This window comes from Marinobacter maritimus (assembly GCF_007671675.1).
Lineage (GTDB): Bacteria > Pseudomonadota > Gammaproteobacteria > Pseudomonadales > Oleiphilaceae > Marinobacter > Marinobacter maritimus.
This window is the reverse complement of sequence record NZ_VCGW01000001.1, coordinates 1148855-1379540: the sequence shown is the minus strand read 5'-3', so window position 1 is coordinate 1379540 and position 230686 is coordinate 1148855. Positions and strand designations below refer to the sequence as shown.

Annotated in this window: 205 protein-coding genes and 9 pseudogenes (1 of these 214 only partly in view); 141 read left to right on the top strand and 73 right to left on the bottom strand. The window is 53.4% G+C overall.

Annotated features, from left to right (window positions below; all coding sequences use genetic code 11):
- The 4 genes from FFI90_RS06295 to FFI90_RS06280 all read right to left on the bottom strand — a co-directional run.
- On the bottom strand, positions 1-806 hold the 5' portion of the coding sequence (locus FFI90_RS06295; protein WP_144777016.1) for an FGGY-family carbohydrate kinase. It extends 754 nt beyond the left edge of the window; only the first 806 of its 1560 coding nucleotides appear in the window; it begins with the start codon at positions 804-806; its stop codon lies beyond the left edge, outside the window.
- Positions 796-2421 carry a glycerol-3-phosphate dehydrogenase/oxidase gene (locus FFI90_RS06290; protein ID WP_144777015.1) on the bottom strand — a complete coding sequence of 542 codons (1626 nt, stop codon included), beginning with the start codon at positions 2419-2421 and terminating at the stop codon, positions 796-798. The genes FFI90_RS06295 and FFI90_RS06290 overlap by 11 nt, the downstream gene beginning before the upstream one ends.
- Before the next feature lie 5 nt (positions 2422-2426).
- Entirely contained in the window at positions 2427-4043 is a 1617-nt protein-coding gene (locus tag FFI90_RS06285; protein WP_144777014.1) for an FAD-binding oxidoreductase, read from the bottom strand.
- Between the two features lie 147 nt (positions 4044-4190).
- The gene (locus tag FFI90_RS06280) at positions 4191-4850 is read right to left on the bottom strand and encodes a type II secretion system protein N (protein WP_144777013.1); all 660 of its coding nucleotides are present in this window, start codon (positions 4848-4850) and stop codon (positions 4191-4193) included.
- A gap of 200 nt (positions 4851-5050) precedes the next feature.
- Between FFI90_RS06280 and gspE the strand changes: the two genes are divergently transcribed.
- The 11 genes from gspE to gorA are packed head-to-tail and all read left to right on the top strand — an operon-like array spanning position 5051 to position 14938.
- A complete protein-coding gene (gene gspE / locus FFI90_RS06275; RefSeq protein ID WP_144777012.1) occupies positions 5051-6559 on the top strand; it encodes a type II secretion system ATPase GspE in 1509 nt (502 codons plus the stop codon).
- A gap of 3 nt (positions 6560-6562) precedes the next feature.
- On the top strand, positions 6563-7774 hold the full coding sequence (gene gspF / locus FFI90_RS06270; RefSeq protein WP_144777011.1) for a type II secretion system inner membrane protein GspF: 1212 nt from the start codon (positions 6563-6565) through the stop codon (positions 7772-7774).
- A gap of 56 nt (positions 7775-7830) precedes the next feature.
- Complete coding sequence (gspG, locus tag FFI90_RS06265) at positions 7831-8283, top strand: type II secretion system major pseudopilin GspG (RefSeq protein WP_144777010.1); 453 nt, start codon at positions 7831-7833, stop codon at positions 8281-8283.
- A 3-nt stretch (positions 8284-8286) separates the two neighbouring features.
- Positions 8287-8826: a type II secretion system minor pseudopilin GspH gene (gene gspH, locus FFI90_RS06260; protein ID WP_425463079.1), complete on the top strand. Its 540-nt coding sequence runs from the start codon at positions 8287-8289 to the stop codon at positions 8824-8826.
- Positions 8823-9224: a type II secretion system minor pseudopilin GspI gene (gene gspI / locus FFI90_RS06255; protein ID WP_281288092.1), complete on the top strand. Its 402-nt coding sequence runs from the start codon at positions 8823-8825 to the stop codon at positions 9222-9224. Before gspH ends, gspI begins: the two co-directional genes overlap by 4 nt.
- Positions 9221-9973, top strand: coding sequence for a type II secretion system minor pseudopilin GspJ (gene gspJ / locus FFI90_RS06250; protein ID WP_144777009.1), 753 nt, complete (start codon positions 9221-9223; stop codon positions 9971-9973). The genes gspI and gspJ overlap by 4 nt, the downstream gene beginning before the upstream one ends.
- A gap of 6 nt (positions 9974-9979) precedes the next feature.
- Positions 9980-10990, top strand: coding sequence for a type II secretion system minor pseudopilin GspK (gene gspK / locus FFI90_RS06245; RefSeq protein ID WP_144777008.1), 1011 nt, complete (start codon positions 9980-9982; stop codon positions 10988-10990).
- 2 nt (positions 10991-10992) lie between these two features.
- Positions 10993-12297, top strand: coding sequence for a type II secretion system protein GspL (gspL, locus tag FFI90_RS06240; RefSeq protein WP_144777007.1), 1305 nt, complete (start codon positions 10993-10995; stop codon positions 12295-12297).
- Between the two features lie 4 nt (positions 12298-12301).
- Positions 12302-12832: a type II secretion system protein GspM gene (gene gspM, locus FFI90_RS06235; RefSeq protein ID WP_144777006.1), complete on the top strand. Its 531-nt coding sequence runs from the start codon at positions 12302-12304 to the stop codon at positions 12830-12832.
- A gap of 55 nt (positions 12833-12887) precedes the next feature.
- The gene (locus FFI90_RS06230) at positions 12888-13550 is read left to right on the top strand and encodes a GNAT family N-acetyltransferase (protein ID WP_144777005.1); all 663 of its coding nucleotides are present in this window, start codon (positions 12888-12890) and stop codon (positions 13548-13550) included.
- Positions 13551-13576: 26 nt separating this feature from the next.
- Positions 13577-14938: a glutathione-disulfide reductase gene (gene gorA, locus FFI90_RS06225; protein ID WP_144777004.1), complete on the top strand. Its 1362-nt coding sequence runs from the start codon at positions 13577-13579 to the stop codon at positions 14936-14938.
- 73 nt (positions 14939-15011) lie between these two features.
- Here the strand turns inward: gorA and FFI90_RS06220 are convergent, their stop codons facing one another.
- The 3 genes from FFI90_RS06220 to FFI90_RS06210 are packed head-to-tail and all read right to left on the bottom strand — an operon-like array spanning position 15012 to position 19610.
- Positions 15012-16532, bottom strand: coding sequence for a sensor histidine kinase (locus tag FFI90_RS06220; protein WP_144777003.1), 1521 nt, complete (start codon positions 16530-16532; stop codon positions 15012-15014).
- On the bottom strand, positions 16525-17496 hold the full coding sequence (locus FFI90_RS06215; protein WP_246123369.1) for an ABC transporter substrate-binding protein: 972 nt from the start codon (positions 17494-17496) through the stop codon (positions 16525-16527). Before FFI90_RS06215 ends, FFI90_RS06220 begins: the two co-directional genes overlap by 8 nt.
- Positions 17497-17531: 35 nt before the next feature.
- Complete coding sequence (locus FFI90_RS06210) at positions 17532-19610, bottom strand: TonB-dependent receptor plug domain-containing protein (protein WP_246123368.1); 2079 nt, start codon at positions 19608-19610, stop codon at positions 17532-17534.
- Between the two features lie 215 nt (positions 19611-19825).
- Between FFI90_RS06210 and FFI90_RS06205 the strand changes: the two genes are divergently transcribed.
- The gene (locus FFI90_RS06205) at positions 19826-20284 is read left to right on the top strand and encodes a hypothetical protein (RefSeq protein ID WP_144777001.1); all 459 of its coding nucleotides are present in this window, start codon (positions 19826-19828) and stop codon (positions 20282-20284) included.
- A 13-nt stretch (positions 20285-20297) separates the two neighbouring features.
- Here the strand turns inward: FFI90_RS06205 and FFI90_RS06200 are convergent, their stop codons facing one another.
- The 4 genes from FFI90_RS06200 to FFI90_RS06185 form a co-directional block, all read right to left on the bottom strand.
- The gene (locus tag FFI90_RS06200; protein ID WP_144777000.1) at positions 20298-21305 is read right to left on the bottom strand and encodes a bile acid:sodium symporter family protein; all 1008 of its coding nucleotides are present in this window, start codon (positions 21303-21305) and stop codon (positions 20298-20300) included.
- Between the two features lie 2 nt (positions 21306-21307).
- Positions 21308-21985, bottom strand: a complete 678-nt coding sequence (locus tag FFI90_RS06195; RefSeq protein ID WP_144776999.1) for a FadR/GntR family transcriptional regulator — start codon at positions 21983-21985, stop codon at positions 21308-21310.
- 134 nt (positions 21986-22119) lie between these two features.
- On the bottom strand, positions 22120-23601 hold the full coding sequence (locus FFI90_RS06190) for a flavin-containing monooxygenase (RefSeq protein ID WP_144776998.1): 1482 nt from the start codon (positions 23599-23601) through the stop codon (positions 22120-22122).
- Positions 23602-23712: 111 nt separating this feature from the next.
- Entirely contained in the window at positions 23713-24606 is an 894-nt protein-coding gene (locus FFI90_RS06185; RefSeq protein ID WP_144776997.1) for a LysR family transcriptional regulator, read from the bottom strand.
- Between the two features lie 157 nt (positions 24607-24763).
- Here FFI90_RS06185 and FFI90_RS06180 point away from each other — a divergent pair, with 157 nt between their 5' ends.
- Together FFI90_RS06180 and FFI90_RS06175 are read left to right on the top strand one after the other, a co-directional pair.
- Positions 24764-26383 (top strand): NADH-quinone oxidoreductase subunit L, encoded by a 1620-nt coding sequence (locus tag FFI90_RS06180; RefSeq protein ID WP_144776996.1) that lies wholly within the window; start codon positions 24764-24766, stop codon positions 26381-26383.
- The gene (locus FFI90_RS06175; RefSeq protein WP_144776995.1) at positions 26380-28896 is read left to right on the top strand and encodes a YbcC family protein; all 2517 of its coding nucleotides are present in this window, start codon (positions 26380-26382) and stop codon (positions 28894-28896) included. The genes FFI90_RS06180 and FFI90_RS06175 overlap by 4 nt, the downstream gene beginning before the upstream one ends.
- Here the strand turns inward: FFI90_RS06175 and FFI90_RS06170 are convergent.
- The 3 genes from FFI90_RS06170 to FFI90_RS06155 all read right to left on the bottom strand — a co-directional run bounded on the left by FFI90_RS06170 (position 28893) and on the right by FFI90_RS06155 (position 31605).
- A complete protein-coding gene (locus FFI90_RS06170; RefSeq protein ID WP_144776994.1) occupies positions 28893-29165 on the bottom strand; it encodes a YebG family protein in 273 nt (90 codons plus the stop codon). The two genes, FFI90_RS06175 and FFI90_RS06170, sit on opposite strands and share 4 nt — an antisense overlap.
- Positions 29166-29290: 125 nt before the next feature.
- The gene (locus tag FFI90_RS06165) at positions 29291-30259 is read right to left on the bottom strand and encodes a beta-ketoacyl-ACP synthase III (RefSeq protein WP_144776993.1); all 969 of its coding nucleotides are present in this window, start codon (positions 30257-30259) and stop codon (positions 29291-29293) included.
- A 380-nt stretch (positions 30260-30639) separates the two neighbouring features.
- Positions 30640-31605, bottom strand: coding sequence for an ABC transporter substrate-binding protein (locus tag FFI90_RS06155; RefSeq protein ID WP_144776992.1), 966 nt, complete (start codon positions 31603-31605; stop codon positions 30640-30642).
- A gap of 248 nt (positions 31606-31853) precedes the next feature.
- On the opposite strand from FFI90_RS06155, the gene FFI90_RS06150 reads away from it, so the two are divergent.
- Both FFI90_RS06150 and FFI90_RS06145 read left to right on the top strand, forming a co-directional pair.
- The gene (locus FFI90_RS06150; protein ID WP_144776991.1) at positions 31854-32912 is read left to right on the top strand and encodes an NAD(P)H-dependent flavin oxidoreductase; all 1059 of its coding nucleotides are present in this window, start codon (positions 31854-31856) and stop codon (positions 32910-32912) included.
- A 131-nt stretch (positions 32913-33043) separates the two neighbouring features.
- Positions 33044-34531 (top strand): aldehyde dehydrogenase, encoded by a 1488-nt coding sequence (locus FFI90_RS06145; protein ID WP_144776990.1) that lies wholly within the window; start codon positions 33044-33046, stop codon positions 34529-34531.
- Between the two features lie 24 nt (positions 34532-34555).
- Here the strand turns inward: FFI90_RS06145 and FFI90_RS06140 are convergent, their stop codons facing one another.
- Complete coding sequence (locus FFI90_RS06140) at positions 34556-35365, bottom strand: response regulator transcription factor (RefSeq protein WP_144776989.1); 810 nt, start codon at positions 35363-35365, stop codon at positions 34556-34558.
- A gap of 89 nt (positions 35366-35454) precedes the next feature.
- Entirely contained in the window at positions 35455-36855 is a 1401-nt protein-coding gene (locus FFI90_RS06135; protein WP_144776988.1) for an aspartate aminotransferase family protein, read from the bottom strand.
- Between the two features lie 154 nt (positions 36856-37009).
- On the opposite strand from FFI90_RS06135, the gene FFI90_RS06130 reads away from it, so the two are divergent.
- Both FFI90_RS06130 and FFI90_RS06125 read left to right on the top strand, forming a co-directional pair.
- The gene (locus FFI90_RS06130) at positions 37010-38344 is read left to right on the top strand and encodes a glutamine synthetase family protein (RefSeq protein ID WP_144776987.1); all 1335 of its coding nucleotides are present in this window, start codon (positions 37010-37012) and stop codon (positions 38342-38344) included.
- Between the two features lie 15 nt (positions 38345-38359).
- Positions 38360-39136 carry a glutamine amidotransferase-related protein gene (locus tag FFI90_RS06125; RefSeq protein ID WP_144776986.1) on the top strand — a complete coding sequence of 259 codons (777 nt, stop codon included), beginning with the start codon at positions 38360-38362 and terminating at the stop codon, positions 39134-39136.
- A gap of 88 nt (positions 39137-39224) precedes the next feature.
- Here the strand turns inward: FFI90_RS06125 and FFI90_RS06120 are convergent, their stop codons facing one another.
- The 4 genes from FFI90_RS06120 to FFI90_RS06105 form a co-directional block, all read right to left on the bottom strand.
- Positions 39225-40739: a Na+/H+ antiporter NhaC family protein gene (locus FFI90_RS06120; RefSeq protein ID WP_144776985.1), complete on the bottom strand. Its 1515-nt coding sequence runs from the start codon at positions 40737-40739 to the stop codon at positions 39225-39227.
- 102 nt (positions 40740-40841) lie between these two features.
- Positions 40842-42068, bottom strand: coding sequence for an NAD(P)/FAD-dependent oxidoreductase (locus tag FFI90_RS06115; RefSeq protein WP_144777248.1), 1227 nt, complete (start codon positions 42066-42068; stop codon positions 40842-40844).
- Positions 42069-42264: 196 nt separating this feature from the next.
- Positions 42265-43554: a 4-aminobutyrate--2-oxoglutarate transaminase gene (gabT, locus tag FFI90_RS06110; protein WP_144776984.1), complete on the bottom strand. Its 1290-nt coding sequence runs from the start codon at positions 43552-43554 to the stop codon at positions 42265-42267.
- A 30-nt stretch (positions 43555-43584) separates the two neighbouring features.
- Positions 43585-45048, bottom strand: a complete 1464-nt coding sequence (locus tag FFI90_RS06105) for an NAD-dependent succinate-semialdehyde dehydrogenase (protein WP_144776983.1) — start codon at positions 45046-45048, stop codon at positions 43585-43587.
- Positions 45049-45163: 115 nt separating this feature from the next.
- Here FFI90_RS06105 and FFI90_RS06100 point away from each other — a divergent pair, with 115 nt between their 5' ends.
- From FFI90_RS06100 to FFI90_RS06085, 4 genes are all read left to right on the top strand, one after another.
- Positions 45164-46084 (top strand): LysR family transcriptional regulator, encoded by a 921-nt coding sequence (locus tag FFI90_RS06100; RefSeq protein WP_144776982.1) that lies wholly within the window; start codon positions 45164-45166, stop codon positions 46082-46084.
- An 88-nt stretch (positions 46085-46172) separates the two neighbouring features.
- Positions 46173-46577, top strand: a complete 405-nt coding sequence (locus FFI90_RS06095; RefSeq protein ID WP_144776981.1) for an antitoxin Xre-like helix-turn-helix domain-containing protein — start codon at positions 46173-46175, stop codon at positions 46575-46577.
- On the top strand, positions 46577-47278 hold the full coding sequence (locus FFI90_RS06090; protein ID WP_144776980.1) for an RES family NAD+ phosphorylase: 702 nt from the start codon (positions 46577-46579) through the stop codon (positions 47276-47278). Before FFI90_RS06095 ends, FFI90_RS06090 begins: the two co-directional genes overlap by 1 nt.
- A gap of 55 nt (positions 47279-47333) precedes the next feature.
- Positions 47334-47687, top strand: coding sequence for a YkgJ family cysteine cluster protein (locus FFI90_RS06085; RefSeq protein WP_144777247.1), 354 nt, complete (start codon positions 47334-47336; stop codon positions 47685-47687).
- Positions 47688-47711: 24 nt separating this feature from the next.
- Here FFI90_RS06085 and FFI90_RS06080 read toward each other — a convergent pair whose 3' ends face one another.
- Positions 47712-49046, bottom strand: coding sequence for an ATP-binding protein (locus tag FFI90_RS06080; protein WP_144776979.1), 1335 nt, complete (start codon positions 49044-49046; stop codon positions 47712-47714).
- The gene (locus FFI90_RS06075; RefSeq protein WP_144776978.1) at positions 49033-49698 is read right to left on the bottom strand and encodes a response regulator transcription factor; all 666 of its coding nucleotides are present in this window, start codon (positions 49696-49698) and stop codon (positions 49033-49035) included. The genes FFI90_RS06080 and FFI90_RS06075 overlap by 14 nt, the downstream gene beginning before the upstream one ends.
- Before the next feature lie 205 nt (positions 49699-49903).
- Here FFI90_RS06075 and FFI90_RS06070 point away from each other — a divergent pair, with 205 nt between their 5' ends.
- The 10 genes from FFI90_RS06070 to FFI90_RS06025 all read left to right on the top strand — a co-directional run bounded on the left by FFI90_RS06070 (position 49904) and on the right by FFI90_RS06025 (position 58985).
- Complete coding sequence (locus FFI90_RS06070) at positions 49904-50437, top strand: cupredoxin domain-containing protein (protein WP_144776977.1); 534 nt, start codon at positions 49904-49906, stop codon at positions 50435-50437.
- Between the two features lie 95 nt (positions 50438-50532).
- Positions 50533-52248: a copper resistance system multicopper oxidase gene (locus tag FFI90_RS06065; RefSeq protein WP_144776976.1), complete on the top strand. Its 1716-nt coding sequence runs from the start codon at positions 50533-50535 to the stop codon at positions 52246-52248.
- A complete protein-coding gene (locus FFI90_RS06060; protein WP_144776975.1) occupies positions 52245-52994 on the top strand; it encodes a copper resistance protein B in 750 nt (249 codons plus the stop codon). Before FFI90_RS06065 ends, FFI90_RS06060 begins: the two co-directional genes overlap by 4 nt.
- A 164-nt stretch (positions 52995-53158) precedes the next feature.
- Complete coding sequence (locus FFI90_RS06055; RefSeq protein WP_144776974.1) at positions 53159-53512, top strand: hypothetical protein; 354 nt, start codon at positions 53159-53161, stop codon at positions 53510-53512.
- Positions 53513-53523: 11 nt separating this feature from the next.
- Positions 53524-54876 carry an APC family permease gene (locus tag FFI90_RS06050; RefSeq protein WP_144776973.1) on the top strand — a complete coding sequence of 451 codons (1353 nt, stop codon included), beginning with the start codon at positions 53524-53526 and terminating at the stop codon, positions 54874-54876.
- A 30-nt stretch (positions 54877-54906) separates the two neighbouring features.
- Positions 54907-55134: a hypothetical protein gene (locus FFI90_RS06045; RefSeq protein WP_144776972.1), complete on the top strand. Its 228-nt coding sequence runs from the start codon at positions 54907-54909 to the stop codon at positions 55132-55134.
- Positions 55127-57427, top strand: a complete 2301-nt coding sequence (locus FFI90_RS06040) for a heavy metal translocating P-type ATPase (RefSeq protein ID WP_144776971.1) — start codon at positions 55127-55129, stop codon at positions 57425-57427. The genes FFI90_RS06045 and FFI90_RS06040 overlap by 8 nt, the downstream gene beginning before the upstream one ends.
- 33 nt (positions 57428-57460) lie before the next feature.
- Complete coding sequence (locus FFI90_RS06035) at positions 57461-57847, top strand: DUF302 domain-containing protein (protein WP_144776970.1); 387 nt, start codon at positions 57461-57463, stop codon at positions 57845-57847.
- 134 nt (positions 57848-57981) lie between these two features.
- Positions 57982-58437 (top strand): hypothetical protein, encoded by a 456-nt coding sequence (locus FFI90_RS06030; protein WP_144776969.1) that lies wholly within the window; start codon positions 57982-57984, stop codon positions 58435-58437.
- 128 nt (positions 58438-58565) lie between these two features.
- A complete protein-coding gene (locus FFI90_RS06025) occupies positions 58566-58985 on the top strand; it encodes a c-type cytochrome (RefSeq protein WP_144776968.1) in 420 nt (139 codons plus the stop codon).
- Positions 58986-58993: 8 nt separating this feature from the next.
- Here FFI90_RS06025 and FFI90_RS06020 read toward each other — a convergent pair whose 3' ends face one another.
- Positions 58994-60124, bottom strand: a complete 1131-nt coding sequence (locus FFI90_RS06020) for a phospholipase D-like domain-containing protein (RefSeq protein ID WP_186317919.1) — start codon at positions 60122-60124, stop codon at positions 58994-58996.
- Between the two features lie 196 nt (positions 60125-60320).
- On the opposite strand from FFI90_RS06020, the gene FFI90_RS06015 reads away from it, so the two are divergent.
- The gene (locus FFI90_RS06015) at positions 60321-60926 is read left to right on the top strand and encodes an RNA polymerase sigma factor (protein ID WP_144776966.1); all 606 of its coding nucleotides are present in this window, start codon (positions 60321-60323) and stop codon (positions 60924-60926) included.
- Positions 60927-61056: 130 nt separating this feature from the next.
- Here FFI90_RS06015 and FFI90_RS20490 read toward each other — a convergent pair.
- Positions 61057-61101, bottom strand: a pseudogene (locus FFI90_RS20490) (hypothetical protein); the annotation flags it as partial.
- Between the two features lie 603 nt (positions 61102-61704).
- Here FFI90_RS20490 and FFI90_RS06005 point away from each other — a divergent pair.
- From FFI90_RS06005 to FFI90_RS05965, 9 genes are all read left to right on the top strand, one after another.
- Complete coding sequence (locus FFI90_RS06005) at positions 61705-62163, top strand: ATPase (RefSeq protein ID WP_144776965.1); 459 nt, start codon at positions 61705-61707, stop codon at positions 62161-62163.
- A gap of 48 nt (positions 62164-62211) precedes the next feature.
- Positions 62212-63723 carry a thymidine phosphorylase family protein gene (locus tag FFI90_RS06000; protein ID WP_144776964.1) on the top strand — a complete coding sequence of 504 codons (1512 nt, stop codon included), beginning with the start codon at positions 62212-62214 and terminating at the stop codon, positions 63721-63723.
- Between the two features lie 2 nt (positions 63724-63725).
- Positions 63726-64640 carry a ribose-phosphate diphosphokinase gene (locus FFI90_RS05995; RefSeq protein ID WP_144776963.1) on the top strand — a complete coding sequence of 305 codons (915 nt, stop codon included), beginning with the start codon at positions 63726-63728 and terminating at the stop codon, positions 64638-64640.
- Positions 64637-65992, top strand: coding sequence for an MBL fold metallo-hydrolase (locus FFI90_RS05990; RefSeq protein ID WP_144776962.1), 1356 nt, complete (start codon positions 64637-64639; stop codon positions 65990-65992). Before FFI90_RS05995 ends, FFI90_RS05990 begins: the two co-directional genes overlap by 4 nt.
- 55 nt (positions 65993-66047) lie before the next feature.
- Entirely contained in the window at positions 66048-68420 is a 2373-nt protein-coding gene (locus FFI90_RS05985; protein ID WP_144776961.1) for a phosphoketolase family protein, read from the top strand.
- A gap of 4 nt (positions 68421-68424) precedes the next feature.
- The gene (locus tag FFI90_RS05980; RefSeq protein ID WP_144776960.1) at positions 68425-69090 is read left to right on the top strand and encodes a methyltransferase family protein; all 666 of its coding nucleotides are present in this window, start codon (positions 68425-68427) and stop codon (positions 69088-69090) included.
- A 99-nt stretch (positions 69091-69189) separates the two neighbouring features.
- Entirely contained in the window at positions 69190-71568 is a 2379-nt protein-coding gene (locus FFI90_RS05975; protein ID WP_222120483.1) for a copper-transporting P-type ATPase, read from the top strand.
- A 13-nt stretch (positions 71569-71581) separates the two neighbouring features.
- Positions 71582-72583, top strand: a complete 1002-nt coding sequence (locus FFI90_RS05970; protein ID WP_144776959.1) for a hydroxyacid dehydrogenase — start codon at positions 71582-71584, stop codon at positions 72581-72583.
- A gap of 69 nt (positions 72584-72652) precedes the next feature.
- A complete protein-coding gene (locus FFI90_RS05965; protein ID WP_144776958.1) occupies positions 72653-74242 on the top strand; it encodes a BCCT family transporter in 1590 nt (529 codons plus the stop codon).
- Positions 74243-74363: 121 nt separating this feature from the next.
- On the opposite strand, the gene FFI90_RS05960 is transcribed toward FFI90_RS05965, so the two are convergent.
- The 4 genes from FFI90_RS05960 to FFI90_RS05945 all read right to left on the bottom strand — a co-directional run bounded on the left by FFI90_RS05960 (position 74364) and on the right by FFI90_RS05945 (position 77975).
- Positions 74364-74804 (bottom strand): ion channel, encoded by a 441-nt coding sequence (locus FFI90_RS05960; protein ID WP_144776957.1) that lies wholly within the window; start codon positions 74802-74804, stop codon positions 74364-74366.
- Positions 74805-74850: 46 nt separating this feature from the next.
- Complete coding sequence (locus FFI90_RS05955; protein ID WP_186317918.1) at positions 74851-75606, bottom strand: glutaredoxin family protein; 756 nt, start codon at positions 75604-75606, stop codon at positions 74851-74853.
- A gap of 11 nt (positions 75607-75617) precedes the next feature.
- On the bottom strand, positions 75618-76463 hold the full coding sequence (locus tag FFI90_RS20400; protein ID WP_144776956.1) for a DUF305 domain-containing protein: 846 nt from the start codon (positions 76461-76463) through the stop codon (positions 75618-75620).
- 219 nt (positions 76464-76682) lie between these two features.
- A complete protein-coding gene (locus FFI90_RS05945; protein WP_144776955.1) occupies positions 76683-77975 on the bottom strand; it encodes an ATP-grasp domain-containing protein in 1293 nt (430 codons plus the stop codon).
- A gap of 318 nt (positions 77976-78293) precedes the next feature.
- On the opposite strand from FFI90_RS05945, the gene FFI90_RS05940 reads away from it, so the two are divergent.
- From FFI90_RS05940 to FFI90_RS05895, 10 genes are all read left to right on the top strand, one after another.
- Positions 78294-79295, top strand: coding sequence for a YncE family protein (locus tag FFI90_RS05940; protein WP_246123366.1), 1002 nt, complete (start codon positions 78294-78296; stop codon positions 79293-79295).
- Between the two features lie 44 nt (positions 79296-79339).
- Positions 79340-79537: a DUF2933 domain-containing protein gene (locus tag FFI90_RS05935; RefSeq protein ID WP_144776953.1), complete on the top strand. Its 198-nt coding sequence runs from the start codon at positions 79340-79342 to the stop codon at positions 79535-79537.
- Complete coding sequence (locus FFI90_RS05930; RefSeq protein ID WP_246123364.1) at positions 79506-80441, top strand: DMT family transporter; 936 nt, start codon at positions 79506-79508, stop codon at positions 80439-80441. Before FFI90_RS05935 ends, FFI90_RS05930 begins: the two co-directional genes overlap by 32 nt.
- Before the next feature lie 63 nt (positions 80442-80504).
- Positions 80505-81251, top strand: coding sequence for an outer membrane lipoprotein-sorting protein (locus FFI90_RS05925; RefSeq protein WP_144776952.1), 747 nt, complete (start codon positions 80505-80507; stop codon positions 81249-81251).
- A 9-nt stretch (positions 81252-81260) separates the two neighbouring features.
- Complete coding sequence (locus FFI90_RS05920) at positions 81261-81947, top strand: ABC transporter ATP-binding protein (protein ID WP_144776951.1); 687 nt, start codon at positions 81261-81263, stop codon at positions 81945-81947.
- Positions 81944-84451: an FtsX-like permease family protein gene (locus FFI90_RS05915; RefSeq protein WP_144776950.1), complete on the top strand. Its 2508-nt coding sequence runs from the start codon at positions 81944-81946 to the stop codon at positions 84449-84451. The genes FFI90_RS05920 and FFI90_RS05915 overlap by 4 nt, the downstream gene beginning before the upstream one ends.
- Entirely contained in the window at positions 84444-85574 is a 1131-nt protein-coding gene (locus FFI90_RS05910; protein WP_144776949.1) for a hypothetical protein, read from the top strand. Before FFI90_RS05915 ends, FFI90_RS05910 begins: the two co-directional genes overlap by 8 nt.
- A complete protein-coding gene (locus tag FFI90_RS05905; protein WP_144776948.1) occupies positions 85562-86083 on the top strand; it encodes a hypothetical protein in 522 nt (173 codons plus the stop codon). Before FFI90_RS05910 ends, FFI90_RS05905 begins: the two co-directional genes overlap by 13 nt.
- Positions 86084-87020: 937 nt before the next feature.
- Positions 87021-88415 carry a hypothetical protein gene (locus tag FFI90_RS05900; protein ID WP_144776947.1) on the top strand — a complete coding sequence of 465 codons (1395 nt, stop codon included), beginning with the start codon at positions 87021-87023 and terminating at the stop codon, positions 88413-88415.
- Positions 88416-88501: 86 nt separating this feature from the next.
- Positions 88502-89860 (top strand): hypothetical protein, encoded by a 1359-nt coding sequence (locus tag FFI90_RS05895; RefSeq protein ID WP_144776946.1) that lies wholly within the window; start codon positions 88502-88504, stop codon positions 89858-89860.
- Between the two features lie 404 nt (positions 89861-90264).
- Here the strand turns inward: FFI90_RS05895 and FFI90_RS05890 are convergent, their stop codons facing one another.
- Together FFI90_RS05890 and FFI90_RS05885 are read right to left on the bottom strand one after the other, a co-directional pair.
- Complete coding sequence (locus FFI90_RS05890) at positions 90265-90474, bottom strand: hypothetical protein (RefSeq protein ID WP_144776945.1); 210 nt, start codon at positions 90472-90474, stop codon at positions 90265-90267.
- A gap of 139 nt (positions 90475-90613) precedes the next feature.
- Complete coding sequence (locus tag FFI90_RS05885) at positions 90614-90946, bottom strand: hypothetical protein (protein ID WP_144776944.1); 333 nt, start codon at positions 90944-90946, stop codon at positions 90614-90616.
- A 219-nt stretch (positions 90947-91165) separates the two neighbouring features.
- Here FFI90_RS05885 and FFI90_RS05880 point away from each other — a divergent pair, with 219 nt between their 5' ends.
- From FFI90_RS05880 to FFI90_RS05855, 6 genes are all read left to right on the top strand, one after another.
- Positions 91166-92485 carry a TolC family protein gene (locus FFI90_RS05880; RefSeq protein WP_144776943.1) on the top strand — a complete coding sequence of 440 codons (1320 nt, stop codon included), beginning with the start codon at positions 91166-91168 and terminating at the stop codon, positions 92483-92485.
- Between the two features lie 5 nt (positions 92486-92490).
- Entirely contained in the window at positions 92491-93774 is a 1284-nt protein-coding gene (locus FFI90_RS05875; RefSeq protein ID WP_144776942.1) for an efflux RND transporter periplasmic adaptor subunit, read from the top strand.
- Positions 93774-96896: an efflux RND transporter permease subunit gene (locus FFI90_RS05870; protein ID WP_144776941.1), complete on the top strand. Its 3123-nt coding sequence runs from the start codon at positions 93774-93776 to the stop codon at positions 96894-96896. The genes FFI90_RS05875 and FFI90_RS05870 overlap by 1 nt, the downstream gene beginning before the upstream one ends.
- 100 nt (positions 96897-96996) lie before the next feature.
- Complete coding sequence (locus tag FFI90_RS05865) at positions 96997-97662, top strand: response regulator (protein WP_144776940.1); 666 nt, start codon at positions 96997-96999, stop codon at positions 97660-97662.
- Positions 97659-98987 carry an ATP-binding protein gene (locus tag FFI90_RS05860; protein ID WP_144776939.1) on the top strand — a complete coding sequence of 443 codons (1329 nt, stop codon included), beginning with the start codon at positions 97659-97661 and terminating at the stop codon, positions 98985-98987. Before FFI90_RS05865 ends, FFI90_RS05860 begins: the two co-directional genes overlap by 4 nt.
- 124 nt (positions 98988-99111) lie before the next feature.
- Positions 99112-99600, top strand: coding sequence for a hypothetical protein (locus FFI90_RS05855; protein ID WP_144776938.1), 489 nt, complete (start codon positions 99112-99114; stop codon positions 99598-99600).
- A 62-nt stretch (positions 99601-99662) separates the two neighbouring features.
- Here FFI90_RS05855 and FFI90_RS05850 read toward each other — a convergent pair whose 3' ends face one another.
- Genes FFI90_RS05850 through FFI90_RS05840 form a run of 3 tightly spaced genes read right to left on the bottom strand, consistent with a single transcriptional unit; the run spans position 99663 to position 102784 of the window.
- The gene (locus FFI90_RS05850) at positions 99663-101888 is read right to left on the bottom strand and encodes a PepSY domain-containing protein (RefSeq protein ID WP_144776937.1); all 2226 of its coding nucleotides are present in this window, start codon (positions 101886-101888) and stop codon (positions 99663-99665) included.
- 18 nt (positions 101889-101906) lie between these two features.
- Complete coding sequence (locus FFI90_RS05845; protein ID WP_144776936.1) at positions 101907-102380, bottom strand: DUF2271 domain-containing protein; 474 nt, start codon at positions 102378-102380, stop codon at positions 101907-101909.
- A 17-nt stretch (positions 102381-102397) separates the two neighbouring features.
- Positions 102398-102784: a PepSY domain-containing protein gene (locus tag FFI90_RS05840; protein ID WP_144776935.1), complete on the bottom strand. Its 387-nt coding sequence runs from the start codon at positions 102782-102784 to the stop codon at positions 102398-102400.
- Between the two features lie 167 nt (positions 102785-102951).
- Between FFI90_RS05840 and FFI90_RS05835 the strand changes: the two genes are divergently transcribed.
- Entirely contained in the window at positions 102952-103617 is a 666-nt protein-coding gene (locus tag FFI90_RS05835; RefSeq protein ID WP_144776934.1) for a response regulator, read from the top strand.
- Positions 103607-104950 carry an ATP-binding protein gene (locus tag FFI90_RS05830; protein ID WP_144776933.1) on the top strand — a complete coding sequence of 448 codons (1344 nt, stop codon included), beginning with the start codon at positions 103607-103609 and terminating at the stop codon, positions 104948-104950. Before FFI90_RS05835 ends, FFI90_RS05830 begins: the two co-directional genes overlap by 11 nt.
- 74 nt (positions 104951-105024) lie before the next feature.
- Here FFI90_RS05830 and merA read toward each other — a convergent pair whose 3' ends face one another.
- Positions 105025-106431, bottom strand: a complete 1407-nt coding sequence (gene merA / locus FFI90_RS05825; protein WP_144776932.1) for a mercury(II) reductase — start codon at positions 106429-106431, stop codon at positions 105025-105027.
- Positions 106421-106681 carry a mercury resistance system transport protein MerF gene (merF, locus tag FFI90_RS05820; protein WP_144776931.1) on the bottom strand — a complete coding sequence of 87 codons (261 nt, stop codon included), beginning with the start codon at positions 106679-106681 and terminating at the stop codon, positions 106421-106423. The genes merA and merF overlap by 11 nt, the downstream gene beginning before the upstream one ends.
- Positions 106682-106847: 166 nt before the next feature.
- On the opposite strand from merF, the gene merR reads away from it, so the two are divergent.
- The 12 genes from merR (at position 106848) to FFI90_RS05760 (ending at position 116869) form a co-directional block, all read left to right on the top strand.
- Complete coding sequence (gene merR, locus FFI90_RS05815) at positions 106848-107255, top strand: mercury resistance transcriptional regulator MerR (RefSeq protein ID WP_144776930.1); 408 nt, start codon at positions 106848-106850, stop codon at positions 107253-107255.
- A 162-nt stretch (positions 107256-107417) separates the two neighbouring features.
- Positions 107418-108704, top strand: a complete 1287-nt coding sequence (locus tag FFI90_RS05810; RefSeq protein WP_144776929.1) for a ferredoxin reductase family protein — start codon at positions 107418-107420, stop codon at positions 108702-108704.
- 119 nt (positions 108705-108823) lie between these two features.
- Positions 108824-109513, top strand: coding sequence for a VIT1/CCC1 transporter family protein (locus FFI90_RS05805; protein ID WP_144776928.1), 690 nt, complete (start codon positions 108824-108826; stop codon positions 109511-109513).
- A gap of 96 nt (positions 109514-109609) precedes the next feature.
- Positions 109610-110332, top strand: a complete 723-nt coding sequence (locus tag FFI90_RS05800; protein WP_222120482.1) for a DUF1003 domain-containing protein — start codon at positions 109610-109612, stop codon at positions 110330-110332.
- A complete protein-coding gene (locus tag FFI90_RS20195; RefSeq protein ID WP_144776927.1) occupies positions 110319-110720 on the top strand; it encodes a hypothetical protein in 402 nt (133 codons plus the stop codon). Before FFI90_RS05800 ends, FFI90_RS20195 begins: the two co-directional genes overlap by 14 nt.
- 32 nt (positions 110721-110752) lie before the next feature.
- Positions 110753-111601 carry a phosphatidylglycerol lysyltransferase domain-containing protein gene (locus FFI90_RS20190; RefSeq protein WP_144776926.1) on the top strand — a complete coding sequence of 283 codons (849 nt, stop codon included), beginning with the start codon at positions 110753-110755 and terminating at the stop codon, positions 111599-111601.
- Entirely contained in the window at positions 111511-111822 is a 312-nt protein-coding gene (locus FFI90_RS20185) for a phosphatidylglycerol lysyltransferase domain-containing protein (RefSeq protein WP_144776925.1), read from the top strand. The genes FFI90_RS20190 and FFI90_RS20185 overlap by 91 nt, the downstream gene beginning before the upstream one ends.
- 155 nt (positions 111823-111977) lie before the next feature.
- Positions 111978-112367, top strand: a complete 390-nt coding sequence (locus FFI90_RS05780; RefSeq protein WP_144777242.1) for a GtrA family protein — start codon at positions 111978-111980, stop codon at positions 112365-112367.
- Positions 112351-113391, top strand: coding sequence for a glycosyltransferase family 2 protein (locus tag FFI90_RS05775; protein WP_144776924.1), 1041 nt, complete (start codon positions 112351-112353; stop codon positions 113389-113391). The genes FFI90_RS05780 and FFI90_RS05775 overlap by 17 nt, the downstream gene beginning before the upstream one ends.
- Positions 113375-114874 (top strand): ArnT family glycosyltransferase, encoded by a 1500-nt coding sequence (locus tag FFI90_RS05770; protein WP_144776923.1) that lies wholly within the window; start codon positions 113375-113377, stop codon positions 114872-114874. The genes FFI90_RS05775 and FFI90_RS05770 overlap by 17 nt, the downstream gene beginning before the upstream one ends.
- Positions 114864-115583, top strand: coding sequence for a response regulator transcription factor (locus tag FFI90_RS05765; protein ID WP_246123361.1), 720 nt, complete (start codon positions 114864-114866; stop codon positions 115581-115583). The genes FFI90_RS05770 and FFI90_RS05765 overlap by 11 nt, the downstream gene beginning before the upstream one ends.
- Positions 115580-116869, top strand: coding sequence for a sensor histidine kinase (locus tag FFI90_RS05760; protein ID WP_144776921.1), 1290 nt, complete (start codon positions 115580-115582; stop codon positions 116867-116869). The genes FFI90_RS05765 and FFI90_RS05760 overlap by 4 nt, the downstream gene beginning before the upstream one ends.
- Here FFI90_RS05760 and FFI90_RS05755 read toward each other — a convergent pair.
- Positions 116854-118869: an LTA synthase family protein gene (locus tag FFI90_RS05755; protein WP_246123359.1), complete on the bottom strand. Its 2016-nt coding sequence runs from the start codon at positions 118867-118869 to the stop codon at positions 116854-116856. The genes FFI90_RS05760 and FFI90_RS05755 overlap by 16 nt on opposite strands.
- A gap of 270 nt (positions 118870-119139) precedes the next feature.
- Between FFI90_RS05755 and FFI90_RS05750 the strand changes: the two genes are divergently transcribed.
- Positions 119140-119442 carry a DUF6172 family protein gene (locus FFI90_RS05750; RefSeq protein ID WP_144776920.1) on the top strand — a complete coding sequence of 101 codons (303 nt, stop codon included), beginning with the start codon at positions 119140-119142 and terminating at the stop codon, positions 119440-119442.
- A 20-nt stretch (positions 119443-119462) separates the two neighbouring features.
- A complete protein-coding gene (locus tag FFI90_RS05745; protein ID WP_425463078.1) occupies positions 119463-119924 on the top strand; it encodes a YehS family protein in 462 nt (153 codons plus the stop codon).
- A 98-nt stretch (positions 119925-120022) separates the two neighbouring features.
- Here FFI90_RS05745 and FFI90_RS05740 read toward each other — a convergent pair whose 3' ends face one another.
- Positions 120023-121330, bottom strand: coding sequence for a carboxylate--amine ligase (locus tag FFI90_RS05740; protein ID WP_144776918.1), 1308 nt, complete (start codon positions 121328-121330; stop codon positions 120023-120025).
- A 203-nt stretch (positions 121331-121533) separates the two neighbouring features.
- On the opposite strand from FFI90_RS05740, the gene FFI90_RS05735 reads away from it, so the two are divergent.
- The 8 genes from FFI90_RS05735 to FFI90_RS20485 all read left to right on the top strand — a co-directional run bounded on the left by FFI90_RS05735 (position 121534) and on the right by FFI90_RS20485 (position 132623).
- Positions 121534-123513, top strand: coding sequence for a hypothetical protein (locus tag FFI90_RS05735; protein WP_144776917.1), 1980 nt, complete (start codon positions 121534-121536; stop codon positions 123511-123513).
- Between the two features lie 78 nt (positions 123514-123591).
- On the top strand, positions 123592-126423 hold the full coding sequence (locus FFI90_RS05730) for a molybdopterin cofactor-binding domain-containing protein (protein WP_144776916.1): 2832 nt from the start codon (positions 123592-123594) through the stop codon (positions 126421-126423).
- Between the two features lie 26 nt (positions 126424-126449).
- Positions 126450-126995 carry a (2Fe-2S)-binding protein gene (locus FFI90_RS05725; RefSeq protein ID WP_246123409.1) on the top strand — a complete coding sequence of 182 codons (546 nt, stop codon included), beginning with the start codon at positions 126450-126452 and terminating at the stop codon, positions 126993-126995.
- 2 nt (positions 126996-126997) lie between these two features.
- Complete coding sequence (locus FFI90_RS05720; RefSeq protein WP_222120481.1) at positions 126998-128212, top strand: c-type cytochrome; 1215 nt, start codon at positions 126998-127000, stop codon at positions 128210-128212.
- A gap of 5 nt (positions 128213-128217) precedes the next feature.
- The gene (locus tag FFI90_RS05715) at positions 128218-129681 is read left to right on the top strand and encodes a malate:quinone oxidoreductase (protein WP_144776914.1); all 1464 of its coding nucleotides are present in this window, start codon (positions 128218-128220) and stop codon (positions 129679-129681) included.
- Between the two features lie 46 nt (positions 129682-129727).
- Positions 129728-131464 (top strand): isocitrate/isopropylmalate family dehydrogenase, encoded by a 1737-nt coding sequence (locus FFI90_RS05710; RefSeq protein WP_144776913.1) that lies wholly within the window; start codon positions 129728-129730, stop codon positions 131462-131464.
- Between the two features lie 162 nt (positions 131465-131626).
- Complete coding sequence (locus FFI90_RS05705) at positions 131627-132007, top strand: DUF1428 domain-containing protein (RefSeq protein ID WP_144776912.1); 381 nt, start codon at positions 131627-131629, stop codon at positions 132005-132007.
- 220 nt (positions 132008-132227) lie between these two features.
- Entirely contained in the window at positions 132228-132623 is a 396-nt protein-coding gene (locus FFI90_RS20485) for a GFA family protein (RefSeq protein WP_144776911.1), read from the top strand.
- Between the two features lie 127 nt (positions 132624-132750).
- Here the strand turns inward: FFI90_RS20485 and FFI90_RS05695 are convergent, their stop codons facing one another.
- Positions 132751-132978 carry a DUF1127 domain-containing protein gene (locus FFI90_RS05695; protein WP_144776910.1) on the bottom strand — a complete coding sequence of 76 codons (228 nt, stop codon included), beginning with the start codon at positions 132976-132978 and terminating at the stop codon, positions 132751-132753.
- A gap of 126 nt (positions 132979-133104) precedes the next feature.
- Here FFI90_RS05695 and FFI90_RS05690 point away from each other — a divergent pair, with 126 nt between their 5' ends.
- The 3 genes from FFI90_RS05690 (at position 133105) to FFI90_RS20090 (ending at position 136228) form a co-directional block, all read left to right on the top strand.
- On the top strand, positions 133105-134034 hold the full coding sequence (locus FFI90_RS05690; RefSeq protein WP_144776909.1) for a LysR substrate-binding domain-containing protein: 930 nt from the start codon (positions 133105-133107) through the stop codon (positions 134032-134034).
- Positions 134035-134229: 195 nt separating this feature from the next.
- On the top strand, positions 134230-135945 hold the full coding sequence (locus tag FFI90_RS05685; RefSeq protein ID WP_144776908.1) for a protein adenylyltransferase SelO: 1716 nt from the start codon (positions 134230-134232) through the stop codon (positions 135943-135945).
- Complete coding sequence (locus FFI90_RS20090) at positions 135914-136228, top strand: MDR/zinc-dependent alcohol dehydrogenase-like family protein (RefSeq protein WP_186317917.1); 315 nt, start codon at positions 135914-135916, stop codon at positions 136226-136228. Before FFI90_RS05685 ends, FFI90_RS20090 begins: the two co-directional genes overlap by 32 nt.
- Here the strand turns inward: FFI90_RS20090 and FFI90_RS05675 are convergent.
- Complete coding sequence (locus FFI90_RS05675) at positions 136171-137073, bottom strand: LysR family transcriptional regulator (RefSeq protein ID WP_246123357.1); 903 nt, start codon at positions 137071-137073, stop codon at positions 136171-136173. The two genes, FFI90_RS20090 and FFI90_RS05675, sit on opposite strands and share 58 nt — an antisense overlap.
- A gap of 76 nt (positions 137074-137149) precedes the next feature.
- On the opposite strand from FFI90_RS05675, the gene FFI90_RS05670 reads away from it, so the two are divergent.
- Positions 137150-137881 (top strand): SDR family NAD(P)-dependent oxidoreductase, encoded by a 732-nt coding sequence (locus tag FFI90_RS05670; protein ID WP_144776907.1) that lies wholly within the window; start codon positions 137150-137152, stop codon positions 137879-137881.
- A 26-nt stretch (positions 137882-137907) separates the two neighbouring features.
- The gene (locus tag FFI90_RS05665; protein WP_144776906.1) at positions 137908-138483 is read left to right on the top strand and encodes a 2-hydroxychromene-2-carboxylate isomerase; all 576 of its coding nucleotides are present in this window, start codon (positions 137908-137910) and stop codon (positions 138481-138483) included.
- A gap of 46 nt (positions 138484-138529) precedes the next feature.
- Here FFI90_RS05665 and FFI90_RS20085 read toward each other — a convergent pair whose 3' ends face one another.
- The gene (locus FFI90_RS20085) at positions 138530-138706 is read right to left on the bottom strand and encodes a hypothetical protein (RefSeq protein ID WP_186317916.1); all 177 of its coding nucleotides are present in this window, start codon (positions 138704-138706) and stop codon (positions 138530-138532) included.
- 133 nt (positions 138707-138839) lie between these two features.
- Positions 138840-138983, bottom strand: coding sequence for a hypothetical protein (locus FFI90_RS20080; RefSeq protein WP_186317915.1), 144 nt, complete (start codon positions 138981-138983; stop codon positions 138840-138842).
- Between the two features lie 369 nt (positions 138984-139352).
- Here FFI90_RS20080 and trxA point away from each other — a divergent pair, with 369 nt between their 5' ends.
- The 18 genes from trxA (at position 139353) to FFI90_RS05575 (ending at position 159918) form a co-directional block, all read left to right on the top strand.
- On the top strand, positions 139353-139682 hold the full coding sequence (gene trxA / locus FFI90_RS05660; protein WP_425463087.1) for a thioredoxin: 330 nt from the start codon (positions 139353-139355) through the stop codon (positions 139680-139682).
- Between the two features lie 139 nt (positions 139683-139821).
- Positions 139822-140799, top strand: coding sequence for a LysR family transcriptional regulator (locus FFI90_RS05655; RefSeq protein ID WP_144776904.1), 978 nt, complete (start codon positions 139822-139824; stop codon positions 140797-140799).
- 134 nt (positions 140800-140933) lie between these two features.
- Positions 140934-142655 carry a sensor histidine kinase gene (locus FFI90_RS05650; protein WP_144776903.1) on the top strand — a complete coding sequence of 574 codons (1722 nt, stop codon included), beginning with the start codon at positions 140934-140936 and terminating at the stop codon, positions 142653-142655.
- Positions 142648-143976 (top strand): sigma-54-dependent transcriptional regulator, encoded by a 1329-nt coding sequence (locus FFI90_RS05645; RefSeq protein ID WP_144776902.1) that lies wholly within the window; start codon positions 142648-142650, stop codon positions 143974-143976. Before FFI90_RS05650 ends, FFI90_RS05645 begins: the two co-directional genes overlap by 8 nt.
- Positions 143977-143993: 17 nt before the next feature.
- Positions 143994-145289: an ABC transporter substrate-binding protein gene (locus FFI90_RS05640; protein WP_144776901.1), complete on the top strand. Its 1296-nt coding sequence runs from the start codon at positions 143994-143996 to the stop codon at positions 145287-145289.
- Between the two features lie 251 nt (positions 145290-145540).
- A complete protein-coding gene (locus tag FFI90_RS05635; protein WP_144776900.1) occupies positions 145541-147187 on the top strand; it encodes a fatty acid--CoA ligase in 1647 nt (548 codons plus the stop codon).
- Positions 147188-147227: 40 nt separating this feature from the next.
- Complete coding sequence (locus FFI90_RS05630) at positions 147228-148031, top strand: ABC transporter ATP-binding protein (RefSeq protein WP_144776899.1); 804 nt, start codon at positions 147228-147230, stop codon at positions 148029-148031.
- Between the two features lie 8 nt (positions 148032-148039).
- Positions 148040-148756 carry an ABC transporter ATP-binding protein gene (locus FFI90_RS05625; protein WP_144777238.1) on the top strand — a complete coding sequence of 239 codons (717 nt, stop codon included), beginning with the start codon at positions 148040-148042 and terminating at the stop codon, positions 148754-148756.
- A 64-nt stretch (positions 148757-148820) separates the two neighbouring features.
- Positions 148821-150035, top strand: coding sequence for an ABC transporter substrate-binding protein (locus FFI90_RS05620; protein WP_144776898.1), 1215 nt, complete (start codon positions 148821-148823; stop codon positions 150033-150035).
- A gap of 91 nt (positions 150036-150126) precedes the next feature.
- Positions 150127-151014: a branched-chain amino acid ABC transporter permease gene (locus tag FFI90_RS05615; RefSeq protein WP_144776897.1), complete on the top strand. Its 888-nt coding sequence runs from the start codon at positions 150127-150129 to the stop codon at positions 151012-151014.
- A gap of 49 nt (positions 151015-151063) precedes the next feature.
- Positions 151064-151990 (top strand): branched-chain amino acid ABC transporter permease, encoded by a 927-nt coding sequence (locus tag FFI90_RS05610; RefSeq protein ID WP_144776896.1) that lies wholly within the window; start codon positions 151064-151066, stop codon positions 151988-151990.
- Positions 151991-152202: 212 nt separating this feature from the next.
- Complete coding sequence (locus tag FFI90_RS05605; RefSeq protein ID WP_144776895.1) at positions 152203-152742, top strand: YfiR family protein; 540 nt, start codon at positions 152203-152205, stop codon at positions 152740-152742.
- Positions 152742-154190 (top strand): ATP-binding protein, encoded by a 1449-nt coding sequence (locus FFI90_RS05600; protein WP_144776894.1) that lies wholly within the window; start codon positions 152742-152744, stop codon positions 154188-154190. The genes FFI90_RS05605 and FFI90_RS05600 overlap by 1 nt, the downstream gene beginning before the upstream one ends.
- Before the next feature lie 73 nt (positions 154191-154263).
- The gene (locus tag FFI90_RS05595; RefSeq protein WP_144776893.1) at positions 154264-154719 is read left to right on the top strand and encodes a response regulator; all 456 of its coding nucleotides are present in this window, start codon (positions 154264-154266) and stop codon (positions 154717-154719) included.
- A gap of 13 nt (positions 154720-154732) precedes the next feature.
- Entirely contained in the window at positions 154733-156424 is a 1692-nt protein-coding gene (locus FFI90_RS05590) for a two-component system response regulator (RefSeq protein ID WP_186317914.1), read from the top strand.
- A gap of 66 nt (positions 156425-156490) precedes the next feature.
- Positions 156491-158221, top strand: a complete 1731-nt coding sequence (locus tag FFI90_RS05585; protein WP_144776892.1) for a thiamine pyrophosphate-binding protein — start codon at positions 156491-156493, stop codon at positions 158219-158221.
- A 63-nt stretch (positions 158222-158284) separates the two neighbouring features.
- Positions 158285-159118: a citryl-CoA lyase gene (locus FFI90_RS05580; RefSeq protein ID WP_144776891.1), complete on the top strand. Its 834-nt coding sequence runs from the start codon at positions 158285-158287 to the stop codon at positions 159116-159118.
- Entirely contained in the window at positions 159115-159918 is an 804-nt protein-coding gene (locus FFI90_RS05575) for a hypothetical protein (protein WP_144776890.1), read from the top strand. Before FFI90_RS05580 ends, FFI90_RS05575 begins: the two co-directional genes overlap by 4 nt.
- Before the next feature lie 27 nt (positions 159919-159945).
- Here FFI90_RS05575 and FFI90_RS05570 read toward each other — a convergent pair whose 3' ends face one another.
- The 3 genes from FFI90_RS05570 to ycaC form a co-directional block, all read right to left on the bottom strand.
- Positions 159946-162078, bottom strand: a complete 2133-nt coding sequence (locus FFI90_RS05570) for a TonB-dependent receptor plug domain-containing protein (protein ID WP_144776889.1) — start codon at positions 162076-162078, stop codon at positions 159946-159948.
- Positions 162079-162237: 159 nt separating this feature from the next.
- Positions 162238-163101, bottom strand: coding sequence for a pirin family protein (locus tag FFI90_RS05565; RefSeq protein ID WP_144776888.1), 864 nt, complete (start codon positions 163099-163101; stop codon positions 162238-162240).
- A gap of 233 nt (positions 163102-163334) precedes the next feature.
- Positions 163335-163961, bottom strand: a complete 627-nt coding sequence (gene ycaC, locus FFI90_RS05560) for an isochorismate family cysteine hydrolase YcaC (RefSeq protein WP_144776887.1) — start codon at positions 163959-163961, stop codon at positions 163335-163337.
- Between the two features lie 166 nt (positions 163962-164127).
- Between ycaC and FFI90_RS05555 the strand changes: the two genes are divergently transcribed.
- Positions 164128-165048, top strand: coding sequence for a LysR substrate-binding domain-containing protein (locus tag FFI90_RS05555; protein ID WP_144776886.1), 921 nt, complete (start codon positions 164128-164130; stop codon positions 165046-165048).
- A 2-nt stretch (positions 165049-165050) separates the two neighbouring features.
- Here FFI90_RS05555 and FFI90_RS05550 read toward each other — a convergent pair whose 3' ends face one another.
- The 3 genes from FFI90_RS05550 to FFI90_RS05540 all read right to left on the bottom strand — a co-directional run bounded on the left by FFI90_RS05550 (position 165051) and on the right by FFI90_RS05540 (position 170070).
- On the bottom strand, positions 165051-167471 hold the full coding sequence (locus tag FFI90_RS05550; RefSeq protein ID WP_144776885.1) for a bifunctional diguanylate cyclase/phosphodiesterase: 2421 nt from the start codon (positions 167469-167471) through the stop codon (positions 165051-165053).
- 222 nt (positions 167472-167693) lie between these two features.
- Complete coding sequence (locus FFI90_RS05545; RefSeq protein ID WP_144776884.1) at positions 167694-168944, bottom strand: ABC transporter substrate-binding protein; 1251 nt, start codon at positions 168942-168944, stop codon at positions 167694-167696.
- 211 nt (positions 168945-169155) lie between these two features.
- Positions 169156-170070: a pirin family protein gene (locus FFI90_RS05540; protein ID WP_144777236.1), complete on the bottom strand. Its 915-nt coding sequence runs from the start codon at positions 170068-170070 to the stop codon at positions 169156-169158.
- A gap of 174 nt (positions 170071-170244) precedes the next feature.
- Here FFI90_RS05540 and FFI90_RS05535 point away from each other — a divergent pair, with 174 nt between their 5' ends.
- The gene (locus tag FFI90_RS05535; protein ID WP_186317913.1) at positions 170245-170496 is read left to right on the top strand and encodes a hypothetical protein; all 252 of its coding nucleotides are present in this window, start codon (positions 170245-170247) and stop codon (positions 170494-170496) included.
- Between the two features lie 47 nt (positions 170497-170543).
- Here FFI90_RS05535 and egtD read toward each other — a convergent pair whose 3' ends face one another.
- From egtD to FFI90_RS05515, 3 genes are all read right to left on the bottom strand, one after another.
- A complete protein-coding gene (gene egtD / locus FFI90_RS05530; RefSeq protein WP_144776883.1) occupies positions 170544-171542 on the bottom strand; it encodes an L-histidine N(alpha)-methyltransferase in 999 nt (332 codons plus the stop codon).
- Between the two features lie 70 nt (positions 171543-171612).
- On the bottom strand, positions 171613-172920 hold the full coding sequence (egtB, locus tag FFI90_RS05525) for an ergothioneine biosynthesis protein EgtB (RefSeq protein WP_144776882.1): 1308 nt from the start codon (positions 172918-172920) through the stop codon (positions 171613-171615).
- A gap of 516 nt (positions 172921-173436) precedes the next feature.
- Positions 173437-174609, bottom strand: a complete 1173-nt coding sequence (locus FFI90_RS05515; RefSeq protein WP_144776881.1) for an MFS transporter — start codon at positions 174607-174609, stop codon at positions 173437-173439.
- 100 nt (positions 174610-174709) lie between these two features.
- Here FFI90_RS05515 and FFI90_RS05510 point away from each other — a divergent pair, with 100 nt between their 5' ends.
- From FFI90_RS05510 to FFI90_RS05485, 6 genes are all read left to right on the top strand, one after another.
- Positions 174710-175594 (top strand): LysR family transcriptional regulator, encoded by an 885-nt coding sequence (locus FFI90_RS05510; RefSeq protein ID WP_144776880.1) that lies wholly within the window; start codon positions 174710-174712, stop codon positions 175592-175594.
- Positions 175595-176638: 1044 nt separating this feature from the next.
- Entirely contained in the window at positions 176639-177439 is an 801-nt protein-coding gene (locus FFI90_RS05505; RefSeq protein ID WP_144776879.1) for a MotA/TolQ/ExbB proton channel family protein, read from the top strand.
- A complete protein-coding gene (locus FFI90_RS05500) occupies positions 177429-178376 on the top strand; it encodes a vWA domain-containing protein (protein WP_144776878.1) in 948 nt (315 codons plus the stop codon). Before FFI90_RS05505 ends, FFI90_RS05500 begins: the two co-directional genes overlap by 11 nt.
- 22 nt (positions 178377-178398) lie before the next feature.
- Positions 178399-179091, top strand: a complete 693-nt coding sequence (locus FFI90_RS05495) for a hypothetical protein (protein ID WP_144776877.1) — start codon at positions 178399-178401, stop codon at positions 179089-179091.
- Between the two features lie 62 nt (positions 179092-179153).
- A complete protein-coding gene (locus FFI90_RS05490; RefSeq protein WP_144776876.1) occupies positions 179154-179849 on the top strand; it encodes a YMGG-like glycine zipper-containing protein in 696 nt (231 codons plus the stop codon).
- A gap of 12 nt (positions 179850-179861) precedes the next feature.
- Positions 179862-180422 (top strand): hypothetical protein, encoded by a 561-nt coding sequence (locus FFI90_RS05485; RefSeq protein WP_144776875.1) that lies wholly within the window; start codon positions 179862-179864, stop codon positions 180420-180422.
- Positions 180423-180596: 174 nt separating this feature from the next.
- Here the strand turns inward: FFI90_RS05485 and FFI90_RS05480 are convergent, their stop codons facing one another.
- The 4 genes from FFI90_RS05480 to FFI90_RS05465 all read right to left on the bottom strand — a co-directional run bounded on the left by FFI90_RS05480 (position 180597) and on the right by FFI90_RS05465 (position 184637).
- Positions 180597-181028 (bottom strand): barstar family protein, encoded by a 432-nt coding sequence (locus FFI90_RS05480; RefSeq protein ID WP_144776874.1) that lies wholly within the window; start codon positions 181026-181028, stop codon positions 180597-180599.
- On the bottom strand, positions 181025-181669 hold the full coding sequence (locus FFI90_RS05475; protein WP_144776873.1) for a ribonuclease domain-containing protein: 645 nt from the start codon (positions 181667-181669) through the stop codon (positions 181025-181027). Before FFI90_RS05475 ends, FFI90_RS05480 begins: the two co-directional genes overlap by 4 nt.
- Before the next feature lies 1 nt (position 181670).
- Complete coding sequence (locus FFI90_RS05470) at positions 181671-183203, bottom strand: hypothetical protein (protein WP_144776872.1); 1533 nt, start codon at positions 183201-183203, stop codon at positions 181671-181673.
- Between the two features lie 528 nt (positions 183204-183731).
- Positions 183732-184637 (bottom strand): helix-turn-helix domain-containing protein, encoded by a 906-nt coding sequence (locus tag FFI90_RS05465; RefSeq protein WP_144776871.1) that lies wholly within the window; start codon positions 184635-184637, stop codon positions 183732-183734.
- Positions 184638-184756: 119 nt separating this feature from the next.
- Between FFI90_RS05465 and FFI90_RS05460 the strand changes: the two genes are divergently transcribed.
- From FFI90_RS05460 to FFI90_RS05445, 4 genes are all read left to right on the top strand, one after another.
- Positions 184757-185629: a DMT family transporter gene (locus FFI90_RS05460; RefSeq protein ID WP_144776870.1), complete on the top strand. Its 873-nt coding sequence runs from the start codon at positions 184757-184759 to the stop codon at positions 185627-185629.
- 52 nt (positions 185630-185681) lie between these two features.
- The gene (locus FFI90_RS05455; RefSeq protein WP_144776869.1) at positions 185682-185954 is read left to right on the top strand and encodes an Rdx family protein; all 273 of its coding nucleotides are present in this window, start codon (positions 185682-185684) and stop codon (positions 185952-185954) included.
- 68 nt (positions 185955-186022) lie between these two features.
- Positions 186023-186442, top strand: coding sequence for a GFA family protein (locus tag FFI90_RS05450; RefSeq protein WP_144776868.1), 420 nt, complete (start codon positions 186023-186025; stop codon positions 186440-186442).
- A gap of 323 nt (positions 186443-186765) precedes the next feature.
- A complete protein-coding gene (locus FFI90_RS05445) occupies positions 186766-187212 on the top strand; it encodes a hypothetical protein (RefSeq protein WP_246123355.1) in 447 nt (148 codons plus the stop codon).
- 266 nt (positions 187213-187478) lie between these two features.
- Here FFI90_RS05445 and FFI90_RS05440 read toward each other — a convergent pair whose 3' ends face one another.
- Complete coding sequence (locus FFI90_RS05440; RefSeq protein WP_144776866.1) at positions 187479-188489, bottom strand: hypothetical protein; 1011 nt, start codon at positions 188487-188489, stop codon at positions 187479-187481.
- 446 nt (positions 188490-188935) lie between these two features.
- Between FFI90_RS05440 and FFI90_RS05435 the strand changes: the two genes are divergently transcribed.
- A complete protein-coding gene (locus FFI90_RS05435; protein WP_144776865.1) occupies positions 188936-189403 on the top strand; it encodes a hypothetical protein in 468 nt (155 codons plus the stop codon).
- A 266-nt stretch (positions 189404-189669) separates the two neighbouring features.
- Here FFI90_RS05435 and FFI90_RS05430 read toward each other — a convergent pair whose 3' ends face one another.
- Both FFI90_RS05430 and FFI90_RS05425 read right to left on the bottom strand, forming a co-directional pair.
- Positions 189670-190152, bottom strand: a complete 483-nt coding sequence (locus FFI90_RS05430; RefSeq protein WP_144776864.1) for an anthrone oxygenase family protein — start codon at positions 190150-190152, stop codon at positions 189670-189672.
- Between the two features lie 30 nt (positions 190153-190182).
- The gene (locus FFI90_RS05425; RefSeq protein WP_144776863.1) at positions 190183-190779 is read right to left on the bottom strand and encodes a TetR/AcrR family transcriptional regulator; all 597 of its coding nucleotides are present in this window, start codon (positions 190777-190779) and stop codon (positions 190183-190185) included.
- Between the two features lie 70 nt (positions 190780-190849).
- On the opposite strand from FFI90_RS05425, the gene FFI90_RS05420 reads away from it, so the two are divergent.
- The 5 genes from FFI90_RS05420 (at position 190850) to FFI90_RS05400 (ending at position 197681) form a co-directional block, all read left to right on the top strand.
- Positions 190850-191704 (top strand): NmrA family NAD(P)-binding protein, encoded by an 855-nt coding sequence (locus FFI90_RS05420; protein ID WP_222120480.1) that lies wholly within the window; start codon positions 190850-190852, stop codon positions 191702-191704.
- 182 nt (positions 191705-191886) lie between these two features.
- Positions 191887-192717 (top strand): alpha/beta fold hydrolase, encoded by an 831-nt coding sequence (locus FFI90_RS05415; protein ID WP_144776861.1) that lies wholly within the window; start codon positions 191887-191889, stop codon positions 192715-192717.
- A 91-nt stretch (positions 192718-192808) separates the two neighbouring features.
- Positions 192809-195961 (top strand): outer membrane lipoprotein-sorting protein, encoded by a 3153-nt coding sequence (locus FFI90_RS05410; RefSeq protein WP_144776860.1) that lies wholly within the window; start codon positions 192809-192811, stop codon positions 195959-195961.
- 1 nt (position 195962) lies between these two features.
- On the top strand, positions 195963-197228 hold the full coding sequence (locus FFI90_RS05405) for a DUF1302 family protein (RefSeq protein WP_246123354.1): 1266 nt from the start codon (positions 195963-195965) through the stop codon (positions 197226-197228).
- Positions 197229-197261: 33 nt separating this feature from the next.
- Positions 197262-197681: a hypothetical protein gene (locus FFI90_RS05400; RefSeq protein ID WP_144776859.1), complete on the top strand. Its 420-nt coding sequence runs from the start codon at positions 197262-197264 to the stop codon at positions 197679-197681.
- Here FFI90_RS05400 and FFI90_RS05395 read toward each other — a convergent pair.
- Positions 197678-198142, bottom strand: a complete 465-nt coding sequence (locus FFI90_RS05395) for a MarR family winged helix-turn-helix transcriptional regulator (protein WP_246123353.1) — start codon at positions 198140-198142, stop codon at positions 197678-197680. The two genes, FFI90_RS05400 and FFI90_RS05395, sit on opposite strands and share 4 nt — an antisense overlap.
- A gap of 128 nt (positions 198143-198270) precedes the next feature.
- Here FFI90_RS05395 and FFI90_RS05390 point away from each other — a divergent pair, with 128 nt between their 5' ends.
- Both FFI90_RS05390 and FFI90_RS05385 read left to right on the top strand, forming a co-directional pair.
- Positions 198271-198525 carry a hypothetical protein gene (locus tag FFI90_RS05390; protein ID WP_144776858.1) on the top strand — a complete coding sequence of 85 codons (255 nt, stop codon included), beginning with the start codon at positions 198271-198273 and terminating at the stop codon, positions 198523-198525.
- Between the two features lie 20 nt (positions 198526-198545).
- On the top strand, positions 198546-198749 hold the full coding sequence (locus FFI90_RS05385; RefSeq protein ID WP_144776857.1) for an ester cyclase: 204 nt from the start codon (positions 198546-198548) through the stop codon (positions 198747-198749).
- A gap of 9 nt (positions 198750-198758) precedes the next feature.
- Here FFI90_RS05385 and FFI90_RS05380 read toward each other — a convergent pair whose 3' ends face one another.
- The gene (locus FFI90_RS05380; protein WP_144776856.1) at positions 198759-199013 is read right to left on the bottom strand and encodes a putative antibiotic biosynthesis monooxygenase; all 255 of its coding nucleotides are present in this window, start codon (positions 199011-199013) and stop codon (positions 198759-198761) included.
- Between the two features lie 65 nt (positions 199014-199078).
- On the bottom strand, positions 199079-199762 hold the full coding sequence (locus FFI90_RS05375) for a pirin family protein (RefSeq protein ID WP_144776855.1): 684 nt from the start codon (positions 199760-199762) through the stop codon (positions 199079-199081).
- Positions 199763-199889: 127 nt separating this feature from the next.
- On the opposite strand from FFI90_RS05375, the gene FFI90_RS05370 reads away from it, so the two are divergent.
- Positions 199890-200789 carry a LysR family transcriptional regulator gene (locus FFI90_RS05370; RefSeq protein ID WP_222120479.1) on the top strand — a complete coding sequence of 300 codons (900 nt, stop codon included), beginning with the start codon at positions 199890-199892 and terminating at the stop codon, positions 200787-200789.
- An 84-nt stretch (positions 200790-200873) separates the two neighbouring features.
- Here FFI90_RS05370 and FFI90_RS05365 read toward each other — a convergent pair whose 3' ends face one another.
- Together FFI90_RS05365 and FFI90_RS20480 are read right to left on the bottom strand one after the other, a co-directional pair.
- Positions 200874-201749 carry a PhzF family phenazine biosynthesis protein gene (locus FFI90_RS05365; RefSeq protein WP_144776854.1) on the bottom strand — a complete coding sequence of 292 codons (876 nt, stop codon included), beginning with the start codon at positions 201747-201749 and terminating at the stop codon, positions 200874-200876.
- Positions 201750-201762: 13 nt separating this feature from the next.
- Positions 201763-201897, bottom strand: a complete 135-nt coding sequence (locus FFI90_RS20480) for a DUF1127 domain-containing protein (protein ID WP_144777231.1) — start codon at positions 201895-201897, stop codon at positions 201763-201765.
- A 186-nt stretch (positions 201898-202083) separates the two neighbouring features.
- On the opposite strand from FFI90_RS20480, the gene FFI90_RS05355 reads away from it, so the two are divergent.
- Entirely contained in the window at positions 202084-202971 is an 888-nt protein-coding gene (locus FFI90_RS05355; protein WP_144776853.1) for a LysR substrate-binding domain-containing protein, read from the top strand.
- A 74-nt stretch (positions 202972-203045) separates the two neighbouring features.
- Here the strand turns inward: FFI90_RS05355 and FFI90_RS05350 are convergent.
- Positions 203046-203198: pseudogene (locus FFI90_RS05350) on the bottom strand (IS3 family transposase); the annotation flags it as partial.
- A gap of 736 nt (positions 203199-203934) precedes the next feature.
- Here FFI90_RS05350 and FFI90_RS05345 point away from each other — a divergent pair.
- The 8 genes from FFI90_RS05345 (at position 203935) to FFI90_RS05310 (ending at position 213620) form a co-directional block, all read left to right on the top strand.
- Positions 203935-204831, top strand: coding sequence for an AraC family transcriptional regulator (locus FFI90_RS05345; RefSeq protein ID WP_144776852.1), 897 nt, complete (start codon positions 203935-203937; stop codon positions 204829-204831).
- Positions 204832-205212: 381 nt separating this feature from the next.
- Positions 205213-206505 (top strand): ABC transporter substrate-binding protein, encoded by a 1293-nt coding sequence (locus FFI90_RS05340; protein WP_246123406.1) that lies wholly within the window; start codon positions 205213-205215, stop codon positions 206503-206505.
- A 133-nt stretch (positions 206506-206638) separates the two neighbouring features.
- Positions 206639-207535 carry a carbohydrate ABC transporter permease gene (locus FFI90_RS05335; RefSeq protein ID WP_222120494.1) on the top strand — a complete coding sequence of 299 codons (897 nt, stop codon included), beginning with the start codon at positions 206639-206641 and terminating at the stop codon, positions 207533-207535.
- A 17-nt stretch (positions 207536-207552) separates the two neighbouring features.
- Positions 207553-208386 (top strand): carbohydrate ABC transporter permease, encoded by an 834-nt coding sequence (locus FFI90_RS05330; protein WP_144776849.1) that lies wholly within the window; start codon positions 207553-207555, stop codon positions 208384-208386.
- Positions 208387-208400: 14 nt separating this feature from the next.
- Positions 208401-209504 carry an ABC transporter ATP-binding protein gene (locus FFI90_RS05325; protein WP_144776848.1) on the top strand — a complete coding sequence of 368 codons (1104 nt, stop codon included), beginning with the start codon at positions 208401-208403 and terminating at the stop codon, positions 209502-209504.
- Between the two features lie 6 nt (positions 209505-209510).
- The gene (locus FFI90_RS05320) at positions 209511-210986 is read left to right on the top strand and encodes a mannitol dehydrogenase family protein (protein WP_144776847.1); all 1476 of its coding nucleotides are present in this window, start codon (positions 209511-209513) and stop codon (positions 210984-210986) included.
- Complete coding sequence (gene pgi / locus FFI90_RS05315) at positions 210919-212637, top strand: glucose-6-phosphate isomerase (protein ID WP_417545461.1); 1719 nt, start codon at positions 210919-210921, stop codon at positions 212635-212637. Before FFI90_RS05320 ends, pgi begins: the two co-directional genes overlap by 68 nt.
- Positions 212634-213620 (top strand): carbohydrate kinase family protein, encoded by a 987-nt coding sequence (locus FFI90_RS05310; protein ID WP_144776845.1) that lies wholly within the window; start codon positions 212634-212636, stop codon positions 213618-213620. The genes pgi and FFI90_RS05310 overlap by 4 nt, the downstream gene beginning before the upstream one ends.
- 65 nt (positions 213621-213685) lie before the next feature.
- Here FFI90_RS05310 and FFI90_RS05305 read toward each other — a convergent pair.
- Both FFI90_RS05305 and edd read right to left on the bottom strand, forming a co-directional pair.
- Positions 213686-214287, bottom strand: a pseudogene (locus FFI90_RS05305) (glucokinase); the annotation flags it as partial.
- Positions 214284-216104 (bottom strand): phosphogluconate dehydratase, encoded by a 1821-nt coding sequence (edd, locus tag FFI90_RS05300; protein ID WP_144776844.1) that lies wholly within the window; start codon positions 216102-216104, stop codon positions 214284-214286. The pseudogene FFI90_RS05305 and the gene edd, both read right to left, overlap by 4 nt.
- A 168-nt stretch (positions 216105-216272) precedes the next feature.
- Between edd and gap the strand changes: the two genes are divergently transcribed.
- Positions 216273-217277 carry a type I glyceraldehyde-3-phosphate dehydrogenase gene (gap, locus tag FFI90_RS05295; protein ID WP_144776843.1) on the top strand — a complete coding sequence of 335 codons (1005 nt, stop codon included), beginning with the start codon at positions 216273-216275 and terminating at the stop codon, positions 217275-217277.
- Between the two features lie 34 nt (positions 217278-217311).
- Positions 217312-218755: pseudogene (gene pyk / locus FFI90_RS05290) on the top strand (pyruvate kinase).
- 123 nt (positions 218756-218878) lie between these two features.
- Here pyk and FFI90_RS05285 read toward each other — a convergent pair.
- Complete coding sequence (locus FFI90_RS05285) at positions 218879-219541, bottom strand: bifunctional 4-hydroxy-2-oxoglutarate aldolase/2-dehydro-3-deoxy-phosphogluconate aldolase (RefSeq protein WP_144776842.1); 663 nt, start codon at positions 219539-219541, stop codon at positions 218879-218881.
- Complete coding sequence (gene zwf / locus FFI90_RS05280) at positions 219528-221003, bottom strand: glucose-6-phosphate dehydrogenase (protein ID WP_144776841.1); 1476 nt, start codon at positions 221001-221003, stop codon at positions 219528-219530. Before zwf ends, FFI90_RS05285 begins: the two co-directional genes overlap by 14 nt.
- Positions 221004-221213: 210 nt before the next feature.
- On the opposite strand from zwf, the pseudogene FFI90_RS20075 reads away from it, so the two are divergent.
- The 3 pseudogenes from FFI90_RS20075 to FFI90_RS20475 all read left to right on the top strand — a co-directional run.
- A pseudogene (locus tag FFI90_RS20075) lies at positions 221214-221372 on the top strand (transcriptional regulator HexR); the annotation flags it as partial.
- A 178-nt stretch (positions 221373-221550) separates the two neighbouring features.
- A pseudogene (locus FFI90_RS05270) lies at positions 221551-221655 on the top strand (type II toxin-antitoxin system prevent-host-death family antitoxin); the annotation flags it as partial.
- Positions 221656-222256: 601 nt separating this feature from the next.
- Positions 222257-222346, top strand: a pseudogene (locus FFI90_RS20475) (IS66 family transposase); the annotation flags it as partial.
- Positions 222347-222494: 148 nt separating this feature from the next.
- Here FFI90_RS20475 and FFI90_RS05260 read toward each other — a convergent pair.
- From FFI90_RS05260 to FFI90_RS05250, 3 genes are all read right to left on the bottom strand, one after another.
- The gene (locus tag FFI90_RS05260; RefSeq protein ID WP_144776839.1) at positions 222495-222935 is read right to left on the bottom strand and encodes a methylglyoxal synthase; all 441 of its coding nucleotides are present in this window, start codon (positions 222933-222935) and stop codon (positions 222495-222497) included.
- Positions 222936-223057: 122 nt separating this feature from the next.
- Positions 223058-223258 (bottom strand): hypothetical protein, encoded by a 201-nt coding sequence (locus tag FFI90_RS05255; RefSeq protein WP_144776838.1) that lies wholly within the window; start codon positions 223256-223258, stop codon positions 223058-223060.
- A gap of 428 nt (positions 223259-223686) precedes the next feature.
- A complete protein-coding gene (locus tag FFI90_RS05250; RefSeq protein WP_144776837.1) occupies positions 223687-224484 on the bottom strand; it encodes a site-specific integrase in 798 nt (265 codons plus the stop codon).
- Between the two features lie 197 nt (positions 224485-224681).
- On the opposite strand from FFI90_RS05250, the pseudogene FFI90_RS05245 reads away from it, so the two are divergent.
- Positions 224682-226225: pseudogene (locus FFI90_RS05245) on the top strand (IS3 family transposase).
- A gap of 858 nt (positions 226226-227083) precedes the next feature.
- Here the strand turns inward: FFI90_RS05245 and FFI90_RS05240 are convergent.
- From FFI90_RS05240 to FFI90_RS05230, 3 genes and pseudogenes are all read right to left on the bottom strand, one after another.
- On the bottom strand, positions 227084-228610 hold the full coding sequence (locus FFI90_RS05240; protein WP_144776836.1) for a hypothetical protein: 1527 nt from the start codon (positions 228608-228610) through the stop codon (positions 227084-227086).
- A 774-nt stretch (positions 228611-229384) separates the two neighbouring features.
- Positions 229385-229570: pseudogene (locus FFI90_RS05235) on the bottom strand (IS3 family transposase); the annotation flags it as partial.
- Between the two features lie 12 nt (positions 229571-229582).
- Complete coding sequence (locus FFI90_RS05230) at positions 229583-230641, bottom strand: IS110 family RNA-guided transposase (protein ID WP_144776834.1); 1059 nt, start codon at positions 230639-230641, stop codon at positions 229583-229585.
- Between the last annotated feature and the right edge of the window lie 45 nt (positions 230642-230686).

Here is a 230686-nt window from a genome sequence, read left to right as displayed (position 1 = left end):
GTGCCATAACTCATGCAGCCTATGTCTGGCGTCAAGCCTCCGGAGCCGAGTATCTCACAGGCTTTGTCGGAAGCTGCTGCAATCACCGGCAGATCTCCCGAAAGTCCTAAGTGGCTGGCGGCTTCTGTGGTGAGATGGCCCAGAGTGGAGCCCGGGCTGACCAGCTCTGGCAGCATAGATTCTTTTACCGGCATGGTTTGCCACTTGAAATCCCGGTGGCCGGCCCAACGGTGCTTTTTGTAGTCAAATGGCAGGTAGCCGACCTGACTTCCGGTGGAATCCCGGAACTCGCCAGTTAAACGGTAGTTCAGGTAGCCGGACAGCAAAACAAAATGTCGGGTTTTGTCCCAGATTTCCGGCTGGTTCTGGGCAATCCAGGTGGCCTGGGTGTTCTCCCGAAAGCGATTAATAGTGTCTTCAAGCCGCGCCAGTTTGAACAGCCAGCCCCAGGGGCCTTTCACCGGGCCATCGACCCGGGCGTGCCGTTGGTCCAGCCAGATAATTGCCGGGCGCAGCGGTTTGCCGTGTTCGTCGAGGTTAATAACCGTACCACGCTGAGTTGTGACGGTAACGCCCACAACCCTGTCTGGTGTGATGTCTGTAGATTCCCAAAGCTGAGCGCAAGCTTTGCCGAGGTTTTCCCAGAAATACTCAGGCTGTTGCTCCGCCCAGCCCGGCTGCCTGGAAAAGTACGGCTGAATCTCCTGCCTGCCTTTGGCGACAAGATTACCGCGAGTATCGAAGAGCAGGGCGCGTACGCTCTGGGTACCGTTATCGATGGCGAGAATCAGCGGGTCAGACGGCATGCGTCGACTCCGGATGGCCCGGGAGGGAATAGGCTTCTCTCCATAGATCCATGTACCGGACCTCTTCGGCACGCCACTGGTCATCATTCCAGTTGAGAGTGCTCTGACAGTGTTGTTTCACTAACGGCAGTAATGCTTTGCCGCCTTCAGGCGCTATCAGGCCAAGCCGGGTGCGGCGCAACATAAGATCATCCAAGTGCTTTACGTCTTCGTGCTTGCAGGCCCAGACAACTTCGGCCCACAGCAGCTCGCCCGGTACAGAGCCGGAGGCCGCATCATCGCTAACGGGTACGGTAGGCCCAGCCTGCAGAACCGCGCATAGGTCCGAACCGTAAAAGCCCGTAAGCCGCTGCCAGTTCTGATGGTTTATGTTTGCTGGGCGCAGTAGCCGGGGCGCGGGTCGAAACACCGGACCGCTCTCCGGTCGCAAGTGCTCTTCACCTCCCAAGCCTCTGGAAAGCGCTTCCCTTGCGATCAGTCGGAAGGTGGTCAGCTTGCCGCCGGCAATGCTGATTAACCCCATGTCTTCGCGGAATTCATGTTCACGGCTTTCTTTTGACGGGGCTTTAGGGCCGGCGGTGCTGTGTTCTGCAGTGACGACTGGTCGAACGCCTGCCCAGGTGGAAAGAACGTCGCTTCGGGAAATTGCTGCGCCCGGGAACAGTCTCGTGGATATGCGCAACAAATAATCTACTTCTTCGCCGGCAATGCGCGGTTCCTTGTCCAGGCTTTCTTTATGATCAAGATCCGTCGTGCCCAGCACCGTTGTACCGGCCCAGGGAAACGCGAAAACCGGGCGTTTGTCATCCGGGTGGAACAGGGAAACAGAACAGGAGACTGGCAGCTTGTGCCACGGCAGAACCAGATGGCTTCCTCGCAGCGGCCGAATTGTCATGGGTTTCTCATCACTATCTGGCTGCTGAAGCCGATCTGCCCATACACCTGTCGCATTGATGACCAGAGGCGTATTAACGATGAATGCCTCGGTGTCGTCTTCCGCTTGCAGTTCAAGCCCGCTAACCTTGCCGTCGGTGCGCAGAACCTTCACCGCTTTAACGTAGTTCAGACACCATGCGCCATCCTGACGGGCCTCGGTGATGACCCGTTGTACCAGACGGGCGTCATCGGTTACTGCATCGGTAAAGCTGCTGGCGCCGGTCAGCTTTTCGGTGTTCAGACCGGGCACCCATTGCATCGTCTCCCCCGGTGTCAGCAGTTGACGTGAATGAGTGCGAGATATCCAATCGTAGACCCTTAGCAGAACCTGAAACAGGCGCGGGCCGGGAAACTGGCGCTGAAAGTGCGGCATGATAAAACGCAAGGGCTCGATAAGCCCCGGTGCCTCGTCCATCAGGCGCTGGCGTTCGGTAACAGCGTCTCTGGTCAGCCGGTACTGGCCGCCCCCAAGATAGCGCAGGCCGCCGTGCACCATCTTCGAAGATCGGCTGGACGTTCCCCAGGCAAAATCCCGCTGTTCAACCAGCAGGGTTTTCAGGCCGCTACCGGCAGCTTCCCGCGCTATACCGGCACCGGTAATGCCGCCGCCAACCACCACAAGATCAAACGTGCGGGGTCTGCTTTGAAGTTCTCTGAGCAATGAGTCTCGACGCTTCATCAGCGCTATTCCACCAGGGTTTTGGGGTTGAGAATACCTTCGGGGTCAAAGGTTTTGCACAGGGAGTGAATGGCCAGCATTCCAAGTGCACCTTTTTCAATCGGCAGGAAGGGCGCGTGATCTTTGCCAACACCGTGTTGATGGCTGATGGTGCCACGATTGCGCACGATCAGTTCAGAGGTTGTGTTCTTCAGATGCTTCCAGCGCGCTAAAGTCTCTTCATAGCTGTCTGCAACACGGAAAACATAAGTGGTGTATATGCTGCAGCCCTGGCCGTAAAAATGCGACAAGTGAGTGAATACGTGTGTGCGTTCATCTTTGCTTTCATCACGGGTCTGTAGCCCGCCGCGAAGGCTGCTTTCCATCAAGCCAAGCAGGTGATCAACGTTGTCCCAGTCGGTTGCGGTTTCCAGAGTGTCCACGGCGTAACCCATCTGCCACAGTGCTTCCCGGAGGTAGGGCATGGTGAAGCGCTTTTCGGCCCACTTTTTACCCAGCCGGGTTCCGGTATACACGCCTTTGTGTTCCGAGCAGATGCGTTTGGCTTCCTGTTTGGCACTGTCGCACTGCCTGCTGGTGCCAGTTAGCCCGAAGGTCATCATGCACTTGCCTTCGGCAGAGCCGCGCAGGGAAAGTACTTTTTCGAGCATGCCGATAAGGTGTGGGTGCCCCGCAAGCGCCAGCTGGGTTTCAGTTTCGATGGCGTTGCTCAGGCGCAACATGGAAAGCTGGGTACGATTTTGTACGAGTTTACGGCAGGCGGTGCGGGCTTTATCCCAGTCCGGGAAAAATACAACGTGAAAGCTTTCCTGTTCCGGCAGGCGGCTGACTCGCACCTTAATTTCGGTAATCAAGCCAATGCGGCCCTCGGAGCCAAGGATCATCTCACGAATGTCCGGGCCAGCACTTGAAGCCGGAATCGTGGGCAGGTCCAGCGTACCTTTGAGTGTTTCGACACGGCCGCCGGCAAATAACTGCTCGATCCTGCCGTAACGCAATGACTGCTGTCCGCTGGAGCGCGAGGCTACCCAGCCGCCAATGGTTGAGAGTTCAAACGATTGGGGGAAGTGCCCGAGCGTGTATCCGTGAGCCCGTAACTGGGATTCGACAAGGGGCCCCGGGGTACCTGCGCCGAATGTGGCAATCTGGCTCTCCCGGTCGAGGTCAATCAGGCGGTTCATGCCACCCATGTCCACGGTGAGTACCGGTTTGTCGCTCTCCAGCGGGTTGATGTGGCCTGCAACGCTGGTGCCGCCACCATAGGGGATCAGTTCAATGCTGCCGGCCTGCGCATACTGAAGAAGTTTCTGCACGTCGAGGCTGCTCTCAGGGCAGGCGACACCATCGGGGAAAACGCCGAAATCACCGCTGCGCATGGCCAGCCAGTCCGGCAAGCTTTGACCGCGAGCGTGGCGCACCCGTACTTCGGGGCTGGTGTCGATCAGCTTATCAACGGTGGCATCAGCCGGCAGGCGTGACTCCGGAACCTTGGCGCAGACAGACTCCAAAGAGGCATCGCTCAGAGGCTTGCCGGAACCCACACGTTCTGAAAGAAAGCTCCGCCCCTGTGTCGGTAGTTCCAGATTAAACTGCTCATCGCCCCAGCCGTTCCAGCGTTGCATCAAAGTACACTCCAGTGTTGATTGAACCAGATAGCATTCTATCGGTTTATGCGATGCTCACACTGTCCCATAACGACATTGACTGTGTCATTTGCCGACACAGCCCTGGATGGCAGAGAGATAGGGAAGGGAGTAGAAAGCTACCTACTATCCGTTGGTACGCAGGCGTTCCCGGAGTTGTTCGAGGCGCTTGCGTATTTCTTCCCGGCGCTCCTGTTCGTTTGCGGGCGGTGGCGTTGAACGGCCGGGCCGATTGGTAATATCCGGCACCTGAACTTGCTGATCGGGTTCTTGCTGGATGTTGTCGGCGTCTGATGAGAAGGTCATTCCGGAACTGCTGTCAGACTCCGGGAAAAACAGGTTTTCCAGCTTGCCAGCGCGATCAAGGATAACGCGGTTGGGATAAACAGAGCGTAGTTTGGCGTTGCCAGGCAGTTCATCGCCCACCAGGTAGACCTCCGTCTTGCTTTTGTCGTCTTCTATTAATGCACTACCCGGAAAGTCTCCATCGGATGCAAGAATGCCCCGAAGAAAAAGCCGAAGGTTCGTTTCTGGCAGGTCTTCAGTATTTTCCGGCGCCTCAGCGCCGCCTGTCTGCGCAGTGCCAAAAAAATCCAGGGAGGCAAGAGGCAGAGCCGGGGCGCTGGGTTTTTCTGTGAGCGTTTGTGCCGCCGGCTGGTTGCTCTGAGCCGCCTGGCGGCTTTCATCCTGCCAGAAACTGTAGGTCTGCCATGCTGTCACAACGACCATGGCCAAGCCTGCGGCGAGGGCCAGAATGAGCGGAACTCTTTGATTTATTGAGAGCATTGATCGTCCAGAATGCAAGTTCGCAAGCCGCCGAAAAGCCTCTGGCCGAGCAAAAGCGGCCAAGGGAGCGGCAAAAGTCCCACAGGTTATCAGAATAGCGTCTTTTATTGGGAGTATAGTGCACAGAGTTATTCAGCGGGCCTATGTCCTGTGATAGCCTTCCTTCTGATTGCCTTAGCCTTATAAGAACGAGGACAACCTTGAGCACAGAAACCGAACTTCAGCCGCTGGATGCTCCGCTGGGTCGTCTTCCCTTTACCTTTGCGAAGCGTAACGGCGTTATTTTGACCCGCTCGGAAGAGGGTGCCCCGGTTATTCTGGTCAGGCCTGGCGCTCCGCATTCTGCGTTGGCGGAAGCCAACAGGATAAGCGGCGGTCGTGCGCGATTTGCCACCATTGAGCCCGACCACTTTGATCAGGCGCTGAATGCGGCTTATCAAAACGACTCTGCAGAAGCCATGCAGATGGTCGAGGGTATTGGCGATGATATGGATCTGGCTTCGCTCGCCGATTCGGTCCCGGAAACGGAAGATCTTCTGGAGCAGGAAGACGACGCGCCGATTATCCGCCTGATCAATGCGATTCTGACCGAGGCAGTGAAGAGCAGCGCTTCGGATGTGCACATCGAAACCTATGAGAAGCGCCTGATTGTACGGTTTCGCGTTGATGGCGTGTTGCGTGAAGTCGTGCAACCCAAACGAGCGCTGGCACCGTTGCTGGTTTCACGAATCAAGGTTATGGCAAAGCTGGATATCGCCGAAAAGCGGGTACCTCAGGACGGCCGGATTGCGTTGAGAGTGGCCGGCCGTGAGGTAGATATCCGTGTCTCTACCATGCCGTCATCCGGTGGCGAGCGGGTTGTTCTGCGTTTGCTGGATAAACAGGCGGGTGCGATACGCCTTGAATCTCTGGGAATGGCGCCAGACGACCTGAAAATCCTGCGCAAGCTGATTCACCGGCCTTACGGTATATTGCTGGTTACCGGGCCTACAGGGTCGGGTAAATCCACAACCCTGTATGCGTCGTTGCAAGAGATTAACGACCGCAGCCGAAACATCCTTACGGTCGAAGATCCTATCGAATACAACCTGCCGGGCATTGGCCAGACCCAGGTAAATCCAAAGGTTGAAATGACATTTGCCCGGGGCTTGCGAGCTATTCTGCGGCAGGATCCCGATGTGGTGATGATTGGTGAAATCCGGGACCTGGAAACCGCCGAAATTGCCGTTCAGGCCAGTCTCACCGGTCACCTTGTGTTATCTACGCTGCACACCAATACGGCGGTTGGTGCGATTACCCGGCTGATGGATATGGGCATTGAACCCTTCCTGATTTCATCAAGCCTGGTGGGCATTGTGGCCCAGCGTCTTGTACGGGTGCTATGCAAGGAGTGCCGAGAGCCGTATACGCCCACCGAAGAGCACTGCGAATTTTTGCAGCAGGAATTTGTCAATCCGCCAACCATTTATCGGGCAAAAGGCTGTGAGCACTGCAACCAGTTAGGCTATCGCGGACGTATTGGTATCTATGAAGTGGTTGAAGTAACCGAGGAGATTAGCGCTTTGATTCACAAGCGTGCAGGAGAACTGGATCTGGAGCGGGAAGCCCGGCTGAAAGGCCCGAGCATTCACGCAGACGGTGTCCGGAAAATTCTTGATGGCGTCACCACGTTGGAAGAGGTGCTTCGCGTAACGCACCGGGGCCAATAAGCCATGCCTGCCTACGAATACAAGGCTCTTGATGCGCGGGGAAAACAGAAACAGGGTGTGCTAGAGGCCGACGCCCCTCGTGCAGTGCGCCAGCAGCTCCGGGAAAAAGGCCTTACACCGCTTGCAGTGGAACCGGCAGCTCAAAAGCCAAGCCGCAGCAACCCGCTTAGCGGGCGAGGTTCTCTTACAGCCGCCGATCTTGCGCTGGTTACACGCCAGTTGGCAACCTTGATCCAGTCTGGCATTCCCATTGAACAAGCGCTTTCGGCAACGGCCCAGCAAACCACCCGTCCCCGTACCCGCGGTATGTTGATCGCCATTCGTGCGAAGGTTATGGAAGGTTATACCTTGGCCGATAGCCTCGGCGAATTCCCGAAAGCCTTCCCAAGACTCTACCGCTCAACCGTTGCTGCGGGAGAGCATGCCGGGCATCTGGATCTGGTTCTGAACAGGCTGGCGGATTACACGGAGAGCCGACAGGAATCGCGCCAGAAGATACAGCTAGCCGCGATTTACCCCATCATTCTGAGCTTTGTAGCAATCGCCATTGTCGTCTTTCTGTTGACCTACGTTGTGCCCGATATTATTGAGGTTTTTGTGAAGCAAGGGCAGGAGTTGCCCGGACTGACGTTGGCGATGCTGGCAATGTCGGGATTTCTTACCAGTTACGGCGCCTACCTCTTTATTTTGCTGGCTGGCTGCCTGATGGCATTCCGATTTGCCCTTACCAAACCGGCTATCCGCATGCGGTTTCATAAACGCCTGCTGCACTTGCCCTTGTTTGCCGGAATGGTGCGGGGCGTTAACACGGCACGTTATGCCAGCACGCTGAGCATCCTGACAACCAGTGGTGTTCCTCTGGTAGATGCTATGAGGATTGCAGGTGAGGTACTTTCCAACGACTATCTGCGCCAGGAACTCAGAGACGCCGCGCGAAAAGTCAGTGAAGGAGGCTCTCTGCACCGGGCACTGGATCAGTCCGGCTACTTTCCGCCGATGATGCTGACGATGATCGCCAGCGGAGAGGCCAGCGGGGAGCTGGACAGCATGCTGGAACGTACTGCAAGGATGCAGGAAAATACGCTGCAATCGAAAATAGCCGCTATCGTCGGGCTTTTTGAGCCGATGATGCTTTTGGTAATGGGTGTGGTCGTACTGATTATTGTGATGGCCATCATGCTGCCCATACTGAACATGAGCAATCTGGTCGGCTAATATCTTGTGATGAAAGCCATTAAAGCCAACCATTCAAGCCAACAACGAGTGACACAATGACGATGAAAAACCTGAATATTCCGCAATCCAGTCGGGGCTTCACCCTTATCGAAATCATGGTGGTGATGGTAATTCTTGGCCTGCTGGTGGCCATTGTGGCGCCAAATATCATGGGCCGGAGCGACCAGGCCAAGGTAACCGTGGCGGAAACCCAACTAACCAATATTTCCAAGGCGCTGGATCTATACCGCCTGGATAACAGCCATTACCCCTCCACACAGCAAGGGCTCGAAGCATTGGTATCACGCCCCAGTGGCAGCCCCGAGCCCAAGAACTGGAACCCCGATGGCTACATGAAAAGCGTCCCGCAAGATCCTTGGGGGAGTGAGTTTCAGTATGTAAGCCCGGGCCGGGAAGGCCCTTACGACCTCTACTCAAAGGGTTCCGATGGCCAGGATGGTGGTGATGGCGACGCGTCTGATATCAGTCTCTGGAATGTCGGCAACTGATTCGTGATTCGCGCAAGATCAGGTAACAACAGCAACGGCTTTACGCTGATTGAAATACTGGTTGTCCTGGTTTTGGTCGGGCTGCTTGCGGCCCTTGCGGTGTTTACCATGGGTGGAAATTCTCAGCAACGGGAATTGCAAAATGAGGTGCGGGAACTGTATTTGCTGATGCAGACCGCATCGGACCAGGCGGTGCTGAACAACCTGGAGCTCGGGCTGCTGCTTGAAGAGAACGGGTATCGCTTTGTCGCCTTTCAGGACGAAACCGGCGATTGGAAAGGGTCGGGCGAGCGTTTATTCCGAGCCAGAGCGTTTCCGCAATGGCTGGTAACCACACCGTTCATTGAAAGCGATACTCCCCGCCTGGCGTCTGCGGAAGACAAGCTACGGCCAGATGTGGTGTTTTTCTCCAGTGGAGAAACCACGCCTTTTGAGCTGGAGTTCACCATTGGCAGTGAAACGGACTACACGCAGACCCTTGCATCGGATGGAATCTCGCCCATTCAGTGGCGCCAGCCAGGCGATGAGGGGGGCGACTGGTGAGGCCGTATCAACTCAACAAGCTGGAGAGGCCCGCAAGAGGTTTCACTCTCATCGAAGTGATGATTGCTCTACTGGTTTTCAGCCTGATCGCCACCGCCGCTGCGGAAGTGGGCAGCCAGTATATCTCAAGCTATGAACGTATCCGCGATAAAACCCTGGCAGGCTGGCTAGCGGATAACCGCATCAATGAAATCCGGCTGGAGAATAGCCTGCCGGGTATTTCCGAGAATGCGGAAGATAAAGACTACGGTCCTTTTCGCTGGCAAGTGGCAACAAAGGTGCTCGCCACGGCCGAGCCTAAAATGCGGCGCGTGGAAGTCGAGGTATCCCGATATCGTGAAGGCCGATCAAAACCCTACCCGGTGCATACGCTTTCTGCTTTCGTGGGTGAGAAATGAGAGAGCCGAATAGCCAGCGGGGGTTCACGCTTCTTGAAGTGCTTGTGGCGATCACTATTACTGCCGTGATCGGTATTGGCGTATGGCAGGTGCTGAACGGGGTAATCCTTTCCCGCGATCGGGTTGATGAACTCGCCGAACAATTCGACGGTGTGCAGCGGGCGATGCTCCTTCTGGAAAGAGATATCACTCAAATCGTTAATCGTCCGGCCCGGGATATTTACGGTGACTTCAAGCCTGCTTTGACCAGCCGTGAAGATGATTTCGCCCTCATGGTGACGCGACAAGGCTGGCGCAATCCGCTGGGTATCCGTCGCAGCAGCCTTCAGCGCGTGAGCTGGGAATACACCGGTAGTGAACTGCGTCGCCGATACTGGCCAATGGTGGATCAAGGGCAGGAGGATAACGGTCGGGATCTGTTGTTGCTTGAGGATGTCACTGCTTTTGACCTGCGGTTCCTCAACGAACAGAACAGCTGGGAAACTGAATGGCCACCCGACGACGCCATGGCCGCACTGACGCCCGGTGCGCGCCCCGACATTCCTTTTCCGAGGGGTATAGAAATCACCCTTGAGCACGAACTCTTTGGTGAGCTTGTGCGAACGTTTGTATTGCCAGACTATGATCCGGCGGGCGCGCAAGGCCTTGTGAATCAGATCAACGAAGCCCGTAGCGAGGCAGACGAAGAACAGGATGCCAGTGCCGCTGAACAGGGCGCTACTCAGGCTCCGACAGGGCAGGGAGGCTAGAACAACATGACCCCCTATTCTCACGGCACCTGCCCAAAAAAGCAGCAGGGTGTTGCACTGATTATGGTGCTGCTCGCAATGGCGTTAGTGGTAATGCTGGCCTCCGGCATGACCCAACAGCAAAATATTCGCGTGTTTAAAGCCGGACATTACCTGGCGCAGCAGCAGGGCCAAAGCATTGCACTGGGTGCAGAGGCGTTTGCGCGTCAGATCCTGGTGCGGGATTTTGAAGAGGATAAAGAAGACAGCCTGATGGTCGACAGCCTGGATGAATTCTGGGCGATGAACGCCGCCGTTCTGCCGCTGGACGAAAATGGCGTTGTGGAAGTGCAGATTGACGATCTGGGGGGGCGGATAAACCTGAATGACCTGGTTGCCGCAAGTGGCCAGGTGGACCCAGTGGTCAAAGATCGCGTTACCCGTTTGCTGATTGCGCTCGGGATCAACGGTATTTCGGTAGATGCTTTGGTGGACTGGATTGATCCGGACGATCAGACAATCAGTGCCTACGGTGCAGAAGATGGCCAGTACCTGATGGCTGAGCCGGGGTTTCGGGCGGCAAACCAGCCGTTTATGAGCGTATCAGAGTTGCGGCTGATTGAAGGTATGACTGAAGAAATATACGTGGCATTGCGGCCTCATGTTACGACCTTGCCGGTCAGCGGGCTGGGAATTAACGTGAATACGGCGACGGCTCACGTGTTGATGTCACTGCATGAGGACCTGACGGAAGCTCAGGCTGCGTCTATTCTTGAAAAGCGCGAGGAAGATCGGTTTGAGAACCTTCAAGACTTTCTGGCACTGCCAGAGTTCGCAGGGCTTGGTCTGAAGCAGCAAGGTTTAGGGCTGCAGACTCGTTTTTTTGAGGTTGTTGCAAGGATTACCTACGATAACCGTGTTGTTAATATGGTGAGCACGGTTTTTCGTAATCAGGAAGGTAATGTCCGGACGGTGCACCGGGATACAGGACAAAAGAATCGCATTACCAAAGAGCCCTATACTATCTCGGAAGGATAACCATGTCTTATCGCCTTTACGTGCGACCATTGCCTCTCATTGCTGAGAGCACAGATGATCCGGAAGCCCGTTTGTTCAACTGGGTGCTTTACGACGCCGGGGGTGATTCCCAGGCTCAGGGCAGCGGCGATCTTCGCAGCACGATTGAGCAAACGCTGAGCCAGAACGGCCTTGATGACGTTTTGCTGGTGGGCCTGATCCCGGGCGATGAGGCGTTATTCTGCGTAGCTGACATTCCCGCCAAACAGAGCCGCTTTATTAACCAGGCTTTGCCCTATGCAGTGGAAGAGCAAATCGCCCAGGATATCGATAGCGTTCACCTGGCGCTCGGCCTGCACACCCAGGAGGGCTATCGGGTAGCCGCGGTTGACCGTGTCAGAATGGCCCTGTGGCTTGAATTGTTCAGCGGCTGGCAACATACCAGGCTGGAAGCCATCTATCCTGACGCAGCATTGCTGCCGACAACAGAGGGTGGATGGTCGATTTGCCTCGACGGCGAATCCGCAATGATGGGAAGTGACCGGGGCGAGTGGCTGAGCATGCAATCCGCCAATCTGGGAATGTTTGCGCATACACTGGCGGCGCCTCCGTCGGAGGATGTGGTCGCCGAAGTACCCATTGTGGTTTACGGCACCGACACCGAATTTGAAGCGCAAGCGGCGCTGATTGGAGAGCTGATGGTGCCTGGCCGGCTTTCTGTTCGCCGAGAGTCGCTGGAGCTTATGCCGCTGGAGTTACTGGCTCATGCTCACCACCACCACCTGTGCCGCCCGATCAACCTGTGCCAACGGGATTTTTCAGTCAAAGACGGTAAGGCTAGCCCGCTGAACCCCTGGAAGCCGCTGATTGCCGTAGCCGCCGTGTGGTTTGCGGTGCAGGTAGCGGTAGAAGCCGGAATGGGTTTCTATTACCAGCAACAGGCCGAGGATTTGCGACAACAAGCAATGGCGGTTTATCGCGAATCCTTCCCGAATGACAGCAGGACTCATGCCGGCAATGTGAGGCGCGTGGTGGAAGGGCAGTTGCGTATGGCCGGCTCAGATGGCCCTGACGTGGATTTTGTCACATTGATGAAATACACCGGACAACAGTATTCAAATGTAGCGAGTTCGGGCTCGGTGACGTTTAACTCCATCAATTACAGCCAGTCCCGTGGCGAGCTGGTGGTTGACGTGCGCGCAGAGGGTTACGATCGCCTGAGTGCGCTACGCAACGGTCTGGCAGATCAGGGACTTGACGCCAAAATCGGCTCGGTGGTGAATGAATCCAGTGGCGCTCGTGGCCGCCTCACGGTATCCGGAGGGTAAGGCGATGTTGACGAAACTGAAAGACCAGCCATCGGTTGGCAAACTGATTGCCCAGTATGACCAGCTTCCCAGGCGTGATCAGCATGCGCTTACGGTATTGGCAGTTGCCGTGTTTCTCGGAATTCTCTATTTCGCGGTCTGGCGCCCGGTTACTGATTTTCACGACAAGGCCGCCGCGAGCAAGGACAACGCCGCAGAGCTGGTGGCTTGGGTGCAATCAAATGCGCCGATTATCCGGCGACTGGGAAGCGGCGGCGCAGGGTTGGCGTCGGCATCCGCAGATGTTCCCGCCGATGGTCGGGCACTGATGGGTCTGGTGACCCGCTCCGCAAGGGAATCCGGTCTGACCCTGCAGCGTTTTGAACCAAGTGGTGAGGGGGCTATCCGTGTGTGGCTGGAATCCGTTCCCTATTCAGAGGTTGCAGCCTGGTTGGAAATGCTCAATGGTAAGCACGGCATAGTGATTGATCAGGCGGCGCTTGATCGCGCCGGTGAACCTGGCCGGGTGTCTGTTCGGTTAACGTTGACAATCTGATTCCGAATAACTGGGTTCCGGGGTGGTCTCTCCGGACAGAGGCAGGAGAGAAAGCATGAGTAGCGACAGTGATAGCAAGCCGGAACCGGTTATTGTCCGGCTGGATATCAGCGCCCTGAATGAAGCAAGATCGATTCTGTATGATGCATACCGGGATGAACCAACGTTTCAGTACCTGTTCAACCATCGCAAGCCCGGTTATAACCAGCGAGTCCGGGCAACCCTGCGTGAACTGGTTGATCTGTACGTTGATCTGGGCCAGGAAGCGGTTGGCGTGATGGTCAACGATACGCTGGTAGCCGTGGCGTTCATCGGCGACCCGGACCTTCGCCTGAACCTGGCGGATCAGTTCAGCTGGAGAATTCGCATGGTATTAACGGCCGGTTTTGCCTCTACCCGCCGCTACCTGAACTATCACGAAAGAATCCGCGCAATGTTACCTCAGCCGCTGGCGCACCAATTGCCGTTGATGGGGGTTAATCCCAAGTATCAGAATCGCGGTTACGGTCGGCTATTGCTCAAGGCTGTTCAGCGGTTATGTGCGGATAATCCGCGTGGAAGTGGTCTGGTTCTGGATACCGGCAACAATCGCTATCTGCCGTTTTACGAGTCGGAAGGCTTCCGCAGCCTTGGTAAGATTCGCCTTGGTGGATTCGAGGATCACATACTGTTTCGTGAAATCCACCCCGAAGCCAAGGCTACGGCCAATCAAAACTAACGTTGTTACAAACAACAGGAGACATTGTGTCTGACAGCCAGGATTATGATCTGATCGTTATTGGTGCCGGTTCCGGAGGCGTGCGCCTTGCGCGCATGTCTGCCGGCCTCGGTGCACGAGTTGCGGTAGTAGAATCCCGCTATCTTGGCGGTACCTGCGTTAACGTTGGCTGCGTACCCAAGAAACTGTTCGTCTACGGGGCTCATGTCAAGGATGAGCTGGAAGACGCGGCAGGTTATGGCTGGAACGTACCTTTGGACGGTGTCAGCTTCGACTGGCCAACGCTTGTTGCGAACAAGAATACAGAAATCGAGAGACTTAACGGTATCTATGGCAAGCTGCTTGAGAACGCCGGTGTTACGATCATCGAAGGCACGGCATCCATAAAAGATCCGAATACGGTTGTCGTGGGTGAAACGGAATACACAACGGCGCACATAACCGTAGCGACCGGAAGCTGGCCGGTGGTTCCCGACATTCCGGGCAAAGAATGCCTCCTCACTTCCAACGAAATGTTTTTTCTGCCGCAATTGCCAAAACAAGCTGTGGTATGGGGTGGCGGTTATATCGCGGTGGAATTCGCAGGCATTCTTGCCGGCCTTGGTGTCGAAACCACGCTGCTTTATCGCGGCGATCTGTTTCTCCGCGGCTTTGATAACGATGTCCGCAGATTTGCCGAGCAGGAAATGCGCAAGAAAGGCATTCGTCTTGAGTTCGGCGTGACGATTGAGTCTGTGGAAGCTGAAAACTCTCATTATCGGGTCCAGCTCAGTAACGGCGACGTAATGGAGACCGGGCTTGTTATGGCGGCAACGGGCAGAAGGGCATTGGTAGACGGCCTGGGCCTGACAGAGTTGGGTATCGAACTTAATGCCTCCGGGCATGTAGTCGTGGATGATCATTTCCAGACCTCGGTCCCTTCGGTAACCGCTCTGGGCGATGTCATCGGCACGCCGCAGCTGACGCCTGTGGCGCTGGCGCAGGCAATGGTGCTTTCCCGCAGAATGTTTGGGGATGGTGAAGGCGATATGGATTACACCGCGATACCTACCGCCGTGTTCTGTCAGCCCAACATTGGTACGGTCGGGCTAACGGAAGAGGAAGCGCGGGAAGCAGGGCATACCGTGAGAATCTACCGCTCTGAATTCCGGCCCATGAAGTACGTGCTCAGCGGTCGCGATGAGCGCAGCCTGATGAAGCTTGTGGTTGATGACAAAACGGACCGGGTCTTGGGCGCGCATATGGTCGGGCCGGATGCCGGTGAAATCACTCAGGGACTTGCCGTGGCCATAAAGGCAGGGGCAACCAAGGCCCAATTTGATTCCACCATGGGCATACACCCGACATCGGCGGAAGAGTTTGTAACCATGCGTGAGCCTGTCGCCTGATCGAAAAAGGAGCCCATGGAAGGGCTTGATATTCCGTCAGTGCCTCGTCAGCTTGCTGACAGATTTGCCTGAGCTACTGTTCCGTGGATGCCAACCCAAGAGGCAACCTAAAGCGGAATGTAGTGCCTTTACCGGGATCGGTTTCAACCTGAATGTGACCTCCAAGAAGCTCAACCAGGCGCTGCATCAGTGACAACCCCATACCGGCACTGTCGAGGCTCCGTGTTTTGCTGGCCCCCGACTGTTCGAATGAACTGGAGATGTCCATCAGGTGTTCATGTGAGATACGGCTCCCGGAGTCGCTTACGGAGCAGTTGAAAACAATATAGCCATCCTCAATGGCAAAACAGCCAGCCTGAACATTTATAAAACCTTCGTTGGTGAATCTGATCGCGTTATCGAGCAAGCAGGCAAGAACCTGTCGAATCCTCGGAGCGTCACCTATTACCTGCGGCACTTCCGGCCAGTCACCATAAAAATCCAGTGTCAGCGCCAAGCCCTGCTCTTCGGCGACGTGACGGTAGGATGCGACGCAATTCGTAATCAGTTCTCGCAGGTTGAATGCCTGCTGTTCCGAAATGATCGTACCGCCATCCATGTGGGCATAATCGAGAATGTCGCTGATGACGGTCAGTAAATCTTCGGTGGACTGACGAGCGGTTTGCAGATAATCCCTCTGTCTGGCGCTGAGTGGCTCTTCCTGAGCCAGGTCAACCATGCTCAGCACACCGTTCAGAGGCGTGCGCAGGTCGCGGCTCATGGATGCCAAAAACTCGGATTTGGCAACGTTTGCGAGCTCTGCCTTTTCCCTGGCTAGCTCTGAGGCGGCTAGAGTTTGCTTACGCGATGCCCTTAGCGTCGCGAGACGTTCTGCCAACTCGTTGAGCTGTTGCTCAATAGTGATAACGTCTCTGAAGCTATGCCGCGTATTCACATTTGTAACCTGATAGTCCCTTTCGATCAGACGGCTGATGCGCCCGGAAACCTTACGAATAGGCAAGAGGATCGCCTTAAGCGAGTGATTGACCACCAGTATTGTAAACAGCAGTAGTGACAATCCGAGGGCCACGGACGTCCCGAGAATATCCCGGCGCCGCGCATTCAGAATGCTATCGCTGACCCCAACCTGAACAGTGCCTACGCGCAGTGCACTTTGCGCGTATCCATATTCTGGCTCGAACCACTGGATTTCCCTGCCAGTGTCGAATGCCAGTGGTTCTTGAAGAATTTCTGTTTCATAAACCTGAAATTCGCCCTGCATTTCGGGAGTTTCCGAGTTACCTCGAGCGGCTCGGCCGATTTGCTCACCGGTCACATCGGTAACACGAATCCAGTCCGCCTTGCTGTAACGGATAGATTTGGTAAGTATTTCCTGCAGCGCCATCTTGTTGCCAGAAACAACGGCATACTCGAGCGAAGGTGCCAAGCTGTCGGCCAGCAACTGGTTGCTGTCTGAAAGGTCACGCCGGGCATCCTCCAGCCGGGCAGAGGTAAAGAACCCTATAAAGGTTATAAACATCACGATAGCGGGTAATGCGCCAAGCATCAGGAGCTTGCGGGAAAGCGGCGTGCCGACCTTATTATGCTCACTCATCGCCTTGGCCCCTTTTATTGGTCAACAGCAATTCAACAGCTCTAGTGATCTCTTCACTGGAGGCCAAGGGAATATTGAGGGACCGGGCGACTTGTTGATTGATCTCGACCTGAAAACGGGCGGGATAATCCGGTTCAGGAAACTTTCCGGTTTTAAGGAATTCCTGCAAATACCCGGCCGTCATCCTGGCCATTTCCGGGAAGGGCGCGTAACCGGATGCCAGAGAGCCGGCTTTGACATAAGCCTGGCTTGGGCCGATGACGATCCTGTTTCGGCGATAAGCGGTCAGAAGAATGTATTTTATCGTCCTGGGGTTGTAGATGTCGCTGTCTGGTGCTGCCAGCAGAAAATCGCCGTAGCTCAGTGCTCGTGTGAGCGTCGGGATGAGCTGTTTGTCATCGTCCACCACGAAGAGGCGGGCCTTAAGGCCGTACTGTGGAAGCTGATCAATCAAGGTGTCATAGAGTTCGGCGGAGCTTGTAGTGGAAATCAGTGCGATCCGGGTAGCTTGTGGAAGAATGGCTTTGCCGATCAAGGCTTGCCGGAGCAGGGGAACGTCGTAGTATATTCCGGAAACTTGCCCAGGTGAGCGCGTTGCGAACCCTTTGAGAAAGTCCTGCGCTGCCAGCATGGCAAGCACCGGGGCGTTGCGGTTCGCTTGGCGAACACGGGAAAATGCCCGAGGGCCGATGGTTACAATGGGTGCGTTGCCAGTAAGTGCGGCTTGCTCATCTGAAACGAAAACCAGGTCCAGTTGGTTACCCAGGTATTCTTCCAGAAGGCTCTGTATGTGCTGATCCAGCGTAATATTACCCGAACCCGCAATATACACAGGTAAACGATCATTATCCTGAGCCTGAGCAGGCGCTGCACCGACAAGTATCGCCACTGCGATAAGCGTGTGAAATGCCTGACGGAGTCTGGTAATAGCCAGCCTCCAAAACAAAACGACGTTTTCTGTCATACCATCCCGGGCCAGACGCATTCCCTGGTTAAATATCAGAAGCGGATACCTGCTTCCAGAAAGAGCTGGTTCTGATCCTCGATATTATTATCAATGCTCATATCAGGATCTGTATTCATGTAATGCTGAACAGTCATAGCCAACTCCGCAGTGTACCTGGGCTGAAAAAACGATTTCGCCAGACGCAGGTCGAGTCGCTCAAACCGCGACTCTTTCAGTTGATCTGCCCAGTAAAAGGCTGCGGAGCCCTTCAGGCCAAACGGCAAGTTCTGAATTAACGCGATACTGCCGGAGTGTCTTGCCGAGAGTCGTCCCAGAAGGTCTACCTTGTACTGCTTTTCCTTCTTGTTGATACTATCGTCTGCAGAAATTTCCGTACCGTTGTACCAATCATCCTGGTCAAGATAGCCGTAGCTGACTCTGAATGTTGTTCCGGGGTACTCCATGGCGGCTTCAACTTCAAAGCCTTTCTGATCGATATCTACGTTGTTGTCGATCGTCCAGTCTTCAAATGCGATGATACCGCTTATCATATCCCGCATTTTGTCTTTGAATACCCTGACTTCCAGAGAGAATTGACCTCTTTCCATAGGAAACTGCCCGAAGTAACTGATCTCTCTGGAAATAATGCTTTCTTCTTCAAGTTTTCCGTCACGGTTGACGAGAGTATTTTCTACCCGATAGCCCTCGTACAAAGAGTATATTGCTGGCTGGACATCTCTCAATGTGAACCCGTAATCCGGATTCTGCTCAAAACCGTCAGGTGTGCGCACAGCTTTCGAATACACGAACCTTAGCGCGTGGTTATTTCCAAGCGTGAAGTTTGCCGCAAGCCGGGGCGAGAAATAGCCCTCGTCGGTGGTTGTCGTGCGTTCCCAGTTACCGCCGCCGTTCAAGGTGAGCCAGTTGACAGGGGTGTACTCCAGATTGCCAAATACTCGAGACTGATAGTTGTTTCCCCGTCCGTTAAATAGCGTCTCAGAGCGATAGGTGTCTTTGCGGTAGCCCAGCCCGGTAACGAGCTTCAGGTCATCACTGAATAACACCGTGTCCTGAAGCTCGAATTCCAGCCTGGAGTCTTCGGAATCCTGGTTTACATTGGCGATGAGTGGGGTTCCGCCTGACTGAAAGCAATTATTGGCGTCGTCAAATACCTCGGCACCGTTGGCCAGGCAGTTTACGAGCGATTCGGGTATTTCTACGGGCCAGCGTTGTCTGCGATTGTAGTTCTCGAAGCTCACCTGAACGTGAAAAAAATGGGTTCTTGATGTCGTAAAGTTAAGCTGTGTCTGAACATAGTAATCCCGAACGCCAATGTTCGGGTTGTCAGTAGCGCCGAGTTCGCCATTTTTATAAACGTCTTCTTCGTTAATGCCATCAACGACGCCAAAGCGAATATCTGCATTAAAGCCGGAATTAACCTTCAGGCGGGAGTCATAGTTAAAAACGTTGATATCATGGCCGTCGTTAAAAGGTGTGCGCTCGTCATCCTCAAGCTGATAATCAAAACCGCCGAATTTGCGCTTTTCGTACGCTAACCGCCAGTCGTAGCTTTCGCTGACATCACCAACGGAAGCAAAAGTGCGGAGATAGTCTCTGGAGCCTCCCACAACCCGAACCTCTGCACCGGCGGTGTCAGCCGGGTTGCGGGTAATGATGTTGATGGTGCCCAGAAAGGCATTAATGCCATAGGCGGCTGAATTCGGCCCGCGACTTATCTCGACTCTTTCAATGAGTTCGAGCGGAACCGGCATCGTTTGCCAGTCCATATCAGACAGGGTGGAGCGGTGCGAGGTCCGACCATCGACGAGCACCTGCATCCGGCGTTGTTCATAGTGCACCGTACCGTGGTAGGTTGTGACCGGCGTGCTGCTGCCAACATCGCCCACAACCATGCCCGGAACGAGCCGGAATATCTCAACAAGACTCATGATGCCGAGATCACGAATCATCTCGCCATCGATAACCGTGGTTGCTCCAGGAACCCGTGTTTTTGGCTGGCGTAACCGGGTGGTTGTCAGAACTTCCGGTATCTCATCGTTGAATCGGTAGAAACCAATCTGTTCAGGTTCATCGGAGAGCGATTGGGAAGCGGCTGGGGAGCTTATCAACATGAAACCCAGAACGCCTGTAGCAACATAACGAGGAGGCCAGAAAGCCGGGCACCAACGAGCGTAGTTGTTGAAGTTCGTAACGAGCATGGGTGTCGTTCTATAATTGCGCAATTAAAAGCGAAGCTCTGTTTTTGTATTTCTTCGCTATCGTATTTGACTACATGGCATTTGTCTCTCAAAAATGTAATGAATCACAAGGGTGGAGTAAGCCTGATATGAATGGCAGGGAAATTGACCGCGAGTTGGATGCATCGGAGAGCCAGGTTGTTCGCGAGGTGATGATTCAGATCAAGGCGCTTTTGAATGACCCCGGCAGGACCCGGGATGCGGGTATATGGAAAGCAATACTCTGCGAGCCCCCGGCTGATCAATTGCCTTTGCGCCGGGAGATCGGTAGACAGCTGGAGCCACAGTTACGCCCGATGGCTGAAAATGGCAGCTTTGCTACTCCGGTTGTGCGCTTTCTGGCGGAATGGTTTGACTGGCACAGCCTGCATGACGTTGCAGCGCAGGAAGATGAGCGCAACTATCCTGAGCCGGATGAAACCTTTGAGGAGAAGGAGAGCCTGGATGCAGAGCCGCCGCAAATCGTTAACTTTTGGCCGGCTGTTATTGGATGGATTATTGGGCTCGTTATCCTCGCCATTCTTTTCGGTGGTATGAGCGGCGGTTGACGCCGCCGCGCGATCATTCCGCTTTAGCTGCTGCCTGTGCTGAATTGGACTCGGCGATTTTGTCCCGGTATTTCTGGGCCAGAATGGCGCCGAGAATCACCTGAACCTGATTGTAGCACATGATCGGCAGAACGATCATGCCGAACCCGGGGTGCCCTGAAAACAGTACGTTTGCCATGGGCAATCCGGAAGCCAGGCTCTTCTTGGAACCGCAAAAAACCACCGCTGCTTCATCTTCCAGACTGAACCCGAACCGCCGTACCAGAAACCGTGCAAAAAACATGAATAATGTCAGAAGCCCGATGCACAGCAATACTGTGAGGACAATGGCTTTTACGGGCAGATTCTGCCAGAGGCCGCTTTCTACCGAGTGCGAGAAAGCGGAGTACACGATTAACCAGATCACGCATTTATCGTAGCGCGCCATCAGGCTCTCATTGCGCGCCAGATAACCTCCCAGGATCGGTCGCATGGCGTGGCCAATCGCAAACGGTAATAACAGCTGCAACACGATATCTTTCAGGGCTTCGCCCACTGCAAAATCGCCGCTACCGGACGAACTGACGAGCAATAACAGTAGGAACGGTGTCAGCATCATGCCAAAAACATTGGATGCAGCTGCACTGCAGATAGCCGCAGGTACGTTTCCTCGGGCCATAGCCGTGTAGGCTATGGATGACGAAACGGCAGACGGCAAGACTCCCAGATAAAGAAAGCCAAGCCCCAGGTCAGCTGGCATCCACGATGGTGCAAAACTGCTCATACCATTAATGGGTAGCACTACAAGCGGAAAGAACCCGAATGTGAGTGCGGTGATCAGTATGTGTAGCCGCCAATGCGAAGCACCCGCAACGATCTGTTCCCGCGATAACGCCGCACCGTGAAAGAAGAAGAGCAGGGCGACGGCTACGGTTCCGGCACTTGCCAGGAAATCCCCGGCAGTGCCTGTGGCAGGCAGAAATGAAGCCAGGACAATGGCGCCTAGCAAAAGGATGGTAAACATGTCAGGCCTGAACTTCATAATCAGGAGCCTCTCTTTCGAAGCGCTTTAAGGCTGGGTGCAAGAAGATCCCCGGCAAGTTTTTCAGCTTTTACCGGCTCCTGGCGGCGAACAGCGGCCAGAAGCAGTTCATGGTCTTCCTGCGAGGGCTCGGGTAAGTCCGCGTCGTTTTCCGTGAGCTCAATTGTCTGGGTGATGGCGTGGGAGAAATAGTCGTAAAGCTCTGCCAGTGCCGAGTTATGGGATGCGGCCACCAGCGCGTGATGAAAGGCCTCATCGTGGCGAATTCGAGCCGCGAGGTCGGTATCGGCCTTGCCTCTGGCATCGAGCGCCATGGTCATGGTGCGGAGATCCTGATCGGTGCGTCTCTGCGCTGCGAGCTTCGCCGCTTCCGTTTCGAGCATGATCCGGACTTCCAGTTGGTCCGTGAGCTGGGTGCGGGCGATACGTTTGAGGGTTTCGCCGGCATCCCGGGTTGCTCTTACATAGGTGCCGTCTCCCTGACGGGTTTCGAGCATTCCCACGTGGGCGAGTACGCGCACGGCCTCACGTACCGTGTTTCTGCTCACGCCCAGGGCTTCTGAAAGCTCTGACTCCACGGGGAGTTTACCGCCCACTGGCCACTGCTCCGTTTCGATGGCATGTCTCAGACTTTCTATGGCAGTTTCAACAAGTGAACCTTTCTGGATTCTTTTTAGCATCAACCTATCATCCGCTTATCTGATCATCCAATCATCCTATGTATTTATGGCCGATGCAAACTTTGCTTTTGGCTCGAGCACAGAGTTCAGAGAAAGGTAATGCAAAAGCCAGGGAGTGCGCCTGAAGCCGGGCATTACCCGGCTGGATCAAGCAGTTGATAGTCTGTTGTGTCCACGCGGCGCGTGGAGAAACGGTAGGAGAACGTAAAGCCCGGCCAGTTCAGGGTGTTTTTGCCGTTGGCATCGAGGTACCAGGAGTTGCATCCGGAGCTCCACACGCTGCCTTCAAGGTTTTGCTGAATAACATTCGAATAACGTTTCATGCGGTCTTTACGCACGTCCATAGCAGCGCCAGGATACTTTTTAAGGACCTTCAGACAACCGAGCACGTAGTTAAATTGCGATTCGAGCATGTACAGAATCGAGTTGTGTGCGAGGTTGGTATTCGGCCCGTAAAGCATAAACAGATTCGGAAAGCCTGATACGGTAATCCCTTTAAAGGCAACAGCGCCATCTTGCCAGGCTTCATTCAGCGTTATTCCGCCGCGTCCGATTACGCGAATCGGCGACAGGAATTCTGAAGCCCGAAAGCCGGTACCAAAGATAATGGCATCAACTGCGTAATGCGTGCCCGATTGAGTCTGAACCCCGGCGCGGTCAATTTTTTCGATCGGGTCGGTAACAAGATTCAGGTTGGGACGATTAATGGCGGGATACCAGTCATTGGAAATCAGAATTCGCTTACAGCCAATTTGATAGTCCGGAATGATGTGTTTTAACTTTTCCGGGTCCGTGACGTGTGTCCGGGCTTCCTTTTTTGCTTGTCCTGCAAAGATACCCAGCAGGCCATGGAAGCGGGTAAAGGCCAGGGCCCGACTTTCGTTTTTCCAGTAAATAAGATAGCGGTAAACTCTGTCCCAGGCGGGAATGGTTTTGAACAGGGTTTGTTCCCAGCGCTTGAAGGGGCGGTCCGGTTTTGGCAGAACCCACGCAGCCGAACGCTGAAACAGGGCGAGGGATTTAACCTTGCCAGCAATTTCCGGTACAAACTGAATAGCGCTCGCTCCGGTGCCGATCACCGCAACGCGCTTGTCCTTGAGATCGTAATTATGATCCCAACGGGCCGAGTGAAAGCAGGCACCCTCAAATTCGCCCATGCCCTCGAGTTCGGGCCATGCAGGCTGGTTCAGTTGGCCTGTTGCTGTGATGACCACTTCTACCTCCAGCGTTTCACCGCTGGTAAGTCTCAGTGTCCAAAGGTTGCTGGCGTCGTCAAATACGGCCTCCGACACTTCAGAGTTGAAACGTATCTGTTCTCGAAGGCCGTATTTTTCAACACAGTGTTCCATGTAGCCAAGAAGTTCGTGCTGAAGCCCGAATTTGCGAGACCAATCGTGTTTCGGCTCGAAAGAATAAGAGTAAAAGTGCGATTGTACATCGCAGGCCGCGCCGGGGTAGGTGTTGTCGCGCCAGGTACCACCAACGCGGCTGAATTTTTCCAGCAATGTGACCTGCTCAAAGCCGGCCTTTTTTAGTTGAATCGCTATGCCCAAGCCACCAAATCCTGTCCCGATTATGACGATTGAGGGCTGCGTGTTGCTGTTTTGCTGTGTCATACCTGATGGTCCAACCTATTATTATAATAATGACGACTTGTTCATTATACGGATTCTGCGCAATCCGGGTCATGGCAGTTTAGGACAGAGTGGGTGGTCAGACTGATCAGTTCAGGGCCGCATCATGAAATCCTCTACTGGCTGTGAGAGCAACTCCCGCAGGGCTGGGCTTTCAAACTGGCGCCGAATGCTGATTGCATAGAACTCCTCGTAGACGCCCGGCAAAGCTACGTAATCAAAAAGATCTCCGTTCCTCAGCTCATCCCGTACTACCACCGGAGGTAAAACAGCGAAGTGCCCGGAATCACGGGCCAGCAGTCGCATCATGGCCATATCATCCACCTCTGCGACCAGCCTTGGTCGGACTTTGTGGTATTCGCAGAGCTGATCAAAGGCTTGCCGGATATTATTGTCAGCGCCAGGAACGATCAGGCTGCGACCTTCGAGAAAGTCCGGAAAGGTTACATTTTCGCCGGATTCTGGCGGACCGATAATGCTCACGGGTTGCCTGGATATCAGTTTTGAGCGCCAAGGGTTGGACTCATCACCGCGCACCGGCTGATTGGAAAGAATGAGATCAAGCCGGTGGGCGGACAGGCGTCTGAGCAGCTCGTCAATATCACTGCTTTGCAGGCTGAACTCAAGATTTTCGCGCCCGAGCAAAGGGTGCAGGAAGGCTTCCTGAAAGTTTCTGGACAACGTTGCTACAGCCCCGATACGCAACACCTCCCGGTTTACCTGTGCACCGGACGCAAATACTGCCGAGAGCTCTTCACCCTGACGGAATATTTCTTCAGCGTAGGAAAATGCCATTCTACCGGCCTCGGATAACTTGAGGCGACGGCCCTCACGGATAAACAAATCGTGCCCAAGGCTGTCTTCCAGTTTGCGTATCTGTCCGGACAGCGCCGATTGTGAAATGTGAAGCGCGTTCGCTGTCCGCGTCAGGTGCCCGGTGCGGGCAACCATCCAGAAGTAGTAAAGATGGTGATAGTTGAGTTTCATGTTTGGGGTTCGTTCATCGTTCTTTAAAAGTGAACATTAAGTTCAGTATAAACCATTTTTTATATCAATCTAATGACGGCAAAGTACTCGGCAAGAAAGTGCTCGGGAAGGTAGCACTCACGGAAGTAAGTGAAGATATATCAGGAGAAAAACGCCCATGAACGATCTTGCTTTGTTTTTACCTGCACTGTTTTTGGTGGCCTGGCTGGCGGCACCCGCTGCTTTGCTGGCACTTGCCGGATTCAGCGCCTGGACCCGCAACCCTCTGAAGTTGAACCATTGCTGGCGCCTTGCTGAGAAACTGCTTGTTTTCTCTATGGGTGCGACGCTTTTTATTGCAGCAATGCTTTTTGTCGATCTTCAAAGCGGCTCGCCGAGCAGTTTGTTGGCAGTGCCTGGTCGCTGGCTTGGACTTTTCCCCACGGGAGTGGCTGCCTGGATGGCACTTATGGTCGGTTTTATAGGCTGGGTGATTCTGCGTTTTTCGGAGCGTTATCTGAGGGGCGATCCCGGTCGTGAGCGCTTCCTGCCATGGTTTCTTCTGACCATAGCCTGTGTTCTGGTTCTGGTAATGACCAATAATCTTCTGGTGCTCGCCGGCGCCTGGGTCGGTGTGAGCATTTCACTGCATCAGCTTCTTACCCTTTACCCGGAACGGCCTCAGGCGCGTATGGCCGCCATACAGAAGTTCATTATAAGCCGTGCAGGGGACTCACTTGTGGTGGCCGGTGTGGTAATGCTGTACCTCCATCACGACACCTTCTACTTGCCGGATATGATCCAGGCACAAGGTACTGCGCCGTCTTCGTCGTTCACACTGACCCTGGCCTCTGTAGCGTTGGCCCTTGCGGCCATTCTCAAGTGCGCCCAGATTCCGTTTCACGGCTGGCTGTTGCGGGTTATGGAGGCGCCGACGCCGGTGTCTGCCCTGTTGCATGCGGGTGTTATTAACCTCGGCGGGTTTCTCTGGCTGCGTCTCTTCCCGGTCTTTGACGGCTTCACGGCCGGCCACCTTATCTTGCTGACTATTGGTGGGCTTACTGCGGTCATCGCGGTACTGACCATGATGACCCAGTATTCCGTGAAGCACGCACTTGCGTGGTCTACCTGCGCGCAAATGGGCTTCATGCTCTTCGAAATCGGAATGGGCGCCTACACGCTTGCGCTCTTGCACCTTTTGGCACACTCACTCTACAAAGCGCATTCGTTTCTTGCCTCCGGCAGGACGGTCAAAGCCTCTGCGGTTGGTATCTTTGCCCAGCAGCGCTCTCCGGCAGGGCTACTATGGGCACTTCTGACTAGCGGTTTAGCAGCGCTGATCCTGCTTCAGGTTCCCGGCCTGGTGGAAGGGAACATAGTGTTCGGCGCCTTGCTGGTGCTCGCGGTATCAAGCGCGGTTATGGCTGTGCCAGCGGGCGCGACCCTGGTATCACAGGTCCGTATTGCCTTGCTTGCCCTGGTTCTGGTTCCTGCCTATGGCGTGCTGCATGCGCTGGTCAGCCCCGCTGTGCCTGAGCACACAAACTTCGAAACTCCGCTGATCGCTTATGCCATCGCGTTTGCACTCCTGATTGCGCTGGTCACAGTTTCGGGGTTGATTATGCACGGAGGCCATAACCGGTTTACCAGCATCCTGTGGCGTCACTTCAGCAAGGGGCTTTACCTTGAGTTGATGTTTGACCGGATTACCCGCCGCTTCGCGTCTGAATCACTGAACGCGCCGGGCATCCTCAAGAGAATTCCCCATCACCCGTTCACCATGGAGAAGAGATCATGATGGATTCGAGTGCAGCTGTATCTGCAACTGGTTTCGAAGAGCATGGGATGCAGAATGCCATAAAGCGGGCCTGCGGGTTGATTGCACCAATCTGGCCACTGGATCAATGGATTGCCGTAAACCCTTTCTGGGGGCTCCGCGACCAATCGGTAAAACGTGCCGAGCAACTGCTTGAGGAAAGGGCAGGCTTCTCGTTCCTCATGCCGGCGGATTTCTACCGGGAGGCTTGGGAGGGCGGCAGGATCTCTGATTCGGATTTGCAAGCGAGCCTGAATGAAAGCGGGAGTACAGGTGGCCTTCAGCCAATGTTTGACCTGCTAAAGCGCGGTGAGCAGGCTGGGGGTTCTCTCTGTTTGTCGATTCTTGATGTGTTCCCGGCAAATGCGGAAGGCGTTAAGTCTGCCGATACGGTATGTGATGAAATAGGGCGACTCTGTGGTGCTTTTTTCGATGCTCGCCAGAGCCGGTGGTCGCCCGCCGTGAACCGGGCACGCCAAGGCGGGTTCTTTGAGTTCTGGCTTGAAGCCGCGCAGCAAGATCTTTCACTGGATTACAGAACAGGTATCGCTGGTGCCCGCGAGCGACTCAAAGCTTTTCCGGGTGCGCGCCTGCAGGCGCTAGAAAGAGCCGTAGTAATGATTGGCCTTGACGCTGAGGAATTGGAAGTGCTTTGCCATAACCTGTTGATGCGAGTCGTTGGCTGGGCCTCGTGGAGTAGTGGCGTCGACTGGCGGGCAGGTCTTGCAGGAGAAGACTCCGAAGCGAAGGAATCTCTGCTTTCTGCTTTGCTGGTGTGGGAAGCTGTTGCTCTTGAGTGTGCCTCTGATGAGCAGATTGCTGCGAGGGAAGAGGCTTGGGAAGAGATTCGTCAGAGCATGCATGTAAGCGGCCGCGAGAGCTCAACTGGTCTGGATGCTGCGAACGACCCGGAAGAGAAGTTTCTGTGGATCTGGCAACGTGCCTACGAAATTGGTTACCAGCGCAAGCTCATGCACATAATGGGTGAGAGCTCTGGGAATGCGACAGACGCCGAAATGGCAGAGGCTGGGCCGGATGTTCAGGCGGTTTTCTGTATCGATGTGCGCTCTGAGGTGATGAGACGCCACCTGGAAAACGATAACCCTCGTATGCAAACGTTGGGCTTTGCCGGCTTCTTCGGTTTGCCAATCTCACACCAGAGCCACGGCCCCTTTTCCGAGGTGCAAAGACTACCCGGGCTGTTGGCTCCGGCCTACCGTCTTATCGACACTGAAGGCAGTTTGAACGGCGATAACGCATTGAATCGCGAGTTAGACCAACGGGAGATAACTCGCGAGTCCGTGCGTAATGCCAAGTACAGTAGCCTTTCGACATTTACCCTGGTTGAGACCACTGGTCTCGCCTGGGCCTGGAAGCTGTTCAAAGGCAGCCTGCATCAGAAAACAGCGCGAAAGTCCGAAAAGCCGGGCTCGATGAAAAGCGCTTTGACAGGCACTCTGGTACACCGTCTAGGGGGCGACCCTCTGGCAAGACACGAAAAGGTCAAGCTGGTCGCAGGCTTTCTGCAGGGAATGTCGCTGACAGGCGATTTTGCCCCCTTGCTTGTGTTCGTCGGCCACGGCACGCAAACCGATAACAACCCTAACCATGCAGGGTTGGCTTGCGGTGCTTGTGGTGGTCAGAGTGGTGGCGTGAACGCACGGCTGGCAGCGGCACTCTTTAACGACCCGCAGGTGCGTGAGGGCCTTGCCGAAGAAGGTATTCACATACCGGATGAAACTTTGGCGGTAGCTGCCGAGCACTGCACGGTAACAGATGAAGTAACGCTGTTTGATCAGGAGCCAGTTCCCGATTCTCATAAGGCGTTGCTTTCGGAGCTACAGGGCTCTTTTCTGAATGCCGGACGAGAGGCAAGAAAAGAGCGGGCGACACCGCTGAAGCTCAATGGGCTTGACGAAAAAGAACTGCTGGCAGCCATGCATCAGAGGGCCGTGGATTGGTCTGAGGTTCGGCCTGAATGGGGCCTTGCAAACAATGCGGCTATTATTTTTGCAAAGCGGGATCTGACACGGGGAAAGAACCTTTCCGGCAGAACATTCCTGCACGATTACGACCCTGAGTTGGACACCAAGGGCCAGGTTCTGGAAGCATTGATGTCTGCGCCCATGATGGTGGCAAACTGGATCAACCTGCAATATTTTGCGTCGGTGACGGCACCGGAAGTTTATGGCGCCGGGAACAAGCTGCTGCATTCAGTGGTTGGTGGAAACCTTGGTGTTATAGAAGGGAATGGCACAGATCTGCGTATTGGCTTGCCATTGCAGTCTGTGCACGATGGCCTCTACTGGCGCCATGAGCCGCTTCGCCTCACGGTACTGATCGATGCGCCAAGGGAGCGCATTCAGGCAATTGTTGAGCGCCAGCCCGATGTTGCACGACTGGTTAATAACCAATGGCTGTGGCTGCACAGAATACTGCCCGGGGGTGGGCAGGAGCGGTTTGATAAGGGGATGTGGCACTGCTGCTCAGGTTAATCCTGAGCAGCGTTCAGAACGTCCGGCTTTTTCAGAGCTTTCTGAAAGAGATCCTTTTCTTCGGCGATGGCCATGGCGCACTTTTCCGCCATGTCATCGCCCAGACCTTCAACTTTCCGCGCCAGGAACACCTGAATTTCCTCCGCCAGTTCCAGTATTTTATCCCGGGCATCGGCGTCAGCTTTTGATGTGAAAAGCATGGTCTCAGGATGTTTTAATGCCATATCCAGGCCGTCCCTATCGGAAAAATAGACTGCTTGTACCGCCATGGTCATTCCTCGCAGTGAATGTCTGTTTTACTGTATAAAAATACAGTATATCCGACTGTCACAGAGAAATATACCCAGGAACGGCAAAAGCAGTTAGCTCGCCGGGAAAGCTGCACAAACTCCGATCAGTAGCGCAACAGGGCAGAACCCCAGGTAAAGCCGCCGCCAAACGCTTCAAGCAAAATAACCTCATTACGCTGGATGCGTCCGTCTCTGACTGCAACATCCAGGGCAAGGGGAATGGAAGCGGCCGAGGTGTTTCCGTGTTTGTTGACGGTAACGACCACCTGGTCCATGGACATGTTCAGTTTTTTTGCGGTGGCGGAAATAATCCGGAGGTTAGCCTGGTGGGGGACCAGCCAGTTGATATCAGACTTTTTCATCTGGTTGGCAGTAAGGGTCTCATCCACAATCTTGCCAAGGGTATTTACAGCAACCTTGAAGACTTCATTGCCTTTCATTTCCACGAAAGCCAGCCCGGCTTTTACCTGATCGTAGCCATCGGCGATACCGCAGGGAACATGGAGGAGTTTTTCATACCGACCGTCCGCGTGGATGTGCGTGGAAAGAATGCCAGTCTCTTCATGCGCTTCAAGAATCACAGCGCCCGCGCCATCCCCGAACAGCACGCAGGTGCCGCGGTCTGACCAGTCTATGATGCGAGAAAAAACTTCTGCACCGATAACCAGAGCCTTTTTACTGCTCCCGGTTTTTATGAACTTGTCGGCAACCGATAGAGCGTAGACAAAACCACTGCATACGGCCTGAATATCGAAAGCCGGGCAGCCACGGATGCCCAACCGGGCTTGCAGAATGCAGGCAGAGCTCGGGAAAATTTTATCCGGAGTAGAGGTGGCAAAAATGATCAGATCGATATCACTGGCATCGATTCCAGCCGCTTCTATGGCATTCAGGGCGGCCTGTTCGGCAAGGTCTACGGTTGTTTGCCCCTCAACGGCGACATGCCGTTGCTCAATACCCGTGCGTTCACGGATCCATTTGTCCGTGGTATCAACCATCTTTTCGAGGTCTTTGTTGGTAACAATATTCTCTGGCAGGTAAGAGCCAGTGCCGGCAATGCGTGCAAAGGTCATTCGCGAAAATCCCACGGTGTATCCGATTAGGGAGCCAGGCGCATTCACAGTAACCTCTTTATGGTCAGAGGTACCGAACACGCTTCAAACGCTCCTTGGCTTTCGAACATGCTATACCCCTGAACCTTTGTCTGTTATTAGCGGTTTGTCAAAGACGCTGATGCTCAGATCATGAAACAGCGGATAGGTTGCCACTGAAAACGCAGTAGCATTTTGCTAACTGCTGGTGATTTTGAGGGCTAAGTTCCTATTTTGGTGATCGTGCAAAGTGCGCGCATTGCACTGAAGCTGGCGGACCGAGGGTATGTGCCGGAAGAGGGCAAGAGTTGAGTTAACACAGCCCGGCCATCGCCTGGCTGGGCTGTGTCTTGTTGAAGACACTACTCTATAAAATTTGCCTGGCTGGCGATTAATGGTGACAGCTTGATATTCCAGTGCTCCATCCCACTTTTGCTGTATACGTAATGCCCACTAAGAGATTTGACCTGCGGTATACGATCCGGCTTTATTCCATTGAGAATCAACGAGGCCAGACGAGCACCGGTAACACCCTCTTGGTGCGCGGAAATTGTAAAGCCGCCCAAAGCTTCCTGCGCCCCGATAGAGATGTCCCAGAATGAAAAGATGGGGATTGGTGAGCTGATGTAGGCCTGATTTATAAGCTCTTTTGGCTGTATGTAATTATTTTCTGTGTCCCGGATCGTATGATGGGTGCCTATAATCACCGCATCGTATTTGGTGTACGCATTTTCTGCGGTGCTTAACCAGGTGTCTTTGTCGTTGGTCATTACAATATCGACCTGAGAACCGTAAAGCTCAGCCTGACGCTTGTCCCCAAAGTAATCGTTGACCGCATTGCGCATGGTAATCGAGTCATCCATCAGAATTAAAAAGTGCTCCCTCTGGCGGAGAACTTTGCGTAAATGACGGATGCTTTGTTCGAAAAACGGGCGTTCCAAAACCCCGGTAACCAACGGGTGTTTGAGGGCGGGGTGTTGCACGGGCGTGCCATTTACTCCGAAAAAGACAACTGGAATATTCTGGTCTACCAGATGCTGCGCCATCAGCGAAAACGCATTGTCATCACCCAGAATGGCTACATCCGGTTTGATCTCAGCCACCGATTTTTGGATGCTTTCAACCTTTTGGGCCCACTCTGATTTCGGCAAACGCTTGGTGTCCAGAGCCAGAACGTGGATATCATGTTCGGCACCCAGTACAGATTCGATGGCAACGAGATAGTCAGCATCCCATTTATATTCTTTGTGATAGCTTTCGATAACGACCACGGTCTTGCTAAAACACAACGGACTTACGAGTAGTAAGGCTAGAATGAGCAGACGCATGTACTGTCCTTATTGTTGTTTGATTATGGAAAGGGTTAATGACCCCAAAAGGCGGGTAGCAAGAATTACACCAGCCCTTTATGTACCTGTTAGTTATGATTTTTTTCTTTGGTTACAAATTAGGCTGTCCGGGACACAGGACACTGATGTTTGATTTTCCGGACAATGCTTCATAAGTGACCTGTTTTCCGGACAGTGCAAGTTTTCGGGCAGCATCCGGTCGGTCCCTGGCCAGTAAGGAGCGCTTCATGAATTCGCGGGAAAAACTATTAAAGCAACTGGGCATTGCCCATCCGATTGTCCAGGCACCGATGGCAGGCGTATCGACGCCTCAACTGGCTGCGGCCGTTACCAACTCCGGGGCCCTGGGTTCCCTTGGGATTGGTGCGAGCACAGCCGCGCAAGCCCGGGAAATGATTGAACAAACCCAGGCGCTGACTTCCGGGCCCTTCAATGTGAATGTGTTCTGTCATCAGCCTGCGCGACGTGATGCAGAGATGGAGGCTGGCTGGGTGAAGCATCTGGCGCCTTTATTCGCTGAAGCGGGAATAGAACCGCCGGACTCGCTCAGTGAAATTTACACATCGTTTGTTGAAGACGACGAAACGCTCCAAGTGCTGCTTGAACTGAAACCTGCGGTTGTCAGTTTTCACTTTGGTATTCCATCGGCTGATCGCATTGCAGCGTTAAAGGGAGCGGGGGTCTACATCATGGCGACGGCGACGAGCCCACGCGAAGCAAAAGAGATTGAAGCCGCTGGTATTGATGCCATCGTAGCTCAGGGAATTGAAGCGGGCGGCCACAGAGGTATTTTCGACCCTGAAGCGACAGATGAAGGCCTGAGCACTCTGACGCTCGTGCGGCTGTTAGCCCGCCAGACAACCCTGCCAATCATCGCAGCCGGTGGAATAATGGATGGTTTCGCGATGAAAGCCGCGCTGGCATCCGGTGCGGCTGCAGTTCAGATCGGCACCGCATTTGTTCTGTGTCCGGAGTCCGCTGCAAATGAAGCATACCGAGCGGCACTGAAAAGTGAGAGAGCATCGGAAACACGATTAACCAAAGTGCTTTCCGGCCGGCCGGCGCGGGGGATCGTCAATCGCCTCATTTCGCTCGGTGAAACGAACCAGAGCCCGCCGCCGGCAGATTACCCGATAGCCTACGATGCAACCAAGCGTCTCAATGCGGCGGCCTCCAAGCATGGAAACCACGAGTTTGCTGCGCAATGGGCAGGGCAAGGAGCACCCTTGGCGCGGGAGTTACCGGCGGCAGATGTGATTGCGGTAATTCTGGAAGAGAGTGTTTAAGGTGGAGAGCGCTTAAGGAGGCTGTTCAAAGTCGCTCCGAAACTCTGCGGCATACCTCCCGGGGTATATGGTTATGCAGCTAACAGATGTTTAGCCTCAATGCATCGACCCATCTGCCAAGTGAGCGTCCCATGAAGACAAAGGCCGAGTGGCAAACACTCAGTGAAAACATAACACTCAGAAATCAGGCTTACATCGGGGGGCGCTTCCAGTCAGCGGTCTCCGGAGAAACCTTTAAAACGATTAACCCTGCAACCGAAAGAGTGCTGGCTGAGGTTGCCAGCTGTGATCAGGCAGACGTCGATCTGGCGGTAGCTGCGGCTAAAGCAGCTTTTGTTTCAGGCAGTTGGTCAGGCAAGGCACCGGGTGAGCGCAAAAAAGTGCTATTGCGACTGGCAGATTTGATGCAGCAACACCGTGATGAACTGGCGCTGATCGACACACTCGACATGGGTAAATCAATATCGGAAATGCTGAGCGTTGACCTGCCGGATTCCATTGACTGTTTTCGCTGGACAGCGGAGTCCATCGACAAGGTCTACGGCGAAATTGCACCGACGGTTGGCGATACCCTTGGCTTGATAAGCCATGAGCCAGTGGGCGTTGTCGCGGCAATAACGCCTTGGAACTACCCGCTAATGATGGCCACCTGGAAGCTGGCGCCGGCACTGGCGGCGGGCAACTCCGTTGTGCTCAAACCCTCGGAGAAGAGCCCTCTCAGCGTTTTGCGTCTTGCCGAGCTGGCGACGGAGGCAGGTGTTCCTGATGGTGTGCTGAATGTTCTTCCAGGATATGGCCACACCGCAGGCAAAGCTCTTGCTCTGCATCATGATGTGAACGTACTCGCGTTTACTGGCTCCAGCCGGGTTGGGGGTATGTTGATGGAGTATGCTGGTCAGTCGAACCTGAAAAGGGTCTGGCTGGAAGCGGGCGGGAAGTCACCGATGGTGGTCTTCGAAGACTGCGAGAATATTGAGCGCGCCGCGGGAACAGCCGCCGCTGCGATTTTCTCCAACCAGGGCGAGGTCTGCATTGCCTGCTCCCGTCTCTACCTCCACAATTCTATCAAGGACCGATTTTTGAAGGCCTTGCTCGCCGCCACTGCAAGTTACAAGGGCGGCGATCCTTTGGATCCGGAAACAAGGATGGGCCCGCTGGTCGACAAGGCGCAACTGGACACCGTTTCGCGCTACATCAAATCTGCCATGGATGATGGTGCAAACCTTGTAACCGGCAGAATTCCGGAATACGTGGAAGGCCAGGGCTACTACATTGAGCCCACCATTTTTGACGGTGCACGTAATGACATGCGCTTCGTGCAAGAGGAAATCTTCGGGCCGGTTTTGGCAGTGTGCGAGTTTGACGATGAGGACGAAGCAGTGCGGCTTGCCAATGACAACCGTTACGGGCTTGGCGCGTCTGTATGGACAGATAATTTGTCGCGAGCGCATCGCGTTAGCAAACAGATTCGAAGTGGTATGGTCTGGGTAAATGGCTGGGGTGGCGGTGATTCAACCATGCCGTTCGGTGGCGTGAAGGCTTCCGGCAACGGTCGCGATAAATCGCTGTACTCCATCGAGAAGTATACCGACCTCAAAACGGTGTGGATCAGCCTCTGATCGGGAGATTTGATCGGTGGGCGGTCAGTGATCGTCCAGGCTGTTAAGGTGCGCGATAAACTGGGTGAATATCTCGGCCTGGGTCGAGGTATTCAGCCGGTTATGGATGTTTTTACGATGGACCTTCACGGTTCCTGCACTGATTTTTAGCAGGTCGGCAATGGCTTGCGACGAATGGCCCCGCAGTATCAGATCGGTTATTTCCCTTTCCCGTTGGGTTAACACACCGCTGGCAAAGGTTTTAAGGGCACGTTTCATCGGGCCGTCAGAACGCCCGTATTGCAAAAATTCTCCCGACTGTGCCAGCCAGAACTGCCGCACAAGCGCACTCAGAATCGGATAGAAATCGTTAAGAGCCTTGAGTTCGTTACGTGAAATGCTATCCAGGCTAGCCTTGCGCCCAAGTGTCAGAGTGCAGGTTACTTTCTCATCAAGATGGATGATCAGGTTGATTTCATCCACCAGCCCGAAATCTTTATAGCAGGTGTTGAAATATTCCGACTCCTTGAAAGAGTCCGGCATGACATCTGCCAGCCTTACAACGCCTGGCGCGATCCCCGATTTGATCGAATGGGATAGCGGATCCAGGACAAAAGCATGGTTGAGGTATTTCCGCAGGGTGCTGCTTTGTTCTTCAGGGCTTGTGGGGTAAATCAGGATTGGGCGCAATGATTTTTTGTAAGTAACCATTATGAAAGTATCGTAAAAACATAACGTTGCGAGGAACTCTTGAAGTAAAACAGGAAAGCTTCGTAAGCGTTGATGTTCGATCAGAACCGCAATTTTCTTTTGCCAGCTGTCGCCGGCATTAATCTGACTGATGCGCTCTTTCATTGGCTACTCATGCCCCTGTTTTTGTAGAGCTTATGCAAAAAGCCTGGCGTGAGCCAGGCTGTCTTGCTGCGAACGTAGCCAGGCATGGCTCAAAAGAGCTTTCCGTTTTTTACATCGGCGTAGGTCAGATCAAGACATTTTCGGGCTTTATCTATTATTTCGTCCACTTGCGCAGGGGTAATCACCAGCGGCGGGGAAAGCACCATCCGATTGCCGCAGGCGCGCATTATCAGGCCATTACGGAAACAGTGATCCCGGCACACAGTACCAACATCCGTATCCGGTCCAAAGAAGGTTTTTGAATCCCGGTCCTTGACCAGTGCAATCCCTGCGAGCAAGCCAACGCCTTCAATGTGGCCGCACAAAGGGTGGCTTCCAAGACGGTCACGCAGTTGGGCCTGAAAGTAGGGCCCGATGGTATTGGCTACGTAGCTCACGACATTCTCTTCGCGAAGTAGACGGATATTTTCCAATGCTACAGCTGCTGCAACCGGGTGTCCGGAATAGGTGAAGCCATGATTGAAGTCGCCACCCTCCTTGATGAGGGTATTCGCAATCCGATCGCCAACTGCAACGGCCGAAATTGGCAGGTAGCCTGACGAAAGCCCCTTGGCCATTGACACGATATCTGGCTGAAAACCGAAAGACTCGCAGCCAAACCAGTGTCCTGTTCGGCCAAAGCCGCAGATGACTTCGTCTGACGCGATTAAAACGTCGTATTTACGACAGATGCGCTGGATTTCGGGCCAGTAATTTTCTGGCGGTACGATAACCCCGCCGGCGCCCTGCACGGGTTCACCTACAAAGGCTGCGACGTTGTCCGGGCCCACCTCGAGAATTTTATCTTCCAGTGCTTTGGCACAGGCAATCCCGAACGCTTCCTCACTCATCGAACCGCCTTCTCCGTACCAGTATGGCTGTCGGATGCGATGGATATCGGACAAGAGGGGACCACCCTGTTTGTGCATGCCAGCCATACCACCAAGACTGGCGCCTGCTATGGTACTGCCATGGTAGGCATTCTCACGACCAATCAGAATCTTGCGATATGGCTTTCCTTCCAGCGCCCAGTAATGGCGAACCATGCGAATGATGGTATCAATCGCTTCCGAACCAGAGCTGGCAAAAAAAATGTGGTTCAGATCCCCAGGCGTGACTTCAGCGATTGCTTGGGCCAGCCGCGTTGCCGGTTCATGGGTGGTCTGAAAAAAGGTGTTGTAGTAAGGAAGCGTTTGCAACTGGTTATGGGCTGCGTCGATAAGTTCCTGGCGTCCATAACCGAGGTTTACACACCAGAGCCCAGCCATGCCGTCGATCAGGCGTTCGCCGTCGCTGTCCCAGAGATAAACTCCCTTGGCCCGCTCTATAACCCGGGCACCCCTGATGTTCAGGTTATGGCTGTTAGTGAACGGGTGTAAATGGTGTGCTGCGTCAGCAGCGCGAATAGTGTCAGCGGTCGCTTCTGGATGAGCGATTATTGTATTTGGCATTCTGGCCTCCCTTGGGTGTGCGTCTGTAGCACGTTTGAACCATAAGGAAGTTCGACTGATGATGGATATACCCCCCGGGGTATAGTTACAGAGCGTTTCCGATCCGATAGCGTATCAGCATCGATAGACACGCCAGCAATCTCACGAGATGTTTATGACAGCTAATAAAAAGACTGAGTTCGACTTCTTTATTACCGACCTGAACGGTAATTTACGTGGCAAGCGGATCCCCGCCCCTGCAATGAAAAAGGTCATGAAGGAAGGCGTAAAGCTTCCCAGATCCGTTGTCGGTTTTGATTTCTGGGGCGCTGACGTTCTTGATAATGGATTGGTTTTTGAAACCGGGGATAGCGATGGTATTTGCCTGCCGGTGAGCGATAAAGCGGTTCCTGTGCCCTGGGCGGAAAGTCCCCGAGAGCAGGTACTGGCGATGATGCATAACCCGGACGGCGCTGCGTTTGAAGCGGATCCGCGGCAGGTGCTCAAGCGTGTGGTTGATCGCTTCAAGGCGAAGGGGCTTCGCCCGGTAATGGCTACCGAGCTGGAGTTTTACCTGATGGATGGTGAATCGGAGACGACACAGCGACCGATTCCGCCGCTTTTAGCCGATGGAGGTCGGCGTCTGGCCAACACCGAGGGTTATGGCGTAGAGGAAATGGACGGGTTTTCCGCTTTCTTTGCAGATATCCGCCAGGCCTGCGAAATTCAGGGTGTAGAGGCAGATACCATTATTGCGGAGATGGGCCCCGGCCAGTTCGAGATAAATCTGAATCACGTGGACGATCCCTTGTCGGCTGCCGATCAGGCAATCCTGTTCAAACGCCTGGTCCGTGGGGTTTCCCGAGGGCATGGTTATGCCGCAACGTTTATGGCCAAGCCCTATGCCGACCAGAGTGGTAACGGATTTCACGTTCATTTCAGTCTGCTGAACGAAGTGGGTGAAAACGTGTTTGATGACGGCACAGAGCAGGGTAGTACCATGATGAAGCAAGCTGTTGCCGGTATGATGGAAACGATGCCTGACACCATGCTGACCCTCGCGCCGAACCAGAATTCCTACCGTCGGTTCATGCCCGGCGCTCACGCTCCAACGTTTGCGAGCTGGGGCTATGAGAACCGGACGGTTGCACTGCGGATACCCGAAAGCCCCGGTGTCGCTCGAAGGATTGAGCACCGGGTAGCTGGCGCAGACGCTAACCCTTACCTGGTTCTTGCATCGGTGCTTGCGGGTGCTCTTTATGGCATTGAAAACAAACTTGAGCCCATCGAGCCCGTTGAAGGTGATGCCTACGGCGAGAGTGATGAGTCCCTGGCGTTGCCGAACAGATGGGAAGGTGCGACGGATGCTTTCGAACATAGCGAGGTACTGCGTGAGTATCTCGGCGAAGACTTCCAGCGAGTCTACACGGCCGTGAAACGCCAGGAGCAGCGACTGCTGAACGAGCGCATTACTGACGTAGAATATGAAGCTTACTTGGGGCTGCTATAAGCCTGGAGAATCCGGATGAGTTTAAAAATTGGTATTCTGGCTGCCGGCATTACACCGGACGACCTGCTTCCTGAATTCGGCTCTTATGCCGATATGTGCAAAAGCTTGTTCAGACAAGCAGGTTTTACTTTTGACTATGTCACTTTCGACGTTCGCGACGGTGTTTTTCCAGCCTCGGCCAAGGACTGCGATGCCTGGATCGTGACGGGGTCAAAAGCCAACGTGTACGAGGACCTCCCCTGGATGCGGCGCCTGAAATCGCTGATTCTCGAGATCTACGATGCCAATCTCCCCACGGTGGGCATCTGTTTTGGTCATCAGATCATTGCGGAGGCTTTTGGTGGTGACGTCAACAAATACCCTGGCGGTTGGGGAGTGGGGCTGCACCGTTACGAAATGGTCCCGGATGCAGAAGGACTTGATGCGGGCATGAGCAGTTTCACCCTCAGTGCAATGCATCAGGATCAGGTTTTGGTAAAGCCTGATTCAGCGAAGGTGTTGGCCTATTCGTCGTTCTGTCCGTTCGCAGCACTGCAGTACGATGACCGTATCCTGACCTTTCAGGCGCACCCGGAATTTGATGTCACCTTTGAAACCCGTCTTGTTGAATACCTGCGGGGTAAGTCTGTTCCGGAAGGTAAGGCGGATCAGGCATTGGAAGGCCTGGCGGTGCCTGCGGCCGCTACGGATTCAATCGCCATTGCACACTGGATGGCGGGCTTCCTGCTGCGTGGTAAGTCGATTCAGCAAGATGTTGCCGGTGCTGATGTGCACGAGACCTCGAAAAGCTGAGCGTAAGACTAGAGACTGCTTGTACTGAGAGCAGAAACAAAAAGGGGCAGAACCCAGGGTCTGCCCCTTTTTGTTTCCACAAAGCAGATCAGGTTACAGCGTATCCCATGATAATAAAGGAAACGAACGCCAGGCCCGCGCCGATCATGGCATAGGGAAACTGGGTCAGTGCATGTTGCATAGGTGTGCAGCCAGATCCTGTAGACGACAATACAGTCGAGTCACTGAAGAAACAGGCGTGACTTCCAAACGCCGATGCAGAAAGCAGCGCGCCCACTGTCAACGGCATGGACATATCCATGGATTGCGCCATCGGAATCACAATCGGGATGGATACGACGAACACACCCCAGCTTGAACCCGTAGCAAAAACAACCGCAGCCATGGTGACAAAAACGAATGCCGGTAAAAGCTCTTTTGACAGGTACGGTGCCACAGACTCGATAATGTAGGAGGTCATGCCGAGCTGATCATTGATCTCTTTAATCATGAAGCCAGCGGCAACCACCGCAATTGGATGGAGCATCACTTTGAAACCATCCAGCATGGCATCGGCGAGTTGACCGAAGGTCATCAGGCGCTGGATAAAATACAGCGCCATGGTGAAGCCGGAAGCAACCAGAGCCCCAAGCAGCAGATCAATGTCGTAGTAGACGCTGGCTGCAATCAGCACCGCCATCGGCAGGATAAAGTTCATCAATCCCACCATCATAGGCGGACGTTGGATGTGCGATGTATCAAAACCGATTGCTTCGACACCCTCTGGAATTGGCTGACCATTTTTGGCGCGCTGCTCTGCAGCCTTCATGGGCCCAAAATCCTTCAGAATGCCGGTTGCAACCAGCATGACAACGATCAGAGCAGCCCAGCCATACGCCATATAAGGAATGGACTCAATGTAGAGGGACATGCCCTGGCCATCAGGCACCGCACCGTTTTCTTCAAGCAAGGCACCGAAATAAACGGCCCAGGTAGACAGTGGCACAAGAATACAGACAGGTGCGGCCGTGGAATCCACGAGAAATGCCAGCTTTTCGCGGGAAATCCTGAAGCGATCAGTAAGGTTCTTCATAGAGGCGGAAACCGCCAGTGAGTTCAGGTAGTCATCTATAAAAACAGCCAGGCCGAGGAACGAGGTTGTAAGCATTGTCCCGTGCCTGGTTTTGATGCGCTTGGCAAGAAGCTCACCAAAGCTCAGGACACTGCCGCCGCGTTCCAGTATGTTGATCAGCCCGCCCATCATTCCGCAAACCAGAACGATCCAGGCGATGGTCTCGTTCTGCACAACGCCCATGGAAATGTCGCCAAGGCTGGTGATGAGTGCGGTAGGTTCAAGCAATAGAAGCCCGGCAATAACACCCGCGAAAAGAGACTCCAGCGGTTTTTTGGTTTTAATCGCTGCGAATATGATCAATAAAGAAGGGAGAAGGCTGACGAAGCCGTAGGATTCTCCATCAGCATACTGCGTGGACAGGTAAGCGAAACCCGCCATGATCGAGCCGTAGAAGAATAATGAGTAGATTGGCCCACGCCTCGGGCTCTCAATGGTTTCTTGTTCCAAAGGCGAAAACGCACCTGCTGTTTCTATGGTGTTCTGAGACATTTTGATACCCGTATTTTGTTGTTTTGGGAAAACGCGGTGCTGGCTTCACCGCAGGCATTTAGGAGTACTTCTTATTGGTTGTGTCAGTGACGTCGCGACTTATTACACGCCAAGCTGGTCGCGCAAGTTGTAATACCATGCCCCCAGAGCGGTCAGTGGAATGCGGAAAAGGCGACCACCCGGGAAGTTGTATTGGGGTAAGCCTGCAAATACGTCAAAGCGTTCGGCCTGGCCACGGATGGCATCACTTAGGACTTTCCCGGCAAGATGGGAGCAGGTCACGCCGTGACCGCTGTAACCCTGAGCATAAAAAATGTTACCGCCGATGCGGCCCAGCTGGGGTAAGCGCATCAGAGTGAGCAGGAAGTTGCCTGTCCATGCGTAATCAATTTTCACGCCTTTCAGTTCCGGGTATGTCTTGAGTATGTTCGGCATTATCAAAGATTCGATTTTGTCTGGTTCACGCGCGCCATAGGTCACGCCGCCGCCATAGATGAGGCGGCCATCGCCGGACAGTCGGTAATAATCAAGCAGGTAGTTGCAGTCTTCTATGCAATTGTCTTTCGGCAGTAAACGCTTCTGAACCTTTTCGGGCAGTGGTTCAGTAGCAACCACCTGGGTTCCGCAGGGTATTGCCCTGGATTCGAGTTTTGGGATAAGGCCATTAAGGTAAGCGTTACCCGCTACCACAACGTAATCCGCAGTCACGCTGCCGAATTCTGTTTTTACAACGGCCATTGCGCCTTCCTGAACGCTGATGGCCGGTGAACCTTCATAAATGGTACCTCCGAGCGACTCGAATGCTGCCGCTTCACCGAGTACAAGGTTCAGAGGGTGAAAATGACCGCCCGTATTGTCCAGCAAAGCACCAACATAACGATCCGAGCCCACGTAGGATTTAAGCTGCTCTTTATCGAGAAGTTTCATGCCCATGTGGCCATGGGATTCCCACAGCGTTTTCTTTGCTTCAAGCTCCGAGAGCTGGCGCTTGTTACAAGCTGCGAAGATACCGCCTGGCTTCAGGTCGCATTTAATATCGTACTGTTCAACAAATCGGCGAATGATACGACCGCCCTCAAAGGCCATCTCGCCCATCTCGGCGCCGGCGTGTTTGCCGTAGTGTTTCTCTATGAAATCAACATCACGGCTGTAGCTGTTAACGATCTGTCCGCCATTACGGCCAGACGCGCCGAAGCCTATTCTGCTGCCTTCCAGGACGATAACCTTGTAGCCATTTTCCGCGAGGTGCAGGGCGGTCGACATACCGGTGTAACCGGCGCCGATAACGCAAATATCTGCTTTAACATTTTCCTGTAGCGGCGGTCGCATCCGTGTGTCATTAGCGGAAGCTGCATAGTAGGAATTGGGGTGAGATGGTGTCAGCAAGGTGTCGCTCCCGGAATGGCTTTGAGTTATTGGGCAGTTACGACAACATTACGAGCTCGCTATGGGCGCCTATATACCCCCCAAGGTATATTTTGCAAAAAAAAAGGCGCCCGAAGGCGCCAAAGGTACTTCAGATCGTTTAGTCACTGCTTCCGCTAAGAGCGGAAAAACATGAGTCGAGAATGTCCATACTTTCATCAATCAACGCATCGCTGATCGTCAACGCTGGCAGGAAGCGAATCACGTTGCCGCGGATACCGCAGGACAGAAGAATCACACCCGCTTTGGCGGCCTCGGTAACAACGGCTTTGGTCAGCTCCGGGTCGGGCCGGTTAACATCACCGTCAACCACCAGCTCCATAGCGATCATGGCACCCAGGTTGCGTACGTCTCCGATGCGTTGTGGGAAGCATGATTGCAGCTGCCTGAGTCGCCCGGTGAGCCGCTTGCCAATCTGCAGCGCACGTTCACACAGTTGTTCTTCCTCGATAATATCCAGTACTGCAAGCGCAGCTACGCAGCCGATCGGAGAGCCACCGTAGGTGCCGCCAAGACCGCCGGGTGCTGGCTGGTCCATAATCTCAGCCTTGCCCACAACGGCTGCGATCGGGAAGCCGCCGGCAATGCCCTTGGCCATGGTCATCAGGTCTGGCTCAACGTTGGCGTATTCGATTGCAAACATCCGGCCGGTGCGAGCAAAGCCGGTCTGGATTTCATCGGCAATCAGCAGGATGCCGTGATCATCGCAGCGCTGGCGCAAGGCCTGCAGGAATTCTGCGGGGGCATGGTAGAAACCACCTTCACCCTGAACAGGCTCGATAATAATAGCTGCGACCCGATTCGGCTCGATATCGCACACAAACAAATCATCAAGGGCTTGCAGGGACTCTTCAACCGAGACGCCGTGATAAGCATTGGGGAAGGGTGCATGGTAGATCTCGCCCGGGAACGGGCCGAAGCCGACCTTGTAAGGTTTAACCTTGCCCGTGAGCCCCATTGTCAGGTTGGTACGGCCATGAAAACCGCCCTTGAAGGCAATAACGCCAGGGCGCCCGGTGTATGAACGGGCAATTTTCACACAGTTTTCAACCGCTTCTGCGCCGGTGGTTACAAAGATACTTTTCTTTGGCGTGTCTCCTGGTGCGATGGCATTGAGTTTTTCGGCCAGATCGACGGCTGACTCATAAGGCGTGACCATCAGACAGGTGTGGCTGAAGCGCTCTACCTGCGCCTGAACGGCCGCTTGAATGCGCGGATGGCTGTGGCCGGTGTTGTTGACAGCAATACCTGCGCCCAGATCAATAAAACGATTGCCTTCGACATCCCATATTTCAGCATTAAGCGCTTTGTCTACGTATACCGGGTGCAATGCGCCTTGGCCCTGAGCCATGGCTGCTGCGCGACGGTGATGCAGAGATTCATTGGACATGAGTGTGTTCTCCATAGTTTGTAAGGCAGTTCAGCGGATGCCGCCCATGCACAGGTATTTGATTTCAACGAAGTCATCGATGCCATAACGAGAGCCTTCACGGCCAATGCCTGACTCCTTGATGCCGCCAAAAGGCGCCACTTCTGTGGAAATGATGCCTTCATTGATTCCGACCATGCCGTACTCAAGTGCTTCGGCCACACGCCAGACCCGGCCGATGTCGCGGCTGTAGAAATAAGCGGCAAGGCCAAAAGGCGTATCATTTGCCAGCGCTACGGCTTCTGATTCCTCGCTAAACCGGAACACCGTCGCCACCGGGCCAAAAATCTCTTCTGTTGCGATCGACATGCTTGCGGTTACGCCGGTCAACACGGTGGGCGGGTAGAAGTTCGGGTTGTCCGGAATGGCGGTATTTTGCTGAGTAATCTTCGCACCGTTAGCAAGCGCGTCCTCAACCAGCCCGTGTACTTTGCTCACGGCTTTATCGTTGATCAGCGGGCCAATGGTAACGGCCTCACCGAAGCCATCGCCTACGTTCAGGTTCTGCACGGCGGCATTAAGCTTTTCAACAAACAGGTCGTGAACGCCGTCCTGAACCAGAATCCGGTTGGTGCACACGCAGGTCTGACCTGCGTTGCGGAATTTGGAAGCCATCAGCCCAGCGATGGCTGCGTCTACGTCGGCATCATCAAAAACAATAAATGGCGCGTTACCGCCCAGCTCCAGCGAGACTTTCTTCACCGTATCCGCGCACTGGCGCATCAGCAGTTTGCCTACCGGTGTAGAACCCGTGAAGGACAGCTTGCGCACGCGCGAATCTTCACACAGTGTGCGGCCAACTTCCGGAGCTTGCAGTGTGGTAACAACGTTCAGAACGCCTGCTGGAATACCGGCCTGAAGGCTCAACTCTGCCAACGCCAGCGCACACAGGGGAGTATCTTCACCTGGCTTGATTACAACGGTGCATCCCGCTGCCAAAGCTGGAGCAACTTTCCGGGTGATCATGGCAATAGGGAAGTTCCAGGGCGTGATCGCCGCAACCACACCTATGGGCTGCTTGATGGTCACCAGCCGCTTGTCTGGGCCGTGGGCAGGAATAACGTCGCCATAAATGCGCTTGGCTTCTTCTGCAAACCATTCAACAAAGGACGCGCCGTAGGCGACTTCACCCTTGGCTTCAGCAAACGGTTTTCCCTGTTCACTGGTCATGATGGTGGCAAGATCATCCTGGTGTGCAAGGATAAGGTTGAACCAGTTGCGCAGCAGGATGGAGCGGTCTTTTGCGGTCAGGGCCTGCCAGGGTTTCAGTGCTTTTTCTGCAGCGTCGATCGCGGTACGGGTTTCCTCTGCCCCCAGATCTGGCACGGAGCCAAGCGTAGCGCCGGTGCTGGGGTTAAAAACGGGAAACGAGCGTAATTTAGCAGCCTGGATCCACTGTCCATCGATAAAAGCGCGATCCCGGAAAAGGTCGGGTTGGTTCAGTTCTAACGTCATACAGGGCTCCAAAAACGTACCGAAAATGGGACTCATACAGGTGGGTGATGGTAAGGCCGAGTGTTTGTGTGATAAACATGATTGATCAGGCGTATACGTTGAGAGTAATCAAACAATGAAGAAAGATCTGAAAGTCAGGCTGGGGCAGGTGGGTGATTACGAGATACGCCTGCTCAAAGTGTTCGAAGCCGTGGTAGAGAGTGGCGGATTTTCGGCAGCGGAAGGCGAGCTGAATATTGGTCGCTCGACAATCAGTACGCACATCGCCAACCTGGAAGACCGCCTGAATCTCAAGCTCTGCTTTCGCGGCCGAAGCGGTTTCTCTCTTACAGAAGAAGGGGCTGATGTTTATGAGTTGATGAAGACGCTGCTCTCGGCCCTTGAGGGTTTTCGCTCAGGTGTGAATGCCCTGCATGTGAGCCTCACCGGTGAACTGCGTGTTATTGCCAGCGATACCATCTGCATGGACCCGCAATCCGGACTTTCGGAAGCGATTGCACGATTTTCCAAAGCTGCGCCCGATGTCAATGTGCTGCTGGATGTTAAGTCGCTCAGCGACATCGAGCGAATGGTTCTGAATGATGAAGCGGATATTGGCCTTATTCCTCAGCATCGCCAGCTTTCGGGGCTTGATTATCGCTCACTGTACGTAGATGACTGCCACCTGTACTGCAGTCGCACACACCCGCTTTACAACGCAAAGTCATCGCCCCAATTGTTGGGCCAGGTCCTCACCAGCAAAGTTGTTCATGCAGGCATTCACACCAGCCCGGAGGTCGGCGCCCAGCTGACCGATATGAACAAGGCGGCGATCTCTTATTTCTACGAAGCGCGACTTGCGATGATCCTTTCTGGCGCCTACATCGGGTTCATGCCCGACGCCTACGTTCAGCGCTACGTCGAGGAAGGGGACTTGCGCGCTCTGGTCCCCGAAAGCAAACACTATTCATTAGAGATCTGCACCATTACCCGTACCTATGGCAGAACAAAGAGGGCGCGGGAACTTTTTCTTGAACATTGGGCAAATGGCACCTGAATATCGCTGCCGACACAGGCTATGCATACATATGAACAATATGTGCTATATTGTTCATAGTTGAACATAGAGGGGCGGGAGGTAAACCATGACGGCTGTCGTTGAACGTAAAAACATTGACGGTGATCGCGAAGCTGAGAAAGGGCGAGTTGCGCTGAAAGGCTTCTTCCGGGTAACCGAAGAGTGGGGGTGTAATGTTGAAGAACGGAGCAAGCTTCTGGGCGGCCCGTCCAGAACAACACTCTACAACTACGCAAAGCTGAGCCCAACCAAGCTCTCCAATGACACCATGGAGCGCATCAGTTATATCCTGGGTATCTACAAGGCTCTTCAGCTTCTTTATCCGACCCATGAGCGAGCCAACCGCAGAATCCGCTTGAAGTCATCTGAGGTGCCGTTTTGCGGTAAGTCAGCAATGGAGTTTATGACGCAAGGGCCGATGATGAATCTTATGCTGACCCGACAGTATTTTGATGCCAAACGGGGGTGGTGATGTTCTCCACCCCTCCACTGCACCTTCCTGAGTGGCAAACTTACCGAATTATACCCAGCCATTACCCGCCCATAGATCTGTTCGAGCGCATCTACGAGCCCGATGAATTTGAGCTGGCGTATGAGATTGAAGGCATGACCAACCCACGGCTGCTTGATGAAGCAGGCGATATCGAACTGGTAAGCCCCGGCGATCGCATTAGCGGCCCTGGCAGTACGCCCGTTATGGCGTCGTTTACGCACATTGGCTTTGGAAGCCGTTTCGCCAACAGGCATTTCGGGGTCTATTACGCCGCGAATACTCTTGAAGCGGCGATCCAGGAGACGGTATTTCACAAAGCACGTGAGATGGCGGCCGCGAATGAAGAGTCCATTGAGCTCACCATGAGAGCCTACATCGGTTGCGTGGCTCTGGAGATGCACGACATCCGGGGGCCGGAGTTTGCAGACCTGCACAATCCGGACGCTGATGATTACGGATTGAGCCAGCAGTTTGCGCGGCGCTGGCGCTCCAAAGGATCAAACGGGTTTCTATACAACAGTGTTCGACACCCAGGTAGTGAGTGCATTGCCGCGTTCAAACCGAAAGCTGTCACTATCCCTGTGCAAGGGCCGCATTTGAAATACTTCTGGGATGGCGACAAACGACGCATTACGCACTGGGCGGAAATAGGGGAGGCGCATTCCCTGAGCGGGCGCTGAGGATATTTTTGCACCGTGCTATGGTGGGTAATTACTTAATAATTGGTGGTCAATGATGTACGGTAATCGAGATATGATCGCGCGGCTTCGTGAGCGTATTCCGGCGTTCGAATGTGTGCCGGGTTGTCACGATTGCTGCGGCCCGGTGACGACTTCATCAGAAGAAATGTCTCGCTTGCCGGTGAAATCTGACGCCGAACATGAAGCCGCATTAGGCGACCTTAGTTGCGTACACCTTGGCCCGGATGGTTGCACGGTATATGAGGAGCGCCCGCTGATTTGCCGGTTGTTTGGCACAACACCACGCATGCCTTGCCCAAACGGTCGCCGCCCGGAAAACATGGTTGGTTCCGAAACCGAACGCCAGGTTCATCACTATATTGCTACCACACGGCAGGTGTTGGTGTGAGCTATTCTCCTGGGAGAAAAAGCATCAGAGAGAGATTCTGATCTGTACCTTCAAGCCGCCTTTTAACCCATTGGAAAAAGAGGTTTCACCTCCATACCGAGCGACTATATCGCGGACGATCGCCAGACCCAGTCCATGTCCGGGGGTTTGTTCATCCAGCCGTCTTCCTCTTTGGCCCAAGTGAATTTTTTCATCTTCTGCAACTCCCGAGCCGTCATCCGTTACGGTGATGTTTGCCACACCACCATTCTGCTCCAAAGAGAGTTCAGCGCATTCGGCGGACCATTTACCAGCATTATCGAGCAGGTTCCCCAGTATCTCGTTCAGGTCATGCTCCTCAATCGGCCAACGAGATTCTTCGCTGAGTGACGTTGATAGCTCGAATGATTTCTCCGGATAAAGCCGCCCCAGCATCCATAGAAGGTCACGAGCCTGCTTCACTGGGTAGGCACTTTTACCCAACTGTGGCCCGGCAAACTGGCTGCGTCGCATCTCCGCCTCCAGTTGCATGTCGATATCGCCAAGGCGCGATCCCATCTCATGCCGCAAGTCATTACCCAGCGGGCGACTGGTATCTTCCAGAACCTGCCTGACTGCAGCGATAGGCGTTTTGACACTGTGAGACAGGTTTGCAAGCGCTTCCCGGGAGCGCTCAAGCCGCTGATCCAGAGAATCCAATAGTTGATTGAGTTGTTGCACCAGCGGCCTGAATTCTTCTGGAGCCTTTACGTTTATCCGCGATATTTCGCCGCTTTGTAAACGTTTGAGAGTAGCCTGAAGCGAGACAACAGGGCGCATCGACAGGTTAATTCCAAACCAGATAACCCCCACCAATAAAAAGATCAGCAAAATTGATACGATTGCGGTCCAGAGATGCAGTTCCGCCTGGCTGTTCTGCAGCGCCCCCATGTCTTCTGAAACGATCACCGTAATAGGGGTGTCTTCTACAACAAATGATTTTCGATAGGCCAGAATGTCAGAAGGCGCGTTGGGTATTTCTGCACCGTGTATCCTGATGCTGTTCTGTTCATCTGATTGCAGCATGGGGCTCAGCAACGGATGCCAGGATTGCGGGGATATAACTGTTTGAGCTGGAGACTGGATAGCAAAAGCATGATGGAAAACTTCCTGAAAATAGTCCCCAGTCTGTAGCATGTCTATCTGGCCTTCGGCCTGGCGAATATGATGTTCCAGAAAAGCCACTTCATCTTTCAGGCGGCTCTCGACAAACTCACGGGACATCCTCTCAAGAAGCAACCCATGTACAAGCCATGCGATAGCCATCAGGCCAATACCCGCTGGTAACAGCAGGAGCAGAAGCGCACCTTTTACGGAAATAGGCTTTCTAAACAGCGTCATTAAACAGATATCCCTGGCCACGCCGCGTTGCGATGGTCTCCGGCCCAACCAGCTTTCTCAGACGCCGGATGTAGGCTTCGATGATATTTTCGTTGGGGCTTTCGTTAAGATTGTAGAGCTGCTCCATAAGCTGCTCCTTGGAAAAAATATGGCCAGGCCGGCCCATCAGACAGCGCAGTAACCGAAACTCCGTGCCCGTCAGGCTGTGTTCTGAACCATCGTCGACCTTCAGGCACTGCCGGTTTTCATCCAGCTCAAAACGCCCCGCTTTCACCGACGAGTGAACTCTGCCTTCACTTCTGCGCATGATGGCGTTCAATCTGGCAATCAGTTCTTCGGTTTGAAAGGGTTTGGCCAAGTAGTCGTCTGCACCGGCTTTGAGGCCGTTGACCTTATCTTGCCAGTCCCCCCGTGCAGTCAGGATCAGTACCGGGAAGATCGCTTTGCTTGAACGCCATTTTCTCAGTACATCCAGCCCATTTCCATCTGGCAACCCGAGATCCAGCACGCCGGCTTTGTAGTCTTCCTGTTCACCTAAAATAGCGGCTTCTTTAGCGGTGCGAGTGATATCCACGCTGAAACCGGCTTTCTCAAGTTGGCTGGCAAGCCCCTCAGCAAGCAGTCGGTCATCCTCTACCAGCAGTAATCTCATGTGTTGCTTCCTTTTTTAAGCCAAAACAGGCTGAGGCAGTGTCGCCGATCAACCTGAATTCAGCCTGAACTGAAAATAGTTTGGTATTTTCAGAAAGAGTTCAGGTTCGTGCGTGATGGTAGCAGGCGTTTTAGCACAATATTCACGTTGCGGGACAAACACAGGTTTTGAACGCAAGTTACGCCTTACCAAAGGAGTAGGTTTGATGAGTCTAGCAAAGTTCGCAGTTGCAGCAGTTGCCATGTCAGTTTCCTTAACAGCACTTGGCGCGGGCACCCACGGAGGTGGGCACGGTCACAGCGCCAAGAGCGGCGAACCGGGTAAAGCCTCGGACGCCAGTCGCAGTGTTACCGTGGAGATGTATGACAATTACTACGAGCCAGAAGCTATCGAGGTTAAACCAGGAGAAACAGTACGCTTTGTGGTTCAGAACAAAGGGCAATTGGTGCACGAATTCAACATTGGCACCCCCGATATGCACGAAGCTCATCAAAAAGAAATGATGATGATGGTTGAGCACGGCGTTATCCAGGGCGGCAAGCTTAATCACGACATGATGGAGATGGACATGGGGAATGGCCAGTCCATGAAGCACGACGATCCGAACAGCGTGCTGTTAGAGCCGGGTGAGAGCCAGGAAGTTGTCTGGACGTTTTCCGAGAAGGGCAATATCGAATTTGCCTGCAACGTTCCGGGGCACTATGAGGCCGGCATGTACGGCGAAGTGAATTTCAACTGATTCCTGTTTTAACAGATGAGAGTTTATCGCGCTCGCTCTTTGGCCGGCGCGTTGGGATCTTTGAATACAGCAAAGTAGTTCAGGAGCAGCTGACCATGAAGAAAACCCTTGTTGCAGGCGCTTTAGGCCTGCTTTTGCCAGCTATTGGTTTGGCGGGCGAATACAACCTGACCGTGGATCGGGTCGAAATCGATACCGGCGAATTCGTGAAAGAGGGCGTCGGTTACAACGGCAAATCGCCTGGCCCGACGTTGCGTTTCAAAGAAGGCGAAGAGGTGTCGATCAACGTTACTAATAACCTTGACGAGATGACATCTATTCATTGGCACGGTTTGATTCTTCCGTTCGAGCAGGATGGTGTTCCAGGCATCAGTTTTCCTGGCATCAAACCCGGGGAGACGTTCACCTACAAATTCCCCATTACTCAGTCGGGAACCTACTGGTTTCACAGCCATTCAGGTTTTCAGGAGCCGGAGGGAGCATTTGGTTCCATTATCATCGAGCCAGAAGGACGCGAGCCGTTTCGCTATGATCGCGAATACGTGGTTCAGCTGACTGATAAACACCCGCATTCCAGCGAGCGGGTCATGCGCAACCTCAAGGTGACGCCGGATTACTACAACCGTGAACAGCAAACCGTCGGGGAGTTCTTTTCGGGCGTTTCGGAAAATGGCTTTCTGAACACAGTGAAGGATCGGCTGGCCTGGGGCGATATGCGCATGATGAAAGCCGATGTTGAGGATCTGCAGGGTTTTACCGGCATGATTAACGGCAAAGGCCCGAAACAGAATTGGACCGGCATCTTTGAGCCCGGCGAGCGTATTCGGCTACGATTTATCAACTCATCAGCAATGACCTACTTCGATGTTCGGATTCCAGGACTGAACATGACCGTTGTGCAGGCCGATGGCAATAATGTGCAGCCCATAAACGTGGATGAGTTCCGTATTGGCGTAGCGGAAACCTACGATGTGATCGTTCGGCCCAAAGACGAGCAGGCCTATACGATTTTTGCAGAGTCTATGGGGCGCACTGGATATGCGAGAGCAACATTGGCCCCCGAAGAGGGGATGGACGCTCCTGTTCCAGGATTACGTGAGCCCGCACGATTGACCATGGCTGACATGGGCGGTATGCCCGGTATGGATCATGGTGATATGCCCGGTATGGATCACGGCGACATGGGCGGTGAAAATGCGATGGCCGACATGTCGGAAATGGACCATTCCCAGATGAGCGGCATGGATCATAGTTCGATGCAGATGCCCGAGGGCGGAGCAAGTGATCCCTTCTACGCCAAAGGTAGTGGGCTGGTCCCGAAAGCAGCCAACGGAGGCAAGTTCCTTTCCTATGCCGATCTGAAAGCGCAGAAACCGCTCTATGAAGAGCGTGAGCCAACACGCGAAATCGAGCTGCGGCTTACCGGTAACATGGAGCGCTACACCTGGAGCATCAATGGCGTTAAATACGAAGACGCTGACGCCATCCGCCTCAAATATGGTGAACGAGTCCGTTTCAAATTCGTGAATGAAACCATGATGACGCACCCCATGCACCTGCACGGTATGTGGTCGATTCTCGATGTCGGAGCGGGCCAATGGAATCCGGTTAAACACACCGTCAGTGTGCAGCCCGGTACCACGGTTTATATGGAAACTGAAGTCGATGCACCTGGGCAATGGGCCTTCCATTGCCACCTGACGTATCACATGGCCGCTGGCATGTTCCGCAAGGTGATTGTTGAAGGTGGGCCGGACTCCACTCAGGCCGCATCCAGTGAACAGTTTGGCAATGTTGGAGGTGGCGTATGAAACTCTGGACGCCTTTGATTGTAAGTACGGTTTTGGGGCTGGGAGTTATTCCGGCGCTAGCGACCGCTCAAGAGCGTATGCCGGACACCACTGAACGGAAGGAGCCGTTAAAGGTATGGGGAGCGCAATTTGAGGAATTCGAATACCGTTACAGTGACGATGATGAAGAAATAGGTGTTTGGGATGCCGACTTCTTCTACGGCACCGACAACTTGAAAGCTCGCTGGCTTTCAAGTGGAGAGTATTCCATTGAGGAGCAGGCCTACGAATCACTGGAGAATCAGTTGGTCGGGCAAATCCCGATATCCAGATTCTTCGACGCAAAAGCCGGGGTACGATTCGATACACCGGAAGGTCCTGATCGTACATACGCAGTCCTCGGCGTCGCAGGCTTGGCACCGCAGTGGTTTGAAATCGATTCGAATCTTTACGTGAGCAAGGATGGCGACACCTCCGCTGATCTCGATGCGGAGTATGAGTTGCTGCTCACCAATTACTGGATACTCACGGCGACTCTGGATGCAACGGTTGCGTTCAGTGAGGACCGTGAAATTGGAGTAGGGAAGGGCCTGGTATCGACAGAAACCGGGTTGCGGCTGAGCTACGATTTGATTGACCGCGCGTTCTCGCCGTACGTTGGTATTGTTCACGAACGTAAATATGGCGACACAGCGGACTTTGCCAGAGCCGATGGCGGCAGCACAGAGGATTGGTTTGCAGTCGTTGGAGCACGGCTCTCCTTCTGAAACGACAGGCAGGCCATGGGAATTTACCCTTGGCCTGTTTCTGCGTAATTTGATCCATAGCAAGTTTCAGTATACCTGGGGCGTTTGCGCCCCAATTTTCAGTTGCAGTTCAGCTTGGGATGTTGTGATAGCGGTTGAGCATACAGGTTGAGAGGTGCACGACCATGATTAAGGCCCATAAAGCAACAAACCAAGCGCAATTTCTACTTCGACGCAAACTGACTGTCGAAGGCCTTTCCGAGATTCAGTGGGAGGATGTTATCCAAGAGCTGAATCATCATCCGTGCGTGGATTTCGCCGAGGGTAAATCGAAAGGCCGACTTGTCGTCACGTTTGATGGCACACATTGGTCCACCGACGAACTGATTGGTTTCATAGCGGCGCACGGGGGGCATTTAAAGGGTGGTTGGTGGCAGAGTCGCAGGCTCGCGTGGTATCAGTTTACGGACGACAACGTTCGCGCCAACGCCAAGCATGAACCCTTTTGCTGTTCCAAAATCCCACCCATGAAGAAATGAAAGGAGGTTGAATGAGCAGGGAGCAAGACAGAACCACTCGCTATCAGGAAGGTAGCCTGACGCTACCAGGCACGGTCATGCTCGGAACCGGTGTCATGATCGGTGCCGGTATATTTGCGCTTACCGGGCAAATGGCCCAGATGGCGGGGGCACTCTTTCCGTTGGCCTTTCTGGCCGCTGCAATCGTTGTTTCCTTCAGTTCCTATTCCTATATCAAAATATCCAATGCCTATCCATCAGCAGGCGGCATTGGCATGTATCTCCACAAGGCCTACGGCGATCGTTTGGCAACAGCGTTTAATGCCTTGCTTATGTACTTCTCGATGGTGATTGCCCAAAGCTTTCTGGCCCGCACATTCGGGTCATACACCATGCAGTTGTTCGGCGGAGATGAAAGCGGACGCATGGTGTCTATATTGGGTGTATCGCTAATTTTGGCGGCATTCCTGATCAACCTGCTGGGTAATCGCTGGATTCAGGGCGTCGCTTCGTTTATCGGAATCTTAAAAATTGGTGGCATTCTTGTTTTCGGTCTGGTGGGCGTTTGGCTGGCGGACAGTCTTGCCGTCGATTTTTCCAGAAGTGGCGAGACGGGCGCCTTCGGTAACTTTTTGGGTGCAACAGCGCTGGGCATCTTGGCATTCAAGGGTTTTACCACCATTACCAACAGCGGCTCCGAGGTGAAAAACCCGCATCGCAATGTCGGTCGCGCGATTGTCATCTCCATTGCCGCTTGTGTTGTGCTCTACACACTGGTGGGCTTCGCAGTTGCCAGCAATCTGTCCCTCGCAGAAATCATTGAGACCCAGGACTATTCTCTGGCCGCAGCAGCACGCCCGGCGCTGGGTGATTACGGCCTGTGGTTCACCGTAGTGCTTGCGATGATGGCCACGGCTGGCGGCATTCTCGCCAGTATTTTTGCAGTCTCTCGCATGCTGGCCATGCTAACCGAGATGAAACTGGTGCCCCATAGCCACTTCGGGATGCCTGGCAGCATCCAGAAACACACTCTTGTATACACAGTGGTGCTGGGCCTGGTTCTGACCGCCTTTTTTGACCTCTCAAGAATCGCGGCGCTGGGCATTGTGTTCTACCTGATCATGGATATCTCCATTCATTGGGGTGTGCTGCGCTATCTGCATCAGGATGTGAAAGCCAATAGATGGGTTCCCGCGATTGCCATCGTACTGGACCTAATGGTTCTGGGCGGCTTTGTCTGGGTCAAACTGAACACCGACCCCTTTGTGATCGGTGTGGCAGTGGCCACGATGATTGTCATAGCGGTTGCCGAGCAGGTATTCCTGAAGTCATCCGCCAGAACGAAGGCGGTGAAAGGTGATGAGTCTCATGCACACGATCACTGATATTCAACACGTAAATTGGAGGATAATCCCATGATGGAAGGGGATATGTTTGGTAACACCATGTGGGCCGGGCATTGGTTATGGATGCTGGTTGTTGCCGTCATTGTGGTTATACCCGCGTGGCGAATTTGTCAGCGCACCGGCTATCCGGGCTGGATGGGAATTCTCATTCTTGTTCCGGTGGTGAATCTGGTGCTCCTATATTTTATTGCGTTTGCGGACTGGCCAGCGGATAAAACAGGGCTGGGGAATGAGTGAACAGGCTGTAAAAGACCCGGTTTGCGGGATGTCTGTAGACCCACACACCGCAGAGCGTCGCAGCCGGCATGCTGGAAAAACCTGGTATTTTTGTTCCACCCGATGTCAGACCAAGTTTGACGAGAGCCCGGATAAATATCTCGGGGAGGAGCAAGAGCCTGCGGAGCCGGTAGCCCCCGGAACCATGTATACCTGCCCGATGCACCCGGAGATCCGTCAGCAAGGGCCTGGCGATTGCCCGATTTGCGGCATGGGCCTGGAGCCGGAGCAAGTGAGCCTTGAGGATGGGCCGTCGGCAGAGCTTACCGATATGACGCGTCGGTTCTGGATCGGTCTGTTTCTCGCTCTCCCCGTATTTCTACTTGAAATGGGGGGCCATCTTACCGGCCTTGATCATATCGTATCGCCACAAGTCTCCAACTGGATTCAGTTAGTCTTGGCAACGCCCGTTGTTGCCTGGTGTGGTTGGCCATTTTTTGTTCGAGGCTGGAAATCGGTTCTCAGCCGCAATCTGAATATGTTCACGTTGATCTCCATTGGTACCGGCGTTGCGTTGATCTATAGCCTTGTCGCGACCCTGGTTCCGCAGGTTTTTCCCGATGCCTTTCGGCAGGCGGACGGTTCGGTAGCTGTCTATTTCGAGGCCGCCGCCGTCATTGTGGTGCTGGTGTTGCTTGGGCAGGTGTTGGAATTGCGTGCTCGAGAGAAAACCTCAGGCGCGATAAAAGCCCTGTTGGATCTGGCACCGGCCACAGCAAGAAAGCTGGACGATGAGGGGGGCGAATCTGACGTTTCTCTTGATCAGGTGAAGGTGGGGGACCGTTTGCGGGTGCGTCCGGGCGATAAAGTACCGCTGGATGGAGAGATTCTGGAAGGTCGCTCTAATATTGATGAGTCTATGGTAACTGGTGAGCCCTTGGCCGTGAGTAAGCAGACCGGTGACCAGGTGATCGGTGGCAGCATGAACCAGCAGGGTAGCTTCATCATGCGTGCTGACAAAGTCGGGCGCGACACCATGCTGTCTCAGATTGTGCAGATGGTAGCAAATGCCCAGCGCAGCCGCGCGCCGATTCAGGGGCTGGCAGACAAAGTGGCCGGCTGGTTTGTTCCGGTGGTCATCGTCATCGCTGTTATTGCCTTCATGGTCTGGTCCGCCGTCGGGCCAATGCCTCCAATGGCCTATGGCCTTATTGCAGCGGTGAGTGTGCTGATTATTGCCTGCCCATGTGCATTGGGTCTGGCGACGCCAATGTCGATCATGGTTGGCGTAGGCCGGGGTGCTCAGAATGGGGTGCTGATCCGTGATGCAGAAGCTCTTGAGCGTATGGAAAAGGTCGATACGGTGGTGGTCGATAAAACCGGCACACTGACCGAAGGCAAACCTCAGGTGACGAAGCTGGTTCCTGAAAATGGCTTCAGTGAGGAAGATCTGATGCGGTATGCCGGTGGTCTGGAGAAGGGCAGTGAGCACCCGCTGGCTCATGCGATTCTTGATAAAGCCAAAGCCATGGAACTTACCTTGCCGGATGCAGAAGATTTTGACTCGCCTAACGGTAAAGGTGTGACCGGCAAGATAGACGGGAAAACGGTTCTGCTTGGCAATCGATTATTGATGAAGGCAGAAAGCGTCGATACCTCCGCCTTTGAGGAAGATGCAGATCGACTTCGCATGGACGGCGCAACGGTGATATTCGCGGCGGTTGAGAATCAGATATGTGGTTTGATTGCCATTGCTGACCCAATCAAAGAAACCACTGAAGCGGCTATTCCCGCTTTGCAGAAGGATGGCATCCGTGTGGTCATGCTGACCGGGGACAACCGAACCTCTGCCGAAGCCGTTGCCCGCAAGCTCCACATTGATGAAGTGGAAGCGGAAGTGCTACCCGAGGACAAGGGTAAGATTGTCCAGAGGCTCAAGGACGAGGGCCGTATTGTGGTCATGGCCGGCGACGGCGTGAATGATGCTCCAGCGCTGGCTACGGCGGATGTAGGCGTAGCCATGGGTACAGGCACGGATGTGGCTATTGAAAGCGCAGGCATTACCCTTCTACGTGGTGATCTGATGGGCATTGTGGAAGCGCGCCATTTGTCGATTGCCACTATGCGCAACATTCGGCAAAACCTGTTTTTTGCCTTTGTCTATAACACGGCTGGCATTCCAATTGCCGCCGGCGTGCTTTACCCATTTGCAGGCATTCTCTTATCGCCGATTTTTGCAGCTGCGGCGATGTCACTGTCTTCGGTGAGCGTCATTGCCAATGCCCTGCGTTTGAGGATGGTTAAGCTGGATTAAAGTGGTTAAAACTCAACGAAACGGGAGGTTTCCATGTCTTACACAATTGATAGAGTTATTAAAAACGCAAATTTCGCAGAAGTGGATGAACGAACACGTCAGGCCCTGGCCGACCGGGGCTTTGGAGTTTTGACGGAAATAGACGTCAAGGCGACCATGAAAAAGAAACTGGACAAGGATATGTCTGCTTACCTGATTCTCGGCGCCTGCAATCCGAACATGGCCTGGGAAGCGATCGGCGTAGAACCTCGGGTAGGTGCCATGCTGCCGTGTAACGTCATTCTTCGCGAGACAACCGAGGGAGTTGAAGTCAGTGCGGTTGATCCCGTTTTATCCATGGCTTCAATTGGTAATGAGCAACTAAAGGACATTGCGGGCGAGGTAAGGGAAATGTTGACTGAGGTTGTCAACGCCATCTGACGGTTGAACCGCGCCGCCTAAGATAATTGACGTAGATCAAACGCGAAGTGAATTGGAACATGAATTCAGTTTCGATTCAGGTAGAGGCCGTTTACTGAAAGCGTCGCAAATCGACTTCTTTAAGGAGCTTCGTTATGAAGAGTTTTACCAGAGTAATCGCAATCTCTTTGATTATGGCCACACCGGTGGTCTGGGCGCAGGGTTCCGGTAACCAGCGAGGACCCGGTGGAATGATGATGTCCACGGAGCAGATGCAGGAAATGCAGCAGAACATGTCCCGTATGCAAGAGATGGCGCCCAAAATGCGCGGGAGTTCCGGACAAAACCGGCAAAAACTCATGCAGGAGCATATGGAACTCATGCAAGAGCAGATGCAGATGATGCGGGGCGGCATGATGGGCAATCAAGGAATGATGAATGGCCAAGGAATGATGGGCGGCAAGGAGATGCAGGGAAGTTCGAACCAAGGCAATCCAGCGATTAAACCAGAAGACCGTATTGAGTTTATGGAAAAGCGGATGAATCAGATGCAGCTGATGATGGAACAAATGTTGGAGCATCAGCAGGAGCTCCAAGATCGCGCAAAATAACTCTTTGACCATTCCTGAGGATACCGGTGGAGGGCTCCTCAGGTCTGGTATCTGAAGGCCCACCTATGGCGTCTCATACCATCGGCACAGGCTCATGGTGCCCCAAGAAGTCGAGGAAGAAAAACACGATGCTTAGGACAAAAGCCTCATTCGGCGTTCTTTTGGTTGCATTGCTCAGCGGCTGCAGCGACGGGACGGTGGATGGTCGCTGGTATACCCAAGCCCAGATCGAGCGTGGAACAACCGTATTCGACGACAACTGCGCAAGCTGCCATGGCACCAAGGCTCAGGGTTCCTTCAATTGGCGGAAGCGTCTGGAGGATGGCTCCTATCCGCCGCCACCACTCAACGGAACCGGGCACGCATGGCACCATCCATTCGAGATGTTGATGGGCACAATCGATCAAGGAGGGGCTCCCATGGGTGGCCAAATGCCAGCCTTCGGAGATGAGCTCTCCAAGGACGACCAAAAAGCCGCTATCGCTTACTTCCAGAGCAAATGGGACAAGCGGATTTATGATGCATGGTTCGAAAGGAGTGGGCTTTAGCATTCTTGCTAAAGCCACTTTCGCAGAAGTCGTCCAAATACATCGTAGATGCCGCGGATGAATCCACGACGCTTCCAGAGCATCCCGGTGATCTCAGCGGAATCTTGTAGATCATCCAAAAAGTTTTTCTTCAGCTGATTGATTAAGGGACCGTTCCTTGAAATCAGCGTTACTTCATAGTTGATAAAAAGGCTTCTGTAATCAAAGTTGGCGGTCCCGATACTTCCCCAGTCATCGTCAATAAGGAGAACTTTTGCATGCAACAAACGCGGTGCATATTCGAAGATGCGGACACCGTTTTCGATGAGCTCACCGTAAAAAGCCCGGGCGGCCCATTGTGCGGGTGCTGAGTCTGTTTTTTTGGTCGTCAAAATACAGACATCGACGCCCCTGCGCGCCGCGAGGATAAGTTGCTTGCGCAAGCCACGGTCAGGAACAAAATAGGGTGTAACGAGCAAAATACTCTTTGCCGCAGTGGCCAGCTGGTCTTTGATGGCACACCGGAGTTGGATACGGCACGTGCGCGAGGTGTTGGGAATAATCTGGCTGTCACCCTCATTCCGGGCGTGTGGGGCCCAGTCCGGATGACCGCACCAAAAAGCGTCAAACAGAGCCTCAGCCTCTGCAGCCAAGACCCCACCGAAACAAACGTGCGAATCACGCCACCGTGTTGGGCCGTAGAACCGTTGGGAACCTTCACGATGAATGTTGAAGCCGCCGAGATACGCTATCTGGCCATCGACTACCAGTAGTTTACGATGGTCACGACGGTTGTAACGCATCGGCTGTCGCCAGCTCCAGCGATGGAAACGCTGCAGGCGTACCCCGGCTGCCCTGAGCAGGCGCCGATTACGTCGAGGAAGGCTGCCTCTCGAGCCCAGGGCGTCAACGTGGACGCGCACATCAAGGCCACGCCGGGACTGATGCATCAGTTCATTGAGCAACACGGTTCCGACTTCGTCTGCAGCCAGAATATACGAGGCCAGAACGACGCGGTGGGTTGCCGCTCGAATTGAGTGGGCCATCGCGGCGTAAAGCTCGTCGCCTTCAGTGAAAAGTTTGAATTCAGTCGGACACTGTTCTCCGGCCTCCGTCGTCAAAAGTGAACCACGCTGTATAGATTCTGAATGCCTCTTCATATTCATGACCCTGGGGCTACGATTGTGTGCTCTTTGAAAACCCAGTGATTGACTGAAGAAAACCTGTTTGTAGTCAAAAAGCGATCCACAAGTCGGCCAGATTCAGTTGTGATTCAGGTTGTCGTAGTGAAATACAGACAGTTTACCAATTTCCATTATGCCTCTATTGGGGCTGGATCAATTAGTAGGAGTTGAGATGATGGACGATTATAAAAGGGCATTGCCGAGCAACGAGGTTCATGAGGTCATCGTGGATGTTCACCAGGACTTTTTGCATTTTCTTACACGTCGGCTTGGTTGTGAGGATGAGGCCGCCGACGTTCTGCACGACTTCTACGTCAAGGTGCTCACACGAATTGGCGACGTTCGCGAGCACGAAAAGCTTCGTGCCTGGATGCGCCGTGTGCTTGAGACGAGCTTGATCGACTATTACCGGGCCCAGGGTAAAAAACGTCAATCCGAGAAAGAACACCATTGCCTCGAATCGGCCAGTCTCGATAGCGACGTTAAAGACGATCTCGACTTCATTGTCTGTATGTGCCTATACAAACTCCTGCCGACTTTGAAGCCAGAGTACGCCGATATTTTGTGGCACGCGGAGCTGACTGGCGAATCCCGTGAAAGCATCGCGGCGGCATTCAATATCTCCGAGGGCAATTTGAGGGTGCGTTTGCACCGGGCGCGGGAGGCTCTGCGAAAGCGGTTGGAGGAGACGTGCCGGAGTTGCCCAATCCATGGCTATCTGGATTGTGCCTGCGACTCCGGCGCTGATAAATCCAATTACGGAGGAGCGGCCAGATAATCTCGCGTGAGCGGCACTGCGCCCGGACCATCGGCTCGACCGATCGTGTGCAGCAGGGCGACGCCATCATCTGTGAGACGGTCTCGCACAGGGTCGCGAAGAACTCCTTGTAGTGTGGTACCCCGACATGCTCAAACATGCCCACTGATAAGATCCGGTCAAAAGCGCCGTCGATGTCGCGGTAGTCTTGCAGAAGGAATTGGGCACGGGCGTCCAGACCTTCAGTTTGAGCACGTTATTCGGCGAAGTCGTTAGTCGTTAAAAGAATCCCTTTCTCAGACTGGTTATGAGTAGAGAGGGTAATTTGAATCTTTCGTTACACATCTAAAACCCCGCCAAGAATGTTCGACAAACCAAAACTGTAACGGCTTTTTGCTTTTTACGTCTATGTTCGATGTCTACCACCGGCATGTCGGATTGATCGTTGATAAAAATGATCATCATGCGGGAAAGGGGTTAAGAACTGGAGCGGCATTTGCCAACCCGACCAAGTTCAATGGCTCGGATTACGATAAGGCAGAAGCAGAGTGCCGGGCCGCCCGCATGCGGCTGACACCAAGGTATTGGATCTCAAGGCTGTTTGGCACTTTTCAGAAGTAGTTGTGACTCCATTTTGATTTACATCAAATTGCGCGCATCAGAGTCAACGTTTTAACTGTTCTGCCCCCGGTTTTCAGGTTGATTTCAGCTCCTGAGGGTTTACTGGTTTCGGGGAGCGCGATTCAAGCTCATAACGTGAAAGTCAAACACATATCAAAGGTAAGGAAGGTAAACCGGAATGGATATTAAAACGTTTGGAGAGCTGATTGGCTGGACACGTGATCTGCACGCACACCTGGCACGCTGCCTTTCCCACTGTTCGACACGGAATGAAGAAGAACGGGCCCGGGCGCTTCTGGACTATCTGGCAACCCACGAATCTGAAATCGAACGTATTGTGAATGAATTTGAACGCCAGGCGGATACCAACGCCCTGGAAACAAGGGTTTATGACTATCTGTCTCATCACCCCATTAAGACCCACCGAACGTGTGATGAGCCCTATGCAAAGCTTGATTTCAACGGCATCTGTCGGGAGGTATTCGACTTTCACGATCAGATCATTGATCTCTACCAAACACTGGTCGAGAAAGCCGAGATTCCTGAGGCCAAAGAGCTGCTGGAATCACTCTTGACGATGGAGCTAAACGAATCCAAGCGCCTGGCTCGTCAGGTTGGTCGGATGGACGATCTCTGATTATCCCGGTGCGCAGCAGCTGTGTCCGACCATTGTGAACGAGGGATTATGGAGTCTTCAAATCAGTTAATAGCCTATCTCATGGGTATCGATACCCATCAGGAGCCAGTCGTTTACATGCGCCAGGATTGCCAGGTGTGTCGATCCGAGGGCTTTGGCGCCAGCTCAAGGATTGGCGTTTCCTCGAGTCAGGAATCGATTATTGCGTCGTTGAACATCGTCTACGGTGACATTGTTCCCGAGGGCCATGTCGGTCTGTCCACTATCGCAATGGCAAGGCTGGGCGTGGCGCCTGGCGATGACTTGTTTGTCCATCATGCGCCTTACATAGACTCGTTGAGCCTGGTGAGGCGAAAAGTATTCGGGCACACCCTCGACAATGAAGAGCTTGCCAGTATTGTGGCTGATATTTCAGATCACAGGTACAGCGATGTTGAAATCGCCTGCTTTTTGAGTAGCTGCGCCGGCGGTCGGCTGAATACCAGAGAGATTATAGGCCTGACCCGGGCAATGGTGAATTGCGGCGAACGCCTGAGTTGGAAGGGGGTTGATCGTGTTTTCGACAAACATTGCATTGGGGGGCTGCCAGGTAACAGGACAACGCCATTGGTAGTTTCTATCGTTAGTGCGGCTGGTCTGGTTATGCCAAAAACTTCCTCTCGTGCGATCACCTCGCCGGCGGGCACAGCTGACACGATGGAAGCTCTGACCACCGTTGATCTTCCGCTGGCCGATATCCGGCGGGTGGTGAACAAGACTGGCGCCTGCCTGGCCTGGGGTGGGGCGATCAACCTCAGCCCGGCGGATGACTTGCTGATTCGAATCGAGCGGGCCCTGGATATTGATGGCGAGGGGCAGCTAGTTGCCTCAGTGTTGTCGAAGAAAATAGCGGCCGGCTCCACCCACGTCGTTATCGATATTCCGGTCGGCGACACTGCGAAGGTTCGTAGTCATGCAGAGGCAGAACGGCTGGTTTCCCTGTTCACTGAGGTCGGTGAAGCCTGCGGTCTGCAGGTTCGCTGTGTGGTTACCGATGGTAGCCGGCCCGTTGGGGCTGGCATCGGGCCAGTGGAGGAGGCCAGGGATGTAATGGGTGTCCTGAATGCTGACCCCATGGCCCCGGAGGATCTGAGAGCCAGAGCTGTGTTGTTGGCAGCCCATGTTTTCGATATGGCAGATAACGCAGGCTTGGAGGCAGGCAAGGCGTGGGCCGAAACGTTGCTTGAGAACGGTGAGGCGTTCGCTCAGTTCAAACGGATTGTGAAGGCCCAGGGAGGCCTCAAGAGTCTCGGTAGCGCCAGATTCAGGCATAAGGAGCTGGCGTCGTCGTCCGGGCGTGTTGTCTCCATTGACAATCGCCGACTGGCCCGGCTCGCCAAACTGGCGGGAGCGCCCGCTAACCCTACGGCCGGGTTGCGGCTACTTGCCAATGTGGGCGATACCGTCAAGGTTGGTGAACCGCTTTACGAACTGCTCAGCGATACCACTGGTGAGCAAGATTATGCACTGGCGTATCGCGCCAGCGAGCCTCACATTTTCACCATTGAAGCGGAGAGTTAACTGTGGCCAAGGCGGAAAAAACCTTACTTTTTACTCTGGAACCCCATCCGTTGCAGCAAAAACTGTGCGACCAACTGGGCCTGGAGCCGGGCCAGCTTGAGTTGCGCCGATTTCCCGATGGCGAATCCTATATACGCATCACCACACCGGTGAATGGTGCGCACTGTATCGTACTGGCGGATTTGTCTCGCCCGGATAGCAAATATCTGGCCCATGTATTTTTGTTTGAAACGCTCCGGGAGCTCGGGGCAAAATCGGTTGGCCTGGTCGCTCCCTACCTCTGTTATATGCGCCAGGACCGTCGCTTCGTCGACGGTGAAGCTGTTACATCCAGGCTGTTTGCGAGATCGCTATCTTCCCACATCGACTGGCTGGTTACCGTTGACCCCCACCTGCATCGGTACCAGTCGCTGGATGAGATCTACCGTAGACCGACAAAAGTTGTGCAGGGAGCACCTGCGCTGGCAGGTTGGCTACAGGGACAGGACAACGTTTTGCTGGTAGGTCCGGATGCGGAGAGCGAGCAATGGGTCTCCAGTATTGCTCAGGCGAGTGGCCACCCCTACGTCATTGGTGCCAAACAACGTCTGGGCGATCGGCAGGTCGAGGTCACGCTACCAGATATCTCCCGATATCGTGGGTGGAAGGCCGTCATCGTTGATGATGTTATTTCGAGTGGGCGGACTATTGGTGAATGCGTCAAAGCGCTTAAGGTGCAGGGTGCCGACACCATTGTTTGTGCCGCGGTGCATGGCATTTTTGCGGAGGCTTCGGATACGTATCTTCTTGGTACAGGCCTGAAGGCACTGGTCACCACTAATACCATTCCACACAGTACCAATGAAATAGACGTCAGTACGCTACTGACATCACCGATCAGGGATTTTCTCAATCAAGCGGAGGGTGCACACCGATGAAGATCACATTCCTGGGTGGAACCGAAACTGTTACGGGATCCAAATTTCTGGTTGAAACGACCAAGACGCGTGTTTTAGTCGATTGCGGCCTTTTCCAAGGATATAAGTGGTTGAGAAAGCGCAACCGACAGCCTTTGCCGCTCGACATTGGCTCTCTGGATGCGGTGCTTCTGACGCACGCCCATCTGGATCACTCGGGTTATATCCCGGTGTTATACAAGCACGGTTTCCGAGGACCTGTTTTTACCCATCATGCCACCCGTGAGTTATGCGAAATTTTACTGTCGGATAGCGGACATCTCCAGGAAGAGGAGGCCCGGTACCTTAATCGGCATAAGCTGAGCAAGCACGAGCGTCCGGAGCCGTTGTATGACCAGGCGGATGCAGAGGCCTGCATGGCGTTGTTTCAGTCCGTTGCCTTTGAGGAAGACATTAAGGTCGGGGATATTCGTTTTCATCTATGGCCTGTCGGACACATTTTGGGGGCGGCGAGCGTCATCATTGAAGCGGACGGCAAACGGGTAGGTTTTTCCGGCGACGTGGGGCGCCTTGATGATGTCTTCATGAAGCCGCCCAAGCCCCTGCCGGCACTGGATATGTTGATGCTCGAGTCAACTTACGGCAACCGGCGCCACGACAGCACAGACCCTTTCTCGCAACTGGCGGATATTATTAACACAACCGTCGACAAAGGCGGGAATGTACTGATTCCCTCTTTTGCGGTCGGCAGAGCTCAGGTTCTGCAACATATGCTGACAACCCTGATGCAGGAAGGGCGAATTCCAACACTGCCAATCTATCTCGACAGCCCGATGGCAATCAACGTGTCAGAGATCTACTGCCGTTACGAGGATCAGCACAAGCTGAACATTGCCCAGTGCCACGATATGTGTGGAACTGTGCACTACAGCCGTAGTGTGGACGATTCCAAAGCATTGGCCGATCAGATTTATCCGCATGTCATTATTGCCGGTAGCGGCATGGCAACCGGTGGACGAATTCTTCACCATTTCAAGCGGCTTCTGAATAAGCCTCGGACAACCGTGCTTTTTGCGGGCTATCAAGCCGGCGGAACCCGGGGTGCAAAAATGGTGGCTGGCGCCGAGGCGGTAAAAATTCACGGCGAATGGATTCCCGTTAAGGCAAGGGTCGAGGTGCTTAACGGGCTTTCGGGGCACGCCGATTTTGTCGAGATGGAACAGTGGTTGGCCCAGAGTGATCTGGCTCCGGAAACACCGATTTACCTGATTCACGGCGATCCAGAGGCTCTTGAAGCCATGAGGGATCATCTGCGTCAGAGCACCCGGTTCGAAGTGGAAGTAGCAGGCTACCAATCCATAGTGCGGGTCTGAAAATCAAGGGTAAGTAAGAAACCATTAATGTTCTGATGGCTATCAAGGAGTGACCATGGATTTCCATTCTATTGGGGACTCACACAGAGTTCAGCAGCGCGCCGCACAATACCGCAGGCGCTACCCCAAGTTTGCCAACTGGGCACAAGGTCGCGGCGTTGTCGAGCACATGGATTTGACGCAGGTTCGGGTGTTCGATTTGTGCCAGGAACTGATTTGTTCCGGGCGCTACGACACGCTCGACGACGCGTTGGCGATTTTCGATGCAGCGGACACCCTGACCAACGCGGCCATGTGGCTGGTGGCCCACATGACCTACGCCAACAAAGTGGACCTGTCCGGGCAGCCGTTGGCGGCGACCGATTTCAAGGAAAACCCTCAGGGTCATACTGGCGGCTCATTGAACATGGTGCCCGCCTATATTGGTTACACCGCCGCCAATTCCCTGGCGGGGGCCACCCGCAGTTGGCTGATGGGGCAGGGCCACTGTGTGGCAGCGATAGACAGTGTGAATACACTACTCCAGAACCTTCATCCCGAGCAGGAGGCCCGCTATTCCTTCGACGAAGACGGTTTGACGCGATTGGTGAATGATTTTTACAGCTATGCCATCAACCCCGATGGCACCCCCAAAGCGCCGCTCGGCAGTCACGTAAACCCTCACACGGCCGGCGGGCTGATCGAAGGGGGTTACCTGGGGTTTGCCGAACTGCAATACACCCATATGCCGTTGCCAGGGGAACAGCTGGTCGCTTTTCTGAGCGATGGTGCCTTTGAAGAGCAGCGGGGAAGCGACTGGGCCAGTCGTTGGTGGCGCGCCGAGGACTGTGGCCTGGTGACACCGGTAATGATTGCCAACGGCCGTCGCATTGATCAACGCTCGACCATCTTTTTGCAGGGTGGTACCGACTGGTTTCGGCAGCACCTGGAGCTGAATGGGTTCCACCCCATTGTTATTGACGGACGCGATCCGGCGGCTTTTATCTGGGGGATTTTCGAGGCGGAGTCGAGATTGCAGGCGTGCAGTGACCAAGTGCGTGCCGGCACCATGGAGTATCCGGTAAGGCTGCCTTACCTGATTGCTGAGACCATAAAAGGCTACGGTTTTTACGGAGCCGGCACCAATGCGGCCCATGGCACCCCGTTGCCGGCTATACCGAAATTCGATGACGTCTCACGTACATATTTTAACGATTCCGTGGCTCGTCTTTTTATACCTGAAACCGAGGTGCGCCGAGCAAAGGACGTATTGGCAACCCACAACGCAGATCGTCGATCGGCGGAAAAAGACCACCCACTGAGTTGTCGTGAGGTCGTGCTGCAAACGGTACCCGAGCCCCAGTGGTTGCAAATGGGGGAGCAGAGCTCGCCCATGGCGGCCGTCGATCAGCTATTTGTGGCCCTTGTAAAAGCCAACCCGGCCTTGCGTGTACGGCTGGGTAATCCGGATGAACTGCGCAGCAACCAGATGAATCAATCCCTTGATTTACTAAAGCACCGTGCCTTGGCACCGGAATCCGGACTGGCGGAATCCCTGCATGGCTCGGTGATCACGGCACTCAATGAAGAGGCAGTCGTCAGTGCCGCGCTGGGCAACAAGGGAGGCCTGAATCTGGTGGTTTCCTATGAGGCGTTTGCCATGAAAATGGTCGGAGCGCTGCGCCAGGAAATCATTTTTGCCAGACACCAAAATCGCGTGGGCCGGCCGGCTCGCTGGCTCTCGGTTCCTGTCATTGCCACGTCACACCTCTGGGAAAATGGCAAAAACGAGCAGTCTCACCAAGACCCGGCCTTTGGCGACGTGTTAATGGGGGAGATGAATGACATTGCCCGCGTTGTCTATCCGCCAGACAGCAACAGTGCGATGGCGTGTCTTAGCGCTTGCTACAAAACGCAAGGTCAGGTCTGGGCCATGACGATTCCCAAAGGTCGGTTACCGGTCGCAATGGATAGCCGTCAGGCCGAGCAATTGGTACGGGATGGTGCTGTTGCGCTTAGCGAAGGTGTCGACGTGCAGCTAGTCGCTGTGGGTGCCTATCAACGGCAGGTTTGTCAGGCTGTGGCTGACGATCTCAGCGAGCAGGGCATTTCATGCGGAGTTGTCTGCCTGTTGGAACCGGGGCGTTTCCGCGACCCCCGGGATGGGGTAGAGGCGGAACATCAGTCATCCAGCCAGACCAAAGCGACGCTTTTCCCCAGCAACATAAAGCTGCGGGTGTTTGTGTGCCATATGCGCCCCGAAACCCTGTTGGGGGTTTGTCGGCCTCTCGATCTGGGGCGGGATCGCACACTGGCTTTCGGTTACGCCAATCATGGAGGAACGCTTGATACCACAGGTCTGCTGATGGCCAACGGCAGTGATCCTCAATCGGTCAGCCAGGCCATCGTGTCGCGGCTGGGCAGCCTCGACTGCAATACAGGTGGATAAAATCATGAATGAATCGTTCAATCACGCTGGAGCCTGGGGCATCACACTGATCGTTATCGTATTGGTGTCCTGGTTTTTCTATCGTTATTTCGCCCCGAAGAATTGGCGGGAGTGGGCGGGTGCCGGGGTGGTGCAGGCCTTTATTATTGCACTTTATGCCGAAATGTACGGCTTTCCGCTCACTATCTATCTGTTGGTGCGTTTTTTCGGTCTGGACAGCGAATATATGAGCGCCAGCTTATGGTCGACCCTGGTAGGGCTAGGCGAAACCGGCATGATGGTCTCAATGCTGCTTGGTTATGCACTTGCCTTTACCGGGATCGGACTTTTCATTCAGGGGTGGCGCCAGGTTCACAAGGCTCGCGGGGAAAATCGTCTGGTCACAGACGGGTTGTATGCGTACGTACGACATCCGCAGTACACGGGGCTGTTCATTGCCCTGTTTGGCGAAGGTGTGGTGCATTGGCCAACGCTGTTCTCGATTGGCCTGTTTCCAGTCATTGTCCTTGTTTACACATGGCTGGCTCGACGCGAGGAGCAACATGTACTGAAGCAGTTTGGTGAAGAATACCGAGTCTATCAACAGCAGGTACCGATGTTCATTCCTCGCTGGGGACAGTGGCGCCAACTCGCAGCTGCTTCTCGGGACAGGAGTGACAACGATACATAAGACCCGGATCCACGCACGGCTCGATCTGTTTGTCTCAGGCAAAAAATCTTAAACGTCAATTGCTCAATTGAAGATGATAATCAAAAGGATAGTCGAATTATGTCCTCAAAAAATCACACCGCCGGCTCCGGGGCGTCAGTGTCCAGCCCGGTCGCCACACAATACACCTGTCCGATGCACCCGGAAGTGGTCTCGGACGAGCCTGGGGATTGCCCAAAGTGTGGGATGCATCTTGTTCCATTAGAAGATGTTGGTAGCACAGTGCATTCTGATCATGCTTGCCATCACCATTCTGGTAGCGACACCAAGGCGTCGGGCGATGACCTTAAGTACAACAAGGTGCCCGCCGGTTATGAGGGAACGGTCTACACCTGCCCCATGCACCCCCAAGTCCGCCAAGTCAAGCCCGGGGCCTGCCCGCTTTGTGGAATGGGATTGGAGGTTGAATCTGCCGCAGTGGGTGATGACGGCCCCAACCCGGAACTTATAGATTTCACTCGCCGTTTCTGGGTCGCACTGGTGTTTTCAATACCGTTGCTGATTCTGACCATGGCCCCGTTCGTCGGCATCATGGCAGTTCGCGATTTTTTTGGTGAGCGCATGTCGCAGTGGATTGAGTTGATCCTTGCGACACCGGTGATTCTCTGGTCGGGTTGGCCGTTCTTTACTCGTGGCTATAATTCGTTTCGAACCATGAATCTGAACATGTTTAGCCTGATTGGTATGGGCGTGGGTGCAGCCTATATTTTCAGCATCGTTGCAGTGCTGGCGCCGGGCATATTTCCGGCCGGTTTCCGCGGAGCGGGCGGTCACGTGGGAGTCTATTTTGAAGCGGCCGCCGTTATCGTCACACTAGTTTTGCTGGGCCAGGTGATGGAACTTCGAGCCCGGGAAGGCACTGGAAAGGCCATCCGCGCTCTGCTCGATATGGCTGCCAAAACCGCACGACTGATCAAACCCGATGGTACCGAGGCAGAGGTTCCCCTTGAAGATGTACAAGTTGGCGACCACCTGCGTGTGCGCCCTGGCGATAAAGTGCCGGTAGACGGTGTGCTTGTCGAAGGCCGGTCGTCGATCGATGAATCCATGATTTCCGGCGAGCCGCTGCCCGTGGAAAAGGTAGCAGGTGAGAAGGTCACTGGCGCCACGATTAATGGTACGGGCAGCTTCGTCATGGAAGCCACTCGGGTGGGAGCGGATACCATGCTGAGCCAAATTGTCGAAATGGTCGCCAATGCCCAGCGGAGTCGAGCCCCAATCCAGAAGTTTGCCGACATGGTGGCCGGCAAATTCGTACCGGCCGTTATTGGGATCGCAGTGCTGTCTTTTATCGCATGGGCGATCTGGGGGCCAGCGCCGGCGCTCTCCTATGCATTGGTATCGGCGGTTGCTGTATTGATTATTGCCTGCCCGTGCGCCTTGGGGCTTGCAACCCCCATGTCAATCATGACCGCGACGGGGCGTGGAGCACAATTGGGCGTGCTTATAAAGAATGCAGAAGCCCTGGAGCGCTTTGCCAAGGTTGATACGTTGATTGTCGACAAAACCGGCACCTTGACGGAAGGCAAACCCAAGCTCGTCGCGGTGTTGCCAGAGTCGGGCCATGAAGAGGCAGAGGTTCTGCGCCTGGCGGGCACGCTGGAGAGGGGCTCTGAGCATCCTCTGGCGGAAGCGATTGTAGCTGGTGCCGAAGCGCGTAATGTCGACCTCGGTAAAGCCGACGATTTTGAGGCCGTAACCGGGAAGGGCGTCAAAGGTGTGGTTGACGGCAAGCCGGTGGCACTGGGGAACGCCAAAATGCTGGAGGAGCTGGGACTGGATGGTGGCCATCTGGTTGAGGTTGCCAACACCCGACGAGACGAAGGTGAAACAGTGATGTTCGTCGTATTGGATGGTGCGGTAGCGGGCCTCGTCAGCGTAGCTGATCCGGTCAAAGAAACAACTCCGGCAGCGCTGCAGGCGCTTCATGAACTGGGTTTCCGAATTATTATGGCAACCGGTGATAACGAGCGAACTGCCAAGGCTGTTGCCGCGAAGTTAGGCATTGATGAAATCCGGGCGGATGTCCTGCCAGAAGACAAAGCCAGGATTATCAGCGAACTTCAAAGTCAGGGAAAAAAGGTAGCCATGGCGGGGGACGGTGTGAACGATGCGCCCGCTCTTGCTCAGGCGGATGTGGGTATCGCCATGGGGACAGGTGCAGACGTTGCCATTGAAAGTGCTGGGTTTACTTTGGTGAAGGGAAATCTGGACGGGATTGTCCGGGCAAGGAAACTCTCCGTTGCAACGATGCGCAATATCAAGCAAAACCTGTTTTTTGCATTGGTGTACAACGGGGCAGGGGTTCCCATCGCTGCGGGTGTGCTCTATCCCTTTGCCGGTATTCTGATAGGCCCGATTTTCGCCGCTTTTGCAATGAGTGCGTCTTCTCTCTCTGTGGTGATGAACGCCTTACGCTTACGACGCGAGAAAATCTAGGAGGGGTGTGACCGTGAAGATAGTGGTTTTTGAAACAGAGAAATGGGAATGCGATATCCTGCAGAAAATCTGTTGCGATCACGAGATCGTCTTCACGGAAGAGCCGCTCCGGCGAGGAAATGTCCATGAGTTTAAAGACGCAGATATTATCTCGCCCTTTGTGCACTCCGAATTGAGCGGCTCTGTGCTCGAATGCTTTGAGACGTTGAGTTTCATAGCGACTCGATCTACCGGCTATGATCACATCGACATGGAATTCTGTTCCCGGAATGGCATTCCTGTCAGTAACGTACCTGTCTATGGAGATCATACCGTAGCAGAACACGTTTTCGCTTTACTGCTTTCCATCAGCCATCGCATCCCCGAGGCGGTAAACCGAACCCGTAAGGGAGATTTTTCGCAAAAAGGCTTACAAGGTTTCGACCTGCAAAATAAAACTCTGGGCGTGGTTGGTACCGGATCTATTGGAAAACGGGTCGCAAGGATTGCGCAAGGGTTTGGCTTGAACGTAATAGCCTACGATCCCAAGCCGGATGCGGTGTTTGCCGCCCGTTACAACGTATCTTACATGGATATGGATGGTCTTTTGCAGAAGTCCGATATCCTGACTTTGCATGTGCCGGGCAGTAAAGCCACTAACCATCTTTTATCGGACAGGGAGTTTTCCTGCATGAAGGATGGGGTGGTTCTTATTAATACCGCCAGAGGCTCCATCGTTGATACCCAGGCTCTGCTGCGCGCACTCGCGGATGGAAAAGTGGCAGCCGCCGGCCTTGATGTTTTACCGGACGAGCCATCCATAAGAGAAGAGGCGGAGTTGATCCGTTCGTTCTTTGACAAGAAACACGATCTGGAAACGTTATTTTCCAATCATGTTCTGCTGCATATGAGAAACGTCATTATAACTCCACACAGTGCTTTCAATACTAAAGAAGCGGTTGAGAGAATCATCTATACCACTGGCGATAACATCATCGCTTTCATGAACCGAAGCTTGAAAAATGTTGTGAGTTAATGTTTGGTCGGGGTAGCCAGTATCGTTATTTTTCGGATGGAAACAAACTTAAGAAATGGAATAATCCTTATGCAGAAGTTGACAGGCGCCAGCCATCCAGTGATGCCCATTCTCCCTTCACTGCTCAGCATCGCTATAATTGGATTGACCCTTGTCGGGGCTCTTGTCTGGCAATCCGAATTTGCGAGCGCACTGTCGTATATTTCTTCGGCTGTGGATGGCTTGCTGCGATGGTGGTACGTCGCACTGGTTGCATTTCTGACGGCCTTTGTTCTTTGGCTGGGACTCGGGCGCTACAAAAATGTGCGTCTTGGTAAAGATGATGAACAGCCGGAATACCAGCTTTTCCCCTGGCTAGCCATGCTGTTTGCCGCCGGCACTGGTGTTGGGCTGCTCTTTTGGAGCATTGCAGAGCCAATTATGCACTTCCAGGGAAATCCTTTTAGCCCAGAGGGCCATACTCCCGCAGCGGCATCGACAGCAATTCAACTGTCTTTTTTCCACTGGGGCCTGAATGGATGGTCAATTTTCGCAGCGGTGGCTATTACGTTCGGATACTTTAGTTATCGGCATGACCTTCCCCTGGCTCCAAGATCCGCTTTGTACCCGTTTATCGGCGAAAAGATCTTTGGTTTTTGGGGACATATGGTGGATACGCTCTCTGTTTTTGCCACCGTTTTTGGCCTGGCAACAACACTTGGACTGGGTGCCCGCCAGACCGGAACCGGTCTCAAGTGGTTATTTTCTATAGAATCGTCGCTTTGGGTAGAGTTGTCGGTGGTTGTAGTGGTTACTTTGATCGCGACGATTTCGGTGGTGTCCGGGGTGAGGAGGGGCGTAAAGGTATTGAGCGAGCTGAATCTCTGGCTAACGCTGGTTTTACTTGCCGCTTTTGTGGTGATTGGTCCTTTTGACTATATGGTGGGGCTGTTCGTGCAGGAAATCGGCGGCTACCTGGACAATCTGTTGCTCATGACATTTTATGTTGGCGCTAATGAACCGGGAAGCTGGCAGTCGGCCTGGACCGTGTTTTTCTGGGGATGGTGGTTGGCTTGGTCGCCTTTCGTGGGTCTGTTTATTGCCCGAATTTCCCGCGGACGCACCCTGAGAGAGTTTGTGTTTGGCGTTCTCCTGCTGCCGACGCTGGTAACCTTTGTATGGATTTCGGTGATGGGGGGAACCGCACTTCACAGCGAACTCTTTAGTGGCGGCGGCATTGTCGATGCAGTCAATAAAGATGTCGCTTATGCGCTTTTTGCTACGATTGAGCATCTGCAAACGCCCGATTTTGTGCAGTTTGTTATGGGCTTCGTCGCGACGCTACTTATCAGCGTTTACTTTGTGACATCAGCGGATTCCGGGGCATTAGTGATCAATATTATCTTATCCGGAGGGCAACTTGAGCCCCCCAAAGTATCAAGAGCAGGCTGGGCCATTGGTAACGGTGTGCTGACGGCTGTTTTACTGGTGGCAGGTGGCATTGCTGTCCTTCAGGATGCGGTCATACTTGCGGCTTTGCCATTTTCGCTGGTTATTGTGGTTATGGTAGCCGGCCTGTTGAAGGCGTTACGAAGTGAGCCATTGGCGGCACCCAGAGAGGGCTGTAAGCACAGTCGGGCTGCTGAACCATGGACGGGGGCAGATGATGCAAGAGCATGACCTAATACGCACTGATTTAGAATCAAACAATCACACCTAAAATTAAATAACAGCTTACCGAGTTGATGAGTCGTAATCGTTTCTTGCTCGGAACTCAGTAAATTTTGAGGATAGCGCTTTGCTAGCTTGCGAATGGTTTTTTGCCGCCCATGATCTGCAGAACGAAGGCCCCGGATGCCGTGATCAGCAGAAAGCCGTGAAAGGCCTCCATCGCGGTTAAGAATCGAAAGTGTCCAGCCGGTGTGAGATCGCCCCGCCCGAGCGTCGTGAAATTGACCAGCGAGAAGTAAAAGTAGTCCATAAAGGTGAGGGGGGTGCCGTCGTTAGATGCAGACGACACGAGGTCGCCGACGTGCAGATCCTGCGCGGCAACCCAGAAGGCGGCCGCATAGAGCAGTGCCTCGGACGTGTGGGCAAGCACGATCGCGGCGACCGCCACGGCAAGACAGTGTCCCGGATGACGGGATGGCGTCACGAACTGTGAGGCGAACCGCAGCGCGCCGTAATGTATTGCAGTGCAGACGGCGATCAGAATCGCCGCCAGCACAATCGCCACAATCATCGGTTGCTCGCGTCTGGATGACGGCGCCGCGGCCGGAAGAGCGGCACTAGGTGAAAATCACGATGGTCATCACTACCGCCATGCCGACCATCATCAGGTTTTCGGTCAGGGAAACGAAGCCCAAAGGAACGTTGCTGTCGCCGCCGACACAGGCGCACTTCAGTTCGCGCTTGTCGATGTAGACAGCTTTAAAGACCGACACCGCACCAACGATACCGATAAAAAGCGCGCCAGGAATTGATAGCCATGGCAGGATTGTTGCTGTCATCAGAAGGCCGGCGCCTGTCTCGACGAACGGATAGACATAGCCATAGCGCACCCAGCGCTTCGCCAGCAGGTCGTAGTTCAGAAACATCGTCGAAAAGCTCTCAATATCCTTCAGTTTCTGCAGCCCCAGCAAAACCATGGAGATTGATACGAACCAGCCCAGCGTCTGCCATGCGAAGACCGATGGCAGGGCGACCCAGGCGAAAGCCAGTGCAAGCAGCGCCGCGACCGAGAACAGCGCGATAACAGGCTCATAGGTTGTGTCGTCGGCCTCGGGATCCTTTTTGCCTAAATGGACTTGCAGGTCTTCATAGCCTCCGATCCGCTTATCACCGATGAAAGTCTGTGGCGTAGTTTCGACGCCATGCTCGCGCATGAAAGCGTCGGTATCTCCGCGAGTCTCCAGAGTATGATCCTCAACCTCAAAGCCCTCACGCTCCAGCAAGTCCTTGGATTTCAGGCCATAAGGGCAGGTGTGTCCGGGCATATCCATCCGGTACAAGACGGCGTTCTTTGTTTGAGTATCGCTGGGCATCACAGCCTCCTTCAATTGCAGGTCCAGTAGCCGTCGAAGCCTACGCGCAACGGCGGTTCGGTCATCAGATCAAAGATGAGATCGGCGCCTTCGCCCGCATCGGTTTCCGGGGGCGTCAGTGTCATACGGACACCTTCAGTCTCCATCATCGACCTGTCGCCTTCCAGCATGATCAGCGAGCCGGAAATCTTGGCAACGCCACGTCCGTCCACCGTCGCCAGAATTGGGTCGGCGTCAACAGCTCGCCGGAAGCGGCAAGTCGCATCTCTGCCAAGAGCTCGGGTGATTTCGGCCTCGGTCAGCGGAGCTGGGCGAATGCCAGCAATAACAGGTGTCGCCAGCGCATCCGCTACTGTCTCCACCCGAGCTTGTTCGTTCGGTTTCCCAAGGGCAGCGTCGGCACCGGCTTTGCCATTGCGTTCGATGTCTTCAATCAGGAACCGCATCTCGGAAATCTCGCGATCCTGCGCCAGCACGATTTCTTCGGCCAGTTTCGCCACCCGCGGATCGGTGATTTCGGCCCGACGCGAGGTGAGGATCGCGATGGAGTGGTGCGGGATCATCGCCTTCATCCACGCGTTGTCTTCGATGAAATCCTGACTGCGGAACAGAAACAGTGCGCTGGCAAATAGAAGAGCGCTCCCCGCAAAAATGGCGATGTTAACAATCTTGTTTGAATACATGCTCAGCATGAAGGAAAGCATGATGACGGCCATTGCGGCGCCCATATAGAACGCCATGTAGACACGGCTCTCGCTGTAGTACAGGTGCTCCCATGCATAGGAATTTGCGTACATCAGACCGAACATTACGATTGTGGAGGTGGCGATCATGCCGAAAAAGCGCCAATATGACATAAGGTCTCTCCTTTGAGTGCATTCGCAAACAATGTTCCCGCGCCGGAAGCTCCGCCCGGTTTGAGTTCAGAAAGTATAGGCGCCCTTGTTCATAGATCAATCACCTTTGGACGACTATATCCCGGCATTTAGCTCTAAACGCTGCACAATCGGGGCTGAATTCGTAATGACCTCACTTGATGTGATGGGTGAGAGCTAGAGAAGCAGAAAGGTAGACAATCACACCTGAAAAACCGGCGCGAAGCCACCACCGGGCGTACGAAAGTTGGTGGTCTGGCCCTGGTACACACGTGCAGCGACAAGCAAACTTTTTCCGGCGTAGGTGTAAAGTCGAATGTCGACCTTTCTCGTGGTTACGGTGCCGTCAACTCTCATGGTTCGTTCCCCCGCAGAAACGAAATTCTGCGCAATATAGTCGCCCTCCAGAATGTTTTCGAACACGCGTCGGGTCAACTTGTTGCCCCGATAAACACCCTTACTTCCGTGGCCAGCAACCGGCTTGAAAAACAATTCACGCCGGGCACTCCACAGTTCCGCAGCGTCACTTGCTGAAACCAGGCGGGTCTTGGGCACGGCGCTCTCCAGATATCCGGCTTCCTCTTCACTGAGTCCCCAACTGCGCAAGGTTGGCGGGTCGGACAGCAGGATCAGATTTCGTTTGTCGGCCATAAGAGCATGCGCACGGGGGTTGGGTGTTACCACCACTGCGCCGTCGAGATACGCGTGTCTTACCGCCTCATGAGCCGGGGCGTCTAATGCAAAATCCACCAGCCGGTTATACACCATATCGACGCGCTTGCCCTTTGCGGTCAATGCACCACCGATATATTCAAGCTCCGATGGATCGAGTATCAGGGTATCAATGCCTCTGGCCTGGAGCAGCTGCTGGGCCAGCTGAAATTCGGGAAACATAAACTGGGTTTCCGGTGAATCGTCCACGATAGCCAAGCAGCGTGGCATCGAGTCAGCACGTTGCCTTTGCCATTCCTCTTTGAACATGTCGAACACTGCGTCCTCAAATCCATCCATTGCCAGCTTGGTCGCTGCGGTCTTTTGAGATGGGTCACAGCATTGGTGTTGAGCCCGAGCCAGCATCGTGTTCAGAAACGCGCCGCCGGCATTGGTATTGATCTCGATTAGCTGAGGGCCATCTGGGCCCAAGTGAAAGTCATAACCCATGAAGGCCCCTATGGGGCCAGGATCGAAGTGTGCAGTGTCTGGCGCCCAGGACAGGGCGCGTTCCTGATAGGGCGGAAGGCCGGCGGCTGATTCGATCGCCTGAACTATGCGTCCCATCGTCTCAATATCAGCGTACGGGACGAAAACCGGCGTGTTTGAAAAAAGATGATGAAGATCAGGAACCGCTGACAGGTCGTTTTCAGCGCCTACAAATTGATTCCGGAGGCTCTCGTTGAGAGCTTTTCGGTCGAGGGTGATGCAGTAGCACTGCCGGTTGAGCTGGTCTGCGTGAGTATTGGTGGTTCTTCGGTTTTCCTGGGGCACATTTTGCATTTGGATCCCTTAGCTAAGGCTGATGTTCAAACTGTAAATGTAGGAGTCAGGTTTCTTCAACAGACTGAATTGTCTGTTTTGGCCTTGACTCTGATCAAAAAAGTGTATGTTTAGCAACCGTTTTTAGCCTTGATTCAGCCTTGTTTCAGCTTCGTGTGTTGGACTGCGGGTAATGATCACGCACGGTTTGAAGCCTTGTCAGCCGAGCGGAGAAATCGTAATGAAATCCTCTTATGCAAAGGTAACACGATGAAACATCGGCGACACAAGCGTTGGTTAGTTGTGCTAACCGCTAGCATCACGATGAGTTTATCGCTGATGGCAGCTGCAGATTCGAACCGGGTATATGTTCCAATGGGAATGGCCGATTCCGTGGGTGTTATTGATCTGGCGAGTCGTCAGGTGACGTCTTCAATGACTGGAACCGTGAATACCCATGGTTCGGCATTAACCCCGGACGGGCAGTACCTGGTGGTGGGTAGCCTGACTGTCCATAAAAGCGAGGTGCCAGTTAGCCGCCCTGAAGGTATTACGGAAGACGAACACGCAGCCCATCACGGCGGTGGCACCGCTGCGGTATCGGAAGAATCGAATACCGGACTGCTGTATGTGGTGGACACTGCTACGAATGCAATTGCTCGCAAACTGGAGGTCCCGGGGCCAGTGCACCATGTTCTGGTGACATCGGACGGTCGCTATGCCGTTTCCACTCATCCCATGGGCGGTGGTATCAGTATTGTTGATCTGGACACCGGCACGCTGGTTAAGTCTGTGGCGACGGGGCCAGCCCCCAATTTCATAGTGGAAACAGGCGACGGTCAGTCTCTTCTGGTCAGCAATAGTGGCAATGGCACAATCAGCGAAGTGGACATTGAGCACTGGTTCGTCAAACGCAACCTGCGGGTTGGTGGCGGGCCGGAGCATATGGTGCTCGCCCCCAACAACGAACGGCTTTATGTCAATAATGGTGCCTCAGGCCAAGTGCTTGTTGTTGAGCTCTCGAGCGGCGCCGTGGCGGCAACGTACGAAGTTGGCGACGAGCCCCATGGCGTGGATTTGAGCGACGACGGCCAGATCCTTTACGCAACCAGTAAGGGGAGCAACCGAATCGTCCGTATTGAGCTCGCCAGCGGAGCCCGACACAGCGTAACGCTGGCCCCGGCACCCTATCATCTGGCTGTATCGCCCCATAATGGCCAGCTATTGGTTACCAGTCGTAGCGAGAGCAAGCTTTGGGTGCTCGACCCGGAATCCCTCGACATAATTGATGAGATTCCGCTGAAAGGCATAGGCCATCAGATATCGCTTGAGTCCCACTAATATCGGGCTTTGCCGGTGCTGTTTTTCTCCAACAGGGATTACTCATGGATCGACGTTTCAAAATCACTTTGGCAATTTTTGCCGGGATCGCGCTGGTTTTGCTCTGGAGTGACCACAAAAATCACCTGCTTGGCGCGTTGCCCTGGCTGATCCTTCTTGCCTGCCCTCTACTCCATAAGTTTATGCATGGGGGGCATGGTAGCAATCACCATGGACGTCAAGCTGACGAAGGTGACAAGTAGCGCAATGGCGGGCAATTCACTTTCACTACAAACCGTTGTCGGAATGGTAGTTGTCGCGTTTCTTTGGGCCATCTGCTTTCCGTTCATCGTTGTTGGGTTACCGGATGCGCCTCCTATACTGTTTGCGGCTCTGAGAGCGTTATTGGCAGGTGCTTTTTTGATTGCCATAGGGATGAAATTGGGGCGCAGGTTCGACTGTTCTTTTCGACGCTTGGTAATGCTTACGCTGATTGGCTTCAGTTACACGGGCATGGGCCTCGGGGGCATGTTTCTCGGGGCGGGCAATGTAGGGCCAGGTGTTGCAACCGTATTGGCGAATGCGCAGCCTCTCTTTGCCGCCATCCTGTCGATTTTCGTTCTTAAAGAAGTAGTTACTGTCCGTTTATATCTCGGGTTGTTCATTGGCTTTGTGGGAGTCGTTGTACTCGCTTTACCCGATTTTGACTTTGGAGCGGATCGTTTCGTAGGGGTGCTGTATGTGCTGGTTGGTGCCGTTGGAACGGCAATTGGTAACGTTCTTTTAAAGCTTCAGGCAGGTGAGGAGGGTGTGTACTGGCCGATGGGAATTCAGCTCATCCTGGGGGCCGCATTTCTGCTTGTCGCCTCTTTACTGGCAGGTGAAGGCTTCGAGGTTGACTGGACATGGTCATTCTCCGGGGTCGTATTCGTGCTTGCAGTTCCGGCAACCGCGTTGATGGTTGTGCTCTGGTATGAGCTTCTGGCCAGAGCACCTTTGAACGAACTCAACCCGTTTACGTTTCTGACACCGGTCTTTGGTTTACTTATCGGGGCTCTATTTTTTGATGAGATATTCAGTGCAGTGGAAATTGCAGGGATTGTGATCACTGTTTTGGGGCTGTTGGTGATTGTCATAGTCCCAAATCGGGAAAAACGTATCGTGTAGTGTAATTGTAGCTGCAATCGAGGTGTGTGGTTCTGGACACATTGTTAGCGTAGGAAACAGTGCATGAAATGCTTGCCAGTTATTACTTTTCTCGGTGTTTTTCCGGGTCTTGCGCTTGGCAGCGCCCCCTCGGCCGAATCATTGATTAAAGGGATGGAAAACACCCTGTGGTCGGACAGCAACCACGGTCGATTTACCATGCGCATCGAAACCGAATATTGGGCGCGGGAGCTGAACCTGGAAGCCTGGATGGATCGACCCGAGAAGGCACTGATCCGCATTCATGCTCCCAAAAAGGAAGCAGGGATTGGTTCGCTGCGCATTGGCGACGCCATGTGGAACTACCTGCCCAAGGTGGATCGCACCATCAAGATTCCCCCCTCCATGATGCTCCAGCCCTGGATGGGGTCCAACTTCAGCAACGATGATCTGGTCAAGGAAAGCTCCTTTGTCGACGACTATATCCACGAAGTGACCGGTAGTGAAGAGGCCGGCGGAGTGACGGTGTATCGCGTGGTTTCAACCCCGAAACCCGACGCGCCTGTGGTCTGGAGTCGCCTGGAGTTTCAGATCCGTGAGGATCATATTCCGGTCGCAATGATCTATTACGGAGAGCGAGATAAGGCGGTCAAGACGATGGCCTACAGCGCCATCGGCTCCCTGGGCGGTCGGCAAATCCCCACACGCTGGACCATGGTGGACGCGGACAACCCTGAATCCCGTACCGTGATCGAGATCGAATCTATCGAGTTTGATCTTCCGCTGGAGGACGACCTGTTCAGCCTGCGCCGCCTGCGCAACCCACAGTAAGGCATCTTCATGACACTCGTGAATGTCGAACACACCTCCCGCGTCTACCGACAGAACAGTGTGGCGGTGAAAGCCCTGGACGATGTGTCCGTGACCGTCGGGGCAGGGGAGTTCACCACGCTGGTGGGGCCGTCCGGCTCCGGCAAGACCACTCTGCTTAATCAGATCGGCGCCCTGGACGAACCGTCCTCCGGTCGCATCCAGATCGACGGCCAGGAAATCACCGGCCTGAGCCGCAAAAAACGTACCGTTTTGCGGCTTTGGAAGATAGGTTTCGTGTTTCAGGAATACAACCTGATCGGCGTGCTCTCGGCCCAGGAGAACGTGGAGTACGTGCTGATGCTGCGCGGTGTCCCGTTTCGCGAACGCCGCCAGCAAGCCCGAGCCACTCTCGCCGAAGTGGGGCTGGAGGGCCTGGAAACCCGCCTGCCCAATGAGCTCTCTGGCGGCCAGCAGCAGCGGGTGGCGGTGGCCCGAGCCATTGTCAGCAAACCGGCGATTGTGTTGGCCGACGAGCCCACGGCCAACCTTGATTCCAAGACCGGTGCGGCCCTGTTGGATATGATGCGTCGGCTCAACGAAGAGCACGGCGTCACCTTTGTGTTTTCCACCCACGATCCCATGGTCATGGAGCGGGCCCGGCGCGTGATCCATCTCAAGGACGGTCGAATTGAACGCGACGAGCGCCGTACATGATGGCTTGGCCACGCCTGGCCCTGGGCAACCTGCGGGCTAACCGGCGACGCACTGGGGTCACCCTGCTGTCTCTGATTGTCGGCGTGGCGGGTCTGGTGTTCCTGTGGGCCTTCATCGACGGCATCAACACCCAGATGATCAATAACATGACCGGTTACGTTACCGGTGATCTGAAGGTTCACAAGCGCGGGTTCCACGACGAACGGGAAATGAACATTGCCATACCGCAGAAATGGGACCTGACGCGGGCGGTGGCGGAGACCGAAGGAGTAGCGGCCGCGGCCCCGCGCCTGACCGGCTACGCGCTGGCCAGTCTGGCCGAGCAATCCCGGACGATACAGTTGATCGGCGTTGATCCCGCCAGAGAAAAAGCCGTGACGCGCCTCGACCGCTCGCTGGTGGCGGGCCGTTACCTGCAGTCCGGCAACGAGATCGTCCTCGGCACTGGTGCGGCCCGAGCTCTGGAAGCTGGTATGGGTGACGAATTGGCTCTGGTGGTGCAGGCCGCCGACGGTTCCATCGGTGCCGACCGTTTTACCGTGGTGGGGCTGTTCGAAACCGGCGTTAAACGCATCGATGGCCGGGTGGCTCAGATTCCCCTGGAGGCCGCCCAATCCCTCTATGCGTTCCGGGGCCGGGTCACCGAAGTGGCTGCTCGGGTAGATGATCCCGACCAGTTGAAGAGTGTGATTGCTCGCTTGCAACCGCAATTGCAAACGCGGCAGGTGGAAGTGCTGGGCTGGCCTGAGCTGATGCCCTCGCTGGTGCAGATGGTGGACTTTCACAATGCGGTGACCTACATCGTTATCTTCGTAGTGTTCGTGGTGGTGGCCGCTGGTATCGTCAACACCATTTTAATGTCGGTGATGGAACGCGGGCGGGAATTCGGGGTCATGATGGCTGTGGGCACCTCCGGCTCGCGCATCGTGCAACTGGTGTTGCTGGAAACCTCGCTGCTGGCCCTGGTGGGCTACGCCCTCGGCCTCGCCCTGGGGCTGGTGGTGACCGCCTACTTTGCCAACCATGGCCTGGACTTCAGCGCCTACATCAAAGCCATGGACACCATGCCCGGCCTGAGCGGCATCGTCTATCCGACCACCAGCCCCGATCGCTGGGTGATCATTGGCGCCGTTGTGATTTTGGTGGCCCTGCTGGCGGCGATACTCCCCGCCTGGATCGCCAGCCGCCAGACGCCTCTGGAGGCCATGGATGCCCACAACAGCGCCACTAACCGGTTGCGTCGTATCCACACCGAGGTGACCTCCAACCGGACGTTCGTGATCTTCGCTCAGATGGCCCTGCGCTCGGTTTTCCGCAACCCGCGCCGTTCGCTCATCACCGCCTCGGCCACAGCCTTTGGCTTGGCCGCCTACCTGTTTTTGTACGGTTTTGCCGACGGCTTCTTTGAGCAGATGATCCGCAATTCCACCCAGCAGCTGAGTGGCCACGTCCAGGTGATGGCGAAGGGCCACGAGGTGGATCTCTCGCCCCAACTGCGTATCGACAACGTGGCTCGGCGGCTGACGACGCTGGCCGAGCAACCGGCAGTGCAGGCCGCCACTCCGCGTGTCGTGCTTAAAGGTATGGTTGCCAATTCGAAGACCAGCCAACCGATGGAACTGGTGGGCGTAGCACCGGGTCAGGAACAACAGGTTACCGATCTGGCCCGCTACATGGTGGAAGGCCAGTACGTTCTGGCCGGCGGGGACGGCATCGTCATCGGCCGAAAGCTGGCAGACGAACTGGATGCCCGCCTGGATGACAAACTGGTGGTGACCGTCCAGCAGGCCGGCGGAGACCTGGCATCCAGCGCATACTCGATCCGTGGAATTTACCGCACCGGCAGCGACCTGTTTGACAGTGAGTATGTGTTTGTAAGCATTGCTCAGGCACGTCAGTTAGTGGACTTCTCCCCGGATCAGGCCTCGCGTATTGTTTTGCGCCTGCAGGACCGTGGCCAGAGTACGCCGCTGGCCCAACGGCTCAATCGTGAGTTTGCCGGTACGCCGCTGGTGGCTCAGGACTGGGAAACCCTGCTGCCGATTGTGGTGCAGATGATTGAAATGAGCCAGATTGACTTCTACCTGATCCTGAGTGTTGTGTTCGTGGTGGTGGCCATTGGTGTCATGAACACCATGGTGATGTCGGTTATGGAGCGAACCCGGGAGTTGGGTGTCATGCTGGCCTTGGGTACCCAGGGCCAGCAACTGATACTCACTATCCTTTTCGAGGCCTTGTTCCTGTCGCTGATTGGTATGGTGGGTGGGGCGCTTTTGGGCGTGCTTATCGTCGCCTGGCTGGCTCGCGACGGCATCGATCTCTCTGCCATCGCAGGTTCCTTCGAGACAATTCCCGGCATCACCGACAAAGTGTATCCAGTGCTTATTCTCGATCATGTCTGGTTGCCCAGTCTGTTGCTGTTTCTCTGCTCGGTTCTGGTGGCTTTCTACCCTGCGCGGCGAGCGGCCAAACTGGATCCGGTGGAGGCCATTCGCCATGGTTAAACTTACGGGCCTGATACTGATTATGATGTCAGCGTTTTTGGCTCCGTGGGTACAGGCAGGTTTTGATACTACTTGGACTCTCAAGAACCTGACCCTGGGTTCGCGTTCATTGATCAACGACAACCCTTATGTGTCCAATGTCACTCGGATGCGCCTGGAACCGCAATACCGGCAACAGACCTGGAGCTTTCAGGCGGCCTATGACCTGGAGTTTCTTTCTGGCAGTTTTCTGAATTCACCGGAGTTTGCCCTTCTCAAGCAGGCCCGGGATCCTCGTTACTGGGCGCTACAGGACAAGCTTCACGAGTCAGGCGAGCTTGTCATTCGCCACCAGCTCTATCGAGGAACTCTGCAATGGCGGTCGCCAGTGGGGGACTTCAGGTTGGGGCGTCAGCAGATAAACTGGGCCACGACCCTGATCTGGAATCCGATGGACATCCTCAACCCAGTGAGTCCGCTGCAATTGGAGCCGGATGAGCGAACCGGAGTGGATGCCTTGTTATGGGACAAATCCTGGGGTGCACTGGGGCGCATCAGTGCAGTTTACGCCCCACAACATAATGCCAATGAATCAAGCGGCGCGTTGCGGATCAAGCGATTTATAGGTGGAATCGATGCCAGCGTGATGGCCGGGGAGTTTGCTGACGTGACCAAAGTGGGCGTCAGCGGTAGCGGTTCAGTGGCTGGTACCGGATGGCGTACCGAAATGGTCTGGAGCGACCGTGAAGAGGCGGTCGCCTACTGGCAGGCGGTCGCCAATCTCAACTGGTCCCTGCGCAACGGTGTCAATCTGGCCCTCGAATACTATTACAATGGGAATACGGTGCAGCCGCGAACGCTTGAGGTGAGTCGTTTGACGTCTGGCGAACCCCACGACGCAGGGCGTCACTACACAGGTGTGCTTGTCTCGCAGGATATCAATCCACTTTGGGATTATAGGGTCGTGGTGATACGCAATGCTGATGATGCCAGTTGGGTGCTCTATCCCCGTTCAACTTGGACTCTGCCGATGACGCAGGAAGTTTATCTTACCGCTGGGGCGCAATGGTTTGGTGGTGATAACGACAGTGAATTTGGAAAGCTGGAGCCCTTGGCTCTATTGGAGTTGCAATGGTTTTTCTGAATATTTCCCGTAAATCAGGATCCGCCGCTGTTCTTGCTCTGATGGTTTGGGGTGTGAGCTTCTTTCTGCATTTTTTCTGGGAGATGGCGCAGGTACCGTTCTTCGTTGGTATGGCCGAGGCGCGTCACTGGGATGTCGTCTGGCTCTGTACACGCGCAACCTTTGGAGACGCGAATATAGCCTTTGGCGCATACACGATGGCGGCATGTTTATCCAGGGACTGGTTCTGGGTTGCGAAATCCTGGAGCCGGTCGACACTGTTGCTTTACATCTGTGTCGGACTGATCGTGACGATTGTTTTTGAGTATTGGGCGACGGGAGAAGGACAGAGGTGGAGTTACAGTGAGCGAATGCCCGAACTGGCTGGGACAGGCACAGGAATATTACCTCTCGCCCAGTGGGTGGTCTTACCTGTGTTGCTAGTCTATTCCACGAGATGGATGTTCCTTGGATGGTTGGTTTCGAAGCGTGAGGACGTGAGCATTCAGAGTATATTCGGGATGAAATGATAAGCCACGTGCCTCTTAACGGGGCTGGAAAATATCTTATAGCCTTTGAGAACCTGGGGTTTTAAATACGATCCGTCAGACTGGAATTGGCATTTGCCATAGCAGAGAACAAAGCTGTTAATGCAGTAGCGATAATGTTTTTTTCATGCTGGGTACCTCTCTCATAAATATCGGTAATCGTATCGTAATTCAGTTTGGTTTCAGGTTTGTGTGTTGTAATGTTTGACACTCAAGGTGCCATCAGCACGAAATAATAGTGCTAGTGACTCTTGGGCTTTTTGCGAGTTTATTTAGCCGCAGGAGTAATCTTGCGGTGTTTTTTGATCCTGCTTCATCGCTCGGTGGTAGGCACTGCCTTCTTGTGTACCAACTAACGTTCTTCGATCTTCCACTCCCCTATTTAAAGTATCCTGCCGGTGCCCTTTCTCTGCGCATACCGTGCGGCCTCTAATAAAACTCTACAATCAGGCTAGTTTTATCCCTGCACAATATTAGTTTGCTCTTTAATTGAGAAAAAAGCCGCAATACTGAAAAGTATTGCGGCGAGTATGAATGGTGGAGACCATTCTTGATGCAAACCAACTAGCGCTGGCGAAGGCTCCAACTAAAGCCCTCTGCAACGGGTATTATTAACTCATGGTTTCCTGAAACGAAACTGAAAAGCATAATAGATTTCGAAATGTAAATCGGTATGTGTATTTTTTTTTGACCTCGATCATTTAAATTTAATTTAGAGTTAATCGCGATACTTTATTTATGCGTTTTTTCAGTTTCGTTTCAGTTTTCTTCGTTATATCTGGGATGGCATGGAGTTTTAGCCGTGATAACAAGAAATCTAATATTAAAAAATTTCGGAGGATAGATGAAAATAATACAAAAACGCATTAACCAAGGGATTTTGGGAGTGCTGGTTGCTGTGAGCGGAGTTCCTGTAGCCATGGCTTTAGAAATTCCCACAGCGTCGGGCGTGAAGCTGGATATATTCACTCAAGGCAAGTTTCAGCCGACTTACTTTTCGAACTTCGATTTGGACAGCAGTATTGATGATGGCGCTACAGGCACATCCGCAGGTGCAGTTCAGGTCGGCGATGAGCATGTCAGGGCGGAAGTCAGGCTTGGCGTCATGGCATCCGGTGAAAACTGGACCGGGAAGCTGCTCCTTGAAAATGACTTTGCACTAGACGCCAATTCCGTTGACCGCGCAAACCGTGGAGAGCGATTTGGTCTGGAGCAGGCCTTCTTTACCTACACCTTTGACCCGGCCTTCACCCTTCAGGGCGGCTGGACCTTCAAGAATCTGGACTTGGCCTCCGGTGGCCTTCTGTACGGCGACGACCATCCTCTGTTTGGCGCCACCGGTAAGACATCGTGGGGTAACTACGACGTTTACTGGATGCCAATCAACGATGGGTTGATCTCAAACTCAGTCGATCTCAATCGACCAACAGCGAATACAGCCAATGGTGAGCTGGACTGGGATGTTTATGCGTCGAAATTTGACATCGACCTTGGAAATGGTAGCCGTGTTTCGCCCATCCTGACCTACAGTGACAATCAGCAGCGAGACGCCAAGGCAACGTATTTTGGTGTCGAGTACATCGGGAACATTGGCGCTGTGAAAGTCCGTGCCGAATTACTGGGTGTTACGGGGAGCTTCGATGGCGGGTCTTCCACGCTTGAGAATGGAACAGTGGTCGACAATACCGGCGATGACATCAGTGCGTACGCTGCTTATGCGAGCTTCGAATACCCGGTTAATGACGCGTTCAACCCCTTCATTGCACTCCGGGTTGCGAGTGGTGACGACGATCCAACTGATGACGATGTTGAAGGTTGGCTGGGGATAACCGATATCGGCCGATTCTCGCCTTTGATCGGTATTGACGGTCAGTTCATGGGCTGGGGCCCTGGCTCAAACGCGGCGATAAATTCATTGCTCTTCGGCCTGGCACTTGATGGAGCCGGCCCTGGTGGTGCCGGTTATGGCGCGATCTCCAACGCCGGTACTGGTAACAATCCGGGGCAGATCATGCTGTCGTTTGGCAGCTCCGGCAACCTTTCGTCAATCTCACCGAAACTGTCCTACCAAGCACAGGTTTTTCCGATGTGGTTCCACAAAACCGGGGGACTTGAATCACTCAGCACAGCCAGTGGATCCGTGGACAGTTTCGCGGGTACTGAGTTGGATTTGGCGGTAAAGTACCAGGCTAATGAGTATTTTGCTCCACGGCTTGTACTTTCCAGCTTCCTGCCGGGTAAGGGTGTTGAAGACGCGACCGGTGCAGATGATGCAGCGTATGTTGCGATGCTTGAGCTCAACTGGAACTACTAAAATCTAGAGAAATATAGTCTATTTAATGAAAAACTATTGAGGCCTTCCACTGCGGGGGCCTCATTTCGCTTTTAAAGGGGCATATTGTGAAACGAGTTCTTGTGTTCGTTGCCTTCTTGCTCACGCTGCCGAATGCCTTCGCCGAGAGCTATAATCTACCTCTGGATTCATTGTCGGAATGGACTGGGGAAAAGACCATTAATGTCGTTTCAAATGTCCCTGATCTGGATAGGGATACAGAATTCCTGGCGTTGTTAGGACGCCTTAGTGTTAAGGGGTTTGATGTTAATTTCGATCATTCCGGGTTTTCCGATGAGGGGCTTGTTCTGGAAGTCCTTGAAGTGCAGGATAAACTCGCGATCTCCATAAAATCCGTTGACTCCCAAAGATACTTGTTTTCAACCCTGGTTGATCGGGCTGGCCACGCGACGCCACTCACCGATACCAGCACCTTTCCACAAAGGATTCTGCCCCTACCGTTAGATTTTAAGCCAAAGAGGGTTGCGGCGCTGTCTACGTCGGCGCGTGAGGACGGTCGACTGATTTTTCTCTCTGATACAAAATTGGTGCTAGGTTCACTTAAGGCCGATAACATACACATAATTGATGAATTGCAGTCGGGCATCAAAGACTCAAAAGCGATTTACCTTTCTATTGGCCAGTCAGACTCAGACCAGAACCTGGAAGTTGCGGTCGTTTGGGGACAGGATCGGGATATCTCTGGTAAGGGTCAGTACACGAAGATCTACTCTCAACTTTTCGAGATCTCCGAGAAGGGCCTGGGGGAGGAATCTGAAAAGAAAGAAGATGTTGCCATACGATTTATTGATAATGAGCTGTATGCTCAGCGATATGAATTGCTAAATGGAGACATCGGAAAACTAATGGCTGCCTCCCTGAAGAGTGGAAGAATCAGCGTTGGTGAAGAGGTTTCATCGCTCCCTGCTGATCGAGAGATCTTTTCAATCTTCCCCGTCAGCGACTCTGAGTGGATAAATGTTGCTGAAAGTTATCTTGAATTACAGACGTCGGGTCGGGATTCTGTCGCCAGGCTCGAATTAGGGAAAGTTTCTTCGCCCAAGGTCGCCAAACGATTAATGGACAGGAAAATTATTAGCTCTCCCGATTACGCGTATTCCGTCAACGAAAAATACCTTGCCATTCCTCGGCAAGTTGTTGTTGAAGGAAGAAAAATCATAACGTTTATGAGAAAGCGCAGGTCGGCTTTTGCGGGGTTATCATCGGCTTCGGGGTCGGATGTAATCGTCAGCGCAAGTTGGGAGAACAGTTCACCGAGCACCGGGTTTTCGATTACCCCAATTCGCGAAGTTGATTCTTTTTTGATCGATTTTACCCGCGTGAGAATTGGAGATAAGTCGGCTTTTGTCGCTTTGACTAATGAGGAAGATGGCAGTCAGGGCGCAAGCCACATATACATATACTAGTTATTTTCCTCTCAAAATAGTTACATAAAGTTGCTTTGCTTATTTTAGGAATCCAGGCAGCGTGCCTGGATGCCCGCTGTTTCAGTCGTTCTATTCGGAAGGGCCAGCATATGATGGATATTGATAAACAGGCTGTGTGGGTGCATGATTGCAGGTAATAGCGGATAAGGATACGAGCCAGTCGGAGCCCCGTTTTCGGATAGAGTTATTTGAACTAAGCCAGCTAAGCATCTTTCCTGAATGAAGGTCGCTGTTTTAGCGTTGGTTTTTGAGGCTTACTCAGAACCTCTGATGGCCCCGGTAGCCAGCCACGCTCTTCATGGCGTGGCTAGCAAATATCTTGTGGTATCAATGGTCATTGAGTTTTAACACGTGATCTTTTGATGGCTTTACATTGGTCACCTTTAATGCTGATGATCCTTTAGTTTAGCCTTGCTCATTTCCATATGCATCTGTATATGTCGACTGTTTAGTGTTCTTGCATCTGATGTATTTTCGGCTGTTTTGTTCGGATAACTTCGCGCTTCGTTAATACGATCTGCTAAGCCAGAATTGGCATGCGCCGTAGTAGAGAGCAAAGACGCTATTGCTGCTGCGATAATAAATTTATTCATTTGTTACTCCTTACTCTTAATTATATAAAATATAATAGTAATTCAGATTAGTTTCAGATTTATAAATTGTGCTCCGCATTGCTAAAGGCATCTTTGGCGCGAAGTTTCGCCAGTGCGCCTTTAGCGTTTTCAAATTAATCTATCCTGCAGTGTTTTTGCGATCCTGATCCACTGCTTTATGATATGCTTCTCCTGCTTCCGTTCCTATCATCATTCGTCGAGCTTCCATACCCTGCTCGGATAAGCCGTTGAGCTTCATCTCTTCATGAAGACGCTGCATCTCCTTATTTTTAAGGATATCCGTCTGGGTGGTATCTTTGTTCATGCTATTATGCATTGAACTCATGTTTTCTTGCATTGATTTCATGTCGCCATGCTCGTGATTTCCGCTTCGGCTTTCATTTGGCATATTGCCAGCAACAACTGCGGTGGATAACGTAACTGCGGCTAAGAATACAATCGACTTTTTCATATCGTACCTCCTGGTTGGTTGATGGATTCATTTAATCATCACTTCCTGAATTCACCCTGAAATAAGCAAAAAAAATAAATAAATTTTTTTGATATTTATCAGTGATTAAGCATTATTGATTCAGATCAAAAAAACATAACAGGTTTTGGAATTTCAGTTTGAGTTCAGATAATGATTCTAAGATTCTTCTCTGTGCGTAAAGTCATTGGAGAATACAACTTGAGTAATTTTCTTCGTATATATAAGCCAGTTCTAATAGGTGCCTTGCTGTTAACGAGTCTTGGTGTTTCTGCTGAACCAAGACTCGCCCTTAAAGACGCGATTGATACGGCGATTCGAGGAGATCCCTGGTCAGCCCAAAGCATCCAATTGCAGAACGCGCTACTCGATGAGTCTGTTGCTGCAGGCGCTTTACCGGACCCACGAATTACACTGGGAGCCGCAAACCTTCCCACGGATACCTTCAATACCGGTCAAGAGGGCATGACCCAAGCTACTATTGGTCTAAGCCAGAAATTTCCTCGTGGTAATAGTCGGTATCTTGCCCGCGACAAAAAGAAAGAGCTCGCGGAATCCCAGTCGTTTCAGTGGGAGAATCGACAGGAATTGGTTGTCAGGTCGGTAACTTACCTGTGGCTTGAGCTGTGGAAAGCCCAAGAGAGTGTTCGATTGATTGAAAGCAATCGAGGGCTTTTTGAACAGTTGGCGGACGTTGCGGAAGCCGGGTACACCTCAACGATGAACGGTTCACGGCAGCAGGATATCATCCGTGCGTCTCTTGAGTTGACACGTCTTGATGACCGCTTAACGGCGCTTCATTCCCAGATGGAAACAGCCCAGGAAGAGTTGGGGGAGTGGGTTGGTACTGACACCTTCCGTTTGCAGGTAAGCGAGCGTATCCCCCCGAATCTGTTAGCCCGGCTTCCGAGCCCAGCGCTTGATGTCAGTGATAACTCCGTGATCACTCACTCTTCAATTCGCGCCACAGACCAGTTGATTGAAGCCGGGTCTGTCGATGTTGAGCTGGCGCGCCAGGCTTACAAGCCGGAATGGACAGTGTCCGCGCAGTATGGCTACCGGGATCAAGCTCCGAACGGGCAGGATCGGGCGGATCTCTTTTCGATCGGGATCGGGTTTGACCTGCCTATCTTCACTGGCAATCGCCAGGACCGCACTGTGAGCGCGGCAATCGCGCGCGTGGAAGCGGCGAAGTCTGATCGGATGCTGCAAGTTCGGCGAATTAAAGCCGAAGCTCGTGCGGCGGCCGCCCGAATTAGTCGGCTCGACGACCGCATCAGGCTTTATGAGCAGACGCTGCTTCCGCAAACAGCGGAGCAGGCCAATGCAGCACTCTCAGCTTACAACAACGATGATGGCGATTTTGCCGAAGCCGTACGTGCGCGCATCGCGGAACTCAACGCACAAGTTGATTTTATACAGATGACGGCTGAACGTGCAAAAAACCTTGCGACCTTCCGCTATCTCACCGCTGGTCCTTCTGGCTCCTCCTCGTTTTCACTGAAAAATTCCCAGGATTAACAATCATGGCAAATGTTATGCGCCCATTGGGCTTTTTGTTGTTAGGCGGCGTGGCCGGAGTGGCAGCGACTTATTGGCTCGTCTCTGACGTCCCAGAAGCTGCTGTGGTTGAGTCCACCAGCAATCCAAGTAAAGAACCCCTGCATTGGGTAGCGCCCATGGACCCGAATTTCAAGAGTGACAAACCGGGTAAATCACCCATGGGGATGGACCTGATTCCGGTCTATGCCGATAGCGGATCGGGTAAAGACGCCCCTGGAACCGTTCGAATTTCTCCGAGTGTGGTTAATAACCTGGGCGTGAGGACTGGCCCGGTTACCCAGGGCCGGCTACCGAATGACATAACGACGGTGGGGTACGTTCAATATAGTGAAGACGATATGGCTCATGTTCATCCTCGGGTCGAGGGTTGGATCGAGAAGCTCTATGTGAAGGCGGAGGGCGAACCGGTGGAGAAAGGCAAGCCACTCTACACACTCTATTCGCCCACGCTGGTCAACGCCCAGGATGAATTGATCTTGGCGTTAAACCGGGGCAATGAGCGTTTGGTCAATGCCGCCAAGGAGCGTCTGGCGGCGCTCAATGTGCCGGCAAGCTTGATCCGCCAAATCACGAAAACCCGGAAATTGCAGCGCACGTTAACAGTGTATGCGCCCACCTCTGGTGTTATCGATAACCTCAATGTACGCGAAGGTATGTTTATCAAGCCGGGGGATCGAGTTCTCTCCGTCGCAGCACTGGATGAAGTTTGGGTTATTGGCGAGGTATTTGAACGCCAGTTGTCCGCAGTGGCATCCGATAACCGCGTGGTAATGACGCTGGACTATTTGCCCGGGCGTCGATGGACCGGGAAGGTGGATTATGTGTACCCGGAGGTTAATCCCAAGACCCGAACAGCCCGGGTGAGAATGCGTTTTGACAACACCGATGGCACCTTGTTGCCAGGCATGTTCGCAGAGCTGAATATTAAAGGAGCCCGAACAGACCGACAGCTTCTGGTGCCTCGCGAATCGGTTATTCGAACCGGTCTGAGTGATCGACTGGTGCTGGCATTGGATGGCGGCGCGTTCAAATCCGTCACTGTGAAGGTCGGTCGTGTTGGTGAGCAGTACGCTGAAATCCTTGAGGGTGTGATGTCGGGCGATACGGTGGTTACATCCGCCCAGTTCCTGATTGATTCCGAGTCCAGCAAGACCTCGGATTTTCTGCGTATGTCGGCCATGCCAGCTGATTCGATGGACCACGGCAATATGAACCACGGCAATATGGACCATGAGGGGGCCAACTGATGATTCAGTCGATTATCTATTGGTCCATTCGAAACCGCTTTCTGGTGCTGCTGGCGAGTTTATTAATAACAGGGCTGGGGCTGTACTCACTCAGTAAAACCCCGGTCGATGCACTTCCGGATCTGTCCGATGTGCAAGTCATAATTAAAACAAGCTTTCCGGGACAAGCCCCACAAGTAGTAGAAGACCAGGTCACCTATCCGCTGACGACCGCCATGCTCTCGGTTCCCGGTGCGGAAACCGTGCGTGGCTATTCGTTTTTTGGGGACTCCTACGTTTACGTCATTTTCGATGAAGATACCGATATGTATTGGGCTCGCTCCAGAGTTCTGGAGTATCTGTCCCAAGTGGCACCCAACCTGCCTGATTCCGCACGGCCGCAGTTGGGCCCGGACGCTACCGGTGTTGGCTGGGTTTATCTTTATGCGCTGGTTGATCGGACAGGGCAAAACGACCTGAGTCAGTTGCGCAGTCTCCAGGACTGGTTTCTGAAGTACGAACTGCAAACCGTGCCCGGTGTTTCAGAGGTTGCTGCGCTTGGCGGTATGGTTAGGCAATATCAGGTCAAGGTGAGCCCGGAAAAACTCCGAGCGCTGGGAATTCCGCTGTCTCTTATCCAGACGGCAATCAAGCAAGGGAATCAGGAAGTCGGGGCGTCGGTCATCGAAATGGCGGAGGCGGAATACATGGTTCGTACCTCCGGCTACATTCAATCCCGGGAAGACCTGATGGTGATTCCGCTTGGTCTGGATGTGAACGGCACGCCGGTTTTGCTCCAGGATGTGGCCAGTGTGGAAGTCGGGCCACAGATGAGGCGTGGTGTTGCCGAGCTTAACGGGGAAGGAGAAACCGTCGGTGGCATCGTGGTGATGCGCTTTGGCGAAAATGCTCAGGAAACCATCAATGGTGTTAAGGCCAAGCTGGGCGAACTGCAATCGAGCCTGCCTGATGGCGTTGAAGTGGTCACGGTTTACGATCGCTCGGGCCTGATTGAGCGAGCCGTCAATAATCTCTGGTTCAAGCTACTGGAAGAGTTTCTGGTGGTCGGCCTGGTCTGTATCGTCTTTCTGTTCCACGTTCGCTCTTCGCTGGTGGCAATCCTCAGCTTGCCGGTGGGTATTCTGACGGCGGTTATCGTCATGTACTGGCAAGGCATCAATGCCAACATTATGTCTCTGGGCGGTATCGCGATTGCTATCGGCGCCATGATCGATGGGGCCATTGTGATGATAGAGAATATGCACAAGCATATGGAGCGAACGCCACTCACCTCTGAGAATCGATGGGAGATTGTTGCCAAGTCTGCCTCGGAAGTTGGCCCGGCACTGTTTTTCTCACTGTTGATCATTACCGTTAGCTTTGTACCGGTGTTTGCGCTTGAGGCACAGGAAGGGCGAATGTTTGCGCCACTGGCGTTCACTAAAACCTACGCTATGGCAGCCAGTGCCGCGCTTGCGGTGACGCTGGTTCCGGTACTGATGGGCTACTTTATTCGGGGTAAAGTGTTACCCGAACATAAGAATCCCGTAAACCGTCTGCTGGTCAGTGCCTATATGCCGGTGTTGAAGCTGGTGCTCAGGTTTCCCGTGTCGACAGTGTTGGCTGCAATACTGGTATTGGCTATAGGCCTGTGGCCTGCAACCAAAATCGGTAGTGAATTCATACCCCCGCTGGACGAAGGGGACTTGATGTACATGCCCACGACCTACCCGGGAATCTCAATCGGCAAAGCCCGTCAGTTACTCCAGCAAACGGACAAACTGATTGCGACGGTACCGGAAGTGGAAACTGTATTCGGCAAAGTAGGGCGCGCGGATACGGCGACAGACCCTGCACCTTTGACCATGATTGAAACCTTCATTCAGCTCAAACCTCGAGATCAGTGGCGTGAGGGCATGACCACAGACAAGCTCAAACAGGAACTCAACACACTGATTCGTTTTCCTGGTGTGACCAATGCCTGGGTAATGCCCATCATCACCCGCATCGACATGCTGGCGACGGGCATCAAGACACCCGTAGGCATCAAAATCGCGGGCCCGGATCTGGCTACCATACAGAATGTCGGAAAACGCCTTGAGGAAATTCTGGCAGACGTGCCCGGCACGGCTTCGGTTTATTCAGAGCGCGTAGCGGGTGGTCGATACATTAAAGTGGATATCAATCGCGAACGTGCTGCACGTTATGGCCTGAATATCGCGGACGTACAGCAAGTGGTTGCCTCTGCGATCGGTGGGATCAATGTCTCCAGAACCATTGAAGGCCTTGAGCGTTACCCCATTAACCTGCGTTACCCGGAAGACTACCGGGATTCGCCCGAAAAGCTGGAACAACTTCCTATCGTGACGGCCTCGGGCCAGAGGATTGCGCTGGCTGATGTTGCCGATATCCGAATAGAAGACGGGCCGCCGGCGATCAAAAGTGAGAACGCTCGTCTTAACGGTTGGTCCTTTGTGGATATAGAAGGTGTCGACGTGGGCACATATGTGGAACAGGCGATGTCGACGGTGCAAGCAGAACTGGATCTGCCAGCGGGTTACTCCATCGCCTGGTCGGGCCAATACGAATACATGCTCCGCGCTAAAGAAAAGCTGACCTACGTGGTTCCCTTAACACTGGCGATTATCATCATCCTGCTGTTTCTGAACTTCAGAAACTTTACGGAAGTGGGCATCATCATGGGCACGCTCCCGTTCGCAATGATCGGGGCTGTTTGGCTGATGTATCTGTTGGGTTATAACTTCTCGGTTGCGGTGGGCGTTGGATTCATTGCACTGGCCGGTGTCGCCGTAGAGATTGGTGTCATCATGCTGGTGTATCTCAATCAGTCTTACCAGACAATGCTTGAAACTTGTGAGAAGAAAGGCCTGACGCCGAGGCGCGAAACGCTTCGCCATGCGGTACTGCACGGCGCCGGTATGCGAGTACGACCTGTGATGATGACTGCGGCAGCGATCATCGGTGGTCTGGTTCCGATTATGGTTGGCACCGGAACAGGTTCTGAGGTGATGGCACGTATTGCAACGCCTATGGTGGGGGGCATGATCACTGCCGTCATTTTGGCGCTGTTGGTGATTCCGGTATTGTTTTATCTGTGGAGGCGGAGCGCGTTGTCCAACTAAAATTTCATAAAAGTACAAGGGCTCGCAATCAATCACGAGCTCTTGTACTTTTCGAATCAGGTTTGACGGCGCTCTGCATCATCCAGCATGAAGGTCAGCCATGAAAATTCTACTCGTTGAAGACGACAAGTTACTCGGTGACGGAATTGCTGCGGGCATTGCCCAGTCGGGCTTGGCTGTTGACTGGGTATTGGATGGACAGCAGGCTCATACTGCGCTCGCTAAAGGCAACTACGATGCTGTTGTGCTTGATCTTGGTCTTCCGAGCCTGTCCGGCACGGAGCTTTTGAGGCGGGCCCGCGCCAGCGGACAAACCCTACCGATTCTGATTCTGACCGCTCGTGATGCCGTGGAAGACCGGGTGGCCGGCCTGGATGCCGGTGCCGACGATTACCTGGTAAAGCCTTTCGATCTTACTGAATTACAGGCACGACTGCGGGCATTACTCCGCCGCTCCAAGGGATATGCCGAACCCGTCATCAACCACGGAGAACTCCAGGTCGATTCAACCAGTCATTCGGTGTATTGGTCTGGAAACCCGGTTGATCTTTCTGCACGTGAATTCACGATTTTGCACACATTATTGCTCAATGCCGGACGAGTCATGTCAAAGACACACATTGAAGAACAGCTTTACGGCTGGGGAGAGGAGATCGAGAGCAATACGATCGAAGTCTTTATACATCATCTGCGCCGAAAGCTTTCTCCACAGCTGATCCGTACTATCCGTGGTGTCGGGTACATGATTGAGAAAGCCACACAGTGAGATCATCGCTACGGTGGCGTCTTTTTACAATTCTTGCGGTATCCGTACTGCTCGCCTGGATTGCGACGGCGTTCTTCACCTACCTGGATGCCCGTCGTGAAATCGGCGCCACACTTGACGCCCGGCTGGTAAAAGCGGCTGAGCAGATCTCAGAGCACCTCGACAACGCAGAAAATGTCAGTGCGAACCCACAACAAATTCGTGACTATACCGGCACCATGCTGCAGGTCTGGCAGCATGACGGTTCTTTACTGCTCGACTCGAGTACGGCTCCAAAAGAACGCTTGGGCACACAGCGTGAGGGTTTTGAGAGCACCACTCTCAAGGGTGTTCACTACCGTATTTATAGCCAATGGGACAAGGCCGGTCGTCTTAATGTGCGCGTAGCTGAGCGCTATGAATTACGCGATGCACTGGCCGAAAGCGTTGCGAGCCACCTGCTGCATCCCCTGTATTTTGCTGTACCAGCGCTGGGCATACTGATTTGGTTATCAGTTGGTGCCGGGCTAGCGCCTTTATCCCGTTTTACTCGTGAGGTAAAGCAGCGTGAACCGGACAAGCTTGAACCACTTGATCTCTCTGGTACCCCCCGTGAAGTTATGCCATTGCAGGATGCGCTCAATGCTCTTTTCGCCCGCCTGCAAGTGTCACTTGAGTACGAACGACGCTTCACGGGCGATGCGGCTCATGAATTGCGCACACCGTTAGCAGCCATAAAGACCCAAGCACAGGTGGCACTTGCTGCGCGCGATTCGGAACAATTGGAGCATGCGCTGAACAGGATAATCCATGGCACAGATCGCGCCGCTCATCTGATTGAGCAATTGCTTGTGCTTTCGCGCCTTGATCCGGAACAGACATCAGTTGACCAACAACCAATCAAACTTTATGCAGTGGTGAATGAATGTGTCGCTTTGCATGCACCGGTGGCGATGCGTAAGGGTGTGGACCTGGGATTTGAGGCAGATGATGATGGGTTGGTACTTGGCGATGCAGCCATGCTTGCGATTCTTATGCGTAACCTCGTTGATAATGCCGTCCGTTACACGCCTGCTGGTGGGCAAGTGGATGTTCGAATTAAGCGCACCGGTAATGAAGTATTGCTTCAGGTTGTTGATACCGGCCCAGGAATCCCGGAGGAAGAGCGAAATGTGGTGGCGGCGCGGTTTTATCGCTTGCTTGGCAGTGGTGAGGACGGCAGTGGACTGGGACTTTCGATTGTAGAGCGTATAACGAAGTTGCATGGAGCTTCGTTAACGTTTGACGATAGTGATGCCGGAGAGGGTCTGGTTGTAATCGTGCGTTTTGGCGCAGTGTCAGTATAACAACGGTCGATCTTTCAAATTACGAGTTTATATTGGCTGTAACCGGCTTCCTTAAGCGGAAATTAAGGTAGGTTTGAGATACTCCTTTCCAGCCGAACAAACGGTGACCTCAAAGGAGAATTTCATGAACATCAAATCCGGACTTTCGACGTTTGCAACCATCACTGGCATGGTGCTCAGCCTGGCAGCTGTCAATACGATGGCTGCACCGGCGAATAACGAACACGAGCATGACGGCCATGGTTCGATGGAGCTGAGGCTTGATAACGGTAGCAAATGGGCTGTTGATGCACCGCTTAGTCGTGCCATGAACAACATTGGAAGCGCCATGCTTAAAGATATAGGGGCCATCCATTCTGGCGAACTGGCAGAGGAAAAATATGCCGCATTGGCCAAGAAAATAAACAATGAAGTCAACTACATGGTCGAGAACTGCAAGCTTGAGCCTGAGGCTGACGCCCAACTCCATCTGATTATTGCCGAATTGATGGAAGGTTCAACCGCAATGGAAAGCAAGGCCAATGCGCGAGATGGCGTGGTGAAAGTCATGGGCGCAATTGAAAGTTACGTTACGTATTTTGATGATCCTGATTTCAGCCCGATTGAGCATTGATAATCAGCTTGGTACACCAGCCCAATAGAGGGTCTGGTGTACCAGGTAATTCGCCTCACCGGTCAGTAAACATCCTCCAGATAACGACCCTCTGCTCTCAACGCATCAACATTCATGCTCAACGGTTCGAGAATCGCATCGAATACCTGTTTTACACCTGCGGCCATATCCCGGCCCCCGCACACCAATATCTGTGCACCTACCTCAATCAGTTGTCGCAATGAGGCTTCATCAGCAACGATGGCATCCTGAACATAGGTTTTCTCTGCTGATCGTGAAAACGCGGTATTCAGCCCGGTAAGCCGCTGGTCGGCCAGATAACGGCCAAGCTCTGGCTTATAGAGAAAATCCGATTGCGGATTACGGCCGCCCCAGTACAGGTACATGGGGTTGCGTTCCGTATTTTTTCGGATGAAGCCGGCAAGTGGTCCGATGCCCGCACCCGCCCCAACCAGAATAGTGGGTGTAGTTCCTCCTGCTGGGCGAAAGCCGGGGTTATGCTGCACAAATCCGTTAATCCGATCTCCCGGTTTGAGGCTGTGCAGATACCCTGAACAAAGGCCATTAGTCTGTTTTCGGACACAGATTTCCAGCTGGCCGTCCGACGAAGAGGACGCCAGCGAATAAAACCGTGCGGCTTGATCTCCGGGGGGCGCAACCCCGAGCAGGTCGCCAGCCTCAAAATCCGGTAGGTGTTGCCGGTTTCGAAAGGACAGTCTCTGCCACAGGTTTCTGTCACTTTGTACCGGCTTGAAGCGCAATATGCTGGTAGGCGCATTCACAGCAACGCCGTAGTCCACACGCTCAACAAGCTCGAACTCCGATGTAACGGCAGGCGCGGGATTATGAGTCAGTGCCAGCGCAATGCCCATGTGCTCGCCAATCACCTCGCCCCATTCCCGAAACTCCAGTGTGGAACCACGATTAATTTGCCTAACGGGATGCATTTGCTGCAGGCCTTTGCTGCCAAGGGCCACATCCACATCCAGCGCATATTGGCAGAATTTCGGGAACTGTTGGTCGCCAAACCCGAGAACCACATACTTCAATCCGTCATCCGCCTTAAACTGTTCAAGCCGAGTCATGAAGTGACTGGCGGAGGAGGGCGCGTCACCGTCACCAAAGGTTGATGTCAGAACGAAAAGCACAGAGGCCTTCGGGTAATGCTCCGCCAGGTCATTCATGGGTGCGCAGAGCACTTTCTTACCTGCCTGATTGAGTTTGTTCTGGAGGTCTTTGGCAAAACCCCAGGTGGTATTGCCTTCTGAGCCCACCAGAATCACGGCATCAGCTGCTTCGATGCTGGCGCTTTCATCCAGACGTATGGATGATGAGCGCCGCTGCCACCAGATTCGTAGCCCGGTAAACGACAGCACCGGCACTGTCAGCGCGACTATCCCAAGAATCAGACCTAACCACCACAAGCCTTCACCCGTATGCAGCCGGATCATCCAGTGATGAAACTGGCTGCCGTCAGAGCGTGGCTGGTACTGCAGCAGTTCACCGGTTGATTGATCAACGAACCCGGAACCCGCGGTGGTGCTCAGGGAATAGACGTCAGCGGAGTCATCCGGATAGGGGAACACCAGCTCACGCAGCTCATTGATATCCACATTCTTTAGCGCGTTCAAAGAGTCTGCCGGTGCCCGCGTGCCGCCTGAGACCTGCGCCGGAAACGATGGCTCCGTATTGGCGGCCTCTGGTAAAAGGCCAAACCTTACCGCAGACATATAGCTGCCGGTCAGCGCCGACAGCAACAAGCCAATTACGGCAAATCGTGCCAGCTCGGCGTGAATCCGCGGGCTACCGGAACCGGCAATAGGCCGCAACATTGCCTTCCAGCCCCCCAGGCGTCGAGCCAGCAGAAACGTTCCGGACAGACAGATCAATACCATCAGTGCCGCCAACACTCCAGCCAGCATTCGGCCGACATCATCCATAAGAAAAGATCGGTGCAGGTTCTTTACCCAGCGCAAAAATGCCGATGGCTGGTAGGGGGCAATGCCTTCACCCGTCAGGGGGTTAACCAAGTCGGCACCTGGCTGGCCATCACGATTGTAATAAACGACGACTTCGCCAGAGAGAGAACGTTCGATCTGTTCCGTGCCCGGATATTGGGCCACTACGCGCTCAGCCAGATCAGCCACGCTCAGTTCACCGGCAGTTGGGACAATCGCGGCCGAGCGCTCAAGTGCCGGCACTACGGAAAGAACAACTCCGGAGGTCGCCAGCACCACCAAAAACAATGCGGCGACCAATCCGGGTAAACCATGGAGCTTGCGCAACATAAATCCGGCTCCTGTCAATTACTTGAGGGTATAGACAAAGGAGTGGACATAGCCACGGCCAGAAACCGTCTTTCCAGAGCCTTCAGTGGTCAGAGGCGCCACCACATCCGCACGGTTGTCACGCATATCTTCAACTGAGGTATCAACACGAACCTGGTAGCCCGAATCAATCAATGCGTCTTCAAGTTCCAGAGTCACTTTCAGGGTGCGTCCACTGGTCACACTGGCACCGGTAAGTCCATCGTATTCAGCCTGGCTCAGACCACTGCCCCGGGCCCAGTCGCGCAGGTGTTTGTAATATTTACTCTTCTCACCGGCAATCCAGAGAGTCCCATGGTATTTGCCATCGTCATCGGTGAGGTAGAGCGCAAGGTAAGCCCCGTCACCACCATAATCACTCAGTTGCGTGGTAAAGGTGACTTCCCGGGCCTGTGCGTAAGCCGGCAATGCCATTGCAGTCGTAAGCCCCAGAGCAAACAGAAACTTTTTCATGATGTGATCTCCTTTAGTTACTCAACAGTCACGCTGGGACGGCCTTTGACGATGCCCTTGCGCGGAACCCGCTCTGCGTTGGTCGGCTCGCTGTCGTTCCGCGATTTGCCACGATGGTCGTCATCGTCATCGTCGTCATCCTCCCGCTCGATTTCCATCAGCTCAAAGGTCGCTGGAGAGTACTCAGCTTCCACGCGATCTCCATTTGGATCCCTTCCTTTAACCTCGTAACAACCGTCGTCCACCTTGATGCGGAACACTGTCCACCCTTCGGCTTCCAACTGTTTCCGGAGGTTTTCGCGTGGCTGCCATCCGGCAACCGGATCATCGCAATCATCGTCAGCAAAGGCGCTGCCGCCCACCAGCAGTAACGAAAGGCTGATAACAATGGGTTTGATGTTCATGGCATATCTCCCGTTCAATCGGTTTAAACAACCCTAAAGTTCTTACCTGACACTGGCCTGAACGGGCGGCCAAATACGAGGATGGCCATTAGGTAGTTGAGCGGTTCAGGCTGTTGTCAGGTGGCGGCTGTAGTATCTTCTGATCGTGATCAGGCAAAAGGTGAAACATGCGGGTACTGTTGGTTGAGGATACAACCGGGCTGGGTGAGGCGGTGCGGGATCAGATCAGCGAGGATGGCCATGCCGTGGACTGGGTGCAGAGCCTCGCTTTTGCGGATACTAGCGTGAAAACCACCACTTATAATCTGATTTTGCTCGATTTGATGTTGCCAGACGGACACGGTTTTGATTTTCTGAAAAAACTGCGGGCCCGCGGTGATGCAACACCCGTGATTATTCTGACCGCCAGGGATCAGGTGTCAGACCGCATTGCAGGGCTGAATGCCGGTGCTGACGATTATCTTGTGAAACCCTTTGATTTATCAGAACTGTCCGCCCGGGTGGCCGCCGTGGCGCGACGCTATCGTGGCAACCCGAACCCCCTGGTTCATATCGGAGATCTTTTAGTGGATCTTGGTGATCACCGAATCAGCCTCAATGGCCAACCGGTTGAGCTCACTGCACGGGAGTGGGCGCTGTTTGAAGGGTTTTTGCAGCGCCCGGGAATACTGCTGTCCCGTTCACAACTTGAAGACCGGCTTTACGAATTCGGGGCCGAAATTGAGAGCAACACCATCGAAGTCTACATCAGCCGTTTGCGTAAGAAACTGGGGCGCGATGCCATAGTGACGGTTAGAGGTATGGGTTACCGGTTAAACTCTTATGATCACTAAAACCAGCTTACAGAAAACCCTGGGTACTTGGCTCACCCTCGGCGTGACCTTGCTCTGGCTCCTGGGTGTCATAGCGTCAGGCGTGGTCGCCCGGCACGAAATGAATGAAGTTTTTGACAGCGCCCTGGAGGAAACCGCGCAGCGTATTCTGCCATTGGCGGTGACCGATATTCTGAACAGGGAAAATGACACAGGCAATCAGCGCGCATTGGCCCTGAAGGAGCACGACGAGTATCTGACCTATCTGGTTCGCGACGCATCAGGCAAGCTGTTTTTGCAATCCCACGGCGCAGATCCCGGAGTTTTCGGAGCCAAGCCCCGACAAGGATTCTCCGAAACGCCAACTCACCGGATATACGGGGAGGGAGCCATCAGCAATACCCTGTACATTGAGGTTGCCGAACCTATCGCCCATCGTCGCGAAGCCGTTCTGGAAACGAGTCTCGCACTGCTCATTCCACTCATAGTGCTGATTCCGATCAGCCTGATCGGGGTGTGGTGGGTGATAAAGCGGTCACTTCGTCAGGTCGTTCTATTGCAGCAATCGATAGAAGCCCGTGGTGGTGGTGACCTTTCTCCCGTAGCCGTGAACCGTCTGCCAGAAGAGTTTGAGCCTATCATGGTGTCGGTCAATCGCTTGCTGGAGCGTTTACGCAGAGCGCTTGAAGCAGAGCGAAGCTTTACCGCTAACAGTGCCCATGAATTGCGAACCCCACTGGCGACAGCGCTGGCAAAACTTCAGCGGTTGAAGACGGAAACGGATGACGCCAGAGTTAAAACGCGAGCCGGTGAAATCGAAGAATCTCTTCGCACCCTGTCCAGGTTATCGGAGAAGCTACTCGAACTGGCAAAGGCTGAGGGTGGCAGCGCGCTGTCAGAAACCTGCAACAACCTTGTGCCCATACTGCAAATGATCGCCAATGATTACGAGCGTAGGGCGCCCGGTCGCCTCAAGCTGGAATTGCCTGACGACAGCGTAATGTCGTTACTCGATCCCGATGCCTTTGCCATCCTGGCAAGAAACCTGATAGAAAATGCACTCAGACACGGCGCTGCCAGCCGACCAGTCAATATAAGTCTTACAGGTGAGGGCAGCTTACGAGTGATCAACGCAGGTGAGATTGTACCGCCAGATAAGCTCGTCGTGTTGCGCAACCGTTTTGTCCGCTCCGATACACAAACTCTGGGCTCTGGCATCGGACTTGCCATTGTGGAAGCCATTGCCAGCGGCGCGGGCACTTCCCTGAACCTCCGCTCACCAGCCTCAGGTCAGAGTGACGGCTTCGAAGCAGAAGTAAATGTTGTCGTGGACCACACAGATCGACGCGCATAAGGTGGACTCTGGTACAGACACTGGCTGCGTCTGCGGGCCGCAACTTAGTGTCGCCCCATCACTCACTGCTTCGGCTATCCCGCGCAGCAGGACAGCTGTGTGACATCTTTGGTAAAGGTCTGGGCGCAGAGCTTCAGGCCTTCCACCATGGTCAAGTAAGGGAACAGCTCGTCGCCGATCTCCTGCACCGTCATGCGCGATCGCAATGCCATCACGGCCGTCTGAATCAGTTCCCCGGCCTCTCCGGCTACCGCCTGGACGCCCAGCAACCGACCTGAATCGCGTTCGGCTACCATCTTGATGAAACCGCCGGTGTCGAAATTAACCAGCGCACGCGGTACGTGCTCCAGATCAAGCACGCGGGTATCCACGCTGAAGCCTTGTTTGAGTGCCTCGGCTTCCGTCAGGCCGACGGTGGCGACCTGGGGGTCGGTAAACATCACGCCCGGCATGGCACTGAGGTCCAGTATGGATTTGCCGCCCGTCATGTTGACGGCAGCCCGGCTTCCCGCAGCAGCGGCCACATAGACGAACTCTGGCTGATCGGTGCAATCACCGGCAGCATAGATGCTTGGTACCGTGGTTTGCAGGTGCTCATCCACCAGAATCGCGCCATGTGCGGTTTCCACTCCGATGTTATCCAGATTCAACGCCTCGGTATTGGGTGTCCGCCCGGTGGCTACCAGCAGTTGATCCGCTCGCAAGGTCCCGGCGTTAGTCTCCAGCACGAATTCATGGCTGGTGTAGTCGACACGGCTCGCCGTGGTCTTTTTGAGCACCTCGATGCCCTCGCGGCGAAACACCGCCTCCACGGCGTCGCCCACCGCCGGATCTTCTTGGGAAAGCAATGCGCTGCGGGCCAGCACCGTGACCCGGCTACCAAGCCGATAAAATGCTTGCGCCAGCTCCAAAGCGACAAACCCAGCGCCGATGACGATCAACCGTTCGGGTACAGTCTCCAGTGTCAGGGCACTGGTGGAGGTCAGGTAAGACGTATCGACCAGTCCCGGCACGGGCGGCTCTGCGGGGCGTGACCCCGTGCCGATAAACGCGCGATCAAAGCGAAGGGTCTGTTCACCACCCTCATTCAGCGCGACCGATAGCTGATGAGCGTCAATGAATCGGGCCTCGCCGTGCAGGACCTTGATGGCTGGATGGTCGCGCAGAATCCGTTCGTACTTGGCATCACGCAGCTCGTCGACACGCGCCTGCTGTTGCTTGAGAAGCGTCGCCCGATCGATCACCGGCGCCTGGGAACTGATTCCATCATCGAAGGGGCTTTTCTTACGTAGATGGGCAATATCCGCCGCGCGAATCATAATCTTCGAGGGCACGCAGCCGATATTCACGCAGGTGCCCCCAATGGTGCCCCGTTCTATCAGAGTAATGCGGGCGCCGCGCTCTGCCGCCTTGAGGGCGGCGGCCATGGCCGCGCCACCACTGCCGATCACGGCGATATGAAGGTTCTTTTCACTGTTCATGGGGAGAATTCCTTTTTCCGGGTGAGTGAGCGTTATAACAGGCGTCGTATTGCTTCTTGCGCCATAGCGCATAGAGGGTCAGACCGATGAAAAAGGCCAGTGCAGGAAGCAGAACAAGGTCGAGATAGCCGGTCAGTGTCGCTAATCCGACGGTGGCGAGCAGGATTACAAGGATCGGTGTAAAGCAGCACAGCGCTACCAGGACTGTGCCTATCACGCTCACGCGGACCAGGGTTTTGGGGTTCTTCATAATGTCTCGCGATCCGCTTTCGGGGATGTCCGGGTTGATGGATATCCATCGTCGGCAGTGGCCAAAGTGCCACGACCGTTATTGGGTTTATGCATGAGGTTCTCCTTCCGAATATTCGCCTGATGACTTAATCTTACTTCCGTAGTCAACTACGGAGTCAAGCGTCATGAATGGAGCGCTGGAGAACCTGACCATCGGTACCTTTGCCAAAGCGGCCGGCGTCAACGTGGAGACGATTCGTTTCTATCAGCATAAAGGGCTGTTGCCGACGCCGGAGAAGCCTCCAGGGGGCATTCGTCGCTACGGCAGTGCTGCCGTGGCGCGGGTGAAATTCGTGAAGTCGGCGCAACGGCTGGGGTTCAGCCTGGACGAGATTGGGCAACTACTGATGCTGGACGATGGCACCCATTGCAGCGAGGCGGCAGAACTGGCTACGCAGCGACTGGGCGACGTGCGCGCAAGGCTGGCTGACCTGAACCGAATCGAGTCCGTCTTGAGTAAACTGGTTACTGAATGCCATGCACATCAAGGCAAGGTGTCGTGCCCTGTCATCGCAGCGCTGCGAGGTTGCTAATCCCCAAGTGGCCTGCACGTTGGAGAAGGGCCTGTGCCTGGATAAAGGTTTTGCGATCATCTTGCGGAAATAACCGCATCTGACAATGAAAGTATCGGACGGTTAAGGCTGATGTCAGGTTAACTCTGCAGAATTCAAACAAACCCAAGCCGGAGTTTGTTTGTGCCAAACCTACGCACCAGTGTCACCCTTTTGCTGCTTTTGGCGGCTCAGGTCAGCTTCTTGGCTCCCGGGCTGAGCTACGAGCTGTTGCTGACACTCAGTGGCTACCTTGCCATCAATTTCATGTCCATCACTATGCTGTTGGCTACCCGGCCTGCGAGACTGGAATCCTTGTTGGGTGGTCTTGACAGCATGTATCAACTGCATAAGTGGACGGGCATTCTGGCCGCTATTTTTGCCCTGACGCACTGGCTGATCGAGATGGCGGATGATGGCCTCGAAGCGCTGTTTGGCTCGGATCGGAGCTTGAAGGAAGCACACTTTTCCGGGCTGTTGGACAGCCTTCAGGATGGCGCTGAAGACTTGGGAGAGCCCGGCCTTTATCTGTTGCTGTTTCTGGTTGTCATTACCCTGACCCGATGGGTGCCCTACTATTACTGGCGTTATCTGCATCGGGTGATCCCTCTGATTTACCTTGTGCTGGCCGTTCATGCAATGTTGTTGGCTCCTCTGAAGTGGTGGCAGCAACCCACCGGCTGGCTGATGGCGTTGTTAATCGTGGGTGGTACAGTCGCAAGCCTGCAATCGTTGACCGGGCAAATTGGAAGGAACCGCCGCTACAAGGGGCTGGTTCAGGCCGTCAAGCAGACGTCAGCCAATATCACGGAAGTTGTCTGTGACATGGGCCGGCGCTGGCCAGGCCACCAAGCCGGACAGTTCGCCCTGGTGACGTTCGACCGAATCGAAGGGGCGCATCCTTTCAGCCTGGCCGGTGCTGACAACGACAGCGGGCAGCTCATCTTTCACATCAAGGCACTGGGAGACTTCACCCGCAAGATCCCCCGTAAGCTACATAGTGGCCAGACCGTTACGCTGGAGGGTCCTTATGGTCGCTTTGATCCGGACAACGGCAGAAAAAACGCCCAGCAAATATGGGTGGCGGGCGGCATTGGGATTACACCGTTTCTGGCGGCGCTGGAAAGCCGCCTGATCAATTCCGACCAAAAACATGCCGCGGTCAAACTGCATTACTGCACTGCCGGAGCCGTAGATGATCCAATGCTGACTCGCCTGCAACAACTTACGGAGCAGCTCCCGGATGTATCGCTGTACATCCACGACAGTTTGCGGGGGCAGCGATTGACCGCGAATAAACTGCAAATCCATGACTCCAGGGTGGATGTCTGGTTTTGCGGGCCGCAAGGCCTGGCAAAAGCCCTGAGAAGCGCACTGAAGCAACAGTCCATTTCATTACGCTTTCACCAGGAAGTTTTTGAGTTTCGCTGAAATAGACCTCCTCTTTCGGCCCCGAGTCAAGCAATCGGTAGCAGCCATGGATTTTGATATGGCGAGGCGAAGCTTGGAAGATCATTATGTCCTTTTCGACAAGGTGATTGGGGAAGCGTATGAGCCATAGTGAAATCCATCGATCACATCGAGTAGGTTGGTTACGTGCAGCGGTACTGGGTGCAAACGACGGAATTGTTTCTACGGCAAGTCTTATTATTGGTGTCGCTGCTGCTAGCAGTACTCATCAAGGCATTCTTCTGGCCGGTCTTGCTGGCTTGGTAGCAGGCGCTATGTCTATGGCGGCTGGGGAGTACGTGTCCGTTAGCTCGCAGTCCGACACTGAGAAAGCCGATCTGGCTATTGAAAAAAGATCATTGGAACAGGATTTTGAGTTCGAAAAAGAAGAACTCGCTTTAATATATGAACACCGAGGGCTTGAGTCGGCTCTGGCAAAGAAAGTTGCCGAACAGTTAATGGCTCATGATGCACTTGGCGCCCACGCCAGGGATGAAATAGGCATCTCGGAAAGTGTTAGCGCCCAGCCCGTTCAAGCGGCGTTCTCATCGGCAGGCTCCTTTACCATTGGTGCCGCACTTCCGTTGGCGGCGGCGTGGGTTGTACCGGGTAACCAGCTTATTTCTGTTGTTGCAGCATCCTCCCTGTTTTTCCTCGCGCTTCTGGGCGTGATTGCTGCGAGTGCTGGCGGGGCCTCGATTACTGCCGGCGCAATCAGAGTTACATTTTGGGGCGCACTCGCAATGGCAATTACGGCTGGCGTAGGTCGAATATTTGGCGTGGTTGCATAATAAGGGCTGGGCTTCACAGGCTTATGGATTTGAGCTTCCTGTAAACCTGTCTTTCACTCATTATGTTGGCATGAGCCGCGAGAGAAGGCCTCGAACATGATGACCAAGCCTGTTCCGTCCAGTGCCGAGCAACGATCTGTCTGCCATACCTGCGGGCAGGCCTTTTCGACGTCAAAACTACGCCCCTGGATTTCAGTCCGGCCGGGAGTGTCAGACCTGATCGCCAGTGCCGCACCTGGCTGGGCCGAAGGAAAGCAAATTTGCAAGCGCGACCTTGTCCGGTTTCGGCGCCAGTATGTCGAGCAACTACTCGAAGATGAGCGCGGTGAGTTGAACGAACTCGATCGACAGGTCATTGAAAGCCTTGAATCCGGACAGCTTGTATCTCGCAACCCTTTGGACGAGATTGAGAAAAAATCCACGTTCGGCGAGCGCACGGCAGACAAGGTTGCCAAATTTGGTGGCAGCTGGACATTCATCTTGTCTTTCACCGTCGTGTTGATCGCGTGGATCACACTTAATGTTGTGGGGCTGAGCGCCAGACCTTTCGACCCCTATCCGTTCATCCTGCTGAATCTTGTACTCTCATGCCTTGCAGCAATGCAGGCTCCCGTGATCATGATGAGCCAGGGTAGGCAGGGAACCAAGGATCGGCTGCGGGCTGAAAACGATTATCGCGTGAACCTGAAGGCTGAGCTGGAAATCCGCCAGCTGCATGAGAAAATCGATCATCAGCTCGCCCATCAGTGGCAGAAACTCGTTGAATTGCAACAAATACAAATCGAATTGTTAGAAGAAAGCACTGATGGCAACCGCTGAACACACGCCGTCGAAACGTAGGTGGCGGCTGATCGTCAAGCACCCAGCCGTCAGGCTTGCAGTTGCGATTGTCATTGTGGTGATTGCAATTTTCGCCCTGAACAGTTTGGCTGCCCATGTAAAATGGGTCGACGTGAAAGCCGATCTCGTCGCGGCCTCTTCAGTTTCATTGCTCACAGCGCTTGCCTTTACCGCGCTCAGTTTTGTCGGCATCTCATTTTATGATGCCCTTGCCGTCAACTTGGTCGCACCATCAAAAGTGCCTTTTCGCATTGCCGCACTGGCTGGAGCGGCGGGCTACGCAATATCCGGATTGTTAGGCGTCTCGTATCTGACAGGCACTGCCGTCCGTATTTCATCACGATCTATTTTGGCGCGGTCGCTTTAGGCATCCTCAGTCACTCCCCGGGCTGGCTGGGTGTGTTCGAGGCAACAATCATCTCGGGATTGGGTGTCTCGGGGCGCTCGGACGTTCTAGCAGCACTTCTGCTTTATCGCGTGATCTACACGATCGCCCCCTTCATCGCCGCAGTTTTGGGCCTAAGCCTGATGGCAGGCATGGCGCGGCGGCGTGAACTTACGGGCGGGGCGCAAACGATCTGGCGCGCCTTCCAACCACTGGTTCCGCCCATTGCGGCGGGTGTGGTACTGCTTGCCGGAGTACTTCTTCTCTTGTCAAGGAGTCTCCCTGCCGAACAGTCACGCCTGGCTGTGATCGCATTCAATTCCCTGATGACCGGCAAGGCCAGCCGTAAGCAACTGGAGCCGGCTCCCGACGCGGTGCGCAGGCTCGTCACGACAAGCGAAGACAGCGAGTCGAACATCGCACTAACGGGAGACAAGTCTTTTCTTGTTTCCGACGACGAAAGCGCTTTCATCGCCTATGCCGATACTGGCAAATCACTGATCGCAAAGGGCGATCCGACGGGTGACGCCAAAATAGCCAAGAAACTTGTCTGGCAACTCCGCGAGACGGCCGACCGACAGAGAAAACGATGCGCCTTCTACGCGGTATCGCTGAAATATATTCCGGTTTTTCTTGATCTTGGTCTGTCAATTCTGAAGATCGGAGAGGTGGCGCGGGTCGACCTGAGCGCCTTCACCCTCGACGGCTCCAACAGGAAAACTCTACGCCAGGGGCGCAGCCGTTCCGCCCGCGATGGGGTCCCGGGTTCGCGATGGATGCGCTGCTTGCGGAACTCATGCTATGGGGCGCAGCCCAAGGCTATCACTGGTTCTCGTTGGGTGCTGCGCCCTTTTCGGGCATAGAGAACCGCCAGTTGGCGCCAATCTGGAACCGCATCGGCGGTTTCGTCTACGAACACGGCGAACATTTTTACAATTTCGGAGGACTCAGGGCCTTTAAAGAGAAATTTGACCCGGAGTGGAGCCCGATTTATCTGGCCACCCCCGGTGGACTAGCCACCCCCCAGATCCTTAACGAAATAAATGTGCTGATTTCGGGAGGATTTCGTAGATTGATGAAGTAGGGCGTTATCGAAAAAACCTCGTGGGATAAACCCTAATCTGCCAAGTTTTGACATATTCCTGATGAAACCTCCACAAAGCCGTGACACAGGGTAGGCCATTATGCCCACTCAATGTCAGGTCGACTTTTTCAGTCGCCAATGTGGTGGTTTTGGTCATGAACACATTCTTACCTCGCCAATTGCAGGGATTTTTCGCGGCCGGCGGGCTTGCTACGCTGTTCCACTGGCTTGTAATGGCAGCACTGATCGGCGTCGGGCTTGAGCCGGTGCTGGCAACCGCGAGCGGAAGCGTGTCTGGCGCGGTGCTAAATTACGGCCTCCAGCGGCGCCTGGCGTTTCGCAATGCCGGTCCTCACGGGGTCACCTTGTGGCGCTATGTCGGTTCCTGCTTTGTCGCCTGGTTCTGCAATCTCGTCTTTTTTTTCCTGCTCAATAACGTCCTGGCAATTCCTGTCACGCTGTCACAAGTTGTGACCACAGGGCTTGTCGCCGCACTGAATTACATTGTTTATCAGAGGCTGGTTTTCCATGAACAAACGCGTTGAATTCCCTGTGGTACCTTTTGATGGTCCGTTTGATAACACGCTGTTATCACTGGTGGTGCCGCTCTACAACGAACGCCCGATGCTGCCGCTGTTCTTTGAGCGGGTTCTACCTGTGCTTGCCACCTTGGACCTGCATTGGGAAATCGTGCTGATTGATGATGGCAGTGACGACGGCAGTGCCCAATACATTCACAGTGTTATTGACCGAACGCCCGGCATCCGATTGATCAAGCTGAGTCGTAATTTCGGCAAGGAAGCCGCGATGACTGCAGGGCTGGAACACGCAAAGGGCGATGCGGTGATCGTGTTGGATGCAGACCTGCAAGATCCGCCTGAGCAAATCCCGGCCATGGTCGAGTGCTGGCAGTCGGGTGTTGACGTTGTCCTGATGCAGCGTCGTTCACGGGCTGGCGAAACCGCGTTCAAACGCTGGAGTGCGCATCTGTTTTACAGACTGCTGAATCGAACCAGCCGAACGAATATTCCCGTAGATACCGGTGACTTTCGGTTGATGAGCCGCAAAGCCGTTAACGCACTGTTGGTGCTGAAAGAACGCAACCGTTATATGAAAGGCTTGTTTGCCTGGATCGGTATGCCGACCCAAGTCATCCAATACGATCGTGAACCCCGAGCGGCGGGTGAAACGAAATGGGATTACCCCGGATTGGTGGGTCTGGCACTGGAAGGGCTGACATCGTTTTCTGTATCTCCGTTGCGTTGGGCGACAATGATCGGGCTTATTGCCGCCAGCATGGGTGCGGTATTCGGGGTGTGGATTGTGGTCAAGGCATTAATGCTGGGCGATGCCACCAATGGTTATCCATCGCTGGTGGCCATCATCAGCTTTCTGGGCGGTATTCAACTGATGAGTGTGGGCATTGTGGGTGAATACGTCGGCAAGACCTACATGGAATCAAAACAACGCCCGGTGTACCTGACAGAAGAAGTGATCGAAAACCTGAACGGCACACGCCAACAGGCAAAACGTAAAACAACGGGGATGCGACATGTCAAAGCGGTTTAACGTGTGGCTGTTGATACTCGTTGCAGTGCTGGTTAGCCGTTTTATCGGTATGGCCCTTTTCCCATTTGCTGATACCACCGAGCCGCGCTATGCCGAAATTGCCCGCCTGATGGCGGAAACCGGTGACTGGGTTACGCCGTGGTTTGAGCCCGGAGTTCCTTTCTGGGGTAAACCACCCTTGTCGTTCTGGGCCCAGGCGGCGGCCATCAAGGTATTTGGTGTCTCGGAGTTTTCGTTGCGGTTTCCCTCCTGGCTGGCAACGCTCGCCATGGTGTGGCTGGTCTGGCGATTGGCGCGGCAGTTATGGAGTGTTCAGGTGGCTCAATGGAGTTGCCTGGTTTTCGCAACCATGGCACTCACCTATATTAGCGCTGGCGCCGTGATGACCGACGCTTTTCTGGCACTGGGCACTACCCTGACTTTGGTCAGCTTTTGCTTGGTAATGGCAGGAGAGGGCGGCTTGTGGCGGTGGCTTTTTTTTCTTGGATTGGTAATTGGACTCCTGTCCAAAGGGCCGTTAGCCATAGTCCTGGTCGGGATTCCCATCGTGCTGTGGTTACTCGTTTCATGGAGGGACGCGACGAACAATCTGCGACGGTTGCCCTGGTTGCGAGGAACCCTGTTGACGGCGCTGCTGGTCTGTCCTTGGTACATACTGGCGGAACTCAAGACACCGGGCTTTCTGGATTACTTTATTGTAGGGGAGCATGTTCGCCGGTTCCTGGACCCAGGTTGGGCAGGCGATCTTTACGGCAGCGCCCACAATCAGCCCAAAGGCATGATCTGGATGTTCTGGTTGTGGGCCTCTTTTCCCTGGGGTGTCGTTGCGCTGGTGAGTCTGGTGCCGGCATGGTTCAGAGGGAAAAGAAGCGGCATCGTTAGCAGGACGATATCGAATCCGGGCGTTAGCTTTTTAGTGGTCAGCGCGCTGGCACCGATGCTGTTTTTCACGCTCGCAGGTAATACACTCTGGACTTACGTATTACCCTCGTTACCGTTTACGGCTATTTTGATCGGCCGTTGGGCGTCGGAATGCCAGTCTTTCCGGTTGGCCCGGTTACGGGGCGGTTTGGTGGCGTTGGTCCCGGTTTTACTGAGCGTGTTCGTAGGTCTTTCCGCCACGGGTTGGCAGGCACTAAAGACAGAGAAAGAACTGGTAAGCTATTATCAGTTGGCCAAGACAGCCGACGACAGCCCGTTGATCTATCTGGATGACCTTCCGTTTTCAGCCCGATTCTACTCAGACGGAAACGCTCTGGAAATGACAAAGAGCGGGTTGAGCAACTTGCAGACGGCCGAGGCGTATCAGCGTTTGTATGTTGCGGTTCCCAGAACCTGGCCAGGCGAAAAAGTGGCTGGCTTCGCTACTTCCGCTCGAAAGGTCATGGAAAATAGACGCTATCAATTGTTAGTCATTGCCGGATTGCAGCGCGATCAGCAACCGGTGTCTGACGCCAACGGAGTTCGCTCGAGTGACATCTAACCAACTACAGCTCAGGCTATTAATCGTTGAAGACCAGGTAGATCTTGCGGAAAACCTGTTCGAATTTCTGGGTGAAGATCGCTACGTATTGGACTTCGCTGCGGATGGCTTGACCGCATTGCATCTGCTGGCCACGCAAAGCTATGACGTTATCGTACTCGATCTGATGCTCCCTGGAGTCAGTGGCTACGATATTTGTAAACGTATACGTAATGACCTGCAGTGCCAGACTCCCGTTATTCTGATGACGGCACTGAGTGGCTTGTCCGACAAGGAAAAAGGGTTTGATTGCGGTGCGGATGATTACATTGTGAAGCCGTTTGAGCTGCGTGAGTTACAGCTACGGATTGAAGCTCTTCATCGGCGGTATTCCCCACAGCGACGGGTCCTGTCAGCGGGTGATATTCGCTTCGATCCGGGTACGTTGGAAGTAGAATTAAACGGATTGAAAACGGCTTTGTCCGGCACACCGGCTCGCTTGTTTGAATTGCTGGTACGAGCGTATCCGAGTTTTCTCAGCCATGAATCACTCAGTGATGCCCTATGGGGAGCTCGCCACGGCGAAACGGAAGGCAATAGCCTTCGCACTCATATTTACACACTCCGAAAATCGCTGCAGGCCGGACTGGGCAGTGGGTTGGTAAAAACAATCCACGGTCGAGGATACAGTTTGGAGGTTCCTGCGAAAGGAAACGCTGAGGCCTCATGAAATCATCATTAACCAAGCGCCTGGCCCGAACCCTGTTTTTCCTGATTGCGGCCACCACGGCCACCTCCATGTTTATTGTAGAACTGTTCGTCAACGACGTTGAGGACACTATTCTGGGCCTTGAACTACAGGCGGACGCCAAGTTTTTCACAGAGCAACTTCAAGAAGGGACTTTTCAACCCATAAAAACGGCTCAGTTGGAGGCCGTTTTTCTGCCGGAAGGTGAGGCAGAGCTTGTATTGCCGGAATATTTCCGTAGCCGCTCGCTGCCATTTTCCCAGGAAATCGAGATAGGTGAGACAACGCTGCTGATAGTCGGTGAGAAGCTGAAGCAACCAGATGGCAAGCTGTTCCTGGCTCAGGATATTACTATCATGGAAAACCGTGAGTCCCTGGTGCAGTTGGCTCTGGTGGGCGTGGCGGGCTTCATGCTCCTCGTCGGCTTTTTTATTGCCCGAACAGGCGCCCAATACCTGGTGCGGCCCTTCAGGAAGCTAACCCATGAGGTCATGAACACGAGCCCCGGATCGTCCATGCGGCAAATTGATACGGGCTACCGTGATCAGGAGTTTTGCGACATTGCCGACGCGTTTAACCGGTTTCTGTCAGCGCTGGAACATCACATTGAACGGGAGAAATCGTTTGTTAAACTCGCCAGCCATGAGCTTCGCACGCCGTTAGCGGTGATGAGTGGCGCCCTGAATGTGTTGGAACAACGACAAAGTTTGTCGACAGCGGATCAGAAAACCCTCGCTCGTATTCGCCGGGCCATGCAAACCATGCGCGACGATACGGAGGTACTGCTTGAACTTGCCCGCAGTGAAGCGTCTGAGAGCGACGCGAGAACCATTGTGCTGCAAGAGGTCGTCCAGAACACGATTGATGATCTCGAGCATGGACATCCGGATCATGCCGGACGAATCACGGTTTACAACAATAGCCCGGGGATGAGAGTCACAACCCATCCCGCTTTGGTACGCATGTTGATGCGCAATTTGTTGCAAAATGCGCTTCGCCACACTCGTGCTGAAGTAGAAGTTCGAATGATCGAAAACCGGATCTCTGTGCGAGACTTTGGCTCCGGGCTTCCAATCAATGTAGCCGAGCACCTGAGCGCTAGTGGAGCACCCACCGCCATCAACCCAAAGGCTGGAGAGATGAGTAACGCCACCTTTGGGTTGCTGATCGTCCGGTTAGTTTGCGAACGACTGGGCTGGGATCTCGAGATTGCGCAATCAGACAACGAAGGTACTGAGTTTCTGATCCATGTTCATAACCTTGGCTGATCATTTGAATCAGGCAACCCGTAGGCTTGTGTCTGATACAGTTTCAGCGGAAGGAGGGCATGGGCCAGAGCCTTTCTTGTGGCTGTTTCTTCCGGTGCACCCGCCAGGTATTGAGTTCGCCCTGCCTGGCGTGAATATTTTCCTGCCAATGGCTCCTGATCGGGACGCAATACGGTCACGTTGAAGTCGTCATCCATCCAGGCATAGCAATCGTTGAACTGCATAATCGCCCGGCCGGGTGCGTCCGGAAACTTCACCAGGTCACGGCCAACCATGGGGTGCTCGCTGGCAATACCCATGAGTGAAAGCAGAGTCGGTGCAAGATCAATCTGGCTTGTAATTGTTTCAATGCGCCGGCCTTCCATATCCGCTCCGAGTATCAGCCCCGGAATCTGAAAATTCTTGATGGGAACCAACTCGTCCCCCCAAACCCTGGCGTCGTGATCGGCCACAATCAAAAACAGAGTATCCTTCCAATAGTCACTGTTCCGAGCAGTGCCTATGAAGTCACCCAAAGCATGATCCGCGTATTTGACGGCATTATTGACGGTGTTTTTCTCTTCGTCGTACGGCTCGATCCGATTATCCGGGTATTCGAACGGCGTGTGATTGGAAGAGGAGAACACTAGGCGGAAAAAGGGTTCTCCACCAGCATGAAGTTTTTTGAGGTCTTGGTGGGTTTTTGCGAACAGGTCTTCATCGCTGACACCCCAGCTACCGGTAAAAACGGGATCGGCGTAGTTCTGTTGATCCAGGATACTGTCAAAGCCATTGCCCGAGAAAAAACTGCGCATATTGTCAAAATGCGCTTCCCCACCATAGATAAAACCTGTGTTGTAGCCTTGGTGCTTTAACAGGTCAGCCAGTGTGAAAAACCCGGTTTGGGACAGTGATAGTTTAACCACACTGCGAGCAGGAGATGGCAGGAACCCGGAAACCACAGCCTCGATACCCCGAACTGATCTTGTACCCGTTGCATACAGATTCTCAAACCACCAGCCAGAGTCCTTCAAAGCTTCCAGTCGCGGTGTAACCGGAGTGCCACCCAAGGATTCAACAAAGGTTGCGCCCAGACTTTCCTCCAGAACGATTACCAGATTGAGAGGACGCAGTCGTTTTTGCACAGGGTTTTGATGGTGCAGCGTCGGAAACTGCCTGGAGCTGAATTCACTACCACTGAGCCATGGCGTGCTTCTGACTTCGTCCAGTATTTCGGATATTTCCATCTGGCCGTAGCTGTCACTCGCATCCTCTTCGTGCTTGAGGTTGTAGATTGCAAACGCCACAGACCAGGTAGAGTTGATAATCAATGAGTTCACGAGCGCGTCGGAGGTCAGTGCAAACATCGCGGGATTGGCGGGGCGATGGCCGGTGGTGGAACGCACGCTCATAAACACAGCAAGAGCCACGATGGGCCATACCAGAATCGCTTTACGATAGTTGCCGGTAAAGGTCTCCCGTGCCCACGGGCGCATTAGCCAGGCGAACAGAATGGTCAGTGAAACGCAAAGAAAAATCCCAATGGCTACGGTAGGCAGATAGCCCTCCCAAAGCATGCTCAGCACTTCTTTGGGATAGTTAAGATATTCGATAAACAGTCGGTTGGGCCGGGTATCGTACTCGGCAACAAACGTCGGCGTGGAAAGCTCCATAAAGAGGAATGTGAAAACGGCAATCGTCGCCCAGAGGCCAGTCACCCGCCTCCAGACCGCCCAGCTGAAACGATGGCCCAGAATCGGCAGGAGCAAAAGCAAAGGAGCCACTGCCATGCCAGCCATGATCAGATCTGCTCGTAGCCCATGGAGAAAGATGCCAGGCCACACTGACGTTTCCGCAACCCGATCAAACTGCCATGTCACCAGCAGTGTTCTGGACAGGCTGCCGATGAGAAGGATCGTGAAAAACAACATCAATATCGGAGCGTAGGCGCCGGCCCAGCGGAACCCTCGATACACACGTTCGGGTAGAGAGAGATTTTTGAAAGAAAGGGGTGTAGGCACGTCTGCACTCGCATTTGGAAAAGTCGATGGAAGTGCAGAGTAGAGGAGGGCGTGTCAGCGACGGGTCAGGAAAACATCAAAAAATTGTCAAAGTTCGATAGCGTATAGAAATGTTTGGTAGCTTCATGTCGAAGTCTGCCTGGCCTCAACTCTGGAATTCTCGCGCCCCAGTAGCCCCGCGAATAATGGTAGAATCCTCCAGTAAATTCACACCGCGTGCCATTAGATGTTCTCCGGCGTGCAGTGGCACTCCATCCTGGTAGGATCGCAATGAAAAAGACCTATAAGTTAGACCACCCTAAAATCAAAGTGCCGCGTCTCGTCGATTCGGTGAAGCACGACATCAAAAAATTCCTGAAAAACGAACGCAAAAAACCTCTGCCATCTGGTGCTAAATACTGGGGCTTCGATTGCAAATTCGGGCAATCGGAAGAGACCGCGGTGCAGGTAGATCTGCCATCGTTAACGAAGTACATCGATGAGCTTGTTGAAAACAACATCAAGACCATTTACGTGGAGATCACACCGAAAGCCATTGCTGCCGGTGAAAACCCGCCTGCAAAGGAGGCCTGATTATCAACAATAACGATATCTTGCGCCGAGTACGTTATATCTTTGATTTTAGCGATCAGCTGATGATTTCGATATTCAAGCTGGGCGGGTGTGAAGCCAGCAAACCTGAACTGGCTGCCTGGTTGGCACGCGAAGACGAGCCGGGATTTGTTTTGTGTGAAGATGAGAAGCTAGCCCGCTTTCTGAATGGACTGATCATCAAAAACAGGGGGGGCCAAAGTGACGAGCCACCTGAGCCTGAGCGTGTTCTCAGCAATAACATGATTCTGCGGAAACTGAAAATAGCGTTAAACCTGCAAGCAAATGATTTGCTGGAGATACTTGCACTGAACGAGTTCACCATGAGTAAACATGAGTTGAGCGCTCTGTTTCGGCGCCCGGACCATAAAAACTATCGGGAATGCCTGGACCAATTGCTCCGTAACATTCTTGACGGAATGGAAAAACACTACAGGAAGAATAAAGCGCCGGCACCCGCTTAAACAATTTCTGAGGGTGTCAAAAAAACGTCCATGATTCTGGCGTTTGTATGGCTAGAATCATGGACGTCATTACTGTAGTGAACAGCCTTTACTGGCCTCTAAACGTAGAAGTCCAGCTCTTCCTGAGCTTTCAGCAAGTCCCGCATCTTGATGGGATCGTCGCCAAAGAAGAAGATCAGACCCCAATGAGTGCCGAAGGCTGACCGGTCAGGAACCGTCTCTTCTGTTGGTGCAACCAGTTCGTGGGACTCGAAGTAGGGATGCTCGATGGTTTCTTTGGGCATCTCCAGCTTGCTCACTACGCGGCGTCTTGGATAAACACCGAAGCAACCTGCGTAGCCCTTCGCGTCAACCACTTCGCGTGGAAAGAATGCATCCACCTCTTCTTTGGTGCTTTTGGGATCGAACACCAGCATAGAGGCTTGATACGCACTGAACCCGTAGGCTTTCTCAATAAGCTCGAAAGCCTTGAACCCAGGCGGACGGTAAGCAACTTCGCCAAAGTACATTTCGCCATCAGCCGTGACAAAGTACTCAGGGTGAATCAACCCGAACTTGATTTCGAAGGTTTTGATCAGCAGCTCAATCTGCTTGGTGATCGCATTACGCCAACTCTCAAGTTGCTCAGTCGCGGGCACAAATACCGAGTAGCCCAGCGTTACGTATTCAGAAATGTTGAGGAACTTGATTTTCCCATCGTGGATCCAGGCCTCGACGGCAAACTCCCAACCATCCAGGTGGCTTTCCATCAGCAGGGGGTATTCTTCGGCCGGAATTGAGTCGATTTCCTCGATCTTGCGAATCATCCGGTGGCCGAGGCAACCAGCCTTGTCGAACGCCTTGACGTGAATCGGGTCATCGGGGTCACCATCCAGCTTGAGCAGAGTCTGGTTGACTCGCTTCATGAAGCGGACGATGTCATCTTTTTCGTGAGCTTCCTCAAAGATCCCGACGCGAATACCGCCAAGCTGGGCACGGCGCTTCATCAACGCCTTGTCGCGGAAAAGAATAGACTGCCCGAACATACGCGGGCTGTCGAGGAGGACGGAGTTGATAGCCCCTGACCACTCTACGGTTTCCTCGAATAGCGGAATCGCTACATCCACGCCTTCTGCCTTCAGCTTTTGCGCAATCTCGAAGGACCGATCATTCAAGCGGAGAAAATCCCAGGGAATAAAAGGGATCTTGTTTGCGGTACAAAAATCCGCAGCCCAGTCCGGAGCAACCACAATGTAGCGACGGTCAAACTTCTGTGCTGCCTTAATGGCGTTAACACTCCAGCCGAGTAGAGCGATGTAGCCTTTGTCTGGATCCTTTGGGGTCTCGGTTCCTTTAACAGAGTCCATTTCCGGATCAAGCCAGGCGGACACATCGCTGGGCAACTGTTCTTCTGGTGTTATCGACATTCACTGTTCTCCTTGCTGATGAACCCAGACAAGGCGCTGACGAACGCACCAAGTAAACTGAGCGATTTGTCGTGCTGCACGTTTCAATATAGTCCCATTGGTTACAATTTGAAACGAAACCCGCGGAAAGTTTGCTTCCAAAACGCCTTGAGAGCATCTTTGGCGATACTGCATTGCGTATCGAATATTTTAAGGAAAACACTATGGCGGATCCCGGTTCCAGTCCAGATAACAACGCTGCTGTTGCAAGATTTGACGAGGCTTTGGAGCAGCTTGCGCTTGCCCGCAAAACTGCTCCCATGGCGCCTAACAGGGAGGTATTGAAGGCGGCACTTTGCGTTATGGCAACTCCTGACGGACTGGACGCGTTGTACGCTCGGGTATCAGAGATTGAAGCAAAGGGCGTGTTTACCAATGGTGATTGGGGCAAGCCAGCCATTCTGAGGCCCGCGATTGCCGTACGAACCCTACGCCAGGGAGCGCCAGACTATACCGCCATTGAAGCCTTGAGTGAGCTTCGCCTGCTGGCTGTAGCTATGGGTGATTATCGCCACCCCGGAATTTCTGCAGAGCAGGCCCGACACTTTTTGACTCAGGTAACGGCATTGAATCTGGATCTGCTGTCCGGCCAGATGAGCGAGGCCGATCGGGAACGGCCGGAAGGGTTAGGGCAGATTGTCAATTCACTCTACCAGTACCTGCTCGGCAGGCTTGGCTATGAAAGCATTCTCGATAGCCTGGTTGATGAAGTGCGTCGCTTGCTGGCCCAGCGCCCGATACAAACAGGCAGTATCAAACAGATGGTTGGCCAGATAGCCAAATGCCTGTTTGACCCTGAAATCGAGACCGAGGGTATGCACAGGGCCGCGCGCCTTGTCAGCGCTCTATACGGCCCAACGAAAGGCTGCCGTGATGATCCGGGTTTAGCGGTATACGGTGAACGCCTGGTTGCGATGGATAAACCAGCACTCACTGAAGAGGCCGTTAGTTTTGCGGTGGCCATGGACGAGACTGGCATGGTTTCTCCATACCACCCCATGCTGTTGCGCCACCTGCGCGGGCATCAGGACGACCTTATACCTTTGGCATTGGGCCTGAGCATCACCGGAAACGATGTTTTTCAATGTTATCAGGAGATTGTTCACAAACTGATCGACGACGCCGTACACCCGGAAACCAGTCAGGCGGTGTACGGGCTGGCAATGTTTCTTGAGCGCGGAGGCCTGTTCACGCCGGCTGTGGCTTCAGGCCTGTGGCGGCAAGTCGAGCTGACGTTGTGTGAGACAGCCTGCAATACGCTGACAGAGGCTTTCGGCGATGCGCATCCTCCACGGGTTTATTTACTCGCCGGTGTCATGAGCCTTCTGGGGCAGCCTAATGGTGTTGGCCAAGGCAATAACCCGACCTGTCAGTCCGTTATCGGGCTTTCCATGTGGGCTTTTAACGACGCCGATTATCTGTTGCAGTTGGTGGCGTGGGCTGCCCGCGATGACGATGTCATCATGCGGTTCGAAGGTCAGCAAATTACCTCACAACATCTGGAGCCAGGCCTTGCGAAAGAACCTCCCACCGATGTCGATCCGGTTTCATTGATCTTGGTGCCTCACCTCGATCGTATTTATGCAGAAATGGGGCGCTTGTGCGGCGAACGTGACGATGATTTGCACCGTTGGATCAACCCTGAGATGTATGGCTGGTGGGTAGGGCACGCATTTCTCAGCGCAATTAGTCAGGAAACCGGGATGATTGAGGACTATGGGCACTTTATTCGCCATTTTTACGCCTGTTATCACCCGTATTACAACGGCAGCATACCTGTAATTCACCCACAACCCGCGGGCATCGTAGCCACCGACAGTGGAGGACGCATGGTTGGGCGCCATGCGATAACAGTCAGACGCGTGGGCCTTGACCGCCTTGGCGAGATGCGCATCTACTTTTACAACCCCAACAACGATAGCGGCCAGGATTGGGGCCAGGGTATTCACTGCTCAACTCAGAGTTATGGAGAACGGCATGGCGAAGCATCGCTGCCGTTCGCGGAGTTTGCATCACGCTTGTGTGTTTTTCATTACGATTCCAGAGAAGTGGGGGACATGTCCGCAGTCCCCGAAACAGAGGTTGTACGAGCTACAGAGCTGGGCCGCGCAAGCTGGGCTGCAGGTTATGAAGAAGGCTTGTAGGACTGGCGTTCATTATGCAATTCGCAGGGTTTTATCTATAGTGAGGTACAGTAATTCGCACGGATGAAGGATCCCGGCATGTCCAGACCGTCCCTATCCAGGCGCTCCTTTCTTAAGGGAAGTGCTGTAGCAGGTGTTACTGCCTACCTCGCGCCCTTGGGCAGCGATGCCTTTGGCGCTCTCTTCGAAGATCGGGTGCTGTCACCAACCAATGAGGCTTGGCAGCTTGCGGAAGGCAAAATGCGCTTTCGTCTTGACGGCATCGCCAAGGTGACGGGCAGTAAGGTCTTCGCCCGTGATATCCGGGCAAAAGACATGCCCCACTGGCCGGATCAACAATCTCACGCCTTCATCATCCGTGCGACCCGATGTGATCATAGCCTCAAGGGTATCAACCTGAGCCGCCTTGAGCAGGCCGGGTTGATGCCGGATCAACTTGTCACCGCAGAAGACATGAAACGGGACAAAATCGAAGTGCCTCGTTTCTTCGGCCCCGACTTCTTTCTGGCCAAAGGCGACACGGCAGCTTATCTGGGCTACCCCGTGGCAATGCTGATCTATCACGACTTCGCACGTTACCGGCTGGCCAAGAGCCGCATCCGCTTCGCCGATGATGTGGTCACTTACGGCGAGCAGACACCTCTGCCGGAAAAGCCACCCTACGGTGCCTTCCGCTACATCCGCGTGGGTGGCGAGACGCCCTTCGCAGAAGACACCTTCTCCGCTCTGCAGGAGACCGTGCTCTATCCGGACTTCCGCAAGCGTCATCCGGTATGGCCTGAAGCACTGGAGAACGGCAAAAACACCGAGAAGGCGATGTTTTACGCTCAGCAACTGCAGGACAAACTGGCCAATGCGCCTGACGACTGGCTGGTGTTCGAAGGCGAATATAACTCCCAGTACACGGATCATTTCGCGATGGAGGCGGATAATGCCAACTGCTGGTTCGACCAGAGCAAGGGCGATATGCATGTGGTCTGTGGCACCCAGTCGCCCCAGGAGCTCGTCAACTGGATGCCGGAAGTTCTGTCCAATAGTTCCTTTCAGAGCAGGCGTTTCTTTCTACATCCGGCCTACACCGTGGGCTATGGGTCTAAGGATGCCACCATCTTCCCGTATTACGGGTTGATCGCCGCACTATACGCAGACGGCAAGCCTGTGCGACTGGCCAACGACCGCTTCGAGCAGTTCCAGGCCACAATGAAACGCCACCCCTTCACCATGAAGAACCGCCTGGCAGTGGATCGGGAGACCGGCAAGTTCCAGGTTTTCAAACAGGACCTGACCGCTAACGGTGGTGGTCGCGCCAACTTCTCCAACTCTGTAGCTTTCGTTGGCGCCACGGCCGCCCAATCGATTTATTACATGCCCAACAGTGACCTGACCGCCACGGCGATTTACTCGCGGATGCCCGAAGCTGGTTCGTTCCGGGGCTACGGCACCTTACAGACCATGTCTGCCACGGAACTGATGGTGGATGAGATTGCCGGTCAGCTGAACATGGATCCTATCGATCTGCGCCTTCGCAACGTGTTCAAAAGTGGCATGAAGAATACACAGGGTGCGATTCCAGCGGGCCATCTTCGAAACGAAGAAATTCTGCACAAAGCCAGGAATCACTCTATCTGGACCGAGCGTGAGACACGAAAACAGGCTTACGAAACCGCTCATCCGGAAGAGCGTTACGGCGTCGGGTTTGCGTGTGTGCAGAAAGACTTTGGTCATGGCGCTGAATCCGCCTTCTCCGAAGTTCGCCTGACGCCAGAGGGCCGTATCGAAGTGCGTAATACCGGTGCTGAAATGGGCACTGGTTACTCCACCGGTCAGGCCGCCGTAGTCGCCGCCTGGCTGGGTCGTGCCGCCGACCAGGTACGTACGGCGGAGATGGAGTGGGACGACATGCAGATGTACGAGACCACCAGCCCTTACTTCATCTCTCAGGAGGAACAGAACAAGTCCATAAAGGACCCGCGCTGGACACCGCTGCTCCTGCAGGCTTCCAGTGCCAGCAATTCAGCGTACTATTTTTCGTTTCCCACCCTGGAGGCGGCCCGGATCATCTTCCGTCACGGCCTCTGGCCCGCCGCCCAGGAATTCTGGCAGCGCGGGATCGGTGGCGGCCAGTCGGCGCCCTATGTGGTACGTGAGGAAAACGCCCGCTGGGAGGCCGGCCATTTGACGGCCCGGGGCATGGAACCGCTGTCTCTGGAGTTTCTTGCCAAACGTGCCCACGAGATGGGCCTGATAACCGGTGTCATCAGCCACGCCTTTAATCGCTGGGAATGGTCCAGGGCGGATTATGAGATTAATGGTCGGTCCGAGAACCTGCCTCTGGACGGACTTGCCGTCCAGTATGGCATTGGTGCTTCCGAGGCACAGAAGGCTCTGATGACCAGCAAGCGTGGCTATCACCTGCTGACCCGCAAGAACCCTTATATCCCACCGACCCAGCGAAATAATGCTGGTGTCACATACTACAGTGGCTGCGGCACTCTGGTGGAGTTGGCGGTGCATACCGGCACCGGCAAAGTCTCTGTGCTGAACCATCACACGTTTCTCGAATGTGGTAACACGCTTGTAGAGCAACTGGTATCCGGTCAGATTCAGGGCGGTATCGCCATGGGTATCGGCCATGCGCTTTATGAAGAGATGCCTCTTTACGAAGACGGTCCCGGCAACGGCACCTGGAATATCAATCGCTACCACGTCCCCCGGGCCAGTGAAGTCGCTGTATGGCAGCAAACCTCAGAAATCCTGCCACCGCTGTCGCGAACCGATCCACCGAAAGGCATTGCAGAAGTCGTGATGATTCCCATCGTCGGCGCTATCGGAAACGGCATCGCACATGCCATCGGTCACCATTTCCGAAGCCTGCCCATCACACCAGACAAGATCAGGGAGGTTTTATGACAACGGAGCAGTCCAAGGCCGCCGTCATCCCTACACGGCCGCTGAAGGTCACCATTAACGGCGAAGCCCAGCCAATCGAGGATATTCCCGAAGAGCTGATGATGCTTGACTACCTGCACGAATATCGCAACCTCACAGGTACCCGGTTTGGATGTGGTCGGGGCATGTGTCGCGCCTGCACAGTGATCGTAGACAAGCCCGACGGCAGTAGCGAGGAAGTGCGCACCTGCATCACCGGTGCCCACTACTTTGACGGTAAGACGATCCGCACGGTTGAGGGGCATGCACAGCGGGACGAAGAGGGCCATATTGATGCCCTATCCACAGTGCAGCAGCAATTCCTGGAGCACTTCTCATTTCAGTGCAGCTATTGCGCGCCGGGCTTCGTCAATGCCGCCACCGTTCTGGTGGAGCGCCTGCAGCGGAAGCCGATTTCGCGCTCTCAGCTTGAGGGCACTATCAGCGAGGCACTGGAATCCCACATCTGTCGTTGTACCGGCTATGTGCGTTATTTCGAAGCCGTTCGCGATGCCGTTTTGAAGACACCGGGCACCACCAAAGAGGCGAGCTGATTATGAATAGTCGCAGCATCCTCGTAATGGCCGTCGCGCTGGGCATGAACACCACCAATGCCTGGAGTGCATCTGCAGATAACAGCACCCTGGAGCAGGGGCGGTATCTGGTCCGCGCCGCTGACTGTGCCGCCTGCCATACTCAGGAAGGTGGCACGCCGTACGCAGGCGGGCGCCCGATGGAAACACCCTTTGGCATTGTATACGGCACCAACATCACCCCGGACAAGGAATACGGCATCGGTGCTTACAGTGCGGATGAGTTCTACCACGTGCTGACTGAAGGCGAACTGCCAGATGGCACTCAGCTCTATCCGGCGATGCCGTACACGGCCTACCACAGCATTCCGCGCCAGGATTCCGATGCCATGTATGCCTACCTGATGAGTCTCAAACCGGTGAACATCGAGGCGCCGGAAACAGATCTCAGTTGGCCATTCAGCATGCGCTGGACACTCAATTTCTGGAACCTGATGTTCGCTGGCGAAACCCCCAACAACGCCGAGGACCAATCCGACGAATGGCAGCGGGGGCGTTATATGGTGGATGTCCTGGGACATTGTGGGGAATGTCATACACCGCGCAATGCCCTGGGTGCCGTCGACACCGACCAGCACCTTCAAGGCAGCGTTATTGCGGGCTACGAGGCTCCAAGTCTGACACCAGACAAACTCGCCGCCCGCGGCTGGACACCCACCGCCTTGCAAACCTTCCTCCGTGAAGGCATTAGCGATCAGGGATCCATGTTCAATGAGATGTACCTCGTATTCCATCACAGCACCCGTTATCTTCGTGATGAGGACTTGAAGGCCATGAGTGTTTACCTGATGGGCGAGGACCCGCCGGACGCCCGGGTCGTCGATGCAGAGCACAGTGCAAGCGCCGACAGCCCTGGCCGCCGCCATTACCTCAATGTCTGCGCCGGTTGCCATGGAGCACAAGGCCAGGGTGTACCCCATGTGGCGGTTGCGATGAAGGGGAATACCACTTTGCGTCTGGACCACCCCCGCAACCTTGTAAAGGTAATTCACGACGGTATTGATGCGCAGAAATTCAATGGCTTCGAACGCATGCAGGCCATGCCTGGTTTCGCCGACAAGCTAAGCAGTGCGGAAATTGCTGAACTCGTGAACTTCCTGCGCCAGAGTTGGGGTGGCCTGGATGCGATCATCGATGCCGCGGCTGTGGATGAGTTGACCGGCAACAGCGAAGAGTAGACTTTATGAACGTAGTTATCATAGGCGCAGGAATTATGGGAACCACCTTTGCCACTTTGGCAAAAGAGCTGGCTCCGGATATGGATATCACTATTTTAGAGAGACTGGACAGCGCCGGGGCGGGAAACTCGTCCCCATTCTGGAACGCCGGCACAGGGCATGAAGCGAACTGTGAGCTCAATTATACCCCCGTGGACGGGGACGTGGTTTCGATTGAAAAAGCCTTCAAAATCCATGCCCAGTTCAATGTGGCCAAACAGTTCTGGGCTTATTTGATCGAGAAGGGCGCCATCAAGGACCCGAAAACATTTATCAATCAAACCAGACACTGCACCATCGTTTCCGAATCCGCTATTGAGGAGCTGCGATTGCGGTTCAAAGAAATGTCTGCCCATCATTTCTTTGAGCACATGCGTTACTCAGAAGACTTTGATGAGATAAAGAGCTGGATTCCTTACACCATGGACGAGCGCCCACGCCATGAAAAAATGGCGGCTACCGTTATTGAAACAGGTACGGACGTTAATTTTGGTGCGTTAACAGAGCAAATGGCGGCCCACGCCAGACAGAACCTGGGCGTGAAATTTGAGTATGGCACCCACGTTAAGCGCGTGCACAGAAGCCCGTCAGGGCAATGGGTTATCGAGGCTGAATGCAACGGGCGTCCGGTTCGGTACAAAGCGGATGTGCTTTTTGTGGGTGCTGGTGGGGGTGCATTTCCCCTTCTGAAAAAAAGCCGCTTGCCGTTTCGAAACCGCTTCGCCGGCTTTCCCGTTGGTGGGCGTTTTCTTATGGCGCCGATCAGCGAAGAACAAGCCGGATACTACCGCGCTAAAACCTATGGCAAAGCGGAAGTGGGCGCGCCTCCTATGTCCGTACCGCATCTGGATTTGCGGGTGATTGACGGAAAGCACTACCTGTTGTTCGGCCCTTTCGCCTCATTCAAGCTTCGTCTCGAGAGAGATCGGGGGTTTTTCGACTACCTCAAATCCATTCGCCTGCATGATATTCCGGGCTTGCTGAATGTTGCCGTAGAGAATTTCCCCTTGGTTAAATATCTGATCTCGGAGACCTTAAAAGGCGAAAAGAGCATGTTTGAGGAGCTTGAAAGTTTTGCTCCGGGCATGGGCAAAAGGTTTGACTGGAAACCGATTCAAGCTGGCCAGCGAGTGCAAATCATCAAAGACGGTGATTTGCAGATGGGCACAGAAATCCTTGTGTCCAAGGACAAGACCTACGGGACGTTGCTGGGAGCATCGCCTGGAGCGTCGGTATCGCCCGAGGTGATGTTGCGCTGTCTGGAACAATTGATACCGTCTGTATTTTCTACCGAAGATGCCAAAGCAAAGAGGAACATGATTTTCCCCGAGGACAATCTGGATACGTTGATCAATCATCCCGACCGTTACAGGGAAATTCGCGATGCCGCCAACAAACAGTTGGGGATTATTCAGCCCAAAATGCAGTGAGGTCGGCCTACATTATCGACAAAGCCAATACGGTGGGGAGCAATATATGGACAGCCGGATCAATGTGACTTCGCCTCTTGTCATCCTCCACGGTGATGAAATGGCGCAGGTTGCTTTCGAGCAGATTCTCGAAAAATTCGTTACCGCGCACCTGAACATCCAGCTCGAGGAAGTTGACCTGTCTGCGGAACACCGCTTGCTGACCAATGGCCAGGTGGTGATTGACGCTATCGACGCCCTTCAACGCCATGGCGTAGGGGTGAAGAACGCCGGTATGACCGTCAACCGCCAGCAACTGGAAGAGCTGCTCCGCAAGCACCCAAACGTGGACTCCGGCAATCTCGATCCACTGGCTATCAAATCCCCGAACGGTGCCATCCGCAAGGGCATCAGCGGCAACATTACTCGTGAGGACATCCAGTTTCGCAACCTGAAAATCAGCCGGCCTGACTGGATCGGCCGCGACATTGAAGTGGACACCATGGAGTTCGGTGGCATCAAAAACAGCTTCAACCAGCTCTCCCAGGCCACGGGCGTGGTCAAGCTGATGTTTGTAGGCAGCAGCGGCGACCCGGTGGAATTGCACCGCCGGGAGGTGCGAAAGGGAGATCCCTGGCTGCTGGCCACCAACGACATGGAAGACGTCAAAGCCTGGGCGCACCGCTTTTTCCAGCGCGCCATTGACGAGAAACGGGACGTCTACCTGGGCCTGAAAGACACCGTTATCCCCGGTTATGACGGCGCCATGCGCACGGTGATTGAAGATATCTACCACAGCGACTACAGCCAGCAGATCAAGGATCTGGGGCTGGGTTACTACTACGAACTCATAGATGCTCAGGCTGCGCGCATAGTCTCCAATCCACCACAGCGAGCGCTTTGGGGCGTGCCCGACAACACCACCGGGCGCAAGCTGTTCAAACTGGTCAACCAGCTGCGGAAGTTCGGCATTCCCAGCCGCAGTGCCCATGTTTCCATCTCCCGCATGAGTGCCGGCGGCGGCGACCAGTACGGTAGCTTCAACATGCCGGCGCAAGAAGACGGCATCCTCAAGGTGATCGTTGACGGTGAAGAAAAACATGCCCGCAGCATCAGTAAGGGCGACCCAATACTGCTCATGTCCAACGACCACGAGGCCATCAAGGATTGGGTGGCCCAGGTTTTCCGTGACGCTTCTCGCAAGGACAAAGAGGTCTACTTCGGCCTCAAGCGCGAGTACATGGAATACGACGAAGTCTTCAGCAACGTTATCACCGAAGTACGTCGGGAACTGGCGCGGGAGGACACGCCACCGCCGTCCTTCATGATCATGCGGCCCTCGAGCCAGCTCAAAAAAATGATCACCGATCCCCCGAGAAACGCTCTCTATCCCTCGCAGAACCTGGACGGCGACATCTTCTCCGACATCTCCGCTGCCCTCGGCGGCAGCCTGGCCACTGCCAGCTCTATCATCGAGAGCAAAGACGGCACCATGCTCTTCGAGGCGCCCCATGGCACCGCCCACGACCTGTATCTGAAATACCTGGAGAGTGACGGTCAAGAAGCCCACTTTAACCCCTCCGCCCTGATCTTCGCCCTCGCTAATGCTTTGGAAACCCTGGGTAACCGCGAGGGAAACACGCCTCTCACCAAATACGCCGTCAACCTCAAGGCAGCATTGACCGACACCGTTGACAGCGGAATTGTCACCGCTGACCTCAAGGGCAAGACCGTTGATCCGGAATCTGAGAGGGTAGTGGATATGAGAGGTTTTCTGGAGGCGGTAGCAGACGCGCTCCAGTAACCCGTATTTACGCGACTAACCTGAGCCGTCACTTTCCCTATGTCGAAAACTTCTCTTGTTGTTCGTCTAACAGGTACGAAGCTGGAATCTGTACATAGCCGGCTTCACAAATGTGGTACCAAGTTACCGTGACCTGAAATCCAATGAGAAAAGGAAGCAAAAATGAGCTACATCGACGGTTTCGTGATCGCTTGTCCCGAAGATAACCGGCAAGCGTTTATTGACCATGCCAGAAAGGCCGACCAGGTGTTCATGGAACTGGGCGCCATCCGTGTTCTCGAATGTTGGGGCGACGATGTTCCTGACGGCGAGACGACTGACTTCCGTCGGGCCGTACAGGCGCAGCAGGGAGAAGCGGTGATTTTTTCCTGGATCGAGTGGCCAGACAAGGCGACGCGTGATGACGCCATGAAGCGCTTTGATGAGCTGATGAAAACCGATCCACGCATGAACCCCGAAACGAACCCCATGCCCTTCGACGGCAAACGCATGATCTATGGAGGGTTTACGCCGGTTGTCTCGCTCAAGACGGTTTCTTCATAGGTTGCGGCTGTGCGTGATCGGCGCAGTCAATAATCAGGCCATGGCGAAAGTTGATGTTCCGCTGCTTGCCGCGCACTTCATCGATTTCCTTGGCCTGCTTATCTACATTCATTACAAGGGAGGAGGTATCGCAACATAGCTCTGCGTTGGCATTCGGTATCTTTTGCCAGCTCCTTTTTCTAATACTCCGTGCCATTTTTCGGAGCTAATGGGTTGAATTATGACAACTAAATTGAAAGGTGGCTGCCTTTGTGGAACTGTCGCGTACATGGTTGAAGACAACTTTACCAAGCTTGTTATTTGCCATTGCACGCAATGCCAGCAGATTACGGGCTCTTCTCACGCGTCAAATTTGCTGACCGATCCAGCCAATATCCTATGGTTAAGCGGTAAAGACCAGTTAATCCGTTACGATGATCCGGAGAGAGAGTTTACGAAGGTATTCTGCTCGAAATGCGGGTCTGGCTTACCGTTCGTAAACCAAAGTCGCACCCACCTAATCGTTCCCGCTGGATCACTAAGGCAATCGCCTTCTTTTAAAACGCGAGAGAACATTTTCTGCTCAGAGCAGCCTTCATGGGATCACAAGGGCACCTCCGGGAAGTCCGTTGAGTGATTCCATAGGTAGAACATTAAATGTGACAGGGCTCAACAAAGTATATGTTGCCGGACTTGAGCACATGCCTTTACTACCGAGCTTTCGTTATGGCCGCGGCGGGAGGTTCGGTTCATACACGACCTGTTCAGTCCTTCCAGAAAGGTTTCTTGTGCTCCTGCTCGGCCTGAGATCTCGAGATGCCAATATCCTTTAGCATGAAATCCGGCATGCTCGCGAGCTGGCGTCGCGTGCGCCAATTGATCAGCCATCTTTCAAGCCTGGCGGTAAGATTTATTCTCAGGTTGCTGGAGTGATCGATTCTTTGTTTTTCGATGCTTTGCTCGTCTTTTCTTGAACTTGCTAGCGCTCCCATCTGCATGACCCCGTGCTGTGAGTTAGGGTTTATTATTCTCAATGCGGGCCTTTCTGAACAAACGGTTAATATAGGCTTATACTTAAGTTAAAATTATGTGTAGCGATTAGAAAAGGGCGCAAGTCTATGCAAGCTATGCCACCACTGCGGGCTTTGCAGGTGTTCCGGCACGCCGCAAACTTAATGAGCTTTAAGGAAGCAGCGAAAGCAATGAATATTTCGCAAGCGGCCGTCAGCTCGCATATCAGAAAGCTTGAAGCGTTTCTCGGTCTATCGCTTTTTGAGCGATTGACCCGCGAAGTCAGATTGACCCGCGAAGGAAGAGAGCTGCTGACCTATGTGGAGGCGGGCTTCCAGGAACTGGAAAAGGGGATCGCCAATTTTTCAGAGGACCCTTATCCGGACCGGCTCACCGTCACGACCATCCCATCGTTTGCAAGCCGTTGGCTGGTGACACGGTTGGAAAAGTTCCAGAGTTTATATCCGCGACTGACCATCAGCCTGATTCCCAATTGGCACCTGGCAAATTTTCGGGAGGATGGGATAGACATCGCAATACGGTTCGGGAAGGGAAACTATGAGAATTTAACGTCAATCAAATTGTTGGATGAAACGCTTTTGCCCGTATGCCATCCAGATCTTGTGGGAGGTCAAAAAGTCACACCTGAGGCACTCACTCAATTGCCATGGCTATTGGACGATTCTGACGATATGGCGGGTCCCTGGCGGGCATTACAGGAAACTATCGGTGTCGAGATACCGGATGACTCGGTGAAAGTCAGGGTGACGGAATCCTCAACGCTGGTAGAGGCAATTCTGGGCGGCCATGGAATATCGCTTCTGCGCTATAGCCTCGTTTATGAACTGCTGGAATCGGGGCTGCTTTTTTGCCCATTCGATGTGTCATTGCCGGCGGACTACCAGTATTACCTCGTTGCACCAGAGGCCAAGTTTCGTTCCCCTAAAGTCAGGGCGTTTGTATCCTGGATTATTGCCGAAGTCCAATCAGTTGCTGCGGCGCCGGGTGAGCACGGAACAGGTACTACTAGGCAATGAGCCCTTTGGTTTGGAGCGAGACGTGATGATGGCCAGTTCATGGCTAATCAATTTGTGGTCGCTCTATGAATGCGATCGGCAGTCGTTCTGTAACCCTCGCGCTCTGCAATGTAGTCTAGTACCCATGTGTTTACGAATTCGGGTGTACACACTCACACTGGCCCCCATAATCAAACCCACGCATGAGGAGTCCCTATGTTAAAGCCAATACCCCGGGAAACCCTCACTAATGTTGCGACGCTCGGCGATCTCGCAACGTTGGCGAACTATTCGCTCATGGACACTCTCAATTGCGACCCTGAGGGGCGGGCAAACGGAGCCGACCACGCGCCGCGACAGGTCTTCTCGGGCCACTATGTTCCGGTGAACCCCACACCAATTGAAAACCCCGAGTACGTCGCGCATAGCAAAAACCTGTTTCGCGAACTCGGGTTCGCCGACAGCATGGCGCAGTCGGCCGATTTCGTCCGCATGTTTTCCGGCGACTTATCGAATGTTCCGGAGCCGATGCGCTCCGTCGGGTGGGCCTGTGGCTACGCACTTTCTATCTACGGCACCGAATACACCCAGCAGTGCCCCTTCCATACCGGCAACGGATACGGCGACGGGCGCGCAATTTCGGTATTTGAGGCCGTCATCAACGGTCGACGCTGGGAGATGCAGCTAAAAGGTGGCGGTCGAACGCCATACTGCCGTGGCGCAGACGGTCGGGCCGTTTTGCGGTCGAGTGTTCGGGAATTCCTGGCACAGGAGCATATGCACGCGCTCGGGGTGCCAACGTCACGATCTCTGAGTTTGTACGTTTCGAAAACGGAGAGAGTCAGGCGCCCATGGTATTCGGAGGGCTCGCATTCGAGAGACCCGGACATACTTATATCAGAGCCGGTCGCTATCTCGACGCGCGTCGCACCGTCGTTCATTCGAGTTGGCCAACTCGAGCTCTTCGGTCGCCGCGCTCGCAAGCAGGAACACCCGCAAGCGATGGAGGAGCTTGAGAAGATCGTGTTGCACTTGATCGATCGTGAGTACGCAGACGTCATCGACCAGAAGCTAACCACCCCCGAAAAGGTGCTGTTACTTGCGCGCGAATTTCTCAGCCGACTCACGTCGTTGGTGGCGAATTGGATTCGCGTTGGCTACTGCCAGGGCAACTTCAACAGTGACAACTGTGCGGCCGGCGGCTTCACACTCGACTACGGCCCATTCGGATTCTGCGAGGTATTCGATCCACATTATCAGCCATGGACCGGTGGCGGACATCATTTTGCGTTTTTGAATCAACCGGTGGCAGCCGAACGCAATTTTCATATGTTTTGTGTGGCGTTGCGGCCGTTGCTTGCGACGCATCCGCACACTCTGGGCCAACTCGATGAGATTCGAAGTGATTTCCCAAAGGAGATGCAAGCACAAATGGAAAAGATGTGGGCTGCCAAGCTCGGACTTGGCGCTTTTAACACGGCGTTGTTTAGCGAGCTCGTAACGCTGATGGAGCACACGCCAGTTGATTACACCATGTTCTTCCGCGAGCTCTCGACGGTGCCGGACGACATTGGCCCGCTCAAAAAAAGTTTCTACAAGGGCTCTGCATATGGTGCAGACCCCGAAGGAATGGACAAGCGATGGTCCGAGTGGCTCACAAACTGGAAATCGCTCACTCAACCCAGCTCTCGTGAAGAGCTTTCTCGCCAGATGAAGCTCGTCAATCCAAAGTACAGTTTGCGGGAGTGGCTGGTTGTGCCTGCGTATCAGCAAGCAGCTGCGGGGAACTACTCTTTAATTCGAGAGTTGCAGGAAGTCATGACGCAGCCATACGCCGAGCAGACCAAGGATGTGGAGGGGAAATACTATAGGCTGAAGCCGTCGGAGTTTTTCGAGCTCGGTGGATCGTCGCATCTTAGTTGTTCATCGTGATCGTGAGGATATTACCGCCGGTGCAGATGTTCGCGGAATCATCGGCGAACGGGTGCTGGTTCGCCCCATGCAACAGGCGCCTGACAACCCGTCATCCTACAACCTCATCACATTCGGTTCCGAGTGCAATGGTGGCTACGCCGAGTACGCCGTGGCGCGGTCCAGCGAACTATTTGCGGTGAACGGCACACTGAGCGAAGCTGAGCTCGCCTCGTTTCCCTGCGCCTACTCAGGCCACTTGACCGATGAGGCGAAAGCGATGAATCGGTCTATTTCGGCCTGATTTTCGCTTTCACCCCATTCAAATCCAATGGATCGCGTTGCTGACAGCTCGGTAATTGGCCGTTTAACAATATTCAGTGATTCGTAGTGTTCAGGAACAATAGCAATGCCAGCTCCCTGTTCCACCAGGGAAAGTGCCCGGTCGTCCTGATCGGTGATGTATGCCACATTCAGTCGCACACCCGCTGTTTTCATTAGCACTTTTAACATCTGGCGGTATTCGCAGTGAGAACGGGATACAAAGGGTTCATTCTCCAGATCCGCGAGACATAATGACGGCGCCTCACTCAGATGGTGACTGGTAGCCATAGCCACTTTGTAAGACTCAGAGAATAGTCGCTTTGAGTAGCTGACCTGCCGCCCTTTCTCAGGGTGTTCCGGAAGTATGGTTAGTGAAAGATCAATCCGGCCTGCCACAGCCAGTCTTTCCATTTCTTCGCTGGAGGCGTCGAACACCTGGAGTTTGAGACTGGAATTCTCCCGTCGGTACGGCTCAATCAAGCGGGCTATATTGGTAATAGACAGTGTATTGACAACGCCCAGTCGTAGCATCCTTTGCTGGTCATGGTTTTTTAGCTCATCCCGGGCTCTGTTGCATTCATTTACTATCTGCGTTGCCCTTTTGAGCAGTGTTTGTCCTGCAGGCGTCAATACAACGCTGCGTTTGTTGCGCGTAAAAAGCCGGACTCCCAGCTCTCCTTCCAGTTTCGCAATCGATGCTGATAGCGCTGGTTGCGAAACAAAGGCCCTCTTCGCACCCCGAGTAAAGCTTTTTGATTCGGCAGCCGCCAGAAATAGGCGCAGTTGCTGTAGCTCCATATAATAACCATTGGTTGTGGTTGGCATTCAAACAATCGATTTTATCTATGTTATGCGCTGGTCTAAGCTGTTACCAGTTCTTTGACAAAATCAGGAGAAAGCAATGGGCGCCACAGATAAACCAATCGCGTTAGTGATCGGAGCCGGAGATCATCTGGGAGGAGCTATTGCCCGTCGTTTCGCGAGGGAGGGCTTTCACCTCGTTGTTACTCGGCGCCGAGGAGATTTGCAGGCACTCAGTACTGAAATCAGTGCCCTTGGATCGAGTGTAACCACGATTCATTCGGATGCACGAGATGAAGACCAGGTCAGTGAATTGATTGGCAGGGTGGAGTCCGAACTAGGTCCGATAAGGGTCGTTGTATTTAATGTTGGTGGGAACGTTCAGTTCGATATTTGCGACACAACCACCCGGATTTATCGAAAGGTCTGGGAAATGTGTGCACTGGCAGGGTTTTTGGTCGGGCGTGAAGTGGCGAAAAAGATGCTGCCCCGTAATGAGGGAACCATCCTGTTCACCGGAGCATCGGCGAGCCTGAGAGGAGGGCGGGGATTCGCCGCCTTTGCCGGAGGCAAGCATGCACTGCGGGCGCTGGCACAGAGCATGGCCCGGGAGCTGGGGCCACAAGGTATTCACGTCGGCCACGTGGTTATCGACGGGCTCATACGCAATGAGGCCACCGCCGAAATTCTGCCAGATCTTTATGCCAGTAAGGGGGAGGAGGGCATCATCGAACCCGACGACCTCGCGGAGATCTATTGGCAGCTCCATAAGCAGCCCCGTTCGGCCTGGACATTCGAACAAGATGCCCGGCCTTTCTCGGAATCCTGGTAATTCATTATCAACAAGAGGTGTTCAGCATGAGTACGAGTATCGATTTCTATTATGACTTCATAAGCCTTTCGTCCTATTTTGCGTTTATGCGGTTGACGGAACTTACCGAAGGTACGGGCGCCCGTATCAATTACAAACCGATTCTGCTTGGGGGCGTCTTCAAGGCTACAGGCAACACGTCCCCCGTCACCATCCCGGCGAAATGGGAGTGGATCAAGGCCGATTTTCAACGCCATGCTGATCATTATGGCATTCCGTTCCAGCTTAACCCGCACTTCATATTCAGTACTGTTAACGCGATGCGCGGTGCACTTTGGGCGCTATCCGTGGGCCGAATTGAAGACTACAACCGCGCCATGTTCTCCGCTGCTTGGGCCGAGGGCAAAGACCTTTCATCTCGCGAGGTTCTGCGAGATACGCTGGTCAAAGCAGGCTTCGATGCGGATGAAGTGATGGAAGCGATGGCGCAGCCCGAGATCAAAACCGCGCTGATTGATGCCACAGATGAAGCGGTTAGCCGCGGCGTATTCGGAGCTCCAACCTTTTTCGTTAAGGATGAAATGCACTTTGGACAGGATAGGTTGGACTGGGCATTGAGGTGAAGATGTACCGTCCCTGGTACTAAGGTACAAATGAAACCTCCAACACTCAACCGTGGCTTTCAGCCCTTACTTCGCCACGAATAACGATCTGACCGCTGTATGGTGCAGGTTGAGCGTGCTCGGAGTTCGGCTCGTCTGATTTCCGGTCTGCCAGGCTAGCATTTGCTGGTAAGGCAGCGATCGCAAAAAGCGAAGCGAGAGCAATCAATACAAATTTACGCATGGCATTTTCTCCACAGTTCGATGGATTAACGCTCATACCGATGTCGAAAAACGACTCGATATCAGATGGTAGAAGTATGGGCTCAGAGATTGTCGGGCAATGTGCCCGACCACTGAATACGGTTAGTGACAGCTTAGTGGCTGCCACCCAAATCGACCGTTTCAACCGCGGGGTTGTTTCCACGCTCAATATCTTCCTGGCTCACACCTTCTGCTTGTGCAAGTGCAGAAAAAGCGAGTACAGAGAAAACGAAAAAAAACTTGTTAAGTGCGTTCATATGACATTCCACCTTTTAGGAGAATTAAGTTAAACAACGTCGCCTCTTTGGCGTGATTGAAATTCTCTCTGTTTAGCGCGCTAAGAAAAAATTGCTTTGAGGTATACAACACATCAGTTCAAATGATGAGTTCGAATGATCGTCAGGAGAAAGGAATGGGTAACAGATAAACGAGGCAGGCCTTTATACGTTACTGGTTTCCGAGGTTACTATGATAGGTGCAGTTCTATTCGGTGGCACATTCGTAGGAATTGCCTGCCGGTATCTTGGTTGAGGTATCACTCAGGGAAATACAAACTATATCTGTAGCGTATTAGTTATCTCGGTCAATCGGGTGCAATTTGATGTGAACCAACCGATAACCGGAGTATACAGATGACGGACATTGTTCATGTAACTGACGCGAACTTTGGCGAAGTAGTTGTAGGGAATGAAAGAGCTGTTCTCGTCGACTTCTGGGCGCCATGGTGCGGCCCATGCAAAGCTGTGGCGCCGCTTCTCGAAGAAATTGCCGACGAATTTGGAGGCCGGCTGACAGTTGTCAAAGTCAATGTGGACGACAGCCCTGAAATTGCTGCGAGGATGAAAATTAGAGGCATTCCAACGCTGGTACTTTTCCGCGATGGTGATGTGGTTGCACAGCAGACCGGTGCCGGTAGCCTGGGCCAGCTTAGAACCTTTGTGAAAGGGCACTTGTAGAAGTCATTGAAAAGCCTCCGCGTTCGGAGGCTTTTCTTTTCTGTCTGCCCGGAATTCAACATGTCTGCATAACCTGGTTGCGACGGCAACTTTTACCGGTCAGACTGAAAACGGCTTTTCTTGCCGAGGTACTTTAGCCATGAAAACCCAAGAGCTTCAGTTGCTCTATATCTTTGACGCGATCATGACGGAGCGTTCGGTCACCCGTGCAGCCGACAGGCTTGCGATGACCCAGCCAGCGGTCTCCAACGCGATTTCCAGGATGAGGCACATCTGGAATGACCCTCTTTTCGTGCGCAAAGGGCGGAATATCGAGCCAACCTCATACGCATGGAGCCTTTGGGACCAGGTTGGTGGGCCAATGTTCGCCCTGACGAATGCTGTACATGCCACCCAATTCGATCCGTTGACTTCACGGCGGAAGTTCCGTGTCGCGGCGACCGACGTGATTGTAGAGTTAATCTGGCGTGAGTTGCTTGAGCTGCTTGAACGTGAAGCCCCGGGCGTTGACCTTCATGCTGTACCTTACACCCCGGAAGGTACCCGAGATGCGTTACGCGAAGCCAACGTTGATCTCGCAGTCGGAATGTTGAATCACCACGATCATAGCCTTCGCAGCACCTGGTTGTTTGACGGAGGGTATGCGCTGGCGATGAGAGCGGATCATCCACTCGCCGGCAGGCAAATAACCATGGATGAGTTTATGGATGCCCGCCACCTTCTGGTGAGCATGTCCGGAGAGGCTCATGGTTTCGTGGACAGTTATCTGGACCAGAAAGGGAAGAGTCGACGCATTGCGGCCACCACCAACCACTTCTCCGGTGTTCCTGAAATATTAAAAGAAACAAATCTGATAGCGGCCATTCCGGAAATAATCAGTCAGGACTGCGGCTTCGTGAATGATTTATGGATGGGCGACCTGCCGTTCGACGTTGACCCGACGAGTCTCTACCTTATCTGGCATGCCCGCCACGACCGGGATCCAGGGGTCATCTGGATACGGGATCACATCGAAAGGCTCCTTCAGGAGCGCTGGCATGACGTGATGACAAACTCTCCGTGTGGCCGCTCGAGAAAAAAAGTTGCCGATCAAAGAGCCAGACTGGTCAGCGCCTGAGTCCTGGACGAGTGGCGTGAACCCGATTGGCTTGGTGAAGTGTTTTTAAGTTGGCCTATTAATTGCTAATCACTCTATAGTTATAAACGGTGACAAACCCCCGGCTCAGGCCAATACACAAGAGTGATGGATCGTTGAAGGAACCTACCGGAAACCAGATAAAAATCAGCCTGTGGCGCAACAGCCTGTTAAGGCGTTATCTGGTCCTTTCGCTTCTGGTTACGGTACTGCCACTGTTGGTGGTTACCTGGTTCTATGATCGCTTCACTGGGGAGCTGCTCGAGGATCTGGGGGAGCAAAAAGTTCAACACTCCATGAATGCGACCCACGCTGCATTATCAGGGTTTCTGAAAGCCCGGCAGTTTGAGCTCGAAACGATTGTGGATTTGCCTAATATTGAGCGGTTCCTGTCGGGGGATCCCTTGTCACCCGAACTGGAGCCGACTCACGCATTGATCAGCTTCGAAACGGACAGCTTCGATATCTACGGTGTGCTTTTCTTCGATACCCAGTGGCAACTAAAAACAGCATTGCCGGGTGTTGCCTCATCGGGGCCTCCTTACTGGGGTGAAACGGAGTTTTCGCTGGAGGGTCTGCCCAGAATCAAATTTGCTGATTACTGGCTGATTGGCCCACAACCGCCTCGCCAGGGGCGCTCTGGCTGGTTTTTATTGGCTGCGCCATTGCCGCTGAGTTCAGTGGACACATCATCTTCCGGATTTGTCGCCTTGCATCTTCGGTTTGCCAGCCTGGCGGAGCTGCTAAAAGGCCAGTCGCGAATCGACGGCTTTACACCGCTAATAAGCACCTCTGAAGGACAACGTTTTACCGTAAATGGTCGACCTGCTCTGGATAAGACGCCCAGCTGGCTCAGTGAGGAGTTTGCACCGGGTTGGTCAATTGAAGTGGTCAAGCACCACCCCGCTGTCAACCTCAGCCAGGAGCTCAGACGCCCTGTTTTCCTGTTGGGGGTGGGCGTATCTGTGGTACTTGTTGGCGGCTTTTTCATGGCTCTTATTCTGCGGATAAAACGAAGGTTTGTACCCTTGATTGAAGGAGCGGAAGCGGTCTCCAGAGGCGATTGGAATATCCACATTCCCCCTGAAGGAAACGATGAGATAACCCTTCTAGCCAAAGCGTTCAACCGCATGGGAGGGCGGCTTCAGGCGTTGATAGACTCGCGTCTGGATGTCGAGAAAAAAGCGGTCCTTGGAGAGTTTTCGGCCAGCATTGCTCATGAGGTACGCAACCCCTTGGCCACCATCAAGGTTTGTGTACAGAGCTTTCCCATAGATGAAGACCCACGAAACGCCGAGCTTATCACGCTTGTTCTGGAAGAGATCGACCGGGTCAACGGGGTTGTTGAGAACTTACTGAGTTTTGCCCGACCGTTCGATCCAGAACGCGTATGGGTGACGGCCGGTGACCTGCTTCGGCGGTTAGCCGCACTGATTGACCCACTCGCTGTCAGAGAGAACATCCAATTGAGTCTGTCAGGCGATCTGGATGCTCGCTTGTGTATCGATGAAAATCAGATTCAGCAGGTACTGATGAACCTGGCACTCAACAGCATTCAGGCCATGCCGGAAGGTGGAGGGCTCAATTTAGCGGTTCAGAGCACCAAAGAAAATACGGTCATTATTGTAGGCGATACGGGTATCGGTATGGCGCCTGAATCGCTGGAAAGGGCGACAGAACCTTTTTACACGACCAAGAGCCAGGGTACAGGCCTGGGATTGTCCATTTCCAAACGCTTGGTACAGCTTAATGGCGGACACCTGCAAATGAGCAGTGAACCAGGAGCAGGTACACGAGTTTTACTGACATTCAATGCTTCAAGAGAGACTCATGAATAAGGCACTGATTCTGATTATTGATGACGAGCAGCGCCTCGTGCGCTCTCTGCAGTTAGCGCTGGAAGCCGACGGCTACCGCATTGCAACCGCCCACACCGGTAGTGCCGGTATCGAAACAGCGCTGGAACGTCAGCCTGATCTGGTGTTGCTGGACTTGCGTTTGCCGGATTTTAGCGGCCTGGAGGTGTTGAAACAGTTGCAGCTACAGTTACCCACTTGTCCCGTAGTGATGTTTTCCGCCCATGGCGATATCAAGGTCGCCATTGAAGCGCTGAAAAGTGGCGCCCTGGACTTCATCACCAAACCTTTTGATATTCATGAGCTTAAATCGTTGATCGCCCGTACGCTCGAACGTTGCAGGCTGGACAAGGAGGTGCGTTTTTTCCGCGAGCGCGAGTTGGGAAAAGCGCGCTTGATTGGCCACAGCGAAGCCATGCGACGTCTGCATGAAGACCTCACCCGCATCGCCCGTAGCGGCGCCAAGACCCTTCTTCTACAGGGGGCTTCGGGGACGGGGAAAACGGCCGTGGCGCGACAGGTTCATCAGCTTTCGAAGGTGTCATCCGGCCCTTTTGTGGAGGTAAATTGCGCTGCGTTACCGGAGCAACTGTTGGAGGCTGAACTCTTTGGGTCAGAAAAAGGCGCCTATACCGGCGCTCATCAACGTCGTTCAGGGCTGGTGGAGTTGGCCAATGGCGGCACGCTTTTTCTGGACGAAATTGGCGAGATGCCGCTGGCACTCCAGGCCAAATTGCTGAGTTTCCTTGAAGATCACACGTACCGACCTATAGGATCCAGCCGCGTTTACCAGGCAGAGGCGCGAATTATTGCGGCCACTAATCGCGAATTGGGGCAGGCCGCGGAGGAAGGAAGCTTCCGGGCGGATCTGTATTACCGCCTTAATGTGATGCCGATAAGAGTACCTGCACTGGCACAACGACGCGAGGATATCCCGCTGCTTATAGAGCATTTCAGCCTGAAGATGGCCGCCAGTGAGGGTTGTTCTCCAGTATTGATTGAGCAGGAGATTATGAATCACCTGAGAGATTACGAATGGCCGGGCAATATCCGCGAACTGAAAAACCTGCTGGAACGGCTAACAGTGCTCTACCCAGGTGAAGTGGTAACGCTTTCCATGTTGCCTCCGGAAATGCAGCCAAGTGATTATCCCACTTTTTGTGCAGACGGTTCCATTGAAGATCGTTTGGCGGAAACTGAGCGGGACATCATTCTCAGAACCCTGGAGCAAGCAGGAGGACGCAAGGGAGCCGCTGCAGAAAAGCTTGGAATATCGCGCCATGCCTTCAAGCGACGACTGTAGAAACTGGGGATAGTGGAATGAAGCCCAAAGGTGTTTTGAATTTGCCGCGCCTTTTCCGAAAGGCTTTGGGGGCAACCGTTGTGATCTGGTCGTTGTTGCCATCTGCCTATGGACAGGAGTCGCTGGTAGGGGAAGAGGCTGCGGAGCCTGACCTAACGATCGGCTGCCTTTACCCGTTAACAGGGCCGATGGGATTTTTCGGTCGTGACGCTGATGTCGCGATAGGTATGGCACTGGATCAACTTCAACAGTTGAATCACCAGTACATGAATGCTGGTGAAGCCAAGCTTTACCCCCGCCTGAAAGTCCTTCTCGAAGACAGCAAAGGCAAGCGCCATCGCAGTGCCACCCTGGCCCGACAGTTGGTAGAAGAGCAAGGCGCCGATATTTTGTGCGGCGTAGTGTATTCAAGCATCGCCCTTGAGATAAGCGCTTATGCCGAACAGCAGAAAATGCTCTTCATTGGAGCGGGTCACAGCTCGTCAAGACTGACGCAGGCGCCTGTGAATCCGTGGTATTTCAGGGTCAACAATGACAGCCGGCAGTCCATGCGTGCGGGTGCGCGTTACCTGAAAGAAATGAAATCCGAGCAGCCGTGGACCACGCTAGCATACGTCGGGCCCGACTATGACTATGGCCACAGAGCGCTGGGGGATCTCCTGGAGGGGTTGGAAGCCCTGGATGTGCACTTCGAGATCAGCGGGGAGTATTATCCCAAACTTTCGGAACCGGATTATTCAACCTATATCCAAGCGCTTTTGAGTTCGCCGCCCGACATAGTGATCTGCAATTTTTTTGGTGATGACTTTGCAAACTTTGTCCGTCAGGCGCATTTACAAGGTTTGTTAGAGGTCAGCCGTCTGGCTAACTTCGACACCGGGGGCGGATACAGTATTATCGCGGCACTGGGGAATGACCTTCCTCCCGGCGTGATTCTTTCAGGCCATCACCACAATAACTGGCCGGACACTCCAAGAAATCGTGAGTTTGTGGCGGAGTTTCACCGCCGAAGTGGCCGATATCCGAATTTTATGGCCGAGAGCGCTTATGCGGCCATTCTGGCGGTTGCCGAAGCCTGGCGGCAAGCCGAGAACACCGATGCTGATGGCATGCGGCTGGCGCTGGAAGGGCTGAAACTGTCACTGCCCGAAGACCCACCCGGGTTTCAATCGTGGATCGATCCCATCAGCCATCAGATAATGCAGGTCACCGCCATTGGTGAGTCGCTGCCGAATGAAGACTACCCGCCAGCAAAACGCATGTTGGGTAACTGGAAGGTCTATATGCCTGAAATTAACCCCCTGACGCCCTGACTCTCCAGGCCACCTCCCGCGCAATCTACCTCCCGGGCACCAGGGGCGAAATTCGCTCATGACCAGGCTCATTCTGAGCGCTAATCGCTCATCGCTCTGGCTGATGATGAGCGATTAGCGCTCATAGTTGTCGTTGTCGCAGAATTTACCCCGATTTAATCCAATAAAAACAGCCCTTTTTGTTTTCCTCGCAATTGGCACCGGTCTTGCTCTGTCTCCGACATAGCTCCAACAAAAAGGTGAAGCCAATCATGAAGAAGACCAAGCTGCTCCCAGCCACCGAAAGCGCATACCAATACCCCTTGCTGATCAAAAGCCTGCTGTTGTCGGGTGTGCGTTATTTTCCTGACCGTGAAATCGTCTACAGCGATATCTCTCGTTATGACTACCTGACCCTGAACGAGCGCATCGCGCGCCTGGCCAATGCATTGAAAAAAGCCGGTATTGGTGCCGGTGATACCGTGGCTGTCATGGATTGGGATAGCCATCGCTACCTGGAAGCTTACTTCGCTATACCCATGATCGGCGCAGTATTGCATCACGTGAATATTCGCCTGAGCCCCGACCAGATTATCTACACCATGAATCACGCAGAAGATGACATTGTGCTGGTTCACGATGATTTTCTACCGTTGATCGAGAAGGTGGCTCCCGAGCTCAAGACCGTGAGTGGTTACGTGCAGTTGACAGACGCCCCGAACGCAGGCGCAACCACATTGAATGTGATCGGCGAATATGAGTCGATGCTGGCTGCAGCAGACGCTGAGTGCGACTTCCCGGATTTTGATGAAAACTCGATCGCGACAACATTCTATACCACCGGGACCACCGGCAACCCGAAAGGGGTGTACTTCAGTCATCGTCAGTTGGTGCTGCACACACTAAGTACAGCGGTAACGCTGGGTAGCTCGGACGCAAACGCGTTGTTGCGTAGCGACGATGTCTATATGCCAATGACCCCGATGTTCCATGTTCACGCCTGGGGTGTTCCCTATATCGCCACCATGCTCGGGGTCAAGCAGGTCTATCCGGGTCGTTATGAACCGAACCGTCTGGTTCAGTTGTTCCGGGACGAGGGCGTTACTTTCTCTCACGGGGTCCCGACCGTATTGCAGATGGTGCTCAATTGCGAAGAAGCCAAGACCACGGATCTGTCGGGCTGGAATATGCTCACAGGTGGCTCTGCACCCACTCAGGCTTTATCCGCTCAGATGGCTGACCGCGGTATCAACTTCGTAACCGCTTACGGTATGTCCGAGACCTGCCCGGTTATCACAATGGTCAACCTGACAGATGAAGAACGAACCCTGCCGATGTCCGAGCAGAGCGCAGCCCGCATTCTTGCAGGTGTCGCAACACCTCTGGTTGATATTCGTATCGTTGATGCTGAGGGCAACGATGTCCCTCACGATGGCGAGGCTGTCGGTGAAGTGGTCGCGCGTGCTCCCTGGCTGACCGAGGGTTACCTGAAAGAACCGGAGAAAAGCGCCGAATTGTGGGAAGGAGGATGGCTGCATACCGGTGATGTGGGATCGATAAACAGCCGCAACACCCTGCAGATCAAGGACCGAATCAAAGACGTGATCAAGACAGGCGGTGAATGGATCTCCACCATCGAGCTAGAAAACCTGATCAGCAAGCATGCAGCCGTATTAGAAGTCGCTGTGGTTGGTGTTCCTGACGAGCGCTGGGATGAGCGGCCGGTGGCGACCATCGTAATCCGAGAGGGTGCTCAGTTGACCTCCGATGCCATCAAAGACCATCTCAAGCAGTTCGTTGATAGCGGTGAGATTGCGAAGTGGGCAATTCCGGAGCGGATTGAGTTCGTCTATGAGATTCCCAAAACCAGCGTTGGAAAAATCAATAAAAAGCTGATTCGTAGCGAGTTAAATACATAAAACAACTCTCCGGTGCTGCAAATAAAAACAAGGAACATCTATGAGTCAGGATTTGATTCTTGAGACGAGAGGCCTCGTTAAAGAGTTCAAGGGCTTTACCGCCGTGGACGACGTCAACCTGAAGGTCGAGCGCGGTACGATTCATGCTCTGATTGGCCCCAACGGCGCGGGAAAAACCACGGTCTTCAATCTGTTGACCAAGTTTTTGAAGCCTACCCGGGGAAAGTTGCTTTTCAACGGCCAGGATATCACCAGGAAAGACTCTGCTTCTATCGCTCACTTGGGGATTGTGCGTTCCTTTCAGATCTCGGCGGTATTCCCGCATCTGACGGTACTCGAGAACGTCCGGGTTGCGCTTCAGCAGAAACGTAGCGACACCTTCACCTTCTGGCGTTCCGAAAAGATCCTCGATGGGCTTAACGATCGTGCCTTGGAGTTGTTGGACTCAGTGGGCCTGAGAGATTTCTCGAAGGCGAAGGCTGTTGATTTGCCATACGGTCGTAAACGCTCTCTTGAGATCGCTACGACCCTTGCGCTTGATCCGGAATTGCTCTTGTTGGACGAACCGACACAGGGTATGGGGCACGAGGATATCAGTGTGGTTGCCGAACTGATCAAAGAAGTGGGCAAAGACCGCACAATCCTGATGGTTGAACACAACCTGAACGTGGTCGCGGACCTGTCAGACACTATCACCGTACTTCAGCGCGGAGCGATCCTGACCAAGGGAACCTACGAGACCGTATCCGCCGATCCTCAGGTACGTGAAGCCTATATGGGGGTTGAAGAAGGCCAGCCCGAAGGTACCACAGGCAATGAAGCGGCAGTGGGGACCCTGGTATGAGTACGGCGATGAAGGTCAAATCCAACCGCGAAAAACTGCGAATTAGCGATCTGCACGCGTTCTACGGCGAGTCACACATCCTTCACGGCATCGATATGGTCGTAAACCAGGGCGAACTGGTGACTCTACTGGGCCGAAACGGGTCAGGGCGCAGCACCACCCTGAAGGCAATAATGAACATGGTGGGCAAGCGTACAGGGTCCATCATGATCAACGGTCACGAAACCCTGGACATGCCGGCCCACAAGATCGCTCACCTTGGTATCGGGTTCTGCCCCGAAGAACGCGGCATATTCGCCAGCCTTAATGTCGAGGAGAACCTGCTGCTGCCTCCCAAAGTGCGTTCTGATGGCATGTCGCTGGAAGAAATCTACGACACTTTCCCGAACCTTGCCGAGCGCCGAAAAAGCCAGGGGACGCGACTTTCCGGTGGTGAACAGCAAATGCTGGCCATGGCCCGCATCCTGCGAACCGGAGCCAACATCCTTCTGCTGGATGAAATCACTGAAGGTCTCGCACCGGTGATCGTTCAAAAACTCGCGGAAGTGCTGACGAAACTCAAGGAACGCGGCTTGACCGTCATCCTTGTGGAGCAGAATTTTCACTTCGCCGCACCTATCGCCGACCGTCATTACCTGATGGAGCATGGCCATATGGTGGAGGAAATCAAAGCCCACGAACTAGGAACGAAAACAGATCTTTTGAATACCTATCTGGGTGTTTAGAGCCCGGAGGCTTGTTCATCAACGAAGTAAACCCGAAACAAAAACAACGAGTGTGGAGAAAACCATGAAACTGATGTTAAAAACCGCTGCCGCTACTGCATTGATAACCGTTGCAGGCCTGGCTCACGGAAGCTTTTCCGACGACAAGGTCAAGATTGGCGTCCTGACTGATATGGGTGGTGTCTACTCAGATATTACCGGGCAGGGCAGTATCGAAGCCGTGCAAATGGCTGTCGATGATTTTGGTGGGCAAGTGCTCGGTAAGCCTATCGAAGTCATCAGTGCCGACACGCAGCTAAAGCCGGACATCGGATCGACTATCGCGCGCCAATGGATCGAGAACGAACAGGTAGACGTCATTAATGGCGCGGTAGCCAGCTCGGTTACCGGGGCCGTGACCAAAGTGATGAGCAATGCCGGAAAAATCACTCTTATAGCCGCCCCTGCCAGTCATGCTTTCACCACCTCAGCGTGCTCTCCTTACAATGCGCACTGGAGCTACGATGTGGTTTCGCTGGCCAATGGTACCGTAAAGCCGATGGTGGAAGGGGGCAAAAACAAGTGGTTTTTCATCACCGCTGACTATGGTTTCGGGCATGCATTGGAGTCGGTCGCTACCGGTGTTATAGAAGCCAACGGTGGTGAAGTCGTCGGCGGTGTGCGCGCACCTCTGGGAACCTCCGATTTCTCCTCCTACATCCTGCAAGCCCAGTCCTCGGGCGCAGACGTCATCGCACTGGCCAATACTGGCAGCGACATGGTTAACGCCCTCAAGACTGCGGCAGAATTTGGCGTCACCGAGATGGCCGAAGTTGCTGGTTTGCTGGTTTTTACCCCGAATGCCCAAGCCCTGGATCCTGCGATCGCCGGCGGCATGAAGCTGACAACGGGTTTCTACTGGGACATGGATGATCAAACCCGTGAATGGTCCAAGCGCTATATGGCCCGCATGGACGGCAAAATCCCCTCCATGGCACAGGCAGGAGCGTATTCCTCGACCATGCATTATCTGAAAGCAGTGGAAGCGGTTGGCACTGACGAGTCGGACGCCGTAATGGCCAAGATGAAAGAGACGCCGGTCGAGGACTTCTTTTCCCGTAACGGGTACCTGCGTAAAGACGGTCGAATGGTGCACGACATGTTGCAGGTTCGGATCAAGAACGCAGATGAGCGTAATAATGAGAACGACATATTCGCGATAGAAAGAGTGATTAAGGGTGAAGACGCCTTCTTGAAACTCGAAGATGGCGGTTGCGCATTCGCGCTGAGCCAGGAATAACCTTTCCGGGGCAGGGTTACCTGCCCCATATCCCTGATTAACGATAAAAAAGGAAGCTGTTGCTTCTATTTAAAGACTTCTGGGTGTGGTTATGGCGACTTTTTTCGATATCAATCTATTTGCCTTGTTCGGCCAACTGCTGATCGGATTGATCAACGGCTCCTTCTACGCATTGCTTGCGCTGGGCCTGGCGATCATCTTTGGACTGCTCAAAATCATCAATTTCTCCCAGGGTGCGCTCTATATGCTCGGGGCCTTTGCTGCCTGGATCGGGTTGAATTACCTGGGGATCAACTATTGGTGGGCGCTGGTACTCGTCCCCCTGGCCGTAGGCGCCTTCGGTATTTTACTTGAGCGCACGCTGATCCGCCCCATCGCCAATGAAGATCACCTCTACAGCCTGTTGCTGACTTTTGGCATCGCCTTGATACTGCAAGGCCTCTTCACCCACTGGTTTGGCTCATCCGGGTTGTCCTACCCGATGCCCGACGAGCTCATGGGCGGCACGCGACTGCCATTCATGTATCTGCCCAATTACCGGGCCTGGATCATCGTTTTCTCACTGCTGGTCTGTGCAGGCACCTGGTTTGTGATCGAAAAGACACGACTGGGTGGCTATCTGCGCGCTGGTACCGAAAATCCTAGGTTGATGCAGGCCTTCGGTATTAACGTTCCGCTACTGGTAACCCTGACTTATGGTTTCGGCGTTGGCCTGGCCGGACTGGCCGGTGTACTGGCCGCTCCAATATACACAGTATCCCCGGACATGGGCTCGAATATTCTGATCGTGGTCTTTGCCATCGTGGTTATAGGCGGCATGGGTTCCATCGGCGGCGCCATTCTTACCGGTCTGGCCATGGGTATCGTCGAGGGCCTTACCAAGTACTTCTACCCCGAGGCCTCCAACACCGTGATCTTCCTGGTAATGGTCCTGGTGCTGATGGTCAAGCCAGTCGGCTTGTTTGGCAAGGAAGCGTAGAAATCTCTGCGCTACATTTTCGCCGCTGTTCCGTTCTAAGGTAATAAACATGTACAACAAAAAACTCAATCTGGTATTGCTGGGCCTGGCGCTGGTCGCTCCATTCGTCCTCTACCCAGTCTTTCTTATGAAAGTGCTTTGCTTCGCTCTATTCGCTTGCGCCTTCAACCTGCTTCTGGGATTTGCCGGGATGCTTTCTTTCGGCCACGCGGTGTTCTTGGGGACTGGCGCCTACGTAACCGGTTATGTGATGACGACTTACGGACTCACTCCGGAGCTCGGCATTCTTGCAGGCGTAGTTATGTCCGCACTGGTTGGTCTTGTTTATGGAAAACTGGCGGTAAGGCGTGAAGGCATCTACTTCGCCATGGTTACCCTGGCGCTGGCCCAGTTGGCCTTCTTCTTCTTCCTGCAAACACCACTCACTGGCGGCGAAGACGGCCTCCAGGGAATCCCGCGTGGAAAGCTGTTTGGTCTGATCGACCTGACCGACAACATGACCATGTACTACTTTGTTCTCGCCGTTTTTATCATCGGGTTTCTGACCATTTACCGCACCATTCACAGCCCTTTTGGCCAAGTGATGAAGGCGATCCGGGAGAACGAGCCACGCGCCATTTCTCTGGGGTATAAGGTGAATCAATACAAGCTGATGGCCTTCGTGATTTCGGCCACACTGGCCGGCCTTGCCGGCTCCACCAAGGCACTGGTTTTCCAGTTGGCCTCTCTTACCGACGTTCATTGGTTCATGTCGGGCGAGGTGGTTCTTATGACCTTGCTGGGCGGTATGGGTACAATCTGGGGCCCGGTTCTGGGCGCAGCCGCCATTGTTTCAATGCAGAATTTTCTCGCCTCTGGCCCGCTGGCAAACTACATCCATGTGTTGATGGGCGTCGTCTTCGTAATTTGCGTGTTGGCTTTCCGGAATGGCCTGGTCGGCGAACTGCAGAAGGTGATTCGGAAAAACTCCGGTTGATCGATTATTGAAGTCCGGCATAGTCTCAGGATCAAAACAAGTCTTAGGCCTTTAGAAATGCTATTCTGCAACCTCTAACAAGGGTCTGAAACTTAGGCACACAAAGTGCAAATGCTTTCCGCGTTGACTTGAGAATAGTTATTGGTAACTCCAGCAGCGCTTCCTGAATCATTTGGTACAGGCAGCGCTGAGATGCGGGGTTAATAAGAAAGATGGCCGGGGGCTACTTTTTGTTGTTTTCGAAATTCCTTATTGCGTTGGCGTTGTGCGTTAGTCTGAGCTTTGCGCATGCGTCCGTGCTTTCGGAATACGAGGTAAAAGCAGCCTTTTTCTATAATTTTACCCAATTTGTCAGTTGGATCCCGGTACCTGATAAAAAGTTGCCATTACGAATCTGTGTCCTTGGCGACAACCCCTTCGGTGATCTGCTACAACCTCTCGTGGGTCGAAAATCACAAGGGCGAACGCTTGAGCTAGCAAATCCTGAAGATCTTACTGCTGCTGTCGGTTGCAATGTGCTTTTCGTCGGTTCATCAAACCTTCGCAATTTGCCAGCGATTATTGCTACGGCTCAGGAAGGAAACATGCTCACCATCAGTGAACTTCCAGGCTTCATTGGTAGAGGTGGAATAATCGGCTACGTGAAACAAGGCAATATCATTCGCTTCGAGATAAACCTTCAGGCTGCTGATGCTGCTGGCGTGAGCATTAACTCACGGCTGCTGGAGCTGGCTTCGAGGGTAATTCAGTGATGGGCCGTTGGCGTTGGCGTTATTGGCCCCTGAAAGCCAAATTGCTATTCCCGACCTTGTTTACCAGTACCTTGGGCATTGTTTTGGTTTGTGCGAGCCTGATCGTGGTCGAGAATGAGAATTACCGGGAACAGCTTGAGTCCGAGCTGCAGGTCATTGCCGGGATCCTGGCTGAACAATCGGCCGCCGCTCTATTATTTGAGGATCATGAACAACTCTCCAATATTATTTCAAGCCTGCGCAAAATAGAGACGATCAAACAGGCATGTGTTTTCAACGCGTCGGGGGTGCTTATGAGTGCCTTATACAGCTCTGACGATACCAGTTGTACAAACATGAAAGCGCAGCCAGAACTGGGGTTTGTTGGCGACTATTACCGGCTGTCGCAGCCCGTCACGCTTTACGATGATACCGTAGGTCTTATCTACCTCATTTCCCATCTGGAAGTACTTAAAGCACACATACGCACCTTTATTTTTCTGGCACTGGGTATTGGGGTGCTTATTCAGTTGATTTTGGTCTTCGTTGCCTTCAAGTTGCAGCGAGTCGTCTCTCACCCCATCCTTGAACTTTCCGGGGCTGCCGAACGGATTTCACTGGCGCACGACTACACAATTCGGGCGCCGGTGTATGGTAATGATGAGCTGGGCCGTCTCGGTACAACCTTCAACGATATGATAGGCACCATTGAGCAACAGAACCGGCGAATTCTGGAAAGTCGGGATGGTCTTGAACGCATCGTGGAGCACCGTACCTCCCAACTAAGTTTGGCGAACAAGGAACTTGAAGCGTTCAGCTATTCAGTATCTCATGACCTGCGGCAGCCTCTGAGGGCGATAGAAGGATTTGGCCGAGCGCTTGAGGAGGACTGCGAAAGGCTGCTGGATGAAACAGGAAAGGACCACCTACGCAGGATAAGAGCGGCAAGCGTGCGAATGGGGGGGTTGATTGATGGCTTGCTGGTACTTTCACGGGTAAGCCGCCAGCCAATGGAAAGCAAGCGTTTGAATCTCAGCGAAATGCTGCAGGACATTGCGGAGGAATTGATTGATCTCAGTAAACCACTTCCTACCGAAGTGCATATCCAGCCGGATATTTGGGTTGTAGGCGACGGCCGGATGTTACGTATCGCCTTCCAGAACCTGTTGGAAAACGCCTGGAAATATAGTGCTAAAGAACAAGTCCGCCTTATTGAAGTGTCGGCGACTTCAGGTGCTGATTATATTACAATCGCCATACAGGACAACGGCGTCGGGTTCGATATGAGGTATATCGATAAGCTGTTCGTTGCCTTCAACCGACTGCATACACCGTCGGAGTTTGGTGGCACAGGAATTGGGCTTGCTACGGTTAACAGGGTTATCCTGCGACATCATGGCAAAATTTCTGCGAGCTCTGAAGTGGGGGAGGGTGCTAGATTTTGCGTCAGTTTGCCGGTTGGCGATTGATAGTCACAACTATGTTCAGCGCCACACCTGAACTCCACTATTTTCAGTTCAATAGAAGGGTTCAGTGACTAACATGGATGAGTATTCGATCTTGGTGGTAGACGACAATCCAGATGATCAGGTGCTGACTGTTCGTGCTTTAAAAAATGCGAGCAAAAACAGCCCGGTCATCGTATTGGAGGACGGCCAAGAAGCGTTGGATTTTCTATTCGGGGGCGAGAACAAAGGCTCTCGTAGCAACCTGGACTCTCTGGGTGTGATTTTACTCGACGTAAAGTTACCGCGAATCAATGGGCTTGAAGTGCTCAAACATATCCGGTCCTCCCCACTGACAAACTGGATGCCTGTTATCATGATCTCGTCCTCTGATGAACCATCAGAACTGGTCGAGGCCTATCGATTGGGGGCCAATAGCTACATTACCAAGGCAATTGATTATCTTGAATTTATGGATCAGATGACGCTGCTTGCCCGTTACTGGTTGACGGTAAACAAGGTTCCAGAATCCGGTACTGTCCGCGAACTTTAATAAGGTAACGCCAATGATTAACCCAGATAACCAGCTCAGGGTGTTAATCGTCGAAGATTCCGAGGATGATGCGATTCTTCTTCTGCGGGCGTTAAAAAAAGGCGGCATTGAACCGTTTTATCAAGTGGTCGACACAGAAGACGGTCTGACAAAAGCTCTTCAGGATGAAATCTGGGATATTGTCGTCACTGATCACAATATGCCGGGTTTTACCTCGTTCCAGGTGCTGGAACTCACGCGGCAATACGGGGCAGATTTGCCGGTCCTTATCGTTTCAGGATTAATCGGCGAAGATGAGGCTGTCAGTGCCATGAAGGCCGGAGCCCAGGATTACATCATGAAGAGTAATCTCTCCCGGCTAATTCCTGCGATCCGGCGTGAGATTCGTGAAGGTTCTGTCCGCAAAGCCAAACGGCTGGCAGAGTCAACCCTTCAGCATATGGCCTACCATGACAGCCTGACGGACCTTGCCAATCGGCGCGAATTTGAACGTCGATTGTCCCATGCACTCCAGGATGCCCAGGAAACAGGGCGCCACCACGTGCTGCTTTATCTGGACCTTGATCAGTTCAAAATTGTCAACGATACCTCCGGTCACGTCGCGGGTGACGAACTGCTTAAACAGATCGCCAAAATCCTCAATCGTCACATCCGGTCTGACGACACTCTGGCTCGATTGGGCGGTGACGAATTCGGCGTTCTGCTTCGTGGTTGCGAAGCCAGCCATGCAAGAAGGGTGGCAGAGACCCTGTGCGAAGAAGTTCGGGAGTACCGATTCGTCTGGCATAACAAGCCATTTTCGGTGTCTCTGAGCGTGGGCATGGTGGTTATCAGTAACGCTTATAACTCCACCAGCGAATTGCTCAGTCACGCGGACCTTGCCTGCTATGCAGCAAAGGACCGGGGCCGCAATAACGTACAGCTCTATCAGAGTGACGATTCAGAAATGCAGCAGCGACAAGCCGATATGGACTGGACGAGTCGTCTCCAGGATGCTCTGCAAACCGACAGTTTTATACTGTATCAACAGGAAATAGTTCCTTTGCAGGCCCATAATACGGACGTTTTCCGCACCGAATTTCTGGTACGTCTGCAACAAGGTAAAAGTCTCATACCACCTGGCGCCTTCATTCCTGCCGCAGAACGCTTTGGCCTGATGCCGCGCATTGATCGGCGGGTTATTGATATGGCATTCCGCTATCTTGACCGCACTGCCTTGGGCCGAAAGCCCACCGGCACTTTCTTTATCAATCTTTCAGGTTCCTCGCTGAGCGATGGTGAGCTGTATGCGTATATCCGGAAACTCGTCGATAAATACTCCATTCTGCCAGAGCGGGTCTGTTTCGAGATTACCGAAACATCGGCCATTGCCAACCTGAATCAAACCATAAGCTTTATCGAGCAGTCGCGGAAAGACGGTTTTGAGTTTGCACTCGATGACTTCGGTTCGGGCATGAGTTCGTTTTCCTACCTGAGAGCTCTGCCAGTGGATTATCTTAAAGTCGACGGAGGGTTCATTCGTAACCTGTTGGATGACCCTATTGATCTGAGTATTGTTGATGCCTGTAACCGCATAGGGCATGCAGCCGGACTTAAAACCATCGCTGAATTTGTTGAAAATGATGCCGTTAAAGCGCGCGTTACCGAATTGGGGCTCGACTACGCTCAGGGTTTCGGCGTAGCAAAACCCAGGCCTCTCGATTGAAGTTGTCAGACTGCACCAAGGTACCTACCTGCATGTCATTATCTCAAGACGAAAAAAGAATGTTCCATGTTTGAGAATGGTGACCTGATTTTGCGTTATCTGGAACGCCTGGGAGTTGAGTACGTCTTCGGAGTGCCGGGGGGGAGTATCGAGCCGTTCTACAACGCCCTTGCCCGCAGTGAGCGCAGGGGAGGTATCCGTGCGGTAGTGGCCAGACATGAATCCGGAGCTGCATTTATGGCTGAGGGTTATGCGCGCGAAACAGGCAAACTTGGAGTCTGTTGTTCAACGGCCGGGCCAGGCGCTACAAATCTGATCACGGGTGTTGCGTCTGCCTATGCAGACAATATTCCAATGTTGGTAATTTCCGCCCAAACCTCTTTAAATAAGTTTGGCCAAGGTTCGCTGCAAGAAACCTCCTGCACCAGCATCAATACCGTAGAGATGTTTTCACGCTGTACACGCTTTAACACGCTGGTGTCGCACTCCGACCAACTGGAGCCCAAACTGCTTCAGGCAATCAGCCATGCGCTGAGCAACCAACCCGGACCGGTGCACTTGGGTATCCCTTTGGATGTCATGCGCCACCGGGTTTCAGAGTCCCTTGGTGCTTCCAGTCTAAGCGCATTTCTCGATCATGAGGTGGCTCCGAGCCCCGTAGCCCAGCAGCGACTCACACAGGAGCTGTCCGGCATTTCCAGGGCCACAATTGTCCTGGGGGAGGGCGCAGCTGGCTCGGTTGATATACTGATTGCTCTGGCCGAATCGAAAGGCTGGCAACTTGTCACCACTCCTCGTGGCAAGGGGCTGATAGATAGTTGTCACCCCCTTTACTGCGGTGTATTCGGCTTTGCCGGTCATGAAAGCGCTGCCGAAGCTCTCAAACCAGAAAATTCTGAAAGAGTTGTGGTCGTAGGAACAGCCCTTGATGAAGTATCAACCTCCGGCTGGGACCCGACAGCCATTTTATCTGAGCGCCTGATTCATCTATCGAATAACCCTGGACACCTTAGCCGTTCGACCATGGCTCGTTTGGTTGTATTAGGTTCACCCAGGCTTGCGCTCGAGTCTGTCGTAAAGTGTCTGATAAGTGATCGCCGAGAGCGGTGCTCCGGGTCTGAGCCTGCTTTGGATGGCCTGTCGCTGCCTGCACATACGTCGCTCCGTGACCGCTCAAAGTGTTTCTCTCGGGCTGGCAGGATTAAACCGCAAGCGCTCATGACGTATCTGAGCCAGACCTGCCCGCCGACCACGCGGGTCCTCATGGACAGCGGCAACAGTTTTCTCTGGGGAATACATTACTGGAATATTCGCCGGCCTGAAGGTCTCAGTGCCCACCGGAAGCTGTTCCACATCGGTATTGGTTTCGCCTCAATGGGCTGGGCAATTGGGGCCTCTGTTGGCATGGCGGCGGCTACGAAAGGTGACCCGGTAATCTGCGTTACCGGAGACGGAAGCTACCTCATGGCGGGGCAGGAAATAACCACTGCTCTGCAAGAGAACCTCAACTTGCTGATGGTGATACTGAACGATTCAGCCTTGGGAATGGTTCGACATGGGCAGGCCCTTAGTGGCGGCGAGGCCACTGCCAACAAACTCCCGAATATCAATTATGCAATGCTGGCTAAATCCATGGGCATCGAGTCGTATACAATTGAAACTCTGGAGGAGCTGCAGGCACTTGATATTGAAAGGATCCTGGCTCGGCCAGGGCCTTGTTTGCTCAATATTATTATTGACGGTGACGAAGTTCCGCCCATGGGCTCGAGAATGAAAGTATTAACGGGTGCCGTCTAGCCACGGCACCAAGGCCTGTGACATATCCGGTTACGGAATCGAGAATACGCACAAGGGCAAAAAATGGCTTCTGATTATCGCTATCACTCCAATATCTGGCTGGAAGAGCCCGAAGAATCCAATCCTTTCGCAGCCAAGGCAAGTTATTGTCATGGTTACGATGTTTCCGGGCAGATCATTCCCCAAGCCAGCTGGTTTGAGTACTTGCTGCTTATGTTCAAAGGTGATCGTCCGCAGGCTTCAGAATCGAGGTTGCTTGAAAAGCTGGCCATGGTGTTGGCCAATCCGGGGCCTCGGGAGGCCAGTGTTCGTGCAGCGATGAATGCCGGTGTGGCAGGCACTAATCACAGCTCAGCACTTATGGCAGCATTGGCGGTGGGGGCAGGGCAATATGGCGGAGCGCAGGAAGTATCGATCTGTATGCGACTCTGGCAGGAATGTGGTCAATGCCTCGAACTTTGGGGCAACCAACTTTTCAACCCTGAAGAAGATGAACGAGCCGATATCTGGCTCCCAATGGAGCATGCGCCAGGCTTCGACCCCAACGGTGATCGCACGCCTGCTCCGGTTTTGCAATCACTGGACTTTCTTGCCGGCCTTGCGCCCTCAAATGGCTCACTCACCTGGCTGAATCAAAACCGGGCAACTCTGGAAGACACGGTAGGCTATCCATTGGCAATTAGTGGTGTTGCCGCTGCTGCGTTGGTTGATCTTGGGCTGAACGAGGACCAGGGCAGCATGTTGTATCTGATGCTCCGGCTGCCTGGTGCGGCTGTCCACGCGTTGGAGCAAAAGCAAATGGGGTGGAAGAAATTTCCATATTATGGCCCCGCAATAGAGCTGGCCGATGACCCTGGCCCGTTTGAGTCATCTAAACCGGAGCAGGCCCCACTATGAGCCACAAGCATCTACTTGATACCGAAAGCCATTGGGTGACCCGAAAAGGAAAAGCCTATCTGTCGGACCGTGTGGTAATGCACAACAAGGACTTGCACCAGGAGCTTGGCGACTATGAATGGCTCCATCTCTACCTGTATAGCATTCTCGGTCGGGACATAGGAGAGAATGAGGCAAAGCTGTTGAACTTTTACTGGGTGGCCACCAGCTACCCGGATGCGTCAATTTGGCCAAACCATGTTACCGCCCTCGCGGGGACCGTTCGTTCAACTGCCTCTCTGGCATTGATGGCGGGTATGAGTGTATCCGAGGCCTCAATGTACGGTCGACGGCCCGAAGTCAGGGCGCTGGATTTTTTCTACCGGGCAGGGCGCTGGTGTGATGACGGAGGTGAGCTGATAGAGTTTGTGGAACGAGAGAAATCCGCGGGCAGAATACTCTACGGTTACGGTCGTCCATTGGCGAAATCAGATGAGCGGATACCCTACACCATCAAAAAAGCCGAGGAATGCGGGCTGGGAGAGGGGCGCTACCTTAAAATGGCTTTAAACGTTCACGCGCATCTTGAAGCAACCTATGGCTACTCAATGAATGTCGCCGCTATTGATGCGGCTTTGGCTGCCGATGTCGGGCTGAACTGCCAGGAATACCAGCTCTTTATGACGCCCTGCTTCATTGCCGGCATGGTGCCTTGCTACCAGGACGCGAGAGACCAGCCCGAGGGCAGTTTTTTCCCTGTCAGGTGCACGAGTATTGTTTATGGCGGTAGGGCCAAACGAGATTGGAACGGCCCCGAATAAAGCCACGACACGAAACTCTTTATCCGGTCAGAATCGGTACTGAACCTCTGCGACGACATTACGACCAGCCATCGGGAAATCACCTGGGACCAGAGGCATGGGGTCGGAGTAGGGGCTCGGATCCCAAATATCATCATCAAATAGATTCCGCACAGACAAGGACATGTCCAGCCCCAGCCAAAGCCCATCGGTACGTAGTGTCAAATCGACAGTGGTGTAATCAGAAACGGGTTCCCGGGTATCGGCCGCAATCCGCTTTTGCTCGCCGACCCAGTTAAGCTGGGTATTGAGAAACCATCCTGAAACAGCCCTCCATTCTGCACGCCCATACACTTGATGATTGGGCGCCTCACCGACTGCCTCATTTGTTTTATCATCAGTCGCATCCTGATAGGCATAATTGGCAATAATTTTGAGATCGTCTGATACTTGGTAGGTGGCTTCCAGTTCTGCGCCATGACCGTTGCGTTGGCCACTATTTCGGTACACTGTGGAGACAGGGCCGGAAGTGGGCTGTGCAATAATCAGATCATCGATTTCGTAGTAGAAGGCGTTGACGCCATATAGGAACTTCGAGGTCACCTGATGCGATAGGGCAATCTCAAAACTATCGATCGTTTCAGCATCAAGGTCAGGGTTACCTCCGGCAACCGGATTGTTCGCAGCGTAAAGCTCATTCAGTGATGGCGCACGGAATGCTCGCCCATACAGAAACTTTGTAGTAACGGTGTCTGTCGTCGCCCAGATTAGTGCGGCTCGCGGATTGATTGTATTGCCAAAATCCGAGTAGTGATCGTAGCGAAAGCCGCTAACCAGTTGCCAGTTCTGAGCAAACTGCCATTCATCCTGTATAAAAGCATAGTAATTAGTCCGCGCTTCCTCGGGCATCCAGACCTGGCTGGGATCATTGGAAACATCTTCGACACTACCTTTCGGACTGAAATCCGGATTGAAATTTTTGCTCTCGGTAACTTCGTACAAGTCAGCCCAAAACACACCTGCTCCGGTTAGAACACGGTGATTATTCAAATTGCGGTATATTGAGCTCAGGTCAAAGCGAACCTGATTCTCTTTATACCCCGGACTGCCAATGAAACCATCGGGAAAGGTGCCACCAAAAGCGCCAGCTGGGTAGAGAACAATATTATTTTCCGGCTTTTGGGTAATATTGAAGTAGCTTATTCTGGCTTCAACATCGAGCCCATCGGCGACTTGCTGCCAGCGATAACTGTAGTCTGTATTGAATCGTCGGGAACCGTAACGGCCTTCAGGGTCCAGCGCTTGAGCAATGCCGGGGCCGGTGCCCACATTACTCCGATCCTGAAATCCAGCTCGAAGTTGCCAGTTGTCGGCGCTAACATCTAGTCGCGCATCCAATTGGTCTACTGAGGTATTGACTGGACCGGGAGCCAGCGATGCCGATGTGCCGAATGTTGTATCAAAATTCGTTTGATCGTCATGATGGATAGTTTCTCGCCAGCCGTCAGTTTCCTGATACTCGAGCACGAAACTTATACCTACGCCGTCCAGCTGCTTCCCAGTTTCAAGCCAGCCACCCCGGGTGTCAAAGCTCCCTGTCCTGGCCCCAACAACGGTGTCGTGCACGTCCTGCGCAGTCTTGGTGATAATGTTGATAACGCCCGCGTAGGCATCGGCACCATATAAAGCAGAACCCGGGCCCCGGATAACCTCTATACGCTTGATTGCCTTGATCGGCATGCCGCCCCAGACATTACCTCGATTGCCATACATCATGGTGGTTACAGGGATCCCGTTCACCAGCAACAAGGCCTGCGGATTAAAGCTGGAGGTAATTCCCCTGAAAATATATTTGGATGAAAAGGTCTGGTCTGAATGGTTAACGTGCAGCCCTGGCACGGTTTCCAGTACCTGATCAAGGTCCGTTGCGCCCATGGCTGATATGTCGCTGGCACTGATAACGGAGGTAATTGCTGCAGCCTTATCAAGCGGGGTTTCAGTACCAGAAGCTATGGATACCACTCGGATTTGGCCTAGCTCCTCTAACGGCGTGTCCCAAAGGCTATCTTCGCTCCCGGCAGCAATGGCAACTCCTGGTATCAGCAAGAAGGCCAGACCGGAGCTCCACAAACGGGAACGGGGAAGGGGAAGGAAGTGGATAAAGTGTACTCCGGGTAGCATTAGCGCTCTGATTATAATTGGTCCTTCGGATGGTGCAATAATAATCCTAGAGCCTTTCTGTAGTTAAGTCGACGTCCACATAAAGTACATTATTAATAGCCCGGCTCAGGAGCCGGACTTTTCCCTTCTGAACGGGGCCAATTCGGCTCAGCTCCCGCTCTAGAGAGCGCCGAATTTGCCGGATTGAAAGTCGAGCATGGCCTGTTGAATTTCTTCCTGTGTGTTCATCACGAAAGGCCCGTAACCGACAACCGGTTCATCAATGGGTTCTCCACTCAACACCAACAATCGCGCGTCATTATTGGACTCGAGTACGACTTCTTGTCCTTCGCGATCAAGGTTCGCGAGCTCGACTCCACGCAATACATCAGTGCCATTGATCAGAACTGAGCCGTTAAGCACTGCCACCAAGGTGGTGTGTCCACTGGGTACCGGTAAGTTCACGCGTGAACCGGGCTCAAGCCTGAGATCCCACACGTTGATTGGCGTAAACGTACTGGCCGACCCTTGGTGCCCAAGGTACTCACCGGCAATGACACGCAATATTCCACCACCATTTTCTAGCGGCACACGAGGAATATCCTCATTGAGCAATGTCTGGTAAGCCGCTGGCGTGTCCTTCGCTGATGCGGGCAGGTTGACCCAGAGTTGCACCATCTCCAGCAAACCACCTTGCTCGGTGAATTGCCGGGAATGGAACTCCTCATGCACGATACCTGCACCAGCTGTCATCCATTGGACATCTCCTTCAGCGATGAGCCCGCCGGCACCCGATGTGTCCCGGTGTTCAAGCTCACCGCTGTAAACCACTGTAACGGTCTCGAAGCCTCGATGAGGATGTTGGCCAACACCGCGGGGGCGTTGAGCCGGTGGAAATTCCGAAGGCCCGGCGTAATCCAGTAGCAGAAACGGCGAGATATTTGATGCGCCCATCTGATCATAGGAGAAGAGTGAGCGCACCGGAAAACCATCACCCACCCAATGACCTCGAGGGGGGCCGTACGTTGTCAGAATCTTTTTCACTTTGACCTCCTGATGGGTTCATCGGCCCAATGTTTTTGCTGCGTGAATGTGACAATAAAGCAGCTTGCAGGTCCTGAATAGGTGAAGATTTTTGTACTCAGCATCCTATTTTTGAAACGCTGACTGCTAAGGCCTACCTTCGCCGATATAGACGATAAGCGAGAAAACACGCCGCCTAAAAGTGCGATGGGGCGGGGTATTCGCTGGACGACCCGAATACCCCCACCATTAGCTCACTGCTTCTCAGGCAATGTGTTGTAACTGGTAATCAGGTTGCGGTAGTCAGGAATGTGGTTTGAGAACAAAGCACCCAGCCCTTCAATATCGTTGCGCCAGTCTCGGTGCAACTCACAGGCCAGTCCAAACCATGTCATCAGTTGAGCACCGGCCTGCGACATCCGATCCCAGGCAGAGTGCCGCGTCAATTCGTTGAATGTGCCAGACGCGTCAGTCACCACGAATACGTCGTAGCCTTCAGCCAGTGCGGACAGTGCCGGAAAAGCAACGCACACTTCGGTCACCACACCTGCGATGATCAGTTGTTTTTTGCCCGTCTCCTTAACGGCCTTTACGAAGTCCTCATTGTCCCAGGCGTTAATTTGCCCCGGGCGGGCAATGTAAGGGGCGTTGGGAAACTGTTCTTTGAGTTCTGGAACCAAAGGACCGTTAGGACCGGTCTCAAAACTGGTTGTCAGAATCGTTGGAAGTCCAAAGTATTGAGCCAGGTCACCCATGGCCAACACATTGTTCTTGAATTTGTCCGGGTCGATGTCGCGAACCAGGGAAAGCAGACCGGTCTGATGATCTACCATCAGTACCGCAGCGTCGTTTTTATCGAGTCGAACATAGGGCTTACTCATAACATTCTCCTTTTCCTTGATTGAAGCGGTGCATAGCTCTCAGATCGTTGGCCCCTTCCACTTCGGTTTCGGGGATTAAGGGGCAGATTTAACGATAGTTCAGCTGGGATGGCCTGGGTAGGTACGAGAATCTATACTCTGGGTTCTACATATAGGACGATCAAGCATGCAGGATTTGAACGATCTTTTTTACTTCGTGAAAGTGGTTGAGCACGGCGGATTTGCGCCGGCGGGCAGGGCGCTTGGTGTTCCCAAATCAAAGCTGAGCCGGCGGGTTGCTGAGCTGGAGCAGCGGCTTGATACCCGGCTGATCAATCGGTCACCGCGAGTCTTTACCGTCACGGAGCTGGGCAAAGATTATTATCGCCACTGCGTGGCAATGTTGGTCGAGGCCGATGCCGCGCAGGAAGTCATCGATCATTCCCGGTCCGAACCCGTGGGTTCAATACGGGTAAGCTGCGCGCCGGGAGTTATCTACTTTCTGGTGGCCCCGTTGATTGTCCGGTTTATGCAGCAATATCCGAAAGTAAAAATCGAAATGGAGGCCACGAGCCGGCGAGTGGACCTCGTGAGGGAGGGGTTCGACGTTGCCTTGCGAGTGAGGTATCCACCACTTGAGGACAGTGACTTGACGATGAAGGTGTTGTCCAAAAGCCCCCAGTGTTTGATGGCATCGCCGGAGGTTGTTGCCCGGCACCCGAAACCCATGTCACCCGATGATTTATCGAAGCTTCCCAGTATCGATTTTGAACAATGGGACGGACAGCACGTTTGGTGCCTGGATGGGCCAGCTGGCGCGTCCGTAAAAATCCATCACCAGCCACGCCTGGTTACCGACGATGTCTTTACACTGCTAAAGGCTGCTGTGGGTGGTTTGGGGGTGGTAAAAATGCCGCTCATCGTCGGTGGGCAGGACCTGATTGAAGGAAATCTCATCAGTATTCTGCCGGACTGGCGACCTCGCGGTGGTATCTTCCACGCTGTTTTTCCGACGCGTCGCGGGCTGCTTCCGGCTGTAAGAGCGTTTCTGGACTTCCTTGCAGACTCTCTCGACGATGTCGATTTCAGATTGCCTGGCGACAACTGATGTCATTGCATTTCATTTTTGAACAAGGGGGCAGAAAAAGGGTCAGCCCACGCGATAGCTTGTTCGAGCGGCCGGGGCACGCTGAAATAATACCCTTGGCCGAAATCGCAGTTTAGACCACGCAGTTCTTGGGCTAGCGCCTTGGTTTCCACCCCTTCGGCCACAACACGACGATTGAAGCGCTTTGATAGGCTTATAATGGATTCAACTATCACTCGGTCGCTTGGGTTGTCCAGCATGCCGATCACAAACGACTTATCAATTTTTATTTCATCGACTGGCAGATCCCTGAAATACGTGAGCGAAGAAAAACCTGTTCCGAAGTCATCTAGTGAGACCATAACGCCCAGCGCGTGACACGCTTTGACTGTGTTTTTAGCCGTACCCAGGTCCTCCATCGCGGTGCTTTCCAGTACTTCAAGAACGAGCCTCCGTCGTAATTGGGTGCTACAACCTCTTAAATGGGCCTGCAGAGCAGAAACAAAATTGCTGTCCAGAAAATGGTTAGGGCTAATGTTGATACTGATTGTGTAGTTCTGGTGATTTGCCTCGAATTGCTGAAGCGCTGACAGGGCCGTTCGGATGACAAAGTCCCCAAGGAGGGATTCATATTTCGTTAACTCTGTTGCGCCCAAAAACTCATTAGGCATCAGTAGACCATGCTTCGGATGGTTCCAGCGTATAAGTGCTTCGAATCCTTCTACAATCCCGCTGCGGAAATTGATTTTTGGTTGATAGAATAGCTGGAAATGAGAGCGCTCAAGACTGGACTCGATGTCTTCAAGAATGCGGATACGCTCTTGACGCGCCTGATGAACGCTAACATCAAACGTTACGAACCGACCTTTGCCGGAATCCTTCGCCTCATACAGCGCATGGCTGCTGTGACGAAGGAGGGTGTCGGGCTCACTTTGATCCTGCGGATAAACCGTTACACCCATGCTTGCTGAAAGCACGAACGCCTGATTCGAGATGGTAATAGGCTCGGAGATGACATCCAGGAGCCTTCGATAAACTGAGGGAGAATCCATACCTCGAAGCGTAACGAGAAACTCATCGCCACGAAGTTTAGCTACCAAGTCTTTTGAGCGAACGGCGCGCTTTAATCGCCCGGCGATCGTTTTGAGGATCTCATCGCCAATTGCATGGCCGTATTGATCATTGATGTGTTTAAAGTCGTCGATATCAATCATGCAGACAGAGAGCTTGCGCGCCCATTTAATCGTTTCCCGAACCTCTCTCCTGAAGAGTTTTGTCAGCATGGGGCCGCTCGGCAGGCACGTTAAGTGATCATAATTGCGAGCTCGCTCCATCCTGCGAATGCTGTGTACTTTTTCAACGTGCAACTTTTGCCGCTCAACGAGCATTCCGACGGCTTGGCTGAGCGGCCGGAGTTCCTCAGCGAGTTTCTCGGTGTATCCTTCAGGACGATTGGCGAGACCAATTAGGCCAGTCACGGATTGACCGGAAAACACGGGGATACCCATGTAGGTCGTCATAGCGGGATGACCTTTGGGCAGCCCAACTTGTTTTGAGTCAGCTGCGACATTCTTCGAGATAACCACTTTTCCCCGTGAAACGGCCGCCCCTAGCAGATTGTCCAGCTGCTTGAAAACCATTCCCTCATTCTGGATTCCCTGGAGGAGGGCGATGCCGTGCGGGCATTGAGGCTCTCCAGACAAAGCCAGAATCTTTAGAGAGAATTCACCCTGCTGGTTCTGACGCACTTCGCCGATCAGTCCCATCTGACTGTTGGTCAAAGACAGAATGTTTTTGAGCAGATGGTTGTAGGCAGGTTTACAGTCAGTACTGTTTAAAAACAGGTCCTGAGTTTGTGAAATGGATTGAACAAGGCTGGGCGTTTCGATCGATGGTTGTTGGCGCGGTACCTGGTTCTGAAGTGTATTGCTGATAATGTTCCCTAAAAGCTGGAACATTTTTCGTGGCTGCTCGCCAAAGCGTTTCGGTTGGGAATGGATTAGGCGAACTAATGCTATCTGAACGCCATTCGGCGCGCTGACCGCTAACTCTGCGTAAAACCGAGTCTCGGAATAGTCAGAAATGAGAAAAACTTCCGAAAATGCAGGAACATTTAATGTATCTTCTATAACGCAAATTCGGTCGGAACAGTTAGATTGTCCGTGCGTGTTAACGTCACGGTAAGTGAAGTGTCCACTCGCCGATTCTGACTCTGAATTGATCCACAGACCTTCTGTGCCTGGCACTGACAATAAGACGGTATCCACGCCAAAAGAATGCTGTGCAAGCGTTGCGATCACCGTAAGTTGAGACTCCAACAACGGGTCAAGACAGTCTGTTTGTCCCTCTATCCTTGCCTCTGGATTTGCAGAGCCAAGTGATCGCGATACAACAATTCCCTTTTTCATAGCGCCTGAGATTCCAAAAACGGAATTCTGGTTCATAGCTTGGAATACGTCCAATATCGAACCGTAAAAATATGTAACCCTTTGTTTCTTATTCGTATAAATAGGGGCAATGGTCGTTAACGGCCGCTCAATTTCATAGGCTCGAACCGAGCCAAATCTGTAATCGAAGGCGCTGGCGGAGAAAGGAATTCCGCGAGCGCGGACCGCCGGTGGAGAGCGGCAATCTACCTACTCACCCCGGCGAGGGCCGGATCGCTCTTACAGGTGCGGCGGCTTATTGGCTGCAGCTCGCTCAGCGCGCCATTGCGCCAGGGTTTGTGCCGCCTTTTCCCCTTCAAGAGACCCTACCACCTCGAAAAAATCACTGCGCAGCGGGTCGCTGACGACATCCTCTCTTTTTTTACTGCGCACCACGTACACTGTCTGCAGGTTCTGGTGGTCAAAAGCTCTCCACTGCTGAACATCTTTCAGTAGGGTGAACTCATGGCCTTCGAGTGCTTTTATAAGATCCGGGGTGCGGGTCGTGCCGGCGCGTTCCACCGCATCCTTGTACTGATAGACAATGCCATATGCCGTCGCGGCAGTGGAGGTAGGCCTTACACCATACTTTTCAGTAAATGCCTCAGCGAACTCCTGGCCTCGTACAAAACCCAACTGATAGGGAATCATCCACTCCCAGGGCGTCGTGGATATCACATCTTCCATAATGGTCGCGCCAACGTTCTGGGCGATTCCAAGCGTAATATTGGGCAACACGATCTTCATCTTGTCTTTCAAGCCCATTTCATAGGCAACCTTTAGCGCTCTCACCAGGTCGTCACCGTATAAAACCAGAATGAGTACCTCAGCTCCGCTGGCTTCTGCTTCGCCGAGTGCTTTTTTGAAATCCTTGATGAACGCTCTTGGAAAAGGGGTCAGCGCATTGGGGTGGGCTTTTTTATCTGTTGTCTTAGTAAATTCGCGGATGGACTCTTCAGAGGACCAACCCCATGTGTAGTCCGCCGTAACGTAAAAATATTTGGCGTCACCGAAGGCCTCGGTCAGATAACTGCCAAGCGCATTCGCAGTCATCCAGGCATTCGGGTATTCACGAAACATGTGATCGTGGCCCTCGCTACCTGTAGTTGCGTTCGCGGAAGTTGTCGTACCAAAATAGAGGCGGCCCAGATTTTTTGCGACCTTGCCTGAGGCAATCGTCACTGCACTGGATGCACCACCAAAAACCATATCTACCTTTTCCTGCTTGATGAGTTCCTCAGTGTTAGCGGCGCCACGTTCCGGTGATCCACTTGTGTTGCGAATAACCAGTTCCACTTGCTTCCCGAGAATTCCGCCGGCCTCGTTTATTTCTTCAACGGCGAGATACGCTGCCAGTCTTTGTTGCAGGCCCAGGTCTTTGTAGCGCCCGGATTCCGGGTAGTTAAACCCAAGCTTGATGGCGTCTGCCAGTACCGGAAAACTGCAAAGAAAAATCAGAAATCCTGCAAACACAGTTGCTTTCTTATTCATTTATTACGGCCCTCATCCCTTTATGCCTATATTTTTTAAGCAAAGACTATATATTTATTTCATGACAAAAATCAGGATTCACGGGTTAAGAAAAGCGCGATTATCGTAACCAAATGTAGCTTTTGGCTCGGAACTCAGCTGCAACTATGCAGTTAGTGATGGTGTAACCACCGCCAGTTTGGTGGAGCTGTCACTGATTCAGGGTGGATGGTTAACCTGGAAACGGAATGAATTCCTCTTCATCGCCAGGTACGACTGGAAACCTGCCGGCCTTCCAATCCTTTTTGGCTTCTTCAATTCGTTCGGCTCGGCTGGACACGAAGTTCCAAACCATATGCCGGGGGCCCAAGGGCTCGCCGCCAATCAGCGCAATCCGGGATTCCTCCTGAGCGACAACTTCAACGCCTTGCTCCGGTGCCAACACCGCCATGGAGAATTCCGGGATAAAGGTATCCCGTGCCTTTAACGAGCCCTGTGCAACATAAATTGCACGCTCTTCAGCGTAGGGAAGCGTAAGTGATTGGCCCGGTTGCAGGTGCGCTTCAACGTATAAGGTTTCAGAAGAAAGCTTGACTGGCGAAGTCAGTCCAAAGGCACTGCCCATAATGACCCTTATGGGTACGCCCTCAATGTCCGTCGCAGGTATCGTTTCGCTGGGGTAATGAAAAAACGCCGGGGCACTCTCTTCTACAGATTCGGGGAGCGCTAACCACAACTGCAAACCATGCAGTGTTCTATCTTTGCCCGTAGCCTCAGGGCGCTCTCGCTCCGAATGAACGATGCCACTCCCCGCCACCATGAGATTAATGTCACCCGGACGAATAGGTTGAACGCTACCGAGTGAATCGCGATGGAGAATCTCACCCTCAAAAAGATAGGTTACCGTGGCAAGGTTGATGTGGGGATGAGGGCGGACATTGATGCCATCTCCAGGAGAAAAATGAGCGGGCCCCATGTGATCAAAAAAGATCCAGGGGCCGACCATTTGTCGTTCCTTATTGGGAAGCGCACGCCTTACAGAAAACCCTCCGAGATTCTTCTCTATGGGCTGAATGATTAATTCGATCGCACCACAGTGTTGCGCAATATCGCAATCGAATGCCATGGACTTGCTTGGATTACTCATCATCACTCTCCGTTAATTAGGCCCAGGTCGGGAAACTGCGACGTATGCAGGAACTTGTATAAACCTAGCTGAAGTATTCAGGGATAGGTAGTTGAAGGTTTGCAACGGAGTGTTCTAACGGTGGAACGACCTACTGATCGTGAGCAGTGAGCGGGCTGGTTTCCTCGGGACATCATGACGAGAAGTACTGCGCTTGCAGACGTTCTCAAGTGTTGGGACGTACGTGCCTGCGTGGTATCACCAGCGTTCGCAACGCCAAGTGGTGCAACCATGCCACCAGAGGCCCGCAGGCGGTTACTTGAGCTGGCCGAGGAGCACGACCTTGCCATTATCGAGGATGATATATACGCCGATACCGGCTGGCTTGGTGTACCAAATACCCTCAAAGCCCTGGATCAGACAGGACGGGTGATTCACTCCCGATAATCCTTTAGGCATCTGGCACTTAAATGGATTGCCGATTGCCAATATTCTCAGACAGCACGCAACAGATAAACTGCAAACCAGTCGCGTGAATCGGTCCACTGTCCAACCGGCTCAAATCCCGCAGAGCGAGCCATTCTAAGTAAATCAGCCGAGTCGTACTTATAAGAGCTTTCAGTATGGATGCTCTGGCCGGGCGTTAACGTAAAAATGTCATTTTGAACCTGAATGGCGGTGCCTGTTTTGCAGACGAGATGCATTTCAATACGCTTGAGTTCGGCGTTATAAAACGCAAGATGCTCGAAATGTTCCGGCGTGAACTTACATTCATGACAGCTACTGAGGTGCGACAGCATATTGAGATTGAACTGAGCCGTAATGCCCTGACTATCGTTATAGGCACGCTCCAAGGTGGCGCGATCTTTCGGGAGATCGGCCCCGATCAGCAGATAGCCACCGTCGGCCAGCTCGTGGAAGTTTTCAAGTAAGGTTTGCGCATGATCGGGATCAAAGTTACCGATGGTGGAACCTGGGAAAAAGACCACACGGCCATCAGCCGGCACTGATCCTGGTAACGACTGACAACGGGTAAAATCGCCACACACAGCATCCACTAGCAACGCCGGATTGTTAGCCGCCAGGCGTGTACAACAATCCACCAGAAACGACCTCGAAATCTCGATAGGAGCGTAATGATTGAGTCGCTCATCATTGAGGAGCTTTAAGGCTTTAACACAATTACCACTACCCGGCTCTACCAGCACCGCTCTGTCACTCATCTGATCCATCATTTCACGGGTATAGCGTGAAAATATCGATGCTTCGGTACGAGTAGGATAATACTCGGGCGTTTCGGTTATCGCATCGAAGAGCCTGGAGCCCCGAGAATCATAAAAAAACTTGGGGTGCAGCCAAGGCTTTGCATCAGACAAGCCTTTTCGAATCAATGCGAGGTCATCATCCAGAGCATCGTCCAAATGATGGACCCGGAGGTTCGTAAGTCGAGGTTGAAGGTCGCTATTCGAGACAGGCTTGACTAGAGAATCCATGGTTTGCTCCTGCGTAGGGCAATGCAATGATGTTCACTGGTGTTTCTGCCAATGGGTATACGAACAAAGGTTACTCTGTCCCCGGCATGGCATCTCTGGCGAGGCGCAATCCGGTGAACTGCCAACGATCCGGCGGATAGAAAAAATTGCGGTAACTTGAACGGCTGTGACCCTTGGGTGTGGCGCAGGAGCTGCCCCGAAGGACAAATTGGCTGCACATGAACTTGCCATTGTACTCACCGAGCGCCCCCGGCGCAGTGCGGTAACCTGGGTAAGCGCGATACGGCGAGGACGTCCATTGCCATACCTGACCAAACATATCGCTCAGTCCTTTTTGACGTGGGGGGAGATTATCTGGATGAAGACGCGTTCGGTCGATCTGGCCGTGTAATCTGCCCCTACCATCCGCGATTTCGGTATTCGCCTGCATGCAGGCATGCTCCCACTCCTCCTCAGTAGGTAAACGGGCTCCTGTCCAACGCGCGAAGGCATCAGCCTCAAAGTAGCTCAGATGACATACAGGAACATCGTCTTCTATCGGCTTTGCACCGTGCAACGTAAATATGCGCCCTTCGTCGGATGAGAGATCCCAATACAAAGGGTGTCTCCATCCTTCCTGCTGGACAGTGCTCCAACCGTCGGATAGCCAGAGTTCGGGGCGCTCGTAGCCGCCATCTTCCATGAACTGGCGAAATTCGCCATTGGTCACCAAGTTCCGGCCTATGGCAAAGGGTTCAAGCCAAACCTTATGGCGCGGCTGCTCGTTATCAAAACCAAATGGATCGTCATCCTCTTGTCCGACTTCAATCAGCCCACCTTTATAAAATTCAAAGCCGCTATCGCGCCTGAATGAGTTCTGATTCACAGCTACGCCACCGTCGACATAAGCCGGTAGGAGAGGGTTGCAAGCGAAATTATATTTGAGATCGGTCAGCATGAGTTCCTGATGCTGCTGCTCGTGGTTCAGCCCCAGTACCAGACGCGCGTTGATCTCTTTTTGATCGGCTTCAGGTGGGCGGTCAAGCAGATTAACCATGGCCTGATCAACATGACGCCGATAAGACATAACTTCATCAAGGCTGGGGCGAGATAATAAGTGACGCTTCGGTCGGGGATGCTGCTTGCCAATACCGTTGTAATACGAATTGAAGAGAACCTGGAATTGCTCATCAAAAAGCCGGTAGTGACTTAGAAATGGAACCAGAATAAACGTTTCGAAAAACCACGTGGTATGGGCCACATGCCATTTCAATGGGCTGGTATCAGGGATTGCTTGAAGATTGCAATCCTCCGGGCTGAGGGACTCGCACAACAACTCGGATTGGTTTCTAACCTGACGAAATCTGAAACTATTATCAAGAGGCGCTTCTTCTAGCATGGCCGTTAAGCTCCTTGTAGGGGGCGGCGCGCGCGACTAGCGGTTCAATCACCTGAAACACAAACAATACGCGTTACGGGACTATTTTCCATTACAGGTTAGTTAAGTCTTTCACTCGTTAGAGCGCGGCGATAGGGGTTTCTGAGCGGTTGCCTGACCGATAGTTTCTGAGGTAAAAGGGCTGCACGCCGAACGGAATGAGGCATGTTCGACTTGAGACTTGCCATAATTCCTTTGGTGAGTAGTGGAGGGCATCCTTTCGGAGCTCGCCACACCGAGCATCAAGCGGTCCTGGCTCAGTGCCTGAACCTAGGCCGCGGATTTGCGCACGATCCAAGGGCTGCGCAGCGGGAGAACAACAGCCGCCGTGCCAAGCAGAATGTTTCGGGTTACTCCGGATAGGAAACCCAGATACACCAGTGGATCGAACACCTGGGCGGCGTCGCCGAACGACGGGTCATATAGAGGAACATCACGAATCTCACTGGGCCTCCCATTCGGGAGGCCTCTGATGGATCAGGCCATAGCCGGTTTGCGGTTATCCAGTGTTGAAGAAATCCGGGTCAGGAGTAGGGCGCTCAGTACAATTACTCCACCAATCCAGGGGGTGTTCATCAGCCCCATATCCTCGACCACGTGCCCACCGAGCCAGGCGCCGCCGGCAATACCGATGTTGAATGCAGCGATGTTTAATCCGGATGCAACGTCAACAGAATGTGGCGTATACCGCTCGGCGAGTTGCACCACGTAGACCTGCAAGCCAGGCACGTTTCCGAAGGCAAAGGCGCCCCAAACAAGCAAGGTGATGACTGCTGCAATTGGATTGTAGGCCGTGAAGGTGAGCACAAAGAGGATGGCGGCCAGGCCAGCGAAAATGATGTACAACGCCGAGGTCGGCCCGAGGCGATCAGCCAGCTTGCCGCCCCAGATGTTGCCAGTGGCTACAGAGATGCCATAAACCAGAAGCAGCAGACTGACCATGCCAGGCGCAAATCCGCTGACATCCTCCAAAATGGGTGTCAGATAGGTGAAGGCCGTGAAGGTACCGCCATAGCCGACCGCGGTCATGGCGTACACCAGTAGCAGTCGCGGATGGGTGATAACTTCAAGCTGTTGGCGAAGCGTAGCTGGCGCTGATTTCTTCAGGTTTTTTGGCACCAGTAGCGCGCTGCCAATGAGTGCAATGGTACCCAGGGCAGCGACCGTCAGGAACGTAGCGCGCCAGCCGAAGGTTTGTCCGATAAACGTGCCCAGTGGAACGCCCGTCACCAGTGCAACCGTGAGGCCGGTAAACATGATGGCTATGGCGCTGGCCTCTTTGTCTTTCGAAACCAGGCTGGTGGCAATCGTTGAACCGATCGAGAAGAACACACCGTGAGCGAGCCCGGTGAGGATTCGAGCAGTCATCAGCGAAGCGTAATTCGGGGCCATCCAGGCAAGCACATTGCCAATGATGAACAGACTCATCAGCGACAGCAGAACCCATTTGCGATTCCAGCGACCCGTTAATGCGGTAAGTACAGGGGCGCCAACGGCGACACCCAGAGCATACAAGCTGACGAGGAGGCCAGCCGAAGGTAGGGTAACGCCCAGATCCTGGGCGATGGTTGGGACCAGACCAACAATCACGAATTCGGTGGTCCCGATTGCAAAGGCGCTTAATGTCAGCGCGAATAGTGCAATAGGCATAACGGTTCTCCATTGGAGTTGATTGACGTTGCCTAGTGTGGTCTTTCATACTTTTGCGATAAACAGTGCTTTTTGAAAAATACTTTTGCGGATAATGAAAATGAAAAGTCGGTCGGACGATCTCTTTTTTCTGCTCTCTGTGGTGGACAGTGGCAGCTTCAGTGGTGCGGCGGAGCAACTGGAGGTATCTGTCACCCGGGTCTCCCGTGCGGTTACCCGGTTAGAACAATCCCTGAACACCACGCTTTTGAATCGGACCACCCGTAAAGTGGGGCTGACAGAGGAAGGGCGCTTGTTTGTAGAGAAGGTGCGAGGTGGTTTGGCTGCGCTGGACGATGCTGAGGAGCAGCTAGCCATTCGCAAGCAACGGCCAGCCGGGCGCTTAAGGGTGGATGCTGCAAATCCGTTCCTGTTACATCAGATCGTTCCACACGTTCGGGAATTCAGGGCTGCCTATCCGGACATTGAGCTCGAACTGACGGCCAGTGACGCGATCGTTGACCTCCTGGAACGTCGAATCGACATCGCCATACGGATCGGCGCTCTGGATGACTCGACCCTCCACGCGCGGGCAGTCGGTCGTTCTCCGCTGTCAGTGGTGGCATCACCGGATTATCTGGAGCGTAAAGGTGGTTGTGATACGCCTGCCGATCTCCAGGAACACGACATCATTGGTTTTACCGCCCCTGAATCGCTGAACATCTGGCATCTGGGAGAAGGAATGAAGGTGAGACCGGCAATTCGAGCCAGCAGTGGTGAAGCCGTGCGCCAGCTTTGCCTGCAGGGCAATGGAATTGCCTACCTGTCCCGCTTCATGATTGCCAATGATCTCGAAAAAGGCGACCTTGTGGAGCTTCTGGATGACTACCTAGTCCGCCCGAATCACCGGGAGTTGGTTAATGCTGTCTATTACCGGAACACGACGTTGTCGGCTCGTATTCAGGTGTTTCTGGATTTTTTCAGTCAGCGCTGGAAAAACATGTAAATGTATAGATGGTGTCGGTCTCTTTTTGTACTTCGTATGGTCGTCCACCAAACAGTAGACGACCACACAAAGTGCTAAATTCGTCGTCCAACTCGGAGTTCGAAATAGTCTCGCTGGAACCGAAAGAGTGGAGTCGAGCAACAGGCCTTGTTAGTAGGGGACGCCATTAAACAAAAGCGAACATTGGTAAGTCCGCTTTAAAGATGCATGCTTCCATTGGAAAGCAGACCTTTTTGCCGTGCCGAGATTGGCTCCATCGGTCGGTTGCGAGCGAACGAGATGGGCACCGATAGCGCCGACAGGGGTAACCCTGTCGATGATTGAGCAGAAGTCAGTAGGCGGTATATTAGCCAAGATGTCCATCGTAATGGGAGAAATAGGGTACAGGCTTGAACCCGAAAATCAATGAGGAGCGGTGCAGTTCAGAGACTCCGTATCCGCACGGATTGCGGACTGCTGGCGCAGGAACAAAAACCATCATTGGGGCAGGCGGAGCTAATCGGCCGACTTTTTTTAGCGTTTGGGGGAAATGGCCTTTGCGGACCCGCATGCAAGGGGCTGGGGGCGCTGGCGCTAACTCGCCGAGGCTCACTGTGTCACCGTGCATGCGCTACCTGGGCGCTACTTGCCAGGCTCGTTCGGGCGATTGGACCCCCTCCTCGTGTCGAGATACTTTACATCTGCGTTGCCAATAGATCATTTCCTTTTTGATTTCGCGGCACTCTTTCGGGTGTGGCTCAGAATATGCAGCCGAAGTTTTCGCTATCGTGGCTGTCGCCAGCCTCAATTAAAAATCACAGGAGGTCATTGTTATGGCAGGATATACAGAACGTGAAGAGCGTCATTGTTGTCGTGCTGATTGCGCTGAACGGAGGGGCCTGCGTGATCGCGTTGATCCCCTGAGGTCTTTGCAGAAGCGCCAGCTCCCTATTCTATAAATCGCTTTAGATTATTGCTTAAGAAATCAGCAATAGGCCGGCGGTACCATCACTGATCTGCCTCAGATGTATACTTTCGTTGGTTTGCGCAGGGAATCGTGCTCCTATGTCCGCCCATCATCCGGAAAGCTTTGCTTCTCAGTTCGAAAAACTCTCAGGCCTGACAGAATGGATCGCCTGGGCCATTGTCATGGTGCTCGTATTCGGTGTGCTCAGCATAGCCATGATTGCCAACAGCAAGGCCGCCATCGAATGGGGCATGTACATTGCCATTGGCGGGTTGGGTATTGGTTTGATCATCAAGGGGTTTTTCGACGCCCGCTTTCTGGATAAAGAAACCAAGCTGGCGTCCCAACAAGTGGCCATTTTGGAAGAAGTGGACGATTTTGACACCTTTCTGGAGCGCGCCCCCGTCAGCGTATTCCGCTCTCATATCGACAACCTGTACACCATCTCCCTGTCACAACCTGATGTGTATCAGGACAATCTGATCGAAGTGCTGCACTCCCGCCTGATGGCCAAAAACCGCGTAGTGGAACTCTTTGCCAGCATCCTGATAACCCTGGGTTTGATCGGTACCATATTGGGTTTAATCATGATGATGGACGGCCTGTCTGCCGCCCTTGCTACTCAGCCTGGTGGTGATGGCCTGCTGGATAAAATTGCCGATCCCGACTCCGGCCCTCTGGCGGGCCTGGGTACGGCATTTTACACCACCTTAGCAGGTGCCATCTTTGGTGGTGTGATACTGAGAGTACTCACCAGCGTGATTGATGCCTCCATCATGCGTTATACCGCCCACCTGGCGGAGCTGACCGAAGTGCACGTACTGCCCTATATGCGCCAGCTGGCCAAGGATCGCGAACATCAACGACTGCTGGAGCGGGAGCGCTCCCATGAAGCTTGATTCGCCCTCCCGCTTTACCAGTTTTTATGAATCATTCAGTGACCTGATCTTTGCCACCATGGCGATCTTTGTGCTGCTGATGATTATTTTCCTGTCTTTGATTAAACCCACTGAAAACGTAGACGCCATCAAGCAGGAGCTGGAACAGGCCAAAGCCGAAATGGCCGAAGCTCAGCAAGCCATGCAGGAATCCGAATTCGAAAAGGAAAAAGCCCGCGAACAACTGGAAGAAGTTACCAAAGCACTCGCCGATATTGAATCCGCTATCCAGTCCCAGGGATTGGAGCTGATCGTGGTGGTGGATGTATCCGGCAGCATGAGCGATGCTCTGGGCCACCTGGAAGAAACCATCCGCACCATATCCAAAGTGCTTCCCAAAGTGGCACCGGAATTCCGTATTGGCGTGGTGGCCTATGCTATATCCGATAAAGTACCCAACGGCCTGCAGGTGTTCCCCGCCCAGCAGATATTCCCCGAACACAAAGACGGTGGCCGCTCACTGGCCATGATCAATAGCTTTATCGACAAACTGGTGCGCGGCGGCCTGGCACCGGTGGATCGTGCCTTCCTTACCGCGCTGGATATGTCAGAACAATCCGCAAGCCAGTTCAAAGGCTCGCAAACGATTATGCTGCTGGGGGATGTAGGCCCCTATGAATCCCCCAATGGCGACTGGACCCGGGTAGAACATTACGAGCGTCAGGCAGAACGCCAGTTACTGCAGCAAATCAGCCGCTGGGTCGGCGACCGCGACAAGCGCAGCATTATCAGCCTGTATTCCGGCGAGCCCGTGAATAACCGTTCCAGTGGAAAAGATCAGGCCAGTTACAACTTTTTTAGGCAGGTAGCCGTGGCTGCAGATCAGCCTCAAAACTTTACCCAGAACCCCGGTAAAATGCTGGCCTACCTGCTAACCGCTATAGTAAAAGAAGACTAACGCATCAGGATTCGTTGACACTATGCCAATCATTAACAATCCAAACCGGTCCGCTCCGGAGAAAAAGCAACAACCGGAACCGGGCAAGGAACAGGATACTCAGGAGCAACCGGCCGAACCAGAGCCGTCAAAAACCAAACCAGGGCCGGCTAAAAAAACCAGTCCCCTGACGGCAGTGGCTATAGTGGTGTCGTTGATTGGTGCCTTGGGCGGCGGTGGTTACGCCTATGTGCAATCACAAACCCCGGTTGATGAAGGCGTGGTTGCCGAGGTAACAACCGAATCAACCCCGGAAGCAACACCCGTCAATCCGGAGGAACTGGAACTCGATATCAAAAACTATATCAAGCTGTCGACCCTGTATCATCTCACCAGTCAGGAAATCGAAATGAACACTATCAGCCTGATTGAAGCTCAAAAAACCGGGAGCAGTGTTTCCATCAATGCCATTGAAGTGATTTTGAATCACAAAAAGAAAGAACTGGTGGATCTGCGGGATCGCATGGCCGATACCCTGGAATCCCTGTACACACATAACATGAACGACGGCGTGCTGGTGGAACAGGAGCTAACGAACACCATCACCACTCTGCAGAGCGAGCAAAAGCAAACAGCGGCAGACATGCTCATCATGGGCATGGAAACCATTAATTCGGTGCCTCCCATCATGGCGCCGAAAGAATACTTTAAAAATATGATTGATGATCGTTTGTAGGTTGATAGATACAGCGCAAGCAAGGGTAGGCAAGCGCAAACACTGGAAGAAAGGGGTGCACTATGAAAACGCTCAAAATATCTAAAACAGGCGTTATCTTTGCCGTGGCAGTAGCTCTGTCCGGATGTTCCTCTAACGCATTCGATGACGCAGACACTAAAAAAGGTGCCACTTGGGGCGCCGTGATCGGTGGCGTAGTGGGCGCCGTGTCCGGTGATGATGATCGTGACCGCCTTGAAAAAGGCGCCATTGGTGCTGTGGTGGGTGGCGCATTGGGCGGAGCAGCCGGTTACCAGGTGGGTGAATGGCGCAGCCAGTACGCAGAAAAGCACAATCGCATTGAATCGGACATTGCCGAAACCGATCAAAAAATCAAACACATCGGACGGCAAACCGCCAGTATTCAAAAACAAATGAGTTATCGTTCCCAGCAGATCGCACAAATGACCCGCCAGAACACCCAGCAACAGGCGAATATCAAGCGTGCCAAAATCATGCTGGATGACCTGAATAAAAACCTGGCGGTTAACGAAGAACTAAGCACCGAAACCCAGGTGCAGATGCGTTTGTTAGAACAGCAAATCACCGAAGTGGAAGGCCACCTGAAAACAATGCCCAACGATCCTGACTTGGCCAACATCCATAAAAACCTGCTGCAACGTCGCGATGAACTGGTGGGATCGTTAAATACGCTTAACGGTATTCAGCCCCAGCTGATGGCCCAGAAAGAAACCCTGATGGCGATTACTTCGAGCTAACGAGAGAATCACATGCGATTTAAAACCAAACTGAAGCAGGCCGCCATGGTCAGCCTGCTGGCTGGCCTGGCAGGCTGCGCCACCACCAACGAGACCGACCCCACCAAAGTATCTTGGGGCGATATTATTGGCATGCAGGTGTCGGACGATTCGCGGTTGAATCAACACCTGGAAGCGCGCCAGCAGGAACTGGAAAACCTGCGGCAAAAAGCCCACCAGCTGGACCAGCGTTTGTGGAGGAAACAACGGGAACTGAACCGGCTGGATACCCAGGCAAGCCAGCAGCAAGTCAAAACCCGGATCGCCCAGAAAAAGCTGGATGAATACAACCGGCAGATTGAAACCAAGAAAGCGGAGCTGACAGCGGCCATTAACAAAGCCAAAGATCTGAAACAGAAAGAAGCGGATTTAAACGCCCGCCTGGCAACCCTCAATAGTGATCGCGAAGCCAGAGAAGAGCTGATGCGTTACGAGATTGAAATCGAAAAGCTGGAAAACGAAGTCGTTGCTCTGGAAAACGCCATCGACCGGATTCTGCTGGTGCGTGCCAAGTACGCTACGGAAAACCAGTAACGCCATTTCAAGCTTCAAAAAACGCCTGACACATCCAGCCAAACCACCGGCTGGAGATTTTCCAGTTCAGATTGCTGAATCAGTTCAAGGCGATGTCTGCGCCGGAATCTCAGTAATGTTTTTTCGGAATCACACAGGTTGGGGCAGACTTTAATAGGCTGTTCACCCTGGGGGTCAGGCAAGCAGAATGACATGGAAGGGTACGGCATCCCGGTCCCAGCTTTCACCAAGGTTTACCGGCTTGCTCCACTCTTCACATACCTCCATCAGATCATCTAGAAGGGCGTCTTTTTCATCCGGTTTTTCAGACAGTAGCTGACCGCTGTCGGTAATAATCAATACATAGTTGTGTTTGTCGAGCCAGTCCAGATCGGTAAGGCATTCAACCCAGGCGTTCAGGTTATGGCCGAAGTAATCAGGAAATTCGAGTTTTTCGGAAAATTCACGATACAGGCCTTTGTAGTTGATCATATTGCTGCCATCCAGCACCACAATGTGTGCATTGCTGACATTATGCCTGATTTGATCCAACAGATTTTGCAGGGATTGATCTGAGCGGATAATCCAGGGAGGGGTGGGCGTTTGTAGCAAAGATGAAGCTATCATTTCATTTCCGTGAAGGTTTTGTAATGGTTGTTAGTGTAGTAAGCGCGCCCGTTACTGCCAACAACGATTCGCTCAGCGCCTCTGTTGCGACCTTTTACGAACTTATTCACATCATATTCTTTGTAAGTAATTTTTTTTCCGTTGGGTCCTGCTCTTGGTAGTATTTGTCCGCCGCCTCTGCTGTCGTTTTTAAATTTTCCCTGACCTTTATAGCCGTTGGGTGGCGCTCCATTGCGCGTTTTGATCTGATTTAATACATTGTAGGCTTTTCGTGGGATCTTCGCTTTGGGTTTGGTGCCGTACTTGTTCAGTAACCTGCTCCTGACATCTTTCGTGGCTTTGAAAGACTTCAGGGAACTGGGATTCAGGTTAACTTTCTTTCCTTTAGGGAGCCTGAAATTGGGTTTCAGGCTCCTGTTATTAACGGCCTCGTTTTTCAGCGGGTTCCGCTTGGCGGTGGGCCTGAGGTTGCTTATAGCCTTGGGTTCGGTCCGTTTGATTTTAGGCTTCGGCTTGGGCGGAGGTGGCGGTGGCCGTTTTACCGCGGCATGGGCCGAGTAATCCTGAAAAACAAAATCCACACCAGTGGGTGTATAAAACCACAGCAGACTGGCAACCAGCGTGTAGAGCACCAGGCGCATATCAGCTCTCCCGGACGAACTTTTTCATGCCGCTGTAGACCCGGCGAAAAACCTGTGGATCTTGATCATAGGTAAGCGCCAGGCGCTTAGCATCCTGCAGGGCTTTTTCCCGGACCAGTTCGAGGCGCACGTGGGGGCTGTCCATAATGGCCTGGTTAATGGCGTGCATTTCTTCCTTCAGGCTGCCGCCCCGCTTTCGGGTTTGCCCAATGGCGATGAGGGGGCCAAAAAAAGACTCCATTCCGACACCAATAGCTTCATTCATGCCTTTATCCGTCGTTGTGATTTTGCGGGCAATCTGATGGGAAAGGCTGGGGTCAATTTCGGTAATGATGTTTTTATCGTTCACCAGAAACAGCAGGCTGGTCGTTTCGTTGAAAAAGTTATGCATGGCAGACACGTAAGTCAGGTTTGCCAGATAATCGTTACCCAGGCCAGAGACATCGCCTTCATAAAACGCATTGATTAGGTCCGGACGGTTATAAACAGACGGATCGAATTTTACCGGCGGGGTCTGATACTGCTGCTGTTGATACTGATAATTCGTGTTATAGCCGGAGCCATAACCCGGCGTCGGAACGGATTGAGCCATGGCATTGGCTTTCGCGGCATTTCCTACCTTTGCCAGCCAGGCCCGGGCCGGTGTGAAGCCACCTTTGATGGCGTTACGCAGGTGTGTAGTTGCCTGTTGCAGGTCATTAGTAATGTGCGCCAGGTAAGCTTCTGCAGCCGCGGAACCGGCGTTGGCCGCTTTGGTTAACAACTCTTCAGCAAATTCCTCATCCCCCTGTAACAATGCCAGTCGCCCCAAGGCAAACAGGTAACGGGGCTCCTGCAGATTCGCTTCGGCATGAGGCAGGGCAAACTGGATCAGTTCGGCGGCTTCTTCCAGCGGCAGGCTGGAAACTTCCTCGTCTGTAGCGCCTACCAGACCCAGGGGGTTTTGCGGATCCTCCGGGTGAGCGGCCATATCGTCTATAGCGGTGAAAGCCAGCTCTGCATCACTGATAGTGGCATTTGCTGATGCACCCGAAGCCGCAGAATTCCCGCTGGCTGCAGTTGCAGTAGTAGTGCTCTTGCTACTAGCGGCAGGGGCTGCCACATAAGACGCTGCCGATCCGGCGCCACCGTTGCCGGGCACCAATGTAGCCTGTAAACCGGTTTTACCATTGGGATAGAGCCACTCATAAGTCAGCCCACCCTGTTTGCGGACCAGCCGGATACCGGCACCCTGCACACATTTGCTTTTGCCCCGGGTCAGGGTTTCCCTGAAGGTCACCTGCTCGCTGCTGCTCTGAACGGCTGTGAGAGTGCCACCGCAACCCAGATCAAGATACCGGGTGGTGCCGGTGAGCTTGCCATTGCTTTCGCTGATGTCAATCTGCAGGTTGTACTTGTTGGTGCCGCTCTTGCCGAGGATGGCGGCCTGCCACTGGCCGGCAAAAGCGTCGTTGCTCCCCTGTGAAACAGAGGGCAGCAGGAGAATTGATGTGAAAGCACAGGCAAGCGGGGCACGGGAACTATTGAAGCGCATGGCGACAGTCCTTACACATTTAGTCTTCACTACATCTCTTTACCACAACAAAATGACGGTTGCACATTAGAATAAACGTTTGGTGTATTGAGTAGTTGAAGAATGGTCAAGTTGTACGGATGTCCCAACCTGCCCTGTTTTTGCGCTTTTTAATCATGTTCAGGGGACTTGCCTGCGGGCTAAATTGAAACAGGTACGTAGCGCAGCAGAACGGACCGTTATTCAGTTCATAGGGTTTAACGATGTAGTTTCATTATTATTGCGCCGGAAGAACCTATGTGCATGTCATCACAAACGCTCACGAGGTCCGCTTTGTGGTCGATCCGAATGTTCGCTTTGCGACCGTCAGCGGAGGGCTCTAATAGAGGTGCAACTAAAACAGGGATGTTTACAAAAGGGATCTTGGCGTTACTGGTAGCCATTTGCGAAGTTCGCCGAGGTACTATGAGAAATCCGGGCTAGGGGACGGTTCTGTGGTCAGGCCTGGTGCGGCCAGCAAGACTGTTCGTGGATAATCGGTCCATCCAGTTATTCGACAAAGCCGCGATAGGCGGACGGCGTTACCCCAAACCGGGCCTTGAACGTCCGGCTGAACTGGCTGGAATTATTGAAGCCGCAGGCCAGGGCGACGGCGATGATTTTATGCCCGGGCCTGCGTAGCAGGTCACGGGCCCGGGTCAGCCGCTGTTCCTGGACGTATTGATAGGGCGCACAGCCGAAGGTGGCACGGAACAGGCGAGCGAAGTGATAGGGGCTGAGGTTTACCCAGCCTGCCATCTCCGCGAGGGTGAGCTGCTGGTCCAGCTGCTGATGGATGCGGGCCTGTAACAACCTGCGATAACGCATGGAGAGCTGGCCGGTGACAGCGGGTGGTGTCTTTTGCACCGTGGAGTGGCGGCTGAGCACCTGCAACAACAGCCACTGCGCCAGATGGTCCATTGCCATGGCTTGGCCAGGGGCCTGCCAATCGCTCAGCGCCAGCAACTTCCCAGCCTGGGCCAGTACCGGGTCTTCAGCATGGTAGAGCTCGGCAAGCTCGACGTTGTGTGGTTCGCAATCCCAGGTTTGCTCAGCGCATTGGGTTATGTCGAGGTCATTAAAGTAGAAATGGAAGAATTCGAACTGACCGCCGATCTTCCAGGTGGAGTGGCTGCCTGCCGGAAAAAGACAAACGGCACCGGGGAACCCCTGGCTCACGGCCTGCCCATTGACCATCCGTCTGGTTTTGGCACCCTCGTTGATGTAGATGCTCAGGGCGTGATGGTTTGGCCGCTCATAACGCACTTCTCCTTTGCGATTCTGCCACTGTGCGAGCGCCCGCCCCTTATCCAGTTCCATCAGTTTCTGTGGCGCCACGCCGGCGGCTTTGAGCGTGTCCACGATATCGTGGCGCTTCGTCGGTGAAGTGTTTGTGGGTATCGGGTCGGTATCCATAGCGGGCCTCCGCAAGAATCATCCATGGTTGCGCAGGATGTGACAAGTCTTGCCCTCTCCATCCCCTTACTCTGTCCTTGTCGTTTGGTTACGTGCAACTTTTTTCTGGAATACCTGCCATGCCTGTTTCTGCTCATTATGCTCTCACGGTGCTGATCTGGGGCCTGACCTGGACAGCTATTCGCTTGCAGGTAGAGTCGGCGCCGGTTGATATTTCGGTGTTCTACCGTTTTCTCATGGCCTCTGTTGTGACCCTGGCGGTGCTTGCGTTGCTGCGACGCCTGCAGAAGCTGAGCCTGAAGCAGCACAGTTGGCTGGTGCTTCAGGGGCTTACCATGTACAGCGTGAATTTTCTGCTGATCTATCGCGCTGCGGAGTCGATGACCAGTGGCCTTCTCGCGGTGGTGTTCTCGCTGGTGGCGCTGTTCAACGCGGTTAATGGTTGGTTGTGGCTAAGGCTGAAGCCCGCCGCCCGACAGTACCCGGCCGTGGCACTGGGTATAAGCGGCGTCGCGTTGTTGTTCTGGCATGACCTGCAGTTGGGTAACGCAACCGGCGCCAGCATACTGTTTGCCGCTGCGGGTACTTTCTGGTTTTCCATGGGGAACCTGGTGAGCATAAAGGTGCGACTGGCAGAGATTCCCCTGTTGGTCGCCAACGCCTGGGGCATGGTCTACGGTGCCTTGATCCTGGGTGTCTGGTGCCTGATTCAGGGAGTGGAGTGGGTGGTGCCCACGACAGCCACCTTCTGGGGTGCAACCGTGTTCCTTGCAGTCCCCGGGTCCATCATCGCCTTCTATTCCTACATAACTGTGATCCAGATCCTGGGCGCTGACAAGGCGGGCTATGCAACGGTGCTGTTCCCGATCGTGGCCTTGAGTGTGTCCACCTGGCTGGAGGGCTTCGAGTGGACTATTACGGCGGTGGCGGGAGCGATGCTGGCCATACTGGGAAACTACGTGTTGTTTCGTCGACCCGGTCAGAAGACCTAGCGTCTGCCGTATACTGCGGACGAATACACTCGGGAATTAATGGGCGAGCCCAATGACAAACAAAGTTGATATTCATTACTGCACAGGGTGCCGCTGGCTGCTTCGTTCGGCCTGGATGGCACAGGAACTGCTGGCCACCTTCGAAGGCGAGCTGGATTCGCTGGCATTGCATCCGGGAAGCGGTGGAATTTTTGAGGTGTGGGTTAATGAAAAGCGGATCTGGTCCCGCAAGGAGCAAGGGGGATTTCCGGAGATCAAGGTGCTCAAGCAATTGGTGCGGGACGAAATCGACCCTGAACGCTCGCTCGGACACGTGGATCGTTGAAGCCCGGGATCAATGAGTCGGCCCGGGTTCTCCTGTTACGGGCCTGACGCCCTCAGAAGGAGTGATCGATGAAAGGTGAATGTCTCTGCGGAAACGTGAAGTTCGAAATTGAAGAGGAGATTCGAAATTTCTATCAATGCCACTGCTCGTTGTGTCGAAAAGTTACGGGAGCGGCAGCTAACGCCGCGACTTTTGTACAGGGCACCGCCTTTCGTTGGGTGTCAGGTGAAAGTGGTATCAAGTCTTACAAAAAGCCCAGCGGTTTCCGAAGCGACTTTTGTTCAGAGTGCGGGAGTCCGGTTCCCAATAGCCTGAGAGACAGCGGAATGGTTTGGATTCCTGCTGGTTTGCTTGATGAAGCGGTTGCATCACGGGTTTCTGTTCACCTCTATACAAAGTCCGCTGCCCCTTGGGAGCTAGAGTCTGCTGAGTGTGTTCGACTGGACGGTGGACCGGACAGCCTGGAATCACTTAACAAGTTGTTGTAGTTCGTTCCGGCCTACGGCCTACGGCCTACACCGGACGCCCATGTCAGGGCGCCGTTTATTGCCGGTGTCATACCGACTAGGGAGAGTCAGAATTGGAGTTAGCAAACGTGGTCCCATGGGGGCGATCTTTCGCAGAATACCAAGCAATGTTCGGATTATCGGAAGATGATCTGAAAAAGCGAATTCTTGGTTGTGGTGATGGCCCAGCGAGCTTCAACGCGGAAGGAACAAAACGGGGGAGCCAAATCACATCTTGTGATCCAGTATATCAGTTCGAGACGAAGGAGATACGTCGCCGGATTGATGAGGTGTATCCGGACATCATGACGAAGATGAAACAGGCGGCAGACAACTATATCTGGGACTCACTGGGCAGCGTTGAAGAGCTTGGCAAGGTTCGGATGAAAGCCATGTCTGAGTTTCTTTCTGACTTTGATACCGGTCGCCACCAAGGGCGGTATGTACCAGCATCATTACCTTCGCTGCCATTCCCGGACTCTGGTTTCCATCTGGCTCTCTGCTCCCACTACCTTTTTCTCTACAGTGACCACGTAAACGAAGTGGCTCACTTGGAATCAATGTGGGAGCTGTGCAGAGTTGCCTCCGAGGTTCGCGTCTTCCCGGTTATCTCTCTGGATGGAACGGCTTCGAAGCATTTGGATTCGGTCGTGACGGCACTATCCGCAGGCGGTATTGAAGTTTCGCTGCAGGCTGTGAGCTACCGTTTTCAAAAAGGCGCCACTGAGATGTTGGTGGCAAAGTCTGTATAACCAGGCCATGCACGGCGACGGCTACTACATTGCGGCCTCGCCTCCATTCCGTAGCCGCGTGTGTTGAGCGGCGTTATCGCAACATCTGAATGTCCGCTTTGCGACCAAGGCTACTCACGTACCTCAGCTAAACAAAAGTGGACATTCAGAAACGATCGAATTGACCACCCGAGCGGCCAATTTGTGGTGTCAATCTCCGGCCATGTTGTGGTTTTATTACCAGTGTCGACTGCTGACCGCCATTTACCTTACTTCAACAGGTCCAGTCAGCCCACTAAAAGACCGATCCAGTAACCGAAGTTAAAAACCAGATACAGAATCGGCACCATCGCAAGCGGAACGAGTAGGCAAGATGCACCTGCCCCAACTAGGATTCCGGTGGCCACCTTCCAGGAGCTGGATCGAGAGATAATTTTTATATAGGCAAATAAATAACCAAGGACGAGTAGTGCTGAGGCAAAAACAAATACCATTAATCCGAGGAAATAGTTCATCAGGTCAAAGTGTAGTGATAAGTTTTCATCGAAAGAGTAATAAATCCCGAGAAGAGCTTGGCGCACGTAGACAAGCCCATGCCAAATCGCTACTGAATATACCGATGCAAGGAAAATGCTCCGAACATTAACAATAGCTCCCAGCCTCAATAGCACATACCAGACGCTGATCGAGAAGAGCGCGGATATGGTGAGGAGGAAAATTACTGCCACGGGTTCATTATGTATATCCTCTCTGATGACGTTGTCAAAGAGGATTGAGGCGAATCCAAATTTAACAAAAGCGAGCTGTGGGATGTCCGCATCAAGCAGGCAGTATTGCGGGAAGGCGATTTTTGTTGAAAGTCCGAACTCAAGCACTCTCGCGTTCTGTCGATCAGTCTCAGGGTCACCAGTAGCTACTTGAAGCCCAGGTCCCACGAATTTCATTCCCATATATTCAGGCGCAGGGATCTGATCCCCTTTTGTCATAGATCTTCTGTCTTTCAGCCATTGCTGGATTTCAGGGCTGCGCTTGAAACTCCTAAAGTCCTGAAAATCACATAACACGAAAGCACCGAAAGAGTCGAAGCCCGCATGGCTAAATAGCCGCTGAGAGGTTGCCTCCAGAACGAACGTTAAAACGACGATCACCAGTACAAACTTTATGCCATCGGTAATCGATGGGCATTTCATGATACGCGCAGCAAATACTCTAGGGTGGAAGAAAAATAAATAGATGATCCGAAGATTCACCAAGGCGGAACGGTAGAGCGACCGGGCGAGACTAGCCCATTCTTTCATGATTTTCTCCATTTTTGCTGGCCATGAAACAGGCACTCATGGACTTCCCCCGCAGAGTATGACACCCCCAAGCCTCAAACGGAGGCCCGTTTGAAGGCCTCGATGGTTCAACCTGAATGTCGGCTTTGCGACTATCCCGCATCCCACGCGACACCTAAACAAAAGCGGACATTGGCGAGACACCTGTAAAGATGCAGGTTTCCAATGGATACCGGCCTTCGAATATCACAGTCTGCCATAGGCAAAAAAAGATGTTGGTGGCTATCTGAGGGACCATTACAACCGGCAGCTACCTCACACGCTCAACGATGGCATTCCGCGCGTTGCAGCATAGGAAAAGCTTAAACTACTGTCTGGGATTAGCTGACCACTACATGCACAAGAAGAAATGAGATTCAAAAGGCTAAAATTTGGTATGGATGCGATACAGGTTGCTTTTGTTACAGATGGACCTGAATATATTTAAGGAACGTTTGCCCGATTCAAAATTTCCCTGCTCCGCTGCAATCGGAACTGATTGGACATACGGTGGTATCGGAGGTTGGGTGGCTAGCTGCGTCGAAGTCAACGATAAAGAAGCGCTTCCCGGCTTCCAAGGCTTGTATATGCTTGTAGCATATGTGTTTGCTAAAGACTCAGTAGTAGCAAGTTTGGGAGGCGAGTATGTATCTTCCGCTAAAGAACTCACCGATATCTACTCGGAGGTTTTTGGTCAATTTGATGAAAGTGATTCAGGAAAGGAGTTTACTGCATCACGTGGAGGCGCGACCGTTAGCATTCAAGAAGAACGTGAAGGCACTCAAGACCACGGTTTTTCGATTAGGATCATCAGCGATAGATATGCCGCAAAAAAAGCGGCGCAGGATGAAAAGAAGGAGGATCGTCGTCTGAACGAAGCGAAATCAGATTTTTAGTATAGCCGTGAAAAGTGCCGCATCCCAATCATGTCGACTTCCTTGGCTACGCATGATACACCCCTGCCTCAAACGGAGGCCATTTCATCCGACTCGAACGATCCAATCCGAATGTCCGCTTTGCGACCTTTCTTACGGTGCCTCCACTGACCATTTTGACCACAAAGCGGACCTTTTACAGCGCCTTGATATCGGCATTTGTCTCTGGCTCAGGACTCTATCATGCCGGATTTTCCAGTTTCGAGTGGAACGATTCTAGGGGATGTTTACAGTAGGTAGCTGCATAAATAAAGCAAACCAGACATAGCACAACAGATTGTTCTTATATGATTCCAGCGAGTCCATTTTTTCAGGTAGTACGACCATTCGCGCTCAAGATCTTTGCCTGAACCAACAGCCGCCATTAATCGGTTATTCAAGGGGACATTAAATACTGCGGTACAGCCAAACATGCCAATCAAATAGAGCAGTGATCCGATGATGAGCACTCCAGAGAAAGGAGCACTGTCGAAAAAGAGGATCAAGGTCAAGACCAGGAGGGCGGTAAACGAGGAGCCAAAAAACAAGAGCATGAAGCCCGGTCGAACTATTTCCCTGTTTATGGAGTTCATTGCGGAGATCGCTTCCTGATAGCCGACAGCATTCAGTGAGCGCATTATGAAATTAGAAAATGCGAAGTAAATCCCTGTCATAACAAAAGACAGGACTGCCCCCAGAGTCACAAGCACATTTAATAAAGAATTGGCCATTTTCTGACATCCCCTGCAGCAATAGACTCCCTACGGCGGCGTTTCTTTCACAAAGCTGTTCAACACCATCAACGTAACACGATCCTTGTACTGCTCTGTGGTCCAGCCACACTTTAAGGTCAGATTCTCCCAGACCGGCACCAGCAGCATTGCCCAGAAAGCATCCGTTGCCGATTCCTTAGTCCATTCGGGTTTCAAAGCCTGCTCTGCGGCCAATGCTTTAACGACAGCTTCGCAGCCCGATTTCAGTGCGGACATTCGATCATCCCAGGCTACGTTGGCAGCCTCATCTGAGCTTTGGGCAATTATAAGCGCTTTGGCTACTCCATAGATGCCTGGAATGTAATCACCCCAGAAATGAACGTAGCGAATCAGTCTTTCTCGTGCCGATTCGGCCGCCCGGACAAATCCCAGGCGTTCTTCAAGATCTAGCTCTTCGTCCAGAAACCGGGTCGCGGAAACCAGGAGTTCGGTACGTGATGCAAAATGGAGGTAAACAGCCTGGCGAGAAACGCCGGCGGTTTTTGCAATATCACCCATTCGCACACCTTCACCTCCAGTTTTTCCAAGTGAGTCGACAGTTGCCTGCAGGATCTTTTTGCGAGTTTCATTAGTTTCTCTTGACATGATGTAAACCTTACCGCAAGCTTTACATCGTGTCAATTGACACTCTGTAAAGCAATCTAAGGGGATGGTTATGAAAACTCAAGTTAGTAATTCAACGTCAACATCAGGAACAATTCTCGTACTTGGTGGGACTGGAAAAACAGGTCGTCGGGTCGCAGAGCGCCTCAGAGATCGAGCTGTTCCTGTGCGGATCGCATCAAGAAATTCAGTAACATCGCCATTTGACTGGAATGATTCCAGCACCTGGGGTGGAGCTCTTGCTGGTGTTGAATCGGTCTACATCAATTACGCGCCAGATCTGGCTATTCCCGGTGCGACCGAAACAATTCAGGAATTCGTCAACTATGCGGTGAACTCCAATGTCAGGCGTTTGGTTCTTCTCTCCGGGCGCGGGGAGGAGGAGGCGCAACGTTGTGAGCAAATTGTTCAGGAGTCAGGTCTGGAATGGACGGTAGTCCGGGCCAGCTGGTTTAGTCAGAATTTCTCCGAGGGTGAGTTTCGTGAGATGGTTCTGAACGGGGCGATTACGCTCCCGGTCGCCGACATTCCGGAGCCATTTGTGGATGTAGACGATATTGCAGACGTTGCAGTCGCGGCACTCACAGAAGATCACCACAACGGCGAAGTATACGAAGTAACGGGGCCAAGAATGTTGACGTTCCGAGAGACCGCGCAAGAGCTCTCGCGAGCGATAGGCCGCGAAGTCACCTTCATTCCAGTGCCGAAACAGGATTTTCTGGCCGGTGCCAGGGATTCAGGAGCTCCAGAGGAAATTGTCTGGCTCCTCAATTACCTCTTCGAAACCGTACTGGATGGCCGGAATGCGTATATCAGTGATGGCGTACAACGAGCATTGGGTAGACAGCCCAGAGATTTCGCAGTGTATGCGGAAGATGCAGCACTAGCTGGCGCATGGAGCATGTAGGCTCAGGCCTGCATTTTAGAATGTGTCAGGTCACTCACCGGGCACTTCTTGAAGGTAAAGTTCACGAAATTCCTCTTGTGCTTCTTGACTAAGTGCATATACACTTTATGGGTCGAAATCAGGAGTCAAGAATCGCTTTAGCCTCAGAAAACACTTTGGGAAACATTTGGAGGGAGTATCAGATGAATATGTCACTAGGTTTGTTCCGAGCTTACTTTGGGGTGTACAGCCGATTGTCACCAGCGGGCGCTGCTTTAAAAGCCGTCCAGCTAATGACCAGTCCCCGGATCAAGACAGAACGGCGGCAGGCGAGCAGTGCATTGTTTGATGAGGTCGTGCCGTTGCCCGGGGGCGCCTTGCTATCTATTCACGGCAACGGCCAAAAAAAAATGTTGCTCATGCACGGCTGGTCCGGTTGGGTCGGGCAGTTTAAAGATCTGATCGCGCAGGTTGATCCGCGCGAGTACACAATCTATGCCGTTCACCCGCTAGGACATGGCGATTCTTACGCCGAAAAATCTCATCCGGGACGGTTTATTGAAGCCGTACTGGCAGCACATGATCACGTGGGCGTGCCATTTGATGTTGCAATTGGGCATTCCTTAGGTGCTGCTGCGCTAGTGTATGTTGGTGGTACAAGAAATTGCTTTGAGCGTCTGGTTCTTGTGTCCGGGCCGGCGACTATTGAAGGCGTGTTAACGCGGTTTGCCCGGTTCGTTAATCTTGGTGAAAAGAGCAAACGACTTTTCATCGGTGGCATGGAGAAAACGGTCGGATTGAACGTAGACCGTTTGGATCTTGTTGCTCTTGCCCCATCGATCAAGCAGCCCACATTGCTGATTCACGACGGAATGGATAAGGAAGTACCAGTGGGTGAGGCACAGGCTTTGAATAGTGCCTTGCCACGCAGCCAATTATTCGAAACCAGGGGTTATGGTCACAGTCGGCTTTTGCAGTGCCCGGACGTGGTTGACGAGGTAGTGCGGTTTATCCATTCGTCGATTCCGGCCTGAAAGGTGTCTGAGATTCTGCTGGGATCATTGTGGCGTGGCGAAAGTCCGTTTTTTTAAATATTAAAGTGCATATACACTTATGGGGAAGATTATGACTGAGCGTAAAGAACATCGGTCAGCTGAGTTTTTGTTTTTCAAGCGATTAATCCGGTACCGCTGGTTATTACTGATAACAGCGTTGGCCATTATTGGTGGTCTCGCCAGTCAGCTTGGGAACCTGAAAAAAAACACGAGTGCAGATGGGTTTATCAGCGAATCAGAGCCTGCGTTGATCTACCGAAAGGTTGTGGAGAACATCTTTAATCTGAAAGACCCACTGGTGATTGCGGTGCAAAGTAATGGAGCTTCTGGCATCTACAATGACCAAAGCCTGCGGTTAGTCCAATGGTTGAGCGATCAGCTGATATCCGTGCCAAACATCGATCCTCAGGGCATTACCAGTCTCGCGACCGAGTCGAACATCCAGGGAGATTCAGTCGGTATGGAAGTCCGTAAATTTTTGGATGGATCTCTCGATAGAGCACATATCGGATGGATCAAAGACAGCATCGAAAATTTCCCTCTCTATCGGGGGACCTTGGTTTCAGATGATGGATCCATGACACTGATAGTGGCCGAGCTGCTGGATCAGGATCAGGCAGAAGCAACCTACCAGGCTGTATTGCAGCTGATTGAACGAGCTCCTGAAAAAGGGCTGGATCAGATTCACGTTGCGGGCGAGGGGGCCATATCAGGTTACTTGTCCGAGTATATCGACCGCGATGCCAAGCGCCTGAATCCTCTGGCGGGCATCATCATAACCATTGTGTTAATCATCGCGTTCTTTACACCCCGCGCGGCGATCATTCCCAACCTGATTGTCGCAGGTACTGTCGCCGGAACTCTGGGAGCAATGGCGGCCAGCGGAGCTGACTTCTACGTCATCACCAATGGCCTGATCGTCTGCATGATTGGGATTGCTGTTGCCGATTCCATCCATATTTTTTCGGACTACTACGAAACCCTGGCCAGTAGCCCAGCGATGTCTCAGCCTGATGCAATTGCGACAGCAATGGCGCGTATGTGGCGCCCGGTAACACTAACAACCTTAACCACGGCTGCTGGATTTCTCGCTCTGTACCCGACTAATGACATGCCTCCGCTGCAAGACTTCGGTATTTTCGGAGCGATAGCCGTACTAATTGCAGGCGTATTGACGCTGTTCGTTACGCCTTCATTGTTGTCCTTTGTGAAGGCCAGGCCCAGCCGCCTTTTCCGGCGACAAAACAACCTCTCCCCGGACAGCCGGGTTGCCAAGATACTGAGTTCGCTTTCGTTAGGGCACCCTGGAAAAGTTCTTTTTTCAGGATTGTTGATTGCCGGTTTCGCGGTACTAGGGGCATCAAACGTAGTGATTAACGAGGAGAGAATAGAAAACTTCCAACACCATGAACCAATTTATGTCGCCGACAAAGCGATCAACGCTGCGATGGATGGCACCTACCATCTCGATGTAGTGATCGAAACCCCCGATTCGGACGGCATTTATATGCCTGCCGTACTTGAGCAAATAGAAGAGCTTCAGCGGTTTCTTGAATTACAGCCCGAGGTACATGGAACAACGTCTATTGCGGACTACATCAAACAGATGAACAGGGCCGTTAATGAGGATGATCCCGAGTTCTATGTTTTACCGGATAACAAAAATCTAATTGCGCAACTCTTCCTCCTGTACACAGCTTCGGGCGACCCGACAGACTTTGAGGAACGCATTGATTCACATCGTAAGACAGCGTTGGTAAGAGCAAGTCTGAAAACGGGCTCCTACCAGGCCAGCCAATCACTCATTCCCAAGCTGGAACACTACCTCTCAACGAGATTTGGGGGCGAAGCAACAGCGCACATCAGTGGCCGGATTAACGTGGACTATCACTGGATTGATGGGATTGCAGAAAGTCACCTCAAGAGCGTGGCTGTCTCTTTTCTCGCTGTATTTTTGATGTCCGCTCTGCTTTTTCGTTCGCTTGTCGGTGGGCTGATGGCAGCGATTCCCGTGGGGCTGTCAATCCTCGTGATCTATGCAGTTATGGGAGTCAAGGGTATTTGGCTTGGCGTCGGAACGTCCATGTTCGCCGCGATCGCGATAGGGCTGAGTGTTGATTTTGCAATCCACACCATTGACCGACTCCGGGAGGCCATGTCCAAAGCGGGGGACCTTACTACCAAGGAGCGAATCTCTAGCGTGTTCGCCTCTACCGGCCGCGCACTCTGGTTCAATCTTCTCGCGGTGTCTCTCGGTTTTGGCGTTCTGATGACGAGCCATGTCCCTCCCTTGGTTAACTTCGGGATGCTAGTGGCACTGTCTGTTTCCGTAGCGTTTGTTGCCAGCTTACTCATTCTTCCTGCGATTACTGTCGTCTTCAAGCCGGGATTTCTGCTCGCTCAGGCGGGGAGTTTCTGGAAAACCGGAATGATCCTGCTGGCGTTATTGGCAGCAATCGCATTAACCAGCAACGCAGTTGCAGGTGAGGGCGTGCCAGCGGCGGATACCATTATCAAACAGATGAACAACCGTCCGGAAGGCGTCGCTGTCCAAAGGGATATGGTGATTACTCTGACCGATCACCGTGGCAATTCTCGTGAGGAACGCACTAGCGCGTTTCGCCGTTACTTCGGCAATACGAAGAAAACCGCAATTTTCTACACGCACCCAGCAACCGTTGCGGGTACAGCGTTTCTTACCTGGGATTACGAGAATCAAACCAGGGAAGACGACCAATGGCTTTATTTGCCGGCGTTGAGGAAGGTTCGTCGAGTCTCCGCATCTGATCGCGGTGATTACTTCCTGGGAACCGACTTTACCTACGAGGAAATAAAGAAGGAAAGCAAAATTGCTGCTGAGGACTACCGGTTTGAGGTGCTCGGTACGGAGGAGGTGGATGGGCAACATACCTGGAAAGTGGAGGCGACACCGATCAACGAAGAGGTCAGCCGGGCCCTTGGCTATGGCAAGGTCGTTCTTCGTATTGATTCCTCCTTGTGGATTCCACGGCTCACTGAATACTGGGATGTTAGCGGTAATTTCCTGAAAACGGTACGCGCGCGCAGCATCGAAAAATTCGATGGTATTTGGGCTATTACCGATATAGAAGCGACCAACAAAAAAACCGGACACAAGACCCGAATTCAGTTCCACAAGACCGACTACGGCGCGGCGGTTCCTCCCAGGCTGTTTGATCAGAACGCATTGAAGCGGGGCTACTGAGATGAAGCTGTTTCGAATGTTGGCATTGTCTGTGATGTCGGGCCTCGTATCCATGCCTGGATGGGCGGCTGACAACCAGCTGTCATCTTTGCTTGAGGTAGAGTTGGCTTATGCGCCAAAGGCGGCCGGTTGGCAGAAACAGGAAATAATCTGGCGGCCAGAGTGGGTAACGCGCTTTAACTCGGGAGCGCGGCTAACATTGTTGGGAGAAGTGCGCTTTGATGCTAAAGATGAACTTGACCCAGGCCGGCCGGAGCAGCCATTTCGCGCCCGCCTGACAAAAAAGGGTTTCCCTGATGATCATGCTGAACTGGAACTTAGGGAGTTTTACCTTGACCACTATGTCGGTGACGCGTTTTTACGGATCGGTAAGCAGCAGATTGTCTGGGGCCAGGCCGATGGCCTGCGGGTGCTTGATGTCCTCAATCCTCTGAGCTACCGGGAGTTTATACTCCCGGATATTGAGCATCGCCGTATCCCGTTATGGTCTGCGCTCACGGAAATTCCACTGGCGAACTGGACTGCCCAGGTTGTCTGGATTCCAGATGCCACGGTGACCGAAAGCACTCTGCCGGGCGCCACTTACTCCCTGATCCCGGACCCCTTTGCAGGGCGTGGGCGTATGGAGGTTGATCGACCTGACTCGTTGGCCCAAAGCGATCTAGGGTTAAAGCTCTCAACCTTTCAGCAAGGCTGGGATCTATCGCTGAATTTTCTATACCACACAGTGGATGATCCACTGATTCAGTTTGATACCGCTGAGCAAAAAATCCAGGCGGAATACAACCGCTCGCACTTGTTTGGCGGCACTGCGTCAAAGCCGTTTGGAGACCTAACTTTTCGCAGTGAGCTGGGTCTTGAGACTAAAAAGCGCTCCCTGGATCCAATAACCGGAAACATCCAGAACACGGCTGTCGGGTCTTACGTAATCGGGCTGGATTACAGTGGCTTCAGTGACTGGTTTATCAGTACTCAGTTTTTCCAGAAATATCGTTTTTCTGCTGGTGACGGTGAGGAGCGATCCAAAGAACAGGTCACTCTACTGATTAGACGGAGTGCAATGAACAACGCATTGGTATTGGAGGCCCTGGGTATTTACGACATCGACAACAGGGATTCGCTCATTCAACTGGAGGCGGAATATTTGATATCAACCAATCTGGTTATACGCACCGGAGCTGACCTTTTTCTGGGTAACCGCGAAGGAACATTTGGGCGATTTCATAAGGAAAGCCGGCTAATTGCAGGTTTCACCTTGAGCTTTTAACGCACAATAAAACGCTGTTTTGGAGGATAAGACATGTTGGACAAAATTCTTTTGACCGTGGGCATCCTGCTCTATGCCGTCGTAGTCCCAGTTCTGGAAATAAACGACAGCCACGTATTCAACCCGGCATGGGTTGCTCACGCACGCATTCACGAAGTCTGGCAGCTGATAACCAACTCGTCGTTTGGTCTGCTGGCGCTATGGCTTACCTGGAAAGAAGCCCCTGGAAGGGGCACGGCCAGTGTAATTGCTCTTTTTGTGACTGGCGGTTTCCTGGCGGCCTACCTTCTTCAAGGACAGTACGGTGGCTCTATGATCCATCCTGACGGAAGCGAAAAAACACTGTTCGGAATTAATGTGGGCGTCATTGGCTTTGGGTGGGTTTTTGTGACCGCTATTTTCACATTGATGAGGGCAGGGCGGAGTGGAGCCCTGCCCAGGTCGACGCTTTAAAGCGTCGATTTTATCTTGCCACTGTACTCACGGAGCTGCAGGGCGGTTTCCGCCCAGTTTTCGGATCCGACCATATCCGTGAACTCCTCATGAGCTTCTTCCCATCTTTCCAGCGCTTGCTCGTAAATCTCTTCACCTTTGGCAGTTAATGATAAGCCCAGAGATCGCTTAGTCCCCGTCGGTTCTGTTTTCAGCAGCTCTTTGGATATTAGCTTCTCAACCGTTCGCTGGAGTGATGTTCGTTCCATGCCAAGAAGTTCAGCGAGCTGGTTAATGGACTCCGGAGGGAACAGCTTAATAGCATTTAATATCGAGAACTGTGTGATTCGAAGACCAGTGACTGCAAGTTTGTTGTTGTAATGGCGTGTTACCAAACGAGAGAAAACCCTCGAATAGAGTGCTGCACAAGTCTTGGCGATGTCATTCGGCGTGGTATGATCTTTGGTCATTTTGCTGGTCACGATTCAATCCTGTTGATATAAGATGTATATACACTAACATACCGTTCTACCAACACAATGTCTATCGAGTGAGTTTTAAATCGCTTTGTGTAAATACACTTTATATTGGCTGAAATGGGATTTGGACAATGAAATGCAGACTGGTAGATGTGTTTGCTCGCCAGACGTTCCAGGGCAATGGACTAACGATTTTTTACGATTTCGAGTCGCTAAGTGAACAGGAAATGCTCCTATTTACCCAGGATACGATTCATCAAGGACGCTTCTCAGAAAGGCCAAGTGAGATTGAAGTGGCGCTGGAATTCGAAGGGCACGACATAACGAATGTCCAGGTTTCCGGGCATGTTGTGGATGTGGCCGAGATTAGATTCGCTAAGCGATAGACCTACGAAAGGAGAGAGTCATGCAATCAGAACAATTAGTTGCCTTCACATTTAAGGGCACGCATAAGCAAGATTTTATGGGCATTCCCGCCACTGGGAAGTCTGTAGAGGTTCAGGGCATGGTCATTAGTCGAATTAAGGACAGCAAAATTCTGGAAGATAGAGAGATCATTGATAATTTGACCTTCTTCCAACAGCTTGGTGTCGTAGCAGAAATGTCGTAGCCGAGTGCCTCAGGAACATTTTGATCGACTTTGCCGCCAGCATCCTGCCCTATGGAACAAACGGTGATACAAGGTGCTAAAAGTTGGCACCACGCCATAAGCAATAATCGGTACGATAATGCCCACCGCAGTTATGACATGCAGTAGCTTGTTGGCCGGTAAAAAAGGTTCAATAAGCTCCGGGATCCAGTACACCAGAGGCACCAGAGCAATATAAGTAACCAAAGCCATCAGATGTTGGTTGGGTGTATTGGTATTCATCATGAGATACTTTTTTCGTTGATAAAAAAGGGGCACCCGGCTATTGCTAACACTGATACCGTTCGTGATCAGGCTCGGATAACCAGCATATTTAGAGGGTCTTTGGCTTCAATCCGCAAGTCGTTAGCTCGAATCAGATCGCCATCTTTTACCTCAGTGCTTTGTTGCTTTTCACTGACTTGGGCGCTACCTGAGTAAACATATACCAAGGTCTCGCCGCCGAGTTGTGCGATGTGCCCTGGTTGCAGACGTACGATATCTATTTTGGTTTGGCTATCGAAGGTCTGTTCCTGAGCTTTGTCGCCACCATAGATGCGGGTTGTTTCACCATCGGCAGGGCTGTAGTGCTTGTAACCGGCAGGCTGGCCCGCTTGCTCTGGTAATACCCAGATCTGCAGCAGACGGCTGCGGAAATCGTCGGGGTTGATTTCATTATGGGCAAATCCTTCACCGCCAGCCCTTTGAGCCTGAACCTCGCCAGCCAGCAAATCTCGACCGTGCTCCAATGAACCTTCATGGGCGATGCGACCTTCAACCATGACAGAGATAACATCCAGTTCTTTATGTGAGTGCATGCCTGTTTCACCAAAAGGCTGGTATCTGGCATCTGCCAGGTAGACAAAGTTGCCTAAACCTTCCCGGGTTTGCGGGGGCTTTCGGCCGTTAAATACGCGCGAATCTGTCACCAGTCTGTGCTCGGTTAAACCCGCGAAGCCGCCCAGGGGTAGGGTGTCTCTTGATAGTATTTTCATCTGTTTTTTTCCACTTGTTGATTGCTATGGTGAAATCATAGGCCTCGCCCATTGTTTGATAAATAGTAAAAATTGGATAAGATTATCTCCATTATGACAACAGTGTGGAAAGGTTGAGGGGAAATCGGTGGCACTGGATATTAATGATATGTTGATTTTCCTGACGGTCGTGGAAGCCGGTAGTTTTACTCTTGCTGCTGACCGGCTGGATATGCCCAAAGCCAATGTCAGTCGCAAGGTTTCGCGGCTGGAAGACAGATTGGGCGTGCGGCTGCTGGAGCGTACCACCCGTTCCCAGCATCTGACGGAGGCTGGTAAACGCTACCTCGCGCACTGCAAACGTATTCAGGAGCAAGTGGATCTGGCCGAAGCGTCTGTCTTCGAACTGATGAGTTCATATAAAGGTTCGTTGCGCATCGGTACTTCCGTCGGCATAGGACAGGAAATTCTCAAACCTGAGCTAGGACGTTTTCTGCATCAGTATCCGGAGCTGAATCTGCAGTTGAGCCTGCTTAATCGCCGGGTCGATCTGATTGAAGAAGGTTTTGATATGCTGATCAGGGTCGGCCAGTTGGATGATTCCCGGTTAATCGCCAAGCGCCTGGGCAGGGTGGAGCGTAAACTCTATGCCAGCCCCGACTATTTTAAGGACAAAGCCCTTCCCAAGCGTGTCGATCAGTTGCTTGATTGCGATATCCTGATGATGACTGATAGTCAGAGGCGACATCAGCTTAAGTTGAGCAAGGGGAACAAGCGCCAACAACTGGAGATCCAGCCGCGTATGTTAGTGGATGATTTTAATATCGTCAGACAAGGCGTGCTGGATGGTTTAGGTGTGGCGGTCTTTCCTACCTATATGTGTGGCGAAGCAGTGTCAGCCGGGCGACTGATCAATATTTTGCCCGAGTGGCACATGGATGCTGTGGATGTTCATGCCTTGTACACGCCACACAGGGTTAAAATCCCCAAGGTAAGGGCGTTTCTGGATTTTATTTTGGATATCTTTCAGGAGAGGCTTGCGCAATGAAAGCCTGACAGTTCAGCACCTATTACAAAAGATACTCATCCTCATACGCCACATTTTCATGAGCCATTACGCGCGTGTTCTCCGCTAGAAAACGATTTCCTTTATCTCCTTGATCGCGCCTCGGCCGCCAGCGTAGAGGTTTTTGATCTTACCGTCGGCGTCTAGCGCCAGCCGCACAGTAATAACGCTGGGAGAGGGCGGTGACATCCAGTGTCCCTGCTCGATGGCGAATTCCTGTTTGTCGATGCCGAGATTATCGTGGAGGTAACAGGCAAGTGGGCCAGCAGCCATACCGGTTGCAGACTCTTCCCGAATTCCATATCGAGGTGCAAACATTCGAGCCCCAGCGTCTCTTCCATGCCCGACGCCATCGTAAGAAAAAACGTAGAACCCGATCAGATCAAGAGCATCACTGATTTTCTCGATCAACCCGAAGTCCGGTTGAAGACGCATAATTGTCTCGACATCGCGAATGCCGACCAGAAGAAAACTATTCCCCGTGTTTACGATTTTTGGATCAGCGCCATCAATCAGATCAGACTGAGTTATCCCGAGGGCCAGTAGCGTTGATCGTAGATCCACATCGCTGAGTGGCTCAGAGCGGGGCGCCATCTGCTCCATAAACGCGGCGTCGCTCTCCATATGGATTGACCTGCAACCGTCAATCGTTTCTTTCGACGAACGATCGCTTGTTAACAGACCGTTTTGACGCAGGTAACTGAATGCGGCAATCGTCGCGTGACCGCAGTGAGCGATCTGCTGGGTTGGCGTAAAAAATTCGAGTTTTATATCGGCTGAATCCGATGGAGATACGAACGCCGTCTCTGACAAACCAACTGCTGCTGCAATGCACTGTTTTTGTTCAACACTGAAACTCTCGGCGTTCAGGACAACTCCCGCCGGATTTCCGCCTGAATCGCCGTCAACAAAAGCACTTACAATTGGGACTTCAATTTTCATGGTAGTTGCTCCTTCAGTTTTCCCAGAATGACTTAGCGTATTCCTGTTCGACCTGGCTCCTGGAAATTCCTAGATCCTTAAGCACGAAATCTGGCAGGGTGGCGAGCTGTTTACGGCCTCGGTAGTTCATTCGCCATTTTGTAAGCATAGCGGTTACGTTGAATTTAACTGCGTCCGCCCGTGATGGAGCTCCAGCTCCTATAGCATTGAGTGGCATTTGGTGTTCCTCTAATTGTTTGTGTCCTTTGAATTCTTTCAACGACTGGTACCTGGAACAAACAGATAAAAACCGTCTATGCTTAAATAAAAATTAACCGTAAGCAGAATGGAGCCAATGCAAAAACTACCTCCGCTAAGGGCATTGCAGGCATTTCGATACGCTGCGAGAGAACTAAGCTTCAAGTCGGCCGCTGAGGCCCTGAACATTTCCCAGGCAGCCGTCAGCACCCACATTCGTGGCCTAGAAGATTTTCTGGGTTTGAAGCTCTTTGTTCGTTTAACCCGCGAAGTGAAATTGACGCATGAAGGCAGGGCGCTTTCAGGGTATGTGGAGACGGGCTTTCAGGAGCTGGAAAGGGGCATAGCGCTGTTTGCGCCAAACTCTGATCCCGGACGTTTAACGGTGGCAACTGTGCCATCCTTTGCCAGTCGGTGGCTTGTACCCAGAATTGATTCGTTTCAGAAAGCTCACCCTGAGATCCAGCTAAGTCTGCAACCCAACCTTCAGTTGGTCAGTTTTCAGGGTGATGGTGTCGATCTCGCGATCCGTTTTGGTAGTGGTGATTACTCCGGGCTCGAATCTAGGCTGTTGCTCGAAGAAAAACTGCTGCCGGTGTGTCACAGCATGCTCGTTGATAATAGGCCTGTGACGCCCGACAGTTTGGCAGGACTTCCTTGGCTTATCGATGAATCGATCGACATGCAAAGCTCTTGGATAGCGTTTCAGGAAGAACTCGGTATCAAAATACCTGACAGCTCCATAACCCTTCGAGTTACAGAGGGAACGACGCTTGTAGAAGCAGTGCTTGCCGGCAGAGGTATTGCTTTGATGCGATACAGCCTCGTTGCCAATCTCCTTAAAGCCGGCTTGCTTCAGTGCCCGATCGACATTTCGGTCCCGGCGGAATACCAATATTACCTGATTGCACCAGAAGCAAAATTTCGCACGGATAAAGTTCGTGCATTTGTTTCGTGGATTATCGGGGAAGTACGTTCCGGGTAAGGCTTTACGAGTGCGTGCTCCAACATCCGTGCTCGGAAAATGATATTTGCTCTCGAAGACTAAAGAAAGTGCTAGGCAGCATTGTCGCCACAATGACCGGCCGCACTCATGCTATTCACCAGGCGGTTGTTGCCGAGATATCGCTGGTAGTCGCCGCTGGTAAATTGACTGCCTCAATCGGAGTGTAAGACCACCGGGACTTTCCCCTGGCGCTGCCAAACGGCCATCGATTGTTGCTTTTGTGTTCACGCCGTTCTTTTAGAGATCAGCTCTGATTCCGGGTTTCCCATTCTAAGCAGGCGGTTTGCCTCTCAGAATCAGAACAGTTGAGCCGAAAGTCTTTAGGTAATAACCCCGTGTTCCAAGCGGCCTATTAACGTTCGAAGCTTTTCGACACCCTCGCACGCAGATCAACTGTACTTTCCAGTGGGGTACTCATAATCGATCCAGCCTTATGTGAAGTTACTCTTGGTATTCATTTCTCTTTTATAGCCGCATTGGGGCGCACGAAGCAATCATGGAGGAGCGATTCCTTTTGGGATGCCATATTGAGGACTTTGTGTGGAAATGTCGTTTGGTTAGACGACCACACAAAGTACTAAAGTCTGCAAAGAAATATCAGTATCTTACCCACCAACATCCACAAAAAGTGCTAAACAAACTTAAAGTAGATTCGAGAATAGGGGGTTCATTCCGGTTTCCACACAAAGTGCTAAATTCGTCGTCCAACTCGGAGTTCGAAATAGTCTCGCTGGAACCGAAAGACTGGAGTCGAGCAACAGGCCTTGTTAGTAGGGGACGCCATTAAACAAAAGCGAACATTCGCGTCGACCCGCACTAGTCCCAAAAATCCAATCAAACGCACTCACTTTTCTCCGAAGCCGGATTTTTCCAACTCTGGGTGGACCTAATACGGGGTTAGGGTCACACTATAATCAGGGGCAGTTTTCAAAGGTGCGCGTAATGAGGCCTGATAAACAACGAATCAAACCCGAATTCGAATGGGTTGATCAGCGCGGAGATGAATCGATCCGGTATTTGGATCACGGCTACCCGAGCCCTTTGGTACGTTGGCATTACCACGAGGAATACGAGCTTCACCTTATCACTGAGACTTCCGGCAAGGTCTTTGTCGGTGATTATATTGGTAACTTTTCTCCCAACAGTCTGATCCTGGTCGGTCCAAACCTGCCGCATAACTGGATCAGCCACATTGAGAAAGGAGAACGGGTGGCACTGCGTGACCGGGTGATCAACTTCTCCCATGATTTGATCAATGCCGGAGAGGCTGTATTTCCCGAAACGCGCGCTTTGGCGCCATTCTGGCAGCGGGCAGCCTATGGTATTGAATTTCTGGAGGCAACTGAGATACCAAAAGCCGTTTCGCTGTTTGAAGAGGTTGCCGAATCCACCGGGTTCCGACGTTTGACCCGCTTCTGGTCGCTGATTGAAGTCCTGGCGGCTATGAGTCACTACCGCGTACTGTCCTCTTCAACCTACCTGCCCATTACCGATGAAAAAATCCTCAACCGGCTGAATCAGGCTTTGGATCTTATTTTCGAGCACTACCACACCGGTATTTCCCTCGAAGAAGTGGCGGCTCATGTGAACGTCAGCCCTACCTATTTCTCGAAGTTCTTCAAGAAAGCCACGGGCCATCGGTTCATTGAGTTCATTAACAGTCTCCGCATAAACAAAGCCTGCGAGCACCTGGCTCACAGCGATGAACCGATCACCGAAATCTGTTTTTTGGTGGGCTTCAACAACATCGCTAACTTCAACCGTCGCTTTTACGACGTGAAGAAGATGACGCCATCGGAATATCGAAAAACCTCCCTGGATGCCCTGTACCAGAGCTGATTACTTCTGTTCTTCCACCTGTTTTTTGGTCAGTTTGCCCTTTCTAAATAATACTTTTTGGTGATAGCTGTTTCGCTAATTTTTGGGGCGAATCACCCTGATCAGCCCTGGTGGGGGGCGGCACGGGCTTCATTCAGGTGCAGAACCAGTAGTGAGGGGGAGTCATTGACAGCAAAAAAGTATAGAAAAATGACAAGGTACGTATTTGTCCGGTTTGCACATACAGCGTGTAATTGACTCATACGACAAGCCGTGCCCACACGTGGTGCGTATGGCGGGTCTACAGTAAAAAGTTCCACGATAACAGAGCATTTTGATCGACCTACTCCAAAAACAAACAGAGGTTCGAGCATGAACAAAAAACGATATCTGGCTGCTGTTATGGCAGTTGGCATGACTGCTGCCGCGTCCTCCGCTATAGCTGCGACCAAAGTGACCATTGGCACTGTGAACAATGGCGACATGGTTCGCATGCAGGGCCTCTCCGATGAATTTGAAAAACTGTATCCGCATATTGATCTCAACTGGGTGGTGCTTGAGGAAAACGTACTGCGCCAACGCCTGACGACCGATATTGCGACGGACGGTGGTCAATTTGATGTAATGACGATCGGAATGTACGAAGCACCTATCTGGGGCGAGAAGGGCTGGCTGACTCCGATGGAGGATCTCCCTTCGGATTACGACCTGGACGATATTTTCCCCTCAGTCCTTGGCGGTCTATCGTTCGACGGTACTCTGTACGCACTACCGTTCTACGCCGAAAGTTCGATGACCTTCTATCGCAAGGATCTTTTTGAAGCCAACGGGCTGAGCATGCCGCGACAGCCTTCCTGGGATCAAATGAAAACCTTCGCAGAGAAGCTCCATAAACCGGAGGAAGATCAGTACGGTATCTGCCTGCGTGGTAAAGCAGGTTGGGGCGAGAATATGGCTCTGATCACAACCATGGGTAACGCCTTTGGCGCACGCTGGTTCGATGTAAACTGGAAGCCCGAATTCACCGGTCCTGAGTGGCAGAATGCCATCAGCTTCTACGTTGACCTACTCAGCAACTATGGCCCTCCCGGTGCCAGCTCCAACGGGTTCAATGAAAACCTGGCGCTGTTCAACAGTGGCAAGTGCGCCATGTGGGTGGATGCGACTGTCGCCGGATCATTTCTTACCGACGAGTCTCAAAGCAGGGTGGCGGAACACGTCGGCTTTGCGTTGGCGCCAGAACAGGTAACGTCAAAGGGTTCTGGATGGTTGTGGGCCTGGGCCCTTGCCGTTCCAGTGAGCTCAGACTCCAAGGATGCGGCAAAAACCTTCATCACCTGGGCAACCTCTCGGGCATACAGCCAGTTGGTTGAGGAAACCTATGGCATTGCCAGTGTGCCGCCGGGCACACGCACCTCTACCTACGACAACGAGGAATATCTGGCGGCTGCGCCGTTTGCGAGCCGGACCCTGGAAGCAATCGGCAACGCGGACCCCAACAATTCCACGTTGAATCCTTCCCCCTATGTGGGCGTTCAGTTTGCGGCCATCCCTGAGTTTCAGTCGATCGCAACCCAGGTCGGCAAGCTGATCTCGGGCGCCCTGGCAGGGTCGATGTCGGTCGATCATGCACTGAAGGCAGCCCAATCGATCACCCTTCGTGAGATGACTCGGGCGCGCTACTACTCCAACTGAGTACCCGGCCAAGACGAAACACCAATAACCTGATGCAGGGACCGCCTCGGCGGGACCTGTTTGGGGTCACTGGAGAACGGATATGAAATCAACCGCTCTGAATGCAGGTCCCGCGAGCGCCGCCGCGGAACCCATGCAGGACAGTCGCCAGGGAGGTATTCGAAAGACCTCCCGCATCAATCGTTTCATGGTGTCGCCGTCGGTGATCGTCCTGGCACTGTGGATGGTGGTTCCGCTGTCCATGACCATCTACTTTTCACTGATTCGCTATAACCTGCTGTACCCCGGCGATAACGAATTTGTGGGGCTGGAAAATTTCCAGTTCTTTGTCACCGATTTCGGTTTCATGGCGGGGATGAGCAACACCCTGCTGTTGGTCGGTTCCGTGCTGTTAATCACGGTGGTTCTGGGTGTATTGATTTCACTGCTCGTAAACCAGGCATTCTGGGGGCGTGGCATCGTGCGGATCCTCCTCATTTCCCCGTTCTTTATTATGCCGACCGTGAACGCACTGATCTGGAAGAACCTGCTGCTGCACCCGGTATCCGGCGTATTTGCAGCGATCTGGAAATTTTTTGGCGCCACGCCGATTGACTGGTTTTCCGAGTTTCCGTTGTTCTCGATCATCATGATTGTGTCGTGGCAATGGCTGCCTTTTGCCATCCTGCTGCTGATGACCGCACTGCAGTCGCTGGATCAGGAACAACAGGAAGCAGCACGCCTCGACGGCGCCGGTCCCTGTGCGCTGTTCTTCCATCTCACCTTGCCGCACCTTGCTCGCCCGATCGCGGTGGTGGTGATGATCGAAACCATCTTCCTGCTGTCGATCTTCGCGGAGATCTTCACCACCACGGGCGGTGGGCCGGGTTACGAGACCACCAACCTTGCGTACCTCATCTACAGCCAGGCGCTGTTGCAGTTCGACGTTGGACTGGCCTCAGCCGGTGGTCTGATCGCCGTTGTGCTGGCCAACATTGCCGCCTTCTTTCTGGTTCGGCTGATCGGCAAAAGCCTGACAGAAAAACAATGATTCCCGGAGGTTACAACATGCTTAGCCTGAAACAACGACGTAGCCTGAACACCCTGCTTTTGGGGGTATTGGCGTGGGGGGTGGCCCTGGCCATCTTCTTCCCGATTTTCTGGATGCTGCTGACCAGCTTCAAAACAGAAATCGATGCCTTCGCCACACCGCCGCAATTGTTCTTCTCGCCTACCCTCGAGAATTACACGCTGGTTAATGAACGCAGTGACTATCTGCACTTTGCCTGGAATTCGGTGGTGGTGTCTTTCGGCTCCACGATCATCGGAATGATGCTCGCCGTACCCGCCGCCTATTCCATGGCCTTTTTTGAGACCAAGCGTACCAAGGGGACACTGCTGTGGATGCTGTCCACCAAAATGCTACCGCCGGTTGGCGTGCTGGTGCCGATCTATCTGATTTTCAAAGATACCGGTTTGCTCGATACCAAAACCGGACTGGTGATCATCTACACCCTGATCAATCTGCCGATCATGATCTGGATGGCCTACACCTATTTCAAAGAGATTCCCAAAGAAGTACTTGAGGCAGCTCGCATGGACGGCTCCTCGCTTTTCCAGGAGCTCTGGCGGGTGCTGCTGCCCATGAGCAAGGGCGGTCTGGCGGCAACCGTGCTGTTGTCACTGATCCTGAGTTGGAACGAGGCGTTCTGGTCACTCAACCTCACGGCCTCGGAAGCGGCCCCGTTGACGGCGCTGATTGCATCCTATTCGAGCCCGGAGGGCCTTTTCTGGGCCAAATTGTCAGCGGTATCGACTCTCGCCTGTGCCCCCATTCTTATCTTTGGCTGGATCAGCCAGAAACAGCTGGTTCGCGGTCTGTCTTTTGGCGCCGTCAAATAACGGAGATTACTCTCATGGCTAACTTAACAATAAAAAACCTTAAGAAATCCTTCGAAGCGACTGAAATTCTTAAAGGTATTGATCTTGAAATCAAAGACAACGAATTCGTGGTCTTCGTTGGTCCTTCAGGTTGTGGCAAGTCCACACTGCTACGGTCCATCGCCGGATTGGAAGAGGTCACTAGCGGCCATATCCTGCTGGACCACAAAGAGATCACGGATCTGGCCCCTGCCAAACGGAATCTGGCAATGGTGTTCCAGAGTTACGCCCTTTACCCACACATGTCTGTGCGCAAGAACATGTCTTTTGCGTTGGAGTTGGCGAAAGAGAAAAAAGACGTTATTAACCAAAAAGTCGCGGAAGCGGCTCGCATTCTGGAACTTGAACCCCTTCTGGATCGCAAACCAAAAGAACTGTCGGGCGGCCAGCGGCAGCGAGTAGCCATTGGGCGTGCAATCGTGCGCCAGCCGAAGGTGTTCCTGTTCGACGAGCCGCTATCGAATCTGGATGCCGCGCTGCGGGTGCAGATGCGCCTTGAACTGGCGCGGCTTCACCACGACCTGAATGCCACCATGATTTACGTAACCCATGACCAGGTCGAGGCCATGACGCTGGCGGACAAAGTAGTGGTGTTGCGGCACGGGCAGATTGAGCAGGTGGGCACACCTCTGGAACTGTATCGCAACCCCGCCAATCGATTTGTGGCCGGGTTCCTGGGCATGCCGAAGATGAGTTTTCTGCCGGGCACGGTAACCGCGCTCGATGCGTCAAGTGTCACAGTTGAGCTGACGTTCGGTGGTTCGGTGACCTTGCCTGCGGCCGGCGAACACCTGCGTCGTGGTAGTGAGGTCACCGTAGGTGTCCGCCCGGAGAACATTGATCTGGTTGATGCCAGCGAGGCTTCACTGACCGGCTTCATGGATATCGCCGAAAATCTGGGCAGCGATACTTACTGCTATGTGAAGACGGACGGGCAGGAGACACTGACGGTCCGTATGCCCGGCAATTTCACCTGCAATTACGGTGATCGTATCGGTCTGCAGCTGCACGCGGATGAATGTCATTTGTTCGACGAACACGGCAACGCCATTCAGAAACCCACCCAAATGGCAGCGTGACAGCTTATGAGACTGAATAATTCAGCATTGGACCAGTTAAGCCCGGCGGTGTCCGTGCCTGCCTATGATCGGTCAAAACTTCGGCACGGCATCGTTCACATTGGCGTGGGCGGATTTCACCGCTCCCATGAAGCGGTCTACACTCATCAGTTGTTGCAGGCCGGTGGGAGCGGAGATTGGTCGATTTGCGGTGTGGGACTGCGTGAAGGCGATCGAGCCATGCAGCAGGTGTTATCCGGGCAGGACTACCTCTACACCCTGATCGAACTGGGCGCCGACAACACCAATGCACTGAGCGTTATTGGCTCCATCACGGATTTCCTGTTTGCGCCTGAGGAGCAGGACGCCGTGATCGAAAAACTGGCGAGCCCGCAGGTGAAAATTGTTTCACTGACCATCACTGAGGGTGGTTATAACGTTGATGACAATACCGGTCGCTTCAACGAAAGCCATCCGGATATCCTGCACGACCTTGAAAACCCACAGCAGCCGCGAACTGTATTCGGTTACCTGAGCAAAGCGTTGGACCTGCGCCGGGCGCGCAATCTGCCGCCGTTCACGGTGATGTCTTGCGACAATTTGCCCGAGAATGGCCACGTTGCACGTTCAGCCTTGCTGGCTTTTGCCAACCTCAGGGATGCTGAGCTGGCAAGCTGGATTGATGCCAAGGTCAGCTTTCCGAGCAGCATGGTTGACCGCATCACACCGGGAACTAACGACAAACACCGCCAGTGGCTGACGGCGAATTACGATCTCGAAGACGGCTGGCCAGTAATCTGCGAGCCCTTTTACCAATGGGTGCTCGAGGATGACTTCTGCAACGGTCGCCCGGAGTGGGAAAAGGTCGGCGTTCAGTTCACGGACAACGTAGCACCGTACGAACGCATGAAAATTCGCCTGCTGAATGCCAGCCACTCTGCTATGGCGTATCTCGGGTATCTGGCCGGTTATCGTTACACCCACGAGGTGATGGCCGATGAGCGGTTCAGTCACTTTATCCGCAGCTTTATGGACGAGGACGTAACGCCGATCCTGGGCGAAATCTCCGGCATCGATATTACCGCCTATAAGCAGACCCTGATCGAGCGCTTCTCCAATCCTCAAATGGGCGACCAGCTGGCTCGCCTTTGTATGGATGGCTCCAGCAAAATTCCAAAGTTTTTGGTGCCGACGGTTCAGACGCTGGTGAACGAAGGCCGACCGCTGTCACGGGTGGCCATGATCATTGCCAGCTGGGCGCTTTACCTCCGAGGCCTGGATGAGCAGGGCCAGCGCCACGAGATTAACGATCCGATGGCTGCGCGGCTGCAATCGGCCGTTGAAGACAGGGCCAAGCTGTCCCCGGAATTCCTGGGGATGGCGGACATTTTCGGGACCACGCTCGCCAGCTCCAGCGACTTTGAAGAGGCCTTTGATGCGGCACTCGACAAGCTGGAAACCAACGGTGTTTTTGCAGGCCTTCAGTCACTTCAAGACGCCTGAAGTATCAGGGAGCACAGATATGAACGCACTGGGCACATCCATGTCCTGGAGCAAGCTTGAACAACTCGCCAATGAGACCGGGAACGATCGGATCGCGGATTATTTCAGAGCCGATCCGGATCGTTTCGAGAAGATGACTCTGCGTGTGGGCGAGCTGTTTCTGGATTATTCCAAGAACAAAATCTCGCCGCAGGTAATGGACGCTCTACTAGAAATGGTCGAACACTCGCCGCTGCAACGGCGCCGGGAACAGATGTTTTCCGGGGCTGCCATCAACGTCACCGAAGAGCGTCCCGTGCTGCACATAGCTCTGCGAAACCTCGGTGATAAGCCGATTTTGGTCAATGGCCGCGACGTAATGGCGGACGTCCGGGCCAGCCTGGAAAAGCTTAAATCGTTTACCGAGCAGGTCAGGAGCGGGCAATGGCTGGGCTACACCGGCAAACGCATTCGGGACGTTGTAAATATCGGGATTGGCGGTTCAGACCTTGGGCCCAGCATGGTGTGCCGGGCGCTGCTTGATTATCAGCACCCGGACCTCAGCATTCACTTTATGTCCAACGTCGACGGCCGGCACCTGAAGAAGTTGCTGAAAGGGCTGGACCCGGAAACCACGCTGTTCGTTGTTTCAACCAAGACCTTCTCTACCCAGGAAACCCTGTTAAACGCCAACAGCGCCAAGCGCTGGTTCCAGGAGCAGACCCAGAGCACCGCGGCCGACATGGGCCAGCATTTTGTAGCGGTTTCGACCAATATCACGGCGGCGACGGAATTCGGCATCCGCGAGGACAGCATCTTCGAATTCTGGGACTGGGTGGGTGGGCGCTATTCGCTCTGGTCGAGCATCGGCTTGCCCATTGCCTTGAGCATCGGGTACGACGCGTTTATCGATCTGCTCGACGGCGCCTTCACCATGGACCAGCACTTCCTGAGCGCGCCACTGGAATCGAACATGCCAGTCCTTCTGGCCCTTATCGGTATCTGGAACATCAATTTCCTGCGCGCCGAAACCCAGGCAATCATTCCTTACGATCAGGCCTTGCACCAACTGCCGGCATTCCTACAGCAGCTGGATATGGAGAGCAATGGCAAGTCCGTGGACATTGATGGCAATCCGGTCGGTCATGCCACCGGTCCCATTGTTTGGGGGCAAACCGGTTCCAACGGCCAGCATGCATTTTTTCAACTGCTTCATCAGGGCACTCGTTTCGTACCCATCGACTTCATTGCGACTCTGAAACCCGATAGGGAGACCAGAGGTCATCACTTTGCCCTGCTAACCAACATGTTGGCACAAGCCAATGCCTTTATGAATGGCGACGCTCAGAACGATCAATACGCCAGTTGTCCTGGCAATCGCCCAAGCAACGTGCTTCTGATCGACGAATTGACGCCCCGAAATCTTGGCGCCCTGATTGCCCTATACGAACACAAGGTCTTCGTGCAGGGTGCCATCTGGAACATCAATTCCTTTGATCAGTGGGGAGTTCAGCTTGGGAAACGGCTGGCCAACGATATCAGCCGTGATATTGAACAAAAGACGGACGGGTACGATTCGTCAACGCGGGGGCTTATGGAAATTGTCAAAAAGCATCTGCACACAGGTACAGCCGATTCGGACCCAGCGATGGAAGAGGGGAGCAGTCAATGATCAAGGTTATTTCATTCGGTGAAGCCCTGGTGGACATGCTCTCAAGCAGGGTGGGTGAAGACCAATCTGAACACTCTGGTTCTGTAAACGAACGCTTCACAAAGTTTCCGGGTGGTGCACCGGCAAACGTAGCGGCCGCAATCGGTAAGCTCGGCGGATACAGCTATTTCGCCGGCAAGGTGGGCGCTGACATGTTCGGTGATTTTCTCATTGAGTCGCTGGAAGCCTTGGATGTGCGAACAGATTATGTGAAGCAAACCAGCGAGGCGAAAACCGCCTTGGCCTTTGTGTCACTGGATAGCACCGGTGAGCGAAGCTTTGAGTTTTACCGGGGACCGTCGGCGGACCTTTTATTCACCCCAAATGAGTTTCAGCCAGAATGGTTCAACGGCCAAGGCATTTTCCATTTTTGCTCCAACACGTTGACTGAACCTGGCATTCTGGAAGCAACCCAGGCAGGACTGGAAAAGGCTAGAGCAGCTGGATGGCTGGTGAGCTTTGACATGAACCTCAGAAATAACCTCTGGCCCAAAGGCACAGATGCATTTGCTCCGGTGTGGGCCTGTGTAGAGCAAGCCGATCTTGTAAAGCTATCCACCGAAGAACTGACTTTTCTATGTAGAGATAAGAACGAAACTGAGGTATTGCAGCGAATCTTAAACTCGGGAGCTTCTTTAGTGTTGGTCACGGATGGCGAAAAACCACTGCGTTACTTCACCCCATGCCATTACGGCTCCATCGAGCCACGAAACGTCCAGATGGTTGATAGCACCGCCGCTGGCGATGCGTTCATTGGTGGGCTGCTCTATCAGCTGTCGGATCGGGATATAACCGCTGCCAATCTTAAGGCGTTGGGCGAAGACCCCGAAAAACTCGATGACATACTGACCTTTGCCAGTGCCTGTGGTGCTCACGCGGTAACTCATGCTGGAGCCTTCACTTCTTTGCCAAACCTCGAGGAAGTTTCGGCTTACCTATCCTGATAGGGACACGCGCGACGCAGCGTGATCAGGGTTACGATGCTTCAAACGAAGGTGTTAGATTCGCTCTGGATGATTTCGTGGGCCTGGTAGAGGTTCAGCAGGCCCGAGCCACACAAAAGGCGCTCTGCAGACACGCGGCCGAAGCGGGCTTTTAGTAGTTTTAGGATGGCCACTTCCATGTCATCTGTCGGTGCAAAGTCCACATCTCCACCCAGAGTCGTCAGCGGTGCCCAGCCCTCTTTGAGGGGTACCAGCCCCGATACGCCCAGTCCGGTTCCCGGACCTATTACAAGCCTGGGACGTGGCCCGTCGCCGGGTCCGCCACAGACATGAACCAGCTTGTCCGCACTAACATGCGGAATTCCCAGAGCCATGCCGGTGAAGTCATTGATGACCTTGAGGCTGCTCCAGCCGAAACAACGTCGCACTTCCCCGCTGTTGAAATGCCAGTGGCTGTTGGTCATCCTCACCCGGGTGACGGACACAGGCGGCGCCACCGCCAGGCAGACCTCCTGCACGGTTTCCACGCCGCTCCGTCGAAGGTAATCGCTGCAGGGCAGAACCTCGATCGCTTCCGGCGTTACCTCACCGGACCGGACCGGACCAGGGCGAAGCGAGCATTCGTGCCGCCGATATCGCCGACTAGTGAATAGTGGTCTGTGGTCATGCGTCATGATTCCAGAAAAAGCTGGCACCTTCCTCCGCGGTGCTAGCGGCCTTACGCATCCAGCCAAACAGCTCCCGCCCCAGGCCATGACGGTTGGCAACCAGATCTGGCTTCCCGACGGGCCGCTGGGCAAGCTCGGATGCCGGAACATTCACCTCAAGCACACCCCTAACCGCATCCAGAGTGATCACGTCACCGCTTTTCACTCTGGACAGCGGACCATCATTGGCCGCTTCGGGATAGACGTGGATCGCTGCGGGTACCTTGCCGGATGCTCCCGACATTCTGCCGTCTGTCACCAGGCCCACTTTGAAACCGCGGTCCTGCAACACACCCAGATAGGGAGTGAGCTTGTGCAACTCCGGCATGCCATTGGCCTTCGGGCCCTGGAAGCGAACCACCACAATGCAGTCCCGGTCCAGATCACCGGCCTCGAACGCGGCTTTCAGCTCATTCTGATCGTCAAAAACGACCGCCGGTGCTTTCACATTGCGGTGCTCCTCGGCAACGGCAGACACCTTGATGACGCCCCGGCCGAGGTTGCCATCCAGAACCCGCAGGCCGCCATCCGGGGCAAACGGCGATGTCGCCGGGCTGAGCACCTCCGGCCAGGCAGTTTCTTTTAGAGCGGGTTTCCAGACCAGTTTGTCACCGTCCATCTCCGGCATTTGCGCATACCGCTCAAGACCGTGGCCGACCACGGTTTCCACATCGTTGTGCAGCAGCCCGGCATCGAGCAATTCACGGATCAGGAAAGGCGTACCACCGGCGTCATGGAAGGCATTGATGTCTTCCTGGCCGTTGGGATAGATCCGGGTCATGGACGGCACTGCCGACGACAGCTCGGCAAAGTCGTTCCAGTCAATGATAATACCTGCCGCCCGCGCAATAGCGATCCAGTGAATCGTGTGGTTGGTGGAACCGCCGGTGACCAGCAAGGCGATCAGAGCGTTCACGATGCTTTTCTCGTCCACCATGTCGCCCAGGCCAAGCTGACCTCCGTGGGGCTTTGACAGCCGAATAACCTGCTCCGTCGCGGCACGGGTCAGCGCATCCCGCAGAGGAGTGCCCGGATTCACAAAAGCCGACCCCGGCAGATGCAGCCCCATCACTTCCACCAATAGCTGGTTGCTGTTGGCCGTGCCGTAGAAGGTGCAGGTACCAGGACTATGGTAGGACTTCGATTCCGCTTCAAGCAGCTCGTCCTTACCGACCTTACCTTCGGCATACAACTGGCGAATACGCTGTTTTTCCTTGTTGGGCAGCCCGGAAGGCATTGGGCCTGCGGGTACCAGCACCGTTGGGAGATATCCAAAACTGAGCGAACCAATCAGCAGGCCCGGCACAATCTTGTCGCAGATGCCGAGTAGCAGCGTGGCATCAAACATGTTGTGGCTCAGCGCCACGGACGTGCTCATGGCAATGGTATCGCGGGAAAATAGGCTCAGTTCCATACCCGGCTGACCCTGGGTCACGCCGTCACACATGGCCGGCGTACCACCGGCAAACTGGGCCACCGACCCCATACCATTGGCTGCCTCGCGGATAACATCCGGGAAATCTTTGTAGGGTTGGTGCGCGGACAGCATGTCGTTATAAGCCGACACAATCGCCACGTTGGCCTTGTTCATGAACTTGAGCGTGTCCTTGTCGGACTGGTTACAGGCGGCAAAACCGTGCGCCAGGTTGCCGCAGGAAAGCGAGCTGCGATGTGGCGATTGCGCCTTCAGCGCTTCCATCCGCTGCAGATAGTCCTGCCGGGAGCCGCGGCTGCGCTCAATGATGCGCCGGGTAACCGCGTCTATGGTGGGGTGCATAGTGGGTCTCCTGAAATGTCGTTATTTAGATGCCTTTAAATTACGTAAGTTTACTGTCTTTTTTTGCCTATTTCACCCGTATAGCATTCATTTTTCCAGTTTATATTGTTATATTTACTACATAAATGAAAAAAACGAACAATAAACAACCAGATTTGGAGACCGGTCATGACTATTCGTATCGCTATTAACGGCTTCGGACGCATTGGCCGCAATGTGCTCCGCGCACTTTATGAGAATGACTACCGCAACCAGATCCAGGTGGTTGCCATCAACGACCTTGGCGATGCGGAAACCAACGCTCACCTGCTGAAGTACGACAGTGTGCACGGCCGCTTCAGTGGCAGCTTAAACCACGACTCCGAGTCGCTCTCGGTCAACGGCGACCGCATTGCCATTACCGCCATCCGCAGTCCGGAAGAACTGCCCTGGAAAGACTATCACGTGGATGTGGTGTTCGAATGCACAGGCCTGTTCACGTCCCGTGGCAAGGCCGAGGGCCACCTCAAGGCAGGCGCCCGCAAGGTCATCATATCGGCGCCCTCCCCTGATGCAGACGCCATGGTGGTCTTCGGGGTAAACGACAATACCCTGACCGCCGAACACAACATCATCTCCAATGCCTCCTGCACCACCAACTGCCTGGCACCGGTGGTTCAGGCTCTGCACGAAAAGATCGGTATCGAGAGTGGAGTGATGACGACGATCCATTCCTACACGAATGACCAGAAGCTGAGTGACGTCTATCACTCGGACCTCTACCGGGCACGCTCCGCCACTCAATCCATGATCCCCACCAAGACCGGCGCCGCGGCTGCCATTGGCAAGGTCATCCCGGAACTGGCGGGAAAATTTGAAGGGCTGGCCGTGAGAGTCCCTACTATCAACGTTTCGCTGGTGGATTTTGGCTTTATTGCCAGCCGTGACACCACGGTTGAGGAAATCAACGAAGTGCTCAGGGCAGCCGCTGAAAAGAGCCCGGTACTGGGCTACAACGACGAAAAGCTGGTCAGTGTGGATTTCAACCACAACGCCCTGTCCAGCATCTTCGACGCCAACCACACCCGGGCCATGGGGCGTCATGCAAAAGTCATGGCCTGGTACGACAATGAGTGGGGTTTCTCCAACCGAATGCTGGATAATGCCGTCGCCCTGATGAAAAAAGCGAACTGATTTTACGACTGAAAAACAAAAGGAATCTGCAACCATGCTACGGCGTACCAAGATCGTCGCCACACTAGGCCCCGCCACCGATTCGCCGGAATCACTGTCGGCTATTATTGCCGCCGGTGTCGACGTAACCCGGCTGAACTTTTCTCACGGCAGTGCGGAAGATCACATGGAACGCGCCCGTCGGGTACGGGAAAGCGCAAAGGCCAACGGCCGTTTCGTCGCCCTGCTGGCCGACCTGCAGGGCCCCAAACTGCGCATTGCCCGTTTTGCCGACAACAAAGTCACCCTGAAAGCTGGTCAGCAGTTTGTTCTGGATGCGGCCGTGGACAAGGAAGCCGGCAATGACGAACGGGTGGGCATCGACTACGAGCAGCTGATCAAGGACGTCAAACCCGGAGATATCCTGGTGCTGGACGACGGCCGTATCGAGATGGAAGTGGAGTCGGTGGACGACACCAGCATTTCCTCCCGCGTTCTGATCGGCGGCCCCCTTTCCAACAACAAGGGCCTGAATAAGCGCGGCGGCGGCCTGTCTGCAGAAGCGCTAACCGAAAAAGACAAGCAGGACATCGTCACCGCCGCCAAGCTGGGCGCGGATTACGTGGCGGTATCCTTCGTGCGTACCGCCGACGACATGCACGTCGCCCGTCGTTTGCTGAAAGACGCCGGTTCGGAAGCTCGCCTGGTGGCAAAAATCGAACGTGCGGAACTGGCCCATGACAATGCGGCGCTGGACGCTGTCATTGAAGCGTCTGACGCAGTGATGGTCGCCCGACCTGGCGGTGGAAATCGGCGACGCAGAGCTGGTGGGCGTGCAGAAGCACATCATCAACCGCGCACGGGCACTCAATACCGTGGTCATCACCGCGACCCAGATGATGGAATCCATGATCGAAAACCCAATGCCCACCCGGGCAGAGGTGTCGGACGTGGCAAACGCGGTGATGGACTACACCGATGCGGTGATGCTGTCCGCGGAAACGGCGGTGGGGGATTACCCGACCGAAGCAGTCCAGGCAATGGTGCGGATCTGCATCGGCGCCGAGAAGCAGCCTTCGATGCATCAGTCAAAGCATCGTATCCATGAAAGCATGGAACATGTGGACGAGGCGATTGCCCTGTCCGCCATGTACGCGGCAAACCATCTGGAAGGCGTGACGTCGATCATCTGCATGTCGGAAACCGGCGCAACGCCCCTGCTGATGTCCCGCATCAAATCGAGTCTGCCGATTTTCACCTTCTCCCGTCACCATTCCACGCAACATCGGGTCACCATGTTCCGTGGCGTGCAGACGGTTCCGTTTGATTCGGAAGCGATTGAGCCCGGTGAGACCAATGCGCGGGCGGTGGATGAACTGGTGAGGATGGGAGTAGTTAAAGACGGCGACCTGGTGGTGATCACCAAGGGTGATTACGTCAACGCCCAGGGCGGCACCAACACCATGAAGATTATTCGCGTCGGTGCGGATATTCGCTAGTGGTTTGAGTTAGGGAGTTGCCCTCTGTTTCGTAGCCTGCTGGCTTGGTGCTTGAAGGCCCCACCGCCAACCGCGAACGCACCGAAATACCAGGCTACCGAGGGCCAACTCAAAGGCCAGAAGTCAGAGGTCCAGAAGACTCCCCCGAACAATCTCCGAAATCTGGTCCCAGTCACCAGAGTCAACCGGCTCTCCCGGCGTCAGCCAGGTACCACCAACCGCCGCAACGTTGTCGAGGGCCAGGTAGTCTTTGGCTGTATGTCGGCGGATACCGCCGGTCGGGCAAAAGGTCACATCCGGGAAAGGGCCACCAAAGGCTTTCAAGGCCGGAATACCGCCAGAAACCTCCGCCGGGAAAAACTTGAATTCTCGGTAACCCAGGTTGTAGCCAATCATCAGCTCAGAAATCGTCGCAACACCGGGCAACAGCGGAGCATCGGAGGTCAGTCCGAATTCCAGGATGGGCTCTGTGACCCCCGGAGTAATCACAAACTGGGCACCGGCAGACTCTACCTCACGGTACTGGGCGATGCTGGTGACCGTGCCGGCGCCCACCCAGGCTTCTGGAATGGCTTTCCTTACCTGCTCGATAGCTTTCACTCCATGGGGAGTGCGCAGGGTAATTTCCAGAACGCGAATGCCACCGTCAACCAGCGCCTGGCATAAAGGCACTGCCTGGTCAGGATGATTGACGGTGATGACCGGAATCAGGGGCGAGGCATTGAGCACCGACTGGACCCGTTCGCGGTGAAAGTCAGACAGTTGATTGGAATCACGCGTCTTCATACCAGCTCCTTCCGTCCCGGGTAGTCATGGCAATGGACGCCACCGGGCCCCAGGTTCCCGCAGCGTAGCGCTTTGGCGGGGAGCCGCTGTCGTCCCAGTTGCGCATGATCTGATCCACCCACTGCCAGGCGTTTTCAACCTCGTCACGGCGAACGAACAGATACTGGTTTCCCTTCATTACCTCCCATAGCAGACGCTCATAAGCGTCCGGGATTCGATCGGTCTCGAAGGTTTCCGAAAAGGTCAGTTCCAGCGGTCCCTGGCGCAGGCGCATGCCCTTGTCCAGCCCCTGGTCCTTGGTCAGGATCTGTAGTGACATGCCCTCGTCCGGCTGCAGCCGGATGATCAGTTTGTTGTTGGCCAGGTGCTTCTGATCCGGGTCGAAAATATAGTGCGGTGCCGGTTTGAAATGGATGATGATCTGGGACAGCTTCTCCGGCAACCGTTTACCGGTGCGGATATAAAAAGGCACGCCAGACCAACGCCAGTTGTCGATCTCTACCTTGAGGGCCACGAAGGTTTCGGTCTTGCTGCCCTTGATGGCGCCTTCTTCTTCCAGATAGCCGGGCACAGGCTTGCCGGTGCTGGTGCCCGCGGTGTACTGGCCGCGCACCACGTGGGTTGCCATCAAGTCCGGGGTAATACGGCGCAGCGCTTTCAGCACTTTTACCTTTTCATTGCGGATACTGTCCGCCGACAGGTCTGACGGTGGGTCCATGGCGATCAGGCATAACAACTGCAACAGGTGGTTCTGCACCATGTCGCGAACTTGGCCCGCCTTGTCAAAGTAACCCCATCGGCCTTCAATGCCGACACTCTCGGCAACCGAAATTTCCACGTGGGAAATGTGGTTCTGATCCCACTGTGATGCGAACAGGTTGTTGGCAAAACGAAGCGCGATCAGATTCTGGACCGTTTCCTTGCCCAGATAATGATCGATACGGAACAGCTGGTTCTCGTTAAAGACTTCACCCAGCTCGTCATTGATCACCTTTGACGATTCAAGGTCATGCCCGATGGGCTTTTCAACCACAGCGCGGGTGTTGTGATCACAACAACCATTACGGTGAAGGTTGCGGGCGATTTCACCGTACATTGCCGGTGCTGTGGCCATATAGACAATCAGATTGCTCTGGTCGCTGCTGTGCCAGTCGTTGAGATGGGCAAACCCTTTTGGCTCATTGAAATCGAGGCAATGATAATCAACCCGCCCCAGAAAGCGTTCCGCGACAATGTCATCGAACTCTCCCGCTTTCACGTGTTCCCGAAGTTTGTCCTTTAAAAGGTTTCGGGCTCCGGCGGTATCGTATGTCTTCCGGTCAATGGCAAGAACGCGGCTCTTTCGGTGCAGCAGGCTGGCTCGTTCGAGCTGATAAAGCGCAGGAAAAAGCTTTCTCTGCGCGAGGTCGCCTAGGGCGCCGAACATCATCAGATCGCAACGTGTTTCGTTCCGGTCAGCCATCGATTTATCGTCTCCGTGATCTCGGGGGCATACAAGCAGGGGGTTTTGACTGCATTTTAATAGTAATTTTTATAAATAATTGCATAAAATACGCGACAATCCAAGGCATAAACCCATAAATGATATTTTTACTACCATATATTGCCGCTAAACACGCTGTAATCCCCATGATTTCCTGGACTGAGTCCATCAGCTTCAGGAGTGCCCGCGATGGCTGCTAAGAGACCCCAGCGCGACGACAATTTGCTTGAGGATATCCAGCGGCGACCGGAAACTCTGAATAAATCCGAGCGCAAGGTTGCCGAAGCCATTCTTCGCGACCCCACCGCCGCCAACCGCCGCAGTATCGCGGTGCTGGCACGGGCTGCCTATGACATGAAAATTGCGCAAGATGCCCTTGAAGACCAGTTTAAAAATATCCGGCCTTGGAGCTCAGGTTCGGGAATTGTGTACTGGGCATAACCGGGCGTTATGCGAGGCGTTCGTCTTGACGTGCGTACCTAAAGACGTCCACTTGGTGAAAAGTTGAGTACACGAAAGGTGCGTCATGACCGGAATCACAGCAACTGAGTCGCGCAGCAACCGATATCGGTTAATTGAAGAGACCGCCGAGTCCCACCAGCCAATCGTCATCATGGGTAGGCGGAACAAATTTTCCACCGCTTCGCGGCTCCAAAAATTGCCGCAAAGCTTCGCGTTGATCGATCCTCGTGAATGTCCGCTTTGCGACCAGCGCATCCTCTGAACTCAGCTAAACAAAAGCGGACATTCGCTGCGATCAAAATTTGAACTCAGTTTGTACCGTTCGGAACCCTTTCTCAGATATCCCAGATTCCAAAGGCCGGCAGCTCGATTCCACAATAATGACGGTGGGTGCTATGGTAAAAGCTAATGAGTTTTCTCCCTTGTAGTGCTTGGTCGCCTTCCAGCTTAGCGGGTAACCGCTGGGCTGGGAAAAAGGCTCAATCAGTATCAATTCGCGTCACACGGATGGTCTTTCTCCGCTCCCAAAGGACACCGGTGCGCTAATCGTTAGCCGGCGTGCAACAGTGTAAACTTGAATAGGATACTTCTGGTGGCTTGAAGGAGTTCTTAAAGCCACATCCGATAACAGAATTTGGACGATGCCCAATGGATGCTATTATCGAAGTCAATGTCCGGGTTGACCAGATAGAACTGAGAAACATGAGGCCGGTTTTTATCTCGGATAAATCCTACGAAAGGGCGATGCAACTAAAACAGGGATGTTTACACTGCCACTGTACCGCCAAGAACGCATTTTCCGTCGCGCTGGCGTTGAAATCCCACGATCCGCACTCGCCGAATGGGTCGGTGCCTGCGGTAATGCCGTGGCCGAAGCCGGCCTTGTAGCCGGCATAATCATCACAGAACAGCTTGTCTTGCCAGTCACGGGCCCTGAGGTGGTGTCTTTTTACAGCCCCTTCCAGAATCGGGTGTCCTCCCGCACGGTATTCCTGGCCAGAAAGCCGGTCAGTTGACCGGGCGACCGGTGTAGCCGGTGAAATCCGGCTTTTTCGGTTGGTGCTTGTCGTCGGTCATGTAGGCGGACGTCAGGATAAATTCGGCGGTGGCGTGGTTGCAGGCCACGGGAATATTCCATAATGCCGCGATGCGCAATAGCGCCTTGATATCCGGGTCGTGGGGCTGGGGCTCCAGTGGGTCCCAGAAGAATACCAGCAGGTCGACTTCCCCTTCCGCGATCTTGGCGCCAATCTGCTGGTCGCCTCCCAGTGGGCCACTGAGCAGGCACACGATATCATCCCTTTCCAGGTTCTCTTTCAGCAACCTGCCGGTAGTGCCGGAGGCATAAAGCCGCAGGGCGGCGAAGCGGGTCTGGTTCTCAGAGACCCAGTCCACCAGCTCTTTCTTCTTGTTGTCGTGGGCTACGAGGGCGACGGATTTAACAGCCATTTGCGGTAAAGTCTCCGTGTTGGGAAAGTGTCTGGTATTGGGCTTTAGTGTTTCATATCCATCATAAACGCGGAACACGAAACTGAACCGCCCCGGGTATCGCGGAGGCCCGTTGGTTTAAGTCACGCTGCCATAGCAGCCTGACTGTTAAGTTGCCGGTAGTAGTTTGCCTCAGCTTCTGCCGGCGGGATATCCTCAGTCGCCTTGCGAGTCGTGGTGATGGCGCTGTAGAGCGTCAAGGCCATGGCCAGGATCACCCGTGCCACCAGCACGACACCCGTCTGGGTCAGGCGCCGGGTGCGGATCGCGAGGTCAGGGGTCATGTCTGTCTCCTGGCGATGTATGAGCTGGTGCGAAACCTCACCATGAACATGTATAAAACTGTCTCTGTACGCTTCCATACATAGGGCTTTTTCATGAGTCTGAAACATGAGTGGACCGGGGTAAGTCCAGGCTGAAACTCTCTAAGGAAAAGTGTCTGTCTATCCGCCTGAATGTTCGCTTTGCGACCACACCGAACTTCACGCTTCAGTCTGCACCATGGCCATTTGCCATGAAACTCACCTTTGGTGGGCCAGATCCGTCATATGAGTCGATCTACAAGGGCAGGGGAGCTATGGGTCCTGCGCTATGAAAAAAACTTAGAAAAGTGGGCTAAAAATTTTAACTTGTTAGGTAAGCAAACCAGTGGACTTCAAGGGGAGCATGAACAGTAATAATGACTGGGCTTTAAAGTCTATTGGTTGCTGGACTAACCAACATAGTGGTATCCGGCATCCTGCAACGCCTCCTTCAGTGACTCCTCGGGAGGTTCTTCGTAAATGAGCGTTGTTGACGGTGACACATGGCCAGCGATTTTTTGTGCAACTTTAACTGACTTCTTTTGTTCATGAATGATATTCGTCATTAAAGTCCTCCGGCCACTGTGGGAACTGGCTCGCTCAATACCTGCCCAATCCCTCTGCATGAGAGCAAAGTGTTCTTGGAGAGTATTTGGAGAATAAGGGCCTCCTTTTTGAGTCAGGAATAGGGGATCGCTTTTTTTGACTGGAGGATTACTGGCTAGGCGGATGGATAGATAGTTTTCTATAGCAGTTCTCAGAGCGGCGTCATTCATCGGAAGATCTCGCGATTTACCACGATGTTTATTGACCTCCGGATAGAAATCTTCCGGTCGAATCTCCGCACCGGCTTTCGCCATGGTCTCGATTTGCCGTATGAGTTGGTCAAAATCATGCACGCTGAAACTGATCCGACGCCGCTGGTATGTCGACTTGGATCGTTTCAAAGCATCAGCACCTTTAGTGTAGGCCGCCGGCAACGCCAGGATTTCTTTGAGCATGAACGAGCGGTTGCCAGAAGTTCGGATGCCAAGTTCGGCCACGTCCTTGATTTGAAGAAGCGCAACTTCCTGGACCCGCAGTCCGAGCTTGAAGCTAATCTGAACCAGCGCTGTGTTCTTTTCCGGGTAGCGGTGCTCCTGGATCACATTCAAGAGATGGCCGAACTGATGGGGCGTGAGTACGCGGGCTTGGCCGGTTTTGCTCATTAGCTAATGGGCTCCTGGGTTGAAAATCGCCGAGAAGAAAAGGGCGAAAACTAAATGGACGACCACAGAAAGAACTAAACTTCTGCAACGAAATATCAGTATCTTACCCACCAAAATCCCCCCCTCTGTCAGGGTAGTTGGAACCCCACCCGATGTTAGACTCTCTCAATAAAGTGGGGCGAGAGACAGAGGTTTTCATGAAATATTCACCGGAACGCCGCGACGCCATTCTACGCAAGCTGCTGCCACCGAATAACCGGCCGGTTGCCGTAGTGGCGGAGGAAGAAGGTATTTCCGATGCCACCTTGTACAACTGGCGAAACGAAGCCCGAAAAAACGGACAGTTGCTGCCAGATCATGGCTCAGATCCGGAAGGCTGGAGCTCCCGCGATAAGTTCAATGCCGTACTTGAGACCGCCGCGCTGAGCGAGTCCGAATTGAGTGAATATTGCCGCAAACGGGGTGTTTACCCTGAACAAATACATCGCTGGCGTCAAAGCTGTGAAACGGCCAACGATCGTGATGAAAAGGTCGAAAAACGCTCTCGTGAAGCGATCAAGCATGAGCAAAAACGCACCCGACAACTTGAACGTGAACTGAAGCGTAAAAATGCCGCCTTGGCTGAAACGGCCGCCTTGCTGACCTTGCGAAAAAAGGCCCAGGCGATCTGGGGGGACGAGGACGACTGACCAGCACCCAAGATCGCCAGCATGCTATAGAGCTGGTTGATAAGGCGCGTGCGGATGGCGCGCGCCTGAAAAGCGCTTGTGCCGAGTTGGGCATTGGCAGCAACACCTATCGCCGCTGGAACACCGGTGATGAGGATGGCCGGCCAACCGCACCAAAACACACCCCGCCTCATGCCCTGACCGCTCTGGAGAAAGCCATGATCCTGGCCGTTTGCCACCAGTCCGATTACGCCAGTCTGCCACCGTCTCAGGTCGTGCCGCTGTTGCTGGATGACCATGGCTGGTACATCGCCTCAGAATCGTCGTTTTATCGCGTTCTGACCGAACACAACGAGAATCATCGCCGGGGCTCTCGACCATCCGGACGTGTGGGCCCGCCACGTCGGCACGAGGCGACCAGACCGAATCAGGTCTGGTGCTGGGACGTGACTTACTTAAAGTCTATGGTTCGGGGCCAGTTCTTTTATCTGTATTTTATGCTCGATGTCTACAGCCGCAAGATCGTGGGTGCCGAAGTCTTCGATGCAGAAAGCGCCGCCGATAGTGAAATCGTGCTGCGCAAAGCGCTGCTCCGTGAAGGCTGTATCAACAACCCACCGGTGGTGCATTCGGACAATGGCAGTGCCATGAAAGGCGGCACGTTGCCGGCAACGTTCGAAAAACTGGGTGTCACGCCGTCCTACAGTCGACCGCGAGTGTCCAACGATAATGCTTACATCGAATCACTGTTCGGAACGACCAAGCAGCGCCCGGAATACCCGCCGGCAGGCTTTGAGAGCCTTGAGTTGGCGCGTGACTGGGTGAAGGCCTTCATCGCTTGGTACAACACAGAGCATCGCCACAGCGCCATTCGTTACGTGACACCGGCAGATCGTCATGCGGGCAAGGATGCTGACATATTGGCTAACCGCAAAATGACGCTACTCAAAGCCAAAGAAAGGAACCCTGGCCGGTGGTCAACCGGTATTCGAAACTGCGAGCCAGTCGGAGCCGTGTGGCTGAACCCGCTACCGGAAGAGCTAACTGTTAAAGAGCAATGCGCGGCTCATTAGAGCCTAAATGAATCAGGTGCCAACTACCTTGACAGACGACGATCCACACAAAGTGCTAAACAAACTTAAAGTAGATTCGAGAATAGGGTGGTCATTTCGGTTTCCACAAAAAGTGCTAAATTCGACGTCCGACTCGGGGTTCCGATTAGTATCGCTGGAACCGAAAGATTGGGGTCGAGCAACAGGCATTGGTAGAAGGGCACGCCATTTTTAAACATAAGCGAACATTGATACAAAGACTGCCCTCCACGATTAGAGAGCTTTCTATCCGGACCGTTGGGCGCCAAGTTAGGTCTGCTACCAAGCCCAAACTGTCTCCCATTAGCCAGATCGTGCGCCTCATCGGCCTAGAAATTTGCCTCCCCAATTCACCTGTGAAAAGCTCATGCACCAATTGCTACAAAGCGGTGCAAGAATGCGCCATTGCGTTCTGCGCGTGGGTCGCAGACGGAGGATAGGTGTGAATTGACATGCGCTTCTGCGATTTTTTTTGTGGTTAACTGATACGGCTCCCTAAATTGATCCAGATTATTTTGTGGGTTTGGAATGTAATACATCGGCATGGATCGTGAGCACGATCGAACGGATAGGGCGGCCCGAAGAGAACGTGCGAATTACGATTGAGGGAAGAGAGTTCTTGCACGCATTCGACCTGCCAACTTCCCAAGGATGATATTGCGCGCCCAATGGAGCGATCATAAATTCTGTAACGACATGCAATTTGCAATGGAAGTCGAGAAAGCAAGGGCTCTTGAGACCGGGGAAAAACGAAGGTTGGGATCTTTCGAGATGAAAATGGGGCTTTACGCTTCTGTTATGCGCGAGCGGTCTCTAGCGGATACTCTAAATTCAAAATGCTCAGGGAAATAGCATAGTCAATAGCGGCAGCAATTTAGCTGTGGTCTCTAGAATCGGCTTTCCGACGTCCCCGAGTGCTTTTGCCGCCTCGTTAATTCCGTCGACACTCAATTCATACCATTTGCGTCGAGGCTTTTCATTGCTCACTTCTTTGGTAAGCGTTTCAGCGTCCGCAGCCAATTGCCTTGTTTCTTTTGGTTCTGCTTGTGCAGCTTGGGTAATTTGCTCGAGCAAGGTTTTCATTAGCATATCCAAGTTAGCGTTGCCTGTGCCTTCTTCAAGGTTATTAAAACTTCTTTCAATATTGTCCGCGATAGTTACTGGCGCATTGATTGTGGCGCCAGCGCCGATGTTAATAGTTTTTGTCTCTGTCATTGTCGCCACCGTTTCGATATAAGTTGCGTTGTAGTGCGTGTGGATATGGCGTTCGCTTCTCGGGTACGAACGGGCCTCGAACCGTTCCACCTTGACTCTTATCTGCCGCCGAATGCCCTGCAAGCGTCCAGCAAGGCCGGTGCGTTCACTGCGAAATTGGCTCGCGTTCACCACGTCGAAAGCGTTTAGGATAGAGGACTGATCTATGCCAGCCCAGCTGCTGCGGTTGATCAGGCGAGTGGCTTGATTGAGATAGTTTTCCAATTTGTCGCCGTGTGGCGTGTGGGGTTTATATTCGATGCTGCCCGTGTCGATGCGTTGTAGCACCGCATCCAGTACTTCCTGTTCTGCATGCAGACGAAGAAGGCACAATCTTAATGAGCGAGCCTGCCTTACCTTGCCATTGCCATGACCCAAAAGCCAAACACCAACGTTGCCCCAAGGGCTTTTAAAAAGTCCAAAGGCAAGTTCAATGCCACCGGTCTTCGCCTGCGGTATGCGCGCGAAACTTTTTGGAAGTTGGTCAAACCAATGGGCACGGCATTCGACCAAAATAACGGGCGGACACGCGCCGATGTGCTGGTGCCAAGTTACCTCAGTACTCTTCCTGCCTGTGGCCGAGAGAAACAGTTGCGCGACGCTCGCGCCCTGGGTTATCAAGGGCTTTTGAGATTTATTGTTTGGCAGCGGCACCACAGTTGGTAGCGCGATAGTGTGTTTAATCGTCTCAAAGGGATTGATGTCGGGTCGGAGGATGATCTCTGAGGGGTCGAAGCCCCGTTCAATTTCGCAATCCCAAGTTCTCCACGTATAAATATCCTGCCAGGCGTTGTTGTAACTTAGGCCGACTTCCAGCCGAGCAAGTGCCGCCCCGTCGCTCAATAAGCGACGAAATCTGCAACGCAGATTTTCTTTCCCGTAGACGGGGCGGGGCAAATTGCAGAAACGTAGTGCTCGACTCGCGTCGCAAAAAGTTGACTCATCGGTCCATGCCCAATCGACCCCTTTGTGTCGAGGGGCGGCACGACCGAAAAGGTGCACAAACTCAGGAGGGAGAGTGGTACGTGGTGGCCAAGAAGGTGTCGGTAAACGATCACCATCGGAAACAAAGGGGCGAAAATCCGCCACGGGGAACTGGACGACTGTCAACATTGTTCCTATCCCTTTGCCGGAAATCCTTCCTTTTAAAATGGCCCCGCGCGGATGAAACCTACGGGGCTGACTCAGTCCCTACGCGAAAACGCAGGGTTAATCCGCGTTTAAGCCCCGTCCATTAGGCACTTTTACGCAATCCTTGCAACGCGGAGTGTCCATAGGACCGCTCGAACGGATGTCGTGCGACCTTGGAATTAATACTAAGAACTTATACCTAGGTTGGCAATAGATATGAGACCGGATGCCGAGCGCTACCGGGATAAGGGAGTTTGCGAAGCTACTTCGACCTTATGGATAACAAGTTTCACAGAAAGTAAGCCGGTATGAATATCAATACGGATTCGCCCTTAATATTTTACTAGATGCTGCTAAAGGCCCGAGACCGAGGCAACTCTTATCCATTCGTCATCTCACTTGTCGAGTCCGAGACACATTGCTTTTTCCCGCGACCCTCTCGCACCTTCGGGCGAAATGTGACGTTTTGACCGTACTTATGTAACCTTTTTGGCTAGGTTGTCATAATTTACAGAAAAGCTCTGTTCATCCGGCTCTTAGTTTCGTTTTTTGAGCCAGGCCTAGGACTTGGCCGCTAGGCAATCCGTGAGATATTCCAGTAAAAGCAGTTAAATTGGAGAACATCGTGGACACTCTTCTCACGACAAAGCGAGTTGAAGCCATCAGGTTTAAGGGGGGCTTTCGAGACCATTGAACTGGAACATTTTGATGCCCTTTTAATTGCTCTGGTCCTACCCACGAAAAGTAGACACTCGGTTATGCGCATCTGCGCTCATATTCCACCGGGCTTATATAGCCCAAGGCGGAGTGTCTTCTCTTCCGGTTATAAAATACTTCGATGTACTCGAAGATAGCCGATTTGGCTGCCCTGATCGAATCGAAACACTCGGCGTAGATTAACTCAACCTTGAGCCGGCTGAAGAACGACTCCATGGGGGCATTGACGCTCCTATGTCAAGGAATAGCATTCATTGTCCAAAGGTCTCCCATGATTAATGGGTACAATTCTCGGGCAATGTATCGCTTGAGACACCTGTGAATTTCCTTCGTGCTCAGACCTTCACTGGTTCGCCGTTCGACATAGACCTTGGTGCGAGGATCACTCCGCATTCGCACCATAGCGATAGTCCATAAAGCATTATTAGCAGCTCTACTACCACCTCGATTCAAGCGATGCCTTGTGGTTTTGCCAGATGACGCTGGCAGAGGGTTTGCACCACATAGTGATGCCAAGGCCGCTTCACTTTTCAGGCGATTCGGATTATCGCCAGCGACAGATAGAAGGATTGCAGCAGTTTGGGGCCCTACTCCGAATCGACTCCTTAGCTGCTGAGCATGCTTCTGGGTCGAGGTTTCCAGTTGCTTGTCATAGTCTTTAAGTTCTTCTGTGAGCGCCAGCCATCGTTTTGCCAGCGATTTAAGGGTCGTTGACAGTGCCCTTAAAACCACCGTGTCGCCCAGGCTTCTTACCGCCGCGCAAGCTTTGGCACAGTCGGTTGCTTTTATTCTCCAGAGCTTTTCGCGAACATCCTGCGGAGCGCTAACGAGCATCGCTCGAATTTGATTGATTGCCTGCGTTTTCGCTTTCACGGCACTGCGCCTGGCAACCGACACAATCCGCATTGCTTCACAGGCACCAGACTGCTGCTTCGGTATAGCTTGGGAAATGCCGGACAACACTGATCTGGCAGCGTTTTCGGCATCAATTGGATCAGACTTGCCATTTAGCCGTCTTCGCGAACGATCGGGCCGGTTCACCTCTAAAACCATTACTCCTTTATCACTCAAAAAGCGGCAAAGGGCAGATCCATATGTACCTGTGCCCTCAACACCGGCACGTTTTAGCGCACCAAAAGAAGACGCCCATTGGAATAATTGAAAGTAACCTGCGGTATTTGTAGAAACGGACTGGGTGCCAAGTAACTGACCAGACTGATTAATAACTGCGGCTACATGAATATCCCTGTGTGTATCTACACCAAGGACCGATTCTTGCTGCAATGCGTGCTTCATGGCTATGACTCCTCTGCGAGGCTCAATTACCAACCCCAGTCGCAG

Excerpts from the sequence above, each read along its gene's own strand:
- FFI90_RS06290 (WP_144777015.1), bottom strand. The coding sequence starts at position 2,421 with ATGAAGCGTCGAGACTCATTGCTCAGAGAACTTCAAAGCAGACCCCGC.
- FFI90_RS06285 (WP_144777014.1), bottom strand. The coding sequence starts at position 4,043 with ATGCAACGCTGGAACGGCTGGGGCGATGAGCAGTTTAATCTGGAACTA.
- FFI90_RS06280 (WP_144777013.1), bottom strand. The coding sequence starts at position 4,850 with ATGCTCTCAATAAATCAAAGAGTTCCGCTCATTCTGGCCCTCGCCGCA.
- gspF (WP_144777011.1), top strand. The coding sequence starts at position 6,563 with ATGCCTGCCTACGAATACAAGGCTCTTGATGCGCGGGGAAAACAGAAA.
- gspG (WP_144777010.1), top strand. The coding sequence starts at position 7,831 with ATGACGATGAAAAACCTGAATATTCCGCAATCCAGTCGGGGCTTCACC.
- gspJ (WP_144777009.1), top strand. The coding sequence starts at position 9,221 with ATGAGAGAGCCGAATAGCCAGCGGGGGTTCACGCTTCTTGAAGTGCTT.
- gspK (WP_144777008.1), top strand. The coding sequence starts at position 9,980 with ATGACCCCCTATTCTCACGGCACCTGCCCAAAAAAGCAGCAGGGTGTT.
- gspL (WP_144777007.1), top strand. The coding sequence starts at position 10,993 with ATGTCTTATCGCCTTTACGTGCGACCATTGCCTCTCATTGCTGAGAGC.
- gspM (WP_144777006.1), top strand. The coding sequence starts at position 12,302 with ATGTTGACGAAACTGAAAGACCAGCCATCGGTTGGCAAACTGATTGCC.
- FFI90_RS06230 (WP_144777005.1), top strand. The coding sequence starts at position 12,888 with ATGAGTAGCGACAGTGATAGCAAGCCGGAACCGGTTATTGTCCGGCTG.
- FFI90_RS06220 (WP_144777003.1), bottom strand. The coding sequence starts at position 16,532 with ATGAGTGAGCATAATAAGGTCGGCACGCCGCTTTCCCGCAAGCTCCTG.
- FFI90_RS06215 (WP_246123369.1), bottom strand. The coding sequence starts at position 17,496 with ATGACAGAAAACGTCGTTTTGTTTTGGAGGCTGGCTATTACCAGACTC.
- FFI90_RS06210 (WP_246123368.1), bottom strand. The coding sequence starts at position 19,610 with ATGTTGATAAGCTCCCCAGCCGCTTCCCAATCGCTCTCCGATGAACCT.
- FFI90_RS06205 (WP_144777001.1), top strand. The coding sequence starts at position 19,826 with ATGAATGGCAGGGAAATTGACCGCGAGTTGGATGCATCGGAGAGCCAG.
- FFI90_RS06200 (WP_144777000.1), bottom strand. The coding sequence starts at position 21,305 with ATGAAGTTCAGGCCTGACATGTTTACCATCCTTTTGCTAGGCGCCATT.
- FFI90_RS06195 (WP_144776999.1), bottom strand. The coding sequence starts at position 21,985 with ATGCTAAAAAGAATCCAGAAAGGTTCACTTGTTGAAACTGCCATAGAA.
- FFI90_RS06190 (WP_144776998.1), bottom strand. The coding sequence starts at position 23,601 with ATGACACAGCAAAACAGCAACACGCAGCCCTCAATCGTCATAATCGGG.
- FFI90_RS06185 (WP_144776997.1), bottom strand. The coding sequence starts at position 24,606 with ATGAAACTCAACTATCACCATCTTTACTACTTCTGGATGGTTGCCCGC.
- FFI90_RS06180 (WP_144776996.1), top strand. The coding sequence starts at position 24,764 with ATGAACGATCTTGCTTTGTTTTTACCTGCACTGTTTTTGGTGGCCTGG.
- FFI90_RS06175 (WP_144776995.1), top strand. The coding sequence starts at position 26,380 with ATGATGGATTCGAGTGCAGCTGTATCTGCAACTGGTTTCGAAGAGCAT.
- FFI90_RS06170 (WP_144776994.1), bottom strand. The coding sequence starts at position 29,165 with ATGGCGGTACAAGCAGTCTATTTTTCCGATAGGGACGGCCTGGATATG.
- FFI90_RS06165 (WP_144776993.1), bottom strand. The coding sequence starts at position 30,259 with ATGACCTTTGCACGCATTGCCGGCACTGGCTCTTACCTGCCAGAGAAT.
- FFI90_RS06155 (WP_144776992.1), bottom strand. The coding sequence starts at position 31,605 with ATGCGTCTGCTCATTCTAGCCTTACTACTCGTAAGTCCGTTGTGTTTT.
- FFI90_RS06150 (WP_144776991.1), top strand. The coding sequence starts at position 31,854 with ATGAATTCGCGGGAAAAACTATTAAAGCAACTGGGCATTGCCCATCCG.
- FFI90_RS06145 (WP_144776990.1), top strand. The coding sequence starts at position 33,044 with ATGAAGACAAAGGCCGAGTGGCAAACACTCAGTGAAAACATAACACTC.
- FFI90_RS06140 (WP_144776989.1), bottom strand. The coding sequence starts at position 35,365 with ATGAAAGAGCGCATCAGTCAGATTAATGCCGGCGACAGCTGGCAAAAG.
- FFI90_RS06135 (WP_144776988.1), bottom strand. The coding sequence starts at position 36,855 with ATGCCAAATACAATAATCGCTCATCCAGAAGCGACCGCTGACACTATT.
- FFI90_RS06130 (WP_144776987.1), top strand. The coding sequence starts at position 37,010 with ATGACAGCTAATAAAAAGACTGAGTTCGACTTCTTTATTACCGACCTG.
- FFI90_RS06125 (WP_144776986.1), top strand. The coding sequence starts at position 38,360 with ATGAGTTTAAAAATTGGTATTCTGGCTGCCGGCATTACACCGGACGAC.
- FFI90_RS06120 (WP_144776985.1), bottom strand. The coding sequence starts at position 40,739 with ATGTCTCAGAACACCATAGAAACAGCAGGTGCGTTTTCGCCTTTGGAA.
- FFI90_RS06115 (WP_144777248.1), bottom strand. The coding sequence starts at position 42,068 with ATGCGACCGCCGCTACAGGAAAATGTTAAAGCAGATATTTGCGTTATC.
- gabT (WP_144776984.1), bottom strand. The coding sequence starts at position 43,554 with ATGTCCAATGAATCTCTGCATCACCGTCGCGCAGCAGCCATGGCTCAG.
- FFI90_RS06105 (WP_144776983.1), bottom strand. The coding sequence starts at position 45,048 with ATGACGTTAGAACTGAACCAACCCGACCTTTTCCGGGATCGCGCTTTT.
- FFI90_RS06100 (WP_144776982.1), top strand. The coding sequence starts at position 45,164 with ATGAAGAAAGATCTGAAAGTCAGGCTGGGGCAGGTGGGTGATTACGAG.
- FFI90_RS06095 (WP_144776981.1), top strand. The coding sequence starts at position 46,173 with ATGACGGCTGTCGTTGAACGTAAAAACATTGACGGTGATCGCGAAGCT.
- FFI90_RS06090 (WP_144776980.1), top strand. The coding sequence starts at position 46,577 with ATGTTCTCCACCCCTCCACTGCACCTTCCTGAGTGGCAAACTTACCGA.
- FFI90_RS06085 (WP_144777247.1), top strand. The coding sequence starts at position 47,334 with ATGTACGGTAATCGAGATATGATCGCGCGGCTTCGTGAGCGTATTCCG.
- FFI90_RS06080 (WP_144776979.1), bottom strand. The coding sequence starts at position 49,046 with ATGACGCTGTTTAGAAAGCCTATTTCCGTAAAAGGTGCGCTTCTGCTC.
- FFI90_RS06075 (WP_144776978.1), bottom strand. The coding sequence starts at position 49,698 with ATGAGATTACTGCTGGTAGAGGATGACCGACTGCTTGCTGAGGGGCTT.
- FFI90_RS06070 (WP_144776977.1), top strand. The coding sequence starts at position 49,904 with ATGAGTCTAGCAAAGTTCGCAGTTGCAGCAGTTGCCATGTCAGTTTCC.
- FFI90_RS06065 (WP_144776976.1), top strand. The coding sequence starts at position 50,533 with ATGAAGAAAACCCTTGTTGCAGGCGCTTTAGGCCTGCTTTTGCCAGCT.
- FFI90_RS06060 (WP_144776975.1), top strand. The coding sequence starts at position 52,245 with ATGAAACTCTGGACGCCTTTGATTGTAAGTACGGTTTTGGGGCTGGGA.
- FFI90_RS06055 (WP_144776974.1), top strand. The coding sequence starts at position 53,159 with ATGATTAAGGCCCATAAAGCAACAAACCAAGCGCAATTTCTACTTCGA.
- FFI90_RS06050 (WP_144776973.1), top strand. The coding sequence starts at position 53,524 with ATGAGCAGGGAGCAAGACAGAACCACTCGCTATCAGGAAGGTAGCCTG.
- FFI90_RS06045 (WP_144776972.1), top strand. The coding sequence starts at position 54,907 with ATGATGGAAGGGGATATGTTTGGTAACACCATGTGGGCCGGGCATTGG.
- FFI90_RS06040 (WP_144776971.1), top strand. The coding sequence starts at position 55,127 with ATGAGTGAACAGGCTGTAAAAGACCCGGTTTGCGGGATGTCTGTAGAC.
- FFI90_RS06035 (WP_144776970.1), top strand. The coding sequence starts at position 57,461 with ATGTCTTACACAATTGATAGAGTTATTAAAAACGCAAATTTCGCAGAA.
- FFI90_RS06030 (WP_144776969.1), top strand. The coding sequence starts at position 57,982 with ATGAAGAGTTTTACCAGAGTAATCGCAATCTCTTTGATTATGGCCACA.
- FFI90_RS06025 (WP_144776968.1), top strand. The coding sequence starts at position 58,566 with ATGCTTAGGACAAAAGCCTCATTCGGCGTTCTTTTGGTTGCATTGCTC.
- FFI90_RS06020 (WP_186317919.1), bottom strand. The coding sequence starts at position 60,124 with ATGAAGAGGCATTCAGAATCTATACAGCGTGGTTCACTTTTGACGACG.
- FFI90_RS06015 (WP_144776966.1), top strand. The coding sequence starts at position 60,321 with ATGATGGACGATTATAAAAGGGCATTGCCGAGCAACGAGGTTCATGAG.
- FFI90_RS06005 (WP_144776965.1), top strand. The coding sequence starts at position 61,705 with ATGGATATTAAAACGTTTGGAGAGCTGATTGGCTGGACACGTGATCTG.
- FFI90_RS06000 (WP_144776964.1), top strand. The coding sequence starts at position 62,212 with ATGGAGTCTTCAAATCAGTTAATAGCCTATCTCATGGGTATCGATACC.
- FFI90_RS05990 (WP_144776962.1), top strand. The coding sequence starts at position 64,637 with ATGAAGATCACATTCCTGGGTGGAACCGAAACTGTTACGGGATCCAAA.
- FFI90_RS05985 (WP_144776961.1), top strand. The coding sequence starts at position 66,048 with ATGGATTTCCATTCTATTGGGGACTCACACAGAGTTCAGCAGCGCGCC.
- FFI90_RS05980 (WP_144776960.1), top strand. The coding sequence starts at position 68,425 with ATGAATGAATCGTTCAATCACGCTGGAGCCTGGGGCATCACACTGATC.
- FFI90_RS05975 (WP_222120483.1), top strand. The coding sequence starts at position 69,190 with ATGTCCTCAAAAAATCACACCGCCGGCTCCGGGGCGTCAGTGTCCAGC.
- FFI90_RS05965 (WP_144776958.1), top strand. The coding sequence starts at position 72,653 with ATGCAGAAGTTGACAGGCGCCAGCCATCCAGTGATGCCCATTCTCCCT.
- FFI90_RS05960 (WP_144776957.1), bottom strand. The coding sequence starts at position 74,804 with ATGATTGTGGCGATTGTGCTGGCGGCGATTCTGATCGCCGTCTGCACT.
- FFI90_RS05955 (WP_186317918.1), bottom strand. The coding sequence starts at position 75,606 with ATGCCCAGCGATACTCAAACAAAGAACGCCGTCTTGTACCGGATGGAT.
- FFI90_RS20400 (WP_144776956.1), bottom strand. The coding sequence starts at position 76,463 with ATGTCATATTGGCGCTTTTTCGGCATGATCGCCACCTCCACAATCGTA.
- FFI90_RS05945 (WP_144776955.1), bottom strand. The coding sequence starts at position 77,975 with ATGCAAAATGTGCCCCAGGAAAACCGAAGAACCACCAATACTCACGCA.
- FFI90_RS05940 (WP_246123366.1), top strand. The coding sequence starts at position 78,294 with ATGGCAGCTGCAGATTCGAACCGGGTATATGTTCCAATGGGAATGGCC.
- FFI90_RS05935 (WP_144776953.1), top strand. The coding sequence starts at position 79,340 with ATGGATCGACGTTTCAAAATCACTTTGGCAATTTTTGCCGGGATCGCG.
- FFI90_RS05930 (WP_246123364.1), top strand. The coding sequence starts at position 79,506 with ATGGACGTCAAGCTGACGAAGGTGACAAGTAGCGCAATGGCGGGCAAT.
- FFI90_RS05925 (WP_144776952.1), top strand. The coding sequence starts at position 80,505 with ATGAAATGCTTGCCAGTTATTACTTTTCTCGGTGTTTTTCCGGGTCTT.
- FFI90_RS05920 (WP_144776951.1), top strand. The coding sequence starts at position 81,261 with ATGACACTCGTGAATGTCGAACACACCTCCCGCGTCTACCGACAGAAC.
- FFI90_RS05915 (WP_144776950.1), top strand. The coding sequence starts at position 81,944 with ATGATGGCTTGGCCACGCCTGGCCCTGGGCAACCTGCGGGCTAACCGG.
- FFI90_RS05910 (WP_144776949.1), top strand. The coding sequence starts at position 84,444 with ATGGTTAAACTTACGGGCCTGATACTGATTATGATGTCAGCGTTTTTG.
- FFI90_RS05905 (WP_144776948.1), top strand. The coding sequence starts at position 85,562 with ATGGTTTTTCTGAATATTTCCCGTAAATCAGGATCCGCCGCTGTTCTT.
- FFI90_RS05900 (WP_144776947.1), top strand. The coding sequence starts at position 87,021 with ATGGCTTTAGAAATTCCCACAGCGTCGGGCGTGAAGCTGGATATATTC.
- FFI90_RS05890 (WP_144776945.1), bottom strand. The coding sequence starts at position 90,474 with ATGAATAAATTTATTATCGCAGCAGCAATAGCGTCTTTGCTCTCTACT.
- FFI90_RS05885 (WP_144776944.1), bottom strand. The coding sequence starts at position 90,946 with ATGAAAAAGTCGATTGTATTCTTAGCCGCAGTTACGTTATCCACCGCA.
- FFI90_RS05875 (WP_144776942.1), top strand. The coding sequence starts at position 92,491 with ATGGCAAATGTTATGCGCCCATTGGGCTTTTTGTTGTTAGGCGGCGTG.
- FFI90_RS05870 (WP_144776941.1), top strand. The coding sequence starts at position 93,774 with ATGATTCAGTCGATTATCTATTGGTCCATTCGAAACCGCTTTCTGGTG.
- FFI90_RS05865 (WP_144776940.1), top strand. The coding sequence starts at position 96,997 with ATGAAAATTCTACTCGTTGAAGACGACAAGTTACTCGGTGACGGAATT.
- FFI90_RS05855 (WP_144776938.1), top strand. The coding sequence starts at position 99,112 with ATGAACATCAAATCCGGACTTTCGACGTTTGCAACCATCACTGGCATG.
- FFI90_RS05850 (WP_144776937.1), bottom strand. The coding sequence starts at position 101,888 with ATGTTGCGCAAGCTCCATGGTTTACCCGGATTGGTCGCCGCATTGTTT.
- FFI90_RS05845 (WP_144776936.1), bottom strand. The coding sequence starts at position 102,380 with ATGAAAAAGTTTCTGTTTGCTCTGGGGCTTACGACTGCAATGGCATTG.
- FFI90_RS05840 (WP_144776935.1), bottom strand. The coding sequence starts at position 102,784 with ATGAACATCAAACCCATTGTTATCAGCCTTTCGTTACTGCTGGTGGGC.
- FFI90_RS05835 (WP_144776934.1), top strand. The coding sequence starts at position 102,952 with ATGCGGGTACTGTTGGTTGAGGATACAACCGGGCTGGGTGAGGCGGTG.
- FFI90_RS05830 (WP_144776933.1), top strand. The coding sequence starts at position 103,607 with ATGATCACTAAAACCAGCTTACAGAAAACCCTGGGTACTTGGCTCACC.
- merA (WP_144776932.1), bottom strand. The coding sequence starts at position 106,431 with ATGAACAGTGAAAAGAACCTTCATATCGCCGTGATCGGCAGTGGTGGC.
- merF (WP_144776931.1), bottom strand. The coding sequence starts at position 106,681 with ATGAAGAACCCCAAAACCCTGGTCCGCGTGAGCGTGATAGGCACAGTC.
- merR (WP_144776930.1), top strand. The coding sequence starts at position 106,848 with ATGAATGGAGCGCTGGAGAACCTGACCATCGGTACCTTTGCCAAAGCG.
- FFI90_RS05805 (WP_144776928.1), top strand. The coding sequence starts at position 108,824 with ATGAGCCATAGTGAAATCCATCGATCACATCGAGTAGGTTGGTTACGT.
- FFI90_RS05800 (WP_222120482.1), top strand. The coding sequence starts at position 109,610 with ATGATGACCAAGCCTGTTCCGTCCAGTGCCGAGCAACGATCTGTCTGC.
- FFI90_RS20195 (WP_144776927.1), top strand. The coding sequence starts at position 110,319 with ATGGCAACCGCTGAACACACGCCGTCGAAACGTAGGTGGCGGCTGATC.
- FFI90_RS20185 (WP_144776925.1), top strand. The coding sequence starts at position 111,511 with ATGGATGCGCTGCTTGCGGAACTCATGCTATGGGGCGCAGCCCAAGGC.
- FFI90_RS05780 (WP_144777242.1), top strand. The coding sequence starts at position 111,978 with ATGAACACATTCTTACCTCGCCAATTGCAGGGATTTTTCGCGGCCGGC.
- FFI90_RS05775 (WP_144776924.1), top strand. The coding sequence starts at position 112,351 with ATGAACAAACGCGTTGAATTCCCTGTGGTACCTTTTGATGGTCCGTTT.
- FFI90_RS05770 (WP_144776923.1), top strand. The coding sequence starts at position 113,375 with ATGTCAAAGCGGTTTAACGTGTGGCTGTTGATACTCGTTGCAGTGCTG.
- FFI90_RS05760 (WP_144776921.1), top strand. The coding sequence starts at position 115,580 with ATGAAATCATCATTAACCAAGCGCCTGGCCCGAACCCTGTTTTTCCTG.
- FFI90_RS05750 (WP_144776920.1), top strand. The coding sequence starts at position 119,140 with ATGAAAAAGACCTATAAGTTAGACCACCCTAAAATCAAAGTGCCGCGT.
- FFI90_RS05740 (WP_144776918.1), bottom strand. The coding sequence starts at position 121,330 with ATGTCGATAACACCAGAAGAACAGTTGCCCAGCGATGTGTCCGCCTGG.
- FFI90_RS05735 (WP_144776917.1), top strand. The coding sequence starts at position 121,534 with ATGGCGGATCCCGGTTCCAGTCCAGATAACAACGCTGCTGTTGCAAGA.
- FFI90_RS05730 (WP_144776916.1), top strand. The coding sequence starts at position 123,592 with ATGTCCAGACCGTCCCTATCCAGGCGCTCCTTTCTTAAGGGAAGTGCT.
- FFI90_RS05720 (WP_222120481.1), top strand. The coding sequence starts at position 126,998 with ATGAATAGTCGCAGCATCCTCGTAATGGCCGTCGCGCTGGGCATGAAC.
- FFI90_RS05715 (WP_144776914.1), top strand. The coding sequence starts at position 128,218 with ATGAACGTAGTTATCATAGGCGCAGGAATTATGGGAACCACCTTTGCC.
- FFI90_RS05710 (WP_144776913.1), top strand. The coding sequence starts at position 129,728 with ATGGACAGCCGGATCAATGTGACTTCGCCTCTTGTCATCCTCCACGGT.
- FFI90_RS05705 (WP_144776912.1), top strand. The coding sequence starts at position 131,627 with ATGAGCTACATCGACGGTTTCGTGATCGCTTGTCCCGAAGATAACCGG.
- FFI90_RS20485 (WP_144776911.1), top strand. The coding sequence starts at position 132,228 with ATGACAACTAAATTGAAAGGTGGCTGCCTTTGTGGAACTGTCGCGTAC.
- FFI90_RS05695 (WP_144776910.1), bottom strand. The coding sequence starts at position 132,978 with ATGGGAGCGCTAGCAAGTTCAAGAAAAGACGAGCAAAGCATCGAAAAA.
- FFI90_RS05690 (WP_144776909.1), top strand. The coding sequence starts at position 133,105 with ATGCAAGCTATGCCACCACTGCGGGCTTTGCAGGTGTTCCGGCACGCC.
- FFI90_RS05685 (WP_144776908.1), top strand. The coding sequence starts at position 134,230 with ATGTTAAAGCCAATACCCCGGGAAACCCTCACTAATGTTGCGACGCTC.
- FFI90_RS05675 (WP_246123357.1), bottom strand. The coding sequence starts at position 137,073 with ATGCCAACCACAACCAATGGTTATTATATGGAGCTACAGCAACTGCGC.
- FFI90_RS05670 (WP_144776907.1), top strand. The coding sequence starts at position 137,150 with ATGGGCGCCACAGATAAACCAATCGCGTTAGTGATCGGAGCCGGAGAT.
- FFI90_RS05665 (WP_144776906.1), top strand. The coding sequence starts at position 137,908 with ATGAGTACGAGTATCGATTTCTATTATGACTTCATAAGCCTTTCGTCC.
- FFI90_RS20085 (WP_186317916.1), bottom strand. The coding sequence starts at position 138,706 with ATGCGTAAATTTGTATTGATTGCTCTCGCTTCGCTTTTTGCGATCGCT.
- FFI90_RS20080 (WP_186317915.1), bottom strand. The coding sequence starts at position 138,983 with ATGAACGCACTTAACAAGTTTTTTTTCGTTTTCTCTGTACTCGCTTTT.
- FFI90_RS05655 (WP_144776904.1), top strand. The coding sequence starts at position 139,822 with ATGAAAACCCAAGAGCTTCAGTTGCTCTATATCTTTGACGCGATCATG.
- FFI90_RS05645 (WP_144776902.1), top strand. The coding sequence starts at position 142,648 with ATGAATAAGGCACTGATTCTGATTATTGATGACGAGCAGCGCCTCGTG.
- FFI90_RS05640 (WP_144776901.1), top strand. The coding sequence starts at position 143,994 with ATGAAGCCCAAAGGTGTTTTGAATTTGCCGCGCCTTTTCCGAAAGGCT.
- FFI90_RS05635 (WP_144776900.1), top strand. The coding sequence starts at position 145,541 with ATGAAGAAGACCAAGCTGCTCCCAGCCACCGAAAGCGCATACCAATAC.
- FFI90_RS05630 (WP_144776899.1), top strand. The coding sequence starts at position 147,228 with ATGAGTCAGGATTTGATTCTTGAGACGAGAGGCCTCGTTAAAGAGTTC.
- FFI90_RS05625 (WP_144777238.1), top strand. The coding sequence starts at position 148,040 with ATGAAGGTCAAATCCAACCGCGAAAAACTGCGAATTAGCGATCTGCAC.
- FFI90_RS05620 (WP_144776898.1), top strand. The coding sequence starts at position 148,821 with ATGAAACTGATGTTAAAAACCGCTGCCGCTACTGCATTGATAACCGTT.
- FFI90_RS05615 (WP_144776897.1), top strand. The coding sequence starts at position 150,127 with ATGGCGACTTTTTTCGATATCAATCTATTTGCCTTGTTCGGCCAACTG.
- FFI90_RS05610 (WP_144776896.1), top strand. The coding sequence starts at position 151,064 with ATGTACAACAAAAAACTCAATCTGGTATTGCTGGGCCTGGCGCTGGTC.
- FFI90_RS05605 (WP_144776895.1), top strand. The coding sequence starts at position 152,203 with ATGGCCGGGGGCTACTTTTTGTTGTTTTCGAAATTCCTTATTGCGTTG.
- FFI90_RS05600 (WP_144776894.1), top strand. The coding sequence starts at position 152,742 with ATGGGCCGTTGGCGTTGGCGTTATTGGCCCCTGAAAGCCAAATTGCTA.
- FFI90_RS05595 (WP_144776893.1), top strand. The coding sequence starts at position 154,264 with ATGGATGAGTATTCGATCTTGGTGGTAGACGACAATCCAGATGATCAG.
- FFI90_RS05590 (WP_186317914.1), top strand. The coding sequence starts at position 154,733 with ATGATTAACCCAGATAACCAGCTCAGGGTGTTAATCGTCGAAGATTCC.
- FFI90_RS05585 (WP_144776892.1), top strand. The coding sequence starts at position 156,491 with ATGTTTGAGAATGGTGACCTGATTTTGCGTTATCTGGAACGCCTGGGA.
- FFI90_RS05580 (WP_144776891.1), top strand. The coding sequence starts at position 158,285 with ATGGCTTCTGATTATCGCTATCACTCCAATATCTGGCTGGAAGAGCCC.
- FFI90_RS05575 (WP_144776890.1), top strand. The coding sequence starts at position 159,115 with ATGAGCCACAAGCATCTACTTGATACCGAAAGCCATTGGGTGACCCGA.
- FFI90_RS05570 (WP_144776889.1), bottom strand. The coding sequence starts at position 162,078 with ATGCTACCCGGAGTACACTTTATCCACTTCCTTCCCCTTCCCCGTTCC.
- ycaC (WP_144776887.1), bottom strand. The coding sequence starts at position 163,961 with ATGAGTAAGCCCTATGTTCGACTCGATAAAAACGACGCTGCGGTACTG.
- FFI90_RS05555 (WP_144776886.1), top strand. The coding sequence starts at position 164,128 with ATGCAGGATTTGAACGATCTTTTTTACTTCGTGAAAGTGGTTGAGCAC.
- FFI90_RS05550 (WP_144776885.1), bottom strand. The coding sequence starts at position 167,471 with ATGAACCAGAATTCCGTTTTTGGAATCTCAGGCGCTATGAAAAAGGGA.
- FFI90_RS05545 (WP_144776884.1), bottom strand. The coding sequence starts at position 168,944 with ATGAATAAGAAAGCAACTGTGTTTGCAGGATTTCTGATTTTTCTTTGC.
- FFI90_RS05540 (WP_144777236.1), bottom strand. The coding sequence starts at position 170,070 with ATGAGTAATCCAAGCAAGTCCATGGCATTCGATTGCGATATTGCGCAA.
- FFI90_RS05535 (WP_186317913.1), top strand. The coding sequence starts at position 170,245 with ATGACGAGAAGTACTGCGCTTGCAGACGTTCTCAAGTGTTGGGACGTA.
- egtD (WP_144776883.1), bottom strand. The coding sequence starts at position 171,542 with ATGGATTCTCTAGTCAAGCCTGTCTCGAATAGCGACCTTCAACCTCGA.
- egtB (WP_144776882.1), bottom strand. The coding sequence starts at position 172,920 with ATGCTAGAAGAAGCGCCTCTTGATAATAGTTTCAGATTTCGTCAGGTT.
- FFI90_RS05515 (WP_144776881.1), bottom strand. The coding sequence starts at position 174,609 with ATGCCTATTGCACTATTCGCGCTGACATTAAGCGCCTTTGCAATCGGG.
- FFI90_RS05510 (WP_144776880.1), top strand. The coding sequence starts at position 174,710 with ATGAAAAGTCGGTCGGACGATCTCTTTTTTCTGCTCTCTGTGGTGGAC.
- FFI90_RS05505 (WP_144776879.1), top strand. The coding sequence starts at position 176,639 with ATGTCCGCCCATCATCCGGAAAGCTTTGCTTCTCAGTTCGAAAAACTC.
- FFI90_RS05500 (WP_144776878.1), top strand. The coding sequence starts at position 177,429 with ATGAAGCTTGATTCGCCCTCCCGCTTTACCAGTTTTTATGAATCATTC.
- FFI90_RS05495 (WP_144776877.1), top strand. The coding sequence starts at position 178,399 with ATGCCAATCATTAACAATCCAAACCGGTCCGCTCCGGAGAAAAAGCAA.
- FFI90_RS05490 (WP_144776876.1), top strand. The coding sequence starts at position 179,154 with ATGAAAACGCTCAAAATATCTAAAACAGGCGTTATCTTTGCCGTGGCA.
- FFI90_RS05485 (WP_144776875.1), top strand. The coding sequence starts at position 179,862 with ATGCGATTTAAAACCAAACTGAAGCAGGCCGCCATGGTCAGCCTGCTG.
- FFI90_RS05480 (WP_144776874.1), bottom strand. The coding sequence starts at position 181,028 with ATGATAGCTTCATCTTTGCTACAAACGCCCACCCCTCCCTGGATTATC.
- FFI90_RS05475 (WP_144776873.1), bottom strand. The coding sequence starts at position 181,669 with ATGCGCCTGGTGCTCTACACGCTGGTTGCCAGTCTGCTGTGGTTTTAT.
- FFI90_RS05470 (WP_144776872.1), bottom strand. The coding sequence starts at position 183,203 with ATGCGCTTCAATAGTTCCCGTGCCCCGCTTGCCTGTGCTTTCACATCA.
- FFI90_RS05465 (WP_144776871.1), bottom strand. The coding sequence starts at position 184,637 with ATGGATACCGACCCGATACCCACAAACACTTCACCGACGAAGCGCCAC.
- FFI90_RS05460 (WP_144776870.1), top strand. The coding sequence starts at position 184,757 with ATGCCTGTTTCTGCTCATTATGCTCTCACGGTGCTGATCTGGGGCCTG.
- FFI90_RS05455 (WP_144776869.1), top strand. The coding sequence starts at position 185,682 with ATGACAAACAAAGTTGATATTCATTACTGCACAGGGTGCCGCTGGCTG.
- FFI90_RS05450 (WP_144776868.1), top strand. The coding sequence starts at position 186,023 with ATGAAAGGTGAATGTCTCTGCGGAAACGTGAAGTTCGAAATTGAAGAG.
- FFI90_RS05445 (WP_246123355.1), top strand. The coding sequence starts at position 186,766 with ATGACGAAGATGAAACAGGCGGCAGACAACTATATCTGGGACTCACTG.
- FFI90_RS05440 (WP_144776866.1), bottom strand. The coding sequence starts at position 188,489 with ATGAAAGAATGGGCTAGTCTCGCCCGGTCGCTCTACCGTTCCGCCTTG.
- FFI90_RS05435 (WP_144776865.1), top strand. The coding sequence starts at position 188,936 with ATGGACCTGAATATATTTAAGGAACGTTTGCCCGATTCAAAATTTCCC.
- FFI90_RS05430 (WP_144776864.1), bottom strand. The coding sequence starts at position 190,152 with ATGGCCAATTCTTTATTAAATGTGCTTGTGACTCTGGGGGCAGTCCTG.
- FFI90_RS05425 (WP_144776863.1), bottom strand. The coding sequence starts at position 190,779 with ATGTCAAGAGAAACTAATGAAACTCGCAAAAAGATCCTGCAGGCAACT.
- FFI90_RS05420 (WP_222120480.1), top strand. The coding sequence starts at position 190,850 with ATGAAAACTCAAGTTAGTAATTCAACGTCAACATCAGGAACAATTCTC.
- FFI90_RS05415 (WP_144776861.1), top strand. The coding sequence starts at position 191,887 with ATGAATATGTCACTAGGTTTGTTCCGAGCTTACTTTGGGGTGTACAGC.
- FFI90_RS05410 (WP_144776860.1), top strand. The coding sequence starts at position 192,809 with ATGACTGAGCGTAAAGAACATCGGTCAGCTGAGTTTTTGTTTTTCAAG.
- FFI90_RS05405 (WP_246123354.1), top strand. The coding sequence starts at position 195,963 with ATGAAGCTGTTTCGAATGTTGGCATTGTCTGTGATGTCGGGCCTCGTA.
- FFI90_RS05400 (WP_144776859.1), top strand. The coding sequence starts at position 197,262 with ATGTTGGACAAAATTCTTTTGACCGTGGGCATCCTGCTCTATGCCGTC.
- FFI90_RS05390 (WP_144776858.1), top strand. The coding sequence starts at position 198,271 with ATGAAATGCAGACTGGTAGATGTGTTTGCTCGCCAGACGTTCCAGGGC.
- FFI90_RS05385 (WP_144776857.1), top strand. The coding sequence starts at position 198,546 with ATGCAATCAGAACAATTAGTTGCCTTCACATTTAAGGGCACGCATAAG.
- FFI90_RS05380 (WP_144776856.1), bottom strand. The coding sequence starts at position 199,013 with ATGATGAATACCAATACACCCAACCAACATCTGATGGCTTTGGTTACT.
- FFI90_RS05375 (WP_144776855.1), bottom strand. The coding sequence starts at position 199,762 with ATGAAAATACTATCAAGAGACACCCTACCCCTGGGCGGCTTCGCGGGT.
- FFI90_RS05365 (WP_144776854.1), bottom strand. The coding sequence starts at position 201,749 with ATGAAAATTGAAGTCCCAATTGTAAGTGCTTTTGTTGACGGCGATTCA.
- FFI90_RS20480 (WP_144777231.1), bottom strand. The coding sequence starts at position 201,897 with ATGCTTACAAAATGGCGAATGAACTACCGAGGCCGTAAACAGCTCGCC.
- FFI90_RS05355 (WP_144776853.1), top strand. The coding sequence starts at position 202,084 with ATGCAAAAACTACCTCCGCTAAGGGCATTGCAGGCATTTCGATACGCT.
- FFI90_RS05345 (WP_144776852.1), top strand. The coding sequence starts at position 203,935 with ATGAGGCCTGATAAACAACGAATCAAACCCGAATTCGAATGGGTTGAT.
- FFI90_RS05340 (WP_246123406.1), top strand. The coding sequence starts at position 205,213 with ATGGCAGTTGGCATGACTGCTGCCGCGTCCTCCGCTATAGCTGCGACC.
- FFI90_RS05335 (WP_222120494.1), top strand. The coding sequence starts at position 206,639 with ATGCAGGACAGTCGCCAGGGAGGTATTCGAAAGACCTCCCGCATCAAT.
- FFI90_RS05330 (WP_144776849.1), top strand. The coding sequence starts at position 207,553 with ATGCTTAGCCTGAAACAACGACGTAGCCTGAACACCCTGCTTTTGGGG.
- FFI90_RS05325 (WP_144776848.1), top strand. The coding sequence starts at position 208,401 with ATGGCTAACTTAACAATAAAAAACCTTAAGAAATCCTTCGAAGCGACT.
- FFI90_RS05320 (WP_144776847.1), top strand. The coding sequence starts at position 209,511 with ATGAGACTGAATAATTCAGCATTGGACCAGTTAAGCCCGGCGGTGTCC.
- pgi (WP_417545461.1), top strand. The coding sequence starts at position 210,919 with ATGCGGCACTCGACAAGCTGGAAACCAACGGTGTTTTTGCAGGCCTTC.
- FFI90_RS05310 (WP_144776845.1), top strand. The coding sequence starts at position 212,634 with ATGATCAAGGTTATTTCATTCGGTGAAGCCCTGGTGGACATGCTCTCA.
- edd (WP_144776844.1), bottom strand. The coding sequence starts at position 216,104 with ATGCACCCCACCATAGACGCGGTTACCCGGCGCATCATTGAGCGCAGC.
- gap (WP_144776843.1), top strand. The coding sequence starts at position 216,273 with ATGACTATTCGTATCGCTATTAACGGCTTCGGACGCATTGGCCGCAAT.
- FFI90_RS05285 (WP_144776842.1), bottom strand. The coding sequence starts at position 219,541 with ATGAAGACGCGTGATTCCAATCAACTGTCTGACTTTCACCGCGAACGG.
- zwf (WP_144776841.1), bottom strand. The coding sequence starts at position 221,003 with ATGGCTGACCGGAACGAAACACGTTGCGATCTGATGATGTTCGGCGCC.
- FFI90_RS05260 (WP_144776839.1), bottom strand. The coding sequence starts at position 222,935 with ATGGCTGTTAAATCCGTCGCCCTCGTAGCCCACGACAACAAGAAGAAA.
- FFI90_RS05255 (WP_144776838.1), bottom strand. The coding sequence starts at position 223,258 with ATGACCCCTGACCTCGCGATCCGCACCCGGCGCCTGACCCAGACGGGT.
- FFI90_RS05250 (WP_144776837.1), bottom strand. The coding sequence starts at position 224,484 with ATGAGCAAAACCGGCCAAGCCCGCGTACTCACGCCCCATCAGTTCGGC.
- FFI90_RS05240 (WP_144776836.1), bottom strand. The coding sequence starts at position 228,610 with ATGTTGACAGTCGTCCAGTTCCCCGTGGCGGATTTTCGCCCCTTTGTT.
- FFI90_RS05230 (WP_144776834.1), bottom strand. The coding sequence starts at position 230,641 with ATGAAGCACGCATTGCAGCAAGAATCGGTCCTTGGTGTAGATACACAC.